This is a genomic window from Streptomyces sp. NRRL S-350, from assembly GCF_000719705.1.
In the GTDB taxonomy this organism is placed as follows: Bacteria; Actinomycetota; Actinomycetes; order Streptomycetales; family Streptomycetaceae; genus Kitasatospora.
On sequence record NZ_JOHO01000009.1, the window covers coordinates 1 to 185,541 of the forward strand.

At 72.7% G+C, this 185,541-nt stretch carries 149 protein-coding genes, 1 tRNA gene and 1 riboswitch; of the genes, 82 read left to right on the top strand and 68 right to left on the bottom strand.

All coding sequences use genetic code 11. The features are described from left to right. From IF30_RS0111030 to IF30_RS0111050, 4 genes are all read right to left on the bottom strand, one after another. A partial coding sequence (locus tag IF30_RS0111030) for a glycoside hydrolase family 26 protein (RefSeq protein ID WP_063752580.1) occupies positions 1-1,254 on the bottom strand: 1,254 nt, incomplete at its 3' end. Next, positions 1,254-3,359 carry a glycosyltransferase family 2 protein gene (locus IF30_RS0111035; RefSeq protein ID WP_199807853.1) on the bottom strand — a complete coding sequence of 702 codons (2,106 nt, stop codon included), beginning with the start codon at positions 3,357-3,359 and terminating at the stop codon, positions 1,254-1,256. The genes IF30_RS0111030 and IF30_RS0111035, both read right to left, overlap by 1 nt. A gap of 193 nt (positions 3,360-3,552) precedes the next feature. Beyond that, positions 3,553-4,617: a DUF2510 domain-containing protein gene (locus IF30_RS41290; RefSeq protein WP_037899675.1), complete on the bottom strand. Its 1,065-nt coding sequence runs from the start codon at positions 4,615-4,617 to the stop codon at positions 3,553-3,555. Positions 4,618-4,693: 76 nt separating this feature from the next. Beyond that, positions 4,694-5,188, bottom strand: coding sequence for a GNAT family N-acetyltransferase (locus IF30_RS0111050; RefSeq protein WP_030235587.1), 495 nt, complete (start codon positions 5,186-5,188; stop codon positions 4,694-4,696). A 399-nt stretch (positions 5,189-5,587) separates the two neighbouring features. On the opposite strand from IF30_RS0111050, the gene IF30_RS0111055 reads away from it, so the two are divergent. Further along, positions 5,588-6,544, top strand: a complete 957-nt coding sequence (locus IF30_RS0111055) for a helix-turn-helix domain-containing protein (protein WP_030235591.1) — start codon at positions 5,588-5,590, stop codon at positions 6,542-6,544. A 7-nt stretch (positions 6,545-6,551) separates the two neighbouring features. Here the strand turns inward: IF30_RS0111055 and IF30_RS0111060 are convergent, their stop codons facing one another. The 4 genes from IF30_RS0111060 to IF30_RS0111075 all read right to left on the bottom strand — a co-directional run bounded on the left by IF30_RS0111060 (position 6,552) and on the right by IF30_RS0111075 (position 10,543). Next, on the bottom strand, positions 6,552-7,406 hold the full coding sequence (locus IF30_RS0111060; RefSeq protein WP_078891322.1) for a histidine phosphatase family protein: 855 nt from the start codon (positions 7,404-7,406) through the stop codon (positions 6,552-6,554). Positions 7,407-7,560: 154 nt separating this feature from the next. Beyond that, a complete protein-coding gene (gene mctP, locus IF30_RS0111065; protein WP_030235597.1) occupies positions 7,561-9,174 on the bottom strand; it encodes a monocarboxylate uptake permease MctP in 1,614 nt (537 codons plus the stop codon). Beyond that, complete coding sequence (locus IF30_RS50180) at positions 9,171-9,467, bottom strand: DUF3311 domain-containing protein (RefSeq protein WP_051709853.1); 297 nt, start codon at positions 9,465-9,467, stop codon at positions 9,171-9,173. Before IF30_RS50180 ends, mctP begins: the two co-directional genes overlap by 4 nt. Before the next feature lie 284 nt (positions 9,468-9,751). Continuing rightward, positions 9,752-10,543 (bottom strand): GntR family transcriptional regulator, encoded by a 792-nt coding sequence (locus IF30_RS0111075; protein WP_030235603.1) that lies wholly within the window; start codon positions 10,541-10,543, stop codon positions 9,752-9,754. A gap of 337 nt (positions 10,544-10,880) precedes the next feature. Between IF30_RS0111075 and IF30_RS0111080 the strand changes: the two genes are divergently transcribed. From IF30_RS0111080 to IF30_RS0111110, 7 genes are all read left to right on the top strand, one after another. Further along, a complete protein-coding gene (locus IF30_RS0111080) occupies positions 10,881-12,170 on the top strand; it encodes an extracellular solute-binding protein (RefSeq protein ID WP_030235606.1) in 1,290 nt (429 codons plus the stop codon). Between the two features lie 162 nt (positions 12,171-12,332). Continuing rightward, positions 12,333-13,361 (top strand): carbohydrate ABC transporter permease, encoded by a 1,029-nt coding sequence (locus IF30_RS0111085; protein WP_030235608.1) that lies wholly within the window; start codon positions 12,333-12,335, stop codon positions 13,359-13,361. Further along, complete coding sequence (locus IF30_RS0111090) at positions 13,358-14,185, top strand: carbohydrate ABC transporter permease (protein ID WP_030235610.1); 828 nt, start codon at positions 13,358-13,360, stop codon at positions 14,183-14,185. Before IF30_RS0111085 ends, IF30_RS0111090 begins: the two co-directional genes overlap by 4 nt. A 6-nt stretch (positions 14,186-14,191) precedes the next feature. Further along, the gene (locus tag IF30_RS0111095; RefSeq protein WP_030235612.1) at positions 14,192-15,745 is read left to right on the top strand and encodes a glycoside hydrolase family 3 protein; all 1,554 of its coding nucleotides are present in this window, start codon (positions 14,192-14,194) and stop codon (positions 15,743-15,745) included. A 476-nt stretch (positions 15,746-16,221) separates the two neighbouring features. Further along, complete coding sequence (locus IF30_RS0111100) at positions 16,222-17,502, top strand: extracellular solute-binding protein (RefSeq protein ID WP_030235615.1); 1,281 nt, start codon at positions 16,222-16,224, stop codon at positions 17,500-17,502. A gap of 230 nt (positions 17,503-17,732) precedes the next feature. Next, positions 17,733-18,791 carry an SIS domain-containing protein gene (locus IF30_RS0111105; protein ID WP_030235618.1) on the top strand — a complete coding sequence of 353 codons (1,059 nt, stop codon included), beginning with the start codon at positions 17,733-17,735 and terminating at the stop codon, positions 18,789-18,791. Positions 18,792-19,322: 531 nt separating this feature from the next. After that, positions 19,323-20,834, top strand: coding sequence for a sensor histidine kinase (locus tag IF30_RS0111110; RefSeq protein ID WP_037899701.1), 1,512 nt, complete (start codon positions 19,323-19,325; stop codon positions 20,832-20,834). Positions 20,835-21,358: 524 nt separating this feature from the next. Here the strand turns inward: IF30_RS0111110 and IF30_RS0111115 are convergent. Then, positions 21,359-21,610, bottom strand: coding sequence for a WhiB family transcriptional regulator (locus tag IF30_RS0111115; RefSeq protein ID WP_014138019.1), 252 nt, complete (start codon positions 21,608-21,610; stop codon positions 21,359-21,361). A gap of 367 nt (positions 21,611-21,977) precedes the next feature. Next, positions 21,978-22,949, bottom strand: a complete 972-nt coding sequence (locus IF30_RS0111120) for a diacylglycerol/lipid kinase family protein (RefSeq protein WP_030235628.1) — start codon at positions 22,947-22,949, stop codon at positions 21,978-21,980. Positions 22,950-22,999: 50 nt separating this feature from the next. Here IF30_RS0111120 and IF30_RS0111125 point away from each other — a divergent pair, with 50 nt between their 5' ends. Beyond that, entirely contained in the window at positions 23,000-23,428 is a 429-nt protein-coding gene (locus IF30_RS0111125) for a hypothetical protein (RefSeq protein ID WP_037899678.1), read from the top strand. Between the two features lie 60 nt (positions 23,429-23,488). Here the strand turns inward: IF30_RS0111125 and IF30_RS0111130 are convergent, their stop codons facing one another. From IF30_RS0111130 to sodN, 8 genes are all read right to left on the bottom strand, one after another. Further along, positions 23,489-24,523, bottom strand: a complete 1,035-nt coding sequence (locus IF30_RS0111130) for an RNA polymerase sigma factor SigF (protein ID WP_078891306.1) — start codon at positions 24,521-24,523, stop codon at positions 23,489-23,491. Between the two features lie 193 nt (positions 24,524-24,716). Continuing rightward, the gene (locus tag IF30_RS0111135; protein ID WP_030235635.1) at positions 24,717-25,127 is read right to left on the bottom strand and encodes an anti-sigma regulatory factor; all 411 of its coding nucleotides are present in this window, start codon (positions 25,125-25,127) and stop codon (positions 24,717-24,719) included. A gap of 215 nt (positions 25,128-25,342) precedes the next feature. Next, entirely contained in the window at positions 25,343-25,819 is a 477-nt protein-coding gene (locus tag IF30_RS0111140; protein ID WP_030235636.1) for a GNAT family N-acetyltransferase, read from the bottom strand. Positions 25,820-25,829: 10 nt separating this feature from the next. Further along, positions 25,830-26,216 carry a nuclear transport factor 2 family protein gene (locus IF30_RS0111145; RefSeq protein ID WP_030235637.1) on the bottom strand — a complete coding sequence of 129 codons (387 nt, stop codon included), beginning with the start codon at positions 26,214-26,216 and terminating at the stop codon, positions 25,830-25,832. A 98-nt stretch (positions 26,217-26,314) separates the two neighbouring features. Then, positions 26,315-27,307, bottom strand: coding sequence for an ABC transporter substrate-binding protein (locus IF30_RS0111150; RefSeq protein ID WP_030235640.1), 993 nt, complete (start codon positions 27,305-27,307; stop codon positions 26,315-26,317). A gap of 18 nt (positions 27,308-27,325) precedes the next feature. Then, positions 27,326-28,174, bottom strand: coding sequence for an ABC transporter ATP-binding protein (locus tag IF30_RS0111155; protein ID WP_051709937.1), 849 nt, complete (start codon positions 28,172-28,174; stop codon positions 27,326-27,328). Between the two features lie 77 nt (positions 28,175-28,251). Then, positions 28,252-29,307, bottom strand: a complete 1,056-nt coding sequence (locus IF30_RS0111160) for a FecCD family ABC transporter permease (protein WP_030235645.1) — start codon at positions 29,305-29,307, stop codon at positions 28,252-28,254. Between the two features lie 101 nt (positions 29,308-29,408). Beyond that, positions 29,409-29,539, bottom strand: a riboswitch (cobalamin riboswitch). 122 nt (positions 29,540-29,661) lie between these two features. Continuing rightward, complete coding sequence (gene sodN / locus IF30_RS0111165) at positions 29,662-30,057, bottom strand: superoxide dismutase, Ni (RefSeq protein ID WP_030235648.1); 396 nt, start codon at positions 30,055-30,057, stop codon at positions 29,662-29,664. Positions 30,058-30,323: 266 nt separating this feature from the next. Here sodN and sodX point away from each other — a divergent pair, with 266 nt between their 5' ends. After that, on the top strand, positions 30,324-30,686 hold the full coding sequence (sodX, locus tag IF30_RS41295) for a nickel-type superoxide dismutase maturation protease (RefSeq protein ID WP_078891323.1): 363 nt from the start codon (positions 30,324-30,326) through the stop codon (positions 30,684-30,686). Between the two features lie 74 nt (positions 30,687-30,760). Here sodX and IF30_RS0111175 read toward each other — a convergent pair whose 3' ends face one another. The 5 genes from IF30_RS0111175 to IF30_RS0111195 all read right to left on the bottom strand — a co-directional run bounded on the left by IF30_RS0111175 (position 30,761) and on the right by IF30_RS0111195 (position 35,603). Next, positions 30,761-31,348: a CGNR zinc finger domain-containing protein gene (locus IF30_RS0111175; RefSeq protein WP_030235654.1), complete on the bottom strand. Its 588-nt coding sequence runs from the start codon at positions 31,346-31,348 to the stop codon at positions 30,761-30,763. 163 nt (positions 31,349-31,511) lie between these two features. Next, positions 31,512-32,315, bottom strand: a complete 804-nt coding sequence (locus IF30_RS0111180) for an amino acid ABC transporter ATP-binding protein (RefSeq protein WP_051709859.1) — start codon at positions 32,313-32,315, stop codon at positions 31,512-31,514. Continuing rightward, the gene (locus IF30_RS0111185; protein WP_051709862.1) at positions 32,312-33,277 is read right to left on the bottom strand and encodes an amino acid ABC transporter permease; all 966 of its coding nucleotides are present in this window, start codon (positions 33,275-33,277) and stop codon (positions 32,312-32,314) included. The genes IF30_RS0111180 and IF30_RS0111185 overlap by 4 nt, the downstream gene beginning before the upstream one ends. A gap of 44 nt (positions 33,278-33,321) precedes the next feature. Beyond that, positions 33,322-34,248, bottom strand: coding sequence for an ABC transporter substrate-binding protein (locus IF30_RS0111190; protein ID WP_051709865.1), 927 nt, complete (start codon positions 34,246-34,248; stop codon positions 33,322-33,324). Between the two features lie 428 nt (positions 34,249-34,676). Further along, positions 34,677-35,603: an ABC transporter substrate-binding protein gene (locus tag IF30_RS0111195; RefSeq protein WP_030235666.1), complete on the bottom strand. Its 927-nt coding sequence runs from the start codon at positions 35,601-35,603 to the stop codon at positions 34,677-34,679. A 584-nt stretch (positions 35,604-36,187) separates the two neighbouring features. On the opposite strand from IF30_RS0111195, the gene IF30_RS0111200 reads away from it, so the two are divergent. Beyond that, positions 36,188-37,384 carry an NAD(P)-dependent malic enzyme gene (locus IF30_RS0111200; RefSeq protein ID WP_030235668.1) on the top strand — a complete coding sequence of 399 codons (1,197 nt, stop codon included), beginning with the start codon at positions 36,188-36,190 and terminating at the stop codon, positions 37,382-37,384. A gap of 117 nt (positions 37,385-37,501) precedes the next feature. Then, positions 37,502-38,464, top strand: coding sequence for a zinc-binding dehydrogenase (locus IF30_RS0111205; RefSeq protein WP_030235670.1), 963 nt, complete (start codon positions 37,502-37,504; stop codon positions 38,462-38,464). Between the two features lie 157 nt (positions 38,465-38,621). Here IF30_RS0111205 and IF30_RS0111210 read toward each other — a convergent pair whose 3' ends face one another. From IF30_RS0111210 to IF30_RS0111240, 7 genes are all read right to left on the bottom strand, one after another. Then, complete coding sequence (locus IF30_RS0111210) at positions 38,622-39,686, bottom strand: helix-turn-helix transcriptional regulator (protein WP_030235671.1); 1,065 nt, start codon at positions 39,684-39,686, stop codon at positions 38,622-38,624. A 1-nt stretch (position 39,687) separates the two neighbouring features. Beyond that, positions 39,688-40,590, bottom strand: coding sequence for a DUF4097 family beta strand repeat-containing protein (locus IF30_RS0111215; RefSeq protein WP_030235674.1), 903 nt, complete (start codon positions 40,588-40,590; stop codon positions 39,688-39,690). A 239-nt stretch (positions 40,591-40,829) separates the two neighbouring features. Further along, positions 40,830-41,009: a DUF6104 family protein gene (locus tag IF30_RS0111220; RefSeq protein ID WP_030235677.1), complete on the bottom strand. Its 180-nt coding sequence runs from the start codon at positions 41,007-41,009 to the stop codon at positions 40,830-40,832. Positions 41,010-41,057: 48 nt separating this feature from the next. Next, positions 41,058-43,058 carry a serine/threonine-protein kinase gene (locus IF30_RS48610; RefSeq protein WP_051709868.1) on the bottom strand — a complete coding sequence of 667 codons (2,001 nt, stop codon included), beginning with the start codon at positions 43,056-43,058 and terminating at the stop codon, positions 41,058-41,060. Positions 43,059-43,382: 324 nt separating this feature from the next. Then, positions 43,383-47,135: a multifunctional oxoglutarate decarboxylase/oxoglutarate dehydrogenase thiamine pyrophosphate-binding subunit/dihydrolipoyllysine-residue succinyltransferase subunit gene (locus IF30_RS0111230; protein ID WP_030235683.1), complete on the bottom strand. Its 3,753-nt coding sequence runs from the start codon at positions 47,133-47,135 to the stop codon at positions 43,383-43,385. Between the two features lie 232 nt (positions 47,136-47,367). Then, positions 47,368-48,555 carry a sensor histidine kinase gene (locus IF30_RS0111235; protein ID WP_078891307.1) on the bottom strand — a complete coding sequence of 396 codons (1,188 nt, stop codon included), beginning with the start codon at positions 48,553-48,555 and terminating at the stop codon, positions 47,368-47,370. A gap of 109 nt (positions 48,556-48,664) precedes the next feature. Next, a complete protein-coding gene (locus tag IF30_RS0111240; protein WP_094742879.1) occupies positions 48,665-49,402 on the bottom strand; it encodes a response regulator transcription factor in 738 nt (245 codons plus the stop codon). Between the two features lie 558 nt (positions 49,403-49,960). Here IF30_RS0111240 and IF30_RS0111245 point away from each other — a divergent pair. The 4 genes from IF30_RS0111245 to IF30_RS0111260 all read left to right on the top strand — a co-directional run bounded on the left by IF30_RS0111245 (position 49,961) and on the right by IF30_RS0111260 (position 55,231). Further along, positions 49,961-50,728, top strand: coding sequence for a rhomboid-like protein (locus IF30_RS0111245; RefSeq protein ID WP_158834936.1), 768 nt, complete (start codon positions 49,961-49,963; stop codon positions 50,726-50,728). Positions 50,729-50,953: 225 nt separating this feature from the next. Further along, on the top strand, positions 50,954-53,365 hold the full coding sequence (gene lon, locus IF30_RS0111250) for an endopeptidase La (protein WP_030235694.1): 2,412 nt from the start codon (positions 50,954-50,956) through the stop codon (positions 53,363-53,365). Between the two features lie 67 nt (positions 53,366-53,432). Further along, a complete protein-coding gene (locus IF30_RS0111255; protein ID WP_078891308.1) occupies positions 53,433-53,999 on the top strand; it encodes a GtrA family protein in 567 nt (188 codons plus the stop codon). A gap of 8 nt (positions 54,000-54,007) precedes the next feature. Continuing rightward, the gene (locus IF30_RS0111260) at positions 54,008-55,231 is read left to right on the top strand and encodes an ROK family transcriptional regulator (RefSeq protein ID WP_051709873.1); all 1,224 of its coding nucleotides are present in this window, start codon (positions 54,008-54,010) and stop codon (positions 55,229-55,231) included. Positions 55,232-55,477: 246 nt separating this feature from the next. On the opposite strand, the gene IF30_RS0111265 is transcribed toward IF30_RS0111260, so the two are convergent. After that, positions 55,478-56,518 carry an ABC transporter permease gene (locus IF30_RS0111265; RefSeq protein WP_234322671.1) on the bottom strand — a complete coding sequence of 347 codons (1,041 nt, stop codon included), beginning with the start codon at positions 56,516-56,518 and terminating at the stop codon, positions 55,478-55,480. Between the two features lie 124 nt (positions 56,519-56,642). Between IF30_RS0111265 and IF30_RS0111270 the strand changes: the two genes are divergently transcribed. Next, complete coding sequence (locus tag IF30_RS0111270) at positions 56,643-57,092, top strand: MarR family winged helix-turn-helix transcriptional regulator (protein ID WP_234322672.1); 450 nt, start codon at positions 56,643-56,645, stop codon at positions 57,090-57,092. Between the two features lie 170 nt (positions 57,093-57,262). Beyond that, entirely contained in the window at positions 57,263-58,816 is a 1,554-nt protein-coding gene (locus IF30_RS0111275; RefSeq protein WP_051709878.1) for an MDR family MFS transporter, read from the top strand. Positions 58,817-58,917: 101 nt separating this feature from the next. On the opposite strand, the gene IF30_RS0111280 is transcribed toward IF30_RS0111275, so the two are convergent. Both IF30_RS0111280 and IF30_RS0111285 read right to left on the bottom strand, forming a co-directional pair. Beyond that, positions 58,918-59,169, bottom strand: a complete 252-nt coding sequence (locus IF30_RS0111280; RefSeq protein ID WP_030235703.1) for a hypothetical protein — start codon at positions 59,167-59,169, stop codon at positions 58,918-58,920. Positions 59,170-59,195: 26 nt separating this feature from the next. Next, on the bottom strand, positions 59,196-60,383 hold the full coding sequence (locus tag IF30_RS0111285) for an inorganic phosphate transporter (protein ID WP_078891310.1): 1,188 nt from the start codon (positions 60,381-60,383) through the stop codon (positions 59,196-59,198). A gap of 332 nt (positions 60,384-60,715) precedes the next feature. Between IF30_RS0111285 and IF30_RS0111290 the strand changes: the two genes are divergently transcribed. Beyond that, a complete protein-coding gene (locus tag IF30_RS0111290) occupies positions 60,716-62,314 on the top strand; it encodes a C40 family peptidase (protein ID WP_078891311.1) in 1,599 nt (532 codons plus the stop codon). Positions 62,315-62,388: 74 nt separating this feature from the next. Here the strand turns inward: IF30_RS0111290 and IF30_RS0111295 are convergent, their stop codons facing one another. Then, positions 62,389-64,668, bottom strand: a complete 2,280-nt coding sequence (locus IF30_RS0111295) for an FdhF/YdeP family oxidoreductase (RefSeq protein WP_030235711.1) — start codon at positions 64,666-64,668, stop codon at positions 62,389-62,391. Positions 64,669-64,884: 216 nt separating this feature from the next. Here IF30_RS0111295 and IF30_RS50185 point away from each other — a divergent pair, with 216 nt between their 5' ends. Beyond that, a complete protein-coding gene (locus tag IF30_RS50185) occupies positions 64,885-66,849 on the top strand; it encodes a serine/threonine-protein kinase (protein ID WP_051709882.1) in 1,965 nt (654 codons plus the stop codon). An 80-nt stretch (positions 66,850-66,929) separates the two neighbouring features. Here IF30_RS50185 and IF30_RS0111305 read toward each other — a convergent pair whose 3' ends face one another. After that, on the bottom strand, positions 66,930-68,855 hold the full coding sequence (locus tag IF30_RS0111305; protein WP_030235714.1) for an FAD/NAD(P)-binding protein: 1,926 nt from the start codon (positions 68,853-68,855) through the stop codon (positions 66,930-66,932). Further along, the gene (locus IF30_RS0111310; RefSeq protein WP_051709884.1) at positions 68,852-69,805 is read right to left on the bottom strand and encodes an amino acid ABC transporter permease; all 954 of its coding nucleotides are present in this window, start codon (positions 69,803-69,805) and stop codon (positions 68,852-68,854) included. The genes IF30_RS0111305 and IF30_RS0111310 overlap by 4 nt, the downstream gene beginning before the upstream one ends. Positions 69,806-70,610: 805 nt before the next feature. Here IF30_RS0111310 and IF30_RS0111315 point away from each other — a divergent pair. The 6 genes from IF30_RS0111315 (at position 70,611) to IF30_RS0111345 (ending at position 76,599) form a co-directional block, all read left to right on the top strand. Continuing rightward, complete coding sequence (locus IF30_RS0111315; RefSeq protein ID WP_078891313.1) at positions 70,611-71,795, top strand: LLM class flavin-dependent oxidoreductase; 1,185 nt, start codon at positions 70,611-70,613, stop codon at positions 71,793-71,795. Then, positions 71,792-72,001 carry a hypothetical protein gene (locus tag IF30_RS0111320; RefSeq protein ID WP_158834939.1) on the top strand — a complete coding sequence of 70 codons (210 nt, stop codon included), beginning with the start codon at positions 71,792-71,794 and terminating at the stop codon, positions 71,999-72,001. Before IF30_RS0111315 ends, IF30_RS0111320 begins: the two co-directional genes overlap by 4 nt. 10 nt (positions 72,002-72,011) lie before the next feature. Then, entirely contained in the window at positions 72,012-72,959 is a 948-nt protein-coding gene (locus IF30_RS0111325; RefSeq protein WP_051709885.1) for an ABC transporter substrate-binding protein, read from the top strand. A gap of 192 nt (positions 72,960-73,151) precedes the next feature. Further along, positions 73,152-73,904 (top strand): amino acid ABC transporter ATP-binding protein, encoded by a 753-nt coding sequence (locus tag IF30_RS0111330; RefSeq protein ID WP_030235722.1) that lies wholly within the window; start codon positions 73,152-73,154, stop codon positions 73,902-73,904. 353 nt (positions 73,905-74,257) lie between these two features. After that, positions 74,258-75,463 carry a serine/threonine-protein kinase gene (locus IF30_RS0111340; protein WP_051709888.1) on the top strand — a complete coding sequence of 402 codons (1,206 nt, stop codon included), beginning with the start codon at positions 74,258-74,260 and terminating at the stop codon, positions 75,461-75,463. Positions 75,464-75,747: 284 nt separating this feature from the next. Next, the gene (locus IF30_RS0111345; RefSeq protein WP_030235728.1) at positions 75,748-76,599 is read left to right on the top strand and encodes a fumarylacetoacetate hydrolase family protein; all 852 of its coding nucleotides are present in this window, start codon (positions 75,748-75,750) and stop codon (positions 76,597-76,599) included. A gap of 38 nt (positions 76,600-76,637) precedes the next feature. On the opposite strand, the gene IF30_RS0111350 is transcribed toward IF30_RS0111345, so the two are convergent. Then, positions 76,638-77,393 (bottom strand): TetR/AcrR family transcriptional regulator, encoded by a 756-nt coding sequence (locus IF30_RS0111350; protein WP_078891314.1) that lies wholly within the window; start codon positions 77,391-77,393, stop codon positions 76,638-76,640. Positions 77,394-77,534: 141 nt separating this feature from the next. Here IF30_RS0111350 and IF30_RS0111355 point away from each other — a divergent pair, with 141 nt between their 5' ends. From IF30_RS0111355 to IF30_RS50190, 4 genes are all read left to right on the top strand, one after another. Beyond that, positions 77,535-79,241 (top strand): DUF885 domain-containing protein, encoded by a 1,707-nt coding sequence (locus IF30_RS0111355; protein WP_030235733.1) that lies wholly within the window; start codon positions 77,535-77,537, stop codon positions 79,239-79,241. Between the two features lie 171 nt (positions 79,242-79,412). Next, complete coding sequence (locus IF30_RS0111360) at positions 79,413-81,065, top strand: MFS transporter (protein ID WP_063752586.1); 1,653 nt, start codon at positions 79,413-79,415, stop codon at positions 81,063-81,065. A gap of 195 nt (positions 81,066-81,260) precedes the next feature. Then, a complete protein-coding gene (locus tag IF30_RS0111365; protein WP_030235737.1) occupies positions 81,261-82,148 on the top strand; it encodes a carbohydrate kinase family protein in 888 nt (295 codons plus the stop codon). A 103-nt stretch (positions 82,149-82,251) separates the two neighbouring features. Continuing rightward, positions 82,252-83,250 carry a trypsin-like serine peptidase gene (locus IF30_RS50190; protein ID WP_051709890.1) on the top strand — a complete coding sequence of 333 codons (999 nt, stop codon included), beginning with the start codon at positions 82,252-82,254 and terminating at the stop codon, positions 83,248-83,250. Between the two features lie 142 nt (positions 83,251-83,392). On the opposite strand, the gene IF30_RS0111375 is transcribed toward IF30_RS50190, so the two are convergent. After that, a tRNA-Arg gene (locus tag IF30_RS0111375) sits at positions 83,393-83,464 on the bottom strand. A 210-nt stretch (positions 83,465-83,674) separates the two neighbouring features. Here IF30_RS0111375 and IF30_RS0111380 point away from each other — a divergent pair. The 26 genes from IF30_RS0111380 to IF30_RS0111505 all read left to right on the top strand — a co-directional run bounded on the left by IF30_RS0111380 (position 83,675) and on the right by IF30_RS0111505 (position 111,418). Then, on the top strand, positions 83,675-84,091 hold the full coding sequence (locus IF30_RS0111380; RefSeq protein ID WP_051709893.1) for a response regulator: 417 nt from the start codon (positions 83,675-83,677) through the stop codon (positions 84,089-84,091). 84 nt (positions 84,092-84,175) lie between these two features. After that, positions 84,176-85,831, top strand: coding sequence for an arginine--tRNA ligase (gene argS, locus IF30_RS0111385; RefSeq protein WP_030235740.1), 1,656 nt, complete (start codon positions 84,176-84,178; stop codon positions 85,829-85,831). An 88-nt stretch (positions 85,832-85,919) separates the two neighbouring features. After that, the gene (gene lysA, locus IF30_RS0111390; RefSeq protein ID WP_030235743.1) at positions 85,920-87,311 is read left to right on the top strand and encodes a diaminopimelate decarboxylase; all 1,392 of its coding nucleotides are present in this window, start codon (positions 85,920-85,922) and stop codon (positions 87,309-87,311) included. Positions 87,312-87,446: 135 nt separating this feature from the next. After that, complete coding sequence (locus tag IF30_RS0111395; RefSeq protein WP_030235746.1) at positions 87,447-88,739, top strand: homoserine dehydrogenase; 1,293 nt, start codon at positions 87,447-87,449, stop codon at positions 88,737-88,739. 9 nt (positions 88,740-88,748) lie between these two features. After that, positions 88,749-89,849, top strand: coding sequence for a threonine synthase (thrC, locus tag IF30_RS0111400; RefSeq protein ID WP_051709897.1), 1,101 nt, complete (start codon positions 88,749-88,751; stop codon positions 89,847-89,849). A 345-nt stretch (positions 89,850-90,194) separates the two neighbouring features. Continuing rightward, positions 90,195-91,133, top strand: a complete 939-nt coding sequence (thrB, locus tag IF30_RS0111405; protein WP_030235753.1) for a homoserine kinase — start codon at positions 90,195-90,197, stop codon at positions 91,131-91,133. A 588-nt stretch (positions 91,134-91,721) separates the two neighbouring features. Next, entirely contained in the window at positions 91,722-93,845 is a 2,124-nt protein-coding gene (gene rho / locus IF30_RS0111410) for a transcription termination factor Rho (RefSeq protein WP_030235755.1), read from the top strand. Positions 93,846-93,986: 141 nt separating this feature from the next. Continuing rightward, positions 93,987-95,156 (top strand): LCP family protein, encoded by a 1,170-nt coding sequence (locus IF30_RS0111415; RefSeq protein WP_063752588.1) that lies wholly within the window; start codon positions 93,987-93,989, stop codon positions 95,154-95,156. A 138-nt stretch (positions 95,157-95,294) separates the two neighbouring features. After that, on the top strand, positions 95,295-95,516 hold the full coding sequence (gene rpmE / locus IF30_RS0111420) for a 50S ribosomal protein L31 (protein ID WP_030235761.1): 222 nt from the start codon (positions 95,295-95,297) through the stop codon (positions 95,514-95,516). A 130-nt stretch (positions 95,517-95,646) separates the two neighbouring features. Beyond that, positions 95,647-96,726, top strand: coding sequence for a peptide chain release factor 1 (prfA, locus tag IF30_RS0111425; protein WP_030235764.1), 1,080 nt, complete (start codon positions 95,647-95,649; stop codon positions 96,724-96,726). Between the two features lie 63 nt (positions 96,727-96,789). After that, positions 96,790-97,656 (top strand): peptide chain release factor N(5)-glutamine methyltransferase, encoded by an 867-nt coding sequence (prmC, locus tag IF30_RS0111430; RefSeq protein WP_030235768.1) that lies wholly within the window; start codon positions 96,790-96,792, stop codon positions 97,654-97,656. A 45-nt stretch (positions 97,657-97,701) separates the two neighbouring features. Continuing rightward, positions 97,702-98,349, top strand: coding sequence for an L-threonylcarbamoyladenylate synthase (locus IF30_RS0111435; RefSeq protein WP_030235770.1), 648 nt, complete (start codon positions 97,702-97,704; stop codon positions 98,347-98,349). 32 nt (positions 98,350-98,381) lie between these two features. Continuing rightward, positions 98,382-99,023, top strand: coding sequence for a low molecular weight phosphatase family protein (locus IF30_RS0111440; RefSeq protein WP_051709942.1), 642 nt, complete (start codon positions 98,382-98,384; stop codon positions 99,021-99,023). Between the two features lie 117 nt (positions 99,024-99,140). Then, a complete protein-coding gene (gene glyA / locus IF30_RS0111445) occupies positions 99,141-100,421 on the top strand; it encodes a serine hydroxymethyltransferase (RefSeq protein WP_030235776.1) in 1,281 nt (426 codons plus the stop codon). Positions 100,422-100,593: 172 nt separating this feature from the next. Beyond that, entirely contained in the window at positions 100,594-101,880 is a 1,287-nt protein-coding gene (locus tag IF30_RS0111450; RefSeq protein ID WP_030235778.1) for an MraY family glycosyltransferase, read from the top strand. Positions 101,881-102,179: 299 nt separating this feature from the next. Continuing rightward, a complete protein-coding gene (locus IF30_RS0111455) occupies positions 102,180-102,623 on the top strand; it encodes a hypothetical protein (RefSeq protein WP_030235781.1) in 444 nt (147 codons plus the stop codon). 285 nt (positions 102,624-102,908) lie between these two features. Next, the gene (atpB, locus tag IF30_RS0111460) at positions 102,909-103,724 is read left to right on the top strand and encodes a F0F1 ATP synthase subunit A (protein ID WP_030235784.1); all 816 of its coding nucleotides are present in this window, start codon (positions 102,909-102,911) and stop codon (positions 103,722-103,724) included. A 93-nt stretch (positions 103,725-103,817) separates the two neighbouring features. Beyond that, positions 103,818-104,054, top strand: a complete 237-nt coding sequence (gene atpE, locus IF30_RS0111465; protein ID WP_030235786.1) for an ATP synthase F0 subunit C — start codon at positions 103,818-103,820, stop codon at positions 104,052-104,054. Between the two features lie 34 nt (positions 104,055-104,088). Beyond that, the gene (locus IF30_RS0111470; RefSeq protein ID WP_030235789.1) at positions 104,089-104,646 is read left to right on the top strand and encodes a F0F1 ATP synthase subunit B; all 558 of its coding nucleotides are present in this window, start codon (positions 104,089-104,091) and stop codon (positions 104,644-104,646) included. Continuing rightward, positions 104,643-105,458, top strand: a complete 816-nt coding sequence (locus tag IF30_RS0111475) for a F0F1 ATP synthase subunit delta (protein ID WP_030235794.1) — start codon at positions 104,643-104,645, stop codon at positions 105,456-105,458. Before IF30_RS0111470 ends, IF30_RS0111475 begins: the two co-directional genes overlap by 4 nt. Before the next feature lie 156 nt (positions 105,459-105,614). After that, positions 105,615-107,189: a F0F1 ATP synthase subunit alpha gene (gene atpA, locus IF30_RS0111480; RefSeq protein WP_030235796.1), complete on the top strand. Its 1,575-nt coding sequence runs from the start codon at positions 105,615-105,617 to the stop codon at positions 107,187-107,189. A 32-nt stretch (positions 107,190-107,221) separates the two neighbouring features. Next, positions 107,222-108,136, top strand: a complete 915-nt coding sequence (locus IF30_RS0111485) for a F0F1 ATP synthase subunit gamma (RefSeq protein WP_030235799.1) — start codon at positions 107,222-107,224, stop codon at positions 108,134-108,136. 2 nt (positions 108,137-108,138) lie between these two features. Then, positions 108,139-109,584: a F0F1 ATP synthase subunit beta gene (gene atpD / locus IF30_RS0111490; RefSeq protein WP_030235803.1), complete on the top strand. Its 1,446-nt coding sequence runs from the start codon at positions 108,139-108,141 to the stop codon at positions 109,582-109,584. 184 nt (positions 109,585-109,768) lie between these two features. Beyond that, positions 109,769-110,152 (top strand): F0F1 ATP synthase subunit epsilon, encoded by a 384-nt coding sequence (locus IF30_RS0111495; protein ID WP_030235805.1) that lies wholly within the window; start codon positions 109,769-109,771, stop codon positions 110,150-110,152. Between the two features lie 146 nt (positions 110,153-110,298). Continuing rightward, positions 110,299-110,799: a DUF2550 domain-containing protein gene (locus IF30_RS0111500; protein ID WP_030057523.1), complete on the top strand. Its 501-nt coding sequence runs from the start codon at positions 110,299-110,301 to the stop codon at positions 110,797-110,799. 46 nt (positions 110,800-110,845) lie between these two features. Beyond that, positions 110,846-111,418 (top strand): cob(I)yrinic acid a,c-diamide adenosyltransferase, encoded by a 573-nt coding sequence (locus IF30_RS0111505; protein WP_030235810.1) that lies wholly within the window; start codon positions 110,846-110,848, stop codon positions 111,416-111,418. Here IF30_RS0111505 and IF30_RS0111510 read toward each other — a convergent pair. Next, complete coding sequence (locus tag IF30_RS0111510; protein WP_051709911.1) at positions 111,415-112,065, bottom strand: hypothetical protein; 651 nt, start codon at positions 112,063-112,065, stop codon at positions 111,415-111,417. The genes IF30_RS0111505 and IF30_RS0111510 overlap by 4 nt on opposite strands. 117 nt (positions 112,066-112,182) lie before the next feature. Here IF30_RS0111510 and IF30_RS0111520 point away from each other — a divergent pair, with 117 nt between their 5' ends. The 5 genes from IF30_RS0111520 to IF30_RS0111540 all read left to right on the top strand — a co-directional run bounded on the left by IF30_RS0111520 (position 112,183) and on the right by IF30_RS0111540 (position 118,269). Further along, positions 112,183-113,385 (top strand): sensor histidine kinase, encoded by a 1,203-nt coding sequence (locus IF30_RS0111520; RefSeq protein ID WP_030235815.1) that lies wholly within the window; start codon positions 112,183-112,185, stop codon positions 113,383-113,385. After that, positions 113,382-114,032 carry a response regulator gene (locus IF30_RS0111525; protein ID WP_030235818.1) on the top strand — a complete coding sequence of 217 codons (651 nt, stop codon included), beginning with the start codon at positions 113,382-113,384 and terminating at the stop codon, positions 114,030-114,032. The genes IF30_RS0111520 and IF30_RS0111525 overlap by 4 nt, the downstream gene beginning before the upstream one ends. A gap of 166 nt (positions 114,033-114,198) precedes the next feature. After that, positions 114,199-115,068 (top strand): 3-hydroxyacyl-CoA dehydrogenase family protein, encoded by an 870-nt coding sequence (locus IF30_RS0111530; protein ID WP_030235821.1) that lies wholly within the window; start codon positions 114,199-114,201, stop codon positions 115,066-115,068. A gap of 371 nt (positions 115,069-115,439) precedes the next feature. After that, positions 115,440-115,781, top strand: a complete 342-nt coding sequence (locus IF30_RS0111535; protein WP_051709914.1) for an STAS domain-containing protein — start codon at positions 115,440-115,442, stop codon at positions 115,779-115,781. Positions 115,782-115,989: 208 nt separating this feature from the next. Next, positions 115,990-118,269, top strand: coding sequence for a hypothetical protein (locus tag IF30_RS0111540; protein WP_051709917.1), 2,280 nt, complete (start codon positions 115,990-115,992; stop codon positions 118,267-118,269). 4 nt (positions 118,270-118,273) lie between these two features. On the opposite strand, the gene nucS is transcribed toward IF30_RS0111540, so the two are convergent. Next, the gene (gene nucS / locus IF30_RS0111545) at positions 118,274-118,933 is read right to left on the bottom strand and encodes an endonuclease NucS (protein WP_030235828.1); all 660 of its coding nucleotides are present in this window, start codon (positions 118,931-118,933) and stop codon (positions 118,274-118,276) included. 480 nt (positions 118,934-119,413) lie between these two features. Here nucS and IF30_RS0111550 point away from each other — a divergent pair, with 480 nt between their 5' ends. Further along, a complete protein-coding gene (locus IF30_RS0111550; RefSeq protein WP_030235831.1) occupies positions 119,414-119,806 on the top strand; it encodes an SCO5389 family protein in 393 nt (130 codons plus the stop codon). Between the two features lie 116 nt (positions 119,807-119,922). Here the strand turns inward: IF30_RS0111550 and IF30_RS0111555 are convergent, their stop codons facing one another. After that, positions 119,923-121,071 carry an LLM class flavin-dependent oxidoreductase gene (locus IF30_RS0111555; RefSeq protein WP_030235834.1) on the bottom strand — a complete coding sequence of 383 codons (1,149 nt, stop codon included), beginning with the start codon at positions 121,069-121,071 and terminating at the stop codon, positions 119,923-119,925. Positions 121,072-121,461: 390 nt separating this feature from the next. Here IF30_RS0111555 and IF30_RS0111560 point away from each other — a divergent pair, with 390 nt between their 5' ends. Beyond that, positions 121,462-121,785, top strand: coding sequence for a hypothetical protein (locus tag IF30_RS0111560; RefSeq protein ID WP_030235837.1), 324 nt, complete (start codon positions 121,462-121,464; stop codon positions 121,783-121,785). Positions 121,786-121,810: 25 nt separating this feature from the next. On the opposite strand, the gene IF30_RS0111565 is transcribed toward IF30_RS0111560, so the two are convergent. Beyond that, entirely contained in the window at positions 121,811-122,578 is a 768-nt protein-coding gene (locus IF30_RS0111565; protein WP_030235840.1) for an ABC transporter permease subunit, read from the bottom strand. 1 nt (position 122,579) lies between these two features. Next, a complete protein-coding gene (locus IF30_RS0111570) occupies positions 122,580-123,608 on the bottom strand; it encodes an ABC transporter ATP-binding protein (protein WP_051709920.1) in 1,029 nt (342 codons plus the stop codon). Positions 123,609-123,700: 92 nt separating this feature from the next. On the opposite strand from IF30_RS0111570, the gene IF30_RS0111575 reads away from it, so the two are divergent. Both IF30_RS0111575 and IF30_RS41305 read left to right on the top strand, forming a co-directional pair. Continuing rightward, positions 123,701-124,498, top strand: a complete 798-nt coding sequence (locus tag IF30_RS0111575; protein WP_030235845.1) for an alpha/beta fold hydrolase — start codon at positions 123,701-123,703, stop codon at positions 124,496-124,498. After that, positions 124,495-124,815 carry a hypothetical protein gene (locus IF30_RS41305; protein WP_037899683.1) on the top strand — a complete coding sequence of 107 codons (321 nt, stop codon included), beginning with the start codon at positions 124,495-124,497 and terminating at the stop codon, positions 124,813-124,815. Before IF30_RS0111575 ends, IF30_RS41305 begins: the two co-directional genes overlap by 4 nt. A gap of 79 nt (positions 124,816-124,894) precedes the next feature. Here the strand turns inward: IF30_RS41305 and IF30_RS0111585 are convergent, their stop codons facing one another. From IF30_RS0111585 to mce, 3 genes are all read right to left on the bottom strand, one after another. Beyond that, positions 124,895-125,824, bottom strand: a complete 930-nt coding sequence (locus tag IF30_RS0111585; protein ID WP_030057505.1) for a cellulose-binding protein — start codon at positions 125,822-125,824, stop codon at positions 124,895-124,897. 107 nt (positions 125,825-125,931) lie between these two features. Continuing rightward, positions 125,932-130,626, bottom strand: a complete 4,695-nt coding sequence (locus IF30_RS41310; protein ID WP_037899685.1) for a hypothetical protein — start codon at positions 130,624-130,626, stop codon at positions 125,932-125,934. 591 nt (positions 130,627-131,217) lie between these two features. Continuing rightward, complete coding sequence (gene mce / locus IF30_RS0111600) at positions 131,218-131,673, bottom strand: methylmalonyl-CoA epimerase (RefSeq protein ID WP_030235854.1); 456 nt, start codon at positions 131,671-131,673, stop codon at positions 131,218-131,220. Between the two features lie 243 nt (positions 131,674-131,916). Here mce and IF30_RS0111605 point away from each other — a divergent pair, with 243 nt between their 5' ends. Both IF30_RS0111605 and meaB read left to right on the top strand, forming a co-directional pair. Beyond that, positions 131,917-133,110, top strand: a complete 1,194-nt coding sequence (locus IF30_RS0111605; protein WP_030235856.1) for an acetyl-CoA C-acetyltransferase — start codon at positions 131,917-131,919, stop codon at positions 133,108-133,110. 84 nt (positions 133,111-133,194) lie between these two features. Continuing rightward, a complete protein-coding gene (meaB, locus tag IF30_RS0111610; RefSeq protein ID WP_030235858.1) occupies positions 133,195-134,151 on the top strand; it encodes a methylmalonyl Co-A mutase-associated GTPase MeaB in 957 nt (318 codons plus the stop codon). A gap of 207 nt (positions 134,152-134,358) precedes the next feature. On the opposite strand, the gene IF30_RS0111615 is transcribed toward meaB, so the two are convergent. From IF30_RS0111615 to IF30_RS0111635, 5 genes are all read right to left on the bottom strand, one after another. Next, on the bottom strand, positions 134,359-134,874 hold the full coding sequence (locus IF30_RS0111615) for a MarR family winged helix-turn-helix transcriptional regulator (RefSeq protein ID WP_078891327.1): 516 nt from the start codon (positions 134,872-134,874) through the stop codon (positions 134,359-134,361). 40 nt (positions 134,875-134,914) lie between these two features. Continuing rightward, a complete protein-coding gene (locus IF30_RS0111620; protein ID WP_030235861.1) occupies positions 134,915-135,724 on the bottom strand; it encodes an AIM24 family protein in 810 nt (269 codons plus the stop codon). Positions 135,725-135,918: 194 nt separating this feature from the next. Further along, positions 135,919-136,569, bottom strand: a complete 651-nt coding sequence (locus IF30_RS0111625) for an AIM24 family protein (protein ID WP_030235863.1) — start codon at positions 136,567-136,569, stop codon at positions 135,919-135,921. Further along, positions 136,569-137,207, bottom strand: a complete 639-nt coding sequence (locus IF30_RS0111630; protein WP_037899687.1) for an AIM24 family protein — start codon at positions 137,205-137,207, stop codon at positions 136,569-136,571. Before IF30_RS0111630 ends, IF30_RS0111625 begins: the two co-directional genes overlap by 1 nt. An 81-nt stretch (positions 137,208-137,288) precedes the next feature. After that, the gene (locus tag IF30_RS0111635; RefSeq protein ID WP_030235867.1) at positions 137,289-138,086 is read right to left on the bottom strand and encodes a DUF2127 domain-containing protein; all 798 of its coding nucleotides are present in this window, start codon (positions 138,084-138,086) and stop codon (positions 137,289-137,291) included. A gap of 294 nt (positions 138,087-138,380) precedes the next feature. Here IF30_RS0111635 and IF30_RS49215 point away from each other — a divergent pair, with 294 nt between their 5' ends. Continuing rightward, positions 138,381-138,710 carry a DUF3817 domain-containing protein gene (locus IF30_RS49215; protein WP_030235869.1) on the top strand — a complete coding sequence of 110 codons (330 nt, stop codon included), beginning with the start codon at positions 138,381-138,383 and terminating at the stop codon, positions 138,708-138,710. Between the two features lie 138 nt (positions 138,711-138,848). Here the strand turns inward: IF30_RS49215 and IF30_RS0111645 are convergent, their stop codons facing one another. Both IF30_RS0111645 and IF30_RS0111650 read right to left on the bottom strand, forming a co-directional pair. After that, positions 138,849-140,474, bottom strand: coding sequence for a M4 family metallopeptidase (locus IF30_RS0111645; protein WP_030235874.1), 1,626 nt, complete (start codon positions 140,472-140,474; stop codon positions 138,849-138,851). 397 nt (positions 140,475-140,871) lie between these two features. After that, the gene (locus IF30_RS0111650; RefSeq protein WP_030235876.1) at positions 140,872-142,491 is read right to left on the bottom strand and encodes a M4 family metallopeptidase; all 1,620 of its coding nucleotides are present in this window, start codon (positions 142,489-142,491) and stop codon (positions 140,872-140,874) included. Positions 142,492-142,988: 497 nt separating this feature from the next. Here IF30_RS0111650 and IF30_RS0111655 point away from each other — a divergent pair, with 497 nt between their 5' ends. The 3 genes from IF30_RS0111655 (at position 142,989) to IF30_RS0111665 (ending at position 145,841) form a co-directional block, all read left to right on the top strand. Continuing rightward, positions 142,989-143,525, top strand: coding sequence for a MarR family winged helix-turn-helix transcriptional regulator (locus tag IF30_RS0111655; RefSeq protein WP_030235879.1), 537 nt, complete (start codon positions 142,989-142,991; stop codon positions 143,523-143,525). Positions 143,526-143,601: 76 nt separating this feature from the next. Then, positions 143,602-143,943 carry a DUF3817 domain-containing protein gene (locus tag IF30_RS0111660; RefSeq protein ID WP_030235881.1) on the top strand — a complete coding sequence of 114 codons (342 nt, stop codon included), beginning with the start codon at positions 143,602-143,604 and terminating at the stop codon, positions 143,941-143,943. A 212-nt stretch (positions 143,944-144,155) separates the two neighbouring features. Then, complete coding sequence (locus IF30_RS0111665; protein WP_030235884.1) at positions 144,156-145,841, top strand: acyl-CoA mutase large subunit family protein; 1,686 nt, start codon at positions 144,156-144,158, stop codon at positions 145,839-145,841. An 81-nt stretch (positions 145,842-145,922) separates the two neighbouring features. Here the strand turns inward: IF30_RS0111665 and IF30_RS0111670 are convergent, their stop codons facing one another. Next, positions 145,923-146,585 (bottom strand): TetR/AcrR family transcriptional regulator, encoded by a 663-nt coding sequence (locus IF30_RS0111670; RefSeq protein WP_078891319.1) that lies wholly within the window; start codon positions 146,583-146,585, stop codon positions 145,923-145,925. Between the two features lie 365 nt (positions 146,586-146,950). Between IF30_RS0111670 and IF30_RS0111675 the strand changes: the two genes are divergently transcribed. The 4 genes from IF30_RS0111675 to IF30_RS0111690 all read left to right on the top strand — a co-directional run bounded on the left by IF30_RS0111675 (position 146,951) and on the right by IF30_RS0111690 (position 151,651). After that, complete coding sequence (locus tag IF30_RS0111675) at positions 146,951-147,955, top strand: tetratricopeptide repeat protein (RefSeq protein ID WP_030235890.1); 1,005 nt, start codon at positions 146,951-146,953, stop codon at positions 147,953-147,955. 701 nt (positions 147,956-148,656) lie between these two features. Beyond that, complete coding sequence (locus IF30_RS0111680) at positions 148,657-149,325, top strand: DUF6230 family protein (protein ID WP_030235892.1); 669 nt, start codon at positions 148,657-148,659, stop codon at positions 149,323-149,325. A gap of 131 nt (positions 149,326-149,456) precedes the next feature. After that, a complete protein-coding gene (locus IF30_RS0111685; protein ID WP_030235894.1) occupies positions 149,457-150,155 on the top strand; it encodes a DUF6114 domain-containing protein in 699 nt (232 codons plus the stop codon). Then, positions 150,152-151,651, top strand: coding sequence for a hypothetical protein (locus tag IF30_RS0111690; protein ID WP_030235897.1), 1,500 nt, complete (start codon positions 150,152-150,154; stop codon positions 151,649-151,651). Before IF30_RS0111685 ends, IF30_RS0111690 begins: the two co-directional genes overlap by 4 nt. A 132-nt stretch (positions 151,652-151,783) precedes the next feature. Here the strand turns inward: IF30_RS0111690 and pyk are convergent, their stop codons facing one another. The 7 genes from pyk to IF30_RS0111725 all read right to left on the bottom strand — a co-directional run bounded on the left by pyk (position 151,784) and on the right by IF30_RS0111725 (position 164,937). After that, positions 151,784-153,211: a pyruvate kinase gene (gene pyk, locus IF30_RS0111695; protein WP_030235900.1), complete on the bottom strand. Its 1,428-nt coding sequence runs from the start codon at positions 153,209-153,211 to the stop codon at positions 151,784-151,786. Positions 153,212-153,305: 94 nt separating this feature from the next. Beyond that, a complete protein-coding gene (locus tag IF30_RS0111700; RefSeq protein WP_078891320.1) occupies positions 153,306-154,589 on the bottom strand; it encodes an acetate kinase in 1,284 nt (427 codons plus the stop codon). Beyond that, positions 154,586-156,733 (bottom strand): phosphate acetyltransferase, encoded by a 2,148-nt coding sequence (pta, locus tag IF30_RS0111705; RefSeq protein ID WP_030235907.1) that lies wholly within the window; start codon positions 156,731-156,733, stop codon positions 154,586-154,588. Before pta ends, IF30_RS0111700 begins: the two co-directional genes overlap by 4 nt. Before the next feature lie 191 nt (positions 156,734-156,924). Continuing rightward, positions 156,925-159,351, bottom strand: coding sequence for a 1,4-alpha-glucan branching enzyme (gene glgB, locus IF30_RS0111710; RefSeq protein ID WP_107054378.1), 2,427 nt, complete (start codon positions 159,349-159,351; stop codon positions 156,925-156,927). Positions 159,352-159,503: 152 nt separating this feature from the next. Next, a complete protein-coding gene (locus IF30_RS0111715) occupies positions 159,504-160,994 on the bottom strand; it encodes a maltokinase N-terminal cap-like domain-containing protein (RefSeq protein ID WP_030235912.1) in 1,491 nt (496 codons plus the stop codon). A 266-nt stretch (positions 160,995-161,260) separates the two neighbouring features. Then, the gene (gene treS / locus IF30_RS0111720; RefSeq protein ID WP_030235916.1) at positions 161,261-162,985 is read right to left on the bottom strand and encodes a maltose alpha-D-glucosyltransferase; all 1,725 of its coding nucleotides are present in this window, start codon (positions 162,983-162,985) and stop codon (positions 161,261-161,263) included. Continuing rightward, a complete protein-coding gene (locus tag IF30_RS0111725; protein ID WP_030235919.1) occupies positions 162,982-164,937 on the bottom strand; it encodes an alpha-1,4-glucan--maltose-1-phosphate maltosyltransferase in 1,956 nt (651 codons plus the stop codon). The genes treS and IF30_RS0111725 overlap by 4 nt, the downstream gene beginning before the upstream one ends. Before the next feature lie 1,086 nt (positions 164,938-166,023). On the opposite strand from IF30_RS0111725, the gene glgP reads away from it, so the two are divergent. Both glgP and IF30_RS0111735 read left to right on the top strand, forming a co-directional pair. After that, the gene (gene glgP, locus IF30_RS0111730) at positions 166,024-168,693 is read left to right on the top strand and encodes an alpha-glucan family phosphorylase (RefSeq protein ID WP_030235922.1); all 2,670 of its coding nucleotides are present in this window, start codon (positions 166,024-166,026) and stop codon (positions 168,691-168,693) included. 189 nt (positions 168,694-168,882) lie between these two features. Continuing rightward, complete coding sequence (locus IF30_RS0111735; protein ID WP_158834942.1) at positions 168,883-169,770, top strand: hypothetical protein; 888 nt, start codon at positions 168,883-168,885, stop codon at positions 169,768-169,770. Between the two features lie 90 nt (positions 169,771-169,860). Here IF30_RS0111735 and IF30_RS46540 read toward each other — a convergent pair whose 3' ends face one another. The 3 genes from IF30_RS46540 to glgX form a co-directional block, all read right to left on the bottom strand. After that, the gene (locus tag IF30_RS46540; RefSeq protein ID WP_030235926.1) at positions 169,861-171,753 is read right to left on the bottom strand and encodes an ABC transporter transmembrane domain-containing protein; all 1,893 of its coding nucleotides are present in this window, start codon (positions 171,751-171,753) and stop codon (positions 169,861-169,863) included. Beyond that, entirely contained in the window at positions 171,750-173,600 is a 1,851-nt protein-coding gene (locus IF30_RS46545) for an ABC transporter ATP-binding protein (protein WP_037899690.1), read from the bottom strand. The genes IF30_RS46540 and IF30_RS46545 overlap by 4 nt, the downstream gene beginning before the upstream one ends. A 181-nt stretch (positions 173,601-173,781) precedes the next feature. Further along, positions 173,782-176,004: a glycogen debranching protein GlgX gene (gene glgX, locus IF30_RS0111750; protein WP_030235930.1), complete on the bottom strand. Its 2,223-nt coding sequence runs from the start codon at positions 176,002-176,004 to the stop codon at positions 173,782-173,784. Between the two features lie 211 nt (positions 176,005-176,215). On the opposite strand from glgX, the gene IF30_RS0111755 reads away from it, so the two are divergent. The 4 genes from IF30_RS0111755 to IF30_RS0111770 all read left to right on the top strand — a co-directional run bounded on the left by IF30_RS0111755 (position 176,216) and on the right by IF30_RS0111770 (position 181,090). Next, the gene (locus IF30_RS0111755) at positions 176,216-177,448 is read left to right on the top strand and encodes a L,D-transpeptidase (protein WP_030235934.1); all 1,233 of its coding nucleotides are present in this window, start codon (positions 176,216-176,218) and stop codon (positions 177,446-177,448) included. 200 nt (positions 177,449-177,648) lie between these two features. Continuing rightward, positions 177,649-178,902 (top strand): L,D-transpeptidase, encoded by a 1,254-nt coding sequence (locus IF30_RS0111760; protein WP_234322674.1) that lies wholly within the window; start codon positions 177,649-177,651, stop codon positions 178,900-178,902. Between the two features lie 261 nt (positions 178,903-179,163). Next, positions 179,164-180,405 (top strand): L,D-transpeptidase, encoded by a 1,242-nt coding sequence (locus IF30_RS0111765; RefSeq protein WP_030235941.1) that lies wholly within the window; start codon positions 179,164-179,166, stop codon positions 180,403-180,405. A gap of 127 nt (positions 180,406-180,532) precedes the next feature. Beyond that, positions 180,533-181,090, top strand: coding sequence for an ATP-binding protein (locus IF30_RS0111770; protein WP_234322675.1), 558 nt, complete (start codon positions 180,533-180,535; stop codon positions 181,088-181,090). A 284-nt stretch (positions 181,091-181,374) separates the two neighbouring features. On the opposite strand, the gene IF30_RS0111775 is transcribed toward IF30_RS0111770, so the two are convergent. From IF30_RS0111775 to IF30_RS0111785, 3 genes are all read right to left on the bottom strand, one after another. Next, the gene (locus IF30_RS0111775) at positions 181,375-182,235 is read right to left on the bottom strand and encodes a hypothetical protein (protein ID WP_158834944.1); all 861 of its coding nucleotides are present in this window, start codon (positions 182,233-182,235) and stop codon (positions 181,375-181,377) included. 185 nt (positions 182,236-182,420) lie between these two features. After that, positions 182,421-182,621 (bottom strand): DUF397 domain-containing protein, encoded by a 201-nt coding sequence (locus IF30_RS0111780; RefSeq protein ID WP_037899693.1) that lies wholly within the window; start codon positions 182,619-182,621, stop codon positions 182,421-182,423. Then, positions 182,606-183,424 carry a helix-turn-helix domain-containing protein gene (locus tag IF30_RS0111785; protein ID WP_030235953.1) on the bottom strand — a complete coding sequence of 273 codons (819 nt, stop codon included), beginning with the start codon at positions 183,422-183,424 and terminating at the stop codon, positions 182,606-182,608. The genes IF30_RS0111780 and IF30_RS0111785 overlap by 16 nt, the downstream gene beginning before the upstream one ends. Positions 183,425-183,587: 163 nt before the next feature. Here IF30_RS0111785 and IF30_RS0111790 point away from each other — a divergent pair, with 163 nt between their 5' ends. Further along, positions 183,588-184,022, top strand: a complete 435-nt coding sequence (locus tag IF30_RS0111790) for an ATP-binding protein (RefSeq protein ID WP_030235955.1) — start codon at positions 183,588-183,590, stop codon at positions 184,020-184,022. 74 nt (positions 184,023-184,096) lie between these two features. Here the strand turns inward: IF30_RS0111790 and IF30_RS0111795 are convergent, their stop codons facing one another. Beyond that, on the bottom strand, positions 184,097-185,464 hold the full coding sequence (locus IF30_RS0111795; RefSeq protein ID WP_030235958.1) for an L-serine ammonia-lyase: 1,368 nt from the start codon (positions 185,462-185,464) through the stop codon (positions 184,097-184,099). Positions 185,465-185,541: the final 77 nt, after the last annotated feature.

Sequence of the window (185,541 nt, forward strand, 5' to 3'; positions counted from 1 at the left end):
AGAAGACGGCATACGAGATTTCTGCCTGTCTCGTGGGCTCGGAGATGTGTATAAGAGACAGGCGACGGTCAGGGCCGGCTCGGAGCGGACGGTCCAGGGCGTGTTGTAGCGGGGCGCGGCGACCCCGGCGGCGAACGCCTCGGAGGCGGCGGCGGATCCGGCCACCCGCCAGTCGACCTCCTTCCTCGCCTCGTACCAGATCACGCCGATGATGTCGGGGTGCTGGGGGAGCTGCGCGAACATCTCGGTGATCCACTGCGCCTTCAGCCCCGAGGTGTCGGTGGCGCCGGTCTCGGTGATCACCACGGGCTTGCGGGTGAACCCGCGGACCTGCCCGATGGTCGGCTGGAAGATCTGGTCGAACGACTTGTACTTCTCGACGCCGGTGGTGCCGTAGTAGCCGGACAGGCCGACCCAGTCGACGTAGTCGTCGCCGGGGTAGAGCGAGTTCAGGCTGGTGGCGTTCTCGTAGTCGACGTTGGGGCTCCACACCCAGGTGACCCGGGTGGCGCCGACCTGCTTGAAGATGTCGTGGACGTGCCGCCAGGCCTGGACGTACTGGCCCTTCTTGTTGCCGTTGGCCTGCTCGGCCCACGGGTACCAGTAGCCGTTCATCTCGTGGGCGAAGCGCAGGGCGACGGGGTAGCCGAGGCCCTTGATGCCCTCGGCCCAGGTCTTGATGTAGTCGTCGAACCTGCCGTCGATGATGTTGGAGAGGGCGTACTCGGGCTGCTCGCCGCGGAGCTTGTCGTCCTTCGCCTCCTTGCGGTAGTCCCACGGCTCCCAGGCGACCATCGGCATGATGCCGCGTTCGGCGACGGTGTCGAAGACCCGGCGGTCGAACTTGCGGTCCCACCAGCCGACCGAGAACTCCAGGACGTTCGGCTGGTGCTTGACGGCGGCGGTGAAATCGTCGAGCGGGCCGAGGTCGTAGGGGCCGGGCTTGGTCATGATGCCGGTGAACGCACCGCCGGCCGGCGGGAACTGCGGCGGCGGGGGCGTCGCGGCGGGTGTCGTGGCGGCCGCCGTGCTGGGGGCGGCGCTCGCGTTCGCGGCCGGTGCGGCGGTGGCGGCCGGTGCCGCGGCCAGGGCGCTGGTCAGCCAGCCCGGCATCGCGGTCGGGGCCGCGCCGGCGAAGGTGTACGGATCCTGGTCGTGGGCACGGGAGAGCCGGGGTGCCAGGACGAAGGTGTACCCGACCATCAGGGCCAGGGCGACCAGGGCGGCGATCCGGGGGACGGTGATCCGGAGCATCAGCGGGCCCCCCGCTCGGTCCGGGAGCCGGCCCGGGCGGGCTCCAGCAGTTCGTCGAACTCGTCCTCGGTGACGGCTCCTCCCAGCGCTCCTGCGCCGGCTCCTCCGACGGGCCCGCCGGTGCGCGGCGCTGCGGCCCGCTGGGTCGGCAGGTGGCGGCTGGTGCGGGGGATCCCGGCGAACCCGGCCTCGGCGGCGGTGGGCTCGGCTTCGGCTTCGGCGGCTTCGGCAGCCCGGGCGGCGGCGGCCCGCTGGGCCCGGGCCTCGCGGCGTCCGCTGACGAAGGAGATCACCAGTGGCGCGAGGCCCGTGAACAGGCTGACCCCGGCCCAGAACCGCAGGATCCAGATGTCGTGGTGGAGCGTGAAGCTGGCGCCCAGCAGCCCTGCCGCGACCGCCGCCCACAGGAGGTGCAGCCGGAACGTCGACAGCGACTCGGCGCTGCGCAGGTCGCCCTTGGCGGTGACGGCGTAGGCGAGCGGGCGGCGCAGCAGCGCCGCGATCGCGGCGGCGACGTAGACCGGACCGGCGAACAGGGCGAGGCCCATGCCGGCCACGCCGATCTCGCGCCGCTCGTGCGCGGCCAGGTTGAACCGGCGCAGCCACAGCCACAGCACGAACCAGCTGCCCATGCTGGCGCCCCACAGGGCCATCCAGTGGGTGCTGTTGAGGTGGATGGAGGTGACGCCGAGGGCCAGGTAGACGGAGGTGGCGAGGCTGCCGAGGACGGTGTTGACCGCCACGCTCGGGTAGTAGAACTGGACCAGGCCGTAGAGCACCCGCTGGCGCATCCGCAGCTTGATGCCGGAGCGCAGCCGGCCCTTGAGCAGGATCTCCCAGATGCCGTACGCCCAGCGCTTCTGCTGGTTGAAGTAGTCGGTCCAGGAGGTCGGGCCCTCGCCGACGGCGAGCACGTCGGGGGTGTAGACGCCCTTCCAGCGGTGGCCGGTCTCCGGGTTGACGGAGGCCTGGATCCGCATGCTGGTGAGGTGGTCCTCGATGATCGAGTCCTGGTAGCCGCCGATCTGCTGCCAGGCGGTGGGCCGGTACAGGTGGTTGGTGCCGATCAGCAGGGGTGCGTCCATGCCGTTGCCGCCGCGCTCGACCAGGCCGGAGAACAGGTACTGCTGCACGGAGGCGCCGTGGGCGACCCAGTTGTCGTACATGTTGCCGTAGACCTGGGGGGCGACCACGAAGGCGACGTCGGGGTCGCGGAAGTAGCCGAGGGTGCGCTGCAGGAAGCAGGGCAGCGGGACGTGGTCCGGGTCCATCTGGGCGACCACGTCGTAGCCGTGCTCGTGCTCGGCGCGCCAGGAGTTGTGGTTGCCGGACTTGGTCTTGGCCCGGAACTCGCCCTCGGCCTGGTTGTACTCGGGGCGTCCCTTGCGGCTGAAGTGGTGGACGCCGAGCCGGGCGGCCATCTCCTTGACCCGGTCGTCGTCGCCCTCGTCGAGGATCCAGACGTCGATCCGGCCGTCGTACTCGATCCGCAGCATGGCGGCGAGGGTCCGCTCGACGATCTCGATCGGCTCCTTGGAGGGCACGATCGTGGTCAGCACCGCGACCCGCAGGCCGGGGGGCGGGGTGACCGGCACCGGGTCCTTGGCGCGGAACGCGAAGACCCAGACGGCGAGGTTCTGAACCAACCGGATCACTTCGACCGTTATTACGGAACAGAAGCAGATCCGGGCGACGTTGATCCGCCAGTCCGGGGACCAGCCGACGTGGGAGCCGGGAATGTGTTCGGGGAGGAGCAGCCAGCCGACGAAGACCAGGCCGGCGAGCGCGTTGACCGACACCAGGACGGTCATGACGAACTTGACGCCGCGCGAGGACACGGAGCGGTAGCGGACGGCGGCGCCGTCCTCGCCGGGGGTCAGCGGGCCGGCGGTCTCGGCGCACGCCACGTAGGCGCGTTGGGCCGCGCTGTTGCGCAGTTCCCTGCGGACGATCCGCCGCTCGTTCCGGGCCCGGGGCAGGACTCGCCCGTGGCGGCCGCGGCCCCGGCCGGTCCGCTTCGCCGTCTGCTCGTTGGTGGAGTCCACCGGTAAACCCCCGTACAGCCGCCCGGTCGCGCCGGAGCCGCTGGTTCCCTGCTCTGTCACCGCCCGTCGGCGGCCGGCACCCGGCCGTCGGGTCGACGGTTGCGCGGTGTGGCGGCGCCCCTCATGGGCTTGGCTGATAGTCGTTCAAGCGGTCAGCATACGGGCCGTGGCCGCGCGGGCTCGGCCCGGGGCCGGAAATGCGAAGGCTCCCGCAGGCCCCGCGCGAGGGCGGGGCCTGCGGGAGGGCCTGGCGTCAGGGTGTGATCTTGACGGAGTTCGCGATCTGGTCCATCAGCGCCAGCGGGGGAGCCTCCGCCGCCTGGTCGAGGCAGATCTGGAGCACCGGGACGGTGGTCGCCCCGGCGGCGGGCGTGACCTCCAGGACGCCGCAGTAGGCGTCCGGCGTGGAGGAGCCGCTGGACATCGGGACGTGCCACAGGGCGAGGTAGCCGTCCATGCCCTGGATCTTGACGGCCGACTGCTTCACCGGGTCCGCCGGCGCCGGCGCGTCGGAGCCGTAGCGGGCGTTGTAGAGCAGCTGGCCCATGCCGAGCACCAGGGACTTCGGGTCGGACCAGCCGCCGTTGAACACCCGGAGGTTCTGGACGACCAGGCCGCGGGTGCAGGCCCCGTTGCCGTGGCCCACGCAGGCGTACGGGTTGACCGCGTAGCGGACCTCGTTCGGCGCCTTGGCGTCGACCTGGACCTGCCAGTCCTGCGGCAGCATGAAGTTCATCTTCGAGTCCTGGCCGGTGATCTGCCGCCCGCCGGCGATCTGCTGGCCGCCGGTCAGGGCGGTGCCCATGAAGCCGTTCGGGCTCTTGGGGTCGCCGGTGGCGGTCGGAGCCGCGCTCGCGGCGGCCTTCGCCGGGTCGGACTTGGCGGTCTTGTGGCCGAGGAAGTAGCCGCCGCCGGCCATCACGACCGACAGCACCACGGCGCCGACGGCCAGCAGGACGCGGCGCTTGCCGCGGTCCGGCTCGACGGTCTCGAACACCACCGAGGTGGGGATCGGCTTGGGAGCGGGAACGGCCTGCGGCTGGGGCCCGGGCCCGGAGGTCTGGGTCGGTGCCGAAGGCAGCGCCGCGCCGACCGGCATCGCGGGCGCGGGCACCGGAGCCTGCACCGCCGGGCTGACGGCCGTCGGCGCGGCAGCGTTCTGAGCGGCATGGCCGGGGAACGGGCTCGCGGGCGCGCCGCTGCCCCCCGGCTTGGCCTGGACCTTCTCGGTCCAGGTCGAACCATCCCACCAGCGCAGCGTGTTGGGCTGCCCGGAAGGGTCCTCGTACCAGCCGCTAGGCGGACTCCCCGTCGTCATGCGGCGGATACTAGCAGCGAGCCGATCCGATGGTCATTTCAAGGTCACGGGGCCGGGCGGACCGCCCGACGCCGCCTCAGAACGCCAGGGCGTAGACCATCAGGTCCGTCCCCGGGTGCGGCGCCCAGTCCCGCTCGGGGGCGCGCCGGAAGCCGACCCGCTCGTAGACCCGGTGGGCGGCGGTCATCGTCGGTCGGGTGGAGAACGCCATGCCGGCCAGGCGCAGTTCGCGGCTGCGGGCGACGGCGGCGCGCACCAGGGCCTCACCGACGCCCCGGCCCCGGGCGGCGGCGTCGGTGGCGAGCATCCGGATCTCGCCCTCCTGCGGGCCGGCGATGTCCGCCCACGCGGTGCCGCCGACCGCGAAGGTCACGCAGCCGAGGACCCGTCCCTCGGCCGGGTCGACCGCGACGAGGAGTTCGGCCTCCCGGGCCCGGCGCCCGGCGTCGCGCAACTGCTCGACGTAGCCGCTCTCGGGCGAGGTGAAGCCGCCGCCGACGAAGGCCTCGACGGTGATGCGGCCGGCGTCTTCGAGGTCCTCCGGGAGGGCCCGGCGGATGAGGTGGTCCATGCCGACAGTGTGCCGGAGCCGTGCGCGGTGCGGATCGCGGGGGTCGAACGGACGGGGAGGGTGGCCGGGTCGGCGGAGGGGCGCAACGAGGCGGCGGGCAGGGTGCCGTACAGCCGTTCCGGGCGGGCGAGGTCGGCCGGGTAGCCGCCCGGGCGGTGGTGGTTGTCGCGGCCGGCTGCCGGGCCGCGGGAGACCTCGCGGCCGATCAGGACGCCGAGCAGGCCGAAGCCGCCGACGATTCCGGCCAGGGCGAGTGCGCTGGCGAGGGTGTCGCTGTCCATGGGCTCCACTCTGGCCGGGCGGACCGGCGGCCACGAGTGGCAGGAACGACCGATTGCCTCGAAATCCTGCCACCCGGAGCCTTCCGCCGCGGCGCGGGTCCGGGGCATCCTGGACGGCATGCTGAAGAACGTGGTCGCGGTGGTGCTGGAGGAGGTCCACCCCTTCGAACTGGGGGTCGCCTGCGAGGTCTTCGGTCTCGACCGCACCGCCGACGGGCTGCCCGGCTACGACTTCGCGATCGCCGGCGCCCGTCCCGGCCCGCACGCCACCCACTCCGGCTTCGCGGTGGACGTCCCGTACGGCCCCGAGCGGCTGGCCGGCGCCGACCTGGCGGTGGTCACCGCGGCGGGGATCCGCCCGCAGTACCCCGAGCCGCTGCTGGAGGCGCTGCGCGGGGTGGTGGCGGGCGGCGGCCGAGTGCTGTCCATCTGCAGCGGCGCCTTCGTGCTGGGCGCCGCCGGGCTGCTCGACGGCCGCCGCAGCGCGACCCACTGGCGGCACAGCGCGGCGCTGGCCGAGCGCTTCCCGCTGACCACCGTCGAGCCGGACGTGCTGTACGTGGACGACGACCCGGTGGTCACCTCGGCCGGGACGGCGGCCGGCATCGACGCCTGCCTGCACCTGGTGCGCAAGGTGCAGGGCGCGGAGGTGGCCCGGGAGATCGCCCGCCGGATGGTGGTGGCGCCGCACCGGGAGGGCGGGCAGGCCCAGTTCGTGAACCGGCCGCTGCCCGAGTGCGACGGCGACTCGCTGGCGCCACTGCTCGACTGGATGCGCCACCACCTCGACGACGAGGCCACCGTCGAGCAGTTGGCCGCCCGGGCGCTGATGTCGCCGCGCACCTTCGCCCGCCGCTTCCGGCAGGAGACCGGCACCACCCCGCACCGCTGGCTGACCGGGCAGCGGGTGCTGCTCGCCCAGCGGTTGCTGGAGTCCACCACCGAGCCGGTGGACGCGATCGCCGCCCGCTGCGGCTTCGGCAACGCGGCGGCCCTGCGGCACCACTTCGGCCGCCGGCTGGGCACCACGCCGCTGGCCTACCGGCGCTGCTTCGCCGGCCCGGACGCGAGCTGACGGACCGTCAGGCCTCGTCGAACGCCAGGTGGTCGACGCCGTTCCACAGGTCCGGGCGCAGCCGCCCGTCCTGGGCCCGCCAGAGGCTGGTGGAGCAGTTGTGCACCGGTCCGAGCGCGGTGAGCTGCGGTTCGGTGAGCCGGTCCAGCGCGTAGCGCAGCATCAGCACCGTGCAGTCGTGCGCGACCAGCAGGACGGGCCGGCCCGCCTCCTCCTCGCAGACGTCCCGCAGCACGCTGCGCACCCGCAGTGCGACGTCGGCCCAGGACTCGCCGCCGGGCGGGCGGTAGTAGAGCTCGCCCATCTTGCGCCGCCGGGCCGCCTCCTCGGGGTGCTTGGCCTCGATGGCGGCCTTGGGCAGCATCTCCAGGACGCCGAGTTCGCGGTCGCGCAGCCGCTCGTCGTAGCGGACGGGCAGCGTGACCGGGACGGCGCCGAGCCCGGCGGCCTGGGCGAGCGCGATCCGGGCGGTCTCGGCGGTGCGCTCGTACGGCGAGCACCAGACGCTGCGCGGGCGGTCGGCGCTGGGCAGGGCGGCCCACCAGCGGCCGAGCGCCTGGGCCTGCTGCCGGCCGTGCAGGGACAGCGGGATGTCGGCGTCGCGGCAGCTGATCGGGACGCTGAGCGCGCCGACGGCCTCGGCCAGCTGGAACTCGACGTTGGCGGTGGACTCGCCGTGCCGGGTGGCGATCAGCACGGACGGCAGCCGGGTGGCCGGCGGGCGGTGGGCGGTGACGTGGTGGCCCTGGGTGGTGGCGTGCTGGTGCTGGCCGCCGGGGTGCTGGCCCTGGGTGGTGGTGTGCTGGTGCTGGTCCTGGGTGGACGGGTGTTGTCCGTTGAGGGTGGTGCCGAGTTCTGCCATGGCCGCGAGCTCCCCGTGGTCGATCAGGTTCCGTCCGTTTGCCGGTCCGGTCTGGTGGTGCCCGGCGTGCACGCCTGTTCATACATATGATCGCGCCGCCTTCTCCAGTGTTCACGGAGAAGGCGGCGCGATCACAGGGCGCGTACCGCGCGAATCAGTGCGCCGCTACGGGCTCCGGCGCGCTCTTCGGCTCGTCGTCGCCGCCGGCTTCGGCGCTGTAGTCGGACGGCTTGGTCTCGTCCGTGCCGTCGGGGGCCTTGACCGCCCGCAGCACCAGGGTGAGCGCCACCGCGACGATCAGGTTCAGCGCGAAGGCGGTCAGGCCGATGTAGCCGATCTCGCCGATGCCGGGGATCTCGGCCGCGTTGCCGCCGAAGTGCTTGGTGGCCGGGCTGGCGATCCCGTACGCCTTCCAGGTGCCGTAGCCCATGCCGGCCGCCCAGCCGGCGAACAGCGCCCAGTGGTGGAACCAGCGGGTGAACAGGCCGCCGACGATCGCCACGAAGGTCTGCAGGATCCACAGGCCGCCGAGCAGCTGGAGGTTGATCGCGGCCTGCTTGTCCATGCCCAGCACGAAGACCAGTGCGCCGACCTTCACCAGCAGCGAGACGATCTTGGCGACCCGGGTCTCGTCGGCGGGGGTGGCGGCGGGCTTGAACCACTCCTTGTAGACGTTGCGGGTGAACAGGTTGGCCGCGGCGATGGACATGATGGCGGCCGGCACCAGCGCGCCGATGCCGATCGCGGCGAAGGCCACGCCGGTGAACCAGTCCGGGAACATGTCCGCGAACAGCTGCGGCACCGAGAGCTGCGAGTTGTAGCCCTTGACGCCCTTGCCCACGCCCGCGGCGATCGCCATGAAGCCGAGCAGCGCCAGCAGGCCCAGCATCAGCGAGTACGCCGGCATGATCGCCATGTTGCGGCGCACGGTGTTGCGGGACTTGGAGGCCAGCACGCCGGTCACCGAGTGCGGGTACATGAACAGCGCCATCGCCGAGCCGAGCCCCAGCGTGGCGTACGTCCACTGCTTGTTGTCCGGCAGGGTCAGCGAGCCGGCCTTGGCCGCCTTGAAGTGGTCGGCGGCCGACTCGAAGATGTGGCCGTAGCCGCCGAGCCGGATCGGGATGTAGATCACCGCGACGATGATCACGATGTAGACCAGGGCGTCCTTGACGAAGGCGATCAGCGCCGGGGCACGCAGGCCGGAGGAGTAGGTGTAGGCGGCCAGGACGCCGAAGGCGATGAACAGCGGCAGGTCCTTGACGAACCAGTTGGCGTTCTCGCCGCCGCCGACGCCCAGCACGTCCAGGACGGCCTGGATGCCGACGAGCTGCAGGGCGATGTACGGCATGGTGGCCAGGATCCCCGTCAGCGCGACCACCAGCGACAGCGGCCGCGAGCCGTACCGGCCGCGCACGAAGTCGGCCGGGGTCACGTAGCCGTGCACCCGGGAGACGGACCAGAGCCGGGGCAGGAAGAGGAAGACCAGCGGGTAGGCGACGATCGTGTACGGCACCGCGAAGAAACCCGCCGCGCCGCTCGCGTACACCGCCGCCGGGACGGCGACGAAGGTGTACGCGGTGTAGAGGTCGCCGCCGAGCAGGAACCAGGTCACCCAGGTGCCGAAGCTGCGGCCGCCCAGGCCCCACTCGTCCAGGTGCGCCGCGTCGCCCGCGCGGCGCCAGCGCGAGGCGAGGAAGCCCATCGCGGTGACCAGGCCGAAGAAGAGGACGAAGACCACGAGGGCCGGCACGTTGACGTCCTTCATCGCGCACCGCCCGTCCGGGCCGCCTTGCGGGCCTTCTCGTCCCGGGTGATCAACAGGTAGGCGGCGACGGTGAAGACCGCCGACACCGGCACCCAGAGCAGCTGGTACCAGTAGAAGAACGGCACCCCGGCCACGGCCGGGTCGCCCTTGTCGTAGGACGGCACCCACAGCATCGCGACGATCGGCACGAGCAGGGCGAGGCCGGCCAGCACCCGCTCGGGTGTCACGGCCGGGACGGGTGCCCCGGCCGGTTCGGGCAGGTCATCGTCGAAGGCATCGGGATCAGACGGCATTGCGGCTCCGCTCCGGAGGGTTCTCCCCGTCGGCGCCGCAGCCCGGGTGGCGTCACGCGCCCCGCGAGCCCGCCGAGCAGCACCATCGGTGATCGGCAGTCAGTACGGCTGCGCAATCTAGGGCATGGCGTGATCCATGTCACCGGGATCGGCGCAACTTCCCGCCATCCGGACGCATCGGGGGCCGGGAAGGCGAAAGGCACCGGCGCGCGGGTCGTGCGCGCCGGTGCCCGGCTTGCCGTGGGGGAGTGCTGCTACGGCGGCTGCTGCCTGCTGGGTCGCGGCTACTCCGGACGCTTCAGGCGGGTGATGAACTTGTAGCGGTCGCCCCGGTAGATGGAGCGGACCCACTCGACCGGGTCGCCGTCGGCGTCGAAGGAGTGCCGGGACAGCTGCAGCATCGGCAGGCCGAGGTCGGAGCCGAGCAGCCCGGCCTCGCGCGGGTCGGCCAGGGTGGTCTCGATGGTCTCCTCGGCCTCGGCCACGGTGACCCCGTACACCTCGCGCAGCGCCGCGTACAGCGAGTTGTGCTTGGCCAGGTTGCGGCGCAGGGCGGGGAAGCGCTTGGCGGACAGGTGCGCGACCTCGATCGCCATCGGGTCGCCGTTGGCCAGGCGCAGCCGTTCGATCCGCAGCACGCGGCCGCCCGGCTTGATGTCGAGCAGGGGGGCGAGCCGGTCGTCGGCGGTGATGTAGCCGATCTCGATCAGCCGGGAGGCGGGCTCCAGGCCCTGGGCCCGCATGTCCTCCGTGTAGGAGGTGAGTTGCAGGGCCTGGGCGACCTTGGGCTTGGCGACGAAGGTGCCCTTGCCCTGGATGCGTTCCAGCCGGCCCTCGACGACCAGCTCCTGCAGGGCCTGGCGGACGGTGGTGCGCGAGGTGTCGAACTGGGCGGCCAGCGCGCGCTCGGGCGGCACGGGGGTGCCGGCGGGCTGGGTCTCGGTGAGCTGCAGCAGGTGGCGCTTGAGGCCGTAGTACTTGGGGACGCGGGCGGTCGGGTCGGCGCCGGTCTGCGTCGGGAGGTTCTTCACCTCGGGGTCGTCGGCCTGGGCGGTGGTTCCCCCGTCGCTGCTCATCGGACCTGTTCTCCCGCTTCTCGCAAGGCCTTCACAGGCCCCGCCACATCGTTAACGGGTCACATCGTTGCATGTATGGCTACGGAACGAATACCTCATCACGCGATGAACGATGTGCGGTGTCGGCTTGATAACGGGTGGTCGAGATCGGTCGGACAGCCGTTGACAGGCCCATTGGTCTAGGCCAAGCTCCAGGCATCTGGTCTACACCACTAGGCCGGATCCTACGAATCCCCCCACCCGTTCGAAGGGGTCCGCGGCACCGTTCCCCCCGCTTTGTGTGGGTCTGCCGCCACCGCCCGACGGGGGTAATCCAGGCATCCCTCAGGAGGATGGCGTGAAGCGTCAGCTCATCGCGGCGGTCGGCGTCGCAGCAATGGTCGTCGGCCTGGCGGCCTGTGGCTCGGACGGCAAGAAGAGCGACGGCGACTCGAAGTCGTCGTCCGCCTCGGCGGCCGACAAGTACAAGGGCAAGACGCTGAAGGTGTGGACCATGACCGGCTCCGCCCCGAAGGGCTGGACCGACGCGGTCAAGACCGAGTTCGAGACCACCTACCCGGGCTCGAAGGTCGACTTCCAGGCCCAGGAGTGGACCGACATCGGCCCCAAGGTCACCGCCGCCCTGTCCGAGGGCTCGGTCGACGTCCTGGAGGTCGGCAACACCCAGACCGCGGGCTACGCGGCCTCGGGCGGCCTGCTCGACATCACCAAGGACAAGTCCGCGCTGGGCGGCGACAACTGGGCCGCCAACCAGAACGAGGCCGCGATCCTGGACGGCAAGCAGTACGCCGCCCCGTGGTTCGTGACCAACCGCGTCGTCGCCTACAACAAGGACCTGTGGGCCAAGGCCGGTCTGACCGACGCGCCGAAGACCCTGGACGAGTTCTACGCCGACCTGGAGAAGCTGAAGGCCGTCCCGGGCGTCGCCGACCCGATCTACATGCCCGGCCAGGAGTGGTACGTCTACTTCGGCCTGCTGACCAGCGAGGGCGGCAAGATCGCCAAGAAGGACGGCGACAAGTGGGTCGGCGGCCTGTCCTCACCCGAGGCGCAGAAGGCCTTCGAGACCTACAAGAAGCTGCAGGGCTACTCGGTCACCGGTCCGAAGGACAAGGACGAGGCCACCCCGCAGCAGAAGGACGTCTTCGGCGCGGGCAACGTCGGCACCATGATCGGCCTCGGCTGGGAGCTGCCGAAGGAGGAGGTCCTGCCGGCCGCCAAGATCGGCTTCTTCCCGCTCCCCGGCAAGACGGCCGACAAGCCCTCCGGCGTGTTCCTCGGCGGCTCGAACCTGGCGATCGCCTCCCAGAGCAAGAACACCGACATGGCGAAGGACTTCCTGAAGATCGCCCTCAACGACAAGAACGAGGGCGCGGTCGCCGCCGCCGGCAGCATCCCGAACAAGGCCTCGCTCAACGGCCAGATCACCGGTGACTTCGCCAAGGCCGCCCAGACGGCCGCCGCGGTCGGCGCGATCACCCCGAACACCCCCAACTGGGCCAGCGTCGAGGACAAGCCGAACCCGATCAAGGACTTCCTGACCGCCGCCCTCCAGGGTGGCGACTACGCCGCCACGGCCAAGAAGTACGACGACGAGATCGCGAAGCGCCTCAACCAGAAGCAGTGAGCACAGGGGCCCGTCCCGGCCTCCCCCCGCTCGCGGGGCCGCCCTCCGGGGCGGACGACGGGAGCCCGGGACAGGCCCCAGCGGCGTCGCTCACCGGCCCCCGGCGGGGGCCGGCGGGCGGCGCCTGTCCGTCGTGGCCAGGGTTGTGAGGAAGTGAGAACGATGGCTGTGCATTCGGAGCGGGTGCAGACGCAGTCCCCGGATCCAGGGGCGGCCGTTGCGGCCGGTATCGAGAGGGGCGCCGTGGGCGGCGGCTCCGAGGGCGCCGTGCCGCACGGCGCCAGACCCGCGGGCGGTCCCGGCCTGGGCTCCCGCCTCGCCCCGTACCTGCTGCTGCTGCCGGCCACCGTGGCGACCCTCGCCCTGCTGGGCTGGCCGCTGCTCAAGACGGTGCTGCTGTCGTTCCAGAACCTCAACCGGCGCCAGCTGGTCATGCACATCACCGAGTGGAACGGCTTCGACAACTACAAGGAGCAGCTGACCGACCCGGACTTCTGGGCGGTCACCGGGCGCACCGTCGCCTTCACCGCGATCAACGTGGTGATCATCATGGTCGGCGGCACCCTCGTCGGCCTGCTCCTGAACCACCTGGGCAAGAAGATGCGCCTGGTGCTGCAGATCGGGCTGCTGATGGCCTGGGCCATGCCGGTCGTCGCCGCGACCACGGTCTACACCTGGCTGTTCGACTCGCAGTGGGGCGTCGTCAACTGGCTGCTGGACCAGCTGGGCTGGCACTCGATGGCCGACTACAACTGGCTGAGCGACGAGTACACGACGTTCTTCGTCATCATCCTGCTGATCGTCTGGATGTCGATCCCGTTCGTGGCGTTCAACATGTACGCCGGCCTGACCACCATCCCCAAGGAGCTCTACGAGGCCGCCCGGATGGACGGCGCGGGCTCGCTCAAGATCTTCAGCTCGGTGATCTTCCCCAACCTGAAGCCGTTCTTCCTGGCCACGACCTTCCTCGAAGTCATCTGGGTGTTCAAGTCGTTCACCCAGGTCTACGCGGTCAACGCCGGCGGCCCCGAGAAGCTGACCCGGACCCTGCCGGTGCACGCCTTCCTGGAGGGCTCCTCCGGCCAGCACTACGGCGTCGGCTCCGCGATCGCCGTGCTCACCATCCTGATGCTGGGCGCACTGATGGCGTACTACTTCCGCATCATGATCAAGCAGGAGGACGAGCTGTGAGGCGCTCTCTCTTCGGACGTACCTGGCCGAACGTGATCGCGGTCGTCCTCTTCGTCTTCTTCGTCTTCCCGGTCTACTGGATGTTCGCGACGTCCTTCAAGCAGGACCAGGACATCATCAGCAAGACGCCGGTCTTCATCCCGCTGGACGGGACCTTCGACCACTTCGTCACCGCGGTCCACGCGCCGAACTTCTGGACGTACGTCACCAACAGCGTCACCGTCACCGTCGGCGCGGTGCTGCTCTCGCTGGTCATCGCGACCCTGGCGTCCTTCGCCATCGCCCGGATGAGGTTCCGCGGCCGCAAGGCCTTCGTCCTGGTCATCATGATGGCGCAGATGGCGCCGTGGGAGGTCATGACCATCGCGGTCTACATGATCTCCCGCGACAACGACCTGCTGAACAGCCTGGTCCCGCTGACGCTCTTCTACATGATGATGGTCCTGCCCTTCACCATCTGGACGCTGCGCAGCTTCATCGCCGCCGTGCCGAAGGAGCTGGAGGAGTCGGCCATGGTGGACGGCTGCACCCGCACCCAGGCCTTCGTCCGGGTGATCTTCCCGCTGCTCGCCCCGGGCCTGATGTCGACCTCGCTGTTCGGCTTCATCACGGCGTGGAACGAGTTCCCGCTCGTCCTGATCCTCAACAAGGACGAGGGCAAGACCCTCCCGCTGTGGCTGTCGTCCTTCAAGACCGCCTTCGGCAACGACTGGGGCGCCACGATGGCCGCGTCCACGATGTTCGCCGTCCCCGTGCTGATCCTGTTCATCTTCCTGCAGCGCAAGGCGGTCGGCGGTCTGACCGACGGCGCCGTGAAGGGCTGAGTCACCGTGAGCATCCTCGTACCCACCGCCCCGGCCAGCGACCAGCTGCACCGCGACGCCCTGACCGTCCTGCAGCCCGGCTTCGTCGGCACCGAGCCGCCGCAGTGGCTGCTGCGCCACCTCGCGGCCGGGCTCGGCTCCGTCGCGCTGTTCGACCGCAACGTGGTCGACCTCGACCAGCTCGGGGCACTCACCCGGGCGCTGCGCGCCGAGAACCCCGACCTGCTGATCGCCATCGACGAGGAGAGCGGCGACGTCACCCGGCTGGAGGCGGGCTCCGGCTCGTCCTGGCCCGGCAACCTCGCCCTCGGCGCGATCGACGACCCGGCGCTGACCCGGGACGTCGCCCGCGAGCTGGGCCGGGCGCTGGCCGCGGCCGGCGTCAACTACAACTGGGCGCCCACCGCGGACGTCAACTCCAACCCGCGCAACCCGGTCATCGGGGTCCGCTCCTTCGGCGCCGACCCCGAGCTCTGCGCCCGGCACACCGCCGCCTGGGTCGAGGGCCTGCAGTCGGCCGGCGTGGCCGCCTGCTCCAAGCACTTCCCCGGCCACGGCGACACCGCGGTCGACTCGCACCACGGCCTGCCGGTCATCGACGTCGACCTGGACGTGCTGCGGGCCCGCGACCTGGTCCCGTTCCAGGCGGCGATCGCGGCCGGCACCAAGGCCGTGATGACCGCCCACATCATGATCCCGGCGCTGGACCCGAAGCTGCCGGCCACCCTGAGCCCCACCGTGCTGCGCGACCTGCTGCGCGCCGCCCCGGCCGACGGCGGCCTCGGCTACCAGGGCCTGATCGTCAGCGACGCGATCGAGATGGGCGCCATCGCCGACACCTTCGGGATGGGCGAGGGCACCGTGCTGGCCCTGGCGGCCGGCGCGGACGCGATCTGCGTCGGTGGCGGCCTGGCCGACGAGGAGACCGTGCTGATGCTGCGCGACGCCATCGTCGCGGGCGTGCGGGCCGGCGGGCTCGACGAGGAGCGGCTGGCGGACGCCGCCGCGCGGGTCCGGGCGCTGGGCAGCTGGGGCCGGATCTCGGCCCAGGGCGAGCGCCCGGAGCCGGATCTCGCGGTGGGCCTGCGGGCCGCGCGCCGGGCCCTGAGGGTGGTCCGGGCGCCGGGCCGGGTGACACCCCCGGTGAGCGAGCGCCCGTACGTGGCCTCGTTCTCGGACGAGCCGAACATCGCCGTCGGCGACGTCACCCCGTGGGGCGTGGCCGGCATGCTGGCCGACCGGTTCCCCGGCACCCGCACCCGCGAGGTGTCGGCGGCGGAGGCGGCTCCGGAGCTGCTGGACGCCCTGGTCGGCGGGCTGGTGGCCGAGGCCGAGGGCCGGCGCCTGGTGCTGGTCGTCCGCGACGCGCACCGGTACGCGTGGATGTCCGCCGTGCTGAACCGCCTGGTGGCGGCCCGGCCGGACGCGGCTGTGGTCGAGATGGGGCTGCCCCAGTCCGAACCGGTCGGCGCGCTCCACATCGCCACCCACGGGGCCGCCCGGGTTTGCGGGCTGGCGGCCGTGGAGGTGCTCACCGGGCAGCCGGGAGCGATCGGCTGAACCGACCGGCCGAACCGACCGGCCGTCGTCACCGGCCGTGTCCGGAAGGCGTCGGCCGACGGGCCCGCCATGCGCACGTCGCATGGCGGGCCCGTCCGGTTTTCCCGCCTCTCCACCTGCGTCGACCTGCGGGTCCGTCACGTGACCGGGCTCCCTCAGGTGCGCCTTGGGTCCGGCTCCGGTCCCACTGACGGTGACGGCGCGGCGACTGATCGCCACGCGGTACAACGGCTCTGCAACGGCCTTGCGAGCAGGGCCTTTCGGCCGTTGACACCCTCATTGGTCTAGGCCAGAGTCCAGTCATCCGGTTCGAGCGTCGACCTCGCCGGATGCGGTATCGGCCCACCCCGAAGCTCTTCGCCGCCCCCTGTCCGGACTCTCCGCGGCGGGCGCCAATCACGCTGCCGGCGGGCATCACGGCTCTAGCACCCTCGGAGGACGGCGTGAAGACGCGTCAGCTCGTCCCGAAGCTCGCAATGACGGCACTGGCGGTGGCCCTGACGGCCTGCTCCTCGTCGGCCTCGCCCGCGGGCGGCGGCAAGAACGGCCCCGCCGACCCCAAGGCCGTCACCGGCACCGTCACCGTCTGGCTGATGGACGACGCCCAGAAGAACTGGCCGGACCTGGTCCAGCGGGTCAACGACGAGTTCGTCGCGAAGTACCCGAACGTCACCCTCAAACTCGCCTACCAGGGTTGGGCGGACAAGGTCGGCAGGCTCGACAAGGCGATCGCCGACGGCACCGCACCCGACGTGGTCGAACTGGGCAACACCGAGACCATGAAGTACGTGCTGTCCGGCGCGCTGGCCCCGGTGGACCGCACCACCTTCGACAACGCCGACACCTGGATCAAGGCGCTCGCCAACACCTGCACGTACCAGGACAAGCTCTGGTGCGTGCCCTACTACGCGGGCGCCCGGGTCGCCGTCTACAACTCCTCGACCTTCCAACAGGCCACCGGCAGCGCCGAGTTCCCCAAGACCGAGAGCGAGCTGCTGACCGCCCTGGACCGGATCGCGGACAGGAACAAGGCGGACCGGACCTTCTCGCCGCTCTACCTGCCCGGCCCGTACTGGTACGCCGCGATGAGCTACGTGGCCGCGGCCGGCGGCAGCATCGCCAAGTTCGACAGCGCCGGGAACTGGCACGGCACCCTGCACGACGCCAGGTCCCAGGAGGGCATCGGCCACTTCACCGACCTGGTGCGCAAGTACAACAAGGGCGACCTGGCGGTCAACGAGCAGAACCAGTTCGAGTCGATGGCCCGCGGCCACGCGGCGTCCTTCTACGGCAACGGCTACGAGGCGGCGAGCGTCACCGCGCCGGTCACCGGCGATCCGAGCCTCAAGGACGCCGTCAAGGTGGCCACCATGCCCGGCCCGGACGGCAAGCCGCTGCCGACCTTCATCGGCGGCTCCGACCTCGCCGTCACCGCCAAGTCCGCGTCGGTGGCGGCGGCGACCGACTGGGTCCGGATGTTCACCGGCTCCAAGTCCGAACAGGCGCTGGCGGACAAGGACATCCTGCCGAACAACCTGACCCAGCTGAACCCGCTGAAGAGCAAGCCCTCCACCGCCGCGGCGGCCAACGCCGTCCCGGACGCCTGGTTCACCCCGCTGGCCCCCGGCTGGGGCGCGGTCGAGAAGCAGAAGGTCATCCCCGACATGCTGACCGCGATCCTCAAGGGCAAGTCGGTCGACCAGGCCACCAAGGAGGCCGACGCCGCGATCGACCAGCTGATCAACAAGCCGTCCTGAGGCGGCCCCGGGCCCCGGGGCCGACCCGGTCCCGACCCCGGCCCGACCCGGCCCGCCGCCGTGCGCCCCGCTCGCCTCCGGGCGGGGCGCACGCAGGTGCCCCGCTGCGGGCGCGCCCGTACGATTGCCGCACGAAGAACCGCAGCGAGTGTGCGGACTCGCCGCCGTAGAGGTCCCCGTCGGGCAGCCGCCCGGGCGGGGTCGAACCATCTCATCGGAGGCAGACCCAGATGTCCGACCCGCAGACGGTTTCCGTGCCCGGCCGGATCATGGCGGCGGAGATGGCCGAGCAGCCGGCCGTCCTCCAGCGCATCCTCGACGAGGGTGCCCCGAAGATCCGCGAGGTCGCGGCCGGGATCGCCGCCCGCAACCCGCGCTTCGTCCTGCTCACCGCCCGCGGCACGTCCGACAACGCGGCGCTGTACGCCAAGTACCTCGTCGAGATCCTGCTCGGCAAGCCCGCCGGCCTGACCTCGATGTCCACCACCACCGCGTACGGCGCCAAGCCGGACCTCACCGACGTCCTGGTCGTCACCGTCAGCCAGTCCGGCGGCTCGCCCGACCTGGTGGCCTCCACCAAGGCCGCCCGCGAGGCCGGGGCGATCACCCTCGCGGTCACCAACAACGCCGCCTCGCCGCTGGCCGAGGTCTCCGAGTTCCACATCGACGTGCTGGCCGGCCCGGAGAAGGCGCTGCCCGCCACCAAGACCTACACCGCCGAGCTGCTGGCGCTCTACCTGCTGGTCGAGGGCCTGCGCGGCGGCGACGGCGCGGCCGCCGAGGGGCTGCCGGACCTGGCCGCCGGCGTGCTGGGCCGCAAGCCCGAGGTGAAGGCGCTGGCCGAGCGGTACCGCTTCGCCCAGCGCCTGGTCATCACCTCGCGGGGCTACGGCTACCCGACCGCCCGCGAGGCGGCGCTGAAGCTGATGGAGACCACGTACATCCCGGCCTCCCCGTTCTCCGGCGCGGACCTGCTGCACGGCCCGCTGGCCATGGTGGACAACGTCTCGCCGGTGATCGCGATCGTCCCCGACGGCAAGGGCGGCGAGGCGCTGCAGCCGGTGCTGGACCGCCTGCGCGGCCGCGGCGCGGACCTGGTGGTGATCGGCCAGCAGGCGCAGGTGGACGCCGCCTCGGCGGGCTTCGCACTCCCGGCGGGCGTGCCCGAGGAGGTGCAGCCGATCCTGGAGATCCTGCCGCTGCAGCTGCTGGCGTACGAGGTCACCATCGCCCGCGGTCAGGACCCGGACGCGCCGCGCGCCCTGGCCAAGGTCACCGAGACCCGCTGACCCCGGGCCCGGCACGCCGACCGGCCCCGTCCACAGCCTGTGGACGGGGCCGGTCGGCGGAGCGGCGGGACATGGCAGGGGGACGCGTTCCGGGTGGGGACGTGGTCCGGGTCGCGGCCGGCGGCCGGGAAGCACTACGGGCCACGGCGCCGACACGGGACCCTCAACCCGTGCGGCACCGCAGCCCGGAGCTGTCGTCGGGCGCCGGGATCGATCGAGGACTGTGCGGGGTCCTCGTTCGGCGGCGTCCGACCGAGGAAGGGCCGCGCGCGGTCAGGGCAGTTGCGCGGGGGCCTCTCCTTGGTGCTCTTTCATTGTGGACTAGACCAATCTGGGTTGTCCAGGCCGCTTCGCACATTGGTCTGGACAACTCCGGTCGGTTGCCGGGCCGTCACGCCCGCGCCCCGCCCGCGCCCCGCCCGAGCCCCGCCCGAGCCCCGGGACCGCGCCCCGCCCGGTCCCGGTCCGTCCGCCCGCCGGTCCGCCGCGCCCCGCCCGGACCGGCGGCGCTACCCTCGCCATGTGCCCTCGCTGAACGAACTCGTCCGCCGCCACACCACCCTCACCGGGGCGGACGTGGAATGGCTCCACATGCTGGTCTCGGAGTGGCAGCTGCTCTCCGACCTCTCCTTCGCCGACCTGGTGCTGTGGATCCCCACCTGGGACGGCATCCGGTACGTCTCGGTGGCGCAGATGCGGCCCAACACCGGGCCCACCTCCTACCAGGACGACATGGTCGGCCACCTCGTCCCGCGCGGCCGCCGCCCGCTGCTGGACGCCGCCTTCGACGAGGGCCGGATCGTGCGCGAGGGCGACCCGGAGTGGCGCGAGGAGGTCCCGGTCCGGGTCGAGTCGATCCCGGTCCGGCGCGAGGGCAAGGTGCTCGGGGTGATCGCCCGCAACACCAACCTGCTGACCGTCCGCACCCCCAGCCGGCTCGAACTCACGTACCTGCAGAGCGCCTCCGACCTGGCCCAGATGATCGCGGCCGGCAGCTTCCCCTTCCCCGGGCACGAGCAGATCGACATGGACGCGGCCCCCCGGGTCGGCGACGGCCTGATCCGCCTGGACGCGGACGGCATCGTCACCTACGCCAGCCCCAACGCCCTCTCCGCCTACCACCGCCTCGGCTTCACCTCCGACCTGGTCGGCAGCCACCTCGGCCGGGCCACCGCCGACCTCGCCCCGCCGGCCCGGGCGGCCGTCCACGAGGCGCTGGTGAAGCTGGCCAGTGGCTGGGCGCCCCGGCAGACCGAGGTGGAGGCCCAGGGGGGAGTGGTGACCCTGCGGGCGATCCCGCTCAAGCCCAAGGGCGTCCTGACCGGTTCGCTGGTGCTCTGCCGGGACGTCACCGAGCTGCGCCGCCGCGACCGCGAACTGATGACCAAGGACGCCACCATCCGGGAGATCCACCACCGGGTGAAGAACAACCTGCAGACCGTCGCGGCGCTGCTGCGGCTGCAGTCCCGCCGGATGGAGTCGGAGTCCGGGCGGGCCGCGCTGGACGAGGCGGTGCGCCGGGTCGGCTCGATCGCGATCGTGCACGAGACGCTCTCCCAGGGGCTGGACGAGCGGGTGGCCTTCGACGAGATCGCCGACCGGGTGCTGGCGATGGCAATGGAGCTGTCCCAGGACGGCCGGGTGGCGACCCGCCGCACCGGCAGCTTCGGCATCCTGTCCGCCGAGGTGGCCACCCCGCTGTCGATGGTGCTGACCGAACTGCTGCAGAACGCCCTGGAGCACGCCTTCGGCCCGACCGCCTCCGGGAACCTGGAGGTCAGCGCGCTGCGCGGGCGGGCCCCGGCGACCGGGATGGGCTGGTCGGACAGCTGGAACGGCGGCGCCCGGCCCGAGGAGTACCTGCTGATCACGGTGCAGGACGACGGCCGCGGCATGCCGGAGGACTTCGACCCGCAGACGGCGGGGAACCTCGGCCTCCAGATCGTCCGGACGCTGGCCACCGGTGAGCTGGGCGGCACCTTCGACATGGTGGCCGGCCCGAACGGCGGTACGAAGGTGATCCTGGAGATCCCGGTCCGCTGAAGTCCCGCTGAGGCCCCGCCGGAGTCCCGCTGAGGTTCGGTAGTGCGGAAGCCTGGCGGGGGCGCGCGCCCGGCAAGCACGCCGGGTGCGTGCTCCGTACGCCCCGGCTGGCGCACCGGGCCGGGCGCGGAGGCCGCACGAACCGCGAAACCACGCCGACCGCGGAGACTGCGGAGAGCGCGGAACCGTGCGGGCCGCAGAAACAGAAACGAGGCCCTGTCGACCGGGGGGGGGTGGGTCGACAGGGCCTCTCAACCCGTTCCGGCCGTCGGGGGGAGTCGGCCGGAACGGGGGCTCTGGGTAGTGCGACACCTCGCCGGTGCGTTGCACACGGTGAGCGCCGTAGCTCCACGATATTGCTCTAAGTGAACAGTATCAAGTGCCTGGGCGGGTTCGGTGTCGCGGGACCTGCCTGGGCAAGGTCCGTTGTGCGGAAGGCTTCACCAGGAGGTGCAGGGAAGCCTTTGATCATGTGTTGATCGGTCTTGCGGTCACTGCTGGTGCTACGCCGTGTGATCGTCGGATCAGGCGGTGCGGGCGCGGTTGCGGGCGGCGCGGCGCTTCATCGCGCGACGCTCGTCCTCGCTCATGCCGCCCCAGACGCCGGCGTCCTGACCGGTCTCCAGAGCCCACTGGAGGCACTGTTCCATGACCGGACAACGGCGGCACACGGCCTTGGCTTCCTCGATCTGCAGCAGAGCAGGACCGGTGTTCCCGATCGGGAAGAACAGCTCCGGGTCCTCTTCGCGGCAGACAGCGCGGTGGCGCCAGTCCATGGTCGTCCAACTCCTCCTGCCGACGGGGGTGGCCCGACGGCACAATCGATGGCTTGTGAATGTGAACGCTTTCACGAATCCCGCAACAGCAAAAGAGACCAAAGGCCTACCGGGCCCGGGTGGTCTGTGCTGGGGGGGATTCGGCGATTCGAGGGGCACCCCGCGGTCGGTGCTCCTGTTGTTCCGGAGTCGCCGTCGCTGCGATGTGTCCCGATCGCCATGTAGAGGTTCGCAAACCTCGGGCTCGGATACAACCCCCTTCGAGGAGGAATTTTTGATTCTTCGGTGTCGCCTAGCTCACAGCCGGTACTTCTATGGAGTGAAGGGGGCTTGTGCGTTCGAGAAGAAGGGCGAACCCCCCTTCCGGTCACACAATCACACGCAGTGCCCGCCGTACGCCTGTGAAACTGACGCGACTCCTGTCTCCAAGGTGGTCCCCGTCCACCTGGAACGGGGCCGGTTCCTCTGAAACCAAGGTGAAGTGCCTGACGTCGTGGTAGGAGACGACGTGTTTCCCGGAGGGGCCGGCGGGCGGAGCGCCATCGCTCGAAGGCGTGTGCGCCCGCAGGATCTGACGGATCGTTCGAGCGGTTCCGAACGCCGTCATCCGGGTGATGCCGAAGACGTCGAGATCCGTGTCGAAGGAGGCCAGCGGTGAGGGGTAGACCGGACGGTTGCCGAGGAACGTCCACGGCGAGGTGTTGCTGACTATCGACAGCACCAGCCCCGGAACGGCCCCGTGGCCCGGTAGTTCAAGGGAGACCGGGCCGGAGCGGCGCTGCTCACGCTGGGTGAGGTAGTGCCGGAGCGCCTCCCTCACGTACAGGGCGTGGGTGGACTTGCGCCCCGCCTTGCGCTGCTCCTCGACCCGGCCGACCACCCCGGCGTCGAAGCCGAGGCCGGCGGTGAAGGTGAACCAGCGGTCCGGCAGCCCCTCGGTCATCGCCTTGCCCAGCCCGATCGGTCGCTCCCGCTTGTGCTCCAGCGCGTCCAGCAGCGCCCCGGTGGCCTCCACGGGGTCGTTGGGCAGGCCCAGGGCGCGGGCGAACACGTTGGTCGAACCGCCCGGCACCACGGCCAGTCGCGGGACCTTGTCGCCCGGGCCGTGCGTCAGCAGCCCGTTCACCACCTCGTTGACGGTGCCGTCGCCGCCCAGGGCCACCACCAGGTCGACCGTGCCGTCCACCGCGGCCTCCCGGGCCAGGTCGCGCGCGTGCCCCCGGTACTGCGTCTCGGCCACCTCCAGCTTGAGGTCGCTGCGCAGCGCGTGGATCAGGACGTCCCTGGTCCGGCCACTGGTGGTGGTGGCCTTGTGGTTCACGACCAGGAGAGCGCGCATGGGGAAAGCCTACGGGGCGGTACGGACCAACCGGCGGCTACCCTGCTGGAGTGACCGCAGAAACCTCCGCACCCGTACCCGCGGCCGGCACCGGCCGCCCGGCGTCCCTGGCCCTGGGCGCCGCCATCACCGCCCTGGAGGGCGCCGCGCTCGCCGTCGTCGGCGTCTGGGACATGGTGGCCGCGCTGTCCGGCCAGTCCAAGCAGCTGGCGCTGAACGAGTTCGGCGGCCTGGTCATCGTGCTGCTCGGCGTGCTGCCGGTCCTGGCCGCCCGCGCGCTGCTGAAGGAGCGCCGCTGGGGCCGCAGCCCGGCGGTGCTGACCAACTCGATCTGCCTGCCGGTCGCGTACTACATGGTCGAGAACGGCGGCGCGATGATCGCCGCCGGCGTGCTGGTCGGCGTGCTCGGGCTGGTGGGCATCGGTGCCCTGCTGAGCCCGAAGTCGACGGCGGCCCTGTACGCCCCGTCCGAGGACTGAGCGCGCAGGACCGCCGGGGCGCCGGACGGCCGCCCAGCCCGAGCTGAGCGGCCGTCAGCGCTACTCCTCCACCAGCAGCTTCTCCCGCAGCTGGGCCAACGTCCGGGCGAGCAGCCGGGACACGTGCATCTGGGAGATCCCCACCTCGGCGGCGATCTGCGACTGGGTCATGTTGCGGAAGAACCGCAGCACCAGGATCTTCTGCTCCCGGGGCGGCAGTTGGGCCAGCAGCGGTTTGAGGGACTCGCGGTACTCGACGCCCTCCAGCGCCTCATCGGTGGCGCCCAGGGTGTCGGCGACGGCCGGCGACTCGTCGTCGCTGTCCGGCACGTCCAGGGACAGCGTGGAGTACGCGTTGGCGGACTCCAGGCCCTCCAGGACGTCCTCCTCGGAGATCCCCAGGTGCTCGGCCAGCTCGTGCACCGTGGGGGAGCGGCCGTGCCGCTGGGAGAGCTCGCTGGTCGCCGTGGTGAGCGACAGCCGCAGCTCCTGCAGTCGGCGCGGGACGCGCACCGCCCAGCCCTTGTCGCGGAAGTGCCGCTTGATCTCGCCGACGATGGTCGGCGTCGCGTAGGTGGAGAACTCGACCCCGCGCTCGTGGTCGAAGCGGTCCACCGACTTGATCAGGCCGATGGTGGCGACCTGGGTCAGGTCGTCCAGCGGCTCGCCGCGGTTGCGGAAGCGCCGGGCCAGGTGCTCGACCAGCGGGATGTGCATCCGCACCAGCTGGTTGCGCAGCTCGACCCGCTCCGGGGAGCCCTCGGGCAGCGCGGACAGCCGGACGAACAGCGCGCGGGCGGCCTCCCGGTCCGGGGCGCCGGTGCGGTGCGAGCTCTGGGCGGGCACGGCGCCGTGCGGCGGCTCCGCCACGCTCCCCGGCTCCGCCGGTTCCGCCGGAGCCACCTGCTCCACCGGATCCGGCGGGGGCGCGGCGGCAGGCGTCGGCTCGGACGTCGGCTCGGTCGGGTGGCTCATCCGGTGGGCGTCCTTCGGGTGCGCTTCGTCGTTGGCGGCGAGGCCGGGAACGCTCGCCTGGGTCGGTACGGCAGGTCCCGCCGTCGCGAGGCCGGTACGGTCCAGATCACTCACGGCCATTCCCCCGTTCCGTTCCGGGAGCACCGGGGCCGGTGGCCCCGGATTCGTCTCGTTGGTCGTACCGCGCGGGGCGGTACCGGGAGCCGTCCGCCGGGCCCCTGGTCGGGGGAGCGGCGGACGGCCCTTGCGCGGGTGCTGCTCGGTGCTGCTGGTGCTGTTCGGCTGCCGCGCGGTGCGGTTCGGCGCCCGACCGCTAGTGGGCGGCGGACCCGCCGCGCTTCTTGTGCAGGCTGATCGACACGGTCTTGTCCTCGGCGACCGAGGAGTCGACCTCGCCCGCGAGGGCGGAGAGCACGGTCCAGGCGAAGGTGTCCCGTTCGGGAGCCTTGCCGTCGGTCGTCGGGGCGGCGACGGTGACCTTCAACGAGTCGCCGACCAACCGGAACTCGCAGGACAGTACGGAGCCCGGCACCGCCTGCTGGAGCAGGATGGCGCAGGCCTCGTCGACCGCGATCCGCAGGTCCTCGATCTCGTCGAGGGTGAAATCCAGCCGGGCGGCCAACCCGGCCGTCGCTGTTCGCAGGACGGAGAGGTAGGCCCCCGCCGCGGGGAGCCGCACCTCCACGAAATCCTGAACACCGAGATCGCCGTCGATCTGGGACACCCTTGCCTCCTGGGTGGCGCGCTGTGCTTGCTTGGTACCCCGCTGGTTACCGCTCTTGCTTGCCCCTGCTGTACCCGTAATGCCGCCTCTCGAAAAAGGGGCCCGGTGTCGCGGGTCCGCCATCGCTCTGCTTTCCGCACCCCGGTTCGGGGTTACTCATGGTAAGGCATTGCGACGCAGGGTGGCAGACCCTTTTCCGGACTCCGACGGTCCGCTCAGCGGCGGCCGGCGGCGGCGAGCGCCTCACCGGTGAGCCGGTGGACGGTCCACTCGTCCATCGGCTCCGCACCGAGCGACTTGTAGAAGTCGATCGAGGGCTGGTTCCAGTCCAGGACCGACCACTCCACCCGGGAGTAGCCGCGTTCGACGGCGATCCGGGCGAGTTCCAGCAGCAGCGCCTTGCCGTGGCCGCCACCGCGCGCCTGCGGGCGGACGTACAGGTCCTCCAGGTAGATCCCGTGGGTGCCGCGCCAGGTCGAGAAGTTGAGGAACCAGACGGCGAAGCCCACCGGCTCGCCGGTGGTGTCGTCCTCGGCGATCAGGCCGAACAACGCCGGGGCGTCGCCGAACAGCGCCTCGTGCAGCTGCTCCTCGGTGGCCACCGCCTCGTGCGGGGCCTTCTCGTACTCCGCCAGTTCGCGGATCATGGTGTGGACGACGGGGACGTCGGTGGCGACGGCGGCGCGGATCATGTCTGCGAGCCTACTGCTCGGGCCCGGTCTCGTCCCAGGCCTGGACGGAGGTCTGGTCGACGATCCGCCCGTCCCGCAGGTCGGCCATCGAGGCCATCAGCACCCGGACGCCGTCCGGGTAGCGGCAGGACTCCAGGAACGCCACGTGGTCGTCCTGGACGACGACCTGCTCCAGCTTGTGGGTCATCTCCCGGCCGTAGACGTCGGCGAGCATGGCGCCGATCTCCTCCAGCCCGTGCATCACCAGGGGGTGGCTGGGCTGGGTCGTGCGGTCGACCACGCGCAGTTCCGCGTCCTGCGCGTAGAGCGCCAGCAGGGCCTCGGCGTCGCGGCGCTCGATGCCCTCGCGCAGCGCGCGGGTGTCGAAGGCGGCGGCGGGGGACGCCATGGTGGTCATGATCTCGCTCCTCCGGTCGGGGTCCGTCGGCTCGTACCTCGAGCCTACGCCCGGCGGTGGCGCCCGGAGTGGCCGCCGCCGGCGCGGGGTCGGGGCGGTCAGGGGGCCGGGACGGTGCGCAGGTAGTCGGCCAGGGCGCCGATCGCGGCGGGGTTGCGCGGGCTCTCCACCAGGTCGACGTAGTCCAGGACGAAGATCCGGTCGTTCCTGACCGCGGAGACGTCGGCCAGCGGCGGGAAGGACTTGAGGAACTTCCGCTTCTCGTCGGCGCCGGGCGTCCCGTAGTCGCTGATGACGATCACCTCGGGGTCGCGCCGCACCACGCTCTCCCAACCGGCGGTGACCCAGGAGTCGGCGAGGTCGCCCATGATGTTGGTCCCGCCGGCCTTGGCGATGATCTGGTGCGCGGCGGCGAACTTCCCGGCGGTGTACGGCTTGTCCTGCCCGCTGTCGTACAGGAAGACGGACGGGCGGCGCTCCGGCTGCGGGACGGCGGCGATCCGGGCCCTGGAGTCGGCGATCAGGCTGTCGGCGCGGTCCCTGACGTCGAAGATCGCGCCGAGGTTGGCGAGGTCGGTGTAGAGCGCGTCCAGCGGGTCCATCACGCCGCGTTCGCTGCCGGCGCCGCTGCGGCAGGACTCGCTCAGCACGTACGCGTCGACGCCGAGGGCCCTGAACGCCTGCGGGGTGACGCCGCTGCCCTCGTCGAAGCCGTAGTGCCAGCCGGCGAGGACCAGGTCGGCCCTGGCGTCAAGGGCGACCTCCTTGGTCAGTGCCTTCCTGGAGAGCCACGCGGTCTGCTGGTAGCCGTCCTTCCAGGGCACCCGGTCGACCCTGCCCTTGTCGTCCGGCATGACGTACCCGGCCATCCGGTCGGCGAGGCCGAGGGAGAGCATCAGCTCGGTGAGGTTGACGTCGTTGGTCACGGCCCGGGCGGGCTTGCGGTCGAAGGTCAGCTTCTCCCCGCAGTTCTCCACGGTGACCGGGTAGTGGGCGGAGCCGGTGGCGGAGTCCTTCGGGGCGATCTCGGCGCCGCAGGCGGTGAGCGCGAGGACGAGCGGGGCGGTGGCGGCAACGGCCTTGGTGCGCACGGGGGTTCCTCCGGTGGGTCAGGCGTCGGGAGAGCGGTCGGGGCGGTCGGAGCGGTCGGAGCGGTCGGGGCGGGCCGGGCGCTCCGCATGGGGGAGACGGTCGAACAGCAGTTGGAGGGTGCCGGTCTCCGGGTGCCGGACCGGGGTGGCGCGGACGCCGAACACCTCGGCCAGCAGGGCGGGCCGCAGCACTTCGCCGGGCGGGCCGGCGGCGACGATCCGGCCGGCCCGCAGCACGTAGAGCAGATCGCAGTGCCTCGCCGCCAGGTTGAGGTCGTGCAGTGCGGTGAGCACCGTCGGGCCGGCCTCGCGGGCCAGCGCCAGCAACTCCAACTGGTGTGCGATGTCGAGGTGGTTGGTGGGCTCGTCCAGCACCAGCAGGCGCGGTTCCTGGACGAGCGCGCGGGCGAAGAGCACGCGCTGCTTCTCGCCCCCGGACAGGCTCAGGAAGCCCCGCTCGGCGAGGTGCCCGGCCCGGACCCTGCGCAGGGCCTCGGCGCAGCGCTCCCGGTCCCCCTCGGTCGGGGCGCCGAGCCCGCGCCGGTGCGGCAGCCGGCCCATGGCGACCACCTCGGCCACCGTGAAGTCGAACTCGGCGGAGTGCTCCTGGGTCAGGGCGGCCACCCGCCGGGCCGTCTCGCGGGCGGTGAGCGCGTGCAGGTCGTCGCCGTCCAGCCGGACGGCCCCGCCGGCGGGCCGCAGCACCCGGTAGACGCAGCGCAGCAGGGTCGACTTGCCGCTGCCGTTCGGCCCGATCAGGCCGACCACCTGCCCGGCGGCGGCAGCCAGGCTGACCTCGTGGACCAGCCGGGTGCCGGCCAGTTCCACCGAGACGGCGTCTACGCCGAGGTCCTGGGCCCTCGTCAGGCGGGCAGCGCCGGTCCCCCCGGTCGCGTCGGTCACGCCGGTCGCGCCGTCCGCGCCGGTAGCGCCGTCCACGCCGGTCACCGGGTGCCTCCGAAGGCCTGGCCGCGACGGCGCATCATCAGCAGGAAGGCGGGCACGCCCAGCACGGCGGTGAACACCCCGACGGGCAGTTCGGCGGGCGCCAGCAGGGTGCGGGAGGCGATGTCCACCCAGACCAGCAGCAGCGCCCCGGCGAGCGGTGCGACCAGCAGCACCCGGCGGTGCCCGGCGCCGACCAGCATCCGCGCCAGGTGCGGCACCAGCAGCCCGACGAAGCCGATCGCCCCGCTGACCGCGACCACCGTGCCGGTGACGGCGGCGGTCACCACGAACAGCTCCCGGCGCAGCCGGTCCGGGTCCACGCCGAGCGAGGCCGAGGTCTCGTCGCCCATGGCGAGCGCGTCCAACCTCCCGGCGGCGCGGACCAGGTGGGCCAGCCCGGCCAGCACGGTGGCGGCGGCGATCGGCACCGAGCCCCAGGTGGCGCCGCCGAGGCTGCCGAGCAGCCACATCATGGCGTCGCGGGCGGCTTCGCCCCGGTCGGCCGCGAAGACCATCAGGGTGGTGGCGGCGGAGAAGCCGTACGAGAGGGCGGTGCCGGTGAGCACCAGGCGCAGCGGGGTGAGCCCGTACGCGGTGCGGGCGGCGAGGTAGACCAGCGACATGGCGGCCAGGGCGGAGCCGAAGGCGGAGGCGGAGACCGCCCACACCCCGAGCGAGGCGAAGGCGCCGAACAGCAGGACGGCGTTGGCGCCGACGGCCGCGCCGGAGGAGATGCCGAGCACGAAGGGGTCGGCCAGCGCGTTGCGCACCAGTGCCTGGACGGCGACCCCGGTGGCGGCCAGTCCGGCGCCGACGACGGCGGCCAGTACGGTGCGCGGCAGCCTGATCTCCCAGACGATGGCGTACGCGGCCGCCTCGCCCGCCTCCAGCTGACCGCCCGTCAGTCCGGCGCCCAGCAGCCGCAGGACGCGGGGGAGTCCGATCCCGGAGGAGCCGGACGCGACCCCGCAGACCAGGGAGAGCAGCAGGGCGGCGGCGAGGCCGACGGCGAGCGGGAGCGTGGGTATTCGGCGAACGGGCGTGTCACTCACGTGCGGGTCGCGCCTTGCCTCGGGCCGTGGGTGCGCCGGGGCGGGCGCCGGCCGCGGGCGTGCCGGAGCGCCGTTCCGCTCGCAGTCCACGGCGAGTCGTCGGGAGTCCAGCGGCCGAGGGCGATCGGGCTGGCGGGGCCGTACGGCTGGGTACGGGCTCGCTCACCGTTGCGGGTCAGCGCCGGACTCTCACCGGACTTCTCCCTCGGACGCCCTGGCAGCATAACAGTCACTCAGGGCCTGTAACCCTTACCGGGGTCGGCTCGGGCCCGGGCGCACGGCTTCGGGCGTGGACGCACGACCGCCCCCGTCCGGCGGCGCGGACGGGGGCGGTCGGGTGGCGACGCGTCAGGCTCAGGCCTGCTTGGTCTCCCAGAAGATCTTGTCGACCTCGGCGATCAGGTCCAGCAGGGCCTGGCCGGTGGCCGGGTCGGTGGACGCCTTGGCGGCCGAGGCGGCCTTCAGGGTGTCGTTGACCAGCTGGTGCAGGTTCGGGTACTTCTCGAAGTGCGGGGCCTTGAAGTAGTCGCTCCACAGCACCGAGATGTGGTGCTTGACGGCCTCGGCGCGCTGCTCCTTGATGATGATCGCGCGGGCGCGGAAGTGCGGGTCCTCGTTGGCCTGGTACTTCTCCTGGGTGGCCTTGACCGACTCGGCCTCGATCCGGGCCTGCGCCGGGTCGTACACGCCGCAGGGCAGGTCACAGTGGGCGTGAGCGGTGGCACGCGGTGCAAACAGACGAGAGAACATGGGAGTCCTTCCTTAGATCGTCTTCCCGCGCCCGAGATTACCCTTCCGCCTCCCGGGTTTCGCGATCGGGCGGTGGGCCTAGGGCAAAAGGCGGACCCGGAACCGGGCCAATCCGGACATCGGACAGGTGACGGTCCGTACGGCAGACTGGGGCCGGACCGGTGCGAGGAGGAGTCGTGACGCGGAGCGCGGAACCCGGGGGCGGGGAACGGGCGGGCCGGGGCGGCGCGTTGCCGTTCGGGCTGGTCGACGTGGCGGGCCCGTCGATGGTCCCGACCCTGCGGGAGGGCGACCAGCTGCTGGTGCGCTACGGCGCGCCGATCCGGCCGGGCGCGGTGGTGCTCTTCCGGCACCCCTTCCAGCAGGACCTGCTGGTGGTGAAGCGGGCCGTCGAACGCCGGGCCGGCGGCTGGTGGCTGCTCTCCGACAACCGCCCGGTGGACAGCGACAGCCGCAGTTACGGCGCCGTCCCGGACGAGCTGGTGCTCGGCCGGGTGCTGCTGCGGCTGCGTCCGCGCCCGGCCTGGCTGGCGCCGGGCCGCCGGCTGGAGCGGCTGCTGCTGACCCCGCGGCTGGCTCGGGTGCCCGGGTTGGCCCGCCGCCTCGGCGTGCGGGTCGAGGAGGTGTAGCGGGTCGGGGGTGCGCAGCGGGTCGGGGGCGTGCGGCGGCGGGGGCCGGTGGGCGCGGGAGGCAGGCGGGCCCGCTATTTGCCGGTGCCCAGCGCGGCCTCCGCCTCCTGGCGCTTGCGGGCCCGGTAGGCGGCGACGTTGGCCCGGGTCGCGCAGCGGTCCGAGCAGTAGCGGCGGGAGCGGTTGGTCGAGGTGTCCAGGTAGGCGTTGCGGCAGGGCGCGGCCTGGCAGATGCCGAGGCGGTCGGCGCCCAGCTCGGTCAGGTGGACGGCCAAGCCCATGCAGGCGACGGCGCTGAAGTGTGCGGTGGCGGTGGCCGAGTTGTCGGCCAGGTGCAGGTGCCAGCGGGGCTGTCCGGCGTCGTCCAGGTGGTCGTGGCCGGAGACCAGCGGGCTGACGGGGTACTCCATCAGCAGGCTGTTGAGCAGGTCGACGCCCCGGGTCTCGTCCCCTTCGGCGGCGGCTTCGAAGACCCCGCGCAGCCTGGTCCGCACCGCCCGCAGCCGGGGCAGGTCGGATTCGTCGGCGAGCGCGGCGGCCCGCGAGGAGTCGGAGAACAGGGCCCGTACCGCGTCCACGGAGGTCAGCGTGTCGGTGCCGCGCTCGGGCTCCTCGGTGTTGACCAGCCGGACGGCGAGATCGGCGTACGAGGCGAGCTCCACGGCGGTCCTTCCAGAGAATCGGTAACGGGCTGACTGCTTCCAGCCTATTACCTGGGCGGGGAAAACGTCGGCGCCCGGCAGGAGCTGCCTGCCGGGCGCCGACGGACGGGCTCGGACCGCGGGACGGGCCCGCGGGATCGGAGCAGGTGCTCAGGGCACGGGCTCAGAGGACCTTGGAGAGGAAGGCCCTGGTGCGTTCGTGCTGGGGGTCGGTGAGCACGTCGCGGGGGTTGCCGGACTCGACGACCACGCCGCCGTCCATGAACACCAGCGCGTCGCCGACCTCGCGGGCGAAGCCCATCTCGTGGGTGACGACCACCATGGTCATGCCCTCCTCGGCGAGGCCGCGCATGACGTCGAGGACGTCGCCGACCAGCTCCGGGTCGAGCGCCGAGGTGGGCTCGTCGAAGAGCATCAGCTTGGGCTTCATGGCCAGCGCGCGGGCGATCGCCACGCGCTGCTGCTGGCCGCCGGAGAGCTGGGAGGGGTAGTTCTTCGCCTTGTCGGCGAGGCCGACCCGCTCCAGCAGGGCCATCCCGCGCTCCCGGGCGTCGGCCTTGTTCTCGCCCCTGACCTGGATCGGCGCCTCGATGATGTTGTCTATGGCGGTCATGTGCGGGAACAGGTTGAAGCGCTGGAACACCATGCCGATGTCCTGCCGCTTCAGGGCGACCTCGCGGTCCTTGAGCTCGTGGAGCTTGTCGCCCCGCTGGCGGTAGCCGACCAGCTCGCCGTCCACCCAGAGGCGGCCGCCGTTGATCTTCTCCAGGTGGTTGATGCACCGCAGGAAGGTCGACTTGCCGGAGCCGGACGGGCCGATCAGGCAGAACACCTCGCCCTGCCGGACCTCCAGGTCGATGCCCTTGAGCACCTCGACCGGGCCGTAGGACTTGTGCACGTTCTCGGCGCGGACCATGGGCTCGGCGGTCGCGGCGGAGCCGGCGGGGGTCTTGGTCGGATCGGTCATACGTGACCACCTCCCTCAAGCCCAGGGACGACGTCGGCGGTCGTCCTGGGGGCGGGCTTCCCGGCGAACAGGCCCCGCAGTCGCTGCAGCGGGGTGGGCGGGAGGGTGCGGTTGGAGCCTCGGGCGTAGTGGCGCTCGATGTAGTACTGGCCGATGGTCAGCACCGAGGTGAAGAACAGGTACCAGAGGCTGACGACGATCAGCAGCGGGATGTTCTGGTAGTTCCGAGAGTAGATGACCTGGCCGGCCCGGAAGATCTCCTCCAGGGAGATGACCGAGACCAGCGAGGTGGTCTTGAGCATCGAGATGGTCTCGTTGCCGGTGGGCGGGATGATCACCCGCATGGCCTGGGGCAGGACGATCCGCCGCATGGTCTGGAACCGGCTCATGCCGAGGGCGTGCGCGGCCTCGGTCTGGCCCTCGTCGACCGACTGGATGCCGCCGCGGACGATCTCCGCCATGTAGGCGGCCTCGTTGAGGCCGAGGCCCAGCAGGGCGGCGACGAAGGTCGGGATCAGGACGTTGGTCGACTCGGACCAGAACTCCGGGCCCCACGGGACGCCGATCGACAGCTTGGCCCAGATCAGGCCGAGGAAGTTCCAGAACACCAGCTGCACCAGCACCGGGGTGCCGCGGAAGACCCAGATGTAGACCCAGGCCGTGCCGGAGAGCAGCGGGTTCGGGGACAGCCGCATCACCGCGAGGATGATGCCGCCGACCACACCCATGAGCATGGAGAGGGCGGTCAGCTCCAGTGTCACGACCATGCCGTGCACGATGCTGTCGTGGAAGAGGTACTGCCCGACGATGTCCCACTTGAAGGCGGGGTTGGTGAGGAGGGCGCTCAGCAGCATGGCTGCGAGCAGGGCGATGACGACGGCGCCCACCCAGCGTCCGGGGTGGCGGACCGGGACGGCCTTGATGGTCTCAGGCCGTCCCTTCTCCGGCGTCCCCTGGTCCATAGAGTTCACGGTGTGGCCTCGGGGGAGAGATGGAGCAGGCGGGATCAGCTGACGGCGCCGTTGACGGTCGACTTGTCGAGGGCACCGGCTTCGACGCCCCACTTGGTGAGGATCTGCTTGTAGGTGCCGTCGTCGATCAGCGACTGGACGGCGCCCTGGACGGCCGGGGTGAGCTTGGAGCCCTTGGCCAGGGCGACGCCGTAGGGGGCCACGCCGTAGGTGTCGCCGACCTTCTCCAGCTGCCCGCCGGACTGCTTGATCGCGTAGTCGACGACCTGGGAGTCGGCCATCATCGCCTGGTCGCGACCGGAGACGACGGCGTTGGTGACGTCCGTCTGGAGGTCGAACTTGTCGCCGTCGTTCTGGATGCCCGGCTTGCCGGCCTTGGCGCAGTCCGGGTTGCGGGTGTCCTTGATCTCGTCGGCCTGGGTGGTGCCGGTCTGGACGGCGACCTTCTTGCCGCAGAGGTCCTTCGGGTCGATCTTCTCCGGGTTGCCCTTCTTCACGGCGATGGCGCTGCCGGAGTTGAAGTAGGTCACCATGTCGACGATCTGCTCGCGCTCCTTGTTGTCCGTGAAGGACGACATGCCGAGCTGGAACTTGTTCGACTGGATGCCGGGGATGATCGCGGTGAAGCCCGAGTCCTGGACCTCGGCCGTGAGGCCGAGCTTCTTGGCGATGGCGTCGGCCAGGTCGACGTCCATGCCGATGATCTTGCCGCTGTCGTCCTTGAACTCGTCCGGCGCGTACGAGGCGTCGGCGCCGACCACGAGCTTGCCGGCCGCCTTGACGTCGTCCGGGACGAGGGCCGCCAGCTTGGGGTCGGCCTTGACCTCGTTGACGGTCGTGGAGGCGTTGGGGGCGCCGCTGCTCTCGCTCTTGCTGCTGCTGCAGCCGGTCAGGACGAGGGACACGGAGGCGGCGACCACACCGGCAGCGAAGAGCCGGTTGCGCTTGGTACGGGCGGTCATGAGGGGGATCTCCTCCTGGGAGAGAAGGTCGGGCGGAGCGCGCCGCGGGAGCGGCGCACCTGGGAGCGGGCCGAACGGCGTCGTACGGGTTCCCGTCGTACGGGTGTGCGTCGTACGTCGTCGTACGTGCCGGCCGGGTCGTGCGGTGCCTGGGCGCTGGGACCGCCCAGGGTTCTGCGAGGTGCTGCTTCCGCCACCCTCCGCCGAGGTGGACGTTGACCTGAACCGCCTCGACCAGTGGTCGGCTCGATCCGAGATGGGGGGAATCCTGCCATCTGATGACGGTCAGGTGGCCCCCATCCAGATCAAAATCGGATAACAAGGGGTCACACTGTCCGCTATTCGGACTGATTCCGTTCCCCTGTCACTCTGCGCATAAGTATGCAGACCGCTCTGTGCTCCGCCCGAAAGGCCCGCCGCCCGCCCGCTCAGATGCCCCCGTTGACCACCGCGTTCTGCGCCGCGCCGGCGCTGACGCCCCACTTGGTGAGGACCTTGTCGTACTCGCCGCTGCGGATCAACTGGTCCACCGCCTTGGCCAGGACGTCCCGCAGCTCGTTGTCGCCCTTGCGCACCGCGATCCCGTACGGGTTGGAGGTGGACTGCCCGCCGGTCACCTCGAAGCGGCCGCCGCCGTCGGTGGTCTTCGCCGCGTAGGCGGCCACCGGGAAGTCGTTCAGGCCGGCCGCGGCAGCGCCGGAGGTGACCTCGGCCAGCGCCTTGGCGTCGCTTTCCAGCTTGTGCAGGGTCAGCTGGCGGCCGGTTCGGGCGCAGACCGCCACCTGGCGGGTGGCGATCTCGTCCTGGGTGGTGCCCTGCTGCAGCGCGACGGTCTTGCCGCACAGGTCGTCCAGGGTCTTGATCCCCTTCGGGTTGCCCTTCGGGACGACGATCGAGGTGCCGGCGATGAAGTAGTCCACGAAGTCCACGCCCGGGTCGACCTGCTTGCCGTTCTCGTCCAGGCCGTCGCGGCGCTGGCGGATGTCGCTGAGCGCCGACATCGCCACGTCGTACTGCTTGCCCTGCAGGTTCGGCACCAGCTTGGCGAACGGCGTGTCCACGAACTCGACCCGCACGTCGAGGATCTTGCCCAAGGCGGCCGCCAGGTCCGGGTCGAGGCCGGCCGGCTTGCCGTCCTGGCCGCGGAACTCGACCGGCGCGTAGTTGACGTCCATGCCGATCCGCAGCACCCCGGCCGCGCGCTGCGCCTTCGGCAGCTTGTCGCGGATGTCCTTGACCGGGTCGTCCGGGGCCGCCTGTCCGCCACCGCCGCAACCGGTCAGCAGCAGGGCCCCGGCGGTGGCCAGGACGGCGCCGGCCAGGGCCGGCCGGCGGGCGGGGAGGAGGTGAGGCATGAGGGGTGCTCCTGTGGGAGGGACGTGCGGTCGCCACGGTGTCGCGGTGGTGTACGCGCGGTGGCGGCCAAGCGATCCTGCCATCCCGCCCTGCCGGGCCCGGCGGCGGGTGTGTCAGAATTCGGTACCGGGTGACCCCCGAACGCTCGAACCAGACCGACGAGCCCCGACAGGCTCGGGTTCTCGGGAACGGAAGTCCTCACGCGGCTCCGTATCCGGAGTGCCGACTCCCCTTCGGCTCTGCGTTCACTCCAGCGGGTAAGCGTGTGCTCATGCCGTTGCCGCCGCCGGAGCCCGGCGCTTCCGAAGCCGGGCCCCTGGGACGCGACAGCGCGGCGATGAAGCGCGCGTGACGAGGACGAAAAGGCATAGGTGCGATGCCTTTGTCCGACCTAGGCTCGGCCCCGTAGTACGACGCGGGCAACACAAGACCCCATAAAACCCTCATCCGAGGGCGCCGCCCGACGGCAGCGCCCCGACCCCGACCCCGGGTCCGCTTCGGCGTACCCGGTTTCCGGTTTCCGGACGGGTCGTCCTGCCCGTCGGCCGCGCGTCCTCGCCCGATCAATGACGAAGAGGTCATCGTGGCAGCGGAGATCATCAGCAGCAGCACCCAGGACACCGACGATCCGGTCGACGCGGTTTTCGCGCTCCACCGCGGCGGCAAGATGGAGATCCGGGCGACCGTCCCGGTGCGCGACGCGGACGACCTGTCCCTCGCCTACACCCCGGGTGTCGCCCGCGTCTGCACGGCCATCGCCGAGCAGCCGGAGCTGGTCAACGACTACACCTGGAAGTCCAACACCGTCGCGGTGGTCACCGACGGCACCGCGGTGCTCGGCCTCGGCGACATCGGCCCGCAGGCCTCGCTGCCCGTGATGGAGGGCAAGGCCATCCTGTTCAAGCAGTTCGGCGGCGTGGACGCGGTGCCGATCGCGCTCGCCTGCACCGGGGTCGACGAGATCGTCGAGACCGTGGTCCGGCTGGCGCCCTCCTTCGGCGGCGTCAACCTGGAGGACATCTCCGCCCCGCGCTGCTTCGAGATCGAGCGCCGGCTCCAGGAGGCCCTGGACATCCCGGTCTTCCACGACGACCAGCACGGCACCGCGATCGTCAGCACCGCCGCCCTGTGGAACGCGGCCAAGGTGACCGGCCGCGAGATCGGCTCGCTGCGGGCCGTCATCTCCGGCGCCGGCGCGGCCGGGATCGCCATCGCCAAGATGCTGGTCGCGGCCGGCATCGGCGACGTGGCGGTCTGCGACCGCAAGGGCGTGGTCCACGAGGGCCGCGGCGACCTCACCGACGTCAAGGCGGAGATCGCCGCGCTGACCAACCGTTCGGGCCTCAAGGGCTCGCTCGCCGACGCGCTGGCCGGCGCCGACGTGTTCATCGGCGTCTCCGGCGGCACCGTGCCGGAGGAGGTCGTCGCGACCATGGCCGAGGGCGCCTTCATCTTCGCGATGGCCAACCCCAACCCGGAGATCCACCCCGAGGTCGCGCACAAGTACGCGGCGGTCGTCGCCACCGGGCGCAGTGACTTCCCGAACCAGATCAACAACGTGCTGGCCTTCCCCGGCATCTTCGCCGGCGCCCTGCAGGTCCGGGCCAGCCGGATCACCGAGGGCATGAAGCTGGCCGCCGCCAAGGCGCTGGCCGGCGTGGTGGCCGACGAGCTGACGCCGCAGAAGGTCATCCCCTCGCCGTTCGACGAGCGGGTCGCCCCGGCGGTCACCAAGGCCGTCGCCGAGGCCGCCCGGGCCGAGGGCGTGGCCCGGATCTGAACCGGGCCGACGGCCGGAGGGCCGGCTGACGAACCGACGGCGGACGGCCGGGGCAGGGACACGCGTCACACCCACGCGTGGTTCCCGGCCCCGGCCGTCGCCGCTATCGTCCGGGTCATGTTTGCTGCCTACGCCGCACGTATCGACGCCGACGACCCGCTCGGCGGGCTGGAACTGGGCGAACTCCCCGAGCCGCAGGCCCGCCCCGGGTGGAGCCTGGTCACGGTCAGGGCCGCCAGCCTCAACCACCACGACCTGTGGTCGCTGCGCGGGGTCGGCCTGCCCGCCGAGAAGCTGCCGATGATCCTCGGCTGCGACGCCGCGGGCATCGACGAGGACGGCAACGAGGTGGTGATCCACTCGGTGATCGGCCAGACCGGCCACGGGGTCGGCCCCCGGGAGCCGCGCTCCATCCTCACCGAGCGCTACCAGGGCACCTTCGCCCAGCAGGTGGCGGTCCCCACCTGGAACCTGCTGCCCAAGCCCGCCGAGCTGAGCTTCGAGGAGGCCGCCTGCCTGCCCACCGCCTGGCTGACGGCCTACCGGATGCTGTTCACCAACGGCGGGGTCAGGCCCGGTGACACCGTCCTGGTGCAGGGCGCGGGCGGCGGCGTGTCGACCGCCCTGATCGTCCTCGGCAAGGCCGCCGGCCTGCGGATCTGGGTCACCGGCCGGGACGAGGCCAAGCGCCGCCGGGCGGTGGAGCTGGGCGCCGACGAGGCGTTCGAGAGCGGCGCCCGGCTGCCCGCCCGGGTGGACGCGGTGATGGAGACGGTCGGCGCCGCGACCTGGTCGCACTCGGTGAAGTCACTGCGCCCCGGCGGCACCATCGTCATCTCGGGCGCCACCTCCGGCCCCAGCCCGAGCGCCGCGGAGCTCAACCGGATCTTCTTCCTGGAGCTCAAGGTGGTCGGCTCGACCATGGGCACCAAGGAGGAGCTGGCCGGGCTGCTCGCACTCTGCGCCAACACCGGCGTCCGCCCGGTGATCGACTCGGTGCTGCCGCTGACGGAGGCCCGGGACGGCTTCGCCCGGCTCGCCAAGGGCGACGTCTTCGGCAAGATCGTCCTGAACCCCTGAGGCGCGGGAGGCCCCGAAGCGCCGGCCTGGCGCCGGAACGCCGGGCGGGCGAGGGGGCCCGGTGCTCCCGTCGGAGAACACCGGGCCCGGATCCCTGCGGGTGCCGACCGGGCGGCCGGTCAGCAGGTCGGCCGGTCAGCAGGGGCGCGGACGGCCCTCAGCCGAGCAGCCGCTTCAGCCGCTCGCCCGCGGCGCCCAGCACCGAGCGGGCCGCGGTCAGCCGGTCCGCGTCCACCCCGCCGTCCCGGGCCGCGTCGCGGACCTGGTCGCGGAAGCGGTCGAGCAGCCGCTCCAGCTCGCGGCCAGGGTCCTCGGCCGGGTCGGTGCGGGCCCAGGAGGGCAGGTCGGCCGGGGTGGCGGGCCCGCCCTGGACCGGGCCGTCCTCGCCGGGGCCGTCCTTGTCCAGGTCGATCCTGGTCACGGTGACCCGCTCGTCCGGCGAGGCGGGCTCGTCTCCCGACTGGCCCCAGCGGGCCGCGTCGGCCAGACCGGACAGGCCCTTGGTGAGCTCGGCCAGCCCTTCGGCCAGCCCGGTCGGCCAGTCGCCCTTCGCGGCGTGCTCGCGCACCTGCTGCTCGACCCGGCGCTTGATCCGCAGCGCCTCCTGCTGCGCGGCGGAGCGGGACGCCTTGGCCTGCTCGCGCAGCCGGCGGGCCTCCTCCTCGGCGGCCTTCGCCTTGGCCTTGGCGGCCTTCTCCTGCTCCCGGGCGCGCTTGGCCTGCTCCTTGGCCTGCCGCTTGAACTGGGCGAACTCCTCCTTGGCGCGCTGCCAGGACTCGTTGTCGCCCCAGGGCCCGGCCCACGGATCCCCGCCGCCCTCGGCGCGGTCCGGCCGGGGGGCCTGGCCGGCGGCCTTCCACAGCTCCTCGCGCAGGTCCTTGGCGCTGTCCCGGACGTCCTCGCGAATCGCCCCGGCGAGGTGCGCCACGGAGTCCCGGATCTCCAGCTCCAGCTCGTCCAACTCGCCCCGCCGGGCTTCGAGTTCGGCGCGCCCGGGGTCGGTCAGCCGGTAGACCTTGCGGCCGCCCTCGGTGCTGTGGGCGACCAGGCCCTCCTGCTCCAGCTTGGCCAGCCGCGGGTAGACCGTCCCGGCGGAGGGGGCGTACAGGCCCTGGAAGCGCTCCTCCAGCAGGCGGATCACCTCGTAGCCGTGCCGGGGCGCCTCCTCCAGCAGCTTCAGCAGGTACAGCCGGAGCCGGCCGTGGCCGAACACGGGGGTCATCTCAGGCCTCCTTGGTGAGGTCGGGCTTGCCGGGGGCGGCCGGGAGCTCCTTGGCCGGGCCCTCGTCCTCGGGCTCGGGGCGGCTCAGGACGGTCACCGCGCCGGAGACGGTGGTGACGCTGAGGCTGCCGCGGCCCTCGCCGAGCTGGCCGGACAGCTTCTTGGCGCCCCAGGTGCCGCTCAGCTTGAGCTCGTCGAAGCTGCTGGAGATGTCGCCGCTGGTGGAGCCGGCCTCGACCCTGGCGTCGGTGCGGGAGGGGATCCGGACCACGACCGGGCCGCTGACGGTGGAGACCTTGACCTCGGCCTCGCCGTCCACGTCGAGGTCCAGGGTGACGGCGCCGGTGACGGCGTGGGCCTGGACCTGGTCGGCGGTGCCGGCGACCACGGTGAGCTGCCCGGAGACGCTGTTGATCCGGAGCCGGCCGCCCACCGCCTGGGCGTCGACGTCGCCGGTGACGGTGTTGGCATCGGTGCGGCCGCTCAGGCCGACCAGGGTGGCGTCGCCGTTGGCGCTGTGCACCGAGACGTTCCCGGCGATGCCGGAGACGGTGGCGCCGGCCGAGACGGTGCCGACCTTGACGTCGGCGTCGGCGGGGACGGTCACCGTGACGCCGGCGATCCGCTTGCGCTTGAAGGAGCCGAAGAAGTTCTTGGCCGAGCCGACCGACTTGAGCGCCTCGCCGAACTCGCCCCAGCTGTTGAGGTCCTTGTAGGTGACCGTCAGGACACCGTCCACCAGGGTCACGTGCAGCGGCTCGCCCTGGAGGTCGGTGACCTCCAGGCGGGCCGGGCCCTCGGCCGCCACCACGTTGACCGTGCCGTCGATGATCCGCACGTGCAGCGCGCGGACCGGCTCCTCGACGGTGATCCTCTCGGGGCCCTCGACCGTCCACTGGCTCATCTCTGTCGCCTCCCGTTGTCGATCGCGATGTATCGCGTCCTCTCCTGAAGACGATATATCGCGTGTCGGCAGAGTCAAGCGCCCCGGACCCCGAACCCGACCCCGAGCGGACCCCGATCCGCTCCGGCGCCTCCCCTACGGGGCGCTCCGGGCTCGCACCGGCAGGACCGGCCGCGGACACGCGAGAGGCCCGGGAGGCGGTTGCCTCCCGGGCCTCTCACGAACGGGCCGTCACCTGGTCACTCGTCGTCCTCGTCGTCGAGCCGGGCCAGCCAGGTGGCCAGCCGCTCGACCGGGATCTCGAAGTCCGGGTTGAGGTCGACGAACTCGCGCAGGCGCTCGGCCAGCCACTCGAAGGTGACCTCCTCGTCGCCGCGCCGGCTCTCCAGCTCCTCGATGCCGCGGTCGGTGAAGTACACGGTGTTCGCTCCGGTCCGATGGGGATTGACCTGGTCAGGATAGACCGGTCAGCCGGCCCGCCAGGTGCTGACGGTGACCCTGGCGGCCCCGCTGACCGGGTCGGCCTGCTCGACCGCCGCGATGGCGATGTTGCGGGTGACCCGGTCGCGGACGCACAGCAGGCGGCCGGGGGCGACCCGGTTGTAGGAGAGGTCGGTGTCGGGCCGGGAGTCGATCGCGGTGGCGCACTGCTCGGCCGTGACGGTCGGCTCGGTGATCACCGCGAAGTCCGACTTGTCGTCCCCGTAGCTGTCGAAGGAGTTGGCCTTGCTGCCGCTGCCGTTGTTCGTCACCCCGAGGCCCCACTTGAGGTCCCCGGAGTGCGGCACCACGGTGCCCGCGTTCAGGTCGATCCGGTAGGTGTCGCTGGAGTACTCGGCCCCCGGGATCGAGAGCGACCGCTTGTCGAGCATCGCCGAGTAGCCGACCGGTCGGGCGGGGGCCGACACGGTGCTCTGGGCGGACTTCGAGGGGGCTGCCGTCACCGCGTCGACCGAGCCGGTGGAGCCGGTGGAGCCGGTGGAGGCGGACGAGCCGGACGAGCCGGTGGAGGGGCTGGCCTTGTCCGGGCCCGGGCCCTGCGTCACGGTGACCGCGGGGCTCACCTTGGCGTCCGTCTTCTTGCCGTCGTCCAGCTTCTTCATCAGCGCCACGCCGCCCGCGGTGCCGCCGACGGCCATCACCAGGGCGACGGTGAGCAGCACCTTCCAGGACACCCCGCCCCGGCGCTCGGGCTCGGGCCCGGGCGCCGGATCGGCCGGCAGCGCCGGGCCGGGCGGCGGGGTGTCGAAGGACGGCGGCTCCGGCTGCAGCCGGGCGGTCGGGGGCGTCGGCAGCACCGGGGCGGTGGGCGACTCGGCGGGCGGCTGCGGGGCGCCGTACGCGCCGAGCGGCGGCGGCGCGAAGCCGGGCGGGGGCGTCCCGGGCTGCTGCGGCGGGTGCGTCACCGCGGTGGCCGGGTGGGTCGGCGCGGCGGCCGGCGGCGGGGGAGTGGCCGGGGCGGCCGGGGCCGGGGTCGGCGGGGTGCCGGGCAGGGGCGGCAGCGGGGCGGACGGTGCCTGGAGGAACTGCTGCTGCGGCAGGTCGGAGCGGCGGGTGATCTCGGTGTTGACCTGGCGCGGCAGCCAGTCCTCGCCGAACCGCAGCTGGCCGCCGACCTCCGGGTGGTTGCGGGCGACCTGGATGATCTCGGCGGGCGTCGGGCGGTCCTCCGGGCTCTTGGCCAGGCAGCGCTGGATCAGCTCGCGCAGGTCCGCCGGGACGGCCTCCAGCTCCGGCGCCTCGTGCACCACCCGGTAGAGCACCGCGGTGTCCGGCCCGTCGCCGAACGGCGCGGTGCCGCCGGCCACGTACGCGGCCAGGGCGCCGAGCGCGAAGACGTCGGTGGCGGGGGTGACCGGGCGGCCCTGGGCCTGCTCCGGGGACATGAAGGCGGGCGAGCCGATCCGGTAGCCGGTGCCGGTCAGCGCGGTGGCGTCGGCGGCCCGGGCGATGCCGAAGTCGATCACCCGGGGGCCGTCCCCGGCGACCAGCACGTTGGCGGGCTTGAGGTCGCGGTGGACCACCTCGACGCTGTGGATCGCCTGCAGCGCCTCGGCGATGCCGCCCATCAGCAGCAGCACGGTGCGCACCGGCAGCGCGCCGTGCTCGCGCACCACCTGCTGCAGGGACGGCCCCGGGACGTACGCGGTGACCAGCCAGGGGGCGTCGCCGTCCAGTCCGCCGGAGTCGATCACCTGCGCGGTGTAGAGCCCGTGGATCCGCTGGGCGTTGCTGACCTCCTGGGCGAAGCGGCGGCGGAACTCGCCGTCCTCGGCGAACTCCGGGCGCACCACCTTGAGCGCGACCGGGCGACCGCCCGGGGTGTACGAGAGGTAGACGCGGCCCATGCCGCCGGCGCCGAGCCGGGCGAAGAGCCGGTAGCCGCCCACCTCCCGGGGGTCGTCAGGGAGCAGTGGCTGGAAGACCGGTGGGAGCTTGCCGGCGTCCCGAGGCGTGTCGGCGGTCATGTGGTGATCCCCCTGGGAGAGCGGTGAGGTCGTACGGCCGGCGCGGCGGGGCGCGGTGACGGGCGCCCCGGCCGCCGACCGGCGACGCCTAACCTATCGATCCGTCAGGAGTCCGCGCACCGGGCCTCCGGTTTGGTTGCAGAGCTGGGACCTTGACATGGCGCGGCGGTGAAACGGTTCTCCTTGAGCCTTCTTGAGCCCCCTTGAGCCTTCTTGAGCCCCCCATGGGCTTCCTGAGCCTCCGTCGGGAACGAAGCGGCCCCCGCCCTCCCGGATGGGAGGACGGGGGCCGACGAGCCCTCAGGGCGTCCGCGCCGCAGGGCGTCAGAGCGAGAAGACCTCTTCGATCAGCGCCTGCTGCTCGGCGCCGTGCCGCTTGGCCGAGCCGACCGCCGGGGACGAGGCCGCCGTGCGGGCGACGCGGCGCAGGCGGGAGCCGCCGGCGCTGCGGCCGATGGCGACCTGCAGGTGGTCGACCAGGTTCATCGCGATGAACGGCCAGGCACCCTGGTTGGCCGGCTCCTCCTGCGCCCAGACGAACTGGACGTCGTCGCCGTAGCGGGCCAGCTCCTCCTGGAGCTCGGCCACCGGCAGCGGGTAGAGCCGCTCGACCCGGACGATCGCGGTGTCGGTGACGCCGCGCTCGGTGCGGGCGGCCTCCAGGTCGTAGTAGAACTTGCCGGCGGTGATGACCACCTTGCGGACCTGCGCCGGGTCGACGGTGGAGTCGCCGATGACCGGGCGGAACGAGCCGGACAGGAACTCCTCCGTCGCACTGGCCGCGGCCTTCAGACGCAGCATCGACTTCGGGGTGAAGACGACCAGCGGCTTGTGGTGCGGGTTGTGGGCCTGCCAGCGCAGCAGGTGGAAGTAGTTCGACGGCAGGGTCGGCATCGCGACCGTCATGTTGTTCTGCGCGCACAGCTGGAGGAAGCGCTCCGGGCGGGCGGACGAGTGGTCCGGGCCCTGGCCCTCGTAGCCGTGCGGCAGGAGCAGGGTGACGCCGGAGTGCTGGCCCCACTTCTGCTCGGCGGAGGCGATGTACTCGTCCACCATGGTCTGCGCGCCGTTGACGAAGTCGCCGAACTGCGCCTCCCACATGACCAGCGCGTTCGGGCGGGTCAGCGAGTAGCCGTACTCGAAGCCCATGGCCGCGTACTCCGACAGCAGGCTGTCGTAGACGGTGTAGCGGGCCTGGTCCTCGGTGAGGTACTGCAGCGGGGTGTAGTCCTCGCCGGTCTTGCGGTCGATCAGGACGGCGTGCCGCTGGCCGAAGGTGCCGCGGCGGCTGTCCTGGCCGGCCAGGCGGACCGGGTGGCCCTCCATGAGCAGCGAGCCGATGGCGAGGGTCTCGCCCATCGCCCAGTCGATGGTGTTGTCCTCGACCGAGGCGGCGCGGCGCTGCAGCTGCGGCAGCAGGCGCGGGTGGACGGTCAGCCACTCCGGCAGGTTGACCTGGGAGGCGGCGATCCGCTTGACCATCTCCTGGGAGATGCCGGTCTGGATGGAGACCGGGAAGTCGGCGACCGGCTTGCCGGCGGTGGCGTCGGCCGGCGCCTGGGCCGCGTCGCGGACCTCGGCGAAGACCTTCTCCAGCTGGCCCTGGAAGTCCTGGAGCGCCTGCTCCGCCTCTTCCATGGTGATGTCGCCGCGACCGATCAGGCCCTCGGTGTACAGCTTGCGCACCGAGCGCTTCTTGTCGATCAGGTCGTACATCAGCGGCTGGGTGAACGACGGGTTGTCGGCCTCGTTGTGACCGCGGCGGCGGTAGCAGATGAGGTCGATCACCACGTCCTTGTGGAACTCCTGGCGGAACTCGAAGGCGAGCCGCGCGACGCGGACCACGGCCTCCGGGTCGTCGCCGTTCACGTGGAAGATCGGGGCCTCGATCATGCGGGCCACGTCGGTGCAGTACATCGAGGAGCGGGAGGACGCCGGGGCGGCGGTGAAGCCGACCTGGTTGTTCACCACGACGTGCACGGTGCCGCCGGTGCGGTAGCCGCGCAGCTGCGACATGTTCAGGGTCTCCGCGACGACGCCCTGGCCGGCGAAGGCCGCGTCGCCGTGGATCTGGATCGGCAGCACCGGGAAGGTGGTGCCGCCCTGGTCCAGGATGTCCTGCTTGGCGCGGGCGATGCCCTCGACGACCGGGTCCACGGCCTCCAGGTGGGAGGGGTTCGCGGCGAGCGAGACCTTGATGGTCTCGCCGTCCAGGCCGGTGAAGGTGCCCTCGGCGCCCAGGTGGTACTTGACGTCGCCGGAGCCGTGCATCGACTTCGGGTCGAGGTTGCCCTCGAACTCGCCGAAGATCTTGCCGTACGGCTTGCCGACGATGTTGGCCAGCACGTTCAGGCGGCCGCGGTGCGCCATGCCAATGACGGCCTCGTCGAGGCGGTGCTCGGCGGCGGAGTCGATGGTGGCGTCCAGCAGCGCGATGAGCGACTCGCCGCCCTCCAGCGAGAAGCGCTTCTGCCCGACGTACTTGGTCTGCAGGAACGTCTCGAAGGCCTCGGCCGAGTTCAGGCGGCGCAGGATGCGCAGCTGCTCCTCGCGCTCCGGCTTCGCGTACGGCTTCTCCAGGCGCTCCTGCAGCCACTTGCGCTGCTTCGGGTCCTGGATGTGCATGTACTCGATGCCGACGGTGCGGCAGTAGGTGTTGCGCAGCAGGCCGAGGATGTCGCGGAGCTTCATCATCTTCTGGCCGCCGAAGCCGCCGACCGCGAACTCGCGCTCCAGGTCCCACAGGGTGAGGCCGTGCTGGACGACGTCCAGGTCGGGGTGCTTGCGCTGCTTGTACTCCAGCGGGTCGGTGTCGGCCATCAGGTGGCCGCGGACCCGGTAGGAGTGGATCAGCTCCATGACGCGGGCGGTCTTGTTGACCTCGTCGTCGTGGGTGGTGGCGACGTCGGTGGCCCAGCGGACCGGCTCGTACGGGATCCGCAGCGACTCGAAGATCTCGTCGTAGAAGCCGTTCTCGCCGAGCAGCAGCCGGTGGATCTCGCGCAGGAACTCGCCGGACGCCGCGCCCTGGATGACGCGGTGGTCGTAGGTCGAGGTCAGCGTCATGATCTTGGAGACGCCCAGGCGGGCCAGGGTCTCCGGGGCGGAGCCCTGGAACTCGGCCGGGTACTCCATGGCGCCGACACCGACGATGGTGCCCTGGTTCTGCATCAGGCGCGGCACGGAGTGCACGGTGCCGATGCCGCCCGGGTTGGTCAGCGAGACCGTGACGCCGGTGAAGTCGTCCATGGTCAGCTTGTTGGCGCGCGCCCGGCGGACGATGTCCTCGTAGGCCTGCCAGAAGCCGAAGAAGTCGAGGGTCTCGGCCTTCTTGATGGCGGCGACGACGAGCTGGCGGTCGCCGTTGGGCTTGACCAGGTCGATGGCCAGGCCGAGGTTGATGTGCTCGGGCTTGACCAGGTAGGCCTTGCCGTCCTCCACCTTGTAGCTGTGGTTCATGCCCGGGGAGGCCTTGATGGCCTGGACCAGGGCGTAACCGATCAGGTGGGTGAAGGAGACCTTGCCGCCGCGGGCGCGCTGCAGGTGGTTGTTGATGACGATGCGGTTGTCGATCAACAGCTTCGCCGGGACGGCGCGGACCGAGGTCGCGGTCGGCACCTCCAGCGAGGCGTCCATGTTGGTGGCGACGGCCTTCGCGGGGCCGCGCAGCTGGACCAGCTCGGGGCCGGCGGCGGCCGCGGTCGCGGCGGGGGCCGGGGCGGCGGCCTTGGGGGCCGGGGGCGCGGCCGGGGCTGCGGCGAGCGGCGCGGGGGCGGCCGTCGGCGTCGGCGCCGGAGCGGCCGGTGCGGCGGGGGCCGGGGCGGCGGCCGCCGCAGCAGCGGCGGGCGCGGGGGCAGCGTCAGGGGTCGGCGTGGGGCCGGCCTGGGTCGCGGCCTGGGTCACTGGGGTCACCTCGGTACCGGGCTTGTAGTCGGCGAAAAAGTCCCACCAGGCTCGGTCTACCGAGTTCGGGTCCTGGAGGTACTGCTGGTAGATCTCGTCGACGAGCCACTCATTCGGGCCGAAGCCTGTGGAGCTTGCCGAGCTGTTGGGGGTTTCAGGGGACTGTGGCGACACGGCGGCAACCGCCCTCTTCCGCTTCCTTTTGGGATGTTTGGACAGCGGGGATTAAGGCTACGCCCCTGATCAGTGATCGCGCAGTCCCCGAGGGCCAGGCGTCGTCCAGATCACAGTCCTGACCTGCAGTTTGGCTGAAAAAGAGCGTTAGAAAGCCGCATCTGAAGGGAACCGATCGCCGCCGAAGTGCCTAGAAAGCCGGACGAAACGGACAAAACCCCCCGGAAATCCACTAACGATCTTCGTATACGGCTGTGTCGGATCTGTGACAAATGTCCCGGCCGTCGTCCTGGGGCCGTCCGGGCAGGCGGACCTCGATCCGGCAGCCGCGCGGCGACTCCGCCACCGCGATCCGCCCGCCGTGCAGGTCCACCGCCCAGCGGGCGATGGCCAGGCCCAGGCCGGTGCCGCCGTCCGCGCCCGGCCCCGAAGCGGTCGCGGTGCCGCTGCGGCTGAACCTCTCGAACACCCGGCTGCGGTCGGCCGGCGGGATGCCGGGGCCCTCGTCCTCGACCTCCAACAGGAGGGCGCCGTCCTCGCCGTCGGGCCGCGCCCGCACCGTGACGGTGCCGCCGGGCGGGGAGTGCTTGCAGGCGTTGTCGACCAGGTTGGCGACCACCTGGTGGAGGCGCTCCGGGTCCGCCACGGCGGTCAGGCCGGACGGGCTGACCTCCAGGGCCAGCCGGACGTCCCCGCGCCGGGAGAAGGCCCCGCCGGCCGTCGCGCCGTCCACGGTGACCCCGCGCAGCACGCCGTCCAGGAACTCGCGCACCTCGAAGGGGCGGGCGTCCAGGTCGACCACGCCGTCGTCGATCTTGGAGAGGTCGAGCAGGTGGGTGACCAGGCGGCCGAGCCGTTCGGTCTGCACCAGTGCCGCCCCCAGTGTCGCCGGATTGGGTTGGACGACGCCGTCCACCACGTTCTCCAGGACGGCGCGCAGTGCGGCGATCGGCGTGCGCAGCTCGTGCGAGACGTTGGCGACCAGCTCGCGGCGGTGCTGGTCGGCGGCCTCCAGGTCGGCGGCCATCGCGTTGAAGGCGGCCGCCAGCTCGCCGATCTCGTCGCGCGAACTCACCTCGACCCGGCGGCTGTAGTCGCCGGAGGCCATCGCGCGGGCGGCGGCGGTCATCTCGCGCAGGGGGGCGGTCAGCCCGTGCGCGAGGAACTGCATGAAGAGCAGTGAGGCGATCATGGAGAAGACCATGATGATCCGGATCTGGGTCTCGGACCGGATCGCCACGACCACCATGCCGGTGGCCAGGAACACGGAGACGATCACGAGCAGGGCGAGCTTGCCCTTGATCGAGCGGACCGGGTCGAGCGGGCGGATGTCGGCCCAGACCCGGCTGGCGGCACGGGCGGCCAGCGTCTGCGGCCGTGCGCCGTCGGATTCCCCGTTGCGTTGCTGTGGAAAGGTCATTGGTCCCCTGTGGTCCCCGCGTGTGTCCCCCGCGTGCTTCTCCCCCGCGTGGTGGCACGGCGTCGTCCGGACACGGGCCCCCCGGTGGCCCGTCGCCCGATGCCCGCCGTCAGGAGAGCGGGGCCTCCAGCGCGTACCCGACACCGTGCACGGTGCGGATCCAGCTGGCGCCGATCTTCCGCCGCAGCGCCTTGACGTGGCTGTCCACGGTGCGGGTGCCGGAGGCGTCCGTCCAGTCCCAGACCTCGGCCAGCAGCTGCTCGCGGGTGAGCACCGCGCGCGGCTGGGCGGCCAGGCAGGCGAGCAGGTCGAACTCGGTCGGCGTCAGGTGGACGTCGCCCGAGGCCAGCCGGACCCGGCGCTGCACGTGGTCGATCTCCAGCTCGCCGAAGCGCAGGCTGCCGAGCGCGGGCGTGCGGGCGGCCTGCTGGGCGCGCTCGACGCGGCGCAGCAGCACGTTGACCCGGGCGGCCAGTTCGCGCATCGAGAAGGGTTTGGTCATGTAGTCGTCCGCGCCGACGCCGAGGCCGACCAGCAGGTCCGTCTCGTCGTCGCGCGCGGTCAGCATCAGTACCGGCACCGGGCGCTGGGCCTGGATCCGGCGGCACACCTCCAAGCCGTCGAAGCCGGGCAGCATGATGTCGAGGACGACCAGGTCCGGCTGCCAGGTGTGGAAGCCGTCGACTGCGCCGGGGCCGTCGTGGGCCACGGCGACCTTGAAGCCCTCCGCGCCCAGTCGGGCCGCGATCGACTCCGCGATCGTGGGTTCGTCCTCCACCACCAGCACTCTGCGCTGGCTGCTCACAGTGCCGCCGGTGTTGGGGTTGTCCTGCTGAATTTCTGTCACGGTCACGCCACCGCCCCCAGGGCTGCGGGCCGGCCACCTGTGGGGATGGCGGGCTCCGCTCGTAGTCTTGTTCCGTCGTGGACTGTGCCGGGTCCGCCGTCCCGTCGCGCGATCGGGAGCGAGGACGGATTGTCGGCCGCCCGCGTCTCCCGCGCACTTCGCAGCGTACGGACAGCGGATGCTTTCCGGCAGGTGGACCGGACGTTTCCGGCCCGTGGGCCGGCTGTTCGGGCCGCCCGCGGGCCCACTGCACGAGTGGGCACGGGCCGATACCTTACCCGGCGAATTTTCACTGCGTAACGGTACGTATGCAGTCGAATTGATGCCAAGTAGCCGGTCAGAGGGCCTACTGACGCGTTAATGGGAGGAAGGTCTGGACCAAAACCGGGAATCCCGCAGTCCGCTACCGTGGCGTTCTTCACCGGCTTTTCCCAGGTGCCTCTCAGAACCTCGACGTACCGTGGCCACGACAACACCCGACCGGGCGGTCCGTGAGGCACGCCGGTACGTCGAGCACCGGGCGGGAGCCGGTGGCTGCGGTCGTGGAGCGGAGGCGGCATGGCGGGAGTGCGGCGGGGCGCCGACCGGAACGCGCCCGCGGGAGCGCCGTACGGAATGCTCCGGGTCGGGCTGCGCACCGGTGTCGCGCAATGGCTGCTGGAGCGCGTGCCGACACCCCGGCGCACCCCTTTCACCCTCGGCTACCTCGCCGTCGTGGGCGCCACCACGACCTTCGCGAAACTCGCCGGTCCGGAACTCGTGCAGCGGCTGCAGGAGGCTTCCAGTTCCGACGGGCACAACCTGCTGCAGCACCCTTTGCGGGCCCTCCTCCTGAGCGGTTTCTGGGTGGCCGGCGAGGTCTGGATGCCCTACCTGTGGGGATTCGCGTTCACCCTCGCGCCACTGGAGCGCAGGGTCGGCCCCGCCCGTGCGGCGGCGGTCTTCGCGATCGGGCACGTCGCGGCCACCCTGCTCTCCCAGGGGGTGGTGATCGCGGCGGTGGCGACCGGGCGGATGGCGCCCGAGGTGATGGACCGCCTGGACATCGGCGTCAGCTACGGCGTGCTCGCCTGCCTGGGCGCGGTGGCCGGGCTGCTCCCCCCGCGCGGGCGGCTGCTCGCCCTGGGAGGTGCCGGGCTGATGATCGTCGAGCAGATCGCCTCCGACCGGGACGTGGTCACCGCGGTGGGGCACCCGGCGGCGGTGCTCGCCGGGGTGGCGCTGTGGCGCTGGCTGCGCCGGGCCGAGCGGCGCCCTCTGCGTCCGGCCGCGGTGACGGCCCCCGCCGCCGCGCCCGCCGGGGCGCACGTGCCGGCCGCGCGCTGAGGTCTTCGCCGGCGCGCCCGCCCGGCCCGTCCGCTTGGGAATCCCTTCGCTCGTCGAACCCTTGTCACGGCGTGTGCCGTGCTCGTTCCGCGCACTTTTGACGCAGCCGCTCGGGGCGCGCCCCGAGCGGATCGCGTTCGCTCACGGCGAACCGATGCGCGGGAACATCCGGCGCCCGCCGAGCCTTAGTCAGGTCGACTCAACTTCACTGACTGGGGAGAGATCATGGCATCGACGTCCACTCCGCTCACCCTGCCCGTGCTGCCGCTCGACGACGAAGTCGTCCTGCCGGGCATGGTCGTCCCACTGGAACTGCAGGACACCGAAGTGCGCGCCGCGGTCGAGGCCGCCCGGGCCGCGACCGGCGCCACCGGCAAGCCGCAGGTCCTGCTGGTCCCGCGGGTGGACGGCTCCTACGCGGCGGTCGGCACGCTGGCCACCGTCGAGCAGGTCGGCCGGCTGGCCGACGGCCCCAACACCGCCGGCCAGCCCGTCGCCCTCGTGCGCGCGGTGCGCCGGGTCCGGATCGGCGTCGGCACCACCGGCCCCGGCGCCGCCCTCTGGGTGGAGACCACGCCGTTCCGGGAGTCCTCGGTGGGCACGCCCGTCGCCGGGCGGGCCGCCGAGCTGGTCCGGGAGTACAAGGCGCTGTCCACGCAGTGGCTGCGCAAGCGCGGCGCCTGGCAGATCGTCGACCGGGTGGACCGGATCGAGGGCGTCGGCGAACTCGCCGACAACATCGGCTACGCGCCGTTCGCCACCGCCGAGCAGAAGCTCAAGGTGCTGCTGGAGGCCGACCAGGTCGCCCGCCTGGAGTACGCGCTGACACTGCTGCGCGACCACCTCGCCGAGGAGGAGGTCAACGACACCATCCGCAAGGACGTCGAGGAGGGCGTGGCCAAGCAGCAGAAGGAGTTCCTGCTCCGCCGCCAGCTGGACGCCGTCCGCAAGGAACTCGCCGAGCTGAACGGCGACGCGGCCGACGAGGAGGGCGACTACCGCGCCCGGGTCGAGGCCGCCGACCTCCCCGAGAAGGTCCGCGAGGCCGCGCTCAAGGAGGTCGACAAGCTGGAGCGCGCGTCCGACCAGTCCCCCGAGGGCTCGTGGATCCGCACCTGGCTGGACACCGTCCTGGAGCTGCCCTGGAGCGAGCGCACCGAGGACGCGTACGACATCGCCGGTGCCCGCGCCGTACTGGAGGCCGACCACGCCGGCCTGGCCGACGTGAAGGAGCGCATCGTCGAGTACCTCGCCGTCCGCAAGCGCCGGGCCGACCAGGGCCTCGGCCTGGTCGGCGGCCGCCGGGGAGGCGCGGTGCTGGCCCTGGTCGGCCCGCCCGGCGTCGGCAAGACCTCGCTCGGCGAGTCGGTGGCCCGCGCCATGGGCCGCTCGTTCGTCCGGGTCGCGCTCGGCGGCGTCCGGGACGAGGCCGAGATCCGCGGCCACCGGCGCACCTACGTCGGCGCCCAGCCCGGCCGGCTGGTGCGGGCGATCAAGGAAGCCGGCTCGATGAACCCGGTCGTCCTGCTCGACGAGATCGACAAGGTCGGCTCCGACTACCGGGGCGACCCGGCCGCGGCCCTGCTGGAGGTGCTGGACCCGGCCCAGAACCACACCTTCCGCGACCACTACCTGGAGGTCGAGCTCGACCTCTCCGACGTCGTCTTCCTCGCCACCGCCAACGTGCTGGAGGCCATCCCGGAGCCGCTGCTCGACCGGATGGAGCTGGTCCGCCTGGACGGCTACACCGAGGACGAGAAGGTCGTCATCGCCCGCGACCACCTGCTCCCGCGCCAGCTGGAGAAGGCCGGCCTGGCCGGCGGACAGGTCGAGGTGGACGAGGCCGCGCTGCGCCGACTGGCCGGCGAGTACACCCGGGAGGCGGGCGTGCGCACCCTGGAGCGCTCGATCGCCCGGGTGCTGCGCAAGATCGCCGCGCAGGCCGAGCTCGGCGACCGCGAGCTGCCCGTCGCGGTCGGCGCGGACGACCTGCGCGCCCTGATCGGCCGGCCGCACCACGTGCCGGAGTCCGCCCAGGAGCCGGCCGAGCGCCGCACCGCCGTCCCCGGCGTGGCCACCGGCCTCGCGGTGACCGGCGCCGGCGGCGACGTCCTCTACATCGAGGCTTCGCTGGCCGACGCCGAGACCGGCGGCACCGGGCTGACCCTCACCGGGCAACTGGGCGACGTCATGAAGGAGTCCGCGCACATCGCCCTCTCCTACCTGCGTTCGCGCGGCGCCGAGCTGGAGCTGCCCGTCACCTCGCTGCGCGACCGCGGCGTGCACCTGCACGTCCCCGCCGGGGCCGTCCCCAAGGACGGGCCGAGCGCCGGCATCACCATGACCACGGCCCTCGCCTCGCTGCTCTCCGGCCGCAAGGTGCGCACCGACGTGGCGATGACCGGCGAGGTGTCGCTGACCGGGCGGGTGCTGCCGATCGGCGGGGTGAAGCAGAAGCTGCTCGCCGCCGACCGGGCCGGGGTCACCACGGTGATCATCCCCAAGCGCAACGAGGCCGACCTGGACGACGTCCCGGCCGAGGTGCTGGCACGGCTCACCGTCCACCCCGTGGCGGACGTGCGGGAGGTGCTGACGCTGGCCCTGGAGCCGGCCGAGGTGCTGGTCGCCGCCGCCTGACCGGGCGCTGCCCGGGCAGCCGGTGATCCGAGGGGCCGACGGCATCTCCGCGTGCGACACTGCGGAGATGCCGTCCCCCACGCAGCGCGCCCTGGCCCGGGTGCCGGCCCGGCTGCGCCCCTTCCTGGTGCGGCACCGCCGGCTGGTGAAGTTCCTGCTGGTCGGCGGCTCCTGCTTCGTGCTCACCACGGTGGTCAACCTGGAGCTCAAGTTCACCGTGCTGGCGGACAAGCCGGTGGTCGCGCTGACCGTCGCCACCGTGATCGGCACCGTCGTCTCGTACGTCCTCAACCGCCGCTGGGCCTTCCGGGCCGACGGACGGCAGCGCGAGGCCCTGCTGTTCCTCCTGGTCAGCGCGGTGGCGATCGGCATCAACGACATGCCGCTGGCGATCTCGCGGTACGTCCTGGACCTGCGCGAGCCGTACATCGGCCACCTCGACCAGGAGCTCGCGGACTTCCTCAGCGGCATGGTCGTCGGCACCTTCGTCGCGATGCTGTTCCGCTTCTGGGCGATGCAGCGGTGGGTCTTCACCAGGCTCGCCGAACCGGCCCCGGGCCTGCCCGCGCTCGTGGGGGCGGCGCCCCCGGAACCCGGTTACGCTGCACCCGAGATGCCACGGGATGTGCCGTAAGGGGCGAGATGAGCCTGATGCGCGAGCCGGACGGGGTCCGGAGCGGTCCGGCCAGCCAGCAGGGCATGCGCCGGGCCAACCTGGCGCTGGTGCTCGGGGTGATCGCGCGCGGCCCGCGCTCGCGCGCGGAGGTGGCCGCCGAGACCGGGCTGACCAGGGCCGCCGTCTCCTCGCTCGCCGAACGGCTGATCGCCGGCGGACTGGTCGTCGAGGAGGGGCCCGCGGCGCCCAGCGGCAAGGTCGGCCGCCCCGGCACCGCGCTCGGCCTCGACCCGACCGGGCCGGGCGGCCTCGGCGCCGAGATCGGCGTCCGGCACCTGGGCGCCTGCGTCGTCGACCTGCGCGGCGAGGTCCGCGCCTGGCGGCGCCAGGAGATCTCCAACCACGGCCGCCGACCCGCCGCCGTCATGGCCGACCTCGCCCGGCTGCTGCGCGCGGTCGTCGCCGAGGCGGGCCTGCGCCCCGCCGGGCTCACCCTGGCCGTGCCCGGACTGGTCGGCGGCTCCGGCGCGGTGCTGCAGCGGGCCGCCAACCTGGGATGGCGCGACGTCCCGCTGGGCGCCGAACTGCGCGCGGCACTGCGGCCGGAAGGGGACGGCCTGGCGGAACTGCCCGTCGACGCAGACAACGAGGCCAACCTGGGCGGCCTGGCCGAGCGCTGGCTGGGCGAGGGCGCCGAGGACTTCCTCTACGTCTCCGCCGAGGCCGGGGTCGGGGCGGCGATCGTGGTCGGCGGCCGGCTGCTGCGCGGAGCGCGCGGCTACGCGGGAGAGTTCGGCCACGTGCCGGTCCGCCCCGACGGGCCCCGCTGCGCCTGCGGGGCGCACGGCTGCCTGGAGCAGTACGCGGGCGAGGCCGCGGTGCTGCGGGCGGCCGGCCTGGCGGGAGCCCCGGGTGACTGGGTGACGCTGCTCGCCGACCGCGCCGAGGCCGGCCACCAGCCCGCCCTCGCGGCCCTGGCCGGGGCCGGCACCGCCCTCGGCATCGCGGCGGGCGGCGCGGTCAACCTGCTGGACCCGGCCGAGGTGGTCCTGGGCGGCGGCTACGCCCGGCTGGCGCCCTGGCTGCTGCCCGCGATGCGCGCCGAACTGGCCGCCCGGGTGACCGTCCTGCCCTGGTCCGACGACCGGCTGGCCGTCTCCCGGCTGGGCCGCCGCGGCCCGCTGCTGGGCGCGGCGGTGGGCGTGGTGCGCGCCGTCATCGCCGACCCCGGGTCGATCGCGGGCGGCTGACCGCCCCCCGGCGGGGCCGCCCGGCGGCGGAGCGCACCGGGAGCGTCCGGGAGCCGTCCGGACCGGTCCGGAAACCCGTTCGGAAGCCGTCCGAGAGCTGCTCGGGAGCCGTCCGGGAGCTGCTCGGGAGCCGCCCGAACCCGTTCGGAACCCGTCCTGGGCCGCGCGCGGACGCCCGGAACACGCCGAGCCCCCGGCCGGTGGGGCCGGGGGCTCGGCGGGGCCGCCCGGTGGGGGGCGGGAGGCTCAGGCCTCGACAGCGGCGGGCTCGCGCTCCTCGGAGCGGGGACCGCGCAGGACGGCCAGGAAGGCGATGCCGACGCCGACCACCGCCCAGATCGCCAGGACCAGGATCGGCATCCCCAGGTTGGTCGAGCCGAAGTAGGCGATCGACTTGCTCGCGCTGGTGCCCGCGCCGTTCGGGATCGCCGATCCGATGGCCCGCCAGAACGGCGGCATCATCGGCGCCGGGTAGACCCCGCCCGCGCTCGGGTTGCCGAGGACGACGAAGACCAGCACCGCGAGGCCGATGCCGATGATCCCGAACAGGCACTGCAGCGCCATGGTGAACGCGCCGACCGAGAAGACCACCAGGGTGCCGACGGCGGTCAGGGCGAGGATCGAGCCGGGCAGCGCGTCCAGGACCGGCCCGGCGATGACCGTGCCGCCGAGGCCGGCCGCGACCGAGTAGAGCGCCAGCGCCCCCAGGCGGATCAGCAGGCGGTTGGCGTTGGCGGGCTTGGAGCCGGTGCTGATGCCGAGGATCGAGGCGACCAGGTAGCCGCCGACGCACCAGCCGATCACCAGGTAGAAGGAGGACAGGCCGTTGGTGTCGCCCTTGGCGAGCGGCACGACGTCCTGGACCTTGACCGTACGGCCCTGGGACTGGTCGATCCCGGTGGTGATGGACTCGGCGGCCTTGGCGGCGGACGGGCCGCGGGCGCCGCCGACCAGCAGGGTGTCCTCGGTGCCGTTCGGGTCCACGACCAGCGCGGCGTAGAGCTTCTGGTCCTTGATCTGCGCGGTCGCCGTCTCGGCGTCCGGCGCGGTCTTGGCCCTGACGGCCTCGTTCGGCACCGATTCCAGCGCCCCGACCAGCTTGGGGGCGACCTGTGGCGGGGCGACCACCGCGATGGACAGGTGCTGCGGCGCGGGCTTGTGCAGCGCTCCGATGTAGGAGGTGATGAATCCGAGCTGGAGGAGCAGCACTCCGATCACGAGCAGTGCCGCGCGCGGGGTGACCGCGTTCTTGAGTTCGGCGACGAAACCCTGCCCAGGGGCTGCCATCGACATCTCCTTGTGTATCGGCGAAAAACGGATGATCCGGATCAATACTTCATACCATGAAGTAGTTCGCTTGTCTCAGCTCCGCGCCGACGGCCGGCCGCCACCGCTGGGCGATACTGGCGCGGTGAGTGACGAGGAAGCCCTGGTGGAGGTGGAGCGCGAGGTCGCGCTGATGTTCCGGCGGGGCCGGGCCAGAGTGGCGGAGCTCTCACGGCGGGTGCACCCCGGACTGGAGGGGGCGGCGTACAGCGTGCTCGGCTACATCGAGCAGGCCGGGCGGGTCCGGGTGACGGACGTCGGCGCGCACTTCGCCGTGGGCAAGGCGACGGTGAGCCGGCAGATCCGGGCGCTGGAGGAGCTCGGGCTGGTGGCCCGGGAGCCGGACCCGCTGGACCGCCGGGCCGCGCTGGTCTCGCTGACCGCGGACGGACGCTCCCGCTACCTGGCCGCCCGTGACGTCCGGATGGGGCGGGTGCGCGAGGTGATGGGCGGCTGGTCCGCCGAGGACGTGGTCCGCTTCACGGAACTGCTGCGCCGCTTCAACGACGCGCTGGGGGAGTCGTCGGAGGTGTGACCGCGGCGGCCCGGCGGGCCGGGCGGCGTGCTGACGGGGGCCCGCGACCGCGGGCCTTTACTCGGCCTTGAAGAAAGTTGCCTAATTCAACCATCCAGGCTTATGGTTGCTTAAGGCAACGAATTTTCATGATGCGCGTATCCCGCACCCGCCTGCGCCGAAGGACCCAGATGACCGTGACCACCCAGGCCTCGAGCGGCACCGTCGCCGCCGCCGAAAACGAACAGATGACCCACCGACAGGTGATGGAGGCCCTCTCGGGCCTGCTCCTCGGCCTCTTCGTGGCCGTGCTCTCCTCGACCGTCGTCTCCAACGCCCTGCCGCACATCCTGGCCGACCTGCACGGCGGCCAGTCCGCCTACACCTGGGTGATCACGGCGGCCCTGCTCACCCTCACCGCCTCCACCCCGATCTGGGGCAAGCTCTCCGACCTCGCCAGCAAGAAGCTGCTGCTGCAGATCGCCCTGCTGATCTACATCGCCACCTCCGCGCTGGCCGGCCTCTCGCAGAACACCGGCGAGCTGATCGCCTGCCGCGCACTGCAGGGCGTCGGCGCCGGCGGTGTCGTCGCGCTGGGCCAGATCTGCCTGGCCGCGATGGTCCCGCCGCGCGAGCGCGGCCGGTACAGCGGCTACTTCGGCGCGGTCTTCGCGCTGGCCACCATCGGCGGCCCGCTGATCGGCGGCGTCATCGTGGACACCTCCTGGCTGGGCTGGCGCTGGTGCTTCTACGTCGGCATCCCGTTCGCGCTGGCCGCGATCGCCGTCGTGCAGCGCACCCTCAAGCTGCCGGTGGTCAAGCGCAAGGCGAAGATCGACTACCTGGGCGCGCTGGTCATCACCGCCTCGGTCAGCCTGCTGATGATCTGGATCACGCTGGCCGGCAAGAACTACGCCTGGCTGTCCTGGCAGACCGCGGCCATGGTCGGCGGCGGCCTGCTGCTGGGCGCGCTGGCCGTCGTGGTCGAGCGCCGGGCCGCCGAGCCGATCATCCCGCCGGACCTGTTCAAGTACCGCACCGTCACCCTGGCCGCCGTCGCCAGCGTGCTGGTCGGCGTCGGGATGTACGGCGCGACCACCTTCCTCAGCCAGTACTTCCAGCTGGCCCGCGCCAAGTCCCCGACCATGGCCGGCCTGATGACCCTGCCGATGATCCTCGGCCTGGCCGTCTCCTCCGCCGTGGCCGGCCGGCTGATCACCAAGTACGGCAGGTGGAAGGCCTACCTGGTCACCGGCACCGCCCTGCTCGCGGTCGGCTTCGGCCTGCTCGGCACCGCCCGGGTCGACACCAGCTACGTGCTGCTCTCCGTCTACATGGCGATCACCGGCGTCGGCCTGGGCCTGACCAGCCAGAACCTGGTGCTCGCGGTGCAGAACACGGTGCCCCGGCACGAGCTCGGCGCGGCCAGCTCGGTGGTCACCTTCTTCCGCACCATGGGCGGCGCGATGGGCGTCTCCGCGCTCGGCGCGCTGATGACCAACAAGGTCGGCCACTACCTGACGGAGAACCTGGCCGCCGCGCACATCCCGGCCGGCCACGCGGCCGCCGGCGGCGGGATCCCGGACCTGCACAAGCTGCCGGCCCCGATCGTCCCGCTGGTGACCGACGCCTTCGGCCACGGCGTCGGCACCGTGTTCCTGTGGGCGGCCCCGTTCGCGGCGCTGGCCTTCGTCACCGTGCTGTTCATCCGGGAGACGGTGCTGAGGACCACGCAGGAGAACTGACCGCGGAGAAGCGACCGGCGACGGGATACGCGAACGGGCCGGGGAGTGTCTCGACACTCCCCGGCCCGTCGCGTTGCGCTCGGTGCGCGCCTACCGGCCGCTCAGTGGCCCGCGATCAGCGTCAGGCCGTAGCCGACGGCCGCGGCGCACAGCGCGAAGCAGGCGTAGGCGCCGACCAGGGCCGGCTTTCCGCCGCCCGCGGGCCCGGCGTCGCCACCCTCGCGGGCGGCGCTCAGCGCGGCCTCGCGGCGGGACAGCGCCAGGATGCCGAGCGCGAAGACGGCGACCACGGCGAGGGTGACGCCGAAGCTGATGCCGGCGGTCTGGGCCAGGGCGTTCCACTTGATGTGCATGGTGAGTGCTCCTCAGTCCGCGGTGCTCAGGCCGCGACCGTGGTCGAGGCGGGGGTGGGGACGTTCGCGGTGGCGGCCGGAGCGACCTCGACCGGGGTGACGTCGTGGACCTCGTTGACGTCGTTGACGTTGTCCGCGTCCACCGGCTGGCGGCGGGAGACCAGCCACATCGCGCCGGAGCCGGCGACCAGCAGCGCACCGACCAGGACGACGCCCCAGGTGCCCTGCTCGGCCAGCAGGGCCGCGCCGCCCGAGACCACGGCGGCGGCCGGCAGGGTCAGGCCCCAGGTGTAGACCATGCGGCGGACCATGCTCCACCGCAGCTCGCCCTTCGGCCCGCCGAGGCCGGCGCCCATGATGCCGCCGGAGCAGACCTGGGTGGTGGAGAGGCCGAAGCCCATGTGCGAGGAGGTCAGGATGACGGTCGCGGCGGCCGACTCGGAGGCGAAGCCCTGCGGCGGGCGGATGTCCGCCAGGCCCTTGCCCATCGAGCGGATGATCCGCCAGCCGCCCATGTAGGTGCCGAGCGCGATCGCGGCACCCGCGGAGACGATCACCCAGGTGGGGGGCAGCGCGCCGTGCGGCAGGGCGCCGACCGAGACCAGCGTCAGGGTGATGATGCCCATCGTCTTCTGGGCGTCGTTGGTGCCGTGCGCGAGCGAGATCAGCGAGGACGAGAAGATCTGGCCGGTCTTGAAGCCCTTCTCGGTGGCCGCGCCGCCCTTGCGGGTGATCGCGTACGCCAGCTTGGTGGCGCCCCAGGAGGCCAGGCCGGCGACGAACGGGGAGGCGACCGCCGGGATGACGATCTTGGTGACCACGGTGTCGAAGTTGACGCCGTTCATGCCGACACCGACGACCGTGGCGCCGATCAGGCCGCCGTACAGGGCGTGGGAGGAGCTGGACGGCAGTCCGCGCAGCCACGTCAGCAGGTTCCAGAGGATCGCTCCGGCCAGGGCGGCGAAGATGATCTCGGGATGGACGCCGGCCTTCTCGTTGACGATGCCACCGGAGATGGTGGTGGCGACCTTCACGGACAGGAACGCGCCCGCGAAGTTGAGGACGGCCGCGATGGTGACCGCGACCTTCGGACGAAGGGCCCCGGTCGCGATCGCGGTGGCGGCCGCGTTGGCGGTGTCGTGGAACCCGTTGGTGAAGTCGAAGGCGAGCGCCGTGATGATCACAACGGCTACCAGGAACGAGATGTGTTCCATACCCAAACAATCGTCGTAGTTGTCGCACGGACGTTGGTGTCCTCGCGACCGTAGGTGCGCTTGGTAAACGGAAGGTGAACTCGGCCGGGAATCGTGGTTCCGATGGTTGACTCGCAGTGACCGCAGGCTTTCATCGGGGTGACCTGAGCCCCGCTGAGCTGCCCATCGGCGAAGAACGCCCCGGTTCGTGCCGGTTTGCTGAGAGCTGTCTCACAGGCCCGCCGAGAATCGACCTCCTGGTACGCGTGCACCCTGTTTCCGGCGAGTAACCCGTGGGAGGATCTGCGGGATCCGGGAGACCGGGACAGGGCACGGGCGGGGAGGACCAATCCATGGGCGGGGCTGCACAGCGAACGGAGACGGCAGGCGTACGCCCCTGGGTGCGGGCGGCGCTGCGCTGCGGGGCCGTCCTCGCGGCCGCCGCACTCGCCCTGCCGGCCGCCGCCCAGGCCGCCTGGGCCGCACCCGACCCGGGCACCGGCACCGTCGTCGCCGGCTCCGACCCGCTCGCCGCCGCCAAGGCCACCCTCGGGCCGCTGCTCGACCAGCTGCACACGCTCTACCAGAGCGCCGAGGCCGCCACCGAGCAGTACAACGGGACGGTCGCCAGGATCGCCGAGCAGCAGGCCTCGCTCGCCGACCTCCAGGGCCGGTCGGAGCGCCAGCAGAAGCAGGTCGACGCCGGCACCGACATCGCCTCCCAGCTCGCCGCCGCGCAGTACCGCAACGGCGCCGCCTCCGCGTACGCCGAACTGCTGCTCTCCAAGGACCCGTACGAGGCGGTCACCATCGCCGAACTGCTCGCCGCGGCCAGCCGCTCGCAGTCGGAGTTCCTGGACCGGCTGAAGAGCGACCGGGACGCGCTCGACGCGCTGAAGAAGCAGACCGAGGACGTGCTGAAGTCCACCCAGGAGCTGGTCGCCCAGCAGGACGCCGCCAAGGCCAAGGCCGCCGCCGACCTCGCCTCCGTCGAGCAGATGGTGGCCTCGCTGACCGGCGCGCAGCGCACCGAACTCGAACAGTTGGAGAAGGCGAAGGCGGACGAGGCGCAGCTCGCGTTCCTCGCCACCGGGGCGCTCGGCAAGGGCGAGCGCACGCCCTCGCTGCAGGGGCGCGCGGCGGTGGCCTTCGCGCTGGCCCAGCTGGGCAAGCCGTACCTGTGGGGCGGCACCGGGCCGGGCTCCTACGACTGCTCCGGCCTCACCTCGCAGGCCTGGCTGCACGCGGGCAAGCCGATCCCGCGCACCAGCCAGGAACAGTGGGCGCAGCTGCCGCACGTGGCGCTGAACCAGCTGCGGCCCGGCGACCTGGTGATCTACTTCCAGGACGCCTCGCACGTCGGGATGTACATCGGCGGCGGGCTGATCGTGCAGGCGCCGCGGCCCGGGGCGTTCATCAAGGTGTCGCCGGTCGGCTCGATGCCGATCCTCGGCGCCGTCCGGCCGGACCCGTCCGGCACGGCGGACGACGCGGGTGGCGCCTGGAAGGTGCCCGACCTGCCGGCCGGCTGGGACACCGTCACGCCGATAGCGCCGAGCCCGGCCGGCCAGGTGCCCCCGCCGGCCACCGGTGGCCCGGCCACGCCGCCGGCCCCGGGCGAGCCCGCCGGCACGCCCGGCACCCCGACGACGCCGACCGCACCGACGACGCCCGGCGGGACGGGCACGCCGACCGACCCGGGCACGCCGTCGGGCACCGGAACGCCGACCCCGACCCCGACCCCGGGCACCCCGACCGGAACCCCGGGCACCCCGACCGGGACGGGCACCGGCACCCCGGCCACGCCCGGCCCGACCGGCACCGGCACCGGCACCCCGGCAGGCACCCCGAGCGGCACCCGCTCGACCGGCGCGTCGGCCGGTACCTCGACCGGCGCCTCGGCGCCGGGCAGCGCCACCGCGACGCTGCCGCTGGGCACGCCGACCCACTGACGCCGCTCGACCCGGAGGCCGCCCCACGTCGTCGTACGCGGGGCGGCCTCCGTCCGTGCCGGGGCCGGCCCGGGCTATTCGCCGGAGTCGGGTTCGAAGCGGATGACGACGGCCTTGGAGGTGGGGGTGTTGCTGATGTCGGCGGTCGAGTCCAGGGGCACCAGGACGTTGGTCTCGGGGTAGTAGGCCGCCGCGCCGCCGCGGGCGACGGGGTAGTGGACGACCCGGAAGTGCGGGGCGCGCCGTTCGACGCCGTCCTTCCACTCGCCGACCAGGTCGACGTACCCGCCCTCGGTGAGGCCCAGTTCGGCGGCGTCGGCGGGGTTGACCAGGACCACGCGGCGGCCGCCCTTGATGCCGCGGTAGCGGTCGTCGAGGCCGTAGACGGTGGTGTTGTACTGGTCGTGGGAGCGCAGGGTCTGCAGGAGGAGGCGGCCCGGCGGGACCTCGGGGGCGGTGAGCGGATTGACGGTGAAGTTGGCCTTGCCGGTCGCGGTCGGGAAGGTCCGGGAGTCGCGGGGCCCGTGCGGAAGGGTGAAGCCGCCGGGGCGGCGCACCTTCTCGTTGTAGTCCGCGAAGCCCGGGACGACGCGGGCGATCCGCTCCCGCAGGGTGTCGTAGTCGGTCGCGAAGTCCTCCCACGGCACGGTGTCCTGCGGCCCGAGGACGGCCCGGGCGAGGCGGCAGACGATCGCGGTCTCGGAGAGCAGGCCGGGCGCGGGCGGACGCAGGCCGCCGCGGGAGGCGTGCACCTGGCCCATCGAGTCCTCGACGCTGACGAACTGGGCGCCGGCGCCGGTGACGTCCCGGTCGGTGCGGCCGAGAGTGGGCAGGATCAGGGCGCGGGCGCCGGTGACCACGTGCGAGCGGTTGAGCTTGGTGGAGACGTGGACGGTCAGCCGGCAGCGGCGCATCGCCGCCTCGGTGACCTCGGTGTCCGGGGTGGCCGCGACGAAGTTGCCGCCCATCGCGAAGAAGACCTTGACCTTGCCGTCGCGCATCGCACGGATGGTGTCCACCGAGTCGAGGCCGTGCTCGCGCGGCGGCTCGAAGCCGAACTCGTCCGCCAGCGCGTCGAGGAAGGCCTTGGCGGGGCGTTCGAAGATGCCCATCGTCCGGTCGCCCTGGACGTTGCTGTGCCCGCGCACCGGGCAGACGCCGGCGCCGGGGCGGCCGACGTTGCCGCGCAGCAGCAGGAAGTTGACCACCTCGCGGATGGTGGGGACGGCGTGCTTGTGCTGGGTGAGGCCCATCGCCCAGCAGACGATGATCTTCTTCGAGGCCAGCACCAGGCGGCCGAGCTCCTCGATCTGCTCCCAGGGCAGACCGGTCGCGGCGAGCACCTCGTCCCGGTCGGTCGTGCGCGCCTGGGCCTCGAACTCGTCGAAGCCGTGGCAGTGTTCGGCGACGAAGGCGCGGTCGACGCCGTCCTGCTCCAGGACGATCCGGTTGAGCGCGCGGAACAGCGCGAGGTCGCCGCCCAGGCGGATCTGCAGGAACAGGTCGGTCAGCTTGGTGCCGTGGCCGACCAGGCCGCGGGCGTGCTGCGGGTTCTTGAACCGCTCCAGGCCCGCCTCCGGCAGCGGGTTGACGCTCACGACGGTCGCGCCCGCCCGCTTGGCGCGTTCCAGGGCCGACAGCATCCGGGGGTGGTTGGTGCCCGGGTTCTGGCCCGCCACGATGATCAGGTCGGCCTGGTAGAGGTCCTTCAGGCTGACGCTGCCCTTGCCCACGCCGAGCGTCTCGGTGAGCGCCGAGCCGGAGGACTCGTGGCACATGTTGGAGCAGTCCGGCAGGTTGTTGGTGCCGAGCCGGCGGGCGAACAACTGGTACGCGAAGGCGGCCTCGTTGCTGGTCCGGCCGGACGTGTAGAAGGCGGCGCCGTCCGGGGTGTCCAGGGCGCGCAACTCCTCGGCGATCAGCGCGAAGGCGTCGTCCCAGGAGACCGGCGCGTAATGGGTGGCGCCCTCGTCGAGCAGCATCGGCCGGGTGAGCCGGCCCTGCTGGCCGAGCCAGTAGCCGGAGCGCTCCGCCAGGTCGGCCACCGAGTGGGCGGCGAAGAACTCGGCCCGGATCCGGCGCTCGGTGGCCTCCTCGGCGACGGCCTTGGCACCGTTCTCGCAGAACTCGGCGGTGTGCGTCCGGTCCGGCTCCGGCCAGGCGCAGCCCGGGCAGTCGAAGCCGTTCGGCTGGTTGACCTTGAGCAGGGTGGCGACGGTGCGCCGGACGCCCATCTGCTCGGCGGCCATCCGCAGACTGTGGCCGACGGCGGGCAGCCCGGCGGCCGCGTGCTGGGGCGCGGACACCTCGGGGGCGTCCTGCGCCGGGTCGCTCTGCGGGGCCTGCTTGGCCATGACTGCGCTCCTCGGACTGTGCTGGGTGCGGGCCGCCGCGCCGTCGCGGTGGCTCGGGGCCCATCCTTACACCTGCCCGGAGGCGGGGGGAGGGGCGGACGGGAGGGGACGGCAAGAGGGGACGGGGAGGGCGGAGACGGCGGGCCCGAGGCGGGGGCGGGAGCGGTGCGCGGCGTCGGTAGAGTCGGTCCGTCATGGCGGAGGGGGGAGGGGCGCGTGCGAGTCGGTGATGTCCTGGACGGCCGGTACGAGCTGGTGGAGAAGCTCGGCCAGGGCGGTTTCGGGGTGGTGTGGCGGGCCCAGGACACCCGGATGCGGCGGCCGGTGGCCGTCAAGGTCATCGGGCACCACGACGGCGACCAGGCGAAGGCGGCCCTGCGGTTCGTCCGGGAGGCCTGCGCGGCCGGCAACCTGTCGCACCCGCACATCGTCACCGTGCACGACCTCGGCCAGTGCGAGACCGACGACCGGGAGGTCACCTTCCTGGTGATGGAGCTGCTCACCGGCCGCACCCTGACCGAGGTGCTGCGCGAGGGGCTGCCCGACCCCGGCCTCAGCCTGCGGTGGGGGCGGCAGATCAGCGACGCCCTGGCGGCCGCGCACGACGCGGGCATGGTGCACCGGGACATCAAACCGGACAACGTGATGATCACCGCCGCCGGGCACCTGAAGGTGCTCGACTTCGGCATCGCCCAGCTCGACAGCGGCGCGGGCGGACTGACCACCACCGGGACGATCGTCGGCAGCCCGGCCTACATGGCGCCCGAACGGTGGACCGGCGGCCGGGTGGACGGCCGCGCCGACCTCTACGCGCTCGGCTGCGTCCTGGTCGAACTCTTCACCGGCGCAAGGCCGTTCGCCGGGGAGTCGACCCCGGTGCTGATGTACCAGCACCTCAACGAGGCGCCCCCGGCACTGGACCCGGCACAGTTCGGGCTGCCGCCGCAGGTGGCCGGGCTGGTCGCCGAACTGCTGGCCAAGGACCCGGCGGACCGGCCGGCCGACGCCCGTACGGTCGAGCGCAGGCTCGCGGAACTGGCCGGGTGGCCCGCGGGCGGGGCGGCCGTGGCGTCGGTGGCGCAGGCGGTGCCGGTGGCGGCCGTGGCGCAGGCGGTGCCGCCCGTGCCGACGGCTCCGCCCGTCGTGCCGCCCGCAGCGCCGTCCGTTCCCGCGCCGTCCGTTCCCGCGCCGCCCGGGCCGTCCGTTCCCGCGCCGTCCGTTCCCGCGCCGCCCGGGCCGTCCGTTCCCGCGCCGCCCGCGCCGCCCGGGCCGTCCGTTCCCGCGCCGCCCGCGCCGCCCGGGCCGTCCGCGGCTCCGTCGGCGGCCCCCGCGGTGCTGCCGCGGCTGACCACGCCGCCGGTGGTCGCCGCGCAGCCGGCCGAGACGGTCCGGGCCGCGCTGCGCGAGCGCCGGGCGGCGGCGTACCGGGCGGCGACGGCCGGCGAGTCGGCGATCCAGCTGCAGGCGGTGGCCCAGGAGTGCGTGGCCGCGCTCGGCGCGCGCGACCGGGACACCCTGTGCACCTGGCGGGACTTCGCCTGGTACCTCAGCCGCACCGGGGACCTGGCCGGCGCGATCCGGCTGCTGACGAGCGTCGCGGACGACATGGGATCGGCGCTCGGTCCGCTCGACTCCGACACCCTCGGCGCCCGCTGCCACCTGGTGTGGTGCATCGGTGAGAGCGGCGCGGCCGTCACCGCCGTCCGGCTGCTGAACGGGCTGCTGCCCGACCTGCACGCCGCCTGGGGCATGCACGACACCCGCGTCCTCAAGGCCCGGCACGACCTCGCGGTGCAGCACGCCAACCGGGAGGACCTGCAGAGCGCCGTGGCCCACCTGAGCGCGCTGCTGCCGGACCTCGCCCGGGTCCTGGGCGAGCACCATCCGAGCACCCTCCAGGCCTGGCAGGACCTGGCCGGCTACCAGCAGCGCCTCGCCCGGGCGGGCCGCCGGGGCGCGGGCGGCCCGCACCGGCGCCGGCCGCCGCGGATGAGCCCGATGGAGGCGCTGGCGCTGGTGCGGCGCCTGCGGCTCTGGGACTTCGCCTCCGACGACGAGGCCCGGGCCTGCATGGAGGCGCTGGATCGCGGGCTCGGCCTCAAGGGAGTCGCGGACCTGGTGTTCGACGCGCCGGACCACGTCTCGGACGAGGACCTGGTGGAGGAGATCTTCGGGCCGTGAGCCCGGCCCGGTCGGACGGCACCGGCCGACCCGGACGGCACCGGCCGAGCCCGGCAGGCGCCACCCGGCCCGGCCCGCCGTCAGGCCGCCAGTGCCGGGGCCGACGGGAGCGCGGCCAGCGCCCGCAGCAGTGCCCGGGCGGCCGCGTCGTTCTGCCGGAAGCCCGGCGCGTCGGTGCGCGGGCGGGCGAAGGCGGCGGCCGCGCGCAGGCTGGTGTGCGGGCCGAGCGCGGTGCGGCGCGGATGCGGGGCACCGCCCAGGGAAGGGTCGAGCAGCCGGCCGTCGGCGGCGATGGCGACGAGGCCGGAGCAGTGGGTGTGGTCCGGATCGTCGACCACCTCCTCGACGATCCGCCCAGTGCGGTGCAGGTCGCGCAGGACGGGGTCGAGGGTGCGGGCCAGCGCGTGCTTGGGCAGGTACGCCTCGACGAGCGCCGTCGCGGTGACGGTGTGTCCGGGCACGGTGGTGCCGTGGGCGCGCCAGGTGCCGGTGGCCTCGTCCCGTTCGACCCGGACTCCGGCGCCGAGGAAGCGCACCACCCCGGCCTCGGAGAGCGCGAGCAGTTGGCGCAGTCGGAAGCCGGGCGGGCCGGAGGCGAGGAAGTTGAAGTAGCCGAGGAACCACTCGTCCAGGTCCTCGGCGACCGAGCGGGCGGTGAGCCGGCCGCTCGCCGTCACCCTGGGCAGCCGGCCGAAGAGCGAGAGCAGGGCGAGGAAGGCGCCGAGGTCGGCGCTGTGCGCGGGGTCGGCGCGGCGGTCGGCGTCGGCGGCGACGTACCCGCGCAGGTGCGCCTGGAGCTCTTCGGCGGAGCCGAGTTCGAGGCTGGCCAGCGGGCGGTCGAGCCGCTCGAAGTCGATCCAATCGGCCGGGTCGGGGACGGCTTCGGCGATCAGGGCGGCCAGTTCAGGGGTGTGCCAGCCGTGCCGGTCGTACCGGGCCAGGAACTCCGTCCAGGGCAGGGCGGTGCGCCCGGGGTGGGCGTGGAACAGCTCGTGGTAGTGCCCGAAGGCGATCTCCTTGGCCATCAACGGCCAGAAGTCGCGGCGCAGTCGCAGCGGCCCCTCGGTGGCGAGCACGGCGTCCACGGCGGCCGCGTCGAAGTACCGGGGGAGCGGGGCGGGCGGCCCCTGGAGGCGGTAGCCGGTCTTGGAGTGGTAGGGGACGCCGCGGCGGGAGCCGAGGTGGAGCACCGGCTCCCGGCCGGACGGGCGGTAGCGCAGCGCGTCGCCCTCGCCGGTGGGTTCGAAGCGGCCGCCGCGGCCTTCGGTGAGCAGGACGACCAGGTCGACGGCGGCCAGGCCGAGGCCGCGCAGCACCACCTGTTCGCCGGGTGCGATGCGGTCCAACTGGGCTGCCGCGTCGGCGGAGTAGGCGGGCGGGAGGTGGAAGCGGCCGTGCCGGGCGGCGAAGCCGGCGTCGGCGGCGTGGCGGGGGTGCGGGGCGGAGTCGAGGTGGCCGAGGGTGAGGGCGACGTGGTCGGCGGTGAGGGTCCGGTCGCCGAGGTGGACGGTCTGCGGGCCGTCGGCCGGGCCGTCGATCCGCCGGACGGTGTCCCGGTGGACGGTCACCGTGACGTGCGGCGGGAGGTCGGCCACGGCGCGGCGGAACACCCAGTCCAGGTAGGCGCTCTGGGCTCGGCGGGTGGGGAAGTCGGTGGGTGCGAGGGTGCGCAGTTCGGCCCGGACGGCCGGGTCGGCGACCTCCCGGTAGGGCGCGAACTCCTCCTGGCGGGTGGCCCATTCGGCGAGCGAGGGGCCGGGGCGGACCGGACCTTCGAGGGTGGAGCGCTCGTCGGTGAACATGGTGACGTCCTCGGCCATCGAGTTCATCCGCAGCAGCGGGGACTGGTCGCGGCGCCAGATCCGGCCGCCCCCGGGCGGGTACGGGTCGACCAGGTGGATCGACAACGGGCTTGCCGGGGGCAGGAGTTCGGCGGTGTTGGCGGCGATCCGCTCCAGCAGGCCGGTCGCGCGCGGGCCGGCCCCGACGATCACGAGCGTCCTCATGCCCGCACCGCCCGGCGGTAGGCCGCGCGGGCCCGCTGCAGCGGGGTGGGCGGCAGGCCGTCGCGGGTGGCGCCCTTGGCGAAGTGCCGTTCCACGTAGTACTGGCCGACGGACAGCACGGTGGTGACCACCAGGTACCAGAGGGTGGCGACCATCAGCATCGGGATGACCCGGTACGACTGCAGGTAGACCAGCTGGACCGAGTAGAGCAGGTCCGAGACGGCCAGCACGCTGACGATGCTGGTGCCCTTGAGCGCGCCGATCAGCATGTTCCCCGCGGTCGGCACGATGGCGCGCATGGCCTGCGGCACGACGATCCGGCGCAGCACCCGCCACCGGCCGAGCCCGAGCGCGGCCGCCGCCTCCAGCTGGCCGCGGTCCACGGAGAGGATGCCGCCGCGGATCACCTCGGCGGCGTACGCGGTCTCCAGCAGGGTGAGGCCGATGACGGCGGTCAGCGTCGGGCCGATCAGGTCGACCGTCCTGACCGTGACGAACTCGGGGCCGAAGGGGATGCCGAGACCGAGCGTCGGGTAGAGCGCGCCGATGTTGAAGAAGAACAGCAGCTGCACCAGCGGCGGGGTGGAGCGGAACACCCAGACGTAGCCCCAACTGAGCGTGCGCAGCACCGGGTTGGCGGAAAGTCGCATGGTGGCGAGGACGGTGCCGAACACGAAGCCGAGGGCGAGGGTGACGGCGGTCAGCCAGAGGGTCAGGGCGAGGCCGTCGAGCACGGACCGGGCGGTGAACCAGTCGGCGACCACGTCCCACTGGAAGGCCCGGTTGCGGATCACCGAGTTGACCGCCATCGCCGCGAGCAGCACGGCGATGGCGGCGGCCGCCCACTGGGCGGGCTTGCGGCGGGCGACGATCCGGGCCTCGGGGGCGGGCGCCGGGCCGGGGTGGTCGAGATCGGAGGGGGCGGGCAGGACGTCCTGCGGGGTGGCCATGGCGGAAGCTCCTGGCGGGGTGCGGGCGGGAGTGCGGGCGGGCGGGTACGGCGGTGGTCACGTACGGGGGGCCTGGGCGCCGGACCGCGTCCCTCAACGCGTCCGGCACGGTTGCACTGCACTCCGCCGCGATCGTACGCAGGCGCGATCGGCGGCTGTCAAGGGTGGCCGGAGGGGCGGAAGCGGTCGTTCGGCGCCCGTCGGAAAACCGACAGGAGATCGCAACAGTGCGGCAACGATGGATGGTTGACGTACGGCTCGGGCGACTGCTCAACTTGAGCCCATGGACGCCGAACAGCCCCTGGTCACCCGCGACCACATCGACTTCGGTCGGGTGTGGTCCGCGGCGTGTCACGGCTGACCTGGCAGCGGCCGCCCGTCCGGCCCTGATCCGTCGGCCCTGATCCGTCGGCTCCGATCCCCGGGCTCTGATCCCCGGGCCGCGGCCGCCGACCCTGATCGCCTCGGCCCTGCCCGCCGGCGCTGATTCCCCCGGCCCTGATTCCTTCGGGAAGTCCTCCCTCGGTTCGTCCCGCCGTGGGCCGGGATCCGTCGTCCGCGACTGACGACACATCAGATCGTCGTGTTGGTAACCGACTTCGCACTGCGCTCCGGCAGTTCTCCGCCCCCGCCCGGCCCTTCACCTCGCGCACCGTTCCGCTCGCGCACCGTTCCGCTCGCCCACTGGCGCGCGCCCACCGTTGCGCGTCCGACGGCCGCCCCGCCGCGGCCTCCTCCGGCCTGTCCGCCTGTCCGCCTGCCCGCCCGCAGCCCACCGGATCCCGCTCACCAGAAAGGTTTCGCCATGCCCGTCGAATTCCTCGGCATCGCCGCCACCGCCGATGGCTCGGAGACCACCCCCCGCACCACCGCCGCCTTCGACCGCGACTACACCCTGCGGCTGGCCCGGGTGCACGAGGACCACGGCTGGGACCGGGTGCTCTTCGCGTACGGGGCCGGCGCCCCGGAGCCGGCGGCCGCGGCCGCCTTCCTCGCCTCGCACCTCGACCGGCTGCAGATCCTGCTGGCGCACCGCCCCAACGTCTCCTACCCGACCTTCGCCGCCAAGACCTTCGCGACCCTGGACCGGATCAGCGGCGGCCGGCTGACCGTGCACTTCATCACCGGCGGCAACGACCACGAGCAGCAGCGCGAAGGCGACTTCCTCACCAAGGACCAGCGCTACGAGCGCACCCGGGAGTACATCGGCATCGTGAAGCGGGCCTGGACCAGCCACGAGCCCTTCGACCACGAGGGCCCGCACTACCGCTTCAACGACTTCGTCTCGGACGTCTTCCCGGTGCAGCAGCCGCGCCCGGCGGTCTCCTTCGGCGGCTCCTCGGACGCGGCCTACGCGGTCGGCGGTGCCGAGGCGGACGTCTACTGCCTCTGGGGCGAGCCGCTGGCCAGGACCGCCGAGCAGATCGAGCGGGTGAGGGAGGCGGCTCGGGCCGCCGGACGAACCGACGTGCCGCGGATCCAGGTGGCCTTCCGTCCGATCATCGCACCGACCGAGGAACTGGCCTGGGAGAAGGCGCACCGGACGGTGGCGGCGATACGGGCCCGCCGGGGCGCGGACCGGCCGGCGGCCGCTCCCGAGAACGCGGGCTCCCGGCGGCTGATCGAGATCGCCGAGGCGGGCGAGCGCTACGACCGCGCGCTGTGGACCCCGACCGCCGCCGCCACCGGCGGGGCGGGCAACTCCAACGCCCTGGTCGGAACCCCGGAGACGGTCGCCCAGGCGCTGCTCGACTACCACGACCTCGGCGTGGACATCCTCTCCGCGCGCGGCTACGACCTCCTGGACGACGCCATCGACTTCGGCCGTTACGTCATCCCGATCGTCCGCGAGGAAGTCGCCAAGCGGGACGCCGCCAAGGCCGCGGCCGAGCGGACCGCCGAGGCCGAACAGCCCGCCGGGGACGCGCAGGCCACCGGGGACGAGCAGGCCGGGCGTGACCGCCACCAGCTGGTCGCGGTACAGGCATGAGTGCGGCACCGGTGGCCGAGTTCCGCCGGGTCGCCCTCGACGACCCGCTGGTCGAGCCGCTGCTGCGCGGGCTCACCCACGAGTACGTCACCCGCTACGTCACCGCCGTTGCGCCCGCCCTGCCCTCCGGCGGGCCGGAGGGGGCCGTTCCCGTCGGCCCGCTGCCCTTCGAGAAGCGGCTCCCCGCCCCTGCGCACACTCCCTGAAAGGCCCCCCGTGAGAACCACCACCGTCCGTCGCCGCCTGCTCGCCGCCACCGCCCTCCTGCCGCTCCTGGCCGCGGCCGCCTGCGGCTCGGATCCGACGATCGAGGGCGCGGCGGGAGCGGGCGGCCCGGCCGCCTCCGCGACCGAGGACGTCGTCTCCGGCCTGACGAAGTCGGAGGCCGCGGCCGCACTGCTGCCCGAGGAGGTCCGCAGGGCCGGCACCGTCAGGTTCGGTTCGGCCTTCGGCACGCCGCCCAGCGCGTTCCACGTCGACCAGGTCGCCAAAAAGCCCGCCGGGATCGACGTGGACTTCTCCGACGCGGTGGCCAGGCTGCTCGGCCTGACCGTGCAGCGCGAGGAGGCCGCGTTCGAGACCATCCTCCCCGCCCTGGACAGCGGGAAGTACGACGTCGGCACCGGGAACTTCGGGGTCACCACGGCCCGGCTGAAGACCATCGACTTCGTCACCTACATCGACGACGGCCAGGGCTTCGCAGTGAAGAAGGACAACACCGCGATCCAGCCGGTCACCGATCTGGTCCAGCTGTGCGGGCTGACGGTCGGCACCGGCGCCGGAACCACCTTCGAGACCACCCTCAACAACCGCAGGAACGTCTGCACCGAAGCGGGGAAGAAGCCGTACGAGGTCAAGGCGTTCAGCGAGAGCGGCGCGCTGCTGACCGGACTCCAGCAGGGCCGGGTCGACGTGGAGATGTCCACCATCAACGGCCTGCGCCACCAGGCCGCGCAGGAGGCCTCCGGCACCCGCTTCCTCGGCGAGTTCCACCGCCTCGACGTCGGCTTCGCCTTCAGGAAGGGCTCGAAGCTCGCCCCGGCCTTCCAGGCGGCCGTCAACCAGCTGATCAAGGACGGGTCGTACGACCGGATCCTGCGCAAGTGGGGGGTCGCCGAGTCGGCGATCAAGGAATCGCAGATCAGCCCGCCCGAGCACGCGTGAGCGCGGGCCTCGTACCCGGGGCGCGCAGCGCACCCCGCCGCCCACCCCGCTGCAGCGCCTGCGGGCCGCCGTCCGGAGCCTGCCGGACCGCACCCGGCCCGCCGCCGCCCGAACCGGCACCCCTGCCCGCACCTCCGGAGGACACCCGTGACCATCCTGACGAAGACCGGCCCGAGCGCGGCGGCCGCGCCGATGGTGCGGGTCCGCGGCCTGCACAAGAGCTTCGGCCGGCTGGAGGTGCTGCGCGGGGTCGACCTGGACGTCCCGGCCGGCTCGGTGACGGTGGTGCTCGGTCCGTCCGGCTCCGGCAAGTCCACCCTGTTGCGCGCCATCAACCACCTGGAGAAGGTGGACCGGGGCCACGTCGCCATCGACGGCGAACTGATCGGCTACCGGCGCTCCGGCGACCGGCTGTACGAGCTGAAGGAGCGCGAGGTGCTGCGCCAGCGCACCGGCATCGGCTTCGTGTTCCAGAACTTCAACCTGTTCCCGCACCTCACCGTGCTGGAGAACCTGGTCGAGGCGCCGGTGTCGGCGCTGCGCCGCCCCCGGGCCGAGGCCAGGGCGACGGCGCTGGCGCTGCTGGAGCGGGTCGGGCTGGCCGACAAGGCGGCCGCCTATCCCCGGCAGCTGTCCGGCGGGCAGCAGCAGAGGGTGGCGATCGCCCGGGCGCTGGCCCTGGAGCCCAAGGTGCTGCTGTTCGACGAGCCCACCTCGGCGCTCGACCCGGAGCTGGTCGGCGAGGTGCTGGACGTCATCAAGGACCTGGCCCGCGGCGGCACCACGATGATCGTGGTCACCCATGAGATCGGCTTCGCCCGCGAGGCCGCCGACACCGTGGTCTTCATGGACGGCGGCGTGGTGGTCGAGCAGGGGCCGCCGGCGGAGGTCCTGGACCGGCCGCGGCACGAACGCACCCGGGCCTTCCTGGCCAAGGTCCGCTGACCGGCTCATCCTCCGAGTCCCCTCCACCGATCAGGAGTTCAGCCACGGCCCACCCCGTCGCGCCGCACGCCCGCGGCCGCCGCGATCGCCGCGATCGCCGCGCTCGTCCCGGCGGAGATCGGGAAGCGCGGCACGCTGACGGTCGTCGACTCCCTCGGCACCACCCCGCCGCCGGACTTCCGCGCGCCGGGGCCCGGACAACGAGGCCGTGCAGGCGTCCGAGATCAACCCGCCGGGGCTGCCGAAGCCCAAGCCGCAGCCCGCGGGTTCGTTCACCCGTTCGTCCCCGGTCACCGCTATGGTGACCCTCCGGCGGCGAACGCCGTGCGGCCGCGGCCGAGTTGGGGGAGGGCATGCAGCAGGGCGAGGTGCTCGACGGCCGGTTCCGGCTGGAGGAACCGCTGGGCAGGGGCGGCTTCGGCGTGGTCTGGCGGGCGACCGACACCGAACTGCGCCGGGAGGTCGCGGTCAAGGTGCTGCTGGCCGAGCACGCCACCGACCAGGAGGCGGTCAGCCGGTTCGTCCGCGAGGCGCACACGGCCGGCGGGCTCTCCAACCCGCACATCGTGACCGTGCACGACTACGGGCGGACCGGGGCCGGCCGGACGCCGTACCTGGTGATGGAGCTGGTGCGCGGCCGGGCGCTGTCCGCGGTGCTCAAAGGCGGCCTGCCCGACCACGCGAAGGCGCTGCGCTGGATGCGGCACGTCTGCAAGGCGCTGGACGCCGCGCACCGCTCGGGCGTGGTCCACCGGGACATCAAGCCCGAGAACGTCATGATCGCGGACGAGGGCGAGCGGGCCAAGGTGCTGGACTTCGGCATCGCCCGCCTGGTCACCCAGACCGTCCGGCTCACCTCCACCGGCAACGTGGTCGGCACCGTCCCGTACCTGGCGCCCGAGTGCTGGTCCGGCGGCGCGGTGGACGGCCGGGCCGACCTCTACGCGCTCGGCGTCATGCTGTACGAGGTCTGCACCGGCGCCCGCCCGTTCCGCGCCGCCTCGGCCGCCGAGTACATGTACAAGCACCTGGAGGAGGTCCCGCCCCGGGTGCGCAGCAAGGACCCGGCACTGGCCGACCTGGTCGCGCAGCTGCTCGCCAAGTCCCCCGAGGACCGCCCGGCCGGGGCCGCCGAGGTGCTGGAGCGGCTGCGCACCGTCCGGCCGGGCGTGCTGCGGCCGGACGACCCGAGCCCGGAGCAGCTGCGCCGGCGGGCCGACCGGGCCTGGCAGCACGGCGCGGCGGGCGAGCCGGCGGAGGCGGTGGAGATCCTCACCGGCCTCGTCCCCGACTTCGCCCGGATCTGCGGCCCGGCCGACCCCCGCACCCTGCGCACCTGCCACGACCTGGCCCTGTGGCTGGCCCGGTCGGGCAGCCCGGCCGTCGCCGTCGCCCTGCTGGACGAGCTGACGCAGCTGCCGGGCGCCGCGCCGGAGGCCCGGGCGGACGCTCGGCGCGACCTCGCGCACTGGCAGCGGGAGGTCGCCCGGCTCGGCCCGGGCCGGCCGCGCGCGCTCAGCCTGGGGGCGCTCCTCGGCGGCGGCACCCGGGGCGCCTGACCCGCCCCGCACGCCCGGCACGCCCGGCTGCCGTGCCCCCGCCGGTCGCCGACGCCCGGCCGCCGTGCGCCCGCCGGTCGCCGTGCCCCCGCCGGAGGGCCGCCGGGTGTCAACCGTGCGCGCACCCGAGCCGGTGGCTCCGGCCGGTGCGGGAGTTGGGAGGATTTCGCCCATCGGGACGGTCTGGTCCGCCGCCCCGGCGCATTGGTATACCTCGTTGCCAGTGTCGGGAGCGGTGTCCGTGCCGCCCCGGTGAGCTGCGACGAAAGGCTGGTGACGGATCGATGAAGCTCCTTCGCGTCGGACCCCCGGGCGCCGAGCGCCCGGTCGTCCTGGGTGCGGACGGCACCGCGTACGACCTCTCCGGGCGCGCCCGCGACCTCGACGGGGACTTCCTGGCCGGGCTGGACCCGGCCGCGCTGGCCCGGGACGTGGCCGCGGGCGTCCTGCCGGCGGTGGACCTGGCCGGGCAGCGGGTGGGCGCGCCGGTGGCCCGCCCGGGCAAGGTGGTCGGCATCGGGCTCAACTACCGCGACCACGCGGCCGAGGCGGGGGCGGCGATCCCGGACGAGCCGGTGATCTTCCTCAAGCCGAGCTCCACCGTGGTCGGGCCGTACGACGAGGTGCTGGTGCCGCGCGGCGGCGAGAAGACGGACTACGAGGCCGAGCTGGCCGTCGTGATCGGCCGTACGGCCCGCTACCTGGACGGCCCCGAGCAGGCCGCGGCGGTGATCGCCGGCTACACGATCGCCAACGACGTCACCGAGCGGGCCTTCCAGTTCGAGCGCGGCGGCCAGTGGGACAAGGGCAAGTCGGCGGAGACCTTCACCCCGCTCGGGCCCTGGCTGGTCACCGCCGACGAGGTGGCCGACCCGCAGGACCTGGCGCTGCGGCTGTGGGTCAACGGCGAGCAGCGCCAGCACGGCAGCACCGCGGAGATGATCTTCCCGGTGCTGGAACTGGTCCGCTACGCGAGCCGGTTCATGGTGCTGGAGCCGGGTGACGTGATCGTCACCGGCACCCCGGCCGGGGTCACCCTGGGCCGCCCCGGCACGCCGTACCTCGCCCCGGGAGACATCGTCGAGATCGAGATCGACGGCCTCGGCCGCCAGCGCCAGGTGCTCGGCAAGGCGTAGCCCGCCGCAGCCCCGACCCCTGGCACGGGGGTCGGGCCCTACCGCGCCGCCAGCACCGCGCGCAGCCGCTCCGCCCGCGGCGCGTCCGGCCCCTCCAGCGCGAGCAGTCCCGCCAGCACCTCCGCCGTCTGCGGATCGCGCAGCGCCGTCGCCGCCGCCATCGCGGTGAACTGGTCCACCAGCCAGTCGCGCAGCTCGGCCACCGGCAGCGCGCGCCCCTCGTCCAGCCAGCTCAGCGACGCTCCCTCGACCACCGCGATCCACGAGCGCACCAGCAGCGTCAGCCGCGGCCCGGCCTCCCGCACGCCCAGGTGGCGCAGCGTGCGCCGCAGCGCGGCCCGCCGGACGTCGTCCACGATCGCCGAGGTGCGGGCCGTCTCCACCACCGAACCGCCGCGCAGCAGCGCCGAGTAGCCCGCGTCGTGCTCGGCCACGAAGGCGAAGTAGCCGTCCAGCACGGCGGCCAGCTGCTCGGACGGCGTCCCGGCCAGCGGCACGGCGAAGCGGCTGGTCAGCTCCTCGGCCGCGGTGCGCAGCGCGGCCTCGTACAACTGCTGCTTGCCGCCCGCGAAGTAGCGGTAGACCAGCGGGCGGGAGGCCCCGGCGGCCTCGGCGACGTCGTCCAGGCCCACCTCCTCGGGCGGCCGGGAGGCGAACAGCTCCAGGGCGACGGCGATCAGCTGCTCGCGCCGCTGCTGGACCGGCAGCCGCCGGTAGCCGGCGCGGCGCGGGCGCACGTCGGGCACGGCCGGGGCGGGCACCTGGTCGGCTGCCGGGTCGGGGCTGGCTTCCATGGCGGCCAGCGTAATGGGCGCCGGACGGATCGGGTCCTGTCGCGGGCGAACGGATTCCGGTCGGCCGGACCGGCGGTCCGGTCCGCCGTCCGGGGCCCGCAAAGGGGTTGCAAAAGGGCCGCGCCACGCCATGATGGCCGGATGGTTGAAGAACTGATCACCGCCGACGGCACCACCCCCCGCCGCATCGCCGACGGTTACGTCCGGGCGCTCGCCGAACTCGACCCGCTGACCGCGGTCTACCTCGGCCTGAACCCCGAGGACGACCGGCTGCCCGACCTCTCCCCGGCGGGCCCCGCCGCGATCGCCGACCTCGCCCGCCGCACCCTCGCCCGGCTCGACGAGGCCGAGCGGGCCGGAGCCGCCGAGAACGAGGCCGAGCGCCGCTGCGCCCGGCTGCTGCGCGAGCGGCTGACCGCCGAACTCGCCGTCCACGACGCGGGGGAGCACTTCCGCGCGGTGCGCAACCTGGCCTCCCCGCTGCACGACCTGCGGGAGTCCTTCACCCTGATGGCCACCGGCACGGAGGCCGAGTGGCAGGTCGTCGGCCGCCGGCTGGCGAAGGTGCCGGTCGCGCTGGAGCAGTACCGGCAGACCCTGGCCGCGGGCGTCGAGCGCGGCCTGCTGTCCGGCCCGCGGCAGGTGACGACGGTCGTCGGGCAGATCGCCGAGTGGCTGGAGGGCGACGTCCCCGGCGGCTGGTTCGGGCAGTTCGCGCAGGACGCCCCGGAGTCCCTGCGCGCCGAGCTGTCCGGGCACGCGGTGGCCGCCGCCGAGGCACTGGCCGCGCTGCGCGACTGGCTGCGCGACGTCTACGGGCCGGCCACGGCGGGCACCCCCGACGCGGTGGGCCGCGAGCGCTACCGCCGGTGGGTGCGCTACTGGTCGGGCGCCGACGTGGACCTGGACGAGGCCTACGCGTGGGCCTGGACGGAGTTCCACGACCTGCGCGCCCAGATGCGGGCCGAGGCCGAGAAGGTGCGACCGGGCGCCGACCCGATGGAGGCGATGGCCTGGCTGGGCACCGACGGCCCCGCCGTCGAGGGTGCCGAGGGCATCCGGGAGCACCTGCAGGGCCTGATGGACCAGGCGATCCGGGACCTCCAGGGCATCCACTTCGACCTGGCCGAGCCGGTCACCCGGGTCGAGTCGAAGATCGCGCCGGCCGGCAGCGCCGCCGCGCCGTACTACACGCCGCCGTCGCTGGACTTCAACCGCCCGGGGCGGACCTGGCTGCCGCTGCTGGGCCGGGAGCGCTTCCCGCTCTGGGACCTGGTCTCGATCTGGTACCACGAGGGCGTCCCGGGCCACCACCTGCAGCTCGCCCAGTGGAACTACGTCGCCGACCGGCTCTCCACCTACCAGGTGAGCCTCGGCGGGGTCAGCGCCAACCTGGAGGGCTGGGCGCTGTACGCCGAGCGCCTGATGGACGAGCTCGGCTACCTCACCGACCCGGGCCAGCGCCTCGGCTACCTCAACGCGCAGATGATGCGGGCGCTGCGGGTCATCGTGGACATCGGCATGCACGCGGGCCTGGACTTCCCGGCGGACTCCCCGTACCGGCCGGGCGAGCCGGTGAGCCCGGAGCACGCCCGCGAGTTCTTCGGGCAGTACTGCGGCATCTCCGCCGACTTCCTGGACAGCGAGCTGGTCCGCTACCTGGGCATGCCCGGCCAGGCGATCGGCTACAAGCTCGGCGAGCGCGCGTGGCTGCGCGGCCGGGCGGCGGCGAGGGCGGCGCACGAGGCGCGCGGCGAGGAGTTCGACCTCAAGGCCTGGCACATGGCGGCGCTCTCGCAGGGTTCGCTGGGGCTGGACGACCTGGTCGCGGAGCTCTCGGTGCTGTAGTCGGCCGGACGGAACCAGGGCCCGGGGGCTCGTCCCACAGTCCCAAGGCCCTGGTTCTTTTGTCCCAAAGGTCCGATTTGGCCAGGTTTTTCCTTGCCATCCCGTCGGGCCCGGGTATTGGCTGGAAGGCGACTGCGTGACCTCTCCGCACCCACTCGGAAGGCTCGACCAGTGACTGCCCAACCTGCCACCGGTCATGAGGACGCGGACAGCCGCCGCTGGTGGGCGCTGGCGGTCATCGCCATCGCCCAACTCATGATCGTCCTCGACATCACCATCGTGAACATCGCACTGCCGTCCGCCCAGCGGGACCTGGGCATCTCGGACGCCGACCGGCAGTGGGTGATCACCGCCTACACGCTCGCCTTCGGCGGCCTGCTGCTGCTCGGCGGACGGCTGGGCGACCTCTTCGGCCGCAAGCGCGTCTTCACCATCGGCCTGCTGGGATTCGCCCTCGCCTCCGCCCTCGGCGGCGCCGCGGTGGACCCGACCATGCTCTTCGCCGCCCGCGCCCTCCAGGGCGCGTTCGGCGCCCTGCTCGCCCCCTCCGCGCTGGGGCTGCTCTCCACCACCTTCTCCGACCCGAGGGAGCGCAGCACGGCCTTCGGCATCTTCGGCGCGATCGCCGGCGGCGGCGCCGCGATCGGCTTCATCGCCGGCGGCCTGCTGACGGAGTACCTGAACTGGCGCTGGTGCCTGTTCGTCAACGCCCCGATCGCCGTCGTCACCGCCTTCGCCGCGTTCTCGGTGCTCAAGCGCGACCACGTCGCCAAGGGCCGCCGGGTCAGGCTGGACCTGCCGGGCGCGCTGCTCGGCTGCGGCGGCCTGCTGGCGATCGTCTTCGGCACCTCCGAGGCCGTGACCCGGGGCTGGGTCGACGGCCTGGTGCTCGGCTCGCTGCTCCTGGGCGTGGCCCTGCTGGTGGTGTTCGTCCTGGTCGAGCGGCGCAGCGCGCACCCGCTGCTGCCGGTGCACATCGTCGCCGACCGCAACCGCGGCGGCGGCGCGCTCTCGGTCGGCCTGGCCATGGTCGGCATGTTCGGCCTGTTCCTGTTCCTGACCTACTACCTGCAGGCCATCAAGCACTTCTCGCCGGTGGTCTCCGGCCTGTCCTTCCTGCCCATGACGGCCGCCATCGTGGTGAGTTCGACGGGCTTCGCGGCCCGGCTGATGACCAGGGTGCCGTCCCGCAACCTGATCGGCCCCGGGCTGCTGCTCGCCGCCGGCGGCATGGCCTGGCTGACCCAGATGCAGGTGGACAGCCCGTGGGCCGGCATGGTGCTGCCCGCCGAGCTGCTGCTCGGCTTCGGGATGGGCCTGGTGTTCATGCCGTCGATGAGCCTGGCCACCCTCGGGGTCGCCCCGAACGAGGCCGGTGCGGCCGCCGCCACCATCAACTCGGCCCAGCAGGTGGGTGGTTCGTTCGGCACGGCGCTGCTGAACACGGTCGCCGCGAGCGCCACCGCGAGCTTCCTGGCCACCCGGATCGCCGCGGATCCGGCGGTCCGCGCCCAAGGCGCGGTGCACGGCTACGTGGTCGCGACCTGGGTGGCGATGGGCATCCTGCTGCTGGCCGCGCTGGTCGCCTTCCTGATGATCGACCACCGGCCGGAGCCCGGCGAGGCCACCGCCGTCGAGGTCGAGGGCGGGGCCGAAGCGGCGGCCACGGCGTCCGCCGGGCGGGCCGTGGACGGGCGGCCGAGCCCGCGGGACTCGGCGATGGCCGACGTCCGCGCCCACGTCAGGGCCGACGCCAGGGCCGACGTCCGGGCGGGCGGTGAGTCCCCGGACGAACCGGGGGTCCGGCGGCCACCTGCCGATTGAAACTTGCAGCAAGGTCTTGCAGTCAACCTCCGGCGCCTGCTTGACTCCTGGCCACCGTCCAGGGATCAAGGAGGCGCCGTCGTGCAGCCGGACACCACCCCCGCAGCCGCCCAACCCGCACCCGCACCGCCCGCACCCGTCCAGCCCGTCGAGCCCGCGCCCGTCGAGCCCGCGCCCGCACCGCCCGAGTTCGACCTGCTGGTCGTCGGCGGCGCGGGCGTGGACACCATCGTCCGGGTCGACCGGCTGGAGATCCCGCCCGGCGACTCGCAGTACGTCGGGCCGGTGCACGACTACGTCGGCCACACCGGCAACGGCGTCGCCCTCGGCGCCCACCACCTCGGCCTGCGCACCGCCTTCCTCGACTTCCTCGGCGACGACCCGCAAGGCGCCCTGGTCCGCGCCGCCTACGAGCGCCACGGCCTGCCCTTCGCCCACCTGGTGAGCCCGCACGGCACCCCGCGCGGCGTCAACCTGGTCGACGCCGCCGGCCGCCGCTTCTCCTTCTACGACGGCCGTCACCCCGCCGACCTGCGCCTGCCGCGCGCCTTCTACCTGCCGTACGCCGAACGCAGCCGGCACGTCCACCTGTCCATCACCGGCGTCAACCGCGACATGTACGGCGACCTCCACCGGCTCGGCCGCACCACCTCCACCGACCTGCACGACTGGGACGGCGCCGACCCGCACCACCGCGACTACGCGCTCGGCTCCGACCTCGTCTTCCTCTCGGTGGCCGGCTGCCGCGGCCGGCACGAGGAGGTGATGCGGGCCGTCCTCGCCGAGGGCCGCGCGCGGGTGGTCGTCGCCACCGCGGGCGCCGACGGCTGCCACCTGCTCACCCGCGGCGACCGCGTGCCGCGCCACCTGCCGGCCCCCGACCCGGGCCGCCCGGTGGTGGACACCAACGGCGCCGGGGACGCCTTCGTCTCCGGCTTCCTCTACGCCTGGCTCCAGGGCCGCGCGCCACTGGACTGCGCCCGGGCCGGCTCGGCGGCCGGCGCCTTCGCCTGCACCGCCGCCGGGACGCACACCGCGTTCCTCACGGCGCGGGAGCTGGACCGCTCACTCTCCGCCGGGTGAGGTTTTTCTCATCAGGATCCCAGCCTCCGGTAACGACCTTTCCAGGCTGAGGCGGCATAGTCGTTGATCGGACGCCGCCCCCGAACCCAGGCAGGAGCAAGGCATGGGTCAGCACCGCCGCCAGAGGTCCCGCCGCAGGCTCCTGGCCCCGTCCCTGCTCACCGCGCTGTCCGCCGTCGTCGTGGCCACCGTGGTCGCCGGGACGCACGGGCTGGACCTCTCCGACACGACGGCCGCCGGGAAGGCCGCCCACAGCACCCGCGCCGCCGTCGCCCCCGCGCCGCCCACGGCCGCGCAGGCGGCCGTCCCGGCCGCAGCCCCCGCACCGAGCGACAGCCCCGCGCCGAGCGGCAGTCCGACCGAGAGCCCGGCCCCGGCCGACACCGCGACACCGTCCGCCTCCGCCGCCCCGGCCGACACCCCGACGACCGCCCCTGCCACCCGCGGCGCCGCACCCGGCACCACCGCCCCCGCCCCGGCCGACGCCCACGAAACCGCCACCGTGGGTGCGCTGTTCAGCGGCTCGGTGGCGCCCGGAAACCACTTCTGCACCGCCAGCGTGCTGCACAGCCCCACCGGCAACCTGCTGCTGACCGCCGCGCACTGCCTCAACAGCACCGACGGCGTCACCTTCGCCCCCGGCTACCGCGACGGCTCCGCCCCGTACGGCACCTGGCAGGTGACGGCGATCCACACCACCACCGGCTGGTCCCAGAAGGGCGACGTGGACGAGGACTTCGCGATCCTGGAGACGGCCCCCAGCAACGGCCGCCAGGTCGAGGACGTGGTCGGCGGCAACCACCTGGGCGCCGACGAGCCCTTCGACGCCACCGTCCGCCTCTACGGCTACCCGGCCGGCTCCGACGAGCCCAACCTCTGCACCAACACCACCGGCCGGCAGAGCTCCTACCAGCGGGTCATCGAGTGTCCGGCCTACCCGGCGGGCACCAGCGGCGGCCCCTGGATCAACGTGGCCACCGGCGACGTGGTCGGCGCCATCGGCGGCTACCAGCAGGGCGGCGACAGCGACGACGTCTCGTACAGCGCCTACTTCGACCACACCATCGCGACCCTCTACACCCAGGTCGAAGCCGCGTCCTGACCCGTCCCGCCCGCTGCGGCCCGCACCGTCCGGGCGGGCCGGGCGGGCAGCGGCGGCCGGCCCGGGACATGACGAAGGCCCAGATCCGTGGACAACTCCACTGACCTGGGCCTTGGTTGCACTCCTGCGTTCCGCGCGTGAGTGCCCCCGGTAGGATTCGAACCTACGCACCCGCCTCCGGAGGGCGGTGCTCTATCCCCTGAGCTACGGGGGCCTTTCGGCCTGTCGGGTGCTCGCGCTTCCGACGTGGAGAACACTACCAGGCCCGGGCCGTGGTCCGTGCACGGGTTTTCCGGGCGTCGGCGGAGCGGTCGTGCGACGGTCGTGCGACGGTCCGGCGGCGGTCGCGGGCGGGCCGGGGCGGAAGTGCCCAAAGGCCGGACGGGGCGGCGGGGCCGCGGATACCCTCGGTGAGGTGTCGGGAGTGTCCGGGCGGGTCCTCGTGGTGGACGACAGCGAGGTGATCCGCCAGCTGATCAGGGTCAACCTGGAGCTCGAGGGCTTCGAGGTGGTGACCGCCGCCGACGGCGCTGAGTGCCTGGAGGTCATCCGCCGGGTGAAGCCCGACGTGGTGACGCTGGACGTGGTGATGCCGCGCCTGGACGGCCTGCGGACGGCGGCCCGGCTGCGCGCGACGCCGGACACCAGTCGGCTCCCGATCGCGATCGTCAGCGCCTGCACTCCGGCGGACCTGGACCTGGGGGAGACCGTCGGTGTGGACGGCTACCTCGGCAAGCCCTTCGACCCGGCCGACCTGGTGGCGCTGGTGCGTCGGCTGATGCCGGGCGGACAGCCGGCCGCGTTTCGCCCTGAGCGAACACGGCGGACCGATCGCGGCTGACACCCCTGGGGGGACGGTGCGGCGGCGTCTCAACCGGCAAACCGGGTGGCGGGCGGGCACCCCGTCTCGCCTACGCTTGGCGTCGTGACCCCCGCAGAGCTTTCCCAGGCAGTCCAGGCCGCAGTGAGCGCCGCCGTCGAGGCGGGCGAGCTGGCCGTCGCCGTGCCCGAGCACGTGACGGTCGAGCGGCCCAAGAACAGGGACCACGGCGACTACGCGACCAACGTGGCCCTCCAGCTCGCCAAGGCGGCCGGCAAGCCGCCGCGAGCCGTCGCCGAACTGCTGGCCGCACGCCTGCGAGGGATCACTGGCGTCGCCGAGGTCGAGATCGCCGGTCCGGGCTTCCTGAACATCACCCTGGACACCGCCACCGCCGGTGCGCTGGCGCGCACCATCGTCGAGGCGGGCGAGGCCTACGGCCGCAACGAGGCGCTCAAGGGCCTCCGGATCAACCTGGAGTTCGTCTCCGCCAACCCGACCGGCCCGATCCACATCGGCGGCGTCCGCTGGGCCGCCGTCGGCGACTCGCTGGCGCGCGTGCTGCGGGCCTCCGGCGCCGACGTCACCACCGAGTACTACCTCAACGACGCGGGCGTGCAGATCTCCAAGTTCGCCGCCTCACTGCAGGCCGCCGCGAACGGCCGCGAGGTGCCGGCGGACGGCTACGTCGGCGAGTACATCGGCGACATCGCCAAGGCGCTCACCGACGCGATCCCGGGGGTGCTCGACCTGCCCGAGGCCGAGCAGCTGGAGGTCTTCCGCACCGAGGGCCTGAAGCTCATGGTGGCCGAGATCAAGCGCTCCATGGAGGAGTTCGGCACCCACTTCGACGTGTGGTTCTCGGAGAAGTCGCTGCACGACTCCGGCGCCGTCGAGAAGGCCATCGACCGGCTGCGCGAGCAGGGCCACGTCTTCGAGGCGGACGGCGCGGTCTTCCTGCGCACCACCGACTTCGGCGACGACAAGGACCGCGTCCTGATCAAGGCCGACGGCGACAAGACCTACTTCGCCGCCGACGCCGCCTACTACCTGTCCAAGCGGGACCGCGGCGCCGAGGTCGCGCTCTACATGCTGGGCGCCGACCACCACGGGTACGTCAACCGCCTGAAGGCCATCGCGGCCTGCGCGGGCGACGACCTGAACCGCAACATCGAGGTGAAGATCGGCCAGTTCGTGAAGATGATTCGCGACGGCGAGGAGGTCCGCATGTCCAAGCGGGCCGGCAACATCATCACGATCGACGACGTGGTCGAGTGGATCGGCGTGGACGCCGCCCGCTACACCCTGGCGCGCTCCTCCACGGACTCGACGATCACGCTGGACATCAACATCCTGACCAGTCAGACCAACGAGAACCGGGTCTTCTACGTCCAGTACGCGCACGCCCGGATGTCGTCGCTGCAGCGCAAGGCGGCGGACCTGGGCATCACGCGCTCGGCGGACTTCAAACCGGAGCTGCTGGCCACCGAGTGGGAGAACGAGTTGCTCGGCCGCCTCGCCGAGTTCCCCGGAGTGCTGGCCGAGGCCGGCGAGTTCCGCCAGCCGCACCGGGTCGCCGTGTACCTGGAGGGCCTGGCCGGCGCGTACCACCGCTTCTGGGACAACTGCCCCGTCCTGCCCAAGGGCGACGACGAGGCCACGGACCTCACGCACGCCCGCCTCTGGCTGGTCGAGGCGACGCGCACCGTGCTCGCCAACGGCCTGACGCTCCTGGGCGTGACGGCGCCCGAGCGGATGTAGGAACCACCCCCAAGCGCACAGCGGGGGCGGCTGACGGTCAACGGTGACCGTCGCCGCCCCTCGCCATAGGTCAAGGAAACCGACAGACATGAGTCGCTCCGCACACCCCGCAGGCCCCCGGCACGGCGATGTGCTGCCCGAGGGCCACTACCAGGCCCCGCCGGCCGACCTGAACGCGCTCGACCCCAAGGTCTGGTCGCGCACCGTCGCCCGCGCCGCCGACGGCCAGGCCACCGTCGGCGGGATCGGCGTCCGGCAACTGGCGGCCGAGTTCGGCACCCCGGCGTACGTGCTGGACGAGGAGGACTTCCGGGCCCGGGCGCGCGCCTGGCGGGACGCCTTCGGCACCGGGGCGGACGTCTACTACGCCGGAAAGGCGTTCCTCTCCAAGGCGGTCGTGCGCTGGCTGCACGAGGAGGGCCTCAACCTCGACGTGTGCAGCGCGGGCGAGTTGGCCGTCGCGCTGGCCGCCGGGATGCCGCCGCGGCGGATCGCGCTGCACGGCAACAACAAGTCGGTGGACGAGCTCGAACACGCGGTGAAGACCGGCGTCGGGCACATCGTGGTCGACTCGTACGAGGAGATCGAGCGCCTGGCCGCGATCGCCGCCCGCCAGGGGGTGCGCCAGCAGGTGCTGATCCGGGTCACCGTCGGCGTCGAGGCGCACACCCACGAGTTCATCGCCACCGCGCACGAGGACCAGAAGTTCGGGCTGTCGCTGGGCGGGGGAGCGGCCGCCGAGGCGGTGCGCCGGGTGCTCGGCCACGACAGCCTGGAGCTGCGCGGCATCCACTCGCACATCGGCTCGCAGATCTTCGACACGGCGGGCTTCGAGGTGGCGGCCCGCCGGGTGGTCGGCCTGCTCGCCGAGATCCGCGACGAGCACGGCGTGCAGCTGCCCGAGATCGACCTCGGCGGCGGCCTCGGCATCGCGTACACCAGCGACGACGACCCGCGCGAGCCGGCCGAGATCGCGGCCGCGCTGGCCGACATCGTCCGCCGCGAGTGCGCCGCCGCGCAGCTGGACGCGCCCCGGCTGAGCGTGGAGCCGGGCCGGGCGATCGTCGGCCCGACGGCGTTCACGCTGTACGAGGTCGGCACCGTCAAGCCGGTGGCGGGCCTGCGCACCTACGTCAGCGTGGACGGCGGGATGTCCGACAACATCCGCACCGCCCTGTACGACGCCGAGTACTCGGTGGCCCTGGTGTCGCGCACCAGCGAGGCCGCGCCGATGCTGGTCAGGGTGGTCGGCAAGCACTGCGAGTCCGGCGACATCGTCGTCCGGGACGCCTTCCTGCCGGCCGACCTCGCCCCGGGCGACCTGATCGCGGTGCCCGCCACCGGCGCCTACTGCCGTTCGATGGCGAGCAACTACAACCACGCCCTGAGGCCGCCCGTGGTGGCCGTCGAGGGCGGTGCGGCCCGGGTGATCGTCCGGCGCGAGACGGAGGAGGATCTCCTGCGTCTCGATATCGGATGACGAAATCCTCGTCTCAGATCATGGAACGACCGTAGATCCGTGCGGAAAGTCCCGGAGACTGGTACGGACCGAAGTTCCCGGCGGGCGGGAAAACCGCCGGAAATACCGAAGCAGATGAATGCAGAGCGGAGTCGGATGATGCGTACGCGCCCGCTGAAGGTGGCGTTGCTGGGTTGTGGTGTGGTGGGCTCCGAGGTGGCGCGCATCATGACGACGACGGCCGACGACCTCGCCGCTCGCATCGGTGCCCCGGTCGAGCTGGCCGGGATCGCGGTCCGCCGGGCCGGGCGGGTGCGCCCGGGGGTGCCCGAGCACCTGATCACCACCGACGCCGAGGCCCTGGTCGGCCGCGGCGACATCGACGTGGTGGTCGAGGTCGTGGGCGGCATCGAGCCGTCCAAATCCCTGATCCTGTCGGCCTTCAAGCAGGGCGCCTCGGTGGTCAGCGCCAACAAGGCGCTGCTCGCCAAGGACGGCACCGCGCTGCACGCGGCGGCCGCCGAGGCCGGCGTGGACCTGTACTACGAGGCCGCGGTGGCGGGTGCGATCCCGCTGCTGCGCCCGCTGCGCGAATCCCTCGCGGGCGACAAGGTCAACCGGGTGCTGGGCATCGTCAACGGCACCACCAACTTCATCCTCGACAAGATGGACACCACCGGCGCCGGCTACTCGGAGGCGCTGGAGGAGGCCACCGCGCTGGGCTACGCCGAGGCCGACCCGACGGCCGACGTCGAGGGCTTCGACGCCGCCGCCAAGGCCGCGATCCTGGCCGGCATCGCCTTCCACACCGAGGTGACCGCGGCGGACGTCTACCGCGAGGGCATCACCGAGGTGACCGCGGCCGACATCGCCTCCGCCAAGGAGATGGGCTGCGTGGTCAAGCTGCTCGCGATCTGCGAGCGGGCGGCCGACGGCGAGTCCGTCACCGCGCGGGTCCACCCGGCGATGATCCCGCTCTCGCACCCGCTGGCCTCCGTCCGCGAGGCGTACAACGCGGTGTTCGTCGAGGCCGAGGCGGCCGGCCGGCTGATGTTCTACGGCCCGGGCGCGGGCGGCTCGCCGACCGCCTCCGCGGTGCTCGGCGACCTGGTCGCGGTCTGCCGCAACAAGCTGGCCGGCGCCACCGGTCCCGGGGACTCGGTGTACACGCAGCTGCCGGCCAAGCCGATGGACGAGGTGGTCACCCGCTACCACGTCAGCCTCGACGTGGACGACCGCGCGGGTGTGCTCGCCCAGGTGGCGTCCGTCTTCGCCGAGCACGGCGTCTCCATCGACACCGTGCGCCAGCAGGGCCGCGACGGCGACGCCTCGCTCGTCGTGGTCACCCACCGTGCCACCGACGCCGCGCTGTCGGCGACGGTCGACAAGCTCCGCGCGCTGGACAGCGTGCGGGACGTGGCCAGCATCATGCGGGTCGAAGGGGAATAAGGAACTGCCATGAACGCCGTTGCCGAGAACGTCGTCCGAGGCGCGCACACCCACCAGTGGCGCGGCCTGATCGAGGAGTACCGGGACCGCCTGCCGGTCACCGCGGCCACCCCGGTGGTCACCCTGCTGGAGGGCGGCACGCCCCTGGTCCCCGCCCAGGTGCTCTCCGAGCGCACCGGCTGCGAGGTCTACCTCAAGGTCGAGGGCGCCAACCCGACCGGCTCCTTCAAGGACCGCGGGATGACGATGGCCATCTCCAAGGCCAAGGAGGAGGGCGCGCAGGCGGTCATCTGCGCGTCCACCGGCAACACCTCGGCCTCCGCCGCCGCGTACGCGGTGCGGGCCGGAATGGTCTCCGCGGTGCTCGTCCCGCAGGGCAAGATCGCCCTCGGCAAGATGGGCCAGGCGCTGGTGCACGGCGCCCGGATCCTGCAGGTCGACGGGAACTTCGACGACTGCCTCACCCTCGCACGGGAACTGTCCGAGAAGTACCCGGTGGCCCTGGTCAACTCGGTGAACCCGGTGCGCATCGAGGGCCAGAAGACCGCGGCCTTCGAGATCGTCGACATGCTCGGCGACGCCCCCGACCTCCACGTCCTGCCGGTCGGCAACGCGGGCAACATCACCGCCTACTGGAAGGGCTACCGCGAGTACGCCGCGGACGGCCTCTCCTCGCGCTCCCCGCGGATGTGGGGCTTCCAGGCCTCCGGCTCGGCCCCGATCGTGGACGGCGCGCCGGTGCTCAAGCCGCAGACCATCGCCACCGCGATCCGGATCGGCAACCCCGCCTCCTGGGACTTCGCGCTCGCCGCGCGGGACGAGTCCGGCGGCCTCATCGACAAGGTGACGGACCGTCAGATCCTGTCCGCGTACCGGCTGTTGGCGTCGCAGGAGGGCGTCTTCGTGGAGCCCGCCTCGGCCGCCTCGGTGGCCGGCCTGCTGGCCAAGGCGGAGGCCGGCCTGGTCGACCCGGGCCAGCGGATCGTCTGCACCGTGACCGGCAACGGCCTCAAGGACCCGGACTGGGCGGTGGCCGGCGCGCCGCAGCCGCAGATCGTCGCGGTCGACCCGGAGGCGGCGGCCCGGCAGCTCGGACTGCTCGACCGGTAGCGTGGTCTGACACTTCGACGGGCCGACCCTTTCGGGGGTCGGCCCGTCAAAGTTCTCCACTGACACTTTTGTGTCAATTCCGCTTCGCATTCCGAACCGATTTCGGCACGCATTCCGGCCAGAACCGGCAACACACCAGACCGAAGGCCCACGGGGTGTACCGCTGGGGAACCTCTCTTCGATACTCTGGCTTCGGCCGTGTGGCACATGCCCCGGGCCCGGCGCCGTCCGGGCCGCGCCGAACGACTGCGGCCGCCCGCCCCGGAAGGGGCCTGCGGCCCTTTCCCCCACCTCGCACCGACGACGCGCTCCGCGCCGCCCGATTTCCCCAGGAGAGTCCACCGCATGGCCGGTCCTGCGTTCCGTGCCGCCGCCGTCCGGGTCCGGGTTCCCGCGACCAGCGCCAACCTCGGCCCCGGCTTCGACGCCTTCGGACTCGCGCTGGGTCTGTACGACGACGTGGTCGTCCGGGTCTCCGACTCCGGCCTCGCCGTCGACATCGCCGGCGAGGGCGCCGAGACGCTGCCGCGCGACGAGCGCCACCTGCTGGTCCGCTCGATGCGCGCCGCCTTCGACCGGCTCGGCGGCCAGCCGCGCGGCCTCGAAGTGGTCTGCGCCAACCGCATACCGCACGGCCGGGGCCTCGGCTCCTCCTCCGCCGCCATCTGCGCCGGCATCGTGGCCGCCCGCGCCGTCACCATCGGCGGCCCGTCGGCACTGGACGACGACGCGCTGCTGGCCCTCGCCTCCGAGCTGGAGGGCCACCCGGACAACGTCGCGGCCTGCCTGCGCGGCAACTTCACCATCGCGTGGACGGACGAGGAGTCCGCCAAGGCGGTCGCCCTCGAGCCCTCCGAGCAGGTCGTCCCGATCGTGTTCGTCCCGGCCGGCGAGGTGCTCACCGAGACCGCCCGCGGCCTGCTGCCCAGGACCGTCCCGCTGTCCGACGCCGCGATCAACGCGGGCCGCTCCGCCCTGCTGGTGGAGGCCCTGACCCGCCGGCCCGAACTGCTCTTCGCCGCCACCGAGGACCGCCTGCACCAGGACTACCGGGCCTCCGCCATGCCGGACAGCGCCGCGCTGGTCGGCGTGCTGCGCGCCGAGGGCGTCCCCGCGGTCATCTCCGGGGCCGGCCCGACCGTCCTGGCGCTCACCGACGAGGCGGGCGCCGACAAGGTGCTCTCGTTCGCCGGGCACCACGGCCACGGCGGCGACCCGGCGTTCGCCGCGCACCGGCTGGACGTCGACCGCGCCGGGGCCGTGGTGCTCCCGCTGGACGTCTGAGCCGCCCGTACGGCCCGGCCCCGGCACCCCGCCGAGCCGGGCCCGCGGACACGATTGGCAAGCACCAGGCCGGGGAATGTCTGAGGGGGTCGGTAGTGTTAACCTCATTGCTGCACCAGGTGCCCTCCGGGGCTCGGTGCGCCGCGTCCCGATCCCAGCACTCCACTGCCGTGGAGTCCCGGCGATGCACGGGGCGACGATTCTCCGGGAGCCCACCGCAGCGCGTACGCAGCCTGCCTGCGCGACATGCGGCCGCATCCCGAAGCCGTGACGGCACCTGACTCCCACCCGCGGCCTCCCACCTTGAGGCCAGGACGGGCGGAGCGCGGGCCACCGTCACGCGACGGGGGCCCGGGATTCGCAGGCAGCGTGGGGGTTACGCCCTCAGGGGAGGTCGACACACGACCGGCCCACACGCCACTCAGCACCACCGTGCTTCATGCACCGCACCTCGCAGCCCTCCCTCGACAGGCTCCCGCCGTTCGAGGGGATCACCGCCTCGGACCGACGCAGTCGAGCGTCGGTCAGGACAGCACAACCGGTCGCCGAGCCAGACAGGCCGACGTCCGCTCCAGGGAAGGACCCTTAGTGAGCGACTCCACCGATCTGATGGGCGCGCGCCCGGACGCCGAAGCGTCGGACGCAGCCGCCGCCACCGCTGCCCCGGCTCGCCGCCGTCGCAGCGCCGCCGCGGGCCTGGACGGCATGGTCCTGGCCGAGCTGCAGAAGCTCGCCGGGGACCTTGGCATCACCGGTACCGGACGCATGCGCAAGAGCCAGCTGATCGAGACCATCAAGGAGAAGAGCGGCGGGGACCCGCTGCTCGCCGCCGGTGGCGCCCCGGCCGCCAAGCGCACCGCCGCCAAGGCGGACGCCGACGCCCCGGCCGAGAAGCCGGCCCGCCGCACCAAGGCCGCCGCGGCCGCCGCCGCCGCGACCGAGGCCCCGGCCGCCGCCGATCAGCAGGCCCAGATCGAGATCCCGGTGCAGGCCGCCGCCGAGACCGCCGCGCCCGCCCGTACCGAGCGCACCCGCCGCCGGGCCACCGCGGCCGCCGGCGCCCCCACCGCGCCGGTCGGCGCCGAGGCCGAGGCCGCCGTGACGGTCGCCGAGCCGAAGCAGGGCGAGGGCCGCCCGGCCGAGGCCCGAGGCACCGAGACCCGCGAGGACAGCCGCGAGAGCCGTCGCGACCGCCGTGAGCGTCGGGACCGCCGGGACTCCGGCGAGCGGACCGAGCGCACCGACCGGACCGAGCGCGCCGAGCGTCCGGAGTCCGCCGACGCGCAGGACGCCGACTCGCGCGAGTCGCGCCGCGACCGCCGCAACCGCCGCGAGCGCGCCGACCGCCAGGGCCAGCAGGGCCAGCAGCAGGGCGGCCAGAGCGGCCAGGGCGACCAGCAGGGCCGCCAGGCCCCGCAGGCCCAGCAGCAGCCCCAGTCGCAGCAGCAGGGCGGTTACGACGACGACGAGTTCGGCGAGGGCCGCCGTGGCCGCCGTGGCCGCTACCGCGACCGCCGGGGCCGTCGTGGCCGCGACGGCTTCGAGGCCGGTCCCGCCGAGCCCGTGGTCGGCGAGGACGACGTCCTGATCCCGGTCGCGGGCATCCTGGACATCCTCGACAACTACGCGTTCGTGCGCACCTCCGGCTACCTGCCGGGCCAGAACGACGTCTACGTCTCGCTCGCCCAGGTCCGCAAGAACGGCCTGCGCAAGGGCGACGCCATCACCGGCGCGGTGCGCCAGCCGCGCGACGGCGAGCGCCGCGAGAAGTTCAACGCCATGGTGCGGCTGGACTCCGTCAACGGCATGGACCCGGAGAGCGGCCGGGGCCGCCCCGAGTTCAACAAGCTCACCCCGCTGTACCCGCAGGACCGGCTGCGCCTGGAGACCGACCCGGGCGTGCTGACCACCCGGATCATCGACCTCGTGTCGCCGATCGGCAAGGGCCAGCGCGGTCTGATCGTCGCGCCGCCGAAGACCGGCAAGACGATGGTGCTGCAGGCGGTCGCCAACGCGATCACCCACAACAACCCCGAGTGCCACCTGATGGTCGTCCTGGTCGACGAGCGTCCGGAGGAGGTCACCGACATGCAGCGGTCGGTGAAGGGCGAGGTCATCTCCTCGACCTTCGACCGCCCGGCCGAGGACCACACCACCGTCGCCGAGCTGGCCATCGAGCGCGCCAAGCGCCTGGTGGAGCTGGGCCACGACGTGGTCATCCTGCTGGACTCGATCACCCGCCTGGGCCGCGCCTACAACCTCGCGGCGCCGGCCTCCGGCCGCATCCTGTCCGGTGGTGTCGACTCGACCGCGCTGTACCCGCCGAAGAAGTTCTTCGGTGCCGCGCGCAACATCGAGAACGGCGGCTCGCTGACCATCCTGGCCACCGCGCTGGTCGAGACCGGCTCGCGCATGGACGAGGTGATCTTCGAGGAGTTCAAGGGCACCGGCAACATGGAGCTCAAGCTCGACCGGAAGCTCTCGGACAAGCGCATCTTCCCGGCCGTCGACGTGGACGCCTCCAGCACCCGCAAGGAGGAGATCCTGCTCGGCAGCGAGGAGTTGGCCATCGTCTGGAAGCTGCGCCGGGTGCTGCACGCGCTCGACTCGCAGCAGGCGATCGAGCTGCTCCTGGACAAGATGAAGCAGACCAAGAGCAACGCCGAGTTCCTGATGCAGATCGCCAAGACCACCCCCGGCTCCAACGACTGACCGTAGCCGGACGGCTGTCGAAGCACGGAACCCCGGATCGCGCGAGCGGTCCGGGGTTCCGTGCGTCCGCGCCCGCTTTGTTCCAGAGTCGGGACATCTTGAGCGCGTTTGGATCATCTTGTCCGATTTACTCTGGACCGTATGGCCGAGCACCAGAGGATCCCGAGTAGTCGCCGCAAGGTCCTGCGGACGGCCGCCTGCGCGTTCGTCGCGCTCGTCGTCCTCGGCGCCGGCGCGGCCGTCTACGCGTACGTCAAGCTCAACGGCAACATCAAGAGCGTCGACATCGACGGGCGCCTCGGCGACGCCCGGCCGCCGGCCGCCACCGACGGCTCCTTCAACATCCTGGTGCTGGGCTCCGACTCGCGGAACGGCGAGAACGGCGACCTGGCCGGCGGGAACACCGGCTACACCGCGCGCTCGGACACCGCGATGGTGGTGCACGTCAACCAGGCCCACTCGGGCGCCCAGATCGTCTCGATACCGCGCGACACCCTGGTCACCCGCCCCGACTGCACCGACGCGAGCGGCCGGACCGTCGCCGGGGCCAAGCGCGCGATGTACAACAGCGCCTTCGAGACGGGCGGCGCGGCCTGCGCGGTCAAGACCACCGAGCAGCTCACCGGGCTGCGGATGGACCACTACCTGCAGATCGACTTCGCCGGCTTCGCCCGGGTCGTGGACGCGATAGGCGGCGCCACCGTGACCACCACGGTGGCCATCCACGACAAGGACAGCGGCCTCGACCTGCCGGCCGGGCAGCACCACCTCGACGGGCAGCAGGCGCTCGCCTTCGTCCGCACCCGGCACGGCGTCGGCGACGGCAGCGACCTCGGCCGGATCGAGCTGCAGAAGCAGATGGTGAAGTCGCTGCTCCAGCAGGCCGGCGGAGCGGGACTGTTCACCGACCCGGTCAAGGCGTGGTCACTCGGTGACACGGTGACCAAGAGCGTCACCACCGACTCCGCGCTCGGCTCGGTGAACGCGCTGGTGGGGCTCGCCCAGGAGCTCAAGGGCATCGGGCCGGACCAGCTCGGCATGGTCACCCTGCCCGTGGCGGCCGCCCCCGGCGACCCGAACCGGGTGGTCGAGCAGCAGCCGCAGGCCGACCAGGTCTGGGCGGCGCTCAAGGCCGACCGGGCGTTCCCGCAGGCGGTCGTCACCGCGCAGCCGGAGAACCCCGCCCAGGCCGACCCCACGGCCACCCCGTCGACGTCCGCGAGGACCGCCGGGACGGGCGGAAGGCCGACCGCGAAGGCCACCGCGCACACCACCCCGAAGGCCGCCCCGAACCCGGCCACCGGTCGCTGAGCGGAGCCCGGAATATCCGGGACCGGCCCCCGGTTTGGGAAGATGCGGCCGGTCCTGGCAGACTGGTCCGTCGGTCCCGGTTCACGTGCGGCACTCCAGCCGCCGACCCGGTGCCCTCCCGAAACCTAGGAGAACCCCTTGAAGTCCAACGTTCACCCCGAGTACGTGGTCACGCGCGTGACCTGCACCTGCGGCGCCGAGTTCACCACCCGCTCGACCGAGACCAGTGGCGAGATCCGCGCCGAGGTCTGCTCGCAGTGCCACCCGTTCTACACCGGCAAGCAGAAGATCCTCGACACCGGTGGCCGCGTGGCCCGCTTCGAGGCCCGCTTCGGCAAGCAGCACAGCGCGAAGGCCTAGCGCTCCCTCGGCGCCGGTTCCCGGCGCCCCCGTACTCGTATGTCGGGGGCGCCGGGGACCGGCGCCGTTCGCGTCCCCCCACGCACCGCCCACACCGCACCATCCGAGCCCCCGGGAAGAAGGCCACCCCATGTTCGAGGCAGTCGAAGAGCTCCTCGTCGAGCACGCCGACCTCGAGAAGAGGCTGGCCGACCCGTCCGTCCACGCCGACCAGAACAACGCGCGCAAGCTGGCCAAGCGGTACGCCGAGCTGACCCCGATCACCCGGATCTACCGGCAGTGGCGGCAGGCCGGCGAGGACATCGAGGCCGCCCGCGAACTCGCCGTCGAGGACCCGGACTTCATCGCCGAGGTGAAGGACTCCGAGGCGCGCCGCGACGAACTCACCGAGGAGCTGCGGCTGCTGCTGGTGCCGCGCGACCCGAGTGACGACAAGGACGTCATCCTGGAGATCAAGGCGGGCGAGGGCGGCGAGGAGTCCGCGCTGTTCGCCGGCGACCTGCTGCGGATGTACCTGCGCTACGCGGAGCGGGTCGGCTGGAAGACCGAGATCATCGACTCCAACGAGTCCGACCTCGGCGGCTACAAGGACGTCTCGGTGGCCGTGAAGACCAAGGGCGGCAGCACGGAGCCCGGCCAGGGCGTCTGGGCCCGGCTGAAGTACGAGGGCGGCGTGCACCGCGTGCAGCGCGTCCCCGCCACCGAGTCCCAGGGCCGCATCCACACCTCCGCGGCGGGCGTGCTGGTCACCCCCGAGGCGGAGGAGGTCGAGGTCGAGATCGTCGCCAACGACCTGCGGATCGACGTCTACCGCTCCTCCGGCCCCGGCGGCCAGTCGGTCAACACCACCGACTCGGCGGTCCGGATCACCCACCTGCCGACCGGTATCGTGGCGTCCTGCCAGAACGAGAAGAGCCAGCTGCAGAACAAGGAGCAGGCGATGCGCATCCTGCGTTCGCGGCTGCTGGCCGCCGCGCAGGAGGAGGCCGAGCGCGAGGCCTCGGACGCGCGCCGCAGCCAGGTCCGCACCGTGGACCGCTCCGAGCGGATCCGGACGTACAACTACCCCGAGAACCGCATCTCGGACCACCGCACGGGATTCAAGGCCTACAACCTGGACCAGGTCCTGGACGGCGACCTGAACCCGGTGATCCAGTCCTGCGTGGACAAGGACGCGGCGGCCAAGCTCGCCGCGGCCCAAGAGAACTGAGACCGGCGCGCCCCAGCCCACGTGCAGTCCGAAAGCCGGAGCGCAGAAAACGAGGTCGTACGGATGAACCTGCTGCTCGCCGAGGTGGCCCAGGCCACCCAGCGGTTGGCCGCGGCCGGCGTGCCGTCGCCGCGCTTCGACGCGGAGGAACTCGCCGCCTACGTCCACAACGTCAAGCGCAGCCAGCTGCACACGGTGACGGACGCCGACTTCGACGCCCGCTACTGGGAGGCGGTCTCGCGCCGGGAAGCCCGCGAGCCGCTCCAGCACATCACCGGGCGGGCGTTCTTCCGCTACCTCGAACTGGCGGTCGGCCCCGGGGTGTTCGTGCCCCGGCCGGAGACCGAGACGGTCGTCGAGTGGGCCATAGACGCCGTGCGCGACATGGACGTGGCCGAGCCGCTGGTGGTGGACCTGTGCTCCGGCTCCGGCGCGATCGCCCTCGCCCTGGCGCAGGAGCTGCCGCGCTCGACCGTCCACGCCTTCGAACTGGACGAGGGCGCGCTGGAGTACACCCGGCGCAACATCGAGGCCAGCCCGGACCGCGCCCGCGTCACCCTGCACGCCGGGGACGCCACCAGGGCCTTCGAGGACGACCGCTCCTGGGACGGCCGCTTCGACCTGGTCATCTCCAACCCGCCGTACATCCCGCTCACCGAGTGGGAGTACGTCGCGCCCGAGGCCCGCGACCACGACCCGCAGATGTCGCTGTTCTCCGGCGAGGACGGCCTGGACACCATCCGCGGCATCGAGCGGGTCGCCGCCAGGCTGCTGCGCCCGGGCGGCGCGGTGGTCATCGAGCACGCCGACCAGCAGGGCGGCCAGGTGCCGTGGATCTTCAACGAGGAACACGGCTGGACGGACACCGCCGACCACCGCGACCTGAACAACCGGCCCCGCTTCACGACCGCCCGGAGGGCGGGGTCGTGAACGGTCGGGCACTGTCATGAGCCACTCCGGAAGGGGACCGCACCGATGAGCCGCCGCTACGACTGTGCCGATGCCGGGGACCGCGCCACCGGCCTGCGCGAGGCCGCTTCGGCGGTCCGCCGCGGCGAACTCGTCGTGCTGCCCACCGACACCCTGTACGGGGTCGGCGCGGACGCCTTCTCCCCGGAGGCCGTCGGCGAGCTGATGACCGCCCGGGGCCGCGGCCGCACCACGCCCTCGCCCGTGCTGGTCGGCTCGCCGACCACGCTGCACGGCCTGGTCACGGACTTCTCCGAGCAGGCCTGGGAGCTGGTCGACGCGTTCTGGCCCGGTGGGCTCACCCTGGTCGCCCGGCACCAGCCTTCGCTGCGCTGGGACCTCGGCGAGACCCGCGGCACCGTCGCGGTCCGGATGCCGCTGCACCCGGTCGCCATCGAGCTGCTGAACGCGACCGGCCCGATGGCCGTCTCCAGTGCCAACCGGATCGGCGGGTCGTCCCCGGTGACCTGTGACGAGGCGCAGGCGCAGCTGGGCGACGCCGTCGCGGTCTACCTGGACGGCGGGTCGGCGGACCACACCGCCGCCTCGTCCATCGTCGACGTCACCGGCAAGGTCCCGGTCCTGCTGCGGGCGGGCGCGATCAGCGTCGAGCAGCTGAGGGAGGTCGTCCCCGACCTGGAGGCCGGCAGTTGACGCCCACCGCCTCGCTCCACTCCGGGCCCGGCATAGCGCCGTACCTGAGCGTGGGCCCCAGGCCGCTGGACCACTTCCGGATCCTGTTCGTCTGCACCGGGAACATCTGCCGCTCGCCGATAGCCGAGCGGCTCACCCGGCGTGAGCTGGACACCCGGCTGAGCCCCCGGGTGGCCGGGCGGATCCTGGTCGAGAGCGCCGGCACCTGGGGCCACGTGGGCGCGCCGATGGAGGACCACGCCGCGACGGTGCTCGACGAGTACGGCGCCGACAGCGGTGGCTTCACCGGCCGGGAGCTGCTGGACGAGCACGTGGTCGAGGCCGACCTGGTGCTCACCGCGACGCTGGACCACCGCGCCCAGGTGATCTCGATGGGCCACGAGGCGGGCCTGCGCACGTTCACGCTGAAGGAGTTCACCCGCCTGGTGCGGACGATCGACCCGGGCACGCTGCCCGATCCCCGGCGCGGCGCGGACGTCACCGAGCGGGCCCGTGCGCTGGTCCGGGCGGCCGCCGCGCTGCGCGGCTGGCTGCTGGCGGCGACGCCGGAGTCGGACGAGCTGGATGACCCGTACGGGGCACCGATCGGCATGTTCCGCAACTGCGGCGAGGAGATATTCCACGCGGTCGACCCGGTGGTCACCGCGCTCACGGGGGTCGCGGCGCGCCGCTGAGGGCCGAACGGCCCCGTCCCGGCGGGCCGGGCGGCGGCAACGGTCCTACGCTGGTCGGACCGTCCCCCGGCCACCGGCTGGGAGGTGCCCCCACTCGCAGCGACCGGGAGCCCCGCCATGACCGTCACCGATGCCGCGACCGGACCGACCACGACCCGGGGCCGCCCCCCGACGTCCGAGGCGCTGCACCGCGCCGATCCGCAGCTCGCGGACCTGCTGGCCGCGGAGGCCGAACGGCGGGCCGAGACCATCCAGCTGCTGGCGGGGGAGAACCTCACCACCCCGGCCGTCCTGGCGGCCCTCACCGGCCCGCTGATCGACAAGTACGCCGAGGGCTACCCGGGCCGCCGGCACCACACCGGCTGTGCGCTGGCGGACGCCGCCGAGCTGCTGGCGATCGACCGGGCCCGCGGGCTGTTCGCCGCCCCGCACGCCAACGTCCAGCCCCGGTCGGCGACTTCGGCGATGCTGGCGGCCTACGCGGCGCTGCTGCGGCCCGGCGACGGGGTGCTGGCGATGTCGCTGGAGCACGGCGGACACCTCAGCTGCGGCTCCCGGGCCAACTTCTCCGGCCGCTGGTTCGACTTCACCGGGTACGGCGTGCGCGAGGACGACGGGCTGATCGACCTCGACCAGGTGCGCGAACTGGCCCGGCGGCACCGCCCGAAGGCCATCGTCGCGGGGTCGATCTCCTACCCGCGGCACCCGGACTGGGCGGCGTTCCGGGAGATCGCCGACGAGGTGGACGCCTATCTGATCGCCTCCGTCGCGCAGACCACCGGCCTGGTCGCGGCCGGGGTGGCGCCCTCCCCGGTGCCGTACGCGGACGTCACGGTGGCGGCCACCCACAAGCTGCTGCGCGGCCCGCGCGGCGGTCTGCTGCTGTGCACGGCGGAGCTGGCCGAGCGGGTCGACCGCGCGGTGTTCCCGTTCAGCCAGGGCGGCGCGGCGATGAACGAGGTGGCCGGCAAGGCGGTCGCCCTCGCGGAGGCCTCGACGGCCGACTACCGGGCGTACGCGCAGCGGACGGTGTCCGGGGCCCGGGCCCTGTCCGAGGGGCTCGCAGCGGCCGGTGTGCGCCCCCTGACGGGCGGTACCGACACCCACCTGGTGACGGCCGACGTGAGCCCGCTGGGCGTGAGCGGGGCGGAGGCCGAGCGGCGGTGCGCGGCGGCCGGTCTGCTGCTCGGCAAGTGCGCGCTGCCGTTCGACCCGGCGCCGGCCGCGGAGACCTCCGGGATCCGGCTGGGCACGGGCACGGTGACCAGCCAGGGGATGGGCGAGGCGGAGCTGGCGGAGATCGCCGGGCTGATCGCGCGGGTGCTCGCCGACGGCGCCGTCGCCCCGGCCGCGGCCCGGGTCCGGGAGCTGGCCCGGGCCTTCGCCGGGCCGGCCTGAGCGCGACCGTCCACGGGCATCCGGATCTCCTACCCGGGAGGGCGAACCGCGATGCACGTCCCGGGCGTCCGACTCAATAAGGTGTGTGCCGTGGCGACGCACCTCGAACCCCGGGAAGGCAGGGGAGTACCTTCGGTACTTCCCCGTTCGACAGTCATGCAGGAGGCCAGTGGTGCGTGAGTATCTGCTGGTGCTGTTCTGCACCGCCGCCGTCACCTACCTGCTGACCGGCCCGGTCCGGAAGTTCGCCATCGCGGCCGGCGCCATGCCGCCGGTGCGCGCCCGCGACGTGCACCGCGAGCCCACGCCGCGGCTCGGCGGCATCGCGATGTTCGGCGGGCTGTGCGCGGGCATCCTGGTCGCCTCGCAACTCGACAACCTGAGCAAGGTGTTCACCCAGGGCACCGACATCCGTGCGCTGCTGTCCGGCGCCGGGATCATGTGGCTGCTCGGGGTGCTCGACGACAAGTGGGGCGTCGACGCGCTGGTGAAGCTCGGCGGTCAGATGATCGCCGCCGGTGTGATGGTGTGGCAGGGCGTCACGGTGATCACCCTCCCGGTGCCCGGCGTCGGCGCGGTCGCGGTGAGCCCCACCCAGGGCATGGTCATCTCGGTCACCCTGGTCGTCGTCATGGTCAACGCGGTGAACTTCATCGACGGCCTGGACGGCCTGGCCGGCGGCATGGTCTGCATCGCCGCGATGGCCTTCTTCCTGTACAGCTACCGGCTCTGGTACGGCTACGCGATCACCGACGCGGCCCCCGCCGTGCTGTTCAGCGTGCTGCTGATCGGCATGTGCCTGGGCTTCCTGGCGCACAACATGCACCCGGCGCGGATCTTCATGGGCGACTCCGGCTCGATGATGCTGGGCCTCATGCTGGCCGTCGCCGCGATCTCCGTCACCGGCCGGGTCGACCCGGACCTGATCAACAACGAGACCGGTTCGCAGACCGCCACCGTGCACGCCCTGGTGCCGATCTACATCCCGCTGCTGCTGCCGCTGACGGTCATCGCGCTGCCGCTGGCCGACCTGCTGCTCGCCGTGGTGCGCCGCACCTGGGCCGGCCAGTCGCCGTTCGCCGCGGACAAGCGCCACCTGCACCACCGGCTGCTGCAGGTCGGGCACTCGCACAGCCGGGCCGTGCTGATCATGTACTTCTGGGCCGCGCTGATCGCCTTCGGCACGGTCGCCTTCTCGGTGACCAACACCGGCCGCACGGTGGCCCTGACGCTCGCCGGGCTCTGCCTGGTCGGCCTGGTGGTGCTGCTCACCCCGCGGTTCCGGCCGCGCGCCCCGCGGGCGGTGCAGTCCTTCGTCCCGCCGCGGTACCGCCGGCAGGCCTCCGGTCCGATGGCCGAACTGTCGGCGAAGGACAAGCAGCTCCTCGGTGAAGTCGGTGAAGCCGACCGGGAATCCGCCCCGCGGGCCGACCACGGACCGGCCGGCGGCCTTCGCTGACGGGTGAGTTGACGACCCGTCGGACGCCTTCACCCGTACGGCGGGTTCGCTGCGCCGTCGGTGTGACAGGTGCCACACATTCATGGTAAAGCTCTCATCAAATAGTTTGTGATACCGTTCACGAGTACCGAGAACACGCCGAAAGAACCTGACAGGTGGATGACTTCCGTCCCTGTCGGTCTCCCTCGACGGGCCCGCCGCTCCTGCGGGCGGCCCGGCGGCGATGCTCGGTCCGGTGTCACCCGCCACCGTCTGTGCCCGTCCCCCCGCCACATCGACATGCCGCCGGAGCTGCCGACATGCCGTCCACCGACGCCCGGATCCTCCGAGGCGCCGCGATTCCCACTGCGGTCGCCGGGATCATCGCCATGGCGATCTCCTTCGCAGTCGCCGGCGGGAAGGGCCTGCTCGGCGCCCTGTTCGGCGCGCTGCTCGTGATGGCGTTCTTCAGCTTCGGCCAGGTCGCGCTCGACCGGCTGACCAGGTCGAACCCGCACATCATGATGGCCGCCGGTCTGCTCGTGTACACCACGCAGATCCTGCTCGTGGGCATCGTCCTGGCGATCTTCAAGAACACCGAACTCTTCAACCGGCAGGCGTTCGCCTTCACCCTGCTCGGCTGCGCCCTGATCTGGACGGGCTTCCAGGTGCGCGGCGCACTCAAGGCCAAGACCTTCTACGTCGAGACCGACACCTCGGAAAAGAAGGGCGACAAGCCCTCCGACTCGGGGCGTCAACAGTGACGAGGCCCAACTGTCCCCCCAACGAGGGGGGCGGTGTTTATGCCGCACTGACGGGCTGCTATCGTCCGTCGCAACAACGGAGTACGGGAAGAGGCCTGGTCTGTCCGGACAGCGGACTGATCGCCCCCCGGATCCGCGCAGTCTTCGATGATCCCGCTGTGGTGCAGCGCACTGGCGCGCGGGGTCGGCGAGAAACCCATCAAGTTCCAGTGCCGCTCCGTGGCCTCAGGCCATGCCGACACACCGAGGTTGCCGTATCCATGCGTCACGACGAAGGAGTCCGTGGTGAGTGCTGAACTCACGTCTTCGCTCGCCTCAGGCAGTTGCCACTTCGGGGACGCTGGCTGCGGCTTCCCGGCCCCCGGCCTGAACGAGTTCGACTTCAAGCCGATCTTCACCGTCGGCAGCTTCTACTTCAACAAGCCGATGCTGCTGTCGATGATCGTCGCAGTGCTGGTGGTCGTCTTCTTCTGGGCCGCCTTCGCCAAGCCGCGTCTGGTGCCGGGCAAGCTGCAGCTGGTCGGTGAGATCGGCTACGACTTCGTCAAGCGGTCCATCGTGCTGGAGACGATCGGCAAGAAGGGCGAGAAGTACGTCCCGATGCTCGTCTCGATGTTCTTCTTCATCTGGTTGATGAACATCATGTCGATCATCCCGTTCGCGCAGTTCCCGGTGACGGCGGCGATCGCGTTCCCGGCCGGCCTCGCGGCGGTCGTGTGGATCACCTACATGACGCTGACCTTCAAGAAGCACGGCTTCGTCGGCGGTCTGAAGAACCTCTGCTGGCCGTCGGGCATCCCGGGCTGGGTCATGTTCATCCTGGTGCCGATCGAGTTCTTCTCGAACATCTTCGTGCGGCCCTTCACGCTCGCGGTCCGAGCCTTCGCGAACATGTTCGCCGGCCACCTGCTCGTCGTGATGTTCTCCGTCGCCTCCTGGTACCTGCTCAGCCCGACCCTGGGCGCGCTGTACGGCTCGGCGTCGTTCGTCGTCGCCGTCGGCCTGACCGCCTTCGAGCTGCTGGTCCAGTTCCTGCAGGCCTACATCTTCGTGATGCTGGCCAGCAGCTACATCGCCGGTGCCCTCGAAGAGGCGCACTGAGCCAGGGGGCCCAGGCCCCTCCCTGAACCAACCTCCCGGATCGCCCGGTGGCCAATCACCACCGGTTCACCACCCCTGCAAAGGACAATTGCAATGAGCATGCTCGCTGAGGGCGTCGTCGGTTCCATCGCCTCCGTCGGCTACGGTCTCGCGGCCATCGGCCCCGGCATCGGCGTTGGTCTCATCTTCGGTAACGGTGTCCAGGCCATGGCCCGTCAGCCCGAGGCTGCCGGCCTGATCCGTTCCAACATGTTCATCGGCTTCGCGCTGACCGAGGCGCTCGCCCTGATCGGCATCGTCATGCCGTTCGTCTTCGGCACCGGCAAGTAATTCCGGCGTAGCCCTTTCTGAGGAAGGTCCAGATATGAGCATCGCGGCTTCGCTCGCGGCCGAGGAGCAGATGAATCCGCTCCTCCCCGCGTGGCCCGAGATCATCATCGGCCTGCTCTGCTTCTTCATCGTCTTCGGGCTGCTCGGCAAGAAGCTCCTCCCCAGCATCGAGAAGGTGCTGTCGGAGCGTCGGGACGCCATCGAGGGCGGCATGGAGCGGGCCGAGGCCGCTCAGGCCGAGGCCCAGGCCCTGCTTGAGCAGTACCGCGCCGAGCTCGCCGAGGCGCGCCACGAGGCTGCCCGCATCGTCGAGCAGGCTCGCGAGCAGGGCGCCGCCCAGCTCGCCGAGATGCGCGAGGAGGGCCAGCGCCAGCGCGAGGCCATCGTCGCGGCAGGTCACGCCCAGATCGAGGCGGACAAGAAGCAGGCGACTGCCGCCCTGCGTCAGGACGTGGGCTCGCTGGCCACCCAGCTGGCGTCCCGCATCGTGGGTGAGTCCCTGGAGGACCACACCCGGCAGAGCGGCGTGATCGACCGCTTCCTGGACGAGCTGGAGGCCAAGGCCGCCGTTGCTCAGGGTGCGGCCAAGTGATCGGCGCCAGCCGTGAGGCCCTCGCTGCCGGCCGGCAGAACCTGGAGAGCCTGACCGACTCCACCTCGGTGGACGCGGCCAAGCTCGCCGAGGAACTCACCGCCGTCACGGCCGTGCTGGACCGCGAGGTGTCGCTGCGCCGAGTCCTGACCGACCCCTCCCGGTCCGGCCAGGACAAGGCCCAGCTCGTGACCTCGCTGCTCACCGGCCAGGTCTCCGGCGAGGCCGTGGACCTGGTCTCCGGGCTGGTCCGTTCCCGCTGGTCGGGTTCGCGTGACCTGGTGGACGCGACCGAGGAGCTCGCCGCGTACGCCGAGATCATCGCCGCGGACCGGGTCGGCGTCCTGGACGACGTCGAGGACGAGCTGTTCCGCTTCGGCCGGGTGGTGAGCGGCTCGCACGAGCTGCGCGCCGCGCTGACCGAGCCGAAGGCCGGCGCCGTCGCGAAGGCCGAGCTGATCAAGAAGCTGCTCGGCGGCCGCGCCAACGCCGGCACCGTCCGACTGGTCACCGCCCTGGTCAACGTGCCGCGTGGCCGTAGCCTGGAGCAGGGCCTGGAGTCCTACTCCAAGCTCGCCGCCGCACGCCGTGACCGCATGGTGGCCCTGGTCACCACCTCGGTGCCGCTGTCGGACGCCCAGAAGGAGCGCCTGTCCGGCGCTCTGGGCCGGATGTACGGCCGCCAGGTGCACCTGAACATCGACGTCGACCCCGAGGTCGTCGGCGGCGTCCGGGTGCAGGTCGGCGACGAGATCATCGACGGCACCGTGTCGAGCCGCCTCGAAGGCGCTCGCCAGTCGCTCGAAGGCTGAGCACCGAAGCAGCACATCCGACCCTCGGTCGGGAAACCGGTTCCCCAAGGAGCCGGTACATCGTACGGCCGGTTCATACGACCCGGCCGAGAGTCGAGTACTTGCGGCCCTCAATGGCGGGCCGAGGATCGCAAACTAGGAGAGCAGGGAAGCCTGATGGCGGAGCTTACGATCCGTCCGGAGGAGATCCGGGACGCGCTGGCCGACTTTGTCCAGTCGTACCAGCCGGACGCCGCTTCTGTGGAAGAGGTCGGTACGGTCACTGACGCAGCGGACGGCATCGCCCATGTCGAGGGCCTGCCCTCGGTCATGGCGAACGAGCTGCTGAAGTTCGAGGACGGCACGCTCGGCCTCGCGCTGAACCTCGACACCCGTGAGATCGGTGTCGTCGTCCTCGGTGAGTTCGGCGGCATCGAAGAGGGCCAGACCGTGCGCCGCACGGGCGAGGTCCTCTCGGTTCCGGTCGGTGACGGCTACCTCGGCCGCGTCGTGGACCCCCTGGGCAACCCGATCGACGGCCTGGGCGACATCGCCTCCACCGGCCGCCGCGCCCTTGAGCTGCAGGCCCCCGGCGTCATGGCCCGCAAGTCGGTCAAGCAGCCGCTGCAGACCGGCATCAAGGCCATCGACGCGATGACCCCGATCGGCCGCGGCCAGCGTCAGCTGATCATCGGTGACCGCCAGACCGGCAAGACCGCGGTGGCCGTCGACACGATCATCAACCAGCGCGACAACTGGCGCTCGGGCGACCCGGAGAAGCAGGTCCGCTGCATCTACGTCGCCGTGGGCCAGAAGGGCTCCACCATCGCGTCCGTCCGCGGCGCCCTGGAGGAGGCCGGCGCGCTGGAGTACACCACCATCGTGGCCGCTCCCGCCTCCGACCCGGCCGGCTTCAAGTACCTCGCCCCGTACACCGGTTCGGCCATCGGCCAGGAGTGGATGTACGACGGCAAGCACGTCCTGATCATCTTCGACGACCTGTCGAAGCAGGCCGAGGCCTACCGCTCCGTCTCCCTGCTGCTGCGCCGCCCGCCGGGCCGCGAGGCCTACCCGGGTGACGTCTTCTACCTGCACTCCCGCCTGCTGGAGCGCTGCGCCAAGCTCAACGACGCCCTGGGCGGCGGCTCGATGACCGGTCTGCCGATCATCGAGACCAAGGCCAACGACGTCTCGGCGTACATCCCGACCAACGTCATCTCCATCACCGACGGCCAGTGCTTCCTGGAGTCCGACCTGTTCAACGCCGGCATCCGCCCGGCCGTGAACGTCGGCATCTCGGTCTCCCGTGTCGGTGGCTCCGCCCAGATCAAGGCCATGCGCTCGGTCGCCGGCCGCCTGCGTCTGGACCTCGCCCAGTACCGCGAGCTGGAGGCCTTCGCGGCCTTCGGTTCCGACCTGGACGCGGCCTCCAAGGCGCAGCTGGAGCGCGGTGCGCGCATGGTCGAGCTGCTGAAGCAGGGCCAGTACCAGCCGTTCCCGGTCGAGGAGCAGGTCGTCTCCATCTGGGCCGGTACCACCGGCAAGCTGGACGACGTCCCGGTCGCCGAGATCCGCCGCTTCGAGCGCGAGTTCCTGGACCACGTCCGCCTGCAGCACAAGGACCTGCTGGCCGGCATCGTCGAGACCGGTCTGCTCGCCGACGGCACCGTCGACGCGCTGACCACCGCGATCGACGCCTTCAAGCAGGGTTACCAGACGGCTGACGGCAAGCTGCTCTCCGAGCAGGCCTGAGTCCGGTAGCGAGGGAAAGGACGTAACGACCCATGGGAGCACAGCTTCGGGTCTACAAGCGCCGGATCCGCTCTGTCACCGCGACGAAGAAGATCACCAAGGCGATGGAGATGATCTCCGCGTCGCGCATCGTCAAGGCGCAGCGCGCGGTGGCCGCCTCCACTCCGTACGCCGATGAGCTCACCCGGGCGGTGACGGCGGTGGCCACCCGGTCCAACGCCAAGCACCCGCTCACCACCGAGAACCCGAACGCCGCGCGTGCGGCCGTGCTGATGATCACGGCGGACCGCGGTCTGGCGGGCGGTTACTCGACCAACGCCATCAAGGCCGCCCAGGTGCTCACCGAGCGCCTGAAGGCCGAGGGCAAGGACGTGGTGACGTACATCGTCGGCCGCAAGGGCGTCTCGTACTACACGTTCCGCGGTCTCGCGATCACGGGCTCGTGGACGGGATTCTCCGACAAGCCGACGTACGGTGACGCGAAGACCGTGGCGGCCGACCTGATCGAGGCCTTCACGGCCGAGACGGGCGGCGTGGACGAACTCCACCTGGTCTCGACCGAGTTCGTGTCGATGCTGACGCAGAACGCGGTGGAGGCCCGGCTGCTGCCGCTGAAGCTGGACGAGGTCCAGCTCAGCGACCAGACGCCGGCCAAGTCGGAGATCTTCCCGCTGTACGACTTCGAGCCGTCGGCGGAGGGCGTCCTGGACGCGCTGCTGCCGCGGTACGTCGAGAGCCGGATCTACAACGCGATGCTGCAGTCGGCTGCCTCCGAGCACGCCGCCCGTCGTCGCGCGATGAAGAGCGCGACGGACAACGCCGGCGAGCTCATCAAGTCGCTCACGCGGCTTGCCAACTCGGCCCGCCAGGCCGAGATCACCCAGGAAATCAGCGAGATCGTCGGTGGCGCCAACGCGCTGGCCGACGCTAGCCGCGGGAGCGAATGAGTATGACCACCACTGTTGAGCCGACCACGGCGACGGGCCGCGTCGCGCGGGTCATCGGCCCGGTCGTCGACGTGGAGTTCCCCGTCGACGCGATTCCCGAGATGTTCAACGCCCTGCACGTCGAGGTCGAGAACCCCGACGGCACGGGCAAGAAGACCCTGACCCTCGAGGTCGCCCAGCACCTCGGCGACGGCATGGTCCGCGGCATCTCGATGCAGCCGACCGACGGCCTGGTCCGCGGTTCGCAGGTCACCGACACCGGTTCCGCGATCTCCGTGCCGGTCGGCCAGATCACCAAGGGCAAGGTGTTCAACGCCCTCGGTGACGTGCTGAACGTCGACAAGGACGAGTTCGAGTCGCAGGTCCAGGTCCGGTGGCCGATCCACCGCAAGGCCCCCGACTTCAAGGACCTCGAGTCCAAGACCGAGATGTTCGAGACCGGCATCAAGGTCATCGACCTGCTCACCCCGTACGTCACGGGTGGCAAGATCGGTCTGTTCGGTGGTGCCGGTGTCGGCAAGACCGTTCTGATCCAGGAGATGATCTACCGCGTCGCCGAGAACTTCGGTGGTGTGTCGGTGTTCGCCGGCGTCGGCGAGCGCACCCGTGAGGGCAACGACCTCATCGACGAGATGGTCGACTCGGGCGTTCTGGACAAGACCGCGCTGGTCTTCGGCCAGATGGACGAGCCGCCGGGCACCCGTCTGCGCGTCGCTCTCTCCGCGCTGACCATGGCGGAGTACTTCCGCGACGTCGAGAAGCAGGACGTGCTCCTCTTCATCGACAACATCTTCCGGTTCACCCAGGCCGGTTCCGAGGTGTCGACCCTGCTCGGCCGCATGCCCTCCGCGGTGGGCTACCAGCCGAACCTGGCCGACGAGATGGGCCTCCTGCAGGAGCGCATCACCTCGACCCGCGGTCACTCGATCACCTCGATGCAGGCGATCTACGTCCCCGCGGACGACCTGACCGACCCGGCGCCGGCCACCACCTTCGCCCACCTGGACGCGACGACCGTTCTGTCGCGCCCGATCTCGGAGAAGGGCATCTACCCGGCCGTCGACCCGCTGGACTCCACGTCCCGCATCCTCGACCCGCGGTACATCGCGCAGACCCACTACGACACGGCCATCCGTATCAAGGGGATCCTGCAGAAGTACAAGGACCTCCAGGACATCATCGCGATCCTCGGCATCGACGAGCTGTCCGAAGAGGACAAGATCACGGTGCACCGCGCCCGTCGCATCGAGCGCTTCCTCTCGCAGAACACCTACGTGGCGAAGCAGTTCACCGGTGTCGAGGGCTCGACCGTGCCGCTGTCGGAGACCATCGAGGCGTTCAACTCGATCGCGGACGGCAAGTACGACTCCGTCCCGGAGCAGGCCTTCTTCATGTGCGGTGGCATCGAGGACCTGGAGAAGAACGCCGCCGAGCTGGCGAAGAAGTAATCGCGGCCGGTAGCAGCTGAGTGACCGTGAGGGGTGGCCCCCGAGCCTGGGGACCGCCCCTCGCGTCGCATCGGCTGTGATTCCGGTCAAATCCGTGCCGCCGGTTTCATGCCGGAGGCGCGGGGCCGTTATTCTTACCGAAACTCCCGAGTAATCGGGCGTTGCATGAGCCTAGGAGCCCACGTTGGCTGAGCTGCACGTCGAGCTGGTCGCAGCCGACCGCAAGGTGTGGTCCGGTGCGGCCACCATCGTCGTCGCCCGTACGGCCTCCGGTGACACCGGCATCATGCCGGGCCACACCCCGGTGCTGAGCGTGCTGGAGACCGGCCCGGTCACCATCCGCACGGTGGACGGCGGCACCGTGATCGCCGCGGTGCACGGCGGCTTCATCTCCTTCGCCGACAACAAGCTTTCTCTGCTCGCGGAGATCGCCGAGCTGGCGGACGAGATCGACGTCGCGCGTGCCGAGCGCGCACTGGAGAAGGCCAAGTCGGGCCTGGACGAGCACGCCGAGCGGCGTGCCGAGGTCCGACTGTTCGCGGCGCGCGGCCTCAAGGCCCACGCCTGAGTGTGCCGGACCCCGGCTTCGGGGTCGACCGACGGTCCCGGGGACGCGCGAGCGTGACCCCGGGACTGTCGTCGTAGTTGGTAGGTCAGCGCGGTCGCTTGATACGACCGCTACGGGGAACGCAGGTAGCGAGGAGGTAGGTGAGCATGGTCCTCGCGCTTGTGGTGTGTGCGGCGGTCGTGGCCCTGGGTGTGATCGGCCTGATGGCCTTCGCGGTGCGCCGCCGCCTGATCCAACGGGTGGGCGGCACGTTCGACTGCAGTTACCGGCTCAAAATGCCCGCCGACGCCTCCACGCAGCCCGACCTCGACGAGAACGGCAAGCCCACCTCCGCCCCGGTCCCACCGACCGACGGCAAGGGGTGGGTTTTTGGTATCGGCCGGTACAGCGGGGACTCGATCGAGTGGTTCCGGGTGTTCTCGTACGCCCCGCGCCCGCGCAAGGTGCTGCCGCGCCGGGAGATCGAGGTGCTCGGCCGGCGCTACCCGGAGGGCCAGGAGGAGTTGGCACTGCTCTCCGGCTCGGTGGTGCTGCGCTGCCTGCACAACGGGGCGCCGCTGGAGCTGGCGATGAGCGAGGACGCGCTCACCGGCTTCCTCGCCTGGCTGGAGGCGGCCCCGCCCGGGCAGAGGGTGAACGTCGCGTAGCGACGGGAGGCGGACGTCGGCCGACCGGCCCGGCTAGGGTGGCCGCATGGTCAATCTGACGCGCATCTACACCCGTACCGGTGACGACGGCACCACCGCGCTCGGCGACATGAGCCGGACCACCAAGACCGACCCGCGGCTGATCGCGTACGCCGACGCCAACGAGGCGAACGCGGCGATCGGGGTGGCCCTCGCGGTCGGGGCGCTGCCCGAGGACGTGGCGGAGGTGCTCGTCCGGGTCCAGAACGACCTGTTCGACGTCGGCGCGGACCTGTCCACCCCGGTGGTCGAGGACCCGCAGTACCCGCCGCTGCGGGTGCTGCAGTCCTACGTCGACCGGCTGGAGGGGGACTGCGACCACTACCTGGAGCAGGTGGAGAAGCTGCGCAGCTTCATCCTGCCCGGCGGCACGCCCGGCGCGGCCCACCTGCACCTGGCCTGCACGGTGGTGCGGCGGGCCGAGCGCTCCACCTGGGCGGCGATCGCGGAGCACGGCGACACCGTCAACCCGCTGACCGCCAAGTACCTCAACCGGCTCTCCGACCTGCTGTTCATCCTGGCCCGGGTGGCCAACAAGGAGCGCGGCGACGTGCTCTGGGTGCCGGGCGAGAACCGCTAGGGCCGGTCGGCCGGGGTCTTCCCGTCGGCCACCCGGCCGTCCTCGACCACCCGGCCGTCCTCGACCCGGACGCCGGGCGGCGCCTCCTTGGGCCACCGCGAGTAGCAGCCGGCCACGATCACGTTGACCACGGCCGCGATGCCCAGCTTCCAGTACCACTGGGCGAAGGTGCCGTAGTGGGCGGAGCCCCCGGAGAGCGGCACCAGCAGGGTGATCAGGGTGAGCGTGATCCCCGCGGAGGCGACGGTGCGGCCGGCGATCTGCCACTCGTACCTGGTCCGCTCCGGGCCGTACTTCGGCGAGGGCAGCGGCTTGGGCCCGCCGGCGAAGCGGTGCAGGAAGTGCCGGTCGGCCCAGCGGACCAGCGAGGGGCCGTACCCCACCGAGAAGCCGGCGTAGCTCGCGGCGAGCGCGTGCATCCAGCTCGCCTCGGCGCCGCCGCGCAGGTTGAGCACGGTGAGCGCGTACAGGGCGAGGTCGATCGCGGGGAGGCCGAGCAGCAGCACGGTGCTGGTGCGCCGCAGGCGCAGCAGGTAGCGGGTGGAGAGGGCGAGGCCGAGCACGATCCACCAGGAGATCTCGGCCGCGACGATGAGGGTGACGATCACGTTGTGCTCCCGGACGTTCGGCGGTGCGTCCAGCCTCACGGGCGGATGCGCCCGTGTCGTCGTCGTGTGGTGCCGGGCGGGCCTGCATCTTTCGATGTAGCGGCCTCCTCCGTGTACCGGAGCCGGGCGGGGTGCCGGGGATGGTGAGATGGGGGCGTGCCCGTTCCGTCCCTGTCCCCGCGCCGGCTCGACCGGCTGGTCGCCTTCTGCGGCCTGGTCGGCGGCACGGTGCTGATCGTCTTCCGGGTGTACGACCACGCCGACCGCGTGCCCGTCTGGGCGGTGGCGCTGCCGATGCTGGTGATGGCCGGGCTGGAGCTGTGCCGGCGGACCAGACCGGTGCTGACGGTGTCGGTCGGCGGCCTGGCCTTCGTGGCCTGCCTGCTCACCGGCAGCCTGCTGGCGACGCTGATCATGTACACCGATCTGCTGTACGCGGCGGTGGTCTACGGCGGCCGGCGGATGTCGCGGGTGCTGCACCTGACCGGCGGGTCCACCGTGCTGGTGCTCGCCGGTGTGGCCTGGTACGCCGCCGGCACCGCGACCGGCCTGCTGATCGCGGTGCTCAGCGCGCTGGTCTTCCTGTCGCCGGTGTGGACGGGCGACGTGGTGCGCAAGCACCGGCAGGAGGCGGAGGCCGAGCGGCTGCGCGCCGAACAGACCGCGCTGCTCTCGGAGATGGACCGGCGCGAGGCGGTGGGCGCGGAACGGGCGCGGATGGCAAGGGAGTTGCACGACGTGGTGGCCAACCACCTGTCGGCGATCGCGATCCACGCCACCGGTGCGCAGTCCGTGGCGAGGCGGCGGAGCCTGCCCGCGGACGACCCGCTGGTGGAGGTGCTGGCGGTGATCCGGGAGAACAGCGTCCAGGGATTGGCCGAAATGCGTCGCATGATCGGACTGCTCCGGGACAGCGGCGGGGGAGAGGCCGACGAGTCGTACGCGGCGCCCGACCTGGCCGCCGTGGATGCCCTGCTGGCCAAGGCCCGGGCGGCCGGCCAGGACGTCGGGCTGGACTTCGAGCTGGCCGAGCACGGCGAGCGCGGCCAGGTGCCGGTGCCGGTCGGACTGGCCGCGTACCGGATCGTCCAGGAGTCGCTGACCAACGCCCTCAAGCACGCCGGCCCCGGACTGGTCCGGCTCCGGCTGGACTTCGGGCCCGACGAGCTGCGGATCGCGGTCGACAGCCCGTACCGCGGCGAGCCGGGCCGCGGACTGCCCGGCGCCAGGGCTGGGTTGGTGGGCATGGCGGAGCGGGCCGGACTGCTCGGCGGCACCTTCGAGGCGGGGCCCAAGGACGGGTACTGGAGCGTGCGCGCGGTGCTGCCGCGGGCACAGGAGAGCGAGGGGCGGGCATGACGATCCGGGTGCTGGTGGCGGAGGACCAGGCGGCGGTGCGGGCGGCGCTGGTGATGATCCTGCGCGCGGAGCCGGACTTCGAGGTGGTCGGGCAGGCCGCCGACGGCGAGGAGGCCGTCCGGCTGGCCCTGGAGCTACGGCCGGACGTGGTGCTGATGGACGTGCAGATGCCCCGGCTGGACGGCGTCTCGGCGACCCGCGAGGTGGTGGCCGCCGGAGCCGGCCAGGTGCTCGTGCTGACCACCTTCGACCTGGACGAGTACGTCTACGGCGCGCTGCGGGCCGGCGCGGCCGGGTTCCTGCTCAAGGACCTGGAGGCGGACACCCTGGTCGAGGGGATACGGACGGTGGCGCGCGGGGACGGCATGCTGGCGCCCTCGGTCACCAGGCGGCTGATCGGGTCCTTCACCCGCGCGGACCGGCAGGTCGGGCCCGAGGCGCGGGAGGCGGTGGGCGGGTTGACCGGCCGTGAGCGCGAGGTGCTGGCCTGCATCGGGGCGGGGCTGTCCAACGGGGAGATCGCCGCCCGGCTGGAGATGGCCGAGGCGACCACGAAGACGCACGTCAGCCGGATCCTGGCGAAGCTGCGGCTGCGCAGCCGGGTGCAGGCGGCGATCCTGGCCCAGGACCTCGGACTGACCCTCTGACCGCCCGACCGGGCCGGTCGCAGATCACACTCCCGATTGCTACTGCGCGGGGGGTTCGGGCATTAGAGTCCGCGTGAGCGATGCGGCTCGCAAAGGCGGTCACCCCTGCCCTGAGCCGCCTTCAGGGCCCGCCCGCGGGGCGGCGACGGCATCGGGAGACCAAGCCATGAGCAATGCGTCCAGCAAGCAGATCGCCGTGATCGGCGCCGGCCTGATGGGCGCCGGCATCGCCCAGGTCTCCGCGCAGGCCGGCCACCCGGTGGTCCTGCGGGACGTCACCGAGGAGGCGCTGGAGCGCGGCCTCGCGGGCATCCGCGCCTCCTACGGGAAGTTCGTCGCCAAGGGCAAGCTGACCGCCGAGGACGCCGAGGCCGCGCTGGGCCGGATCACCACCACCACCGACCTGGGCGCCGTCGCCGAGGCCGACATCGTGGTCGAGGCCGTGTTCGAGCAGCTGGACGTCAAGGAGGCCGTCTTCCGCGAGCTCGACAAGCTCGCCAAGGACGGTGCCGTGCTGGCCTCCAACACCTCCGCCATCCCGATCACCCGGATCGCCGCCGCGACCCGGCGCCCCGAGTCGGTCGTCGGCGTCCACTTCTTCTCGCCGGTCCCGATGATGAAGCTGGTCGAGCTGGTGCGCGGCTACAAGACCAGTGACGAGACGCTCGCCACCGTCCGCGCCTACGCCGAGGGCATCGGCAAGGAGGTCGTGGTGGTCAACCGCGACGTCGCCGGCTTCATCACCACCCGCCTGATCACCGCGCTGGTCGTCGAGGCCGCCAAGCTGTACGAGTCGGGCGTCGCCACCGCCGAGGACATCGACACCGCCTGCCGCCTGGGCTTCGGCCACGCCATGGGCCCCCTGCAGACCGCCGACCTGACCGGCGTGGACATCCTGCTGCACGCCGCCCACAACATCTACACCGAGACCAAGGACGAGAAGTTCGCCGCCCCCGAGGTGATGGCCCGCATGGTCACCGCCGGCGACCTCGGCCGCAAGAGCGGCCGCGGCTTCTACCCGTACGAAGGCAAGTGAGCCGACGGGGTCGGACGACCGGGTGGGCCGTGCGGGCGAAGCACCGTACGGCCCGCCCCGCCGGGGGCGGGTGAGTTTCCTCACGCCGGGTGCCGCAGACGGGTGATTTGGGCGGTAATCGAGCGTAGGTGTGGAGACTTCCTGCGTATATTCCCTCGGACGAGTGAAGTTGCTTCAGATCCGGCCGGAACCAGCAACCTGCGGAGCCGGTTCACCGTCAGATGAGGGAACCCGGCATTCCGACCGGGTCCGGGTGTGGGGCCGCGGCCCGCCCGGAACGAACCCGCCCGGAACGGACCCCCGACTCCCGCACCCGGTACGGCCGGGGTGGACCCGCCCCGCACCAGGCCTTCCAGGCGAAGGAGGAGAGCATGCGCATCACCGGCGACCACAGGGCGCTGGCCATCGAAGGCCGCCTCGACGTGCGCACCGCCGCCGACGCCCGGGCCCAGTTGCACCGGGCCGTGGACGGCGGCCTCGGCGACCTCGTGCTCGACCTCGCCCGGCTGGAGTTCTGGGACGCCACCGGCCTCGGAGTGATCATGGGCACCCACCGGCGGGCCGGCCGGATCGGCCGCCGCCTGGTGCTGCGCTCCGTCCCCGCCCAGCTCCAACGGCTGCTCGTGGCCACCAAGCTGCACCGCATCCTCGCCGTCGACGGCGGCATCGCCGAGGCGCACGGCATCGCCGAGGCGCACGGGTTCGCCCTGTAACGCGCCTGGTCAGCGCCTCCCACCGGCCCCGCCCCGGGACCGCCCTGCGCGGGCGGGCCCGGATGTGCAAGAGTCTGCCCGTCAGAAGACGGCCGCCGGGGCTGACCCCAGACCGCCCGCGGCCACGACCGGGACGTCCGCGGCCACGACCGGGGCGTCCGCCGGCCGGCGCGGGGCGCCGGCGGCCGAGCACGATGCGGAGCAGAACGTGGCACAGCCATCCGGGGAGTTCCGGCAGGAGGCCGTCCGCACCCGCGGCGGCGAACTGGTCTCCGGCGGCCTGCTGGTGGGAGTCGGCGCCCTGGACGGTTCCGAGGCCAGGCCGTGCCCCGAGGAGTGGCGCCCGCGCCCGCGCCGGATCGAACGCAGCGAGCCCGCCCGCGGCCCGGTCGGCGGCGTCGGCCGCGCGGTCGGCCCGCTCGCGCTCGGCGCCGGCCCCGCCGACCTGCCGCTGCTGGACCGCGAGGCCGACATCGCCGAACTGCTCGGCCTGCTCGCCGAAGGCCGCTCCATACGCCTGGTCGGCCAGGCCGGCTCGGGCCGCAGCTCACTGCTGTCGGCCGTCGCCGCGGCCGCCGCCGACCTCGCCCCCGGCGGCGTCGTCCAGCTGTGCGGCCACCGCCGTACCGCCGCCGACCTCCTCCAGGACCTGTTCGCCGCCACCCACCACGCCCCCGGCTACCGGCCCGACCCCGGCCGACTCGCCGCCCACCTCGCCGAGGTCGCCGCGGTCGTCGTGATCGACGCCGCCGAGCCCTCCGGCGCCGAACTGGAGGAACTGCTCGCCGCCGCCCCGGGCTGCGCCTTCCTGGTCTCGGTCGCCCCGGAGAGCCCGCCGCTGCCGCCCGACTCCCGGATGCGGGACCACCTCGTCGCCGGGCTCTCCCGAGCCGCCTGCCTCACCCTCACCGCCCGGCTGGCCGGGCGCCCCATGGACGTCGCCGAGAAGGCCTGGGCGGTGGACCTCTGGTTCGAGTCCGAGGGCCTGCCGCTGCGCTTCGTCCAGGCCGCCGCGCTGCTGCGCCAGCGGGACGTCGCGGTGGACGCGCTGGTCGCCGCCGAGGACGACCGGATGGACGTCTTCGGCGCCGTCGAGGGGCCCGTCCGCGACCCCGACCCGGCGATCCGGGAGAACGCGCTGCGCCGCACCGTCCCGCTGCCGTCGGTCGCCGAGACCGCCTCGCCCGCCGTGCGGCTCGCCGAGGGGCTGAGCGAGCCCGCGCAGGCCGTGCTGCGGCTCGCCGTCGCGCTCGGCGGCGAGTGCCCCACCGCGCCGCACCTGCCCGCGCTGATCGACGTCGGCCAGGGCGAGGCCGCCCTCGCCGAACTCGCCGACGCCGGGCTCGCCGTGTCCATCGGCGGCCACCACCGGCTGACCGCCGGAGCGCTCGAACTGCTCGCCCCGCACTGGCCGCCCATGGGCTGCGTCGACGGCGCCGCCCAGCACTTCGCCTGGTGGGTCGGGCACAGCTCGGTGACGCTGGAACAGATCGCCGCCGAGGCCGAGGTGGTGATCGGCGTCCTGCTCGCCGACCGGGCCGCCGGCCGCCACGAGGCGGTCGTCAAGCTCGCCCGGGCGGCGGCGCCCGCCCTGGCGCTGGCGCTGCGCTGGGGCGCCTGGGAGCGGGTGCTGCAGCTCGGCCTGGAGGCGGCCAGGCGCTGCGGCTCGGCGGTCGACCAGGCCTGGTTCCACCACGAGGCCGGCGTGCACGCCATCTGCCTCCAGCAGCCGTCCCGGGCCGTCGCCGAACTGGAGACCGCGCTCACCCTGCGGGCGGCCGCGGGCGAGCAGCGCGGCGTGGCCTCCGCGCGCCGGATGCTCGACCTGCTGCAGGCCGACGGACGGCAGCTGCCCGCCGGGCCGCCCGCCGCGGCGGCCGGCCGGGGCCCGGTGATCCGCAAGATCGCGGCCCGGGTGCCGGCCCGTCTGAAGTCCAGCAGGCGGCGGCGGGTGCTCGTGGTCTCCACGGCCGTCCTGACCCTGGGCGTGCTCGGGACGGCCGTGTCGATGAGCTTCGCCGGGCCGGACGACCACCAGGGCAAGGACCCGCACAGCGGCCGGCTGGACGACGGCGGCGGCGTCCAGGACCCGCCGTTCCCGCTGCCCTCCGGCAGCACCGGCCCGAGCACGGCCGGCTCCGCGCCGGGCGCGGCGACGGGGCAGAGCAGCGCGAGCCCGGCGCCGTCGGCGAGCGCGAGCGCTTCGCACCCGCCGAGCCCCTCGCCGTCGAAGAAGCCGGGTTCCTCGCCGGGGGCGAGCGGGTCGCAGTCCCCGCAGCAGTCGCAGCCGCCCTACCCGGGCCAGCCGCAGCCGCCGGTGCCGCAGCCGGGGCAGCCTCAGCCGCCTCAGCCGACCGGGCCGCAGCCGACGAGGCCGGCACCCGGCGGCACCTCGACCTCTCCGCCGAGCACCCCGCCGAGCACCCCGCCGTCGACGTCGTCCGGGTCGCCGACGGCCCCGAGCGGCAGCCCGTCCGGGACGCCCTGAGCGGTCAGAACAGCTTGAGCTTGTCGTCGTCGATGCCGCGCAGCTCGTCGTAGTCCAGGACCACGCAGCCGATGCCCCGGTCGGTGGCCAGCACACGGGCCTGGGGCTTGATCTCCTGCGCGGCGAAGACGCCCTTGACCGGGGCCAACAGCGGGTCCCGGTTGAGGAGTTCGAGGTAGCGGGTGAGCTGTTCGACACCGTCGATCTCGCCGCGGCGCTTGATCTCGACGGCCACCGTGGCGCCGTCGGCGTCGCGGCAGAGGATGTCGACCGGGCCGATCGCGGTGGGGTACTCGCGGCGGATCAGCGACCAGCCGGTGCCGAGCACCTCCATCCGGTCCGCGAGCAGCTCCTGGAGGTGCGCCTCGACGCCGTCCTTGATCAGGCCCGGGTCGACCCCGAGCTCGTGGGACGAGTCGTGCAGCACCTCCTCCAGCGTGATGATGAGCTTCTCGCCGGCCTTGTTCTCCACCGTCCAGACCCCGTCGGCCTCCTTGAGGGCGCACGGCGGGGACATCCAGTTGAGCGGCTTGTAGGCGCGGTCGTCGGCGTGGATGCTGACGCTGCCGTCGGCCTTGACCAGGATGAGCCTGGTGGCGGAGGGCAGATGGGCGGAGAGCCGACCGGCATAGTCGACTGAGCAGCGGGCAATTACGAGACGCACGGTCGACCACGCTAGCCCACCGGGGCCAGTTGATGCGATTCCACGACGACGGGGTGAAGAAAGCGCGAACCCCGCGAACATTGAGGTTCAGCGGTTCCGCTCCCACCCGTCGAGGTCTGGCGCCCATCCCCTGGGGTCGCTACCGTGTGTGACGGCATGCTTGCGGGATCGCTGTCAACGGGGATGGAGACTTCAGATGAACGATCCGACGGGATCCGGCCAATCTGGTGCAGCGACGCGGGTTTCCGGAGCAATCCGCAGGAATGACCGGCCCGCTCCGCTGTTCACTGACACGCTGTTCTGAGCGCGGTCGGTGTTCGGGGCGTCACGTCCCGTGCCCGTCGCCGCTGGTCGCGAAGGTGCCGGAAACGCCCGTCCCACGGTGTTCCGGACACCACGCGCGATACGCCCACCTCACCTGAGCTTGGACTACGCACGACCACCCGGGCGCCGCGCGGGTGGACCGCGAGAGGAGAATCCATGTCGCTCGACGTCTCACCGGCCCTGCTGGAAAAGGCCGAGCGGGGCGAGGTCGACGAGCGGGAATTCGTCGACTGCGTCCGCGTCTCCCTGCCGTACGCCTGGGACCTGATCAGCTCGCTGGTCGCCCAGGCGAAGGTCGACGGCACCGACTTCGCCGACAACCAGGTGCCACCGCCCAGCGAGCAGGCCCGCGGCCAGCTGCTGCGCGCCCTCGCCAGCGATGCCATCCGGGGCGCCCTGCAGCGCCACTTCGGCGTACGGCTGGCCTTCCAGAACTGTCACCGGGTGGCGGTGTTCGTGCCGTCGGAGGCCAATGAGGCGCGGTTCACGCGTTTCACCTCCGTCCGGGAGCAGCTGCTCAACCAGTCCGACGAACTGCGGGACTGCTGAGCACCGGGCCTCGACCGGTACGGTGCCGGCGCGGCGCCGGCCGCCCCCCGTCCCCGGTGTGGGGGAGGGGCGGCGGCCCGGGCCGACGGCGGGCCGGACCGGCGCGGCCCGGAGCCTCAGCCCAGCTCCGGCAGCACCTCGGAGCCGAGCCGGGCGATGTTGTGCAGCGTCGCCTCGTGGTCGCCGCTGCCCTCGGCGAGCAGGGCGAACCGGCGGATGCCGGTCCGTTCGGCGGTGGCCAGCAGCCGGTCGGCGCACTGCCGCGGGGTGCCCACCGCGTGCAGGTCGCAGAGGAGTTCGGTGTACTCGCGCGGGTCGCGCATCTTGCGCTCGCGGCCGTCCACGGTGCGGTGGGCGCCGAGCCCGTGCTCGAACCAGCCGGGCATCGCGTTCAGCAGGGTGGACCGGGCCGCCGCGGTGCGGTCGTCGACCTGGGCCACCCCGGCCGCGACGTGCCGGCGGCCGACCCGGCGCAGCTGCTCCTCGCTGCGCCCGGCGGCCAGCCAGGCGGTGCGGTACAGCTCCAGCATCCGCAGCTTGTCCTCGTCCCCCGAGTGCATGCCGAGCAGCATCGGCAGGCCGCGCTCGGCGGCCAGCTTCACCCCGCCCGGCGACGTGCAGGCGACCACCACCGGCGGACCGGCCACCGGCCGGCCGGACGCGGTGAGCTCCTCGCCGAGGCCCTCCTCGTCCCGGCGCTGGCGCGGGAAGCGCACCGGGCCGGACTGCTCGCCGAGGCCGAGCCAGCTGCTCAGGCCGGGCCGCCGCACCGGTTCGGTGGCCCGCGGCACCACCGCCACCTCAGGGAAGGCGAACTGGGGGCCGTCCGCGCCCACCCGGGAGCCGCGCAGCCAGCGCAGCAGCAGGTCCAGCCGTTCCGGGAAGCCGTTCTCGAAGGCGGCCAGGCCGTCGCCGAACACGTCCAGGTCGATCCACGGGCCGCCGCGGCCGACCCCGAGCGTGAACCGCCCGCCGGAGGTCAGGTGCAGCAGCGCGGCCTGCTCGCCGAGCGCCACCGGGTGCCGGGTGGAGAGCACGCTGACCGCCGTGCCGACGCCGATCCGGCGGGTGCGCCCGAGCAGCAGCGCCGCCAGCGTGGCCGCGTCCGGGCAGACCCCGTACGGCACGAAGTGGTGCTCGGCCAGCCAGACGCTGTCCAGCCCCGCGAGTTCGGCCTCCACGGCGGACCGCAGGGTGCGCTCCAGCGCCTCGCCGTGGCTCTGGCCGGGGAACTGCGCGGACAGCATGAACAGGCCGACCCGCACCGGCGCGGTGTCCGCCGGCCGCGCCCCCGCGCGCTGGGCCGCGGGCAGCGGTTCGCCCGCGGCGGCCGTCACCGGGGGGACGGCGGTCAGCGTCGGACCGGGTGCGGGCGGTCGGACCCCGACCGGCCGACGGGTCTCGGCACGGGTGGTCGTCTTGGTCATCCTTGGGCCTCCTCGGGTGCGCGCAGGGTCTGCGAGCCCCGCCTCTTCCTCCTGTGGGTATCCGATGTCATGTGCCAATGGCACGCGGAACCTCGAATTTCCCCGAGGATCGGGTGGATCTCGGCAAAAACGCCGGAGCACCGGGGGGAGCCGTGATAGTGGCCGTTCCGGGGGCCGGCCGGCCGTAGGCTGGAACGGCCCAGAGCCCCGGAAGAGAGGCAGTCCGCCGTGTCGCCGCGCCGCAACCGGATCAAGAGCGCCGCCCCCCGCGAGAGCGCCGAGACGGCCGCCCCGCTCGGTGGGTCGCTGCGCCGCACCGAGAGCTACCAGGGCGACGACTGGGTGGTCCAGACGGTCGCCGGGACGGCGGGGCGGTTCTACCGCTGCCCGGGCTGCGACCAGGAGATCCCGCCGGGGACGGGCCACGTGGTGGCCTGGCCGATGCACGGCGCGGGGGTCGAGGACCGGCGGCACTGGCACCGCGCGTGCTGGGGAGCGCGGGAGCGCCGGGCCTCCGGCGTCCTGCGGGGCCGCGGCGCTCCGCGCTACTGAGGCCCCGCACGGGGGCCCAACCGCCCTACGCGTCCCGCTTCTTGAGCACCAGCGCGCCCCCGGCCAGGGCCGCGGCCGTCCAGGCGAGGCAGATGAGGAAGCCGGGCCACGGCCCGTACGGCTGGCCGTGCTGCTCGTACACCAGCAGCATCCGCGAGCCGGCGTAGTCGGGGAAGTAGTGGGCCAGCGTCTTGACCTTCGGCACTGCCGAGAGGATCGGCGAGAGCAGGAAGAAGAACGGCACCAGCACGCCGAGCGCGAGGGTCTGGTTGTGCAGCATCGTGGTGACGCCCGCCGAGAACAGGCAGAGCATCGTCAGGTACAGCGCGGCGCCGAAGACCGCGCGCAGCACGTGCGGCTCGCCGAGGCCGGTGGAGTGCGAGCCGAGCAGCGCCTGGCCGACGAAGAAGGTGACGAAGGCCGTCACCACCGAGACCCCGAGGGCCATCGCGCCCAGCACCGCGGCCTTGCCGGTGAGCAGGGTGCCGCGCTGCGGGACGGCGGCCAGGGTGACCCGGATCATGCCGGTGCTGTACTCGTTGCCGATGGCCAGCACGCCGAAGACGATGATGGCGAGCTCGCCGAGCATGATGCCGGAGAAGGCCGTCCCGGTGGCGTCGAACGGGGACTGGTCGTTGCGGCGGAACTCGGCGAAGTTGTTGTTGGTGAGCAGGGACAGCAGCGCGCCGATGCCGACGGTGACGACGAAGGTCAGCGCGAGCGTCCAGACCGTCGAGCGGACGCTGCTGATCTTCGTCCACTCGGAGCGCAGGATCGCCGGGAAGGACGCCATGTCAGTTCTCCTCCTGCCGTGCCGCGGTGGTCTGCCGGGAGCCGCCGGCCTTCCAGCCGGAGCCCCAGCCGGCGGACGCGCCGGCCGCGTCCCGGTCCGGGCCGCCGGCCGTGTCCCGGCCCGGTCCGCCGCCCGCGTGGTACTCCACCGAGTCGGCCGTCATCTGCATGAACGCCTCCTCCAACGAGGCCTGCTGCGGGCTGAGTTCGTGCAGCACCACGCCGTTGGCCGCGGCCAGTTCGCCGAGCCGCGCGAGGTCGCCGTCGACGACCTCGTACGAGCCGTCCGGGCCGGGCTCGGGGCGCAGCCCGGCGTCGGCCAGCACGTCGAGCAGCCGCTCGGGCTCCGGGCTGCGCAGCCGTACGGCGGAGCGGGAGTTGCGCCGGATGAACTCCGGCATCGGCAGGTCGGCGAGCAGCCGGCCCTTGCCGATGACCACCAGGTGGTCGGCGGTGACGGCCATCTCGCTCATCAGGTGGGAGGAGACGAAGACCGTCCGGCCGTCGGCGGCGAGGCGCTTCATGAGGTTGCGGATCCAGAGGATGCCCTCCGGGTCCAGGCCGTTGACCGGCTCGTCGAACATGACGATCTCCGGGTCGCCGAGCAGGGCGGAGGCGATGCCCAGGCGCTGGCCCATGCCGAGCGAGAAGCCACGGGCCCGCTTGCGGGCGACCGGGGTGAGGCCGACCAGGGCGAGCACCTCGTCCACCCGGCGCGTCGGGATGCGGTTGCTCTGGGCGAGCCAGAGCAGGTGGTCGCGGGCGGTGCGGCCGGGGTGGACGGCCTTGGCCTCCAGCAGCGCGCCGATGTACTTGAGGGGCTCGCTGAGCTGCCCGTAGCGCTTGCCGTCGATGGTGACCCGGCCGCCGGTGGGGCGGTCGAGGTCGAGGATCATGCGCATGGTGGTGGACTTGCCGGCGCCGTTGGGGCCGAGGAAGCCGGTCACCACCCCCCGGGGGACGGTGAAGCTGAGCCGGTCCACCGCGAGCGTCTTGCCGTAACGTTTGGTCAGGTCGTGCAACTCGATCATTCGCGCTCCCTTGCTCTCTGGCAGGCTAGGACAAAGCGGATATCGCGGCCCGCTGAGTGGGCCCCTCGGGCGCGCCGGAATACGGTGGCCCCATGACCCAGCTCCCCTCCGCAGTGTCCGTCCGCGAGAGCGGTACCGGAACACCCCTCGTGCTGCTGCACGCCTTTCCGTTGAACGCCTCGATGTGGTCGTCCCAGCTGGACACGCTGCCCGGCCTGACCGGGGACGGGGCCCGGGTGCTCGCCCCCGACCAGAGGGGTTTCGGCGGCACCGAGCTGGGCGTCGACGAGCCCTCGCTGGACCTGGTCGCCGACGACCTCGCGCTGCTGCTGGACGCGGCCGGGATCGAGCGCGCGGTGGTCGGCGGGATCTCCATGGGCGGCTACGTTGCGCTGGCCTTCGCCCGCCGCCACCCCGGCCGGCTCTCCGGCCTGCTGCTCGCCAACACCCGGGCCACCGCCGACACCGACGCGGTGCGGGCCAACCGGGAGCGGATCGCGGCCGCCGTCACCGCGCGCGGCAGCGTGCGGCTGCTGCTGGACGAGCAGGTGGCGGCCGGGCAGCTCGGGCCCGACTCGCAGCACCTCGTGGCCCGGGTGGAGGCGATGGTCGCGGCCGCGTCCCCGGAGGCCGTCGCCTGGGCCCACCGGGCCATGGCGGCCCGCCCGGAGTCCCTGGACGTACTGGCCGCGCTGCGGGTGCCGGTCGCCGTCGTGACGGGGGCCCAGGACCCGCTGGTGGCGCCGGAGGAGGCCGAACTGATGGTCCGGGCCCGCCCGGACGCCGAACTGACCGTCATCCCCCGGGCGGGCCACCTGAGCGCCCTGGAGACGCCCGAGGCCTTCGACGACGCCGTCCGCGCCCTGTTGGCCCGGGTGGCCGCCGGATGAGCCAGGAGAGCCAGGACGCGGCCGCCTGGGACTTCTCGGCGCTGGAGGTGAGCGGCCGGATGCCGGTGACCAACCGGAGCGAGGGGCTGGTCGAGCTGACGCTGGAACCGCTCGGCGAGGACTACTGGATGCGGCCGGGGGAGACCTTCATCGTCACCTCGTACGGCGACTACGGCCCCGGGCACCCCTTCGAGGTGCAGTACTGGCCCGACTCGGTGTCGGTGTGGTGCACCTCCTGGTACGGCACCGTCTCCGACGACGAGGGCAACCAGCTCAGCAGCGGCCACCAGCGGCCGGACGGCGCCTACCCCCGGTAGCAGAACGACCCGAGGTGATGACGGCGAGACAGCCGACAGGCCCTCACCCTGGCGGGTGAGGGCCTGCGGTGTCCCGGCGTCAGCGCGACTGCTGGGCGGGCACGCCCATGGTGTCGTCGTTCGGCAGCGAGGCGGCGGCCACGGCCGCGCCCGTCAGCGTCGCCAGCATCTCGCGGACGTTGGTCAGCTGCGCGTTGATGCTGTCGCGGCGGTTGGTGAGCGCCGCCAGCTCGCGCTCGGATTCGCTGCGGATGCGGTCCGCCTTGGCGTTGGCGTCCGCCACGATGTCCTCGGACTGGCGCTGCGCCGTCTCGACGGTCTGGCGGGCGCGGCGCTCGGCGTCCGTGCGCAGCTTCTCGGCCTCCAGGCGCAGCTGCTCGGCCCGGTGCTCGATCTCGGCCAGGCGCTTCTCGGCCTTGGCCTGACGGGCGGCCAGGTCCCGCTCGGACTGCTCGCGGCGCTTGGCCAGGTTGGTCTCGAACTCCAGCGCGGCCTGGGCGGCCTTGGTGCGGGTCTCTTCGAAGAGGGCGTCCGCCTCCTCGCGCTTGTTCTGGGCGTCCTTGTTGGCCTCGGCCCGCAGCTGGGCCGCGTCGCTCTTGGCCTTGTCGACGATCCGCAGGCCCTCGTCCTCCGCCTTGGCCTTGCGGTCCTTGGCGTAGTTCTCGGCCTCGGTGCGCACCTGCTGGGCGGCGGCCTCGGCGAGCTCGCGGTGCTGCTCGGCGGCGCGGTGCGCCTCGTCGCGCAGGTCCTTGGCCTCCTCCTCGGCGAGCCGCAGGATCTTCTCGACCCGGGCGCCGAGACCGGCGTACGAGGGCTCCTGCTCGACGACCGCCGCCTGGGCGGTCTGGGTCTCCAGGTGGAGCTCCTCGATGCGCTTCTCCAGCGCGCTGATCCGGGTCAATGCACTGTCACGGTCGGCCACCAGCTTGGTGATCCGCTCGTCGACCTGGGCACGCTCGTACCCACGGCGCACCAGGTCGAAGCCGTGAGGGGAGTGACTGTCGCTCATGGGGTTCTGGGCTTCCTGTCGTCAAACCGCTGAGGTGGTTGAGGGAATCCTGACACGGTACCGGAGTGTCGACGGTGAAACGCCGTCGTCTCGCGGACAATGTCCGCTCAATCGGGTGGCGCGTTCTTGGAACGATTGCCACCCGACCGGGGGGAGCCGACTCCGGCACCGGCCTTGGCCCCCCCGTCCTTCTTGCTGCTGCTTCCCCCGTTGGCCTGGGCGACCGGTGACGGTGCCTCGAACGCCTCCAGCGCGGACAGCACGTCCTGCACCCTGGAGATCTCGGTGTTGATGTCCTTGCGGCGGCGCACCAGCTCGTCCAGCTCGCGCCGGCCCTCGTCGGTGACCCGCTTCGCCTCGGTCTTGGCCTCGGCGAGCAGCCGCTCCGCCTCCGCCCGCGCCAGCTCGACCTGCTCGTCCGCGGTCCGCTCCGCGTCCCGCAGGCGCTTCTCCGCCTCGGCGGCCGCCTTCTCCAGCCGCTCCTCGGCCTCGGCCTCGGACGACTGCAGCTTCGCCTCGGCCTTCCCGATGAGCGACTCGGCGCGCTCGGTGGAGTTGGCGAGCTTGGTCTCCGCCTCCTTCAGCAGGCCCTCGGCCTTGCGGACGGCCGACAGCCGGACCTTGCTGGCCTCGGCGGAGGCCTCCGAGGTGAGCTCGCTCGCGCGCTCCTCGGCGGCGGCGACCAGGGCCGCGGCGCGGTCCTCGGCCTCGGCGACGGTGGCGACCGCCTGCTCCTCGGCCTCGGTCAGCTGCTCCTGGGCGGCCGTCACCAGCGCGTCCACCCGCTCGCCGGCCGACTTCATGGCCGCCGCGTTCTCCTTGCGGGCACGCTCGTGCAGCGCCTCCACCTCGGCGTCGGTGCGCTCGCGCAGCTCCTCGGCGCGCTCGCGGATCGCGGTGGCGTCCCGGCGGGCCTCGGCGAGCAGTGCGTCCGCGTCGGAGCGGCCCTTCTCGACCGCGGCCTGACCGGCCGCCTCGCCGGCGGCGACCAGCCGGTCGGCCTCCTTGCGGGCGGCGGCGACCATCGCGTCGGCCTGCTCCTCGGCGGCGGCGGTGGTGGCCAGCGCGGTCGTCTGGGCGTCCTCGCCGAGCGACTCGGCGTCGGCGAAGGCCTTCTCCAGGACGGCCTTGGCGTGGTCGCGGGTGGCCTTGTCGAACTGCTCGGCGGCCTCCCGGGTCTGCGCGTCGTAGGCGTCGGCGCGGGCGTGGGTGGCGCTGTCGTACTCGTCGGCCAGGGTGCGGGTGGCCAGGGCGTACTCCTCGGCCTCGGCGTGCAGCGCGGCGGCCAGTTCCTCGGCTTCGGCCACCGTCCGGCCGGCCTGTGCCCGGGCCTCGGCGCGCAGCTGCTCGGCGGCCTCCTGCGCGGCGCGCAGCTCGGCCTCGGCGTCGGCGCGCACCCGGGCGTCGTACGCCTGGGCCTCGGCGCGCTGCCGGCCCAGCTCCGCCTCGACGGCCTCGCGCTCGGCGGCCAGTTCCAGCTCGGTGCGCTCGCGCAGCTCGGCGGCGTACCGGTCGGCGGCCGCGCGCTGCTCGGCGGTCTCGCGCTCGGCGACGGCCCGCAGGTCGGCGGTCTCGCGCTCGGCGAGCTCGCGGACCTCCGCCGCGTAGGCGTCGGCGGCCGCGCGCTGCTCGGCGGTCTCGCGCTCGGCCAGCGCGCGCAGCTCGGTGGTCTCGCGGTCGGCGAGGTCGCGCACCTCGGCGGCGGCCAGCTCGGCCGCCTCGCGGACCTCCTCGGCCTCCCGTTCGGCGGTGGCCCTGAGCGCGGCGATCTGCTCGGCGGCGGCCTCGTGCATGCCGGCCACCGACTGGCGGACCCCGGCGGCCTCCTCCTCGGCGGCGGCGACCAGCCCGGCGCCCTCGGCCTCGGCGGCGGCGATCAGCTCGGCACGGTCGGCCTTGGCCTGCTCCAGCTCGGCGGCGGCCTCGGCGCGGATGCCGTCGGCGGTGGCGCGGGCCTCGGACAGCTCGCGGCCGGCCTCGGCGCGGACGGTCTCGGCCTGCTCGTTGGCCAGTGCCAGCTCGGCGGCGGCCTTCTCCCTGGTGGCCTTGGCGTCCTTGGCGGACTCCGCCCGGCGCTGCTCGGCGGCGGCTTCGGCGCGCTCCAGGAGCTGGTCGGCGGCCTCGCGCTGCTCGGCGGCGTACGTCTCGGCGGCCTGGCGGAGCTCGGCGGTCTCGGCGGCGGTGCGCTCGGTGAGCTCGGCGGCGTGCTGCTCGGCGTCGGTGCGGACGCGGTCGGCGTAGGCCTCGGCGGCCTCCCGCTGCTCGGTGGTCTCGCGCTCGGCGACGGCCCGCAGCTCGGCGACGGCCTGCTCGGCTTCGGCCCGTACCCCGGCGGCGTAGCGGTCGGTGCGCTCGGTCAGTTCGGCGGCGTGCTGCTCGGCGTCGGTGCGGACGCGGTCGGCGTAGGCCTCGGCGGCCTCGCGCTGCTGGGTGGTCTCGCGCTGGGCGACGGCCCGCAGCTCGGCGGTCTCGGCGGCGGTGCGCTCGGTCAGTTCGGCGGCGGCCTGCTCGGCCTGCTCGCGGGCGGCCTGGGCGGCGGCCAGCTGCTCGGCGGTCTCCTCGCGTTCGCGAACCAGCCCGGCGGCGGCCTCCTCGCGCTCGCGCCGGCTCTCCTCGCGCAGGGCGTTCGCGGCGGCCTCGGCCTCGGCCCTGGTCCGGGCGGCCTCGGTGTCGGCCTCGGTGCGGACCCGCTCGGAGTCGGCCACCGCGGCATCCCGTACGGCCTTCGCGTCGGCCTGCGCCTCGGCGGCCAGGGCCTGCGCCGCAGCGTTCGCCTCGGCGCGCACCCGCTGGTCGAACTCCGTTGCCTCGCGCCGGAGTTCGGCGGTCTCCCGCTCGGCGGCGGCACGGTTCTCGGCGGCCGCGGCCTTGGCGGCGGAGAGCGCGTCCTGGCCCTGCTGCTCGGCGGTGGCGGTGATCTTCTCGGCCTCGGCGCGGGCCCGGGCCAGGGTCTGCTCGGCCCGCCCCTGGGTCTCGGCGGCCTGCTCCTGGGCCTGCTCGCGCAGCCGCTCGATCTCGCCGGCCGCACCCGCCCGCAGCTCGTCCGCGTCGGCCTTGGCCTTGGTGAGCAGTTCCTCGGCGTTCTTCGCCGACTCCTCGATCTGCACCACGGCCTGGCGGCGGGCCTCACCGCGGACCCGGTCGGCCTCGGCCGCGGCCTGGGCGCGCAGCTCCTCGGCCTCGGCGCGCAACCGGGCCGCCTCGTCCTGCATCTGCTCGATCCGCTCGCGGATCGCGGCGGCGTCGTCGAGGGCGGCGTTCTGGGCCTGCTCGACGGCGGCCTGCGCCTGCTCGCGCAGCCGCTGTGCCTCGGCGGCGGCCTCGGCGCGGATCCGCTCGGCCTCGGCGGCGGCCTCGCCGCGGGCGGCCTCGGCGTCCTGGTTGGCCCGTCCGAGCACCTCCTCGGCGGTCTTGGCAGCCTTGGCGAGGTGCACGGTGGCGTCCTTGGCGCCGGCCGCCCGGCCCTCCTCCTCGGCCTCGCTGCGCAGTCGCTGCGCCTCGGCCTCGGTCTGTGCCCGCAGCTCGGCGAGGTCCCGCTCGGCCCGGGCGCGCAGTTCGGCGATCGCCGCCTCGGCCTCGGCGCGCAGCTGGGCGGCGACCGACTCGGCGGTGGCCCGAAGCCGCTCGCTCTCCTCGGCGGCGGCGGCCTTGGCGGCGTCGGCCTCGGCCTGCTTGGTGGCCGCCGCGGTCCGTACGGCCTCGGCCTCGGCGCGGATCGCCTCGGCCTCCTTGGTGGCCTGCGCCACCATGCGGGCCACCTCGGCCCGGGCGGTCTGCGAGCGCTGCTCGTTGGCGGCCTCGCCGTCGGCGACCTTGCGTTCGGCGGCGGCCTCGGCGTCGGCCTGGAGCTGTTCGGCGGCCTGCTCGGCCTGGGCGCGCAGCTCGGCGGCCTCGCGACGGGTGCGTTCGGCCTCGGCGATCGCCTCGGCGCGCAGCCGCTCTATCTCGGCCTTGGCGGCGGCGAGCTGCTGCTCGGCCCGGGCCTGTTCGACGGCGGCCTGCTCCTTGAGCCGGCCGATCTCGGCGTGCGCGACGGTCAGCTGCTGTTCGGCGGCGACGTGGGCGGCGGCCAGCTCCTGCTGGGCCTGGCCGCGGGCGGCGTCCACGTCCGCGGCGGCCTGGGCGCCGGCCTGCTGGGCCTGCTGGGAGGCGGCGCGCAGCAGGCGCTCGGCGTCGCTCTGGGCGCGCTGGAGGGCGGCCTCGGCGGCGGCGTGGGCCTCGCCGCGGGCGGCGTCCACGTCGGCGGCGGTCTGGGCGCGGGCCTGGTCGGCGAGGGCGACGGCCTCCGCGCGGGCGGCGGCGACCATCCGCTCGGCCTCGACGCGGGCCTCCTGCAGCAGGCGCTGGGCCTCCTGCTCGGAGCCGGCCCGGGTCTGCTCGGCCCAGCCGTTGACGTGCTGCTCGGCGGCGCGGCGCAGCTCGGCGAGCTCGTCCTCCAGCTGGCGGCGGCGGGCGGCGAGCTCGGCCTCCAGGCGGGCGGTGCGCTCGGCGGCCTCGGCCATGATCCGCTGGGTGGCGGCCTGGGAGTCGCGCAGCTGGCGCTCGGCGTCGGCACGCAGCTGCTGGGCCTGCATCTCGGCGGTGCGGAGCATCTGCTCGGCCTGGCCGGAGACGGCGTCGAAGGCGCGCGGCTGGGCGAGCATGCGGCGGGACTCGTGCAGCTTCGCCCGCAGCACCTCCACCTGGTAGGCGAGGTCCTCGGCATGCTCGACTGCCTTGTCCCGCTCCTTCCGAGTCCGACCCATCTCGGCCTCGAACTGGGAGAGGTGATCGTCAACCTCGTAGCGGTCGTTGCCCCGCACTCCGCGGTCCCATCCATCTCCTGGTTGCGTCCTCGACCCGGCCGGTCCAGGACTCCCGTTCCCGGGCGCCGGTCCGACTGGTCCTTGCATCCGCGGTCGTCGGACGACTCCCGGCAAGCCGGGGCCGCCCGCCGCGGTCGTCGGAGTCCGGGGGTGCGGGAGCGCGGCGGTACCGCGTTCCCCCGTCCGGGTGGACTCCTGGGCGAACTCTTGCCTCGTGGAGAATGGTGACAGATCCGTCTAGCGACTGTTCAGCCGTGCCCGCGTACTGGACTCCCCTTGCGACGGGCCGACCACCGGCGGGCGGACGGGCCTGTCTTCGGCCGTGCCCGTCGCCTCCGTCCCCCGGAGTCTTCGCGCACTTGGGCATTGTAGTGGGAGCGCACTGCGGGGGAATGGCCGCAGGGGGGTTTTCCGGCTCTTCCGGCCAGGTTACTGACGGGTCATGACCGGCGGGGCCGCCGGACGCCGCCGGATGCCGCCGGGGCGGGCGGCATCCCGGGGGCGGTCCGGCAGGCGATCGGTGCTCGTCGGGGTGCCCGTCGTCGTGCTCGTCGGGGTGTTCGGCCGGCTGCTCGCCGGGCCCGCTCGTCAGGCCTGCCCGTCGTGGTCCTCACCGTGGGCGTTCTGCGCGGACGTGACCAGCTCGGTCAGGACGCCGCCGCAGTCCTTCGGGTGCAGGAAGGTGATCCGCGAGCCCATCGAGCCGATCCGCGGCTCGTCGTAGAGGACCCGGACGCCCTTGGACCGGACGGCCTCGGCGTCGCCGTCCACGTCGGCGGTGCCGAAGGCGATGTGGTGCACGCCCTCGCCGTTCTTCTCCAGCCACTTGGCGACGGTGGAGTCGGGCCGGGTGGGCTCCAGCAGCTGGAGGTAGGAGGCGCCGCCGTCGTCCGTCCCGTTGATCCTGAGCATGGCCTCGCGGACCCCCTGCTCCTCGTTGACCTCGGAGTGGAAGACCTCGAAGCCGTAGGTGGCGCGGTAGAACTCGACCGTCTTGTCCAGGTCGCGGCAGGCGATGCCGATGTGGTCGATACGGGTCAGCACGGCGACCTCCGGGGGTCGGGAGAAGGTGGCATCCAGTGCAGCGCATGGCCCGCGGCGGACGCCAGTGCCGGACGTGCGAGCCTGCTCACACGAGGACGGGTTCACCCGGACCGTGTCGGCACGGTGTTGACTGGAGGGTGCCAGTGCGCTCGATCACACCGTCGGTCCGGTGACGGGCGGGTTACAGGTCAGTACATTGAGCGGCATCCTCACCTGGCCACGACGTGCGAAGGGGCCCGTCCCATGACCAACACCACCTCTGTGATCGTTGCCGGTGCACGGACCCCGATGGGGCGCCTGCTCGGCTCCCTCAAGGGCTTCTCCGGTGCCGACCTCGGCGCCGCCGCCATCAAGGGCGCCCTGGAGCGGGCCGGCATCGCCGGCGACCAGGTCCAGTACGTGATCATGGGCCAGGTGCTGCAGGCCGGCGCCGGCCAGATCCCGGCCCGCCAGGCCGCCGTCAAGGCCGGCATCCCGATGAACGTGCCGGCGCTGACCGTCAACAAGGTCTGCCTCTCCGGGCTCGACGCCATCGCGCTGGCCGACCAGCTCATCCGGGCCGGCGAGTTCGACATCGTGGTGGCCGGCGGCCAGGAGTCGATGACCAACGCCCCGCACCTGCTGCCGAAGTCCCGCGAGGGCTACAAGTACGGCGCGGTCGAGCTGCTGGACGCGATGGCGTACGACGGTCTGACCGACGCCTACGAGAACATCCCGATGGGCGAGTCCACCGAGAAGCACAACGCCCGCCTGGGCATCCCGCGCGAGGTGCAGGACGAGATCGCCGCCGCCTCCCACCAGCGGGCCGCCAAGGCGCAGGCCGACGGCGTCTTCGACGCCGAGATCGTCCCGGTCGCCATCCCGCAGCGCAAGGGCGAGCCGGTCCTGTTCAGCCAGGACGAGGGCATCCGCGCGGACACCACCGTCGAGGGCCTGGCCAAGCTGCGCCCGGCCTTCACCAAGGACGGCACGATCACCGCCGGCACCTCCTCGCAGATCTCCGACGGCGCCGCCGCGGTGGTCGTGATGAGCAAGGCCAAGGCCGAGGAGCTCGGCCTGACCTGGATCGCCGAGATCGGCGCGCACGGCAACGTGGCCGGCCCGGACAACTCGCTGCAGTCGCAGCCGTCCAACGCGATCAGGCACGCGCTGGCCAAGGAGGGCCTGGAGGTCGCCGACCTCGACCTGATCGAGATCAACGAGGCGTTCGCCGCCGTCGCCTACCAGTCGATGAAGGACCTGGGCGTCTCCTCGGACATCGTCAACGTCAACGGCGGCGCGATCGCGCTCGGCCACCCGATCGGCATGTCCGGTGCCCGCGTGGTGCTGACCCTGGCGCTGGAGCTGCAGCGCCGCGGCGGCGGGATCGGCGCGGCCGCGCTGTGCGGCGGCGGGGGCCAGGGCGACGCGCTCATCGTGCGCGTCCCGAAGGCCTGATCGGCTGATCTGATCTTCGGGGCTGCGGACCGCCACAAGCGGTCCGCAGCCCCTTCGGCGTCCGCATCACGCTAGGAGCTCCCGATGATCGATGTCGCCACGCTGGTCGAGCAGGCCCGGGAGGGCCGACCGCGGGCCGTCGCCCGGCTGATCACACTGGTCGAGAACGCCGCCCCGCAGCTGCGGGAGGCGATGGCCGCGCTCGCGCCGCACACCGGCCAGGGCTACACGGTGGGACTGACCGGCTCGCCCGGGGTCGGCAAGTCCACCTCCACCTCGGCGCTGGTCTCCGCCTACCGGCGGCTCGGCAAGCGGGTCGGGGTGCTCGCCGTCGACCCGTCCTCGCCGTTCTCCGGCGGCGCACTGCTCGGAGACCGGGTCCGGATGCAGGACCACGCCACCGACCCCGAGGTGTTCATCCGCTCGATGGCCACCCGCGGGCACCTCGGCGGGCTCTCCTGGGCGGCTCCGCAGGCCCTGCGGGTGCTGGACGCGGCCGGCTGCGACGTGATCCTCGTCGAGACCGTCGGCGTCGGGCAGTCCGAGGTCGAGGTGGCCGCCCAGGCCGACACCACCGTGGTGCTGCTCGCCCCCGGCATGGGCGACGGCATCCAGGCCGCCAAGGCGGGGATCCTGGAGATCGGCGACGTCTTCGTCGTCAACAAGGCCGACCGGGACGGCGCCGACGCCACCGCGCGCGAACTCAACCACATGCTCGGCCTCGGCGAGGCCCGTGAGGCGGGGGACTGGCGCCCGCCGATCGTGAAGACCGTCGCCGCCCGCGGCGAAGGCGTGGACGAGGTGGTCGAGGCGCTGGAGAAGCACCGCGCCTGGCTGGAGGAGCACGGCGAACTCGCGGTGCGCCGCCGCCGCCGGGCGGCCGAGGAGATCGAGGCCATCGCCCTGGCCGAACTGCGCGCCCGGATCGGTGATCTCCGCGGGGACCGCCACCTCGCCGCCCTCGCGGAGCGCGTCGCCGCCGGCGAGCTCGACCCGTACGGCGCCGCCGACGAACTCGTCGCCGGCCTGACCACGGGCTGACGGCCCGCCCTTCCGGGAGGCGCGACGCGACGGCGGCCCCGGCCGGGCCTGGCCGGTGCCGCCGGAACCAGCGCTGACCGGTGCTCGCGCCGCCGCTTTGCCGCTCCGACCGCGGGAAGTCGGCCCGGCCGACTTCCCGCGGTCTTCTGCCTACGGCTTGCCCTTCTGCCTACGGCTTGCCCTTCTGCCTACGGCTTGCCCTTCTGCCTACGGCTTGCCGCGGAGGCCGCGGAGGTGTTCGGCGACGGGGGCGAGGGCCTCGTACATGGCGTCCAGCTGTTCCGGGGTGAAGCGGTCGATGAAGTGCGCCCGGACGCTGCGCACGTGGTCCGGGGCGACGCGCTGCATGGTCTCCCAGCCCTGCTCGGTGAGGTGGGCGTAGAGGCCTCGCCGGTCGCCGGGGCACTCCTGGCGGAGGACGAGGCCGGCGGTCTCCATGCGGGTGATCTGGTGGGAGAGCCGGCTCTTCGACTGGAGGGTGGCGGTCGCGAGGTCGGTCATCCGCATGCGGCGGTCGGGGGCCTCGGAGAGCACGACGAGGATCTCGTAGTCGTTGATCGCCAGGTTGTGGGGCTGGAGTTCGCGGCTGAGCTGGTAGTCCAGCAGCTTGGCGACCTCCAGATGGGCGCGCCACATCCGCTGCTCCCTGACGCTCAGCCAGGGGGTGTCCTCCTCCGGCTGCGACGGAGGGTTGTCCGCAGTGTCGATCGTGTGCGTATCCATGGGAGCCAGCATAGCGGATTTAGTTCAATCTTGTACAAGTTTACAGGCCGAAACGCCGACCGAGGTCGCCCAGGTTACCGAGGCCCGGCACGTTGGGGTTACCACCGCCGTGCCCGGCCGAACCCGGCTGGGGCGGCACTCCGCCGACCGGCACGCCGGCCTCCGCCCCGACCTGGCCGACCGACCGCTCGGCCATCAGCTTCTCGCTGGACTGCAGCAGCACCTGGCCGGCGCCGATGAACTCGAACTGGTGCTCCTCGCCGGAGGCGCCGCCGATGCCGGTCAACCGCCGCAGGCCGCCGATCAGTCCGTGCATGTAGTCGTGGTCGTAGTGGTGGCACGGCGCCGGGCAGTCCGCCCAGCCGACCAGCGCCTGCGGGTCCACCCGGATCGGCGGCTCGACGAAGTGCACCGGCCCGTTGGAGGCGGCGACGAAGCGGCCGGTGCCGAGCAGGGTCAGGAAGCCCGGGATGATCGACTGCTTGAGCCGCAGCGTCGGGTCGAAGGCCAGCAGGTTGCCCGACCGGACGGTCAGGTTGCCGTCCTCCAGGTCGTAGGAGTTGAGGTCGAAGGCCCGGTCGGCCAGCAGCAGCTTGCCGCGGCCCTCGGCGACCACCCAGTCCGACGCGTGCATCGGCGAGTTGAAGTGCTGCCCGAGCATCCGGTCGACCATCCCGGCGCCCACGCCCCTGAAGGTGATGTCGCCGTAGTACGCGACCATCTTGCCCTTCTGCAGGAAGTACGACCCGTTCAGCTCAACCGAGAAGGCGTACGGGTTGACGTTGTCGTTGACCGGCAGGCTGTACGCGTCGTGCACCACCGGGCCGGCGCCGCCCTGCGCGGTCGGCAGCGGGGCGATCGGGCCGCCGAACTGCTCCTGCGCGTACGGCTGCTGGGGCGGCGGCGGGGGCTGGTAGGCGGGCGGGGGCGGCGGATATCCCGGCTGCGCGCCGTGGTTCGGCGGAGGCGGCGGGGGGACGGCGAAGCCGGGCTGGGTCGGCTGGTCGTGCGGCGACCCGTACGGGGGCTGCGGCGGGTAGGACATCAGAGCTTCTCCTCGCTCGCCTGGACGTACACCGCACCCTGCCCGGACAGCTCCAGTTGGAAGCCCTCGCCCGAACCGCGGCCGATCATGTCGCGCCAGCCGATCGCGGTGGACAGCTTGTTGCGCACGTCGCCGCGGTGCGCCACGTACGCCTGCGGGTCGACGTGCACCGCCTGGCCGTGGACGATCGGCAGCTCGAAGACGCCGCCGTGGGCCATCACGGCGACCGACCCGTGGCCCTCCAGCTTGGTGGTGAACAGTCCCTGCCCGGTGACCTGGCCGCGGACCATGCCCATCACCCCGCCCTGCGAGCCCATGAACATGGTGGACTGCCGCAGCGTGCCCTCGAAGGCGAGCAGCCGGTCCGCCTCGACGTACAGCGTGTCGCCGACCAGGTCGATGACGTGGACGTGGTGGCCGCCGTGGCCGAACATCACCCGGCCCTGGCCCTCGACGGTCATCAGCGGGGTGTCCTCGTTGGCCACCCGGCGGCCGATCATGGACATCACGCCGCCCTGCCCGCCGGTGATGTTCGGCGTGAAGCGGACGTCGCCGCTGTACGCGAGCATCGCGCCGCGCTGGCTGAACAGCCGCTGCCCGGGCACCACCTGGGCCTCGACCATCTTGCCGTTGATCTTCGTGAAGGCCATCAGACGTCACCCCCGAAGGTGATCTTCTCGGAGGGCTGCACGTACACCAGGCCGTCGCCGGCGAACTCGACCTGGACGGCCTCGCCGCCGCCCTCGCCGATCACCGTGGTCCAGCCCGCGCCCGACTTCAGGCTGCGCTGCAGGCTGCCGGTGTGCGCCACGTAGGCGCCCGGGTCCACGCGCAGCGGCATGCTCTTGTCGACCCGCAGGATGACGGCCGGCCCGTTGGAGGTGAGGGCCGCCCAGCCGTGCCCCTCCACCTTGGTGGTGAAGAGGCCGTTGCCGGAGGACATGCCGTTCAGGCCGGTGAAGCTGGTGCCGGTGTGCAGGCCGGCCTCGGTGCAGAGCAGGTTGTCCGCCTCGACGTAGAGCGTCTCGCCGTTCAGCCTGACCAGGCTGATCTCGGCGGCCTTGTCGGCGAAGTAGCAGGTGCCCTGGCCCTTCACCTCCATGACGGTCATCTTCTCGCCGGTCAGCCGGCGGGCGACCATGCCGCGCAGGCCGTCGCCGCCGCCGGTGAGTTTCTTGAAGGTCATCTGCCCGGTGTAGGCGACCATGGAGCCGTGTCTGGCCTTGACGGCGTCCCCGGCCAACTCGACGGCGAGCACCCGCGATCCCTGGAGTCTGAACTGAGCCACGGCCGCAATCTAGCCGCTGCGGCCGTGGCTCGGGGAGGGTGCGGGGCCCGACTGGTACCGGGCTGGGACAAAAAGCGCCGGTCAGGACCGGGCGTGCGCCCCGTGCCCGGGGTGCGGGACGGCGCCGGCGGCCTGCTCGACCTCCAGCAGCGAGGCCGAGTGGCGCTCCGCCTCGAAGGCCACCACGCCGCCGCGCAGCCCGAACAGGCGCTTGGACAGCATGATCCACAGGACCGCCGCGATGTTCAGCAGCAGGGTGCAGACCTTCACCGCGCTGACGTGGTGGCTCAGCTCGTAGCCCTCCAGCGGCAGGAAGGCCGCGGTGGCGACCACCGTCAGGTACTCGGCCCAGCGCTTGTTGAGCCAGAGGCCGACGGCCTCGACGATCTCGATCAGGGCGTAGGCCAGCAGGGCGCCCGCGACGATCAGCAGGGTGCTCTTCTTGGCGTCGAAGGTCTTGCGGATCGTCTCGACGATCGGGGCGTGGTCGAGGTCCCAGTGGAAGTGGTCGGTGACCGGCTTGAAGACCGTCAGGTTCTCGTCGAAGACCCGGTGCACCGCGTCCTGGCTGTTGGAGAACTTCCACACGGCCCAGGCCATCACGATGATCAGCAGTCCGCGCAGGACCCGCTCGACGGCCAGGAAGCGCAGGATGAACAGGTCCCGCAGGGCCTTGCCGCGCGGCACCAGCGGCGCGTCCCCGGCCGGGCCGGAGCCGTGCGGGGCGCCCAGGGCGAAGTCGCCGCAGCGCAGGCACCGCCAGGCGTCGCCGAGGGCGGTGGCGGCGTGCAGCCGGGCGGCCAGTTCGGGCTCGGCCGGCGCGTAGGTGGTGTGGCCGCGCTTGGCGCAGGTCCTGCGGTCCCAGTCCCGCTTGAACATGTGGTGGCTACCCCCGTGTGCGTTGCGTGGGCGCCCGGGTCGGTGGGCGCGCGGGCAGCAGGATAGGGGTTCCCGGGGGCGGGTGGTGGCATGCGGTGGCGTACGGCCGCGTTCTGGCGCACAGCTGTGACAAGCGGAACTGCCCCCGGAGGCGGGGCGGGCAGTGTGAGATCGGGCACGGTGCCCACCCCCGGCCGGGGGCTCGGACAGGTGCTCGGTGATAATGGCCGGAAGGCTTGTGAGTCGCTTCACAAGCGCGTCCGTGCCTTCGACCCCCGTATTGAGGTACCCAACGTGAACAGCAGCGCCGTCCACCGCCTGCGCCTGGTCTCCGGCCCCGAAGGGGTCTCGTTCATCCTGCTGCTGATCTGCTCGGTGCTGAAGCGGACCACCTCCTTCGACGCCGTCCCGGTGATGGGCATGGTCCACGGGATCCTGTTCATCCTGTACGTGGCCTTCTGGATCATGGCCTGGCAGACGCAGAAGTGGGACGCCAAGCGCGGCATCCTGCTGTTCGTGCTCTCGGTGCTGCCCACCGGCGGCTTCTTCGCCGAGCGGATGCTGGCGCGCGAGGAGCGCGGCGAGTGGGAGCCCGCCGTCGCCGGACCCTCGCCCGTCGCCTGACCCCCGCCGTCGCCTGACCCCCACCCGGGCGTGGCCCGGTCCCGTCGCGGACGGCCGACAGGCTGCCGCGGCCCCCTCTTCCGAGGGGCCGCGGCAGCCTGTCGCCGTTTCCTGCCGGGGTGGCTCGCGCCGGGGCGGCTAGTTGACGTTCACGCCGCTCCAGGCCGCCGCGACCGTCCGGTACTCGGTGCTGGTCGCGCCGTACAGGTCGGTGGCGGCCTTCAGGGTCGCCGCGCGGGCGGCCTTGTAGTTGGTGGTGGAGGTCATGTAGACGGTCAGCGCGCGGTACCAGATCGCCGCCGCCTTGGCGCGGCCGATGCCCGTCACCGTGGAGCCGTTGGAGGTCGGGCTGTTGTAGCTGACGCCGTTGATCACCTTGGCGCCGCTGCCCTCGGCGAGCAGGTAGAAGAAGTGGTTGGCGACGCCGGAGGAGTAGTGGACGTCCTTGTTCCCGACGGTGGAGGACCAGTTGTCGGCCGAGGCGCCGTCCTTGGAGGGCTTGTCCATGTAGCGCAGCGGGGTGCCGTTGCCGTTGATGTTGAGCTTCTCGCCGATCAGGTAGTCCGGCGGGTCGGCGGGCAGGTTGGCGTACCACTCGACCATGGTGCCGAAGATGTCCGAGGTGGCCTCGTTGAGGCCGCCGGACTCGCCGGAGTAGATGAGCCCGGCGGTGGCGGAGGTGACGCCGTGGCTCATCTCGTGGCCGGAGACGTCGATGGCGGTCAGCGGGTGGGTGTTGCCGGAGCCGTCGCCGTACGTCATGCAGAAGCAGGAGTCGTCCCAGAACGCGTTCACGTAGCCGGTGCTGTAGTGGACGCGGCTGGAGGCGCCGACGCCGTTGTTCTTGATGCCGTTGCGGCCGAAGGTGTTCTTGTAGAAGTCCCAGGTGGCGGCGGCGCCGTACTGGGCGTCCACGGCGGCGGACTCGCGGTTGGAGGGCAGGCCGTTGCCGAACGAATTGGTGGTGTTGGCGAACAGCGTGCCGCTGCCCGAGGTGCCGCCCTTGAGGTCGGTGGTGGACTGGTTGCCCCGGCTGGCGTCCTTGAGCTGGTAGGACGAGCCGCTCTGGGTCGTGGTCAGGGTGACGGTGCCGACGTTGACGCCCTTGCCGGTGCCGGTCGCGGTCTGCACCTGCTCCTGGCTGGAGAGCACCTGGCCGGTGGCGGCGTCGGTGACGACCTCCTGGCGGCTCGGGGTGCCGTCCGCGCGCTCGCCGCGGACGACCGTGCGGTGGGCCAGGCGCGGGGTGCCGTCGGCGGCCCAGACCACCAGCTGGGGCGCGTCGGTGCCGTCGACCCGGGCGAGGGCCGCCTCGTCCTCGTCGGCGGCGGCGCCGACCGTCGCCCGCACCGCGGCGGTGGCCCGCTCGGCGGCCTGGGGCGCGGCCAGGTCCGGGGTCAGGGTGGGCACGGACAGCCGGCCCGCGAAGGCCCGGTCGACCGAGCCGACCGAGCCGTCGGCCTTCTGGTGGACGACCAGGTCGCCGCCGATCACCGGCAGCCCGGCGTAGGTCCGCTCGTACCGGAGGTGGCGGGTGCCGTCCCGGTCCACCACCACGTCCTTGGGCACGAGCTTCTCCTGGCCGCCGAGGGCCAGGGCCTGGGCGACCGGGGCGCTCTGCCCGGCGGCCAGCGCGAGCAGCGCGGACTGCTGCTGCTCCGGTGCGGGGGCGGCGGCCTGGGCGGGGGCGGCGGCGATCTGGATGACGCCGGCGAGCAGGGCGGTGGCGGAGAGTACGGCTCCGACAGTCAGCTTTCGCTTCACGGACGGGGGTTCCTTCCACGAGACCCGCGGGTGCGTGCGGGTGCGCCGTCTACCGGGGCGCCGGGGTTGACGCCGTGGGGCGGTAGGGCGCGGACGTGCTGCTCCCGTGCGGTTCCTGACGCTCCGCCGGTCGGGGTGGGGGTGGCGGAGGTCGGACGGGGCTTGGTCAGAAGCATGACAATCCCCGGCAGGAATGGACAGGCCGCCTCCCGTGATTGGCCGGGAATCGCCAAGCGGCGTTACGGATGGGTCGGTCGGAGCTTGCTGTCCGGTTTCGGCGGTTCGTCCCCGCTGGCGGGAGCCCGCCAGCCGGGCGGCCTTGACGGCCCGGCACGGCGGACGCCCGGGGCCTGCCCTCCGACAGGGCCCCGGGCGTCCGATCCGCTTGCTCCGTGGGTCAGTTGACGTTGACGGCGCTCCAAGTCGCGGCGACCGCGTTGTACTCGGCGCCGTTCGCGCCGTACAGGTCGGAGGCGGCCTTCAGGGTCGCCGCGCGGGCGCCCGCGTAGTCGGTGGTCGAGGTCATGTAGGTGGTCAGCGCCTTGTACCAGACCTGTGCGGCCTTGTCCCGGCCGATGCCGGCGAGGGTGGAGCCGTTGGCGGTCGGGCTGTTGTAGCTGACGCCGTTTATGGTCTTGGCGCCGCTGCCCTCGGCGAGCAGGTAGAAGAAGTGGTTGGCCACGCCGGAGGAGTAGTGCACGTCCAGGTCGCCGACCGAGGGGGACCAGTAGTCCGCCGAGGACCCGTCCTTGGACGGCTGGTCCATGTAGCGCAGCGGCTTGCCGTCGCCGTTGATGTTGATCAGCTCGCCGATCAGGTAGTCCGGCTTGTCGGCGGCCAGGTTGGCGTAGAACTCGACCATGGTGCCGAAGATGTCCGAGGTGGCCTCGTTGAGGCCGCCGGACTCGCCCGAGTAGTTCAGGCCGGCGGTGGCGGAGGTGACGCCGTGGCTCATCTCGTGGCCGGCCACGTCCAGTTCGGTCAGCGGGTGGGTGTTGCTGGTGCCGTCGCCGTAGGTCATGCAGAAGCAGGAGTCGTCCCAGAACGCGTTGACGTAGTTGCGCCCGTAGTGGACCCGGCTCGCCGCGCCGACGCCGTTGTTCTTGATGCCGCTGCGGCCGAAGGTGTTCTTGTAGAAGTCCCAGGTGGCGGCGGCGCCGTACTGGGCGTCCACGGCGGCGGACTCCGCGTTGGAGGCCAGGCCGTTGCCGAAGCTGTCGGTGGAGTTGGCGACCAGGGTGCCGGAGCCGGAGGTCTTGCTCTTCAGCGTGTAGGTGGCCTGGCCGCCGCGGCTCGCGTCCTTCAGCGAGTAGGTCGTGCCGCTCTGGGTGGTGGTCAGCGGGACGGTGCCGACGAAGACGCCCTTGCCGGTGCCGGCGGCGGTCTGCACCTCCTCGTGGGTGGAGAGCACCTGGCCGCTCGCCGCGTCGGTGACCAGCAGCTGGCGGCTCGGGGTGCCGTCGGCGCGCTCGCCCTCGACGGTGGTGCGGTACGCCAGGCGCGGGCTGCCGTCGGTGGCCCAGACCACCAGCTCGGCCGTGCCGGTCTGGTGCACCGCCGTCAGCGGGGCCTCGTCCTTGTCGACGGTGACGCCGACGGTGGACTGCACGGCGCCGGTGGCCTGGGCGGCGGCCTTGTCGGCGGGGATCTGCGGGGTGAGGCTCGGCAGGGCGATCGTCGCACCGGTGGCCTTGTCCACGGAGGTGGTCGAGCCGTCCGCCTTCTGGTGCACCACGAGGTCGCCGCCCAGGACCGGGAGCCCGGCGAAGGTGCGCTCGTAGCGGAAGTGGCGGGTGCCGTCGGCGTCCACCAGGGCGTCCTTGGCCACCAGCTGCTCCTGGCCGCCCAGGGCCAGGGCGTGCGCGACCTTGGCCGCCTGGCTGTTGGCCAGGGCGATCAGGTCGGCGGCCCGGGAGTGCGGGGCCGGGTCCGCGACGGCCGCGGTGCTGACCTGGACGACGCCCGTGAGCAGGGCGGTGGCGGAGAGTACGGCGACTGCGGCGAGCTTTCGCTTCACGGACGAGTCCCTTCGGGAAACCGCGTGTGGGCGCGGTCGCACCTCGTCCCGGGGGCCGGGGTCGGCACCTGAGGGGCAGGACGGGTGCTGGCGTGCAGGGCCCCGGGCGGTCGAGCGGCTGGCCACCGGTGGGTGGGGGTGGTGGCTACCGAACGGGGTTGGCGGAAAGCATGACAATCGAGCAAATCAAATGACAGGTCTTGCTCATGAATTGGCCAAGTCCCGCCAGATCGAAGGATTGTGAACGGACCGACAAATGGGATGGATCACCCCGCCCGGCCGGGAGTCGCCGACCGAACCGAGGCCTGTCGGAGCGGGATTGGCGCGGTCGGGCATCCGATCCCGTTGCCCCGCGCGGCTGTTGCGCCGCGTTCACACCGGTGCAATGTCCTGGTATGGACCTGGCCGTCCGGTTGGCGGGTTCCCGCCACGTGTCCCGCTTGTCCACCATCAGGACGACTGGTAACAACCGTCACGTCCGCCGGTACGGTTGGGAGGTGGCCAAGCCCCTCGCTCTCGACTTCGACCCGATCGCCCGCGCCGACGAGCTGTGGACCCGCCGCTGGGGTGGAGTCCCCTCGATGGCGGCGATCACCTCGATCATGCGCGCCCACCAGATCCTGCTCTCCCGCGTGGACGCGGTGCTCAAGCCCTACGGGCTGACCTTCGCCCGCTACGAGGCCCTGGTGCTGCTGACCTTCAGTCGGACGGGAGAGCTCTCGCTCTCCAAGATCGGCGAGCGGCTCATGGTCCACCCGACCAGCGTGACCAACACCGTCGACCGCCTGGAGCGGGCCGGCCTGGTCGCCCGCCGCCCCAACCCGCTGGACGGCCGCGGCGTGCTGGCCGCGATCACCGGGCGCGGCCGCGAGGTGGTCGAGGAGGCCACCCGGGAGCTGATGGCGATGGACTTCGGGCTGGAGGAGTACGGCCCCGAGCAGTGCCGCGAGGTGTTCGAGCTGCTGAAGCCGCTGCGGATCGCGGCCGGCGACTTCTCGGAGCCGGAGGAGGGGGCTGCGCGGGCGCGGCCGTGAGGGCGGCTACCCTCGTGGGAGCGGTGCGCGGATCCGGGCGTACCGGCCGAAACTGCCGAGCGAGGCGAGGAACAGTATGAAGGCGACCCCCCTGCTGGGCTGGTACCGGGCCCTGGCCATTGCGACCGGTGTGGCGCTGCTGGTGTTCTGCGGCTTCATGGTCGCGAAGTACGGCTTCGGCGCGGCCGAGGACCTGACCACCTACGTCGCGATGCTGCACGGCTACCTCTACATCGGGTACTTCGTCGTGACCTTCCTGCTCGGGCAGAAGCTGAAGTGGCCGCTCGGCCGGCTGGTGCTGACACTGGCGGCGGGCTGCATCCCGTTCCTCTCCTTCGTCTTCGAGCGCAGGGTGGCCCGCGAGGCCGCCGAGAAGCTGCCGGCGGGCACCGGTGCCCGCCAGCCGGCCGGCGTCTGAGCCGCCCGGGCCGCACGAGGCGACCGGCCGCACCGGACCGCCGGGCCGCGTGAGGGCCCCTTCCCCGCGGGGAGGGGGCCCTCGGCGCTTTCCCGGCGCGCCCGCCGCGCCGTCCATCGACAAGTACTAGGACGTCCGAGTAAATTGTTAGGACGTCCTAACAGTTGTGCCGCCCCCTCGCCGTGGCGGCCGTACGGAGCGGAGTTCGGGCCATGGACGCCGAGGAGATCGAGCGCGGACGGCAGCGCTGGCAGCAGCGGTACGACAAGGCCCGCAAGCGGGACGCGGACTTCGCCACCCTGTCCGGTGACGAGGTCGAGCCGGTCTACGGCCCGCCCGCCGGGCAGGCCCACGAGGGCTTCGAGCGGATCGGCTGGCCCGGGGAGTACCCGTACACCCGCGGCCTGCACCCGACCGGCTACCGCGGCCGCACCTGGACCATCCGCCAGTTCGCCGGCTTCGGCAACGCCCAGCAGACCAACGAGCGCTACCGGATGATCCTGGACGCGGGCGGCGGCGGCCTCTCGGTCGCCTTCGACATGCCCACCCTGATGGGCTACGACTCCGACGACCCCAAGTCGCTCGGCGAGGTCGGCCACTGCGGCGTGGCCATCGACTCCGCCGCCGACATGGAGGTGCTGTTCCGGGGCATCCCGCTCGGCGAGGTCACCACCTCGATGACGATCAGCGGCCCGGCCGTCCCGATCTTCTGCATGTACCTCGTCGCCGCCGAGCGCCAGGGCGTCGACCCCGCGGTGCTCAACGGCACGCTGCAGACGGACATCTTCAAGGAGTACATCGCGCAGAAGGAGTGGCTGTTCGCGCCCGAGCCGCACCTGCGCCTGATCGGCGACCTGATGGCCTACTGCGCGGAGGGCATCCCCGCGTACAAGCCGCTGTCCGTCTCCGGCTACCACATCCGCGAGGCCGGGGCGACGGCCGCGCAGGAGCTGGCGTACACCCTCGCGGACGGCTTCGGCTACGTCGAGCTGGGCCTGTCCCGGGGCCTGGACGTGGACGTGTTCGCGCCCGGCCTGTCCTTCTTCTTCGACGCGCACCTGGACTTCTTCGAGGAGATCGCCAAGTTCCGGGCCGCGCGCCGGATCTGGGCCCGCTGGATGCGCGACCGCTTCGGCGCCAAGACGGACAAGGCGCAGTGGCTGCGCTTCCACACCCAGACGGCGGGCGTCTCGCTCACCGCGCAGCAGCCCTACAACAACGTGGTCCGCACCGCCGTCGAGGCGCTGGCCGCGGTGCTCGGCGGCACCAACTCGCTGCACACGAACGCCCTGGACGAGACCCTGGCGCTGCCGTCCGAGCAGGCCGCCGAGATCGCCCTGCGCACCCAGCAGGTGCTGATGGAGGAGACCGGTGTCGCCAACGTGGCGGACCCGCTGGGCGGTTCCTGGTACGTCGAGGCGCTGACCGACCGGATCGAGGAGCAGGCCGAGGCGATCTTCCAGCGGATCCTCGACAAGGGCCGCGAGGACCACGAGATCGGCCCGATCACCTCCGGGATCCTGCGCGGCATCGAGGAGGGCTGGTTCACCGGCGAGATCGCCGAGGCGGCCTTCCAGTACCAGCAGTCGGTGGAGAAGGGCGACAAGCGCGTGGTCGGCGTCAACTGCCACCCGGGCAGCGTCACCAAGGAGTTGGAGATCCTGCGGGTCAGCCACGAGGTCGAGCGCGAGCAGGTGCGCGTGCTGGGCGAGCGCAAGGCGGCGCGGGACGAGGCGGCCGTCCGGGCCGGGCTGGACGCCATGCTGGCGGCCGCGCGCTCGGGCGAATCGATGATCCCGCCGATGCTCGACGCGGTGCGGGCCGAGGCGACGCTGGGCGAGATCTGCAACGCGCTGCGGCAGGAGTGGGGGACGTACCAGGAGAACGCGGCGTTCTGACCGCGTCCGACCGCGTGCCGAGCGCGGTGGCGGCCGCCCGTACGGACCCCCGTGCGGGCGGCCGCGGCGTGCCCGGCGGCGTCAGCAGGTGGTGAGGGGGCCGAGCAGCAGGTCGGTGAAGCGGCGGGTCCATGCCGGGGTGATCGGCTCGCCGCTGACCAGGACGCGGTGTTCGACGGTGCCCGCGATGGTGTCGAAGATGATGTCGACCTCCTCGCGGGCCGTTTCGGCGTCGGTGTCCGCCTCCAGCTCGCCGCGGGCCTGGGCGGCGGCCCGGCCCTGGCGGACCAGGTGCTTCTGGGGGTCGACGATGGCCTCGCGGATCCGGCGGTGCAGTTGCCGGTCGCGGGTGCCCTCGGCGAACAGCGCGAGCAGCGCGGCCTGGGTCTCGGGGCGGGCCAGCAGGTCGGCGAACTGGGCCACCACGGCCTCGATGTCGGCCCGCAGGCTGCCGAGGTCGGGCATCACGAGGTCGTCGAAGAGGCTGGCGACGGCGTCGACCACGAGTTCGTTCTTGGAGGGCCAGCGGCGGTAGAGGGTGGTCTTGGCGACGCCGGCGCGGCTCGCCACGTGGCCCATGGTCAGTCCGCCCCAGCCGAGTTCGGCGAGGGCTTCGCGGGTGGCGTCGAGGATCGCGCGGTCGGCGGCGGCGCTGCGCGGGCGGCCCTTGGCGCGGACGGCGCCGGCGGCTTCGGGGGCGGTGCCGGCCGGGGCCGGTCTCGCGGGGGGCTGGGCGGCCGGCACCGGGCCTCCTTGCGCTTTACTGGGGAGTAACTTGAGTGGGGCTGGTAACGGTAGCGACTGTTCGCCGTTTCGGGCAGCCGGGCCCCCCGGGAAAGTGGGGCAGGTCACGTCGCCGAACCGCCGGTGGGGCTTGCGGCCGGGCCACCGGCTCCAGTTACGCTACGACTCGTAGCGAAAGCAGTGACAACCAGGTGCCGCATCCCGTGGGACGGGGGCGGCACGGGCGCGGGTGGGGCTCCGCGCCGAACGGTCCAGGCTACCGGGGGAAGGGCGCGACGCCCGGGAACCGGCGCCGCGCGGTGAGCGCGGAGCGACTTTCCCGGGGATGGCGCCCGCGAGCAGTGCGTTCGGGGGAGGATGGTGCCATGCAGCCACGGAATTCGCGTCTCAACAGCTCCGCCCTGCGCGGTGCGGTCGACCTCGCCGCAGTGAAGGCGGCCGGGGAGGCCGCCCAGAAGGCCGAGCAGGCCCGGGCCGAGCGGGCCCGTCAGGCGGCCGCCGCCGAAGCGGACGGGTCCGCCGTCCCCCAGTCCGCCTACCAGCTCGTCCTCGACGTCACCGAGGACACCTTCGAGGCCGAGGTCGTCCAGCGCTCCTCCGAGGTGCCGGTCGTCATCGACTTCTGGGCCGAGTGGTGCGGGCCCTGCAAGCAGCTCAGCCCGATCCTGGAGAGCCTGGCCGAGGAGTACGCCGGCCGCTTCGTGCTCGCCAAGATCGACGTGGACGCCAACCAACTGCTGGCCCAGCAGTTCGGCATCCAGGGCATCCCGGCCGTGATGGCCGTGGTGGCCGGCCAGCTGGTGCCGCTGTTCCAGGGCGCGGAGAGCGCGGCCAACGTCCGCAAGGTGCTGGACCAGCTCATCCTGGTCGCCGAGCAGCGCTTCGGCGTGGGCGGCGTGGCCGGTGCCGGCGCGGCCGCCCCGGGCGGGGCCCCGGCCGCCGCACCGGAGCGGCCCGAGGACCCGGCGCTGGCCGCCGCGCACGACGCGCTGGACGCCGGTGACCTCGGCGGAGCCATCCAGGCGTACCGGAACGTGCTGGCCGACGACCCGGGCAACACCGAGGCCCGGCTGGGCCTGGCCCAGGCCGAGCTGCTGCGGCGCATCGAGGGCCTGGACCTGCAGGCCGTCCGGGCGGCGGCCGCGGCCGACCCGAAGAACGTCGAGGTCCAGCTCCAGGCGGCCGACCTGGACCTGGTCGGCGGTCACGTCGAGGACGCGTTCGGGCGTCTGGTGGCCACCGTCGGGCGGACGGCCGGCGGGGACCGGGACACCGCCCGGCTGCGCCTGCTGGAGCTGTTCGAGGTGATCGGCCCCGAGGACCCGCGGGTCGTCGCGGCCCGTACGGCGCTGGCGCGCGTGCTGTTCTGAGCCCGGTCGCGGGCCGTCGGCTGGCACGGCGGATGACCTGCGGTGTCGCCGGGTGATTTGGCGACAATCCGGTCAACCGGACAGAGGTTTACCAAATCTTGATTTCACCCGTGGGTGGTCACTACGCGTGACCACCCACGGGTGTTTCGTGGGTGTTTCCGGCGGATTTCGCCGTCACGCTTTCTTCAAGGCGTCACGCACGGTGCGGATCCCGCTCGTTCCATGATCGACGTCGCCGGATGTTGCATTACCCGTCAGTAAGGCACCCCTTGTGCTTCGCCCGGGATTCAAGCACGATCGGCGACGCCCGGTCCCAGACTCCACACCCGCCGACCACCGGTCGGCACGCGGAGCGCGGGATCCCCACCGGGCGAGCCGCCGGCCCCGGCCGGCGGTAGGGAGGGCAGGGGGGTATCCGCGGTCCCACGGCGGTTCCTGTCCTTCGACCGGCCGCGCGGCCCTGCGCGGTCGCTGGTTGTCGCTCGGGGGTGATCGCCGATGTCGTCGGTCCTGCCCGCCGCCCCGCAAGGACGGCCGGTGCTTGGCCGGGAGGGCCGCTGTACGCAGGCCGCTCCCGCGTCCGACGACGCCCAAGGCGCTCTCCGCTACCGAGGACGTAGCTCTCTCCCATCCCAGGCCCCCACCGGCGCTGGACGCGCCGCCGGGGAGCCGGAGATGTACGTCCTAGAAGGAGGACTCGCATGTCCAAGACCTACGGCAAGACCCGCTGGAAGCGCTTCGCCCTGGTGATGGTCCCGAGCGTCGCGGCCACCGCGATGGTCGGCGTCTCGATCGCCAACAGCGCGCTCGCCGCCTCGTTCAGCATTTCCGGCCAGCAGTTCAAGGTGAGCACCCCGCACCTCGAGGGCAAGAACTTCGCCCAGTTCGGCACCGTCGACATCGAGGCCAACGGCGCGCCGCACCCGGTCGCCGTCTCGGCCTTCGACTCGGCCGACATCACCAACCTGTGCCAGTCCGTGGTGACCGACCTGTCCAGGTTCGGCCTCGGCAAGATCACCCTCCAGCTCAACGCGGGCGGCAACGGCACGCCGGTGCACGCCGACAACCTGCTCATCGACCTGGAAGAACTGAAGGCCGACGCGACCTTCAAGAACATCAGCATCGGCCAGGACGCCTCGACCCTCACCGGCTCGGCGACCCAGGGCTGGGCGCCCCACCAGAAGGTCCAGGACGCGGGCGGGGGCAAGGGCCTGCCGACCGGCGCCACGGGCTTCGCCCAGGCCGCACCGGAGGCCACCCTGGACGGCGTCCAGCAGACCGCGCGCGCCACCTCGGCCGGCAAGTTCGTGCTCAGCGGCCTGCACCTCTCGCTCAAGCACGGCGACGGCCCGGGCAACGAGTGCTTCTGAGCCCCGCCTGACGGCGTGCCGGTCGGCGCGCCCGACCGACGGGACTCCCAGGGCCGGGGGCGGCGGGCTTTTCGCCGTTCCCGGCCCCAGTCAATGTTCTTCCCCTCGTAGAGACATCGAGGAGCTGCACCATGTCCAGCGCAACGGTCGAAACCCGGGCCGGCCACCAGAATCCGATCGGGTGGCTCTGGCGGCACTTCCGCGCGTTCCGCCGCACCAGGCCCTTCTGGGGCGGCCTGCTGGCCATGATCGCCGGCGTCCCGATCCTGTACTTCCCGTACGCCCACCTGGCGCTCGGGGCCGTGACCATCGCGATGTCCACCACGGCGGGGGCGGGCTCGCTGATCATCGGCGTCCTGATGATCCTGCTCGGCCTGACCGGCTGGTTCCAGCCGCCCGTCCGGGTCTTCGCGGGCATCGCGACCATCCTGCTGACGCTGGTCTCGATCCCGGTGTCCAACCTGGCCGGATTCGGCCTGGCCCTGCTGCCGGGCCTGATCGGCGGCGGCCTGCTGGTCTCCTGGGCGCCGCTGCCCGAGCCGAAGGCCGAGCCGGCGGCCAAGGGCGGGCGCCGTCGCCGGGGCAAGAGCGCGGTGGCCAGGAGTGCTGCCGCCGAGCCCGGGACCGCGACCGCCGGCGAGCCGGAAACCGCGACCGCCGCCGAACCGGCCGGGCCCGCTGTCGCGGAAGCCGCCGAGGCGCCCACCGCCCAGCTGCCCGCCCAGGGCGCGCCGCAGGAGCCGGGCGCCGGGCCCGCCGCCGCTGAGCCCGCCGCCGGGACCACCGTCCCGAAGCAGGGCGGCGCGGTCGACCAGGAGGGCGCGCGGTGACCGGGCCGGCCGAGCAAGCCGACGGCACGGCCGTCCCCGCGCAGCGCTCCGGCCGGCACGCGGCCCCGCGCACCCCCGTACGGGTCCGGCTGAGAGGCCGGGCGCTGGCCATGGCCGCGGTGCCGACCGCACTGCTGATGGCCGCCGCCTACACGCCCAACCCGGCGCTCGCCGAGTCCGCGGCGGGCAAGCCCTGCGGCAACGCGCCGGTCGCGGTGCCGGACGTCGCGCCGATCGAGACGCCCGTCCCCAAGAGCGACCTGCCCGAGCCGCCGCCGGGCCCGTCCAGCACGCCGACCACCGTGCCGGGCACGGCACCGGGGACGGTGCCCACGGCGGCGCCCACGACCGCGCCGTCCGGCGGCCCCTCCGCCGGGCCGAGCACGGTACCGGCCCAGCCGCCGACCGGCGCCCCCGCCCAGCAGCCCACCTCCCCGGTCAAGCCGCCGTCCGCGGCGACGCCGGCCACCCAGCCGCCCGCCGCCCGCTCGGCCGCCACCGGCGGCGCGGTCGCGTCCAGCGCGGTCTACCGGGGCGCCGGGACGGGTACCGGCACGGCCACCCAGGCCGGGCTGATCGACGACATCGTCGGCGGCATCAACCACCTGCTGAACCCGAACGGTTCGCCGAGCCCCAGCCCGAGCCCGAGCGCCGACCCGAGCACCACGCCGGGCACGACCCCGGCACCGGCCACCGCCCCGGCACCGGCCACCACCCCGGCCGCTCCGGCCCCGCGCGCGGGCACCCCGGCCCAGCCCGCCCCGGCGCAGGCCCCGGCCGCCAAGGACGCCGCTCCGCCCGCGGCCCGGCCCTCCGGCGGCACCGCCTCGCCGGCCGCGACGCCGAGCGGGAAGGCGAGCCCGAAGGCGACGCCCACCGCAGGTGCCTCCGGTACCGCCTCGCCCACCCCGGGCGCCTCCGGCTCGCCGTCCGCCACGCCGACCCAGAACCCCAACTGCGACGTGGACACCCGGAGTCTGACCGCCGGCGCCGCCGCCCAGGGGCAGGTCGTCCCGGAGCAGAACTGGACCCTGCAGACCAGCCGTCTCGCCCTGCACGGCGCGGTCTTCCACGGCGTCTACGACGTGAAGACGCCGACCGGCAGCAAGCGCGTCCTGAAGTTCGTGGTCGACAGCGTGGACATCGACAACCTCGACATGTCGACTCTGGAGGGCAACGGGGTGACCTTCCACGTCCAGGGCGCCAAGGGGTCCACCTCGACCATGCGCGAGGGCCCGGTCACCATGTACGTGGAGCGGCTGTCCGGCCACCTGTCCAAGCTGCTCGGCCTGCCGATCCCGATCGACCTGGGCGAGATCACGCTCACCCCCGACACCCTGCCGCGCTGGCTGTACGACCTGATCGGTGCCATCCCGATCCCGCTGGACCTGGAACTGACCGGCGTCACCGCCAAGCAGGCCGGCCAGTTCGGCGGCACCCTGCACATCCCGGGCATGCACCTGTTCAACGACAACGCGCCGTACAGCGACAAGTAGCACCCGCGCCCCGCGGCACCCGCGCACCGCAGTGCCGGCACCTCGCGCCCGGCACGTCGCCCGCGCCGTGAACGCCCGTGGGGCGGCCCTCCGAAGAGGACCGCCCCACGGGCGTTCGGGCGTGCCGGGTGCTCACTCGCTCCGGGTGCCCAGGTGGTGCACCTGCACCATGTTGGTGGTGCCGGGGATGCCGACCGGCACACCGGCGGTGACGATGACGGTGTCGCCCTCGGCGAGCCGGCCGAGCTTCAGCAGCTCCCGGTCGACCTGCGCGACCATCGCGTCGGTGGTGGCCACCTGCTCGGTCACGTACGCCTCGACGCCCCAGCTCAGCGAGAGCTGGTTGCGGGTGGCGGTGTCCGGGGTGAAGGCGATCACCGGGATCGGCGAGCGGTAGCGCGACAGCCGGCGGGCGGTGTCACCGGACTTGGTGAACGCGACCAGTGCCTTGCCGTCGAGGAAGTCGCCCAGCTCGCACGCCGCACGGGCGACCGAACCGCCCTGGGTGCGCGGCTTGCGGCCCGGGTTGAGGGGCTGGAGGCCCTGGGAGACGAGCTCCTCCTCGGCCTTCTCGCAGATCCGGCTCATGGTGCGCACGGTCTCGATCGGGTACTTCCCGACGCTCGACTCGGCGGAGAGCATGACCGCGTCGGCGCCGTCCAGGATGGCGTTGGCGACGTCGGAGACCTCGGCGCGGGTGGGGCGCGAGGCGTGGATCATCGACTCCATCATCTGGGTGGCGACGATGACCGGCTTGGCGTTGCGGCGGGCCAGGGTGACCAGCTGCTTCTGGACCAGCGGCACCCGCTCCAGCGGGTACTCCACCGCGAGGTCGCCGCGGGCGACCATGATGGCGTCGAAGGCGAGGACGATCTCCTCCATGGCCTCGACGGCCTGCGGCTTCTCGATCTTGGCGATGACCGGCACCCGGATGCCGACCTCGTCCATGACCTCGTGGACGTCCTTGATGTCGTCCGCGTTGCGGACGAAGGACAGGGCGATCATGTCGACGCCCAGGCGCAGGGCGAAGCGCAGGTCGTCCTTGTCCTTCTCGGACAGGGCGGGCACGTTCACAGCCGCGCCGGGCAGGTTGATGCCCTTGTTGTTCGAGAGCACGCCGCCCTCGACCACCACGGTCCTCACCCGCGGGCCGTCGACGCTGACGACCTCCAGGGCGATGACGCCGTCGTTGATCAGGATCGGGTCGCCGGGCTTCACGTCGCCGGGCAGGCCCTTGTAGGTGGTGCCGCAGATGTGCTGGTCACCGGGGACGTCCTCGGTGGTGATGGTGAACTCGTCGCCGTTGTCGACGGTCACCGGTCCGTTGGCGAAGGTGGCCAGACGGATCTTCGGACCCTGGAGGTCGGCCAGGACGCCGATGGCCTTGCCGGTGTCCTCCGAGACCTGGCGGACCTTGCGGTACCGCTCCTCGTGGTCCGCGTGGTTGCCGTGGCTCATGTTCAGTCGGGCGACGTTCATGCCCGCTTCGACGATGGCCTTCAGCTGTTCGTAGGAGTCCGTCGCCGGACCCAGGGTGCAGACAATTTTCGCTCGGCGCATATCGATCAGTCTATCCGTTCGTGTTATGCGTGCATTCGGGATGGACCGGGAGGAATCGCCGACGAATGGTTCCGAGGAGTGAGACGATTCGGTGTCAGCCCTCGGACCGGGGTTCCTCCGGCGACTCCGACGGCAGCGGCAGCGACGGGTCCGCGGGCCCTGCGGTCTCCGCGGGCTCCTGGTGCACCAGCGCGAAGGCCTGCCGGGCGATCTCCAGCTCCTCGTCGGTCGGCACCACCGCGACTGCCACCCGGGCGTAGGCCGGCGAGATGATCCGGGCCTCGCCGGAGCGCACCGAGTTCAGCTCCGGGTCGACGGCGATGCCCAGCTCCGTCAGCCCCGCGGTGGCCGCCGCGCGCACCGGCGCCGCGTTCTCCCCGACGCCCGCGGTGAACGCGATCGCGTCCACCCGGCCGAGCACCGCGTAGTAGCCGCCGATGTACTTGCGCAGCCGGTGGACGTACGAGTCGAAGGCGAGCCGGGCGTCCGCGTCCCCCTCGTCGGCCCGGCGCATGATCTCGCGCATGTCGTTGTCGCCGCACAGGCCGCGCAGGCCGCTGCGGCGGTTGAGCAGGTCGTCGATCTCGTCGACGGACAGCCCGCCGACCCGGTGCAGGTGGAAGACCACGCCGGCGTCGATGTCGCCCGAGCGGGTGCCCATGACCAGGCCCTCCAGCGGGGTCAGGCCCATCGAGGTGTCCACGCAGCGGCCGCCGCTGACCGCCGAGGCGGAGGCGCCGTTGCCCAGGTGCAGCACGATGACGTTGACCTCGGCCGGGTCCTTGCCGAGCAGCCGGGCGGTGGCCCGCGAGACGTACTGGTGCGAGGTGCCGTGGAAGCCGTACCGGCGCACCCGGTGTTCGTCGGCGACGGCCTTGTCGATCGCGTACCGGGCCGAGTACTCGGGCATCGAGGCGTGGAAGGCGGTGTCGAAGACGGCCACCTGGGGGAGGTCCGGGCGCAGCGCCCGGACCACCTCGATGCCGGTGATGTTGGCCGGGTTGTGCAGCGGCGCGACCGGGATCAGCCGGCGGATCTCCTTGAGCACGTCGTCGGTGACGACGGTCGGCTCGGTGAACCGCTTGCCGCCGTGCACCACCCGGTGGCCGATCGCGGCCAGCTCGGGGGAGTCCAGCCCGAGGCCGTCGGCGGCCAGCTCCTCGGCGACGGCCTTGAGCGCGGCGGTGTGGTCCGGGAAGGCCTGCAGCGTCTCGCGCCGCCCGCCCGTCTGCGGGGTGTGCACCAGGCGGCCGCCGGCCTCGCCGATCCGCTCGACCAGCCCGGAGGCCGGCCGGGTGCCGTCCAGCATGTCGATCAGCTGGTACTTCACCGACGAGGAGCCGGCGTTCAGCACCAGGACGCGGGTTCTTTCGCTCATGCCTGCGGCTCCTTGCGGTCCTGGGACTCGGACTCGGACTGGGACTGGATGGCGGTGATCGCGACGGTGTTGACGATGTCCTGCACCAGCGCCCCGCGCGAGAGGTCGTTGACGGGCTTGCGCAGCCCCTGTAGCACCGGGCCGACGGCGACCGCGCCGGCCGAGCGCTGGACGGCCTTGTAGGTGTTGTTGCCGGTGTTGAGGTCCGGGAAGATCAGCACGGTGGCCCGCCCGGCCACCGGTGAGCCCGGCAGTTTGGTGGCGGCGACGTGGGCGTCGACCGCCGCGTCGTACTGGATCGGGCCCTCGACCAGGATGTCGGGCCGCAGTCGGCGGACGATCTCGGTGGCCTTGCGCACCTTGTCGACGTCCGCGCCGGAGCCGGAGGTGCCGGTCGAGTACGAGAGCATCGCGACCCGCGGCTCCACGCCGAACTGGGCGGCGGTGGCGGCGGACTGGATCGCGATGTCGGCCAGCTGCTGGGCGTCCGGGTCGGGGTTGACCGCGCAGTCGCCGTACACCAGCACCTTGTCGGCCAGGCACATGAAGAAGACGGAGGAGACGATCGAGGCGCCCGGCGAGGTCTTGATCACCTCGAAGGCCGGCCGGATGGTCGCCGCGGTGGAGTGCACGGCGCCGGACACCATGCCGTCCGCGATGCCCTCCTGGACCATCAGGGTGCCGAAGTAGGAGACGTCGGTGACCACGTCCAGCGCCAGCTCGACGGTCATCCCCTTGTGGGCCCGCAGCCGCGCGTAGAGCTCGGCGAACTGGCGCCGCAGCGGGCTCGTGGTCGGGTCGACGATCCGGACCTGGGCGCGGTCGGCGCCCGGCTCCTCCTGCGGGAGCTCGATGCCGAGGCTCGCGGCCTTGCGCCGCACCGCGTCCGCCTCGCCGAGCAGGGTGAGGTCGCAGATGTTGCGGCGCAGCAGGATCTCGGCCGCGCGGAGCACCCGCTCCTCGGTGCCCTCGGGCAGCACGACGCGGCGGCGGCCGGACCGGGCGCGTTCCAGCAGCTCGTGCTCGAACATCATCGGGGTGACCCGCTCGGACCGGCCGACCTCGATCCGGTTGGTCAACTCGGCGGTGTCGACGTGCAGTTCGAACAGGCCGAGGGCGATCTCCGCCTTCCGCGGGCTGGCCGCGGTGAGCTTGCCCTCCAGGTGGGTCAGGGCGGCGGCGGTCGGCCAGCTGCCCTCCGGGACGACCGCGACCGGGGTGCCGGGGGCGAGCCGCGCCGCCAGGGCCATCACGTTCGGCCCGGGGTGCTGGCCGAGGGTCAGCAGCACTCCGGCGATCGGCGGGGCGCCGGCAGCGTGCGCGGCCAGCGAGCCGACCACCAGGTCGGCGCGGTCCCCGGGGGTGACGACGAGCGCGCCCTCGGTCAGCGCGTCGAGGAAGGTCGGCAGCATGGCGCCGCCGAAGACGTAGCCGCGCACGTCCCGGGCCAGGCCCGCGGCGTCGCCGAGCAGCACCTCGGCGCCGGTCGCCTCGACGAGCTGCGCCACGGTCGGCGCGGCCAGGGCCGGCTCCTCGGGGATGACGTAGACGGGGATCGGCAGCTTCTCGGTGAGCGTGCGCTGGATCCGCTGCTTGGCGCCCGGGGCGACCCGGTTGGCGATCATCGCCAGGGTCTCGCAGCCCAGGTCGGTGTACGCCCGGTGGGCGTTGCGCACCTCGGCGATCACGGCTTCCGGGTCGTCGCTGTGGCCGCCGACGACCGGCAGCACCGCGGCGCCGAACTCGTTGGCGAGGCGGGCGTTGAAGGCCAGTTCGTCCGGGATGTTGGTGTCGGCGAAGTCGGTGCCGAGCACGAGGACGGCCTGGCAGCGCCGCTCCAGCGCGCGGAAGCGGTCGACGAGGACGGAGACCAGCTCGTCCTGCCCCAGCGCGGCCTGCAGCGCGGCGGCCTCCTCGTACGTGAGGCCGTACAGCTCGGTGTTCGGCAGGTCGATCCGGTACCGGCCGCGCAGCAGCTCGACCACGTGGTCCGAGCCCGGCTGCCCGGGGGCGGCGGCGTGCACCAGCGGGCGGAAGACCCCGACCCGGTCCACCTGGCGGGTGAGCAATTCCATGACCCCGAGTTCGACCGCCTGCCGCCCGTCCCCCCGGTCGATGCCGGTCACGTACACGCTGCGCGCCACGCGGATGTCTCCGTCCCGTCGTCTCGGAAGGTCGTCATGTCGACCATACCTTCGCACTCCGAACGACTGTCCGCGAGCACAGGACCGCCGGGCAGGAAAGGGCCGGAGGCCCCCGGGGGCCGGGCGCGGCCGGGTGCCGCGCCCGCGGTGGCGGGCGGGGCACCCGGCGGCTCGACGGGCGGGCGCGGCCCTCAGCGGGCGGGGCGGAGCCAGATGGTGGCGAGTGGGGGGAGGACCAGTTCGGCGGAGCGGGGTTGGCCGTCCCATTCGACGGCTTCGGCCTTGACCGGGTGGGAGTTGCCGGTGCCGCTGCCGCCGTACTCCTCGGCGTCGGTGTTCAGCACCTCCTCCCACAGCTGGTCGCGGCCGGCCAGGCGGGGCAGGCCGACCCGGCGGCCGTGCCGGACGACCGGGGAGAAGTTGCAGACGGCGACGAGCGGGGAGCCGTCGGCCGCGTAGCGGACGAAGGAGAGCAGGTTGTCGTCGGCGGCGCCACCGTCGAGCCAGCGGAAGCCGTCCGGGGAGGTGTCCTGTTCCCACAGGGCCGGGGTGTCGAGGTAGTGCCGGTTGAGGTCGCGGACCAGGTTGCGCACCCCGAGGTGGTCCCGGTGGGCCGGCCACTGCGGGTCGAGCACCCACCACTGCGGGCCCTGCTCGTGGTCCCATTCCGCGCCCTGGGCGAACTCCTGCCCCATGTAGAGCAGTTGCTTGCCGGGGTGGGACCACATGAAGCCCAGGTAGGCGCGGTGGTTGGCGCGTTGCTGCCACCAGTCGCCGGGCATCTTGGCGACCAGGGCCTGCTTGCCGTGGACGACCTCGTCGTGCGAGATCGGCAGGACGTAGTTCTCGGAGTAGGCGTACACCATCGAGAAGGTGATCTCGTTGTGGTGGTACTTGCGGTGCACCGGCTCCTTGGACATGTAGACCAGCGAGTCGTGCATCCAGCCCATGTTCCACTTCAGCCCGAAGCCGAGGCCGCCGGCGTCGGTGGGCCGGGTGACGCCCTCCCAGGCGGTGGACTCCTCGGCGATGGTGACGACGCCCGGGCAGCGCCGGTAGACGGTGGCGTTCATCTCCTGGAGGAAGGAGGCCGCGTCCAGGTTCTCCCGGCCGCCGAACCGGTTGGGGGTCCAGGCGCCGCCTTCGCGGGAGTAGTCGAGGTAGAGCATCGAGGCGACGGCGTCCACCCGCAGGCCGTCGATGTGGAACTCCTCGCACCAGTAGACCGCGTTGGCGACGAGGAAGTTGCGCACCTCCTTGCGGCCGTAGTCGAACTCCAGGGTGCCCCAGTCCGGGTGCTCGGCGCGCAGCGGGTCGGCCGGCTCGTACAGCGGCTCGCCGTCGAAGCGGGCGAGCGCGAAGTCGTCCTTGGGGAAGTGTGCGGGCACCCAGTCGACGATCACGCCGATGCCGTGCCGGTGCAGGGTGTCCACCAGGTACCGGAAGTCGTCGGGGCCGCCGAGCCGGGCGGTGGGGGCGTAGTAGCCGGACACCTGGTAGCCCCAGGAGCCGCCGAAGGGGTGTTCCATCACCGGCATGAACTCCACGTGGGTGAAGTTCAACTCCTTGAGGTAGCCAGGCAGTTCCTCGGCGATGGCGCGGTAGGTGGTGAGGTCGGGGCGCCAGGACGGCAGGTGCAGCTCGTACACCGACATCGGTGCCCGGTGGTGGGTGGCGCGGGCCCGGCGGGCCATCCACTCGTCGTCCTGCCAGGTGTGGGAGGAGGAGGTGACGACCGAGGCGGTGCCGGGCGGGCACTGGGCGGCCCGGGCCAGTGGGTCGGCCTTGTCGAGCACCCAGCCCTGCCGGGTGTGCACCTCGTACTTGTACGTGGCGCCTTCGGCGAGGCCGGGGACGAACAGTTCCCAGATCCCGGAGGAGCCGAGCGAGCGCATCGGGTGCCCGGTGCCGTCCCAGTGGTTGAAGTCGCCGATCAGCCGGACTCCGACGGCGTTCGGCGCCCAGACCGCGAACGCGGTGCCGGCCACGCCGTCGACGGTGCGCACGTGGGAGCCGAGCGCCCGCCACAGCTGCTCGTGGCGGCCTTCGGAGATCAGGTGCAGGTCGAGTTCGCCGAGGGTGGGCGGGGTGCGGTAGCCGTCGTGCTGGCGCAGGGGCTCGCTGCCGGGGTAGCTCACGAGCAGGGAGTAGTCCGGCAGTTCACCGCCGGCCACCAGCCCGGTGAACAGTCCGCCCTGCTGGTGGGTGAGTTCGGCGGGGCCCTGGGGGGTTTCGACGACGACCCGCTCGGCGAACGGGCGCAGCACCCGGATCGCCGTGCCGCCGTTCACGGGGTGCGCGCCGAGCAGCGCGTGCGGGTCGTGGTGCTGTCCGCTCACCAGCCGCTCCACCTCGGACGGCGGCAGCGGCGCCTCGGGCAGGCGCAGGGCCCCGGACGGTGTCCCGGACGGTGTCCCGGACGGAGCCCCGGGCGGGGTGGCGGGCGGCGTGGTGGCCGGCCCGCTGGCCGCCGGGGCCTGGGCCCGGGGCGGGGAGCCGTCCGGTTCCTTCCGGTCCTTCCGGTTCTTCCGGGCCTCGGCCGGGTTCGTGCCCGGCCCCGACAGGAAGGTGGCCGGAACTGGGCGGTTGGGGCGGCCGGTCGGGTCGAGCGGCGTCACGGCGTGGTCCTCCTGCGGCGGGGGTGGGCGAACTCCGGCGGGCGGTACGTGGAGCGGTGCGTGAGCGGGGCGGGACGTGGAGCGGGCGGTAAGTGAGCGGGCGGTGCGTCGAGCGGGCGGTGCGTCGGGTGTGCCGTCGGGGGAGCGGCGGATCAGACGGACAGGGAGAGCCGGTTGATCGCGGCCAGCGGGATCGGCAGCCAGCCGGGCCGGTGCCGGGCCTCGTACACGACCTCGTACACCGCCTTGTCGATCTCCAGCGCCCGCATCAGTTCCGGCGAGGCCGCCGGGTCGGCGCCGCCCCCGGCGGTGTAGCCGGCGCAGAAGGCGGTGCGGTTGCGTTGGGCCCAGGCGGCGGCGAGGTGGGCCAGCTCCGGGTCGACGGGGCCGCCGGCCAGCAGGTGGGCGGCCGCGTAGTCGAAGGAGCGGAGCATCGCGGCGACGTCGCGCAGGGCGGGCTGCGGTTCGCGGCGTTCGTTGACGGATTTGGCGGGCTCGCCTTCGAAGTCCAGCAGTACCCAGCCGTGCGGGGTCCGCATCGCCTGTCCGAGATGGAGGTCGCCGTGGATGCGCTGGACCGGCAGGCCGTCGGGGTGGGCGTCGGCGAGTTGTTGGAAGGCGGTGCGCAGAGCGGCCCGGAAGCGGAGCAGGCCGGGGACTGCGGCGACGGCGCTGTCCAGCCGGTCGGCCATCGCGGTGGCGAGCCGTCCGGTCTGGGTGCGGTCGAGCCGGGCGACGGGCATGGAGCGGGCGAGGACGCGGTGGACTTCGGCGGTGGCCCGGCCGAGTCGGTGGGCTTCGATGGCGAAGTTGCCGGGGGAGCGGTCGCCCTTGAGCCGGCCGACCTGGTCGAGGGCGAGTTCCCAGCCGTCCTCGGCGTCCGGCAGGTAGCGCTGGAGCAGGCCGAGGGTGGCCGGTTCCGCGCGTTCCATCCGGCTCTCGAACCAGGCGGCGACCCGGGGGATGCGGGTGGAGCCGGCCCGGGAGAGGGCGAGCGAGAGTTCGAGGTCGGGGTTGGTGCCGGGGTGGATGCGGCGGAAGAGTTTGAGGATGTACGAGGTGCCGTAGATGACGGAGCTGTTGGACTGTTCGGCGGTGGAGGCGCGACCGGGGAGGTTGGCGGGCAGTCCGGAGCCGGGGGTGCGGCGGAAGGACAGGGATCCGAAGCGGTCGCCGGTGGCGAGGTGTTCGAGGAGGCGGCCGGTGAGTTCGGGGTCGTGCACGGCGTCGTAGAGGGTCGCGCCGTCGTACGGGCCCTGGCTGAGCCGGCCGAGGACGGCGCCGGGCCCGATGTCCCCGAGGTCCTTGGAGCGGATTCCGAGGAGCAGTTGGTAGATGTCCCCGTGGGGGGCGCCGGCCGTGGTGGCGTGTTCGACCCGCAGCAGCAGGTGCAGCAGGGCGGGGTCGCCGACCTGCAGCGGGGTGCCGACCACCGGGGTCAGGCCGGTGATGGGCCGTCCCTTCCCGGCGTACCAGCGCTGGGTGGGCAGCCACGAGGCGATCAGTGGCAGCGCCGCCTGGACGAGTTCGCTGACCCCCAGGGCGGTTCTCCGGGCCCCGGTGCCCCGCGCGCCCGTCGGCGCGGCGGGGCCGGCCTGGGCGTCGTCCTGCACATGGGCTTGAGAACGGGAGATTTCGGACATGACTCCCTTTCCCCGGAAGCACGCGGACTGCCCGACGGGTCGTGGCCGGGTCCGTCAGTCTTCCGGATTTCGGCGGCGCGGCGGTCGCGGCACGCGAGCGTGGCTCGGGTGTCACGCCTTCGTGTGGGTGGCCGTTGGGCTGTTCTCCGTACGCGGCGGTGCAGAGAGCTCCGGGGGCGCCGGGCTGGACTGGCGCCCCCGGAGGGTTTTGCGGTGCGGTCGGCGCGGGTGCGGGCGGCGCTGGTTCTGCCGGGTGCGGCGGATCGTTACTTCGGCCGCCTGGTCCCGCTCAGGCGCGGGGGCTGCCGGAGCTGGAACCAGTAGAAGCCGTGCCCGGCCAGGGTGAGCAGGTAGGGCCACTCACCGATCGACGGGAAGCGCACCCCGCCGATCAGTTCGACCGGGTACCGGCCGCCGTACTGGCGGAGGTCCAGCTCGGTCGGCTGCGCGAACCGCGAGAAGTTGTTCACGCACATGACCAGGTCCCCCTCGTACTCGCGTACGAAGGCCAGCACGGCGGGATTGCTGGACGGCAGTTCGGCGTAGGTGCCGAGGCCGAACGCCGGGTTGAGCTTGCGGATCTCGATCATGCGACGCGTCCAGTGCAGCAGCGAACTCGAACTGCTCTGCTGCGCCTCGACGTTGGTCACCTGGTAGCCGTACACCGGGTCCATGATGGGCGGCAGACTGAGCCTGCCCGGGTCGGCGGAGGAGAAACCCGCGTTGCGGTCCGGGGTCCACTGCATCGGCGTGCGCACGCCGTCGCGGTCGCCGAGCCAGATGTTGTCGCCCATGCCGATCTCGTCCCCGTAGTAGAGGACGGGCGAGCCGGGCAGGGAGAACAGCAGGGCGGTGAACAGCTCGATCTGGTTGCGGTCGTTCTCCAGCAGCGGGGCGAGCCGGCGGCGGATGCCCACGTTGGCGCGCATCCGGGGGTCCTTGGCGTACTCCGCGTACATGTAGTCGCGCTCCTCGTCGGTGACCATCTCCAGGGTCAGCTCGTCGTGGTTGCGCAGGAAGATGCCCCACTGGCAGCCGTTGGGGATCTGCGGGGTCTTGGCGAGGATCTCCGACACCGGGTAGCGGGACTCGCGGCGCACCGCCATGAAGATCCGCGGCATCACCGGGAAGTGGAACGCCATGTGGCACTCGTCGCCGCCGGAGGTGAAGTCGCCGAAGTAGTCGACGACGTCCTCCGGCCACTGGTTGGCCTCGGCGAGCAGCACGGTGTCGGGGTAGTCGGCGTCGATCTCCTTGCGGACCCGCTTGAGGAACTCGTGGGTCTCCTGGAGGTTCTCGCAGTTGGTGCCCTCCCGGGCGAACAGGTACGGCACCGCGTCGAGCCGGAAGCCGTCGATGCCGAGGTCGAGCCAGAACCGCAGCCCGGCGATCATCTCGTCCTGGACCCGGGGGTTGTCGTAGTTGAGGTCCGGCTGGTGGGAGAAGAAGCGGTGCCAGTAGTACTGCTTGCGGACCGGGTCGTACGTCCAGTTGGAGGTCTCGGTGTCGACGAAGATGATCCGGGCGTCCGGGTACTGCTTGTCGTCGTCGGCCCACATGTAGAAGTCGCCGTACGGCCCGTCCGGGTCCGTCCGGGAGGCCTGGAACCACGGGTGCTGGTCGCTGGTGTGGTTCATGACGAAGTCGATGATCACGCGCATGCCGCGGGCGTGCGCGGCGTCGACGAACTCCATGAAGTCGGCGAGGTCGCCGAACTCGGGCAGCACCGAGGTGTAGTCGGACACGTCGTACCCGCCGTCGCGCAGCGGCGAGGCGAAGAACGGGGGGAGCCAGAGGCAGTCGATCCCGAGCCACTGGAGGTAGTCGAGCTTGGCCGTGAGCCCCTTGAGGTCCCCGACCCCGTCGCCGTTGCTGTCCTGGAAGGACCGCACCAGCACCTCGTAGAACACCGCACGCTTGAACCACTCCGGGTCCAGGTTCTTCTTCGAGGTCTCCGGGAAGGTGTCGGGAACGGGCTCGTTCACTGTCACGCTGGGTTCCTCCGAACCGTGAGGAGGTGAGCCGGCTCGGCTGAGGGATCGAGCCGGACGTAGTTGTGCCGGCCCCAGGTGTAGACGGCGCCGGTGAGCTCGTCGTGCACCGCGTACGGGCCGTCGCCGTCGAGCGTGACGGTGGCCTCCTGGACGTGGTGCGGGTCGAGGTTGACCACGGTGATGACCTGGTCGGTGAGGCCCTCGGGGGTGGTCGCGGTCTTCGAGTAGGCGAGCACCTGGTCGTTGTCGGTGGAGTGGAAGCGCAGGTCGCGCAGCTGCTGGAGGGCGGGGTGGCGCCGGCGCAGCCGGTTCAGCACGGTCAGCAGCGGCGCGAGGGTGTCGGTGCGGCTCCAGTCGCGCGGGCGTAGCTCGTACTTCTCCGAGTGCAGGTACTCCTCGGAGCCCGGGTGGGCCGGCTCGTTCTCGTACAGTTCGTAGCCGGCGTAGACGCCGTAGCTGGGGGAGAGGGTGGCGGCGAGCACGGCGCGGACGGCGAAGGCGGCGCGGCCGCCGTGCTGGAGGTAGCCGTGCAGGATGTCCGGGGTGTTGGCGAAGAAGTTGGGGCGCATGTAGGCGGCCGCGTCACCGGTGAGTTCGGTGAGGTACTCGGTGAGTTCGGGCTTGCTGGTGCGCCAGGTGAAGTACGTGTACGACTGGTGGAAACCGATCTTCGCGAGGGTGTGCATCATCGCGGGGCGGGTGAACGCCTCCGCCAGGAACACGACGTCCGGGTCGGTCCGGGCGATGTCGGCGAGCACCTTCTCCCAGAACACGACCGGCTTGGTGTGCGGGTTGTCGACCCGGAAGATCCGCACGCCGTGGGACATCCAGAACCGAAGGATTCGAACGGTTTCCTTGACGATTCCGTCCATGTCCTGATCGAAGTTGATCGGATAGATGTCCTGGTACTTCTTCGGCGGGTTCTCGGCGTACGCGATGGTGCCGTCCGCGCGGTGGCTGAACCATTCCGGGTGCTTGTTCACCCAGGGGTGGTCCGGGGAGCACTGGAGGGCGAAGTCCAGCGCCACCTCCAGGTGCAGCGCCGTGGCCTCGCCGACGAAGTGGTCGAAGTCCTCGATGGTGCCGAGGTCGGGGTGGACGGCGTCGTGGCCGCCCTCGGGGGAGCCGATCGCCCACGGCGAGCCGACGTCGTGCGGACCGGCCGTCAGGGTGTTGTCCGGGCCCTTGCGGAAGGCTCGGCCGATCGGGTGGACCGGCGGCAGGTAGACCACGTCGAAGCCCATCGCGGCGACGGCCGGCAGCCGTTCGGCGGCGGTGCGCAGGGTGCCCGAGCGAGGCGGTTCGACGCCGTTCGGGTCCACCACGGCACCCTCCGAACGGGGGAAGAACTCGTACCAGGAACCGAACAGCGCGCGCTCGCGGTCCACCTGCAGCGGCAGCGGGCGGGAGGCGCTGAGCAGTTCGCGCAGCGGGTACCGGGCCAGCAGCTCCAGCACCTCGGGGGCGAGCGCGGCGGCCAGTCGGGACAGCGGCGTCAGGCCCGGGTCGCGCAGCGCGTCGGCGGCGGCCAGCACGTGCGCGCGGCCCTCCTTCTTCGGCACCCCGGCCGCGGCCTGCTCCAGCAGCCGGGCGCCCTCCTCCAGGACCAGCGCGGTGTCGATCCCGGCGGGCAGCTTCACCGAGGCGGTCTTGCGCCAGGTGGCGACCGGGTCGCTCCACGCCTCCACCAGGTACGACCAGCGGCCGGGCGCCGTCGGGGTGACGTACGCGCCCCAGCGGTCGGTGCCCTCGGCGAGTTCGCGCATCGGCGTCCACGGGCCGCTGCGGCCGCGCGGGTCGCGCAGCACCACGTTGGCGTTGACGGCGTCGTGGCCCTCGCGGAAGACGGTCGCGGTGACCAGGAAGGTCTCGCCGACGACGGCCTTGGCCGGGCGGCGGCCGGCGTCGACGAGCGGGCTGACGTCAAGGACGGGGATGCGGCCGATCACGGTGTCGCTCTCTGTCTTGCGGGCGGAGGACTTGGCGGCGGACTTGGCAGCTGGTTTGGCGGCGGGTTTGGCAGCCGGTTCGGCGGCGCTCTTGGCGGCGGGCTTCCGGCGCGGCGCGGTGCCGGCCCCGGCGCCGGCCTCGGGGGTGGCGGCCGACGCGGTGGCGGTGGTGCGGCGCGTGGTGGTGCGCCTGCGGGGTGCCGCGGTCCGGTTCTCCGCGGCCGGGTCCTCCTCGGCCCCGGGTTGTCGGGCCGCTGACGAGGGCTGGGCTTCGGAGGGCTGGGCTTCGGAGGATCCGCCGTGCACCGCCCCGGACGCCCTGGGCGCCGGCATCGCCGGATCTGTCCGAGTGTCAGAATCCATCCGTCCGGCCGATTCCGCGACCGCTGTGTCGATGGTTTCGGCCACCGGTGTGGACTGGTCCCGCGTGTCGCCGTGCATGCCAAACTCCTGCCCGAGATCGGCGGCAGCCCCCGCGGGCCGGGGTCGGGCCAGGGGAGTGCCGGGAGGACTGCTGGGTGGGGAGGACGTGCGACCGGAGCCTGCCCGCGCCGCCGTCCCCGGCAACCTGCCCGGCGCCCGCCGAGCCGGTGGCGGGACGCCCCGGAGCCCGCGCGCGTCCCGGCGCACGCCTCCGGGGGCACGCCCCTGGGCGGCCCGGACCACCCGTGAACGAGCAGGCCGGGCACAAGGACACGCGGCGGCGCGCGGTGAGCGCCGAATGGGCTAAGAAGAACGGGAACGGTCAACGCGAAAAAGGATTCGGACGTGCTGCTTCAAGGAGGGCGCCACCCGTCGCCGCACTCGCCGCAGCATCAACGACCTTCGGCCATCCTCGCACCGGCGACAAGGTTTTTGCAGCGGTACGACAGTAGTTTCGGGCCTTCTCATGAGTGGATGCGCCATCGGAAATGGCCCCGTACCGCAGAGTTCACGCATTGGTAGCGCGGCCCTCCGAAATGTGCGCCTCGCGCGCCCCCTGCGCAGTCCGATGCGCCGAATGCGATCTCATCAATAGCCCGAACGGATGGCCAATAGCCCACTTGACGCACTGTCCGGGCGACCGCCGCGGCTACGCTTCACGCCGTGAAGGCAATCCGCAGATTCACCGTCCGCACCGTCCTGCCCGAACAACTCCAGCCGCTGCACGAGCTGGCCCTCAACCTGCGCTGGTCCTGGCACCCCGAGACCAGGGACCTGTTCCGGTCCGTGGACCCGGAGGTCTGGGCCGCGACCGGGGAGGACCCGGTGCGGCTGCTCGGGGAGGTCCCGGCCGGCCGGCTCGCCGCACTCTCCACCGACCGCCGGTTCCTGCGCAGACTCGGCGACCTCGCCGACGACCTGCGCGACTACCTGACCGGCCCGCGCTGGTACCAGGCCCGCCGGCAGGAGACCGAGGCCGCCCCGCTGCCCGCCGCGATCGCCTACTTCTCGCCCGAGTACGGCATCGCCGCCGCCCTGCCCCAGTACTCCGGCGGGCTCGGCATCCTGGCCGGCGACCACCTCAAGGCCGCCAGCGACCTCGGCGTCCCGGTCATCGGCGTCGGCCTGTTCTACCGGCACGGCTACTTCCGGCAGTCCCTGAGCCGGGACGGCTGGCAACAGGAGCGCTACCCGCTGCTCGACCCGGACGAGCTCGCGGTCAGCCCGCTGCGGGAGGCCGACGGCACCCCCAGCCGGGTCGACCTCGCCCTGCCCGGCGGCCGGACCCTGGCCGCGCGGATCTGGAAGGCCCAGGTCGGCAGGGTGCCGCTGCTGCTGCTCGACTCCGACATCGAGGCCAACTCCCCGGCCGAACGCGACATCACCGACCGGCTGTACGGCGGCGGCAGCGAGCACCGGCTGCTGCAGGAGATGCTGCTCGGCATCGGCGGGGTCCGGGCGGTGCGCGCCTACTGCCGGCTCACCGGGCACCCCGCCCCCGAGGTCTTCCACACCAACGAGGGCCACGCCGGCTTCCTCGGCGTCGAACGGATCCGCGAGCTGGTCGCCGAGGACGCCGTCGGCCTCGACTTCGCCGCCGCCCTGGAGTCCGTCCGGGCCGGCACCCTGTTCACCACCCACACGCCCGTCCCCGCCGGCATCGACCGCTTCGACCGCGAACTGGTCGCCCGGCACTTCGGCGGGGACGCCGCGCTGCCCGGCGTCCCCGTCGACCAGGTGCTCGCGCTCGGCGCCGAGACCTGGCGCGGCGGGGATCCGAAACTGTTCAACATGGCCGCCATGGGCCTGCGGCTGGCCCAGCGCGCCAACGGGGTCTCCACCCTGCACGGCGAGGTCAGCCGCTCGATGTTCCACGGCCTCTGGCCCGGCTTCGACCCCTCCGAGGTGCCGATCACCTCGGTCACCAACGGCGTGCACGCCGCCACCTGGATCGACCCGGCAGTGGTCCGGCTCGGTGCCGCCGAGATCGGCGCCGAGCGGGCCGAGGAGGCGATGACCACCGGTGAGGTCACCCGCTGGACCGGCCTGGAGGCGATCGGCAACGCCGAGATCTGGGACCTGCGCCGCAGCCTGCGCGCCCAGTTGGTGGACGAGGCCCGCCGCCGGCTGCGCGCCTCCTGGCGCCAGCGCGGGGCCGGCGAGGCCGAACTCGGCTGGGTCTCCTCGGTGCTCGACCCCGACGTGCTCACCATCGGCTTCGCCCGCCGGGTGCCCTCCTACAAGCGGCTCACCCTGATGCTGCGCGACCAGGAGCGGCTGCGCGCCCTGCTGCTGCACCCCACCCGGCCGGTGCAGATCGTGGTGGCCGGCAAGGCCCACCCGGCCGACGACGGCGGCAAGCGGCTGATCCAGCAGATGGTCGCCTTCGCCGACGACCCGGCCGTCCGGCACCGGATCGTCTTCCTGCCGGACTACGACATGGCGATGGCCCAGCACCTCTACCCGGGCTGCGACGTCTGGCTGAACAACCCGCTGCGCCCACTGGAGGCGTGCGGCACCTCCGGGATGAAGGCCGCGCTCAACGGCTGCCTCAACCTGTCCGTCCTGGACGGCTGGTGGGACGAGTGGTACGACGGCCGCAACGGCTGGGCGATCCCCACCGCCGACGAGAGCGGCGGGGTGCTCGACCCGGACAGCGGCGAGGCCGAGCGGCGGGACGACATCGAGGCGGCCGCGCTCTACGACCTGATCGAGGACCAGGTCGCCGCCCGCTTCTACGACCGGGACGCGGACGGGCTGCCGCACCACTGGATCGCCATGGTCCGGCACACCCTGGTCACCCTCGGGCCGAAGGTGCTGGCGGGCCGGATGGTCCGGGAGTACGTCGAACGGCTGTACGCGCCGGCCGGGCTGGCCCAGCGGGAGCTGGCGGTGGACCGCAACCGCGGCGCGCGGGAGCTGGCGGTCTGGAAGGCGAAGGTCCGGGAGGCCTGGCCGGCCGTCCGGGTCGAGCACGTCGAGGCGGACTGCCCGGCCGAGGCCCAGGAGCTGGGCAGTTCGCTGGCGCTGCGGGTGCAGGTGGCGCTCGGCACGCTGCAGCCCGGCGACGTCGAGGTGCAGGTGGTCTCCGGCCGGGTGGACGAGTCGGACGGCATCTCGGACGCCTGCGTGCTCGCCCTCAAACCCGTCGGCGGGCCCGACCTGGACGGCCGCACCCGCTACGAGGGCTCGCTGGAGCTGTGCCGGACCGGCCCGTTCGGCTACACCGTCCGCGTGCTGCCCGCCCACCCGAGGCTGGCCTCCCCGGCCGAGCTGGGGCTGGTCGCGCTGCCGGCCGAGTCGACCGGGATGGACGCGGGGCTGCTGCGCTGACGCCGCGGCGGTCCGGGCGCCCGAGCGTTCGGGCGTCCGGGCGTCCGGGCGTCCGGGCGGTCCCGCGGCGGGCGACCGCGCGGGGAGCACCGGAACGCGGGACGGCTGCCGTCCGGAGTGCCACGGACGGCAGCCATCCGGTTGCCCGGCGTGTCGGGCGGGGGGAGCGTGATGGTCATGATGCGAACCATGCGCGCGGCCGGCCTCGCCGCGCTCTCCGTCGTGCTCCTGGCGTGGCCGGCCCAGGCCGCCACCACCCCGCTCGCGGCGCCACCGGCGACCGCGCAGCTGTCCGTCGAGCTCTGCCCGCCGCCGGACCCGGTGGTGCCGGGCGAGACCGGGATCCTGGAGGTGCGGGTCACCAACCGGGGCCCGGCGGCCACCAGCGAGGCGACCCTGGTGGTCGTGCACTTCCCGTCGCCCGGCGTGGTGCAGTCGGCCGAGCCGCCGGTTGCCCTCACCTACTTCGGTACGGGCAGTTCGTACGGCATCCCGGCCGGCCTGGCGCCGGGGGCGACCGCGGTCGAGCGGCTGGCGCTGTACGTCGCGCCGATCACCCCGCCGTTCGTCACGATCAGCGGTGACGTCCAGGCCTTCTACCCGGGTGACCCGGACCGGTCCGGCCACACCGCGCCGTACGGCCTCACCACCGCCGACACCCGCGCCCACTTCATGGTCGGGGCCTCCTCCGCCTGGTCGGGCGGTCACCCGGTGCCGCAGCCGGGAGACTTCACCGGCAAGCCCGGCGCGACCGTCGACCTGCCGCTGTGGGTGTACGACGCGGGCCCGTCGTACTCGACGCACCCGGTCGACGTGGCGATCACCACCCCGGAGCACACCGCACTGACCGGCGCGGCGCCCCACGGCTGCACGGCGACCGGGGCGCGGACGCTGACCTGCCACTTCCCGGTGGGGCCGCGCTACCACGACGCGATGTTCATCGACCCGGCCGTGGTGATCGACCCGGCGACCGCCGCCGGACAGGTGCTGCCCGGCGGCACGCTGGACGTGGTGGCCGCGCAGGAGGACTGCCCCTCGCCCGACTGGCACACCGTCTACGCGGTCACCGTGGACTGACGGCGCGGGAAGCGTGGCGGCCCGCCCGGGTGCGTAACGGCGCACCCGGACGGGCACATTCACGGGCCGGGGCGGGGCCCCGGATCGGCTCTAGACCAGGCTGTCCCGCCAGGCCCGGTGGAGGGCGGCGAAGCGGCCGGATCCGTCGATCAGCTCCCGCGGGGAGCCGTCCTCCACGATCCGGCCCTGGTCCATCACCAGGACGCGGTCGGCGATCTCCACGGTGGAGAGCCGGTGCGCGATGATCATCGCAGTCCGGCCGGCCAGCACGGTGCGCATCGCCCGCTGGACGGCCTGCTCGCCGGGGACGTCCAGGGAGCTGGTGGCCTCGTCCAGGATCAGCACCGCCGGGTCGGCCAGCAGGGCGCGGGCGAAGGCCACCAGTTGGCGCTGACCGGCCGAGATCCGGCCGCCGCGCTTGCGCACGTCGGTGTCGAAGCCGTCCGGCAGGGCGGCGATGAACCCGTACGCACCGATGTCGCGGGCGGCCTGTTCGACCTCCTCGCGGGTGGCGCCGGGGCGGCCGATCGCGATGTTCTCGGCGACGGTGCCGGAGAACAGGAAGGACTCCTGGGTGACCATCACCACCCCGCGCCGAAGCTCGGGGCCGGGCAGCTCGCGCAGGTCCACGCCGTCCAGCCGGATCCGGCCCTCGGTCGGGTCGTAGAAGCGGGCCAGCAGCTTGGCGACCGTCGACTTGCCGGCGCCGGTCGCGCCGACCACCGCCACCGTCTGGCCGGCCGGGATCGAAAGGTCGAAGGGCGCCAGCACCTCCTTGCCGGTGCGGTACGCGAAGCGGGTCCGCTCGAAGGACACCTCGCGGCCCTTCCCGGCCGCCTGCGGCAGCTCCTTCGGCGCGGCCGGCTCGGCGACGGTCGGCTCGTGGGCGAGCAGGCCGGCGATCTTCTCCAGGGCGGCGGCGGCCGACTGGTAGCTGTTCAGGAACATCGCCAGCTGGTCGATCGGGTCGTAGAGCCGGCGCAGGTAGAGCGCGAACGCGGTGAGCGCGCCCAGCGCCAGCGCGTCCTCGACGACCAGGTAGGCGCCGAACAGCACCACGCCGGTGACCCACAGGTTGGCGGTGGCGCGGGAGAGCCCGACGTAGCGGGCGATCTCCAGCAGGCCGTCCGCGGTCGCGGTGGCGGACTGCCGGTTGACCACGGCGAAGGCGGCGTCGTTGGCCTTCTCGCGGCGGAAGGCCTGCACCGGGCGGATGCCGTTCATCGTCTCGGTGAAGCGGACGATCAGCGACGCGGCCGAGGTGCGGGAGCGGCGGTAGACCCGGCGCGAGCGGCGGCGGAAGGAGCGGGCGATCAGGCCCAGCGGCACGGCGGACACCAGCGAGACCAGGCCGAGGCGCCAGTCCAGCACCAGCAGCAGCACCGAGATGTAGCAGACCGACAGGAAGACGGTCAGCAGCTCCTGCAGGCCTTCGGAGAGCAGCTCGCGCAGCGCGTCGATGTCGCTGGTGGCCCGGGAGATGATCCGGCCCGAGGTGTACCGCTCGTGGAAGTCCAGGCTCAGCCGCTGGGCGTGCCGGAAGATCCGGCCGCGCAGCTCCAGCAGGATGTCCTGGTTGACCCGGGCGCTGATCTTGATGAACAGCCACTGCAGGGCCGGGCTGAGCAGCGCGCAGAACAGGTAGGCGGCGACCACCGCGATCAGCGGGCCGGAGTCGTGCCGGCGCAGCGCCGGGATCGCGCGGTCCATCGCCACCGCGACCAGCAGCGGGCCGGACTGCAGGGCGGCCTGCTGGACCAGGATGACCACCATCGCGACGGCGATCCGAGCCCGGTGCGGGCCGAGCAGCGAGCGCAGCAGCGCCCGGGGCGCGCCGGGCGGGACGGGGATGTCCTCCTCGTCGGCCGGCGGCGGGGGCAGCAGGTCCTCGGCGTCGGCGCCGGCCCCGGCCTTCGTCGGGTCGGCAGCCGTCGGTCCGGCAGCCGTCGGTCCGGCGGCCGTCGCTTCGGTGGTCGTGGTCACGGGGCTGCACTTCCTTCGGACACGAGGGCGGCCTCGCCGGACATCAGTTCGCGGTAGTGGGCGCAGTCGCGCAGCAGCTCCTGGTGGGTGCCGACGGCCTCGATCCGGCCGTCCGCCAGGACGGCGACCCGGTCGGCGAGCAGCACGGTGCTGGGGCGGTGCGCGACCACCAGGGCGGTGGTGGTGCCGAGCACGTCGCGCAGGGCGCGCTCGACCAGCGCCTCGGTGTGGACGTCCAGGGCGGAGAGCGGGTCGTCCAGCACCAGGAAGGCCGGGTCGCCGACCACCGCGCGGGCCAGCGCCAGGCGCTGGCGCTGACCGCCGGACAGGCTCAGCCCCTGCTCGCCGACCTCGGTGTCCACGCCCTCGGGGAGCTTGTCCACGAAGCCGGCCTGGGCGGTCCCGAGGGCGGAGCGCAGCTGCTCCGCGCTCGCGCCGGGGGCGCCCATCAGGACGTTCTCCCGGACGGTGGCGGAGAACAGCGTGGGCTCCTCGAAGGCGACCGCGACGATCTCGCGCAGCCGCTCCCGGGGCAGGTCGCGGATGTCCCGGCCGTCCAGCGTGATGGTGCCGGCGGTGACCTCGTAGAGCCGGGGGAGCAGGGCGGTGAGCGTGGTCTTGCCGCTGCCGGTGGCGCCGACCAGGGCCATCGTCTCGCCGCTGCGGATGTGCAGGTCGATGCCGCTCAGCAGGTCGGGGCTGCCTTCGGGGGCGTCGGGGTAGCGGAAGCGGACGCCGGTGAACCGGATGCCGTCCCGGGCGGCGGGGGCCGGGCCGGAAGGGGCGGGGGCCGGGCCGGCGGGGTCGGTGCGCCGGTCCGGCGTGTCGGGCTCGTCCAGCACCTCGAAGAAGCGGTCGGTGGCGGTGGCGGCCTCGTTGGCGTACGCGAGCAGCCAGCCGAGCGATTCGACCGGCCAGCGCAGTGCGAGCGCGGTGGACAGGAAGGCGACCAGGCTGCCGGCGCTCAGCTCGTCGTGGGCGACCAGGTACGCGCCGACGGCGAGGGCGCAGCCGAGGACGACCTCCGGCAGGCCGACGATGACGGCCCAGAGGTTGGCGAGCAGGTGCGCCTTGTGCAGCTCGGTGCGGCGCAGCTCCTGGGAGCGGGCGCGGAAGCGCTCGGCCATCGAGCGGTGGCGGCCGAAGGCCTTGAGGATCCGGATGCCGAGGACGGACTCCTCGACCACGGTCGCGAGGTCGCCGTTCTGGTCCTGGGCGCGGCGGGAGGCGCCGGAGTAGCCGGCCTCGAAGCGCCGGGTGAGCAGGAACAGCGGGCCGACGGGGATCAGGGCGATCAGCGCGAGCCGCCAGTCCTGGGTGAACATCAGCGCCGCGCCGGCCAGGAACATCACCGAGTTGACGATCAGGAAGACCAGCGGGAAGGCCAGGAACAGCCGCATGGTGTACATGTCGGCGGTGGCCCGGGAGAGCAACTGGCCGGAGCCCCAGCGGTCGTGGAAGGAGACCGGCAGCCGTTGGAGCTTGGCGAAGAGGTCGCCGCGCATCGCCGTCTCCAGCCCGGCCAGCGGGCGGGCCAGCACCACCCGGCGGGTGTAGAACAGCCCGGCCTCGAAGAGGCCGACGAGCAGCAGCAGGCCGACCAGCGGCCAGAGGGCGCCCAGGTCGTGCTCGGCGAGCGGGCCGTCCACGATCCGGCCGAGGATCACCGGGACGGCGAGGGTGCTCAGCATGCCGAGCGTGGCCGCCGTCACCGACACGGCCAGCCGGCCGCGGACGGCGCGGGCGTACGGCCACAGGCGCAGCAGGGAGCGGACCGTGGTGCGGCGCGGCCCGGTCGGGGGTCCGTCGGTGGGCGGGTTGTCGGTGTCTTGTCGGTTCTCGGCCATCGCGGTGAGGGTAGGCAGAGAACCCGTCACTTCTCATCCGGTTTTTCGCCCCTGTCGGCGGCACCCGGCGAGAACCGGCCACCCGGGCGGGGCGTGCGCCCGCGTGCCGTGCGCCCGTGCGTCCGTACGTGTGCCCGTCCGTGCGCCCGTACGTGTGCCCGCCCGTGCGTTCGCGCGTCCGTCAGACGTCGTGGGCGGGCGCGCGCAGCAGTTGCAGCGAGCGTGCGCCCAGGACGACGGTGCCCCGCGGACCCGGCGCGCCCGTGCCCGCTCCCACCGTGTCGACCACCGTCTCGTACGCCGTCTCCGGGGCCGCCCAGGGCTCCCCGGGCAGGGTGAACACCGTCTCCTCGTGGCCCGCGTTGAGCAGCAGCAGGAAGCTGTCGTCCCGCAACGGCCGTCCGGCGTCGTCCCGTTCGGTCATGGCGGTGCCGGACAGCAGCATGCCGAGGCAGGCGGTCGGCGCGAACCAGTCGGCCTCCGTCATCTCCTTGCCCAGCGGGGTGAACCAGGCCAGGTCGGGCTGGCCGCCGGGGGTGGCGGCCCGGCCGGAGAAGAACGCCCGCTGCCGCAGCACCGGGTGGCGCCGGCGCAGCCGGACCAGCCGCGCGGTCAGGTCGCACAGCTCCTGCCAGCCGGGCTCCGCCAGCAGGGACCAGTCCAGCCAACTGATCTCGTTGTCCTGGCAGTAGGCGTTGTTGTTGCCGCCCTGGGTGCGGCCCAGCTCGTCCCCGGCGGTGATCATCGGGACGCCCGCGGAGAGCAGCAGGGTGGCGATCAGGTTGCGCAGTTGGCGCAGCCGCAGGGCGTTGACGTCCGGGTCGGTGGTCTCGCCCTCGGCGCCGTGGTTCCAGGAGCGGTTGTCGTCGGTGCCGTCCCGGTTGGCCTCGCCGTTGCGCTCGTTGTGCTTGCGGTCGTAGGAGACGAGGTCCCGCAGGGTGAAGCCGTCGTGCGCGGTCACGTAGTTGACGGAGGCGTACGGGCGGCGCCCGCCGCGCTGGTAGAGGTCGGAGGAGCCGGAGAGGCGGTAGCCGAGCTCGCGGACGTCCGGGCGGGCGCCGCGCCAGAAGTCCCGCACGGCGTCCCGGTACTTGTCGTTCCACTCGGCCCACAGCGGGGGGAAGCCGCCGACCTGGTAGCCGCCCGGGCCGACGTCCCAGGGCTCGGCGATCAGCTTCACCCGGCTGAGCAGCGGATCCTGGGAGACGGCGGCGAGGAACGGGTGGTCCATGTCGACGCCGTCGCCGCCGCCCGCGCCGCCGCGGGCCAGGGCGGCGGCGAGGTCGAAGCGGAAGCCGTCGACGCCCATCTCGGCGACCCAGTAGCGCAGCGAGTCGGTGATCAGCCGGATCACCTGGGGGCGGCGGGTGTCGAGGGTGTTGCCGCAGCCGGTGTAGTCGGCGTAGCCGCGCCGGCGGTTCGGGGGGAGGCGGTAGTAGGCGGCGTTGTCGATGCCGCGCAGCGAGAGCATCGGGCCGAGTTCGCCGCCCTCCGCGGTGTGGTTGAACACCACGTCCAGGATCACCTCGATCCCGGCGGCGTGCAGGGCCCGGACCATCCGCTTGAACTCGCCGACCTGGCCGCCGCGCGAACCGGACGCGGAGTAGCCGGCGTGCGGGGCGAAGAAGCCGACGGTGTTGTAGCCCCAGTAGTTGACCAGGCCGCGGGCCTGCAGGTGGTCCTCGCTGGCGTACTGGTGCACCGGCAGCAGTTCGACGGCGGTCACGCCGAGGCGGGTGAGATGGGCGATGGCGGCGGGGTGGGCGAGGCCGGCGTAGGTGCCGCGCAGGTGCGGGGGGACGTCGGGGTGGCGCATGGTGAAGCCGCGCACGTGGAGCTCGTAGAGGACCGTCTCGGCCCAGGGGGTCTTCGGGCGGTGGTCGTCGTACCAGTCGTCGTCGTCGTCGACGACGACGCCTCTGGGGACGAAGCGCGCGGAGTCGCGGTTGTCGCGGACGGTGTCGGCGACGTCCGCCTCCGGCCAGTTGCGGACGGCGGCGCAGGCCGCGTCGTGCGAGGTGTAGCAGCCGTCGACGGCGCGGGCGTACGGGTCGAGCAGCAGCTTGGCCGGGTTCCAGCGGGCGCCGGTCCACGGATCCCACCGGCCGTGCACGCGGAAGCCGTAGCGGGTGCCGGGGCGCACGCCGGGCAGGAAGCCGTGCCAGATCCGGAAGTCCTGCTCGGTGAGGCGGTGCCGGCTCTCCCGGCCGTCCTCGTCGAAGAGGCACAGGTCGACGGCCTCGGCGTCGCCCGCCCAGAGCGCGAAGTTGGTGCCCTGGACGCCGAGTTGGTCCGTCCGGAAGCGGGCGCCGAGCGGCTGCCAGCTGCCGGGCCGCGGTGGCTCGGCGGGGTGCGGGCCGCCGCCCGGCCGTACCCCGGCTTCCAGCTCCTGCCCTGACGCCATGGCCGTACCCTCCCTGGGCGGGGTGTCCCGGACCCCGTTCACTTCCTCTTTCCCGGATTGCGCAGCCCGGAAGCCGCTGAACGGGGGCTTACCGGCGGATGGCGGGCAGGCGCCCGGCGGTGGATGGCGGGATTCCGGGGGCGCCGCGTGTCCCCGGGGCGACGGGAATCGTTGTCCGGGGCGTCGGACGTGAACAGTGGGAGGCCCCGGGATGCGGCGCCGAGGACGGGTGTGGGCGCGGGGCGCGGCGGCGGTGGCCTGCTGTCTGGCGGTCCTCACCGGGTGCGGCAGCGGCGGCTCCCCGGCCGTGCCCGCCGGGGACGCGGCCGGGGCGGGGGCGGTCGCCGCGCCGCCGCAGTCGTCCCGGGCGGTGCTCACCGCGCTGCCGGCCGACGGCGCGGTGGACGTGCAGCCGGAGGGCGCGGTCCGGGTGGGCGCCGCGCAGGGCCGGCTGGTCTCCGTCCGCCTGGCCGACGCCAAGGGCGCCGAGGTGCCCGGCACGATCGCCCCGGACGGCGCCGCCTGGGCTCCCGACGGCCCGCTGCCGCTCGGCACCGCGTTCACCCTGGACTCCGTGGCCGAGGACGACCAGGGCCAGAAGGCGGCCCTGCACTCGGCGTTCTCGACCGTCGCCCGGGCACACACCTTCGTCGCCTTCTTCACCCCGGAGGACGGCTCCACCGTCGGCGTCGGCATGCCGGTCTCGCTGCGCTTCAGCCGCCCCATCGCCGACCGGGCGGCCGTGGAGAAGTCTGTCCGGGTCACCGCCGACCCGCCCGTCCCGGTGGCCGCGCACTGGTTCGGCGACCAGCGGCTGGACTTCCGCCCGCAGCAGTACTGGGCGGCCGGCACCAAGGTGGCGGTGGTGCTGCGGCTGAAGGACGTGCAGGGCGCGCCGGGCGAGTTCGGCACCCAGAGCCGGGACCTGCACTTCACCGTCGGCCGGGCGCAGGTCTCCACCGTGGACCTGGACGCGCACACCCTGACCGTCCGGGCCGGCCAGGGCGGAAAGGCCGTGCGGGTGCTCAAGGTCTCCGGCGGCAGCCCCGAGCACTCCACCTACCGGGGGGTGATGGTGGTGTCGGAGAAGTACAAGGTGACCCGGATGAACTCGCAGACCGTCGGCATGGGCGACGAGTACGACATCAAGGACGTGCCGCACGCGATGCGGCTGACCACGTCCGGCACCTTCCTCCACGGCAACTACTGGGCCGACCCGGCGGTGTTCGGCAGCGCCAACACCAGCCACGGCTGCATCGGCCTGGCCGACGCCAAGGGCGGGACGAGCAAGGACACCCCCGCGGGCTGGCTGTTCGAGCACACCATCCCGGGGGACGTGGTGGAGGTGAAGGCCTCGGCAGGGGACTTCGTGCCCCCGCAGAACGGCTTCAACGGCTGGAACCTGCCGTGGGACCAGTGGCTGGCCGGGAGCGCCCTGCGGTAGCCACGGGCGCCCGCGCCGCCTTCACGTCCGGTTCACCCCGGCTTCACCCGGTTCCGCCCGGGCACCCGTGCGAACTCGTTCGAACGGCCCGGTTATCCTGCTCCGGCGCGTCCGCAGCCCGGCACGAAAGATCCACGTCCGGTGCAACTCATGGCGGCACTCAACGCGTCAACTGAGTGGATACCGGGAGGGGAGAAACCGTGAAGACGGGTAAGACAGCCGGCGCCGCGATACGTACCACCAGCCGCTACGGCCGCAGGGGTGCGTTGGCGTTGGCCATGGGCGGGGTGCTGCTGCTCACCGCGGCCTGCAACGACGACAAGGGCAGCGGTTCGGGCGGTTCGGGCGGCGGGGACGCCGCGGCCAGTGCGCCGGCCGCGGCCGACGCGGGCGGTTCGGCGGCGCCGAAGACCTCGGCCGCGGTGATCGCCGTGGAGCCGAAGGACGGCGCCCAGGACGTCCAGCCGACCGGGCTGCAGGTGTCCGTCGCCAACGGCAAGCTCACGACGGTCGAGGTGACCGACAAGGACGGCAAGCCGGTCGCGGGCGCGATCACCCCGGACGGCGCCGGCTGGAAGCCCGCCGCGGCGCTCACCGTCGGCATGGCGTACAAGGTGAACGCGCAGGCCAAGGACGCCGAGGGGCTGGTGGCCGCGTCCACCACCTCGTTCACGACGCTGACGCCGGACAAGAAGGTCTCCACCAACGACAACATCAGCGACGGCGCCACCTACGGCGTCGGCATGATCGTCTCGGTCGAGTTCAACAAGCCGGTCAAGAACAAGGACGCCGTCGTCCAGGGCATCTCCTTCGAGACCAGCAACGGCACCGTGGTGAAGGGCCACTGGTTCGGCGACCGCCGGGTGGACTTCCGCCCGGAGCAGTACTGGGCGCCGGACACCAAGGTGACCATCAAGTACCGGCTGAAGAACGTCGAGGTCGCCCCGGGCGTCTACGGCGACGTGGACAAGGACGAGCCGTTCACCATCGGCCGCTCGCAGATCTCCACCGCGGACGCCAAGTCGCACCAGATGACCATCGAGCGGGGCGGCCAGAGCACCACGGTGCCGGTCACCCTGGGCGCGGACGCCACCCCCTCCTGGAGCGGGACCATGGTGGTCATGTCCAAGGAGAAGGTCACCCGGATGAACTCGCAGACCGTCGGTCTCGGCGGCGAGTACGACATCCAGGACGTGCCGCACGCGATGCGGCTGACCACCTCCGGCACCTTCGTCCACGGCAACTACTGGGCGAACCCCTTCGGCAAGACCAACGCCAGCCACGGCTGCGTGTCGATGCAGGACGTGAAGGGCGGCAGCGACACCTCCGTCGCGGGCAAGTTCTTCAACGACTCGATGGTCGGCGACGTCGTCAAGATCGTGAACAGCAAGGAGAAGACCGTCGCGCCCTCCAACGGGCTCGGCGGCTGGAACGTGGCCTGGGCCAACTGGTAGGCCCTACCCGGAGGTTCGCCCGGATACTCGGGCACTCCGGTGGGTTCTCGCGGAGCGGTCCGATCCTCACCCGTTGGGGTCGGACCGCTCCGGTTTCCGGGGCGCGCGGCCCCGGGCATGGCGCAACCTTTCCGGTGACCGGGTGCGTGCGGCGGCCCGGCCGGGGAGTTCGGGCGTCGGGGTGGTTCCCGCAGTTCGGGCGGTTCAGGTGGTCCGGGTGGTTCAGGTGGTCCGGGTGGGTTCCGAGGGAGGGGATCGACGTTGAGGTCGATACGCAGAGTGGTGGTCGCCGGCCTGGTCGGCGGGGCGATGACACTGACGGCCGCCTGTGGCGGCGGCGGTGGCGGTAACGGCGGCGGGGGCGGCGGCAGCGCGGCCAAGGCCGACCTGGGGGCCGGGGCGGCCGCGTCCCGGCCGGCGGAGGCGCCCACCAGCACGGCACCGAAGGTCTCCAAGGCCGCGGTGAGCATCGAGCCCAAGGCCGGCTCGGTGGACGTGGCACCGAACGCGATCAAGGTCGGCGCCACCGGCGGCAAGCTCACCACCGTGAAGGTGAGCGACAAGACCGGCAAGGAGGTCTCCGGCACGATCTCCGCCGACGGCTCCTCCTGGACGCCGACGGCCGCCCTGGCGGTGGGCACCGCCTACCAGGTCAGCGCGATGGCCGCGGACGCCGACGGCGCGGTCGCCACCGCGGACAGCAACTTCACCACGCTGACCCCGACGGCGCTCGCCAAGGCCTCCGACAACGTGGACAACGACGCCACGTACGGCGTCGGCATGATCGTCTCGGTGGAGTTCAGCAAGGACGTCAAGAACAAGGACGACGTCGCCAAGGGCATCACCTTCGAGACCAGCAACGGCACCGCGGTCAAGGGCCACTGGTTCGGCGACCGCCGACTGGACTTCCGGCCGGAGCAGTACTGGGTGCCCGGCACCAAGGTGGTCGTGCACTACCGCCTCAAGAGCGTGGAGATCACCCCCGGGGTGTACGGCGGAGACCGGGACGAGCCCTTCACGATCGGGCGATCCCAGATTTCGACGGTTGACGCCGCCGCGCACAAGATGACCGTCGCGCGGGGGGACGGCCAGAACTCCGAGATCGACATCACCTCCGGCTCCGAGGACCACCCCACCTGGAACGGCACCATGGTCGTCATGTCCAAGGAGGGCACGGTGCGGATGCAGTCCAGCACCCTGCCCGGCATGACCGGCGCGCCCTACGACCTCCAGGTGCCGCACTCGATGCGGCTCACCACCAGCGGGACGTACGTGCACGGCAACTGGTGGGCCAAGAACAGCATCTTCGGCGGGGACAACGTCAGCCACGGCTGTGTCGGCCTCAAGGACGTCGAGGGCGGCGGCGACTCCACCTCGATGGGCAAGTTCTACGACAGCTCGGTCGTCGGGGACGTGGTGATCGTCAAGAACTCCGTCAAGAAGGAGACGCTCGACCCCTCGAACGGGCTGAGTGGCTGGAACCTGCCGTGGAGCTCCTGGTAGGACGGCGCGGGGGTCAACTCGGGCTTGACGTACACAGGCCCGGGTCGACCCCTTCTTGCATCCGGCATATGCCGACTCGGGGGAGATCGTTTGCTCATTGTCCGTACGCGGCTGCTTGCGTTCCGCAATGATGGTCCGCATGGCGGGTTGGGGCGAAACAGATCAGTCATCAGTTCCCGGGGCCGGAACGGTCGCCGCGGCGTTCTGGATCGACGTCCAGGGAGCGCTCTCGGCGCTGGAGCGGCTCAGCTCGGCGGAGCTGGAGGAGATGTATTCCGGCAGGCTGTGCGATCAGTCCTCGCCGAACGAGGTGCGACTGCCGTCGCGGCCGGAGTCCGGCCCGGTGGCCCGGCGGCTGGTGCTGTCCGTCCTGGAGTCCTGGGACCTCCACCAGCACCTGGAGGCCGGGGAGTTGCTCACCAGCGAGCTGGTGTCCAACGCCGTGCGGCACGCCGCCGGCCGCACCATCGGCCTGCACGTCAGCCGCAAGCCGGGCTGGCTGCGCATCGAAGTCCGCGACTCCTCCCGGGCGTTGCCCTGCATGATCCTCGCCGAGCCCAAGCCGGTGAACGAGTGCGGGCGCGGGCTGAAGATCGTCGACGACCTCGCCGACCGCTGGGGAGCGGACCTGCTGCCGCGCGGGAAGGGCGTCTGGTTCGAGCTGAAGGTGCGCGAGCGGCAGTAGGGCCCGAACGGCCGTGAGCCCCGGGCGCCCGGAGGCGGATACGCGCAGGGCCCCCGGAGTCGCCGTGGTCCGGCGGGTGGGGGCCCGTGCAAGTCATCGCGCCGGCCAAGGGGGTGCGTGCCGCGCGATGGGCGTCGGCAGTGCCAGGTCGGGCCCGCCGAAGTCGATGCCTCGACTATCGCATGATCTCAGCATGTGGGCAAACCGGGTGGCTTGGATTAAAAGGTTTGTAACCTAGTTCACCTTTGTATTTTGTATAGGTTCACGCCGCGGCCTGTGAATATTCACGATCTGAGGGGCGTGGCCATGGCCTGTCGGGCGCGGTCGGCGTGGCGGCGGACCGCCGTGGCGGAGAGCTGCCGGCGAGGCGGCGGGATGATCGCCTCGTTGCCGCGACAGGCGCGACAGAGGCCGCCGAGGAGCACGTGCGGGCGGCACGGCGTACGGCAATCGGTGCACTCGACGATGCGGGCGGGCTGCTGCTGGAGCAGCGGCCGGTCCGGCGGCAACTTGTCGATCAGGCGGCGCCGGGTGAGGCCTGCCGGGCTGTGCACGTCCGGCGGCAGGCTCGCGGTGAGCGCGGCGGTGAACAGGGCGGGCGTGGTGCCCCGCGCCAGCCACTCGGCGGCCAGCGGTTCGAGCGCGGCACAGTCGGCGGCGGACAGCGCGAGGCGGGAATCCGCGAGACCTAGCCCGGCGAGGGCGGCGTACGCGGCCGACGCGGGAGGGGTGCGGTCGGGCGTTCGCTCCTCCGGGGGATCGGGTGCGGCGGCCGTTGACGCCTCGCCGGTGGCGAGGAAGTGCGCCCACCAGGCGTCGGAGCGGGGAGTGCGGGAGAAGTAGGTGCGGAACACCCAGCGGCAGTCCCTGGAGCTGATGCGCTCCCGGACCCGCCGCAGGTGACCTGCGGCGGAGAGCCGGTGGAGGGCCGTGCGGCACGCCATCTGCCCGTAGTGGGGCTGAAGGGCGGCGAGGGTCTTGACGTCCATGGCGGCACCGTCGGGGAGCCGGTCGACGAGCGAGGCGAGGTAGGCCTCGCGCGCCGGGAGATGGGTGAAGTCGCTCGCGGCGCGCGGCCGTTGGTCCGGCGCGGACTGCTTGCCGTACCCGGGGGAGGCCATGGCGGTAGAGTCGTGGGTAGCCACAGGATCGAGTCTCTTTCGATCGTGCCGGTCAGACCCCCGTTCGGTGTTGCCGCACCGGCGGGGGTTGTTTCGTTGCTGCGCACGCTACACGGGGGAACCGGCCGTGGCGAAGTGATGACGATAAGTCATATGTGCAGCGTGCAGGGGTGGTTGGAAGGTGGTTACCTCACCGTTCCACTAAGGGGTCACTCGGCTCGCGCGGCTTGAGCTTCGGACGCGAAGGAGACGAAGGAGGACCAGGCCTCGGGGGAGAAGGTGAGGGTCGGCCCGGCCTTGTCCTTGGAGTCCCGGACGTGGATGGCGGAGGGGCAGGAGGCCACCTCGACGCAGTTGCCCCCCTCGGTCCCGCTGTAGCTGGATTTCACCCAGATCACATCGGTGCGCATAGCTCCTCCGCCAACTTGTTGATGAAACGAGCCGACTCCTCGGGGCTGAGGGCCTGCCGGAGGATCATCGCATGGCGCTGCCAGAGCAGATTCACCTTCTCCGGGTCGGCATAGAGCAAGCCCATGGACTGCCCCTCCTCGTAGGCGAGGCGTTCGTGATCGATGGTCTCCAGTAGGACGAATGCGCCGTTGACTCCCGGATGAACGCACTTGGCGGGGACCACCTGGATGTCGATGTGCCTCGCTCTGCCAGCAGCAAGTAGGTGCTTCAGCTGTTCCCTGTGCTCCGCAGAGGTGCCGAACTTGCGCAGGAGGGCGAACTCATCAATGAGGAAGCTGAACGACTTGGTCTGCTTGCTCAGGATCACTTGACGAGCCAGTCGGGCGGAGACTCGTTCCTCCACGGTGTCGTCGTCCAAAGGCGGCCAATGTGCATTGAGTAGGGCTCGGGCGGTGGCCTCGGTCTGCAACAGGCCAGGGATGAGCTGGCTCTCGTAGGAACTCAAGACGGTCGCCTCGGGCTCGTACTTCATGAAGTCCTGAGAGAAGGAGGGGAACTTCTCGGGCTTCAGGAACGCGGCAGCCCCCACCAGCATCCCCTTCGCATCGCACAACTCATCGGCTGCCTGAAGGAGCTGGAGCGAAGGCTTCCGCCGCCCTGCCTCCATCGACCGCACGCTCTCGATGTCGTAGTTGGCAGCCTGGCTCAGCTGCTCCCGAGTCACACCGGCCTGTTCGCGCCACCGCTTGAGCTGATCCCCGCAGTACTTCCACGACATCGGGTTTTCCTTCGGTGTGCTCATCGCCCGGTGCCCCTCCCTGCCCTGGTCAGAGGGCGGTCAAGCTGTCGCTGTACCTGCGGTGTAACTCCCGAGGCTATGCCCGCCTGTCGATCCTTGAAGGGTGAAATGGCCGAACTCGGTCCTGACGAGTGAAGCCGTCCGTGCGCTCCTCCCAAGGACTCTGATGCTCATTCAGCCCGTCGACGTCGTCGAGTGGATGTTCCCCCGCCTCCCCCGCAGCGCCGGCCGTGCCCGGATCCGCTTCATCCGGCAGGCCTTCGAGTGGGAGGTGCCCGTCGACGCGGCGGAGACCGCCCTGATCCTCCTCAGCGAACTCGTCACCAACGCCTGCCGCCACGCCCGCTCCCCGCGTGACCGGATGATCGGTGTCCGGGTCCTGCTCCCCACGGCCTCCCTGCTCCGCATCGAGGTCTCCGACGCGAACCCCGACCTCCCGGTCGTCCGCCAAGCCACGCCGGACGACGAGTCCGGGCGGGGCCTCGAACTCGTCGCCGCCCTCGCCACCTCCTGGGGCGCCCACCTCCGGGGGAAGGGCTACCTCGGCAAGACCACCTGGTGCGAACTCGCCCTCCCCACCCCGGCCAACCCCCACGACTGACCATCGCCGCCCACGCCCGCGCGGGAAGTCGGCCGGGCCGACTTCCCGCGCGGGCGTGGGCGGTCAGCCGGGGCTCAGCACTCGATGACGTTGACGGCGAGGCCGCCGCGCGAGGTCTCCTTGTACTTGATCTTCATGTCGGCGCCGGTCTCCTTCATCGTCTTGATCGCCTTGTCCAGCGAGACGTGGTGCCGGCCGTCGCCGCGCAGTGCCATGCGGGCGGCGGTGACGGCCTTGACCGATGCCATGCCGTTGCGCTCGATGCAGGGGATCTGGACCAGGCCGCCGACCGGGTCGCAGGTGAGGCCGAGGTTGTGCTCGATGCCGATCTCGGCGGCGTTCTCGACCTGCTCGGGGGAGCCGCCGAGGACCTCGGCGAGGCCGCCCGCGGCCATCGAGCAGGCGGAGCCGACCTCGCCCTGGCAGCCGACCTCGGCGCCGGAGATGGAGGCGTTCTCCTTGAAGAGCATGCCGATGGCGCCGGCCGCGAGCAGGAAGCGGACGATGCCGTCCTCGTCGGCGCCCGGGATGAAGTTCAGGTAGTAGTGCAGGACGGCCGGGATGATCCCCGCCGCGCCGTTGGTCGGCGCGGTGACCACCCGGCGCCCGGAGGCGTTCTCCTCGTTGACCGCCATCGCGTAGAGCGTCACCCACTCCATCGCGTTGGCCGGGCCGATGCCCTCGGCGCGCAGCGCCCGGGCGCCCGAGGCGGCCCGGCGGCGGACCTTGAGACCGCCCGGCAGGATGCCCTCGCGGCTCATGCCGGCCCGCACGCACTCCTGCATCACGGACCAGATCTCCAGCAGCCCGGTACGGATCTCCTCCTCGCTGCGCCAGGCCTTCTCGTTCTCCAGCATCAGGCCGGAGATGGACAGCCCGGTCTCGCGGGAGAGCCGCAGCAGCTCGTCACCGGTGCGGAAGGGGTAGCGCAGCACGGTGTCGTCGGGCTTGACCCGGTCCGCGCCGATCGCGTCCTCGTCGACGACGAAGCCGCCGCCGACGGAGTAGTAGGTCTTCTCCAGCAGCGTCGAGCCGTCCGCCGCGTAGGCCCAGAGGGTCATGCCGTTGGCGTGGTACGGCAGCGAGCGGCGGCGGTGCAGGACCAACTGGGTGTCGGGGTCGAAGTCGACGGCGTGCTCGTCGAGCAGGTTGATCCGCTTCTCGGCGAGGATCCGCTCGACGTCCTTGTCGGCCCGGTCGACGTCGACGGTGCGGGGCGAGTTGCCCTCCAGGCCCAGCAGGACGGCCTTCGGGGTGCCGTGGCCGTGACCGGTGGCGCCCAGGGAGCCGTACAGCTCGGCGCGCACGGCCGTCACCTGGGCCAGCAGGCCTTCGGACCGCAGTCGGCGGGCGAACATCCGGGCGGCGCGCATCGGGCCCACGGTGTGGGAGCTCGACGGGCCGATGCCGATGGAGAAGAGGTCGAAGACGCTGATGGCCACGGAGGGACGTCCTTGTCTGGTCTCGTGGAAGGACTTGCGGGCGGGGCGGGGCGGGGCGGGGCAGGGCTTGGCAAGGG

Coding starts and splice junctions, on each gene's coding strand:
- IF30_RS41290 (WP_037899675.1), bottom strand. CDS start 4,617: ATGACGACGGGGAGTCCGCCTAGCGGCTGGTACGAGGACCCTTCCGGG.
- IF30_RS0111050 (WP_030235587.1), bottom strand. CDS start 5,188: ATGGACCACCTCATCCGCCGGGCCCTCCCGGAGGACCTCGAAGACGCC.
- IF30_RS0111055 (WP_030235591.1), top strand. CDS start 5,588: ATGCTGAAGAACGTGGTCGCGGTGGTGCTGGAGGAGGTCCACCCCTTC.
- IF30_RS0111060 (WP_078891322.1), bottom strand. CDS start 7,406: ATGGCAGAACTCGGCACCACCCTCAACGGACAACACCCGTCCACCCAG.
- mctP (WP_030235597.1), bottom strand. CDS start 9,174: ATGAAGGACGTCAACGTGCCGGCCCTCGTGGTCTTCGTCCTCTTCTTC.
- IF30_RS50180 (WP_051709853.1), bottom strand. CDS start 9,467: ATGCCGTCTGATCCCGATGCCTTCGACGATGACCTGCCCGAACCGGCC.
- IF30_RS0111075 (WP_030235603.1), bottom strand. CDS start 10,543: ATGAGCAGCGACGGGGGAACCACCGCCCAGGCCGACGACCCCGAGGTG.
- IF30_RS0111085 (WP_030235608.1), top strand. CDS start 12,333: ATGGCTGTGCATTCGGAGCGGGTGCAGACGCAGTCCCCGGATCCAGGG.
- IF30_RS0111100 (WP_030235615.1), top strand. CDS start 16,222: ATGACGGCACTGGCGGTGGCCCTGACGGCCTGCTCCTCGTCGGCCTCG.
- IF30_RS0111105 (WP_030235618.1), top strand. CDS start 17,733: ATGTCCGACCCGCAGACGGTTTCCGTGCCCGGCCGGATCATGGCGGCG.
- IF30_RS0111115 (WP_014138019.1), bottom strand. CDS start 21,610: ATGGACTGGCGCCACCGCGCTGTCTGCCGCGAAGAGGACCCGGAGCTG.
- IF30_RS0111120 (WP_030235628.1), bottom strand. CDS start 22,949: ATGCGCGCTCTCCTGGTCGTGAACCACAAGGCCACCACCACCAGTGGC.
- IF30_RS0111130 (WP_078891306.1), bottom strand. CDS start 24,523: ATGGCCGTGAGTGATCTGGACCGTACCGGCCTCGCGACGGCGGGACCT.
- IF30_RS0111140 (WP_030235636.1), bottom strand. CDS start 25,819: ATGATCCGCGCCGCCGTCGCCACCGACGTCCCCGTCGTCCACACCATG.
- IF30_RS0111145 (WP_030235637.1), bottom strand. CDS start 26,216: ATGACCACCATGGCGTCCCCCGCCGCCGCCTTCGACACCCGCGCGCTG.
- sodN (WP_030235648.1), bottom strand. CDS start 30,057: ATGTTCTCTCGTCTGTTTGCACCGCGTGCCACCGCTCACGCCCACTGT.
- sodX (WP_078891323.1), top strand. CDS start 30,324: ATGGTCCCGACCCTGCGGGAGGGCGACCAGCTGCTGGTGCGCTACGGC.
- IF30_RS0111180 (WP_051709859.1), bottom strand. CDS start 32,315: ATGACCGATCCGACCAAGACCCCCGCCGGCTCCGCCGCGACCGCCGAG.
- IF30_RS0111185 (WP_051709862.1), bottom strand. CDS start 33,277: ATGGACCAGGGGACGCCGGAGAAGGGACGGCCTGAGACCATCAAGGCC.
- IF30_RS0111190 (WP_051709865.1), bottom strand. CDS start 34,248: ATGACCGCCCGTACCAAGCGCAACCGGCTCTTCGCTGCCGGTGTGGTC.
- IF30_RS0111195 (WP_030235666.1), bottom strand. CDS start 35,603: ATGCCTCACCTCCTCCCCGCCCGCCGGCCGGCCCTGGCCGGCGCCGTC.
- IF30_RS0111205 (WP_030235670.1), top strand. CDS start 37,502: ATGTTTGCTGCCTACGCCGCACGTATCGACGCCGACGACCCGCTCGGC.
- IF30_RS0111210 (WP_030235671.1), bottom strand. CDS start 39,686: ATGACCCCCGTGTTCGGCCACGGCCGGCTCCGGCTGTACCTGCTGAAG.
- IF30_RS0111215 (WP_030235674.1), bottom strand. CDS start 40,590: ATGAGCCAGTGGACGGTCGAGGGCCCCGAGAGGATCACCGTCGAGGAG.
- IF30_RS48610 (WP_051709868.1), bottom strand. CDS start 43,058: ATGACCGCCGACACGCCTCGGGACGCCGGCAAGCTCCCACCGGTCTTC.
- IF30_RS0111235 (WP_078891307.1), bottom strand. CDS start 48,555: ATGACCTTTCCACAGCAACGCAACGGGGAATCCGACGGCGCACGGCCG.
- IF30_RS0111245 (WP_158834936.1), top strand. CDS start 49,961: ATGGCGGGAGTGCGGCGGGGCGCCGACCGGAACGCGCCCGCGGGAGCG.
- lon (WP_030235694.1), top strand. CDS start 50,954: ATGGCATCGACGTCCACTCCGCTCACCCTGCCCGTGCTGCCGCTCGAC.
- IF30_RS0111255 (WP_078891308.1), top strand. CDS start 53,433: ATGCCGTCCCCCACGCAGCGCGCCCTGGCCCGGGTGCCGGCCCGGCTG.
- IF30_RS0111260 (WP_051709873.1), top strand. CDS start 54,008: ATGAGCCTGATGCGCGAGCCGGACGGGGTCCGGAGCGGTCCGGCCAGC.
- IF30_RS0111265 (WP_234322671.1), bottom strand. CDS start 56,518: ATGGCAGCCCCTGGGCAGGGTTTCGTCGCCGAACTCAAGAACGCGGTC.
- IF30_RS0111275 (WP_051709878.1), top strand. CDS start 57,263: ATGACCGTGACCACCCAGGCCTCGAGCGGCACCGTCGCCGCCGCCGAA.
- IF30_RS0111280 (WP_030235703.1), bottom strand. CDS start 59,169: ATGCACATCAAGTGGAACGCCCTGGCCCAGACCGCCGGCATCAGCTTC.
- IF30_RS0111285 (WP_078891310.1), bottom strand. CDS start 60,383: ATGGAACACATCTCGTTCCTGGTAGCCGTTGTGATCATCACGGCGCTC.
- IF30_RS0111290 (WP_078891311.1), top strand. CDS start 60,716: ATGGGCGGGGCTGCACAGCGAACGGAGACGGCAGGCGTACGCCCCTGG.
- IF30_RS0111295 (WP_030235711.1), bottom strand. CDS start 64,668: ATGGCCAAGCAGGCCCCGCAGAGCGACCCGGCGCAGGACGCCCCCGAG.
- IF30_RS0111305 (WP_030235714.1), bottom strand. CDS start 68,855: ATGAGGACGCTCGTGATCGTCGGGGCCGGCCCGCGCGCGACCGGCCTG.
- IF30_RS0111310 (WP_051709884.1), bottom strand. CDS start 69,805: ATGGCCACCCCGCAGGACGTCCTGCCCGCCCCCTCCGATCTCGACCAC.
- IF30_RS0111315 (WP_078891313.1), top strand. CDS start 70,611: ATGCCCGTCGAATTCCTCGGCATCGCCGCCACCGCCGATGGCTCGGAG.
- IF30_RS0111320 (WP_158834939.1), top strand. CDS start 71,792: ATGAGTGCGGCACCGGTGGCCGAGTTCCGCCGGGTCGCCCTCGACGAC.
- IF30_RS0111330 (WP_030235722.1), top strand. CDS start 73,152: ATGGTGCGGGTCCGCGGCCTGCACAAGAGCTTCGGCCGGCTGGAGGTG.
- IF30_RS0111340 (WP_051709888.1), top strand. CDS start 74,258: ATGCAGCAGGGCGAGGTGCTCGACGGCCGGTTCCGGCTGGAGGAACCG.
- IF30_RS0111345 (WP_030235728.1), top strand. CDS start 75,748: ATGAAGCTCCTTCGCGTCGGACCCCCGGGCGCCGAGCGCCCGGTCGTC.
- IF30_RS0111350 (WP_078891314.1), bottom strand. CDS start 77,393: ATGGAAGCCAGCCCCGACCCGGCAGCCGACCAGGTGCCCGCCCCGGCC.
- IF30_RS0111355 (WP_030235733.1), top strand. CDS start 77,535: ATGGTTGAAGAACTGATCACCGCCGACGGCACCACCCCCCGCCGCATC.
- IF30_RS50190 (WP_051709890.1), top strand. CDS start 82,252: ATGGGTCAGCACCGCCGCCAGAGGTCCCGCCGCAGGCTCCTGGCCCCG.
- lysA (WP_030235743.1), top strand. CDS start 85,920: ATGAGTCGCTCCGCACACCCCGCAGGCCCCCGGCACGGCGATGTGCTG.
- IF30_RS0111395 (WP_030235746.1), top strand. CDS start 87,447: ATGATGCGTACGCGCCCGCTGAAGGTGGCGTTGCTGGGTTGTGGTGTG.
- thrC (WP_051709897.1), top strand. CDS start 88,749: ATGAACGCCGTTGCCGAGAACGTCGTCCGAGGCGCGCACACCCACCAG.
- thrB (WP_030235753.1), top strand. CDS start 90,195: ATGGCCGGTCCTGCGTTCCGTGCCGCCGCCGTCCGGGTCCGGGTTCCC.
- IF30_RS0111415 (WP_063752588.1), top strand. CDS start 93,987: ATGGCCGAGCACCAGAGGATCCCGAGTAGTCGCCGCAAGGTCCTGCGG.
- prfA (WP_030235764.1), top strand. CDS start 95,647: ATGTTCGAGGCAGTCGAAGAGCTCCTCGTCGAGCACGCCGACCTCGAG.
- prmC (WP_030235768.1), top strand. CDS start 96,790: ATGAACCTGCTGCTCGCCGAGGTGGCCCAGGCCACCCAGCGGTTGGCC.
- IF30_RS0111435 (WP_030235770.1), top strand. CDS start 97,702: ATGAGCCGCCGCTACGACTGTGCCGATGCCGGGGACCGCGCCACCGGC.
- glyA (WP_030235776.1), top strand. CDS start 99,141: ATGACCGTCACCGATGCCGCGACCGGACCGACCACGACCCGGGGCCGC.
- IF30_RS0111455 (WP_030235781.1), top strand. CDS start 102,180: ATGCCGTCCACCGACGCCCGGATCCTCCGAGGCGCCGCGATTCCCACT.
- atpE (WP_030235786.1), top strand. CDS start 103,818: ATGAGCATGCTCGCTGAGGGCGTCGTCGGTTCCATCGCCTCCGTCGGC.
- IF30_RS0111470 (WP_030235789.1), top strand. CDS start 104,089: ATGAGCATCGCGGCTTCGCTCGCGGCCGAGGAGCAGATGAATCCGCTC.
- atpA (WP_030235796.1), top strand. CDS start 105,615: ATGGCGGAGCTTACGATCCGTCCGGAGGAGATCCGGGACGCGCTGGCC.
- IF30_RS0111485 (WP_030235799.1), top strand. CDS start 107,222: ATGGGAGCACAGCTTCGGGTCTACAAGCGCCGGATCCGCTCTGTCACC.
- atpD (WP_030235803.1), top strand. CDS start 108,139: ATGACCACCACTGTTGAGCCGACCACGGCGACGGGCCGCGTCGCGCGG.
- IF30_RS0111500 (WP_030057523.1), top strand. CDS start 110,299: ATGGTCCTCGCGCTTGTGGTGTGTGCGGCGGTCGTGGCCCTGGGTGTG.
- IF30_RS0111505 (WP_030235810.1), top strand. CDS start 110,846: ATGGTCAATCTGACGCGCATCTACACCCGTACCGGTGACGACGGCACC.
- IF30_RS0111525 (WP_030235818.1), top strand. CDS start 113,382: ATGACGATCCGGGTGCTGGTGGCGGAGGACCAGGCGGCGGTGCGGGCG.
- IF30_RS0111530 (WP_030235821.1), top strand. CDS start 114,199: ATGAGCAATGCGTCCAGCAAGCAGATCGCCGTGATCGGCGCCGGCCTG.
- IF30_RS0111535 (WP_051709914.1), top strand. CDS start 115,440: ATGCGCATCACCGGCGACCACAGGGCGCTGGCCATCGAAGGCCGCCTC.
- IF30_RS0111550 (WP_030235831.1), top strand. CDS start 119,414: ATGTCGCTCGACGTCTCACCGGCCCTGCTGGAAAAGGCCGAGCGGGGC.
- IF30_RS0111565 (WP_030235840.1), bottom strand. CDS start 122,578: ATGGCGTCCTTCCCGGCGATCCTGCGCTCCGAGTGGACGAAGATCAGC.
- IF30_RS0111570 (WP_051709920.1), bottom strand. CDS start 123,608: ATGATCGAGTTGCACGACCTGACCAAACGTTACGGCAAGACGCTCGCG.
- IF30_RS0111575 (WP_030235845.1), top strand. CDS start 123,701: ATGACCCAGCTCCCCTCCGCAGTGTCCGTCCGCGAGAGCGGTACCGGA.
- IF30_RS41305 (WP_037899683.1), top strand. CDS start 124,495: ATGAGCCAGGAGAGCCAGGACGCGGCCGCCTGGGACTTCTCGGCGCTG.
- IF30_RS0111585 (WP_030057505.1), bottom strand. CDS start 125,824: ATGAGCGACAGTCACTCCCCTCACGGCTTCGACCTGGTGCGCCGTGGG.
- IF30_RS0111605 (WP_030235856.1), top strand. CDS start 131,917: ATGACCAACACCACCTCTGTGATCGTTGCCGGTGCACGGACCCCGATG.
- meaB (WP_030235858.1), top strand. CDS start 133,195: ATGATCGATGTCGCCACGCTGGTCGAGCAGGCCCGGGAGGGCCGACCG.
- IF30_RS0111615 (WP_078891327.1), bottom strand. CDS start 134,874: ATGGATACGCACACGATCGACACTGCGGACAACCCTCCGTCGCAGCCG.
- IF30_RS0111625 (WP_030235863.1), bottom strand. CDS start 136,569: ATGGCCTTCACGAAGATCAACGGCAAGATGGTCGAGGCCCAGGTGGTG.
- IF30_RS0111635 (WP_030235867.1), bottom strand. CDS start 138,086: ATGTTCAAGCGGGACTGGGACCGCAGGACCTGCGCCAAGCGCGGCCAC.
- IF30_RS0111660 (WP_030235881.1), top strand. CDS start 143,602: ATGAAGGCGACCCCCCTGCTGGGCTGGTACCGGGCCCTGGCCATTGCG.
- IF30_RS0111665 (WP_030235884.1), top strand. CDS start 144,156: ATGGACGCCGAGGAGATCGAGCGCGGACGGCAGCGCTGGCAGCAGCGG.
- IF30_RS0111675 (WP_030235890.1), top strand. CDS start 146,951: ATGCAGCCACGGAATTCGCGTCTCAACAGCTCCGCCCTGCGCGGTGCG.
- IF30_RS0111680 (WP_030235892.1), top strand. CDS start 148,657: ATGTCCAAGACCTACGGCAAGACCCGCTGGAAGCGCTTCGCCCTGGTG.
- IF30_RS0111685 (WP_030235894.1), top strand. CDS start 149,457: ATGTCCAGCGCAACGGTCGAAACCCGGGCCGGCCACCAGAATCCGATC.
- pyk (WP_030235900.1), bottom strand. CDS start 153,211: ATGCGCCGAGCGAAAATTGTCTGCACCCTGGGTCCGGCGACGGACTCC.
- IF30_RS0111700 (WP_078891320.1), bottom strand. CDS start 154,589: ATGAGCGAAAGAACCCGCGTCCTGGTGCTGAACGCCGGCTCCTCGTCG.
- IF30_RS0111715 (WP_030235912.1), bottom strand. CDS start 160,994: ATGTCCGAAATCTCCCGTTCTCAAGCCCATGTGCAGGACGACGCCCAG.
- IF30_RS0111735 (WP_158834942.1), top strand. CDS start 168,883: ATGCGCGCGGCCGGCCTCGCCGCGCTCTCCGTCGTGCTCCTGGCGTGG.
- IF30_RS46545 (WP_037899690.1), bottom strand. CDS start 173,600: ATGGCCGAGAACCGACAAGACACCGACAACCCGCCCACCGACGGACCC.
- glgX (WP_030235930.1), bottom strand. CDS start 176,004: ATGGCGTCAGGGCAGGAGCTGGAAGCCGGGGTACGGCCGGGCGGCGGC.
- IF30_RS0111755 (WP_030235934.1), top strand. CDS start 176,216: ATGCGGCGCCGAGGACGGGTGTGGGCGCGGGGCGCGGCGGCGGTGGCC.
- IF30_RS0111770 (WP_234322675.1), top strand. CDS start 180,533: ATGATGGTCCGCATGGCGGGTTGGGGCGAAACAGATCAGTCATCAGTT.
- IF30_RS0111780 (WP_037899693.1), bottom strand. CDS start 182,621: ATGCGCACCGATGTGATCTGGGTGAAATCCAGCTACAGCGGGACCGAG.
- IF30_RS0111785 (WP_030235953.1), bottom strand. CDS start 183,424: ATGAGCACACCGAAGGAAAACCCGATGTCGTGGAAGTACTGCGGGGAT.
- IF30_RS0111790 (WP_030235955.1), top strand. CDS start 183,588: ATGCTCATTCAGCCCGTCGACGTCGTCGAGTGGATGTTCCCCCGCCTC.